Origin of the sequence: Streptococcus varani (assembly GCF_001375655.1) — a bacterium.
GTDB classification, from domain to species: domain Bacteria; phylum Bacillota; class Bacilli; order Lactobacillales; family Streptococcaceae; genus Streptococcus; species Streptococcus varani.
Window position 1 is genome coordinate 460,226 of record NZ_CTEN01000001.1, and the last position, 230,194, is coordinate 690,419.

General features: G+C 40.8%; 215 protein-coding genes, 1 tRNA gene and 15 pseudogenes. 181 read left to right on the forward strand and 50 right to left on the reverse strand.

The features are described 5' to 3' along the window. Window positions 1-6: 6 nt before the first annotated feature. The 3 genes from msrB to BN1356_RS02365 all read left to right on the forward strand — a co-directional run bounded on the left by msrB (window position 7) and on the right by BN1356_RS02365 (window position 2,659). Window positions 7-969: a peptide-methionine (R)-S-oxide reductase MsrB gene (gene msrB, locus BN1356_RS02355; protein WP_093650042.1), complete on the forward strand. Its 963-nt coding sequence runs from the start codon at window positions 7-9 to the stop codon at window positions 967-969. Window positions 970-1,193: 224 nt separating this feature from the next. Further along, the gene (locus BN1356_RS02360; RefSeq protein ID WP_093649820.1) at window positions 1,194-2,039 is read left to right on the forward strand and encodes a mechanosensitive ion channel family protein; all 846 of its coding nucleotides are present in this window, start codon (window positions 1,194-1,196) and stop codon (window positions 2,037-2,039) included. A gap of 11 nt (window positions 2,040-2,050) precedes the next feature. Beyond that, window positions 2,051-2,659, forward strand: coding sequence for a DUF4352 domain-containing protein (locus BN1356_RS02365; RefSeq protein ID WP_176694200.1), 609 nt, complete (start codon window positions 2,051-2,053; stop codon window positions 2,657-2,659). A 57-nt stretch (window positions 2,660-2,716) separates the two neighbouring features. On the opposite strand, the gene gdhA is transcribed toward BN1356_RS02365, so the two are convergent. Continuing rightward, window positions 2,717-4,063 carry an NADP-specific glutamate dehydrogenase gene (gene gdhA / locus BN1356_RS02370; protein WP_093649822.1) on the reverse strand — a complete coding sequence of 449 codons (1,347 nt, stop codon included), beginning with the start codon at window positions 4,061-4,063 and terminating at the stop codon, window positions 2,717-2,719. A 373-nt stretch (window positions 4,064-4,436) separates the two neighbouring features. Here gdhA and BN1356_RS02375 point away from each other — a divergent pair, with 373 nt between their 5' ends. The 7 genes from BN1356_RS02375 to BN1356_RS02405 all read left to right on the forward strand — a co-directional run bounded on the left by BN1356_RS02375 (window position 4,437) and on the right by BN1356_RS02405 (window position 11,766). Further along, the gene (locus BN1356_RS02375) at window positions 4,437-5,342 is read left to right on the forward strand and encodes a metal ABC transporter solute-binding protein, Zn/Mn family (RefSeq protein WP_093649823.1); all 906 of its coding nucleotides are present in this window, start codon (window positions 4,437-4,439) and stop codon (window positions 5,340-5,342) included. 17 nt (window positions 5,343-5,359) lie between these two features. Continuing rightward, on the forward strand, window positions 5,360-7,708 hold the full coding sequence (locus BN1356_RS12955) for a pneumococcal-type histidine triad protein (RefSeq protein WP_093649824.1): 2,349 nt from the start codon (window positions 5,360-5,362) through the stop codon (window positions 7,706-7,708). A 130-nt stretch (window positions 7,709-7,838) separates the two neighbouring features. Then, window positions 7,839-9,134, forward strand: coding sequence for a CapA family protein (locus BN1356_RS02385; RefSeq protein WP_093649825.1), 1,296 nt, complete (start codon window positions 7,839-7,841; stop codon window positions 9,132-9,134). Window positions 9,135-9,154: 20 nt separating this feature from the next. Continuing rightward, window positions 9,155-10,027 carry a Cof-type HAD-IIB family hydrolase gene (locus tag BN1356_RS02390; protein WP_093649826.1) on the forward strand — a complete coding sequence of 291 codons (873 nt, stop codon included), beginning with the start codon at window positions 9,155-9,157 and terminating at the stop codon, window positions 10,025-10,027. Then, window positions 9,999-10,823, forward strand: a complete 825-nt coding sequence (locus BN1356_RS02395; protein WP_093649827.1) for a Cof-type HAD-IIB family hydrolase — start codon at window positions 9,999-10,001, stop codon at window positions 10,821-10,823. Before BN1356_RS02390 ends, BN1356_RS02395 begins: the two co-directional genes overlap by 29 nt. 34 nt (window positions 10,824-10,857) lie before the next feature. Continuing rightward, entirely contained in the window at window positions 10,858-11,415 is a 558-nt protein-coding gene (locus tag BN1356_RS02400; protein WP_093649828.1) for a GNAT family N-acetyltransferase, read from the forward strand. Window positions 11,416-11,466: 51 nt separating this feature from the next. Next, window positions 11,467-11,766 (forward strand): HAD hydrolase family protein, encoded by a 300-nt coding sequence (locus BN1356_RS02405; protein ID WP_245620290.1) that lies wholly within the window; start codon window positions 11,467-11,469, stop codon window positions 11,764-11,766. Here the strand turns inward: BN1356_RS02405 and BN1356_RS02410 are convergent. After that, a pseudogene (locus BN1356_RS02410) lies at window positions 11,727-12,053 on the reverse strand (transposase); the annotation flags it as partial. The gene BN1356_RS02405 and the pseudogene BN1356_RS02410 sit on opposite strands and share 40 nt — an antisense overlap. A 555-nt stretch (window positions 12,054-12,608) precedes the next feature. Here BN1356_RS02410 and BN1356_RS02415 point away from each other — a divergent pair. The 4 genes and pseudogenes from BN1356_RS02415 to BN1356_RS02430 all read left to right on the forward strand — a co-directional run. After that, window positions 12,609-14,600, forward strand: a complete 1,992-nt coding sequence (locus tag BN1356_RS02415) for a KUP/HAK/KT family potassium transporter (protein WP_093649830.1) — start codon at window positions 12,609-12,611, stop codon at window positions 14,598-14,600. 132 nt (window positions 14,601-14,732) lie between these two features. After that, window positions 14,733-15,968, forward strand: a complete 1,236-nt coding sequence (locus BN1356_RS02420; RefSeq protein WP_093649831.1) for an ammonium transporter — start codon at window positions 14,733-14,735, stop codon at window positions 15,966-15,968. Between the two features lie 15 nt (window positions 15,969-15,983). After that, window positions 15,984-16,325 (forward strand): P-II family nitrogen regulator, encoded by a 342-nt coding sequence (locus BN1356_RS02425; RefSeq protein WP_093649832.1) that lies wholly within the window; start codon window positions 15,984-15,986, stop codon window positions 16,323-16,325. A gap of 422 nt (window positions 16,326-16,747) precedes the next feature. Further along, window positions 16,748-17,178 (forward strand): annotated as a pseudogene (locus BN1356_RS02430) (transposase); the annotation flags it as partial. 132 nt (window positions 17,179-17,310) lie between these two features. Here BN1356_RS02430 and BN1356_RS02435 read toward each other — a convergent pair. After that, window positions 17,311-20,103, reverse strand: coding sequence for a cation-translocating P-type ATPase (locus BN1356_RS02435; RefSeq protein ID WP_093649833.1), 2,793 nt, complete (start codon window positions 20,101-20,103; stop codon window positions 17,311-17,313). A 310-nt stretch (window positions 20,104-20,413) separates the two neighbouring features. Here BN1356_RS02435 and BN1356_RS02440 point away from each other — a divergent pair, with 310 nt between their 5' ends. The 4 genes from BN1356_RS02440 to BN1356_RS02465 all read left to right on the forward strand — a co-directional run bounded on the left by BN1356_RS02440 (window position 20,414) and on the right by BN1356_RS02465 (window position 24,301). Next, the gene (locus tag BN1356_RS02440) at window positions 20,414-21,154 is read left to right on the forward strand and encodes a CPBP family intramembrane glutamic endopeptidase (protein WP_093649834.1); all 741 of its coding nucleotides are present in this window, start codon (window positions 20,414-20,416) and stop codon (window positions 21,152-21,154) included. A gap of 613 nt (window positions 21,155-21,767) precedes the next feature. Then, window positions 21,768-22,289: a zeta toxin family protein gene (locus BN1356_RS02455; RefSeq protein WP_093649835.1), complete on the forward strand. Its 522-nt coding sequence runs from the start codon at window positions 21,768-21,770 to the stop codon at window positions 22,287-22,289. A gap of 247 nt (window positions 22,290-22,536) precedes the next feature. Further along, complete coding sequence (locus BN1356_RS02460; protein ID WP_093649836.1) at window positions 22,537-23,346, forward strand: HAD family hydrolase; 810 nt, start codon at window positions 22,537-22,539, stop codon at window positions 23,344-23,346. 10 nt (window positions 23,347-23,356) lie between these two features. Next, window positions 23,357-24,301 (forward strand): LacI family DNA-binding transcriptional regulator, encoded by a 945-nt coding sequence (locus BN1356_RS02465; RefSeq protein ID WP_093649837.1) that lies wholly within the window; start codon window positions 23,357-23,359, stop codon window positions 24,299-24,301. A 324-nt stretch (window positions 24,302-24,625) separates the two neighbouring features. Here BN1356_RS02465 and rpmG read toward each other — a convergent pair whose 3' ends face one another. Both rpmG and rpmF read right to left on the reverse strand, forming a co-directional pair. Further along, window positions 24,626-24,775: a 50S ribosomal protein L33 gene (rpmG, locus tag BN1356_RS02470; RefSeq protein ID WP_093649838.1), complete on the reverse strand. Its 150-nt coding sequence runs from the start codon at window positions 24,773-24,775 to the stop codon at window positions 24,626-24,628. 15 nt (window positions 24,776-24,790) lie between these two features. After that, complete coding sequence (gene rpmF / locus BN1356_RS02475) at window positions 24,791-24,973, reverse strand: 50S ribosomal protein L32 (protein WP_093649839.1); 183 nt, start codon at window positions 24,971-24,973, stop codon at window positions 24,791-24,793. A 371-nt stretch (window positions 24,974-25,344) separates the two neighbouring features. Here rpmF and hisS point away from each other — a divergent pair, with 371 nt between their 5' ends. The 39 genes and pseudogenes from hisS to BN1356_RS02665 all read left to right on the forward strand — a co-directional run bounded on the left by hisS (window position 25,345) and on the right by BN1356_RS02665 (window position 65,057). Continuing rightward, complete coding sequence (gene hisS, locus BN1356_RS02480) at window positions 25,345-26,622, forward strand: histidine--tRNA ligase (protein WP_093650043.1); 1,278 nt, start codon at window positions 25,345-25,347, stop codon at window positions 26,620-26,622. Window positions 26,623-26,880: 258 nt separating this feature from the next. Further along, window positions 26,881-27,444: a TetR/AcrR family transcriptional regulator gene (locus tag BN1356_RS02485; RefSeq protein WP_093649840.1), complete on the forward strand. Its 564-nt coding sequence runs from the start codon at window positions 26,881-26,883 to the stop codon at window positions 27,442-27,444. Between the two features lie 234 nt (window positions 27,445-27,678). Then, on the forward strand, window positions 27,679-28,542 hold the full coding sequence (locus BN1356_RS02490) for an IS982 family transposase (RefSeq protein ID WP_093649841.1): 864 nt from the start codon (window positions 27,679-27,681) through the stop codon (window positions 28,540-28,542). A gap of 23 nt (window positions 28,543-28,565) precedes the next feature. After that, window positions 28,566-29,228: a hypothetical protein gene (locus BN1356_RS02495; protein ID WP_093649842.1), complete on the forward strand. Its 663-nt coding sequence runs from the start codon at window positions 28,566-28,568 to the stop codon at window positions 29,226-29,228. 65 nt (window positions 29,229-29,293) lie between these two features. Continuing rightward, a complete protein-coding gene (locus BN1356_RS02500; RefSeq protein WP_093649843.1) occupies window positions 29,294-29,695 on the forward strand; it encodes a DUF2871 domain-containing protein in 402 nt (133 codons plus the stop codon). A 9-nt stretch (window positions 29,696-29,704) separates the two neighbouring features. Further along, window positions 29,705-30,127, forward strand: a complete 423-nt coding sequence (locus BN1356_RS02505) for a hypothetical protein (protein WP_093649844.1) — start codon at window positions 29,705-29,707, stop codon at window positions 30,125-30,127. 299 nt (window positions 30,128-30,426) lie between these two features. Then, window positions 30,427-33,075, forward strand: coding sequence for a bifunctional acetaldehyde-CoA/alcohol dehydrogenase (adhE, locus tag BN1356_RS02510; protein WP_093649845.1), 2,649 nt, complete (start codon window positions 30,427-30,429; stop codon window positions 33,073-33,075). Between the two features lie 219 nt (window positions 33,076-33,294). After that, on the forward strand, window positions 33,295-33,660 hold the full coding sequence (locus BN1356_RS02515) for a PH domain-containing protein (RefSeq protein WP_093649846.1): 366 nt from the start codon (window positions 33,295-33,297) through the stop codon (window positions 33,658-33,660). Window positions 33,661-33,940: 280 nt separating this feature from the next. Then, window positions 33,941-35,041, forward strand: a complete 1,101-nt coding sequence (locus BN1356_RS02520) for a Gfo/Idh/MocA family protein (RefSeq protein ID WP_093649847.1) — start codon at window positions 33,941-33,943, stop codon at window positions 35,039-35,041. Window positions 35,042-35,200: 159 nt separating this feature from the next. Then, complete coding sequence (locus tag BN1356_RS02525) at window positions 35,201-36,271, forward strand: Gfo/Idh/MocA family protein (RefSeq protein WP_093649848.1); 1,071 nt, start codon at window positions 35,201-35,203, stop codon at window positions 36,269-36,271. A gap of 18 nt (window positions 36,272-36,289) precedes the next feature. Next, window positions 36,290-37,408 (forward strand): Gfo/Idh/MocA family protein, encoded by a 1,119-nt coding sequence (locus BN1356_RS02530; RefSeq protein ID WP_093649849.1) that lies wholly within the window; start codon window positions 36,290-36,292, stop codon window positions 37,406-37,408. Window positions 37,409-37,552: 144 nt separating this feature from the next. Then, the gene (locus BN1356_RS02535) at window positions 37,553-37,978 is read left to right on the forward strand and encodes a C-glycoside deglycosidase beta subunit domain-containing protein (RefSeq protein WP_093649850.1); all 426 of its coding nucleotides are present in this window, start codon (window positions 37,553-37,555) and stop codon (window positions 37,976-37,978) included. Continuing rightward, window positions 37,962-38,516 carry a sugar phosphate isomerase/epimerase family protein gene (locus tag BN1356_RS12805; protein WP_245620278.1) on the forward strand — a complete coding sequence of 185 codons (555 nt, stop codon included), beginning with the start codon at window positions 37,962-37,964 and terminating at the stop codon, window positions 38,514-38,516. The genes BN1356_RS02535 and BN1356_RS12805 overlap by 17 nt, the downstream gene beginning before the upstream one ends. After that, window positions 38,467-38,904 (forward strand): hypothetical protein, encoded by a 438-nt coding sequence (locus BN1356_RS12810; protein ID WP_245620279.1) that lies wholly within the window; start codon window positions 38,467-38,469, stop codon window positions 38,902-38,904. Before BN1356_RS12805 ends, BN1356_RS12810 begins: the two co-directional genes overlap by 50 nt. A 10-nt stretch (window positions 38,905-38,914) precedes the next feature. After that, entirely contained in the window at window positions 38,915-39,775 is an 861-nt protein-coding gene (locus BN1356_RS02545; RefSeq protein ID WP_093649851.1) for a Cof-type HAD-IIB family hydrolase, read from the forward strand. A 21-nt stretch (window positions 39,776-39,796) separates the two neighbouring features. Next, on the forward strand, window positions 39,797-41,095 hold the full coding sequence (locus BN1356_RS02550; protein ID WP_093649852.1) for a PTS sugar transporter subunit IIC: 1,299 nt from the start codon (window positions 39,797-39,799) through the stop codon (window positions 41,093-41,095). 23 nt (window positions 41,096-41,118) lie between these two features. Next, window positions 41,119-41,430, forward strand: a complete 312-nt coding sequence (locus BN1356_RS02555) for a PTS sugar transporter subunit IIB (RefSeq protein ID WP_093649853.1) — start codon at window positions 41,119-41,121, stop codon at window positions 41,428-41,430. Between the two features lie 63 nt (window positions 41,431-41,493). Next, entirely contained in the window at window positions 41,494-41,892 is a 399-nt protein-coding gene (locus tag BN1356_RS02560; protein ID WP_093649854.1) for a C-glycoside deglycosidase beta subunit domain-containing protein, read from the forward strand. 11 nt (window positions 41,893-41,903) lie between these two features. Next, window positions 41,904-42,959, forward strand: a complete 1,056-nt coding sequence (locus BN1356_RS02565; RefSeq protein ID WP_093649855.1) for a sugar phosphate isomerase/epimerase family protein — start codon at window positions 41,904-41,906, stop codon at window positions 42,957-42,959. Window positions 42,960-43,023: 64 nt separating this feature from the next. Next, a complete protein-coding gene (locus tag BN1356_RS02570; protein WP_093649856.1) occupies window positions 43,024-43,350 on the forward strand; it encodes a PTS lactose/cellobiose transporter subunit IIA in 327 nt (108 codons plus the stop codon). Window positions 43,351-43,462: 112 nt separating this feature from the next. Beyond that, window positions 43,463-44,851, forward strand: coding sequence for a DHA2 family efflux MFS transporter permease subunit (locus BN1356_RS02575; RefSeq protein WP_093649857.1), 1,389 nt, complete (start codon window positions 43,463-43,465; stop codon window positions 44,849-44,851). 103 nt (window positions 44,852-44,954) lie between these two features. Then, window positions 44,955-45,221: a hypothetical protein gene (locus BN1356_RS02580; protein ID WP_093649858.1), complete on the forward strand. Its 267-nt coding sequence runs from the start codon at window positions 44,955-44,957 to the stop codon at window positions 45,219-45,221. Between the two features lie 68 nt (window positions 45,222-45,289). Beyond that, window positions 45,290-47,179: a helix-turn-helix domain-containing protein gene (locus BN1356_RS02585; RefSeq protein WP_176694203.1), complete on the forward strand. Its 1,890-nt coding sequence runs from the start codon at window positions 45,290-45,292 to the stop codon at window positions 47,177-47,179. Between the two features lie 157 nt (window positions 47,180-47,336). After that, window positions 47,337-48,716 (forward strand): PTS transporter subunit EIIC, encoded by a 1,380-nt coding sequence (locus tag BN1356_RS02590; protein ID WP_093649860.1) that lies wholly within the window; start codon window positions 47,337-47,339, stop codon window positions 48,714-48,716. Between the two features lie 52 nt (window positions 48,717-48,768). Continuing rightward, a complete protein-coding gene (locus BN1356_RS02595) occupies window positions 48,769-50,133 on the forward strand; it encodes a glycoside hydrolase family 1 protein (protein WP_093649861.1) in 1,365 nt (454 codons plus the stop codon). A gap of 50 nt (window positions 50,134-50,183) precedes the next feature. After that, window positions 50,184-51,515 (forward strand): alpha/beta hydrolase, encoded by a 1,332-nt coding sequence (locus BN1356_RS02600; RefSeq protein WP_093649862.1) that lies wholly within the window; start codon window positions 50,184-50,186, stop codon window positions 51,513-51,515. A gap of 129 nt (window positions 51,516-51,644) precedes the next feature. Continuing rightward, window positions 51,645-54,170, forward strand: a complete 2,526-nt coding sequence (locus tag BN1356_RS02605) for a GH39 family glycosyl hydrolase (protein WP_093649863.1) — start codon at window positions 51,645-51,647, stop codon at window positions 54,168-54,170. Window positions 54,171-54,318: 148 nt separating this feature from the next. Continuing rightward, window positions 54,319-54,999: a histidine phosphatase family protein gene (locus BN1356_RS02610; RefSeq protein WP_176694204.1), complete on the forward strand. Its 681-nt coding sequence runs from the start codon at window positions 54,319-54,321 to the stop codon at window positions 54,997-54,999. After that, window positions 54,977-56,365, forward strand: coding sequence for a PTS transporter subunit EIIC (locus tag BN1356_RS02615; protein WP_176694205.1), 1,389 nt, complete (start codon window positions 54,977-54,979; stop codon window positions 56,363-56,365). Before BN1356_RS02610 ends, BN1356_RS02615 begins: the two co-directional genes overlap by 23 nt. 92 nt (window positions 56,366-56,457) lie before the next feature. Continuing rightward, complete coding sequence (locus BN1356_RS02620; protein WP_093649866.1) at window positions 56,458-58,470, forward strand: hypothetical protein; 2,013 nt, start codon at window positions 56,458-56,460, stop codon at window positions 58,468-58,470. Between the two features lie 12 nt (window positions 58,471-58,482). After that, on the forward strand, window positions 58,483-59,004 hold the full coding sequence (locus tag BN1356_RS02625; RefSeq protein WP_141651816.1) for a hypothetical protein: 522 nt from the start codon (window positions 58,483-58,485) through the stop codon (window positions 59,002-59,004). A 154-nt stretch (window positions 59,005-59,158) separates the two neighbouring features. Then, the gene (locus BN1356_RS02630; protein ID WP_093649868.1) at window positions 59,159-60,022 is read left to right on the forward strand and encodes a sugar phosphate isomerase/epimerase family protein; all 864 of its coding nucleotides are present in this window, start codon (window positions 59,159-59,161) and stop codon (window positions 60,020-60,022) included. Window positions 60,023-60,033: 11 nt separating this feature from the next. Beyond that, complete coding sequence (locus tag BN1356_RS02635; RefSeq protein WP_093649869.1) at window positions 60,034-60,465, forward strand: C-glycoside deglycosidase beta subunit domain-containing protein; 432 nt, start codon at window positions 60,034-60,036, stop codon at window positions 60,463-60,465. A gap of 239 nt (window positions 60,466-60,704) precedes the next feature. Then, a complete protein-coding gene (locus BN1356_RS02640) occupies window positions 60,705-60,941 on the forward strand; it encodes a hypothetical protein (RefSeq protein WP_093649870.1) in 237 nt (78 codons plus the stop codon). Window positions 60,942-60,953: 12 nt separating this feature from the next. Next, window positions 60,954-61,715 carry an IS110 family RNA-guided transposase gene (locus BN1356_RS02645; RefSeq protein WP_093649747.1) on the forward strand — a complete coding sequence of 254 codons (762 nt, stop codon included), beginning with the start codon at window positions 60,954-60,956 and terminating at the stop codon, window positions 61,713-61,715. 19 nt (window positions 61,716-61,734) lie between these two features. Next, window positions 61,735-62,121 (forward strand): annotated as a pseudogene (locus tag BN1356_RS02650) (transposase); the annotation flags it as partial. Window positions 62,122-62,409: 288 nt separating this feature from the next. Continuing rightward, window positions 62,410-63,216 carry a Cof-type HAD-IIB family hydrolase gene (locus BN1356_RS02655; protein ID WP_093649871.1) on the forward strand — a complete coding sequence of 269 codons (807 nt, stop codon included), beginning with the start codon at window positions 62,410-62,412 and terminating at the stop codon, window positions 63,214-63,216. Between the two features lie 32 nt (window positions 63,217-63,248). Then, window positions 63,249-64,214, forward strand: a complete 966-nt coding sequence (locus BN1356_RS02660; protein ID WP_093649872.1) for an ROK family glucokinase — start codon at window positions 63,249-63,251, stop codon at window positions 64,212-64,214. A gap of 204 nt (window positions 64,215-64,418) precedes the next feature. Continuing rightward, entirely contained in the window at window positions 64,419-65,057 is a 639-nt protein-coding gene (locus BN1356_RS02665; RefSeq protein ID WP_093649873.1) for a hypothetical protein, read from the forward strand. 377 nt (window positions 65,058-65,434) lie between these two features. Here the strand turns inward: BN1356_RS02665 and BN1356_RS02670 are convergent, their stop codons facing one another. The 3 genes from BN1356_RS02670 to BN1356_RS02680 are packed head-to-tail and all read right to left on the reverse strand — an operon-like array spanning window position 65,435 to window position 68,538. After that, window positions 65,435-66,313 (reverse strand): DUF1295 domain-containing protein, encoded by an 879-nt coding sequence (locus tag BN1356_RS02670; protein WP_093649874.1) that lies wholly within the window; start codon window positions 66,311-66,313, stop codon window positions 65,435-65,437. A gap of 17 nt (window positions 66,314-66,330) precedes the next feature. Continuing rightward, window positions 66,331-68,127, reverse strand: a complete 1,797-nt coding sequence (locus tag BN1356_RS02675) for a DegV family protein (RefSeq protein WP_093649875.1) — start codon at window positions 68,125-68,127, stop codon at window positions 66,331-66,333. A gap of 6 nt (window positions 68,128-68,133) precedes the next feature. After that, window positions 68,134-68,538, reverse strand: a complete 405-nt coding sequence (locus BN1356_RS02680) for a DUF2177 family protein (RefSeq protein WP_093649876.1) — start codon at window positions 68,536-68,538, stop codon at window positions 68,134-68,136. Window positions 68,539-68,739: 201 nt separating this feature from the next. Between BN1356_RS02680 and thrC the strand changes: the two genes are divergently transcribed. The 17 genes from thrC (at window position 68,740) to BN1356_RS02765 (ending at window position 88,351) form a co-directional block, all read left to right on the forward strand. Continuing rightward, entirely contained in the window at window positions 68,740-70,224 is a 1,485-nt protein-coding gene (gene thrC / locus BN1356_RS02685; protein ID WP_093649877.1) for a threonine synthase, read from the forward strand. A gap of 43 nt (window positions 70,225-70,267) precedes the next feature. Continuing rightward, on the forward strand, window positions 70,268-71,542 hold the full coding sequence (locus BN1356_RS02690) for an MATE family efflux transporter (protein ID WP_093649878.1): 1,275 nt from the start codon (window positions 70,268-70,270) through the stop codon (window positions 71,540-71,542). Window positions 71,543-71,633: 91 nt separating this feature from the next. Then, a complete protein-coding gene (gene mvk, locus BN1356_RS02695; RefSeq protein WP_093649879.1) occupies window positions 71,634-72,557 on the forward strand; it encodes a mevalonate kinase in 924 nt (307 codons plus the stop codon). Window position 72,558: 1 nt separating this feature from the next. Next, a complete protein-coding gene (gene mvaD, locus BN1356_RS02700) occupies window positions 72,559-73,584 on the forward strand; it encodes a diphosphomevalonate decarboxylase (RefSeq protein WP_093649880.1) in 1,026 nt (341 codons plus the stop codon). A 2-nt stretch (window positions 73,585-73,586) separates the two neighbouring features. Further along, window positions 73,587-74,666: a phosphomevalonate kinase gene (locus BN1356_RS02705; protein ID WP_093649881.1), complete on the forward strand. Its 1,080-nt coding sequence runs from the start codon at window positions 73,587-73,589 to the stop codon at window positions 74,664-74,666. Window positions 74,667-74,710: 44 nt separating this feature from the next. After that, entirely contained in the window at window positions 74,711-75,835 is a 1,125-nt protein-coding gene (fni, locus tag BN1356_RS02710) for a type 2 isopentenyl-diphosphate Delta-isomerase (protein WP_093649882.1), read from the forward strand. A 111-nt stretch (window positions 75,836-75,946) separates the two neighbouring features. After that, window positions 75,947-76,213: an ACT domain-containing protein gene (locus tag BN1356_RS02715; protein ID WP_093649883.1), complete on the forward strand. Its 267-nt coding sequence runs from the start codon at window positions 75,947-75,949 to the stop codon at window positions 76,211-76,213. Between the two features lie 18 nt (window positions 76,214-76,231). Then, window positions 76,232-77,569: a PFL family protein gene (locus BN1356_RS02720; protein ID WP_093649884.1), complete on the forward strand. Its 1,338-nt coding sequence runs from the start codon at window positions 76,232-76,234 to the stop codon at window positions 77,567-77,569. A gap of 13 nt (window positions 77,570-77,582) precedes the next feature. Further along, complete coding sequence (locus BN1356_RS02725) at window positions 77,583-78,005, forward strand: hypothetical protein (RefSeq protein WP_093649885.1); 423 nt, start codon at window positions 77,583-77,585, stop codon at window positions 78,003-78,005. Window positions 78,006-78,428: 423 nt separating this feature from the next. Continuing rightward, on the forward strand, window positions 78,429-79,124 hold the full coding sequence (locus tag BN1356_RS02730) for a histidine phosphatase family protein (protein WP_093649886.1): 696 nt from the start codon (window positions 78,429-78,431) through the stop codon (window positions 79,122-79,124). A gap of 348 nt (window positions 79,125-79,472) precedes the next feature. Further along, window positions 79,473-80,507, forward strand: a complete 1,035-nt coding sequence (gene hrcA, locus BN1356_RS02735) for a heat-inducible transcriptional repressor HrcA (protein ID WP_093650044.1) — start codon at window positions 79,473-79,475, stop codon at window positions 80,505-80,507. Between the two features lie 23 nt (window positions 80,508-80,530). Further along, on the forward strand, window positions 80,531-81,055 hold the full coding sequence (gene grpE / locus BN1356_RS02740; RefSeq protein ID WP_093649887.1) for a nucleotide exchange factor GrpE: 525 nt from the start codon (window positions 80,531-80,533) through the stop codon (window positions 81,053-81,055). Between the two features lie 174 nt (window positions 81,056-81,229). Then, window positions 81,230-83,053: a molecular chaperone DnaK gene (gene dnaK, locus BN1356_RS02745; protein ID WP_093649888.1), complete on the forward strand. Its 1,824-nt coding sequence runs from the start codon at window positions 81,230-81,232 to the stop codon at window positions 83,051-83,053. A 654-nt stretch (window positions 83,054-83,707) separates the two neighbouring features. Beyond that, entirely contained in the window at window positions 83,708-84,838 is a 1,131-nt protein-coding gene (dnaJ, locus tag BN1356_RS02750) for a molecular chaperone DnaJ (protein ID WP_093649889.1), read from the forward strand. A 95-nt stretch (window positions 84,839-84,933) separates the two neighbouring features. Next, window positions 84,934-86,385, forward strand: coding sequence for an amidase (locus tag BN1356_RS02755; RefSeq protein WP_093649890.1), 1,452 nt, complete (start codon window positions 84,934-84,936; stop codon window positions 86,383-86,385). A gap of 245 nt (window positions 86,386-86,630) precedes the next feature. Beyond that, complete coding sequence (locus tag BN1356_RS02760) at window positions 86,631-87,500, forward strand: transporter substrate-binding domain-containing protein (protein ID WP_093649891.1); 870 nt, start codon at window positions 86,631-86,633, stop codon at window positions 87,498-87,500. 179 nt (window positions 87,501-87,679) lie between these two features. After that, window positions 87,680-88,351 (forward strand): amino acid ABC transporter permease, encoded by a 672-nt coding sequence (locus BN1356_RS02765; RefSeq protein ID WP_093649892.1) that lies wholly within the window; start codon window positions 87,680-87,682, stop codon window positions 88,349-88,351. Between the two features lie 32 nt (window positions 88,352-88,383). Here BN1356_RS02765 and BN1356_RS02770 read toward each other — a convergent pair whose 3' ends face one another. After that, complete coding sequence (locus BN1356_RS02770) at window positions 88,384-88,806, reverse strand: Fur family transcriptional regulator (RefSeq protein ID WP_093649893.1); 423 nt, start codon at window positions 88,804-88,806, stop codon at window positions 88,384-88,386. 140 nt (window positions 88,807-88,946) lie between these two features. Here BN1356_RS02770 and truA point away from each other — a divergent pair, with 140 nt between their 5' ends. The 13 genes from truA (at window position 88,947) to BN1356_RS02835 (ending at window position 100,831) form a co-directional block, all read left to right on the forward strand. Beyond that, entirely contained in the window at window positions 88,947-89,696 is a 750-nt protein-coding gene (gene truA / locus BN1356_RS02775; protein ID WP_093649894.1) for a tRNA pseudouridine(38-40) synthase TruA, read from the forward strand. Continuing rightward, a complete protein-coding gene (locus tag BN1356_RS02780) occupies window positions 89,686-90,450 on the forward strand; it encodes a bifunctional hydroxymethylpyrimidine kinase/phosphomethylpyrimidine kinase (RefSeq protein WP_093649895.1) in 765 nt (254 codons plus the stop codon). Before truA ends, BN1356_RS02780 begins: the two co-directional genes overlap by 11 nt. Beyond that, window positions 90,440-90,916, forward strand: a complete 477-nt coding sequence (locus tag BN1356_RS02785) for an ECF transporter S component (protein ID WP_093649896.1) — start codon at window positions 90,440-90,442, stop codon at window positions 90,914-90,916. The genes BN1356_RS02780 and BN1356_RS02785 overlap by 11 nt, the downstream gene beginning before the upstream one ends. Then, the gene (locus BN1356_RS02790) at window positions 90,913-91,476 is read left to right on the forward strand and encodes a TIGR01440 family protein (RefSeq protein ID WP_093649897.1); all 564 of its coding nucleotides are present in this window, start codon (window positions 90,913-90,915) and stop codon (window positions 91,474-91,476) included. Before BN1356_RS02785 ends, BN1356_RS02790 begins: the two co-directional genes overlap by 4 nt. Before the next feature lie 151 nt (window positions 91,477-91,627). Next, window positions 91,628-92,911 (forward strand): trigger factor, encoded by a 1,284-nt coding sequence (gene tig, locus BN1356_RS02795; protein WP_093649898.1) that lies wholly within the window; start codon window positions 91,628-91,630, stop codon window positions 92,909-92,911. A gap of 124 nt (window positions 92,912-93,035) precedes the next feature. After that, window positions 93,036-93,620, forward strand: coding sequence for a DNA-directed RNA polymerase subunit delta (gene rpoE, locus BN1356_RS02800; RefSeq protein WP_093649899.1), 585 nt, complete (start codon window positions 93,036-93,038; stop codon window positions 93,618-93,620). Between the two features lie 150 nt (window positions 93,621-93,770). After that, window positions 93,771-95,390, forward strand: coding sequence for a CTP synthase (locus BN1356_RS02805; RefSeq protein ID WP_093649900.1), 1,620 nt, complete (start codon window positions 93,771-93,773; stop codon window positions 95,388-95,390). Between the two features lie 110 nt (window positions 95,391-95,500). Beyond that, a tRNA-Leu gene (locus tag BN1356_RS02810) sits at window positions 95,501-95,586 on the forward strand. A 159-nt stretch (window positions 95,587-95,745) separates the two neighbouring features. Then, the gene (locus tag BN1356_RS02815; RefSeq protein WP_093649901.1) at window positions 95,746-96,627 is read left to right on the forward strand and encodes a class II fructose-bisphosphate aldolase; all 882 of its coding nucleotides are present in this window, start codon (window positions 95,746-95,748) and stop codon (window positions 96,625-96,627) included. A gap of 351 nt (window positions 96,628-96,978) precedes the next feature. Continuing rightward, window positions 96,979-98,304, forward strand: a complete 1,326-nt coding sequence (locus BN1356_RS02820; protein ID WP_093650045.1) for an APC family permease — start codon at window positions 96,979-96,981, stop codon at window positions 98,302-98,304. Between the two features lie 130 nt (window positions 98,305-98,434). Beyond that, complete coding sequence (gene rpmB, locus BN1356_RS02825; protein WP_018164578.1) at window positions 98,435-98,623, forward strand: 50S ribosomal protein L28; 189 nt, start codon at window positions 98,435-98,437, stop codon at window positions 98,621-98,623. Between the two features lie 169 nt (window positions 98,624-98,792). After that, window positions 98,793-99,158 carry an Asp23/Gls24 family envelope stress response protein gene (locus BN1356_RS02830; protein ID WP_093649902.1) on the forward strand — a complete coding sequence of 122 codons (366 nt, stop codon included), beginning with the start codon at window positions 98,793-98,795 and terminating at the stop codon, window positions 99,156-99,158. Between the two features lie 2 nt (window positions 99,159-99,160). Next, window positions 99,161-100,831, forward strand: a complete 1,671-nt coding sequence (locus BN1356_RS02835) for a DAK2 domain-containing protein (protein WP_093649903.1) — start codon at window positions 99,161-99,163, stop codon at window positions 100,829-100,831. Window positions 100,832-100,877: 46 nt separating this feature from the next. Here BN1356_RS02835 and BN1356_RS02840 read toward each other — a convergent pair whose 3' ends face one another. After that, window positions 100,878-102,134, reverse strand: coding sequence for an ISL3 family transposase (locus BN1356_RS02840; protein ID WP_176694213.1), 1,257 nt, complete (start codon window positions 102,132-102,134; stop codon window positions 100,878-100,880). Window positions 102,135-102,304: 170 nt separating this feature from the next. Here BN1356_RS02840 and recG point away from each other — a divergent pair, with 170 nt between their 5' ends. Then, window positions 102,305-104,323, forward strand: a complete 2,019-nt coding sequence (gene recG, locus BN1356_RS02845; RefSeq protein WP_093649905.1) for an ATP-dependent DNA helicase RecG — start codon at window positions 102,305-102,307, stop codon at window positions 104,321-104,323. 334 nt (window positions 104,324-104,657) lie between these two features. On the opposite strand, the gene BN1356_RS02850 is transcribed toward recG, so the two are convergent. After that, window positions 104,658-105,614, reverse strand: coding sequence for an asparaginase (locus tag BN1356_RS02850; protein ID WP_093649906.1), 957 nt, complete (start codon window positions 105,612-105,614; stop codon window positions 104,658-104,660). Window positions 105,615-105,679: 65 nt separating this feature from the next. Between BN1356_RS02850 and BN1356_RS02855 the strand changes: the two genes are divergently transcribed. After that, window positions 105,680-106,534 carry an HAD-IIB family hydrolase gene (locus BN1356_RS02855; protein ID WP_245620280.1) on the forward strand — a complete coding sequence of 285 codons (855 nt, stop codon included), beginning with the start codon at window positions 105,680-105,682 and terminating at the stop codon, window positions 106,532-106,534. A 40-nt stretch (window positions 106,535-106,574) separates the two neighbouring features. On the opposite strand, the gene BN1356_RS02860 is transcribed toward BN1356_RS02855, so the two are convergent. Then, the gene (locus BN1356_RS02860; protein ID WP_093649908.1) at window positions 106,575-107,027 is read right to left on the reverse strand and encodes a universal stress protein; all 453 of its coding nucleotides are present in this window, start codon (window positions 107,025-107,027) and stop codon (window positions 106,575-106,577) included. A 387-nt stretch (window positions 107,028-107,414) separates the two neighbouring features. Between BN1356_RS02860 and BN1356_RS02865 the strand changes: the two genes are divergently transcribed. From BN1356_RS02865 to BN1356_RS02875, 3 genes are all read left to right on the forward strand, one after another. Then, window positions 107,415-108,629: a pyridoxal phosphate-dependent aminotransferase gene (locus BN1356_RS02865; protein WP_093649909.1), complete on the forward strand. Its 1,215-nt coding sequence runs from the start codon at window positions 107,415-107,417 to the stop codon at window positions 108,627-108,629. 125 nt (window positions 108,630-108,754) lie between these two features. Continuing rightward, window positions 108,755-109,543 carry a GTP-sensing pleiotropic transcriptional regulator CodY gene (gene codY / locus BN1356_RS02870; RefSeq protein ID WP_093649910.1) on the forward strand — a complete coding sequence of 263 codons (789 nt, stop codon included), beginning with the start codon at window positions 108,755-108,757 and terminating at the stop codon, window positions 109,541-109,543. A gap of 1 nt (window position 109,544) precedes the next feature. Further along, entirely contained in the window at window positions 109,545-110,099 is a 555-nt protein-coding gene (locus BN1356_RS02875; RefSeq protein ID WP_093649911.1) for a cysteine hydrolase family protein, read from the forward strand. Window positions 110,100-110,382: 283 nt separating this feature from the next. Here BN1356_RS02875 and BN1356_RS02880 read toward each other — a convergent pair whose 3' ends face one another. Then, window positions 110,383-110,994, reverse strand: coding sequence for a hypothetical protein (locus BN1356_RS02880; protein WP_141651818.1), 612 nt, complete (start codon window positions 110,992-110,994; stop codon window positions 110,383-110,385). Window positions 110,995-111,357: 363 nt separating this feature from the next. Between BN1356_RS02880 and BN1356_RS02885 the strand changes: the two genes are divergently transcribed. The 4 genes and pseudogenes from BN1356_RS02885 to BN1356_RS02900 all read left to right on the forward strand — a co-directional run. Next, window positions 111,358-112,182: a hypothetical protein gene (locus BN1356_RS02885; protein ID WP_093649913.1), complete on the forward strand. Its 825-nt coding sequence runs from the start codon at window positions 111,358-111,360 to the stop codon at window positions 112,180-112,182. After that, complete coding sequence (locus tag BN1356_RS02890; RefSeq protein ID WP_093649914.1) at window positions 112,172-113,014, forward strand: hypothetical protein; 843 nt, start codon at window positions 112,172-112,174, stop codon at window positions 113,012-113,014. Before BN1356_RS02885 ends, BN1356_RS02890 begins: the two co-directional genes overlap by 11 nt. A gap of 494 nt (window positions 113,015-113,508) precedes the next feature. Beyond that, window positions 113,509-114,779: pseudogene (ltrA, locus tag BN1356_RS02895) on the forward strand (group II intron reverse transcriptase/maturase). A 44-nt stretch (window positions 114,780-114,823) separates the two neighbouring features. Continuing rightward, window positions 114,824-115,207, forward strand: a pseudogene (locus BN1356_RS02900) (group II intron maturase-specific domain-containing protein); the annotation flags it as partial. A 68-nt stretch (window positions 115,208-115,275) separates the two neighbouring features. On the opposite strand, the gene BN1356_RS02905 reads toward BN1356_RS02900, so the two are convergent. After that, the gene (locus BN1356_RS02905) at window positions 115,276-115,536 is read right to left on the reverse strand and encodes a metal-sensitive transcriptional regulator (protein WP_093649916.1); all 261 of its coding nucleotides are present in this window, start codon (window positions 115,534-115,536) and stop codon (window positions 115,276-115,278) included. Window positions 115,537-115,696: 160 nt separating this feature from the next. On the opposite strand from BN1356_RS02905, the gene BN1356_RS02910 reads away from it, so the two are divergent. From BN1356_RS02910 to gatB, 6 genes are all read left to right on the forward strand, one after another. Then, window positions 115,697-116,029, forward strand: coding sequence for a rhodanese-like domain-containing protein (locus tag BN1356_RS02910; RefSeq protein WP_093649917.1), 333 nt, complete (start codon window positions 115,697-115,699; stop codon window positions 116,027-116,029). A 1-nt stretch (window position 116,030) separates the two neighbouring features. After that, on the forward strand, window positions 116,031-117,683 hold the full coding sequence (locus BN1356_RS02915) for an FAD-dependent oxidoreductase (RefSeq protein ID WP_093649918.1): 1,653 nt from the start codon (window positions 116,031-116,033) through the stop codon (window positions 117,681-117,683). Next, the gene (locus tag BN1356_RS02920) at window positions 117,676-117,975 is read left to right on the forward strand and encodes a rhodanese-like domain-containing protein (RefSeq protein ID WP_093649919.1); all 300 of its coding nucleotides are present in this window, start codon (window positions 117,676-117,678) and stop codon (window positions 117,973-117,975) included. The genes BN1356_RS02915 and BN1356_RS02920 overlap by 8 nt, the downstream gene beginning before the upstream one ends. Before the next feature lie 118 nt (window positions 117,976-118,093). Further along, entirely contained in the window at window positions 118,094-118,396 is a 303-nt protein-coding gene (gene gatC, locus BN1356_RS02925; protein ID WP_093649920.1) for an Asp-tRNA(Asn)/Glu-tRNA(Gln) amidotransferase subunit GatC, read from the forward strand. Then, window positions 118,396-119,862: an Asp-tRNA(Asn)/Glu-tRNA(Gln) amidotransferase subunit GatA gene (gene gatA, locus BN1356_RS02930; protein ID WP_093649921.1), complete on the forward strand. Its 1,467-nt coding sequence runs from the start codon at window positions 118,396-118,398 to the stop codon at window positions 119,860-119,862. The genes gatC and gatA overlap by 1 nt, the downstream gene beginning before the upstream one ends. After that, window positions 119,862-121,301, forward strand: a complete 1,440-nt coding sequence (gene gatB / locus BN1356_RS02935; RefSeq protein ID WP_093649922.1) for an Asp-tRNA(Asn)/Glu-tRNA(Gln) amidotransferase subunit GatB — start codon at window positions 119,862-119,864, stop codon at window positions 121,299-121,301. Before gatA ends, gatB begins: the two co-directional genes overlap by 1 nt. A gap of 42 nt (window positions 121,302-121,343) precedes the next feature. On the opposite strand, the gene BN1356_RS02940 is transcribed toward gatB, so the two are convergent. Next, window positions 121,344-122,198: an AraC family transcriptional regulator gene (locus BN1356_RS02940; protein ID WP_093649923.1), complete on the reverse strand. Its 855-nt coding sequence runs from the start codon at window positions 122,196-122,198 to the stop codon at window positions 121,344-121,346. A 234-nt stretch (window positions 122,199-122,432) separates the two neighbouring features. On the opposite strand from BN1356_RS02940, the gene BN1356_RS02945 reads away from it, so the two are divergent. The 5 genes from BN1356_RS02945 (at window position 122,433) to BN1356_RS02965 (ending at window position 129,303) form a co-directional block, all read left to right on the forward strand. Further along, the gene (locus BN1356_RS02945; RefSeq protein WP_093650046.1) at window positions 122,433-123,698 is read left to right on the forward strand and encodes an ABC transporter substrate-binding protein; all 1,266 of its coding nucleotides are present in this window, start codon (window positions 122,433-122,435) and stop codon (window positions 123,696-123,698) included. A gap of 62 nt (window positions 123,699-123,760) precedes the next feature. Beyond that, complete coding sequence (locus tag BN1356_RS02950) at window positions 123,761-124,651, forward strand: carbohydrate ABC transporter permease (protein ID WP_093649924.1); 891 nt, start codon at window positions 123,761-123,763, stop codon at window positions 124,649-124,651. A gap of 11 nt (window positions 124,652-124,662) precedes the next feature. After that, complete coding sequence (locus BN1356_RS02955) at window positions 124,663-125,493, forward strand: carbohydrate ABC transporter permease (protein WP_093649925.1); 831 nt, start codon at window positions 124,663-124,665, stop codon at window positions 125,491-125,493. Between the two features lie 9 nt (window positions 125,494-125,502). Next, window positions 125,503-127,716: an alpha-galactosidase gene (locus tag BN1356_RS02960; RefSeq protein WP_093649926.1), complete on the forward strand. Its 2,214-nt coding sequence runs from the start codon at window positions 125,503-125,505 to the stop codon at window positions 127,714-127,716. A 330-nt stretch (window positions 127,717-128,046) separates the two neighbouring features. Next, entirely contained in the window at window positions 128,047-129,303 is a 1,257-nt protein-coding gene (locus tag BN1356_RS02965; protein WP_176694215.1) for an ISL3 family transposase, read from the forward strand. 75 nt (window positions 129,304-129,378) lie between these two features. On the opposite strand, the gene BN1356_RS02970 is transcribed toward BN1356_RS02965, so the two are convergent. After that, window positions 129,379-130,347 (reverse strand): LacI family DNA-binding transcriptional regulator, encoded by a 969-nt coding sequence (locus BN1356_RS02970; RefSeq protein ID WP_093649928.1) that lies wholly within the window; start codon window positions 130,345-130,347, stop codon window positions 129,379-129,381. Window position 130,348: 1 nt separating this feature from the next. After that, window positions 130,349-131,785: a sucrose-6-phosphate hydrolase gene (locus BN1356_RS02975; protein WP_093649929.1), complete on the reverse strand. Its 1,437-nt coding sequence runs from the start codon at window positions 131,783-131,785 to the stop codon at window positions 130,349-130,351. Window positions 131,786-131,971: 186 nt separating this feature from the next. On the opposite strand from BN1356_RS02975, the gene BN1356_RS02980 reads away from it, so the two are divergent. The 5 genes and pseudogenes from BN1356_RS02980 to BN1356_RS03000 all read left to right on the forward strand — a co-directional run bounded on the left by BN1356_RS02980 (window position 131,972) and on the right by BN1356_RS03000 (window position 139,035). Continuing rightward, window positions 131,972-133,903, forward strand: a complete 1,932-nt coding sequence (locus tag BN1356_RS02980; RefSeq protein ID WP_093649930.1) for a PTS sucrose transporter subunit IIABC — start codon at window positions 131,972-131,974, stop codon at window positions 133,901-133,903. 95 nt (window positions 133,904-133,998) lie between these two features. Beyond that, entirely contained in the window at window positions 133,999-134,877 is an 879-nt protein-coding gene (scrK, locus tag BN1356_RS02985) for a fructokinase ScrK (RefSeq protein WP_093649931.1), read from the forward strand. Between the two features lie 236 nt (window positions 134,878-135,113). Beyond that, a complete protein-coding gene (manA, locus tag BN1356_RS02990) occupies window positions 135,114-136,055 on the forward strand; it encodes a mannose-6-phosphate isomerase, class I (RefSeq protein ID WP_093649932.1) in 942 nt (313 codons plus the stop codon). Window positions 136,056-136,155: 100 nt separating this feature from the next. Then, window positions 136,156-137,280: pseudogene (locus BN1356_RS02995) on the forward strand (ISAs1 family transposase). A gap of 138 nt (window positions 137,281-137,418) precedes the next feature. Then, window positions 137,419-139,035 (forward strand): SEC10/PgrA surface exclusion domain-containing protein, encoded by a 1,617-nt coding sequence (locus BN1356_RS03000; protein WP_093649933.1) that lies wholly within the window; start codon window positions 137,419-137,421, stop codon window positions 139,033-139,035. Window positions 139,036-139,267: 232 nt separating this feature from the next. On the opposite strand, the pseudogene BN1356_RS12815 reads toward BN1356_RS03000, so the two are convergent. From BN1356_RS12815 to BN1356_RS13050, 7 genes and pseudogenes are all read right to left on the reverse strand, one after another. Continuing rightward, window positions 139,268-139,453: pseudogene (locus tag BN1356_RS12815) on the reverse strand (IS5/IS1182 family transposase); the annotation flags it as partial. Window positions 139,454-139,516: 63 nt separating this feature from the next. After that, a complete protein-coding gene (gene tnpC / locus BN1356_RS03005) occupies window positions 139,517-140,857 on the reverse strand; it encodes an IS66 family transposase (RefSeq protein WP_093649934.1) in 1,341 nt (446 codons plus the stop codon). Further along, window positions 140,811-141,017 (reverse strand): IS66 family transposase, encoded by a 207-nt coding sequence (locus BN1356_RS03010; protein WP_093649935.1) that lies wholly within the window; start codon window positions 141,015-141,017, stop codon window positions 140,811-140,813. The genes tnpC and BN1356_RS03010 overlap by 47 nt, the downstream gene beginning before the upstream one ends. 53 nt (window positions 141,018-141,070) lie before the next feature. Continuing rightward, window positions 141,071-141,223, reverse strand: coding sequence for a transposase (gene tnpB / locus BN1356_RS12820; protein WP_245620281.1), 153 nt, complete (start codon window positions 141,221-141,223; stop codon window positions 141,071-141,073). Beyond that, on the reverse strand, window positions 141,190-141,420 hold the full coding sequence (gene tnpB, locus BN1356_RS12825; RefSeq protein ID WP_342666756.1) for an IS66 family insertion sequence element accessory protein TnpB: 231 nt from the start codon (window positions 141,418-141,420) through the stop codon (window positions 141,190-141,192). Before tnpB (BN1356_RS12825) ends, tnpB (BN1356_RS12820) begins: the two co-directional genes overlap by 34 nt. Next, window positions 141,401-141,585 (reverse strand): annotated as a pseudogene (locus BN1356_RS03020) (hypothetical protein). The gene tnpB (BN1356_RS12825) and the pseudogene BN1356_RS03020 overlap by 20 nt, the downstream one beginning before the upstream one ends. A gap of 143 nt (window positions 141,586-141,728) precedes the next feature. Continuing rightward, window positions 141,729-142,760 (reverse strand): annotated as a pseudogene (locus tag BN1356_RS13050) (transposase); the annotation flags it as partial. Window positions 142,761-142,848: 88 nt separating this feature from the next. Between BN1356_RS13050 and BN1356_RS03040 the strand changes: the two are divergent. Further along, window positions 142,849-143,669, forward strand: a pseudogene (locus tag BN1356_RS03040) (IS982 family transposase). A gap of 6 nt (window positions 143,670-143,675) precedes the next feature. Here the strand turns inward: BN1356_RS03040 and BN1356_RS03045 are convergent. Then, window positions 143,676-143,876 (reverse strand): annotated as a pseudogene (locus BN1356_RS03045) (transposase); the annotation flags it as partial. Between the two features lie 52 nt (window positions 143,877-143,928). Continuing rightward, window positions 143,929-145,167, reverse strand: a complete 1,239-nt coding sequence (locus tag BN1356_RS03050; protein ID WP_176694206.1) for an ISL3 family transposase — start codon at window positions 145,165-145,167, stop codon at window positions 143,929-143,931. 328 nt (window positions 145,168-145,495) lie between these two features. Between BN1356_RS03050 and BN1356_RS03055 the strand changes: the two genes are divergently transcribed. From BN1356_RS03055 to BN1356_RS03115, 13 genes are all read left to right on the forward strand, one after another. Next, complete coding sequence (locus tag BN1356_RS03055; protein ID WP_093649940.1) at window positions 145,496-146,923, forward strand: ISAs1 family transposase; 1,428 nt, start codon at window positions 145,496-145,498, stop codon at window positions 146,921-146,923. Window positions 146,924-147,098: 175 nt separating this feature from the next. Further along, complete coding sequence (gene secA / locus BN1356_RS03060; RefSeq protein WP_093649941.1) at window positions 147,099-149,612, forward strand: preprotein translocase subunit SecA; 2,514 nt, start codon at window positions 147,099-147,101, stop codon at window positions 149,610-149,612. Between the two features lie 73 nt (window positions 149,613-149,685). Next, window positions 149,686-150,048 carry a holo-ACP synthase gene (gene acpS, locus BN1356_RS03065; protein ID WP_093649942.1) on the forward strand — a complete coding sequence of 121 codons (363 nt, stop codon included), beginning with the start codon at window positions 149,686-149,688 and terminating at the stop codon, window positions 150,046-150,048. Then, window positions 150,038-151,138, forward strand: a complete 1,101-nt coding sequence (alr, locus tag BN1356_RS03070; protein ID WP_093649943.1) for an alanine racemase — start codon at window positions 150,038-150,040, stop codon at window positions 151,136-151,138. The genes acpS and alr overlap by 11 nt, the downstream gene beginning before the upstream one ends. Window positions 151,139-151,238: 100 nt before the next feature. After that, entirely contained in the window at window positions 151,239-152,396 is a 1,158-nt protein-coding gene (locus BN1356_RS03075; RefSeq protein WP_093649944.1) for a serine hydrolase domain-containing protein, read from the forward strand. After that, on the forward strand, window positions 152,389-153,219 hold the full coding sequence (locus tag BN1356_RS03080; protein ID WP_093649945.1) for an alpha/beta hydrolase: 831 nt from the start codon (window positions 152,389-152,391) through the stop codon (window positions 153,217-153,219). Before BN1356_RS03075 ends, BN1356_RS03080 begins: the two co-directional genes overlap by 8 nt. A 77-nt stretch (window positions 153,220-153,296) precedes the next feature. Next, window positions 153,297-153,437 carry a teichoic acid D-Ala incorporation-associated protein DltX gene (locus BN1356_RS03085; RefSeq protein ID WP_093649946.1) on the forward strand — a complete coding sequence of 47 codons (141 nt, stop codon included), beginning with the start codon at window positions 153,297-153,299 and terminating at the stop codon, window positions 153,435-153,437. Between the two features lie 10 nt (window positions 153,438-153,447). Next, the gene (locus BN1356_RS12960; protein WP_093649947.1) at window positions 153,448-153,990 is read left to right on the forward strand and encodes an AMP-binding protein; all 543 of its coding nucleotides are present in this window, start codon (window positions 153,448-153,450) and stop codon (window positions 153,988-153,990) included. After that, window positions 153,990-155,231, forward strand: coding sequence for a D-alanyl-lipoteichoic acid biosynthesis protein DltB (gene dltB, locus BN1356_RS03095; protein WP_093649948.1), 1,242 nt, complete (start codon window positions 153,990-153,992; stop codon window positions 155,229-155,231). The genes BN1356_RS12960 and dltB overlap by 1 nt, the downstream gene beginning before the upstream one ends. Before the next feature lie 22 nt (window positions 155,232-155,253). Next, complete coding sequence (gene dltC / locus BN1356_RS03100; protein WP_093649949.1) at window positions 155,254-155,493, forward strand: D-alanine--poly(phosphoribitol) ligase subunit DltC; 240 nt, start codon at window positions 155,254-155,256, stop codon at window positions 155,491-155,493. Then, on the forward strand, window positions 155,486-156,751 hold the full coding sequence (dltD, locus tag BN1356_RS03105; protein WP_093649950.1) for a D-alanyl-lipoteichoic acid biosynthesis protein DltD: 1,266 nt from the start codon (window positions 155,486-155,488) through the stop codon (window positions 156,749-156,751). The genes dltC and dltD overlap by 8 nt, the downstream gene beginning before the upstream one ends. A gap of 194 nt (window positions 156,752-156,945) precedes the next feature. Next, complete coding sequence (nagA, locus tag BN1356_RS03110; protein ID WP_093649951.1) at window positions 156,946-158,091, forward strand: N-acetylglucosamine-6-phosphate deacetylase; 1,146 nt, start codon at window positions 156,946-156,948, stop codon at window positions 158,089-158,091. Between the two features lie 20 nt (window positions 158,092-158,111). Further along, window positions 158,112-159,113 (forward strand): tagatose 1,6-diphosphate aldolase, encoded by a 1,002-nt coding sequence (locus BN1356_RS03115; protein ID WP_093649952.1) that lies wholly within the window; start codon window positions 158,112-158,114, stop codon window positions 159,111-159,113. Window positions 159,114-159,285: 172 nt separating this feature from the next. On the opposite strand, the gene BN1356_RS03120 is transcribed toward BN1356_RS03115, so the two are convergent. Beyond that, the gene (locus BN1356_RS03120; protein WP_093649953.1) at window positions 159,286-160,638 is read right to left on the reverse strand and encodes an aspartate kinase; all 1,353 of its coding nucleotides are present in this window, start codon (window positions 160,636-160,638) and stop codon (window positions 159,286-159,288) included. Window positions 160,639-160,830: 192 nt separating this feature from the next. Between BN1356_RS03120 and BN1356_RS03125 the strand changes: the two genes are divergently transcribed. The 15 genes and pseudogenes from BN1356_RS03125 (at window position 160,831) to ldcB (ending at window position 173,660) form a co-directional block, all read left to right on the forward strand. Then, window positions 160,831-161,472 (forward strand): HAD family hydrolase, encoded by a 642-nt coding sequence (locus BN1356_RS03125; RefSeq protein WP_245620282.1) that lies wholly within the window; start codon window positions 160,831-160,833, stop codon window positions 161,470-161,472. A gap of 260 nt (window positions 161,473-161,732) precedes the next feature. After that, window positions 161,733-162,524, forward strand: a pseudogene (locus BN1356_RS03130) (enoyl-CoA hydratase). 79 nt (window positions 162,525-162,603) lie between these two features. After that, window positions 162,604-163,038 (forward strand): fatty acid biosynthesis transcriptional regulator FabT, encoded by a 435-nt coding sequence (gene fabT, locus BN1356_RS03135; protein WP_093649955.1) that lies wholly within the window; start codon window positions 162,604-162,606, stop codon window positions 163,036-163,038. Then, window positions 163,035-164,012, forward strand: coding sequence for a beta-ketoacyl-ACP synthase III (locus tag BN1356_RS03140; protein ID WP_093649956.1), 978 nt, complete (start codon window positions 163,035-163,037; stop codon window positions 164,010-164,012). The genes fabT and BN1356_RS03140 overlap by 4 nt, the downstream gene beginning before the upstream one ends. Window positions 164,013-164,070: 58 nt before the next feature. After that, window positions 164,071-164,295, forward strand: a complete 225-nt coding sequence (locus BN1356_RS03145) for an acyl carrier protein (protein ID WP_093649957.1) — start codon at window positions 164,071-164,073, stop codon at window positions 164,293-164,295. Window positions 164,296-164,474: 179 nt separating this feature from the next. Continuing rightward, a complete protein-coding gene (fabK, locus tag BN1356_RS03150; protein WP_281175819.1) occupies window positions 164,475-165,455 on the forward strand; it encodes an enoyl-[acyl-carrier-protein] reductase FabK in 981 nt (326 codons plus the stop codon). 74 nt (window positions 165,456-165,529) lie between these two features. Beyond that, complete coding sequence (fabD, locus tag BN1356_RS03155; protein ID WP_093649959.1) at window positions 165,530-166,450, forward strand: ACP S-malonyltransferase; 921 nt, start codon at window positions 165,530-165,532, stop codon at window positions 166,448-166,450. 19 nt (window positions 166,451-166,469) lie between these two features. Then, window positions 166,470-167,204 (forward strand): 3-oxoacyl-[acyl-carrier-protein] reductase, encoded by a 735-nt coding sequence (fabG, locus tag BN1356_RS03160; RefSeq protein WP_093649960.1) that lies wholly within the window; start codon window positions 166,470-166,472, stop codon window positions 167,202-167,204. A gap of 58 nt (window positions 167,205-167,262) precedes the next feature. Next, entirely contained in the window at window positions 167,263-168,495 is a 1,233-nt protein-coding gene (gene fabF, locus BN1356_RS03165) for a beta-ketoacyl-ACP synthase II (protein ID WP_093649961.1), read from the forward strand. Then, window positions 168,495-168,965, forward strand: coding sequence for an acetyl-CoA carboxylase biotin carboxyl carrier protein (accB, locus tag BN1356_RS03170; RefSeq protein ID WP_093649962.1), 471 nt, complete (start codon window positions 168,495-168,497; stop codon window positions 168,963-168,965). The genes fabF and accB overlap by 1 nt, the downstream gene beginning before the upstream one ends. Beyond that, window positions 168,962-169,384, forward strand: a complete 423-nt coding sequence (fabZ, locus tag BN1356_RS03175) for a 3-hydroxyacyl-ACP dehydratase FabZ (RefSeq protein WP_093649963.1) — start codon at window positions 168,962-168,964, stop codon at window positions 169,382-169,384. Before accB ends, fabZ begins: the two co-directional genes overlap by 4 nt. 111 nt (window positions 169,385-169,495) lie before the next feature. Then, window positions 169,496-170,863 carry an acetyl-CoA carboxylase biotin carboxylase subunit gene (locus tag BN1356_RS03180; protein ID WP_093649964.1) on the forward strand — a complete coding sequence of 456 codons (1,368 nt, stop codon included), beginning with the start codon at window positions 169,496-169,498 and terminating at the stop codon, window positions 170,861-170,863. 11 nt (window positions 170,864-170,874) lie between these two features. Further along, on the forward strand, window positions 170,875-171,741 hold the full coding sequence (accD, locus tag BN1356_RS03185; RefSeq protein WP_093649965.1) for an acetyl-CoA carboxylase, carboxyltransferase subunit beta: 867 nt from the start codon (window positions 170,875-170,877) through the stop codon (window positions 171,739-171,741). Beyond that, window positions 171,738-172,508: an acetyl-CoA carboxylase carboxyl transferase subunit alpha gene (locus tag BN1356_RS03190; RefSeq protein WP_093649966.1), complete on the forward strand. Its 771-nt coding sequence runs from the start codon at window positions 171,738-171,740 to the stop codon at window positions 172,506-172,508. The genes accD and BN1356_RS03190 overlap by 4 nt, the downstream gene beginning before the upstream one ends. 369 nt (window positions 172,509-172,877) lie before the next feature. Continuing rightward, on the forward strand, window positions 172,878-173,660 hold the full coding sequence (ldcB, locus tag BN1356_RS03195) for an LD-carboxypeptidase LdcB/DacB (RefSeq protein ID WP_245620295.1): 783 nt from the start codon (window positions 172,878-172,880) through the stop codon (window positions 173,658-173,660). 248 nt (window positions 173,661-173,908) lie between these two features. On the opposite strand, the gene serS is transcribed toward ldcB, so the two are convergent. The 7 genes from serS to BN1356_RS03230 form a co-directional block, all read right to left on the reverse strand. Continuing rightward, window positions 173,909-175,189 carry a serine--tRNA ligase gene (gene serS / locus BN1356_RS03200; RefSeq protein WP_093649967.1) on the reverse strand — a complete coding sequence of 427 codons (1,281 nt, stop codon included), beginning with the start codon at window positions 175,187-175,189 and terminating at the stop codon, window positions 173,909-173,911. Between the two features lie 380 nt (window positions 175,190-175,569). Next, on the reverse strand, window positions 175,570-175,932 hold the full coding sequence (locus BN1356_RS03205) for a DUF956 family protein (RefSeq protein WP_093649968.1): 363 nt from the start codon (window positions 175,930-175,932) through the stop codon (window positions 175,570-175,572). A 76-nt stretch (window positions 175,933-176,008) separates the two neighbouring features. Further along, window positions 176,009-176,920 (reverse strand): PTS system mannose/fructose/sorbose family transporter subunit IID, encoded by a 912-nt coding sequence (locus BN1356_RS03210; RefSeq protein ID WP_093649969.1) that lies wholly within the window; start codon window positions 176,918-176,920, stop codon window positions 176,009-176,011. A gap of 14 nt (window positions 176,921-176,934) precedes the next feature. Then, on the reverse strand, window positions 176,935-177,744 hold the full coding sequence (locus BN1356_RS03215; RefSeq protein ID WP_093649970.1) for a mannose/fructose/sorbose family PTS transporter subunit IIC: 810 nt from the start codon (window positions 177,742-177,744) through the stop codon (window positions 176,935-176,937). A 48-nt stretch (window positions 177,745-177,792) separates the two neighbouring features. Continuing rightward, on the reverse strand, window positions 177,793-177,930 hold the full coding sequence (locus BN1356_RS12580) for a hypothetical protein (protein WP_176694207.1): 138 nt from the start codon (window positions 177,928-177,930) through the stop codon (window positions 177,793-177,795). A 73-nt stretch (window positions 177,931-178,003) separates the two neighbouring features. Further along, window positions 178,004-178,993, reverse strand: a complete 990-nt coding sequence (locus BN1356_RS03220; RefSeq protein ID WP_093649971.1) for a PTS sugar transporter subunit IIB — start codon at window positions 178,991-178,993, stop codon at window positions 178,004-178,006. Window positions 178,994-179,343: 350 nt separating this feature from the next. Beyond that, the gene (locus BN1356_RS03230; RefSeq protein WP_093649973.1) at window positions 179,344-179,868 is read right to left on the reverse strand and encodes a TetR/AcrR family transcriptional regulator; all 525 of its coding nucleotides are present in this window, start codon (window positions 179,866-179,868) and stop codon (window positions 179,344-179,346) included. A 136-nt stretch (window positions 179,869-180,004) separates the two neighbouring features. Between BN1356_RS03230 and BN1356_RS03235 the strand changes: the two genes are divergently transcribed. Continuing rightward, complete coding sequence (locus tag BN1356_RS03235) at window positions 180,005-182,485, forward strand: YhgE/Pip domain-containing protein (RefSeq protein WP_245620283.1); 2,481 nt, start codon at window positions 180,005-180,007, stop codon at window positions 182,483-182,485. 70 nt (window positions 182,486-182,555) lie between these two features. Here the strand turns inward: BN1356_RS03235 and BN1356_RS03240 are convergent, their stop codons facing one another. After that, window positions 182,556-183,371 carry a Cof-type HAD-IIB family hydrolase gene (locus tag BN1356_RS03240; RefSeq protein ID WP_093649975.1) on the reverse strand — a complete coding sequence of 272 codons (816 nt, stop codon included), beginning with the start codon at window positions 183,369-183,371 and terminating at the stop codon, window positions 182,556-182,558. 314 nt (window positions 183,372-183,685) lie between these two features. Between BN1356_RS03240 and BN1356_RS03245 the strand changes: the two genes are divergently transcribed. From BN1356_RS03245 to lytR, 4 genes are all read left to right on the forward strand, one after another. Continuing rightward, entirely contained in the window at window positions 183,686-185,146 is a 1,461-nt protein-coding gene (locus BN1356_RS03245; protein ID WP_093649976.1) for an NCS2 family permease, read from the forward strand. A 96-nt stretch (window positions 185,147-185,242) separates the two neighbouring features. After that, window positions 185,243-185,683, forward strand: a complete 441-nt coding sequence (gene tsaE, locus BN1356_RS03250) for a tRNA (adenosine(37)-N6)-threonylcarbamoyltransferase complex ATPase subunit type 1 TsaE (RefSeq protein WP_093650048.1) — start codon at window positions 185,243-185,245, stop codon at window positions 185,681-185,683. After that, the gene (locus BN1356_RS03255; RefSeq protein ID WP_093649977.1) at window positions 185,676-186,197 is read left to right on the forward strand and encodes a GNAT family N-acetyltransferase; all 522 of its coding nucleotides are present in this window, start codon (window positions 185,676-185,678) and stop codon (window positions 186,195-186,197) included. The genes tsaE and BN1356_RS03255 overlap by 8 nt, the downstream gene beginning before the upstream one ends. 2 nt (window positions 186,198-186,199) lie before the next feature. Beyond that, a complete protein-coding gene (lytR, locus tag BN1356_RS03260) occupies window positions 186,200-187,330 on the forward strand; it encodes a glycopolymer--peptidoglycan transferase LytR (protein WP_093649978.1) in 1,131 nt (376 codons plus the stop codon). Window positions 187,331-187,645: 315 nt separating this feature from the next. On the opposite strand, the gene BN1356_RS03265 is transcribed toward lytR, so the two are convergent. Beyond that, the gene (locus tag BN1356_RS03265) at window positions 187,646-187,942 is read right to left on the reverse strand and encodes a hypothetical protein (protein ID WP_093649979.1); all 297 of its coding nucleotides are present in this window, start codon (window positions 187,940-187,942) and stop codon (window positions 187,646-187,648) included. A gap of 1 nt (window position 187,943) precedes the next feature. Further along, window positions 187,944-188,357, reverse strand: coding sequence for an HIT family protein (locus BN1356_RS03270; protein WP_093649980.1), 414 nt, complete (start codon window positions 188,355-188,357; stop codon window positions 187,944-187,946). Between the two features lie 62 nt (window positions 188,358-188,419). On the opposite strand from BN1356_RS03270, the gene BN1356_RS03275 reads away from it, so the two are divergent. The 12 genes from BN1356_RS03275 to BN1356_RS03335 all read left to right on the forward strand — a co-directional run bounded on the left by BN1356_RS03275 (window position 188,420) and on the right by BN1356_RS03335 (window position 199,751). Next, window positions 188,420-189,151 (forward strand): ABC transporter ATP-binding protein, encoded by a 732-nt coding sequence (locus BN1356_RS03275; RefSeq protein WP_093649981.1) that lies wholly within the window; start codon window positions 188,420-188,422, stop codon window positions 189,149-189,151. Next, window positions 189,152-190,198 (forward strand): ABC transporter permease, encoded by a 1,047-nt coding sequence (locus tag BN1356_RS03280; protein ID WP_093649982.1) that lies wholly within the window; start codon window positions 189,152-189,154, stop codon window positions 190,196-190,198. Between the two features lie 49 nt (window positions 190,199-190,247). Beyond that, window positions 190,248-191,042 (forward strand): cell cycle regulator CcrZ, encoded by a 795-nt coding sequence (ccrZ, locus tag BN1356_RS03285; protein ID WP_093649983.1) that lies wholly within the window; start codon window positions 190,248-190,250, stop codon window positions 191,040-191,042. Further along, window positions 191,039-191,683 (forward strand): tRNA (guanosine(46)-N7)-methyltransferase TrmB, encoded by a 645-nt coding sequence (gene trmB, locus BN1356_RS03290; RefSeq protein WP_093649984.1) that lies wholly within the window; start codon window positions 191,039-191,041, stop codon window positions 191,681-191,683. Before ccrZ ends, trmB begins: the two co-directional genes overlap by 4 nt. 623 nt (window positions 191,684-192,306) lie before the next feature. Further along, the gene (gene rimP, locus BN1356_RS03300; protein ID WP_093649986.1) at window positions 192,307-192,777 is read left to right on the forward strand and encodes a ribosome maturation factor RimP; all 471 of its coding nucleotides are present in this window, start codon (window positions 192,307-192,309) and stop codon (window positions 192,775-192,777) included. Window positions 192,778-192,816: 39 nt separating this feature from the next. Beyond that, window positions 192,817-193,959: a transcription termination factor NusA gene (gene nusA / locus BN1356_RS03305; protein ID WP_093649987.1), complete on the forward strand. Its 1,143-nt coding sequence runs from the start codon at window positions 192,817-192,819 to the stop codon at window positions 193,957-193,959. A gap of 9 nt (window positions 193,960-193,968) precedes the next feature. Next, window positions 193,969-194,265: an RNase P modulator RnpM gene (gene rnpM, locus BN1356_RS03310; protein WP_093649988.1), complete on the forward strand. Its 297-nt coding sequence runs from the start codon at window positions 193,969-193,971 to the stop codon at window positions 194,263-194,265. Continuing rightward, window positions 194,222-194,560: a YlxQ-related RNA-binding protein gene (locus tag BN1356_RS03315; RefSeq protein ID WP_093649989.1), complete on the forward strand. Its 339-nt coding sequence runs from the start codon at window positions 194,222-194,224 to the stop codon at window positions 194,558-194,560. The genes rnpM and BN1356_RS03315 overlap by 44 nt, the downstream gene beginning before the upstream one ends. Window positions 194,561-194,601: 41 nt before the next feature. Further along, on the forward strand, window positions 194,602-197,502 hold the full coding sequence (gene infB / locus BN1356_RS03320) for a translation initiation factor IF-2 (RefSeq protein WP_425423508.1): 2,901 nt from the start codon (window positions 194,602-194,604) through the stop codon (window positions 197,500-197,502). A gap of 225 nt (window positions 197,503-197,727) precedes the next feature. Beyond that, on the forward strand, window positions 197,728-198,078 hold the full coding sequence (gene rbfA / locus BN1356_RS03325; RefSeq protein ID WP_093649991.1) for a 30S ribosome-binding factor RbfA: 351 nt from the start codon (window positions 197,728-197,730) through the stop codon (window positions 198,076-198,078). 266 nt (window positions 198,079-198,344) lie between these two features. Next, complete coding sequence (locus BN1356_RS03330; protein WP_093649992.1) at window positions 198,345-199,514, forward strand: trypsin-like serine protease; 1,170 nt, start codon at window positions 198,345-198,347, stop codon at window positions 199,512-199,514. 9 nt (window positions 199,515-199,523) lie between these two features. Next, the gene (locus BN1356_RS03335; RefSeq protein ID WP_093649993.1) at window positions 199,524-199,751 is read left to right on the forward strand and encodes a hypothetical protein; all 228 of its coding nucleotides are present in this window, start codon (window positions 199,524-199,526) and stop codon (window positions 199,749-199,751) included. A gap of 210 nt (window positions 199,752-199,961) precedes the next feature. Here BN1356_RS03335 and yidC read toward each other — a convergent pair whose 3' ends face one another. Continuing rightward, complete coding sequence (yidC, locus tag BN1356_RS03340; RefSeq protein ID WP_093649994.1) at window positions 199,962-200,867, reverse strand: membrane protein insertase YidC; 906 nt, start codon at window positions 200,865-200,867, stop codon at window positions 199,962-199,964. A 69-nt stretch (window positions 200,868-200,936) separates the two neighbouring features. Further along, window positions 200,937-201,215: an acylphosphatase gene (locus tag BN1356_RS03345; protein WP_093649995.1), complete on the reverse strand. Its 279-nt coding sequence runs from the start codon at window positions 201,213-201,215 to the stop codon at window positions 200,937-200,939. Window positions 201,216-201,294: 79 nt separating this feature from the next. On the opposite strand from BN1356_RS03345, the gene BN1356_RS03350 reads away from it, so the two are divergent. The 17 genes and pseudogenes from BN1356_RS03350 to BN1356_RS03430 all read left to right on the forward strand — a co-directional run bounded on the left by BN1356_RS03350 (window position 201,295) and on the right by BN1356_RS03430 (window position 213,458). Continuing rightward, entirely contained in the window at window positions 201,295-202,050 is a 756-nt protein-coding gene (locus BN1356_RS03350; protein WP_093649996.1) for a TrmH family RNA methyltransferase, read from the forward strand. Between the two features lie 44 nt (window positions 202,051-202,094). Next, window positions 202,095-202,583 (forward strand): HD domain-containing protein, encoded by a 489-nt coding sequence (locus BN1356_RS03355; protein ID WP_093649997.1) that lies wholly within the window; start codon window positions 202,095-202,097, stop codon window positions 202,581-202,583. A 45-nt stretch (window positions 202,584-202,628) separates the two neighbouring features. Further along, entirely contained in the window at window positions 202,629-203,327 is a 699-nt protein-coding gene (locus BN1356_RS03360; protein ID WP_093649998.1) for a Bax inhibitor-1/YccA family protein, read from the forward strand. Window positions 203,328-203,444: 117 nt separating this feature from the next. Beyond that, entirely contained in the window at window positions 203,445-204,686 is a 1,242-nt protein-coding gene (locus BN1356_RS03365; RefSeq protein ID WP_093649999.1) for a diaminopimelate decarboxylase, read from the forward strand. Between the two features lie 87 nt (window positions 204,687-204,773). Next, the gene (locus BN1356_RS03370) at window positions 204,774-205,010 is read left to right on the forward strand and encodes a YneF family protein (RefSeq protein ID WP_093650000.1); all 237 of its coding nucleotides are present in this window, start codon (window positions 204,774-204,776) and stop codon (window positions 205,008-205,010) included. A gap of 117 nt (window positions 205,011-205,127) precedes the next feature. After that, a complete protein-coding gene (racE, locus tag BN1356_RS03375) occupies window positions 205,128-205,922 on the forward strand; it encodes a glutamate racemase (RefSeq protein WP_093650049.1) in 795 nt (264 codons plus the stop codon). Beyond that, on the forward strand, window positions 205,919-206,911 hold the full coding sequence (locus BN1356_RS03380) for a nucleoside-triphosphate diphosphatase (protein ID WP_093650001.1): 993 nt from the start codon (window positions 205,919-205,921) through the stop codon (window positions 206,909-206,911). Before racE ends, BN1356_RS03380 begins: the two co-directional genes overlap by 4 nt. Beyond that, on the forward strand, window positions 206,881-207,411 hold the full coding sequence (locus BN1356_RS03385; RefSeq protein ID WP_093650002.1) for a metallophosphoesterase: 531 nt from the start codon (window positions 206,881-206,883) through the stop codon (window positions 207,409-207,411). Before BN1356_RS03380 ends, BN1356_RS03385 begins: the two co-directional genes overlap by 31 nt. Continuing rightward, window positions 207,408-207,860, forward strand: a complete 453-nt coding sequence (gene cbpB, locus BN1356_RS03390) for a cyclic-di-AMP-binding protein CbpB (protein ID WP_093650003.1) — start codon at window positions 207,408-207,410, stop codon at window positions 207,858-207,860. The genes BN1356_RS03385 and cbpB overlap by 4 nt, the downstream gene beginning before the upstream one ends. 1 nt (window position 207,861) lies before the next feature. Next, window positions 207,862-208,599 carry a site-specific tyrosine recombinase XerD gene (xerD, locus tag BN1356_RS03395; protein ID WP_093650004.1) on the forward strand — a complete coding sequence of 246 codons (738 nt, stop codon included), beginning with the start codon at window positions 207,862-207,864 and terminating at the stop codon, window positions 208,597-208,599. Next, a complete protein-coding gene (locus BN1356_RS03400) occupies window positions 208,599-209,318 on the forward strand; it encodes a segregation/condensation protein A (RefSeq protein WP_093650005.1) in 720 nt (239 codons plus the stop codon). Before xerD ends, BN1356_RS03400 begins: the two co-directional genes overlap by 1 nt. Continuing rightward, window positions 209,302-209,859, forward strand: coding sequence for an SMC-Scp complex subunit ScpB (gene scpB, locus BN1356_RS03405; RefSeq protein ID WP_093650006.1), 558 nt, complete (start codon window positions 209,302-209,304; stop codon window positions 209,857-209,859). The genes BN1356_RS03400 and scpB overlap by 17 nt, the downstream gene beginning before the upstream one ends. A gap of 79 nt (window positions 209,860-209,938) precedes the next feature. Continuing rightward, window positions 209,939-210,514 (forward strand): annotated as a pseudogene (locus BN1356_RS03410) (pseudouridine synthase); the annotation flags it as partial. A 231-nt stretch (window positions 210,515-210,745) separates the two neighbouring features. Further along, a complete protein-coding gene (gene rpsF / locus BN1356_RS03415; RefSeq protein WP_093650007.1) occupies window positions 210,746-211,036 on the forward strand; it encodes a 30S ribosomal protein S6 in 291 nt (96 codons plus the stop codon). An 11-nt stretch (window positions 211,037-211,047) separates the two neighbouring features. Beyond that, window positions 211,048-211,530: a single-stranded DNA-binding protein gene (locus tag BN1356_RS03420; protein ID WP_093650008.1), complete on the forward strand. Its 483-nt coding sequence runs from the start codon at window positions 211,048-211,050 to the stop codon at window positions 211,528-211,530. A 37-nt stretch (window positions 211,531-211,567) separates the two neighbouring features. Continuing rightward, window positions 211,568-211,807, forward strand: coding sequence for a 30S ribosomal protein S18 (gene rpsR / locus BN1356_RS03425; protein ID WP_093650009.1), 240 nt, complete (start codon window positions 211,568-211,570; stop codon window positions 211,805-211,807). Window positions 211,808-211,926: 119 nt separating this feature from the next. Beyond that, a pseudogene (locus tag BN1356_RS03430) lies at window positions 211,927-213,458 on the forward strand (IS1182 family transposase). A 176-nt stretch (window positions 213,459-213,634) separates the two neighbouring features. Here the strand turns inward: BN1356_RS03430 and BN1356_RS03435 are convergent. The 3 genes from BN1356_RS03435 to BN1356_RS03445 all read right to left on the reverse strand — a co-directional run bounded on the left by BN1356_RS03435 (window position 213,635) and on the right by BN1356_RS03445 (window position 216,775). Next, window positions 213,635-214,279 carry a DUF1129 domain-containing protein gene (locus BN1356_RS03435; protein ID WP_093650010.1) on the reverse strand — a complete coding sequence of 215 codons (645 nt, stop codon included), beginning with the start codon at window positions 214,277-214,279 and terminating at the stop codon, window positions 213,635-213,637. A 40-nt stretch (window positions 214,280-214,319) separates the two neighbouring features. After that, complete coding sequence (locus BN1356_RS03440; RefSeq protein ID WP_093650011.1) at window positions 214,320-215,264, reverse strand: magnesium transporter CorA family protein; 945 nt, start codon at window positions 215,262-215,264, stop codon at window positions 214,320-214,322. A gap of 251 nt (window positions 215,265-215,515) precedes the next feature. Continuing rightward, a complete protein-coding gene (locus BN1356_RS03445) occupies window positions 215,516-216,775 on the reverse strand; it encodes a transposase (RefSeq protein ID WP_093650012.1) in 1,260 nt (419 codons plus the stop codon). 685 nt (window positions 216,776-217,460) lie between these two features. Here BN1356_RS03445 and uvrA point away from each other — a divergent pair. The 6 genes from uvrA (at window position 217,461) to nusB (ending at window position 223,717) form a co-directional block, all read left to right on the forward strand. Continuing rightward, complete coding sequence (gene uvrA, locus BN1356_RS03450; protein WP_093650050.1) at window positions 217,461-220,289, forward strand: excinuclease ABC subunit UvrA; 2,829 nt, start codon at window positions 217,461-217,463, stop codon at window positions 220,287-220,289. 222 nt (window positions 220,290-220,511) lie between these two features. Further along, complete coding sequence (locus tag BN1356_RS03455) at window positions 220,512-220,976, forward strand: NUDIX hydrolase (protein ID WP_093650013.1); 465 nt, start codon at window positions 220,512-220,514, stop codon at window positions 220,974-220,976. Window positions 220,977-221,152: 176 nt separating this feature from the next. Next, window positions 221,153-222,229: a M24 family metallopeptidase gene (locus BN1356_RS03460; RefSeq protein WP_093650014.1), complete on the forward strand. Its 1,077-nt coding sequence runs from the start codon at window positions 221,153-221,155 to the stop codon at window positions 222,227-222,229. A gap of 102 nt (window positions 222,230-222,331) precedes the next feature. Continuing rightward, window positions 222,332-222,889: an elongation factor P gene (gene efp, locus BN1356_RS03465; protein WP_093650015.1), complete on the forward strand. Its 558-nt coding sequence runs from the start codon at window positions 222,332-222,334 to the stop codon at window positions 222,887-222,889. A 23-nt stretch (window positions 222,890-222,912) separates the two neighbouring features. Next, on the forward strand, window positions 222,913-223,305 hold the full coding sequence (locus BN1356_RS03470) for an Asp23/Gls24 family envelope stress response protein (RefSeq protein WP_093650016.1): 393 nt from the start codon (window positions 222,913-222,915) through the stop codon (window positions 223,303-223,305). Further along, a complete protein-coding gene (gene nusB / locus BN1356_RS03475) occupies window positions 223,295-223,717 on the forward strand; it encodes a transcription antitermination factor NusB (protein WP_093650017.1) in 423 nt (140 codons plus the stop codon). The genes BN1356_RS03470 and nusB overlap by 11 nt, the downstream gene beginning before the upstream one ends. A gap of 65 nt (window positions 223,718-223,782) precedes the next feature. On the opposite strand, the pseudogene BN1356_RS03480 reads toward nusB, so the two are convergent. The 8 genes and pseudogenes from BN1356_RS03480 to BN1356_RS03515 all read right to left on the reverse strand — a co-directional run. After that, a pseudogene (locus BN1356_RS03480) lies at window positions 223,783-223,923 on the reverse strand (transposase); the annotation flags it as partial. A 199-nt stretch (window positions 223,924-224,122) separates the two neighbouring features. Further along, window positions 224,123-225,013 carry a hypothetical protein gene (locus BN1356_RS03485; protein WP_176694208.1) on the reverse strand — a complete coding sequence of 297 codons (891 nt, stop codon included), beginning with the start codon at window positions 225,011-225,013 and terminating at the stop codon, window positions 224,123-224,125. Beyond that, entirely contained in the window at window positions 224,937-225,188 is a 252-nt protein-coding gene (locus BN1356_RS03490; protein ID WP_093650019.1) for a hypothetical protein, read from the reverse strand. The genes BN1356_RS03485 and BN1356_RS03490 overlap by 77 nt, the downstream gene beginning before the upstream one ends. Beyond that, window positions 225,181-225,837 carry a PEP-utilizing enzyme gene (locus BN1356_RS03495; RefSeq protein WP_093650020.1) on the reverse strand — a complete coding sequence of 219 codons (657 nt, stop codon included), beginning with the start codon at window positions 225,835-225,837 and terminating at the stop codon, window positions 225,181-225,183. Before BN1356_RS03495 ends, BN1356_RS03490 begins: the two co-directional genes overlap by 8 nt. A gap of 181 nt (window positions 225,838-226,018) precedes the next feature. Then, window positions 226,019-227,167 carry a tyrosine-type recombinase/integrase gene (locus BN1356_RS03500; protein ID WP_093650021.1) on the reverse strand — a complete coding sequence of 383 codons (1,149 nt, stop codon included), beginning with the start codon at window positions 227,165-227,167 and terminating at the stop codon, window positions 226,019-226,021. Window positions 227,168-227,559: 392 nt separating this feature from the next. After that, window positions 227,560-228,003 carry a hypothetical protein gene (locus BN1356_RS03505; protein ID WP_245620284.1) on the reverse strand — a complete coding sequence of 148 codons (444 nt, stop codon included), beginning with the start codon at window positions 228,001-228,003 and terminating at the stop codon, window positions 227,560-227,562. 4 nt (window positions 228,004-228,007) lie between these two features. After that, complete coding sequence (locus tag BN1356_RS03510; RefSeq protein WP_093650022.1) at window positions 228,008-228,433, reverse strand: hypothetical protein; 426 nt, start codon at window positions 228,431-228,433, stop codon at window positions 228,008-228,010. Window positions 228,434-228,996: 563 nt separating this feature from the next. Then, complete coding sequence (locus BN1356_RS03515) at window positions 228,997-229,752, reverse strand: LexA family transcriptional regulator (protein ID WP_093650023.1); 756 nt, start codon at window positions 229,750-229,752, stop codon at window positions 228,997-228,999. Window positions 229,753-230,194: the final 442 nt, after the last annotated feature.

Below are 230,194 nucleotides of genomic sequence, written 5' to 3' on the forward strand. Positions count from 1 at the left end.
ATGGCAGTGAAAGAAATTTATTTGGCAGGTGGTTGTTTTTGGGGCTTGGAGGAATACTTTTCCCAAATCGAGGGTGTACTAGTTACCAAGGTTGGTTATGCCAATGGTCAGGTGGAGACAACCAACTATCAGTTGCTCAAACAAACAGACCATGCCGAAACGGTCTATGTCCAGTATGAGTCTGATAAAGTTGGTTTACGGGAGATTTTGCTCTATTATTTCCGAGTGATTGATCCGTTTTCTGTCAACCAGCAGGGGCCAGACAGGGGTCGCCAGTATCGGACTGGTATCTACTATACAGATGAAGTAGATCTATCAGCTATCAATGAGGTCATGGCTGAACAAGAGGCTCAGTATGGTCGTGGTCCACTAGCTGTGGAAGTGGAGAAGTTGATGCATTTTATTGATGCGGAGGACTACCATCAAGATTACCTCAAGAAAAATCCAAATGGCTATTGTCATATTGATGTCAGCCAGTCCCAGATTCCTGTTATTGATGTGGAACATTACCACAAACCATCAGATGAAGAATTGAGAGGCTCTTTAACATTGGAACAATACGCAGTAACACAAGAAGCAGCTACGGAAGCTCCTTTTAAAAATGCCTTTTGGAAGAGTAATGAGGCAGGTATTTATGTCAATATTACAACTGGCGAACCACTCTTTCTTTCCACAGATAAGTTTGATTCGGGCTGTGGATGGCCGTCCTTTACAAGACCTATTTCGAAAGAAGTAGCGCTCTATGTGGAGGATGTATCTCATGGGATGCAGCGTATTGAGGTTAAAAGTCGAGCTGGTCAAGCTCATTTGGGCCATGTTTTTGATGATGGACCGCGTGACCAGGGTGGCTTGCGTTACTGTATTAACTCGGCAGCTCTGCGCTTTATCGCGCGTGAGGAGATGGAGGCGGCAGGTTACGGCGGATTTTTGACACTTTTGGAAAACGAAACACTCAATCACCTGCATTGACTATAAAATATAGAAGAAATCTTGCCTGGAATATTTTTCAGGCTTTTTGAGATGAGAAGGAAAGTGTTATGCTCAAAGAAAATCAAAATCGATGAGACAAGGCAAAGCAGGCATAGCTTGTGGTAGGCAAGGAGTTCTAACAAAATCAAATTTTGATTTTCAAAGAGTATTACAGCAGATAGATGTATAAAATTTGGTATAATAGGGATGCGAAAGGAAATAGCATGACATTTTTACAGACATACCTAGCACAGTTTGACTTGGAAGGCATTCTAACAAGTGTCTTCAATAAGATTTTATCTCTCATTTTACTCTATATCGTTTTCTATTTTGGGAAAAAAATTGTTCATTCGTCCATCAAGAGAATTTTAGGACCCTCTTTGAAGTTTTCAAAACAAGATGAGGGGCGGCAGAAGACCATCACTCGACTAGTGGACAATATGTTCAACTATGTTTTCTACTTCATTCTCATCTATTGGACCTTAACGGTCTTGGGTTTGCCTGTCACTAGTTTGTTAGCTGGTGCAGGGATTACCGGTTTGGCCATTGGTTTAGGGGCCCAAGGCTTTTTATCTGATTTGGTCAATGGCTTCTTCATCCTAGTTGAACATCAGTTTGATGTGGGAGAAGTGGTGCGTTTAACCAACGGACCAATTGTCATTGAAGGAACTATCATCAGTGTTGGAATACGAACTACTCAGGTTCGAGATGCCGACGGGACGCTACATTTTATTCCTAATCGCAATATTTTAGTGGTCAGTAATAGGTCTCGTGGTGATATGCGGGCACGGATTGATATTCCTTTGTCGCCAAAAGCGGATTTGGAAAAAGTTGCCAAAATTATCGAAGCGGTCAATCAAGAACATGTGTCTTCCTATCCTGTCATCAAAACGTGTTCAGTCCTAGGAGCTCAAGTAGCACCAACGGGTCAGTTTTCTTACCGTATCCAAATGACAGTCGAAAATGGCCAACAATATGCTATTTATCACCTATTTTATGGACTCTACCAGGAAGCCTTGGTTAAGGCCGGTATTGACTTGCCTGCTATGTCACTTGTAACTGGTAAATGAAAGGAGTGACTATGTTACCAAAAGAATATATTCTCGAAGATGGTCAAATATACTACCGCAAGAAACCCCTTTATAAGCAAGCCTTGTTTTGGACCACTGTTGTTGGAGGGGCTTTAACAATGATTCTGGGATTTGTTTCTCTGTTCTTGTTCATAGCTTTGATGGGAACTCAGGCCTATGAGGAGATAGCTGGAAATGATTACAGTAATTTTGGTTCATATGATTCATCAACAGATCTGTCTAGTTACAGTGAATATGAATTGGGTCAAGTTGTGCCTATAGAGAATAAAGTCAATTTTACCGTTCAATCTATAAAAGTGGACAAGACTCTTTCTCTCATTGATCAGACTTATGCTCAAGCTCTAGTGGTTAAACTAGTGGTAGACAATCAATCGGACGAAGCTTTCTATTTTGATGAGTATTATTTCTCGGCGATCGATAGAGCTGGGATAAACCACTACTACCTTGATTTGAAAACCTATGATGTCAATTTAGTGGAGAAGTTGGAACCTGGTAGCAAAGAAGAGGTAACCTTGATATTTGCCGTTGATCAAGAGGAAGGCTATGCGCTGACCTATAATGATTTTGTTTGGTATAGTTCAGTAGAGAATCGATTATAAAAACAAAGAAGAGCTGGAAAAATTTCCAACTCTTCTTTTCTATAGGAATAACAAGGATTATACCAAACCTTGAGCAATCATCGCATCTGCGATTTTCTCGAAGGCTGCGATATTAGCACCTGCAAGGTAGTCAGTACCTAGATCGTATTTTTCAGCAGTTGCTTTTGCGGTGTCAAAGATATTGGCCATGATGTCCTTGAGGCGGCCATCGACTTCTTCAGAAGTCCATGAGAGGCGAAGGCTATTTTGGCTCATTTCAAGGGCAGATACAGCTACACCACCAGCGTTGGCAGCTTTTGCTAAACCGTAGAGAACGCCATTTTCTTTGTAGATGTTGATAGCAGCGAGGTCAGATGGCATGTTGGCACCTTCGGCGACACAGTAAACACCGTTTTTCACGAGATGAGCAGCTTTTTCACCGTCGATTTCATTTTGAGTCGCACATGGAAGAGCGATATCTACATGGCCGTCGTAGTTCCAAACAGAACCTTCATAGTAGGTAGCAGTTGCTTTTTCAGCAGCATACTCAGTCAAACGTGCACGGCGTTTTTCTTTAACATCGACCAAAAGGTCAAAGTCGATACCCGTTTCATCAATGACATAGCCATTTGAATCAGAGACTGAAATGACTTTTGCACCCAGTTCACTTGCTTTTTGCACGGCATATTGGGCTACATTACCAGAACCAGAAATCAAAACGGTTTGATCTTTGAAAGATTTACCATTTGCTTGCAACATGTTGTCTGCGAAGTAAACAAGGCCGTAACCGGTTGCTTCTGGACGGATGAGTGATCCACCAAAGCCGATTGGTTTACCAGTTAGGACACCTGCATCAAACTGACGGAGGCGTTTGTATTGGCCATACATGTAGCCAATCTCGCGTCCACCCACACCGATGTCACCGGCAGGAACGTCCAATGATGGTCCGATATGCTTTTGTAATTCTGTCATGAAGCTTTGGCAGAAACGCATGATTTCGGCATCTGTTTTGCCTTTTGGATCAAAGTCGGATCCACCTTTACCACCACCGATAGGGAGGCCAGTCAAGACGTTTTTGAAGATTTGCTCAAAACCGAGGAATTTCAAGATAGATTGGTTAACAGTTGGATGGAAGCGAAGTCCACCTTTGTAAGGGCCAACTGCTGAGTTGAATTGGACGCGGTAGCCACGGTTGACTTGAACATTGCCGTCTTTGTCCATCCATGGAACACGGAAACTAATCACGCGCTCAGGCTCAACGATACGGGCCAAGATATTTTCAGTGATGTACTCAGGATGAGCTTCAAAGACTGGCTCCAAAGTATTGAAGAGTTCTTCAACTGCTTGAAGAAATTCAGTTTCATGTGGATTACGAGCTTTTACAGCTTGGAATGAAGATTCGATATAAGATTTTGCTGTTGTCATAAGAGCACCTCTTTTTTATTTTTATTAAATTGTCTGATAATTTAATTTATCTGTTGATTATTATAGCACCAAGAAAATCAAATGTAAAGCAAAAAATGTTAAATTGTCAGAAAAATTTGATTTTTAGAAAAGATCTACTAGAATGTGGGGTTTTTCAAGGAGCATCAGTGATTGATACTAGATGAGGAGCATTGTAAAGACTATTTAAAACTTTCTTTCTTATCTATCTTTTGCACAATTTTACCCCAATCTTCATTTTTATCTTGATTAGGAAAATGAAATATGATAAACTTTTTAAGTTGGTCGGTTAATTAACTGGTTAATTAACCGGTTTATAATAAAGAGTAAGGTGAGGTTTTTTGTGAAAAAATGGATGTTTTCTCTACTGGTTTTGTTAGCTAGTCTATCTTTGGTAGCCTGTGGCAATCAAGCTTCATCTGGTCAGACAGGAAAAGGAATGAAAATTGTCACGAGTTTCTACCCGGTATATGCCTTGACCAAGGAAGTGTCAGGAGACCTCAATGATATTCGGATGATCCAGTCTGGGCAGGGGATTCATGGATTTGAACCGTCTGTGGCAGATATTCAGGCAATCTATGATGCGGATGTTTTCTTCTATCATTCCCATATTTTAGAGTCTTGGGGTGGTGCTATTGATCCAAATGAGGCTAAGTCAGATGTAATCTTGATTGAAACTGCCAAGGATTTGGACTTGCAACGGGTGGAAGGTTTGGAAGATGTGGAGGTTGGTCCAGGAGTGGATCCTGCTACTCTCTACGATCCCCATAGCTGGCTAGATCCAGTACTGGTCGCTGATCAGGCAGAGACTATTGCTAGAGAATTAGGACAGCTAGATCCTGACAACAAGGATTATTATCAAAAAAATGCAGATGCCTTGAAGAAGGAGTTCTTGGAGTTAAATGATAAATACCAGAAAATTTTTAAGCAAACGTCTCAAAAAACTTTTGTGACCCAACATACAGCCTTTGCTTATACGGCCAAGCGTTTTGGCTTACAACAACTGGGAGTTTTGGGGGTAGCTGAGGAGGAGCCAAGTCCGAGACAGTTGGCGGAAATTGAAGAGTTTATCAAAGACTACAAGGTCAAGACGATCTTCGTCGAAAAAGGAGTTTCTGATAAGATGGCCCAAACCTTGAAGCAAGCAACGGGCGTCAAGTTGACATTGCTGGATCCGCTTGAGGGCGATCCCAAAAGCCAGAAATCCTATATTCAACTATTAGAAGAAAATTTGGCCATCTTAGCCAATGAATTGAAATAAAAAGTGAGGAGAGAATAATGAAAAAACAGTATATTTACGGGTCGATTGCAGCCTTGGTACTAAGTGGTGCTGCCTACCAACTAGGTCACTATAATGCCTTGAAGGCTACTGAAGATGGGAGCATTCAATATGTGGCCGCAGGCAAGGACGATTCCAGTAAATTAGCGAAACATCAGGAAAAGACACCGGACCAAATCAGTGCAGAAGAAGGCATTGATGCGGAACAAATCGTTGTTAAGATTACAGATAAGGGCTATGTTACCTCGCATGGGGATCACTATCATTTCTTTAATGGGAAAGTTCCTTACGATGCTATTCTCAGTGAAGAGCTGATTATCACAGATCCAAACTATGTTTTTAATGAAGCAGATGTCATCAACGAGGTAGAAGATGGATATATTATCAAGGTAGACGGCAACTATTATCTTTACTTGAAGCCAGGTAGCAAGCGCAAAAACATTCGTTCCAAAGGAGATATTGAGAAGCAGAAGGCCAAACATCCAGTAGATGGTCATCAGCATAAGGGCGGGGATGCGAAGAATCAGCAAATGCAGTCAGGTCGTTATAAACCCTATACGACAGATGATGGCTATGTCTTTACGGTTAACTCCATCATGGACGACTTGGGAGATGCATACCTCGTATCTCATGGCGATCATATACACTATGTTCCAAAGGCAGACCTCAATCCAGATGAATTAGCTGCTGCTCAGGCCTATTGGTCAGCTAGAAATGGCGGTGGTGCATCTTCTGTAGCCGGAGGAAGAGGAGGCTCATCTGGTTATTCACCAGTATCTTATCAACCGGTTGTGAATCCAGCTTCTGGGAATCAAGGAGCTGGTACTATGGCTGAATGGGAAGTTCTATTGCGTCAATTGTATGCTTTGCCACTTAGTCAGCGTTATACAGAGAAAGATGGCCTTGTATTTGATCCGATTCAGATTACACGTCGGTTGAGAGATGGAGTTGTTGTACCACATGGCGATCACTTCCATGTCATCCCTTATGCCAAAATGTCAGATTTGGAAGTAAGGATTGCACAAATCATTCCGATTGGGGCACGCTTATCAACTCCAGTTCCCCAACCAGTGCCAGCACCGAAACCAGTGGTGACACCGCAACCCGCTCCAACGCCGCAACCGACTCCGACTCCTGTCCCAACGCCACAGCCTAAAAAAATCATGCTGACTTTCCAAGGCAAGACCTTCCCAGCAGTTAAGAAAGGCTTGGATGGCCAGCCATATTCAACTAGTGATGGTTACGTCTTCAGCCCGGATTCTATTTACTCGGTAGATGAAGACGGTATTACCGCTATCCATACCAATCATACGCATTTTATACCATTTAATGAATTGGAACAATCTGAGTTAGACCAAGTGGCCCAATGGTTAGCTAAGAAACACTCTGTAGTTGTAGCACCGGCAGATATTGAAAAAGCTATCTCAGATATGGAAGAAAAAGCTGCTTTGATTGAAAATAGAGCTGTGCGCAATCGTTATGAAGACAAGATTGCTCTCTTGGAAGATCGCCTCTTTGCTGTGACAAAACGCTCTGGTAAAGAGCCATTGTCTACCATAGCTGAAGAATGCAAAAAATTAGCGAAAGCCATTGAACAGGAGCTAAAAAATCCGACTCCTAAAGATAAACCTGTAGATACACGGACTGCGCGTGAAATCTATGATGCAGTACAACCTGCTTTATTGGTACCGGTTAAGGATATACCTTATAACATGGACCAGACAGTATCCATCAAAGATGGCAATACCTTTGTCATTCCGCATACAGACCACTATCACAATATTAAGATGGAATGGTTTGATGCTGGAGGTCTCTACGAAGCACCAGAAGGCTACACACTTGAGCAATTGTTTGCAACCGTCAAATACTACCTCTTGCATCCAGAAGAACGACCAAAAGTAGATGGATGGGGAGATAATAGCGATCACGGAAGCGGCCATACAGGTGGAGCAGACTTACCACACGGAGTAGAGCCGGCCCCTGCAAAACCTACAGAAGATACGGACGATGACGATCAGGATGCAGATGTGGATACCGATGGAGATGCGGACTTGGATGTGGATGTGAATCCTACAGATACAGGTTCGGTTACGACACCTAAAGGTACAGATGATGAGGTTGATTTTCATAAAACACAAGCTGCTAAAGCAGTAGAAGATGAACTTTGGAATCTCTATAAACTTGCGGATACTGTAAAGGATGAAGAGTTGGTAGCTGGTTATGAGGAAGAGATTGAAGTCTTGTTTAATCGCTTCACTGTCTTGACCAAGACATCAACATCTGACAGTTTAGAAGCTATTCAGAATGATGCTAAAAACTTAGCGAAAAAGATGGAGGCGAAAGGCTAGAAACTCGTTGTCCTATAAAATATTTTAAGAAGGGCTGGAGAATCCAGCTCTTCTTTGTGACTCTTGAAAAGGTTTGCAGTTTTCTTGAAAAAAACGTATACTATAGTAAAAATGATAAGGGAGAAGCGGAATGAGAAGAAGAAAAGACCGTTTCGGCAAACACGTACGCTACCAAAAGAGAAAGTGGACACTCTGGGCTGCAATTACTTTTTTTGTCCTTGCCTTGTCTTGGCCAATCTATCTTTTGATGGTCAATGGCAGTAAGGAGGAAGTTGCTCATTCCTTGACTCAGTCTAGTCAGACGGAGTCATCTGAATCAGCATCCGGACAAAAAAAATCAAAGAAAAATCAGAATGGGACAAGTAGTGCCCGAATCATGGCTCATGGAGATCTCCTTTATCACGATCTTCTCTATATGAGTGCAAAGCAAGAGGATGGAACCTATGATTTTAGGGAGAATTTCACCTATGTTAAGCCTTGGATAGAAGAGGCTGATTTAGCTATCGCTGATTTTGAAGGGACTATTTCATCTGATTTCCCGCTAGCTGGTTATCCGCTCTTCAATGCTCCAGCCCAGGTGGTTACAGCCATCAAGGATGCAGGATACGATATGGTAGATTTGGCCCATAATCATATCCTTGATTCACAATTATCCGGCTTGATTTCAACGTCCAAACACTTTACAGATGCAGGAATTGGAATTGTTGGCGTTTATCCGGAAGGTAATCGATCAAGTGCCCCTCTTCAAATTCGCGATATCAATGGGATTAAGGTAGCGATTTTAGCCTATGCATATGGATTCAATGGGATGGAAGGCAATTTGTCTCTAGCAGAACAAGCTGCTTATTTATCGGATTTAAATGTAGAAAAAATGCAAGCTGAAATTGAGCGAGCTGAAAAAGAAGCTGATATAACCATTATCATGCCGCAAACAGGTGTCGAATACCAGTTAGAACCAAGTCCAGAACAAAGGAATCTCTACCATCAGATGGTAGAATGGGGAGCGGATCTAATTTTTGGTGGTCATCCGCATGTCGCTCAACCGGCAGAAGTTGTTGAGAAAGATGGACAAGAGAAACTCATTATCTACTCTATGGGAAACTTTATTTCTAACCAGCGAATAGAAACAATGGAGGGGGTAGCCACATCTCAGTGGACAGAGCGCGGTGTTCTCATGGATGTGACTATTGAGAAGAAAGATGGGGTAACCACTATTCAAAAAGCAGAGGCTCATCCTACCTGGGTTAGCCGAGTAGCTAATGGACGCTATGCTGAAAATGGTCAGCCCCTCTATAGCTACCAGACCTTTATCTTAGAAGATTTTATTGAAGGGGGTCAACATCGAGATAAAATTGATGAGGCAACCAAGATTCGTATCGACAGTGCCTACCATGAAATGAAAGAGTTTATGGGGTTAAACTGGTAAGGATACAAGGGGGTATGTTTATGTTGGTTAAACTAATTGCATCGGATATGGACGGAACTTTTTTGGATGAAAAAGGTTCTTTTGACCGGGAACGTTTTGAGATAATTTTGAGCCAACTGGAAGAGCAAAAAATTCCTTTTGTGATTGCTAGTGGCAACGGAATCGGACGCTTACTCAAGATTTTTAAAGGTTTTGAGAATCGTGTACTCTTTGTAGCGGATAATGGGGGTCACATTTACCAAGGGGGCCAAACGCTTTATCGTCAAGCGCTATCCATAGATTTGATTCGAGATGTGCTCGATTACTTGCAAGAAGACGTCAAAAACCACTGCTTTATGCTGGCTCATGATGAAAAGATTTACATGGCTGAAGGTGCTGGTCAACCATTTAGTGACGGCTTAGCAATCCAAGCCGATCAGATGAAGGCCTTTCTAAATCGGATTGATTACTTGCCAAATATAGCAGATTTTCCTGAAAATGAGTCTTTCTATAAGATCGGGCTTTGGGTGCCAGAGGACCAGGTGGCTCAGGTCGTTACGGCTTTCAATCAGGCTTTTCATGGGGAATTAGTGGCTGTGACCAGTGGCTATGGTAGTATTGATTTGATGCCTGCGGGCATTCACAAGGCTTGGGGTCTGCGGAGAATCATGGAACCTATGGGGATTGATCCTAGTCAAGTCATGGCCTTTGGGGATAACGATAACGATGTTGAGATGCTGGAGTTAGCCCAGTATTCCTACGCGGTTGGAAATGCTAGTCCAGCGGTCAAGGCGGTAGCTAAATATCAGATTGGACATGACGATCACTCTTCTGTTTTGACAACTATTGAGGAATTTTTAAAAACAAGCAAAGGAGCAACTGAAGATGAGGGATATAAAACTAATTGTCAGTGATATTGATGGTACAGTTTTAGACAAGGAACACCAGCTGGACAGTCGTTTGAGGGCAGATCTTGAAAAACTATCTCAGCAAGAGATTCCATTTTGTCTCGCTTCAGCTAGGTCACCCTTGGGCATCCATCCCATCCAAGAAGAGTTGGGTTTGCAGGCTCCTCTTGTAGCCTATAATGGGGCCTTGATTGGCCAATTTCAAGATCAAACTTTCGATATTCTTCATGATATACCGATTCAGGCCCAGGATGTGGAACGGTTAGTCTATTTGATTGAGGAGAATTTTCCTGAAATTGCCATTGGCATCTATGCTGGTAAAGACTGGCATGTTGCAGAGAGAAATCAATGGATAGATTTGGAAGCCAACATTACAGGCGAGATTCCAATTTTGACAACTTTCAAGTCCTTCTTAGCTGAAAAAATTCCTGTGCATAAGTTTTTATTAATCGGAGAAGAAAAAGATATTGCTCATCTCTTAGCCTTTTTACAGGAAGAAGATTTTCCAGAGACTGCCTTTTATCTCTCCAAAGCTAATTACTTAGAAATCACCAATCGCTCTGTATCGAAAGCTCATGCTCTGGAGATTTTAGCGGCAATATACGGCCTATCCTTGGAACAAACACTGGCCTTTGGGGATCATTTTAATGATTTGCCTATGTTGCAGGCGGCAGGCATAGGCGTAGCCATGGGCAATGCTCCGCAAGCCGTGCAAGATGCGGCGGATCAAGTGACAGCTGACAACAGTCAAAACGGAGTTTCCCTCTATCTGGAAAACTTTCTTTTGGCAGATACCCTATAACAGATTGTTAGAAAATAGTTGAAAGAGAGAGACTATGAAAAAACGAGGAACTCAGCTGATTGAAACGGACCGGCTAATCTTGCGACCCCTAAGGCTAGAGGATGCTCAAGATATGTATGATAACTGGGCTTCCAGTCAGGAGGCGACCCGATATGTTACCTGGGAAGCCTATGGTGACCTTGCTCCTCTCATCGAACGCCTCAAGTTAAGGCAAGAGCACTATCTAAATAAGGAACTATATGATTGGGGTATTTTTGTCAAAGACCAAGAGGTCTTGATTGGAACCATTACCTTTGTAGACTTATCGGATCTACACAGATTGGGAGAGTTGGGCTATATTATTGGTCCTAAGTGGTGGGGCAAGGGCTATGTCTTGGAAGCAGCTCGCGCGATTTGTCGCTTTGGCTTTCAAGAATTGGAACTCCATCGGATCCAGGCTGTCCATGATGTCAGAAATCCGGCATCAGGAAGAGTCATGGAGAAACTAGGCATGCACTATGAAGGGACTTTTAGAGACTGTCGCTTGGTTAAAGGGGAATATGTGACCTTGAAACAGTATGCCTTTTTAGCAGATGAGTTTAGGGACGAATAGACATTTTGCACCGGAGAAAGGATAGACATGATAAAATTAATCGCTTTTGATATGGATGGAACTTTTTTAAATTCTCAAAATGATTATGACCGGCTTCGTTTTGACAAGATTTTTAAAATCGCAAAAGAAAAAGGCATCCGTCTGGTTGCCAATTCTGGAAATCAGTACCAGCAGATTGCTAGTTTTTTTGAAGCCTACTTGGAGGAGATGGTCATTGTCTCAGAAATTGGGGCCCAAATTCATGAAAAGGGCCAGTTGATTGACTGCCATTACTTTGAAGACGAGGTCGTAGCAGATATTTTACAAGTCTTAGCATGCTTGCTGGAGCGGAAATTATTGATGGTTTTATAACTAACGTAGGTATCCTGGCTCAACCATTTCATGGGAATCACTTCCTCATTCATCTGCACCATTTTGCGACCAGAAAAGACTTGACGGGCATAGGCGAAGAGCGTCATCTTCAAAAGCATGGCAGGATGAAAGGCAGGACGACCCGTGTGTGATTTATCTTCCAATAAAACATGATTAGGGATACTGTCCACAAAGAGGCTAATCAGTCTAACCTCGTGATTCATAGGAATATCGTAGGCAAGATTTAGTTCCAAACTGAATTGATTTGTGTTATACTCTTTATACATAGTCATGGCTTTCTAGTTGTTTTGTGGTTATTATAATTATAAACCATGACATAGGGAAACGAGCATCTCCAACTGCGGAAATGCTCGTTTTTTCTATTCTGAAGCTATTTTTTGCCCAGCCTCTTTTTTGTTAAAAAGTCTTCTGTAATGAAGGACGCTATCGTCGAATGAATGTTTTAAACTAAGAATTGAAACGTAGGTAGCTCAAACAGTCTGAGGCTAGACTGTTTGAGGTTGGAAATAAGAACTGATGACAGTCAGTTCCCCTTACAGTCTGAGGCTAGACTGTTTGAGGTTGGAAATAGAAGAAACTAAGATTCTCTCAATTAGAGTAGGGCAAGTAGAAAATAACGACCTATCAAGGTTAATTCAAATGACTATATTTTTCTTGGAAATGATGGTGGATGAGTCTTAAAGTGATTTGAAAATTCAAACAAAGCATAAAAAATTGCCATCTGTCCTTAAAAGTCTGTAAAAAGGCTTTCATTTTTTCATCAAAGTGATATAATGACTGAAAACGGGATGAAAAAGTGTTAGTTTTGGAGGTAAGATTTTATGAAAGAGGCCAAGCATCCATCTTTTGAAAAAGCTTCAGCGGCTGGTTTTTTAATTGCCCTGGGCATTGTTTATGGAGATATCGGGACCAGTCCCCTCTATACCATGCAATCCTTGGTGGAAAATCAGGGAGGTCTAGCAGCCGTATCTGAGAACTTTATTTTGGGGTCTATTTCCCTCATCTTTTGGACCTTGACCTTGATTACAACTGTCAAGTATGTTTTTATTGCACTTAAGGCAGATAATCACCACGAGGGGGGGATTTTCTCTCTATACACCCTAGTTCGGAAGATGGCCAAATGGTTGATTATTCCAGCGCTAATTGGCGGGGCTACCTTGTTGTCTGATGGGGCTCTGACTCCGGCAGTGACGGTTACCTCTGCCGTCGAAGGGCTAAAGAGTGTGCCGATTCTTCAGGCTCACTACAGCAATCAAACTATTGTGATTGTAACGACTTTGGTTATTTTGACCATACTCTTTTCGATTCAGCGTTTCGGGACAGGAGTGGTTGGTCGAGTCTTTGGTCCGGTTATGTTGATCTGGTTCTCCTTTTTAGGCATCAGCGGACTTGTCAATAGTTTGACCAATCTAGAGGTTTTTCAAGCCGTTAATCCTTATCACGCTATCCATCTTCTCCTCAGCCCGGAAAACCATCGCGGAATTTTTATCCTTGGCTCCATTTTCTTAGCAACAACAGGAGCAGAGGCTCTCTACTCCGATATGGGACATGTGGGGCGAGGCAATATTCATGTCAGCTGGCCTTTTGTTAAAGTCTGTATTCTCTTATCTTATTTTGGACAAGGTGCTTGGATTTTGGCCAATAAGGATTCTGGTATTGAGCTCAACCCTTTCTTTGCCAGCATTCCATCTTATCTGTCAGTCTTTGTAGTTATTTTGGCGACATTGGCAGCTATCATCGCTTCTCAGGCTTTGATTTCAGGTTCCTTTACCTTGGTTTCAGAAGCCATGCGCTTGAAAATTTTTCCAACTTTCCGTATCACTTATCCAGGTCATTCCATGGGGCAACTTTATATTCCGGTCATCAACTGGAGTCTTTGGTTTATCACTTGCGGTATTGTTCTTCATTTTCGAACATCCGCCCATATGGAATCTGCCTACGGTTTGGCGATTACCATCACTATGCTGATGACAACAGTGCTTCTGACATTCTTCCTCTTACAAAGAAAGGTCAAACCGATCTTTGTCTATCCTCTCATGGCCTTCTTTGCAGGAATTGAGCTGATTTTCTTCTTTGCTTCCGTAGTCAAATTTTTACATGGTGGTTATGTAGTGGTTATCATCGCAGCTCTCATCATCGCACTCATGTTTGTTTGGCTCAAAGCTAATCAAATTACCTTCAACTATATCAATACTTTGGACCTCAATGATTTCAAAGATCAACTGGATCGCCTGCGGAAGGATGAACGTTATCCTCTCTATCAAACCAATGTTGTCTACTTGACCAACCGCATGAGGGGGCATATCATTGATAAATCTATCCTCTATTCTATCTTGGATAAGCGGCCTAAGAAGGCTCAGGTTTATTGGTTTGTAAAAGTCAATGTCACTGACGAACCCTATACAAATGACTATACTGTCGACATGTTAGGGACAGATTTTATGGTCAAGGTAGAACTGTATCTGGGTTTTCGTATGCGTCAGGATGTACCGCGCTATATACGGACGGTTGTCCGTGACTTGATGGAATCGGGACGTCTACCTGAACAGCACCAGGACTATACCATTACGCCAGGTCGCGCTGTCGGTGATTTCCGTTTCGTCGTTTTAGAAGAGCGTGTTTCCCATGCCTTTCATATGAAGCCTTTTGATCGTTTTATCCTTCAAACTAAGGCGACGATTAAACATGTGACGGCGACACCGGTTCGCTGGTTTGGTCTCCAATTTTCTGAATCGAGCACAGAAGTTGTTCCTCTGGTCTTATCGGATGTGACTAGTTTGCCGATTTTAGAAAGAGTGGAATCAGTAAATTAAGACAATTTAAAGCTTGGAACAAACCTGTTCTAAGCTTTTTTTTCGAAAATTATTAAAATGTCAGAAAATTCTTGCTTTCTAATAAAACCTGTGATATAGTATGTTAAATAATATCATAAGGAGGATGGTTTTATGAATACAGGTTCTATAGCCTTTATGATTGTTTCAAGTGCTTTGGTATTTTTTATGACACCTGGTTTAGCCTTTTTCTATGGCGGATTGGGGCGCAGGAAAAACGTTATTTCAACTATGATGATGTCCTTTGTTCCCATCGGGATTGCGGTCCTTATGTGGGTTGTTCTTGGTTATTCTCTTTCTTTTTCAGGGGAACATCTTTTAGTGGGAAATTTAGGGGCTTTTCTCATGAATGGAGTTAGTGAAACCACTTCGACCAAGGGTTATGAGATACCCGACATGCTCTTTGCAATCTATCAAATGATGTTTTCGATTATTACGGTCGGTATTGCTACAGGATCTATTGTTGGTCGCATGCGCTTTAGTCCCCTTCTTATTTGGATTCCTCTCTGGCTACTCCTTGTCTACTATCCGCTAGCCCATATGGTCTGGGGTGGTGGTCTCTTGGCACAACTTGGAGCTCTCGACTTTGCTGGTGGCAATGTAGTTCATATTTCTTCTGGGGTAGCAGGGCTGGTTCTCTCACTCATGGTAGGAAAACGCTACGATCACGAACGCGTGGCCTTTCGCCCTCATAATGTCCCTTTTGTTTTGCTGGGAACAGCTGTTCTGGCCTTTGGCTGGATTGGTTTCAATTCCGGATCTGCCTTGGCTGCTAATCACATTGCCGTCCATGCCTTTGTGACTACTGTGGTATCGGCTGCAACAGGGATGCTGTCTTGGCTCTTTATCGAAAAAATGATCAGTAATAAACCAACTCTTGTTGGTGCCTCAACTGGTTTAGTAGCGGGACTTGTCGCCATTACACCGGGAGCTGGTTATGTGACCATTGGAGCAGCGCTTGTTAGTGGTGCTCTAGTCAGTCCAGTTTGCTATTTTGCTATTTCAGTCCTAAAGAAAAAAATAGGATATGATGATACGCTTGATGCCTTTGGTTGTCATGGAGTTGGTGGGATTTTTGGTGGTTTACTGACTGCTCTCTTCACGAGCCCTGACTTGACACCAGAAGCAGGAAATGTGGGACTCTTCTTTGGCTCTACTCACCTCCTCATTGCAACCATCATTGCTATTACTTTTACCATCCTTTGGTCAGGGACTGTGACTTGGCTACTTTTATCCGTCATCAAAAAATTCCAACCTCTTCGTGTCAGTGAAAGAGATGAAGTACGTGGTCTGGATGATAGTGAACATGAGGAAACAGCTTATCCGACCTTCCTCGGATTAGACACATAAGAACGGAGGCAAGAAATGAAAAAAATTGAAGCGATTATTCGTACAGAAAAATTAGAGGATGTGAAGCGGGCTCTTTCTCACATGGAGCAAAATCATGGTATGACGGTTTGTCAGGTACTCGGTTTTGGCAAGCAGCATGGCTTTGCTGAATTAGTACGGGGGCAAAAAGTTATACCAAGTCTTCTATCCAAGGTCAAAATCGAAATGGTTGTTAAAGACGAAGAGGTGGAAGAACTGGTTGAGCTGATTCAAGTGACAAGTCTTACAGGAGAAGTTGGAGATGGCAAGATTTTCATCAGTCCCATAGAGGATGTCATCCGTATTCGGACCAATGAGCGAGGTCAGGATGCCCTCTGATTCTCTTGAAAATCGAAGAAAGATGCCCTTTCTCGATAAAGTATGAATAAATAATCTGATGATTGGTTTTGTTTTTCAACCGAATCGAAAGATTGGAATAAAGAAAAAACTCCATCTGTCTTTGAACAAATGGAGTTTCTTGAGGCTATCCTCAAAGAAAATCAAAAATAGATGAGGCAGAGTGCTACAGGTACATCTGGTGCTAGGCAAGGAGCTTTAACCAAGTATATGGTCTTTTTGAATTAACTTCAATACGTTGTCACTATCGGCTTGCCGTACTCAAGTTGAGAGAGGCTGGGCAAAAAGTAGCTTCAGAAAAGAAAAAACGAGCATTTCCGCAGTTGGAGATGCTCGTTTCCCTATGTCATGGTTTATAATTATAATAACGACAAAACAACTAGAAAGCCATGATCATGTATAAAGAGTTAGAAAAACTTTCCAAAACAGAAAGTGGTCGCCAGAAACAAATCCATTACAATCCAACTTGGAATTACTTTAAAGAACTCATCAAGGAAGAATTACATAGCGAAGAAGGCTCTCGAATCTATGCCAAACGGAAAATCGATGTTGAACCCGTTTTTGGCCGATTAAAGAGTGTTTTTGGCGTGCGCAGGGTTCATGTCAGAGGCAATCGAGCCGTCCAAACGGAGGTTGGATTCCTCTTCATGAGTATGAATCTCACGAAATTGGCCAAGAATCTAGCCTCTAAAACTTCACATACTCAAAAACCACACAGTGATTTTTTCATCTTGATTGTTTTCAAGACAGAAATCACTGTGTGGTTTTATTTGAAGCTACTTTTTGCCCAGCCTCTTCTATTTCCAACCTCAAACAGTCTATTCCCAGACTGTAGGGTAAACTGCCTTTCATCAGTTCTTATTTCCCGCCTCTAACAGTCACTCCCCTGACTGTTAGAGCTACCTGCACCTCAGTTCCTGGTCCTAAAGCTAATTCATTCGACTATAGTTTTGATTTTCATAGAGTATTAAGCCTTATTATGCTGGCGGAGCCAATACTTGCGTCCTTCTTCTATGAGGAGAACTGGGATGGGACAGAGGATGAGGTAGATCCAGTGTTGCCAACCTAGAGGAGCTGTTTGGAAAAGAGGATGGAAGAATGGCACATAGACCAGACAGAGGAAAAGGATGATTTCAAAAACAATCCCAAAGTTGATATAGCCATTATCAAAGAAATGCTTGTTGAGGACGGATGATCGTTCTGTCCGACAATTATGGACCATGCCAATCTGGCAGAAGATAATGGCTCCCAAGGTCATGGTCATGGCTTGGTGGTAGATGTCAGGAGTGATTGTAAAACCTGTTCCATTGAGGAAACCAACATAGAAGAAGGCTGCCATAGCAATGGTGGATTCCATGAGTCCATACCAGATAAAGGACTTGATTAAAAGCGGTTTATCAATCAACTTATCCGTCCGCTTGCGAGGAGCTTGTTGCATGATATCGGGGTTGGTGTTCTCAATACCTAAACCGAGAGCGGGCATCATATCTGTTCCCAAGTCAATAGAGAGAATCTGCATGACAGTCAGAGGCAGAGGGATGATCCCACGAGAGAAGAGGAAGAAGGCAGAAGGAACTGCTTCAGAGGTGTTGGAATTGAAGATGTAGGTCAAGAACTTCTTGATGTTCTGGTAAACTGCGCGCCCTTCCTCAATAGCATGGACGATAGAAGCGAAATTATCATCTGTCAAAATCATATCCGCAGAAGACTTGGCGACATCAGTACCTGCAATCCCCATAGCGATACCAATATCAGCTTTTTTCAAGGCAGGAGCATCATTGACCCCATCTCCAGTAACGGCTACAATATGACCAAGTTTTTGGAGATTGCTGACAATATGGTATTTTTGCTCAGGGGCAATTCGAGCAAAGACCACTTCCTCCCGAAGGATGGCTTGCAATTGCTCATCAGAGAGTTGGCTCAATTCCTGGCCCGTTACCAAACGGGGATTGTCTCCTTGGACGATTCCGATTTTCCGAGCGATGCTGAGAGCAGTCAATCCATAGTCGCCCGTAATCATAATAATGCGAATATGAGCTTGATGGCACTTAGCCACAGCCGCTTCCATATCATCACGTGGCGGATCCTGCATGACCAAGAGCCCCATGAAAATCAGGTCGGTTTCGACAGATTGGATAGAATAGTCACCAGTCAAGTTGTTCAAGTCGCGAGCAGCTAGAGCCAAAACCCGTAACCCGTCTTGGGCATAAGCATCGTTAGCAGCTAAAATCTGTTCAGCCATTTCTTTTGTCAGCGGTTTTAGCTGGCCTTGATCATAGATCTGGCTGGACAAATCAACAATTTCTTTTGGAGCTCCCTTGGTAAAGCTGACCATATGGCTACCCAGAAAATCCGATTTAAGCTCGTGGATAGTGGTCATACGCTTACGATCGGAATCGAAGGTCAGCTCCTTAACACGAGGAGCTTCTACGTGGATAGTATCCAGATAGAGTCCCGCTTTTTGGGCTAAGACCTTGAGACAAGCTTCAGTTGGATCACCCAGAACGGTATAGCGCGTTTGATCTCCATGCGGCGGTTGGATAGAGGCATTGTTACAGAGGACGGCTCCCTTAAGCAGCCAGGTCAAACTCTCATCACTTTGCCTATCCATCACACGATCATCGGCTAAAATTTGACCGACAGGTTCATAACCAGTACCTGTCACTACAAATTCCTGATGGGGCATCCATATGTGGTTGACCGTCATCTCATTCTTGGTTAAAGTTCCCGTTTTATCCGAGCAAATAACGGTTGTCTCCCCCAAGGTTTCAACAGAAGCCAATTTTTTGACCAAAGCATTTTTCTTAGCCATTTTTTGAACCGCCATGGCCAAAGACAAGGTCACTGTTGGTAGTAAGCCTTCAGGAATAAAGGCAACAATCATCCCCAGAGAAAAAACGAAGGATTTGCTGATAGGCTCGTGAATGAAGACCACAGCCGCCAGCAAAAAGAAGAGGCCAATTGAGATAGCGATAATGGAAATTTGCTTGGTAGCTCGGTTGAGCTCGACCTGCAAAGGACTGACGGTTTGAGTCACATCCTGAGTTAAATGAGCGATTTGACCAAATTCCGTTGACATACCAATCTTGGTCACTAAAATTTTGGCGTTACCCTTGCTAACGCTGGTTCCTGCAAAAACCATGTTTTTCATAGCTAATAAGTCAGGCTGCTCAGCTGACGCTTCGATAGCCCGCTCATTCTTGTTAACAGGGTTTGATTCCCCGGTTAGGGCAGATTGATTAACCTGGAAGTTGGCGGTTTCTAAAATACGACCGTCGGCTGATATCTGGTCCCCCTCTTCAATGAGAACGATATCACCTGGAACCAACTGTTCAGCGAGAATCTTTTCTTCATGACCATCACGAATGACCCGTGCATAGAGGGGTAACATGCCTTCCAAGGCCTTGGTCGCCTTACCAGCTCGGTATTCCTGAATGAAAGAAAAGCAACCATTGATGACATTGACCGCCCAGATAGCGATTCCCAACTCAGGTGTATCTGTGAAGAAGAAGGCCACAAAACCACCAATCCACAGCAAGATAGCCATGAGAGAAGAAAAGTTTTTCAAAAAAGTGAGCCAAAGAGGCTCGCCAGCCGGCTTGTCCAGCTGATTGGGACCATAGACTTCCTGCCGATGCAGCACCTCTTCTGAACTGAGTCCCCTTAACTGGGACCCGACCATAGTGAGCGCTGTTTGAGGGTCATATTGATAGACCTCATCTACTTGTTTTTCACGATTTGCCATACTATCACTTCCCATCTATTTAAAGCAAATCAATTTATCATTATTATACACCTAATAGAAAAAAGTGGCGCAAAAAAGTTTTAAAAAAGTCAACCAAGCTAAAAAGCTGGTTGATAAGGAAGAAAATCTCATTTTTCTCCCTGATTTTAGCAAGATAGAAAGTTGCTAGATAAAGAGGTAGCCAGCCCCGCTAAAAAGAAATAGACCTTACTGAATGATTTTCTAGAAAACAGAAGGAGGAAGAGATAGATTGTAGGTTAAGAAGGACTGTCAATCTTTTGATAATATTTTCTACTAAGGTATAATATAGAGAGGAGGATTTTGCATGAAGCAACTATTTAAAAAGAATACCGATTGGATTAACGATCAACATGGCTTTCTTCCTATCTGGAAAGTTATAGTCTTATATCTAGTTTTTGCTGTGGTGTCTATGGGCATGGGAAAAGTTGGCTTAAAAGTGACTTCTTGGTTGCATCCTGAATTGGATCAGAACAGTCCAGCTTTCTTTGATTTCCTAGATACAGAGCCCTTGGCTAATATGTTTGTCAGCTTATTAGGAGTCGCCATTGTTTTTGGTATTTTCTACCTAGCAGGCGCTCGTTTCTTTGGAGCTGAGAAAGAGAAGCGTTCCTATGGAAAATGGATTTTGATTGGTCTAGGCTTATTGTTTTTACTGCAATTCACAGACTACTTATTAAACAATTACGGACCTCAACTTGGCTTGTCTGCCAACCAACAGGCACACAATGAAACCATCAAAAAAGCGGATTTTTGGCGCCTAATCATTACCATGGGTATTCTTCCGTCTTTAGAAGAAGAATTGGTAGTCAGAGGCTTGATCCAACGTTATGGTTTTGCCAAGTGGCCTATTGTCGGCATAGCCGTGCAAGCAATCATATTTGGTAGCATGCACTACACCACCAACCCCATTCATTCCCTACTCTATATTTTAAACGGTGCACTCTTTGGCTTTATTTATTACAAATCAGGTCGCCTAGAAGTACCAATGCTAGTCCACTTGATTGGTAACGTTGCCGTGATTGCCTACTTTAAGTTCTTGACCTAAAAGGGTGAGATAGTGGATTGAAAACTTTCTATAAAAATTTTGGTAATGAAAAAGCTAAGGTGTTTCATTAGGCTTAGCGATACTTTACTGAATCTGGTTTAACAAACTCCTGAGAGCCACGATAGTGGGTTCTCTTTTTTTCTTTGGAGAGATTGTCAATATCTTCAATTAACAGACTAAATTCCTTGCCTCTCTCAAGATTTTCTGCTTTGAAAAACGTTTTTGTATCGACTTCGAGAGCATTCATAATCTTTTCAATCGTCTCAACCTTAACATTAAGATTTTTATTTTTTCATTTGTCAAATTAAATTAGACATTTTCACTTAAATTGGAAATTATTTATTATAGAAAACTTAAAATAGGAAGCTTTATTAAAAGCACTTTCTGAAATATGTGGTGAGGGTGAGAATCTAGTGGATGTGAAATATAGTAAGCTAATCTACTACCCAATTATGATTGAATTGAAGTGGGGTAGTAACAAACTTGAAAAGAGAGATAAAGAAAAAATGTTACCAATACGAAAACAAGCGGTAAAGAAAAGGATGAGCCCAACTATGGTATAATATTAAAGATATTCAGAAAAACAAATTAAAATTTAATAGTGAGGTAGATTATGATTATCTTGATAGCAGGAGCTTCACATACAGGCAAGACAGCATTGTCTCAGAAATTACTTGAAACATATCACTATCCCTATTTTTCAATAGACCACTTGAAGATGGGTTTAATTAGAAGTCGCGATACGGAACTTACCCCGTCAAGTGACGATTCGGATTTAACAGCATACCTGTGGCCGATTGTTCGTGAAATGATTAAGACGGCAATAGAAAACAAGCAGAATTTGATCGTAGAAGGCTGTTATGTTCCATTTGATTGGGCGAAAGATTTTGAAAAAGGGTATCTTGATAGCATCAGGTATTATTGCCTTGTCATGAGTGAGGACTATATTAGAAATCATTTTGCAGATATAAAAAGAAATGCAAAGATAATCGAAAGTCGTTTGGATGATAGTTATTGTACTTTGGAATCAGTAATAAAAGATAATAAGCAGGTCTTGGAACGCGTTATTGCACACGGAGTTAATTATATCCTTATTGATGACGAGTACAAAATAGATATTGATTTAGAGAGATAAATTCCAGTTTGTTTAATCGAATGGAATAATTTTAGAAACAGTAAATCACAAAGATGAATATGAAAATCCTAGGTCCAACTATTGCGGTTGAGCCTAGGATTTTTGATTACTTAAAATACTTCCCCTCACCCTCCGTACCTGCCAGTTTGAAGGCGATGATTTTTTTCAAAAAATCTGTAACTTTATGCTTGACATGGAACGGGTTCCAGCATTTATACTGGTTTCAGAAAGAAGAGAGGTATTTTTTATGATGATTAAACGTATTTTTTGTGACATGGATGGAACACTATTAAATAGTCAAGGACAGGTGAGTAAAAGCAATGCTAGCTTAATACGTGAAGCTGCCATTCCTGTAACTTTAGTATCTGCAAGAGCACCAATGGAAATGAGGGATGCCATAGAAGCCCTTCAATTAAAAGGGGTCCAAGTTGCTTTTAACGGAGGATTGATTTATAGAATGGGAGAGAATAATCAAGTCCTACCTATTCGTACACAAACCATTAAAAAAAGCACAGTAAGGCAGTTGCTGACAGGGATCCGTCAGCATTTTCCTCAAGTTAGTTTATCTTATTACGATCTTAACAACTGGTACTGTGATAAAATAGATGAAGGAATCCGATACGAACATCGTTTAACCCAACAAACGCCAACCTTTATTCATGATGAGAATCAGTTTTTAGAAGGTCAACTAAATACCTTTAAAATTATGATGATTACCTTCGATGAAGCAAATATGGTGGAATTAGAAAAATATCTTCAAAGTTTGGACTTATCAGAAATCACTATTCAACGGTCAGGTAAAGCCTATCTTGAAATCACACATCTCCTAGCCAAAAAATCTAAGGGAATTGCCTACATTCTTCAAAAAGAGCAATTAGCTAGAGAAGAAACGGCTGCATTTGGAGACGGACACAATGATTTGCCCATGCTTGATATGGTAGGCTATCCTATTGTTATGGATAATGCCTTTGATGACATCAAGGCGATAGCCTATCAAATCACTAGGTCTAATGATGAAGATGGAGTAGGATACGGGATTCAAAAATTTTTAAAGTAGGAGTCTGGTCATGGTAAGTATCAGTGAAATAGCTAAAAAAGCAGGCGTTGCTAAATCAACCGTTTCTCGTGTTCTCAATCATCATCCACATGTTTCTGATGAGACACGACAAAAAATAATGGCAATTATCACTGAATTGGATTATATGCCAAACCAACTGGCGCGGGATTTAAGTCGAGGGAAAACACAAAAAATAGGTGTCGTCATTCCGCACACGCGACACCCTTATTTTACACAATTGATAAATGGGCTCCTAGATGCTGCTAAGACTACCGACTATCAACTTGTGATGATGCCTTCAGATTACAACCAAGAAATAGAACTTTCCTATTTGAATCAGCTTAAGATGGAAGCTATTGACGCTTTAATATTTACTTCAAGAGCCATTAGCCTTGATATTATTGAAACCTATGCCAAATATGGAAGAATTGTGGTTTGTGAAAAATTGCAGAAATCGAATCTCCTATCCTCTGCTTACCTTGACCGCCATTTCTCATTTATAGAGGCTTTTTCTGAGATGAAAGCACGAGATTTGGAGAACTTGGTTTTATTATTTTCAAGAAATGATGAAACATCTGCCACCTATCAATCTGCATTAGTAGCCTACCAAGATGTTTATGGTCAACTATCGACTCCCTATACGGTATTTGGGAATATTCATGACTTTAATGATGGCCTAAAGCTATCTTATCAATTGATAAAAGATGACAGTATTGATGGTATTTTAGCTACAAGTGATGAAGTTGCAGCAGGGCTAATAAAAGGATATGAAGAAAGTGGGAAAACATGTCCCTATATTGTTGGTCAGGAAGGTTTATTAGTTGGGCAACTTTTGAAGCTCCCAACGATAGACCACAAATCCTATGATTTAGGGAAATTAGCTTTTAAACAGGCTCTCTCTGATATAATTAGCCAAGAAGTATTGTTCTCAGAGTATTTGCCTCAGGACAGCTAGCCATTCAAAAGCAAATAAACTGAGTAAAACCGAAGCCATTGAAGAAGTCATCATATTGATGGCTTTTTTGGTGAACTCGAGAGAAGTGGTGGAAAAGCTAGAGAGGTTAATTGAGTAGTAGCCATCTTTGTTAAATCAGAAAATGAATTTGTTAAATTTAGCAAAATTAAATAATATTAATCTTTACTTTAACATTGTTTAGGTTTATATTTGTAGAAAGAATTTTCTGCTACTAATCAATCAGATAAAAATCAGAAAAAACTACATTGAAGCAAAATAAAAAACCTTTGAAACGTTGATTTCATAGGCTTTCTGTTTTTTGTCTTATTTCACTTCCGTAAAAATTACGTGCTTACGCAATTTTGGTGAGTATTTTTTCAATTGTAGACGGTCTGGAGTGTTACGTTTGCTTTTTGAAGTAAGGTACAAGCGTTCACCAGATTCTTTGTGTTCAAGTGTAATATTTACGCGCATGGTATCTCCCTTCTATTATTCAGCTGAAGCTGCTTTTTCGATTTTACGTCCTTTGTAGTATCCTTTAAGTGATACACGGTGAGAACGTGAGTAATCTCCAGTAGTTTCGTCAAATTTCACAGTTGGAGCTGTTACTTTATAGTGAGTACGACGTTTGTTTTTTTTCGCTTTTGAGGTGCGACGTGCAGGTACTGCCATTTCTTTCTTCCTCCATTGAGATCTTGGGCTTAGCCCGATATATTTTATAAATATGGTGACTTTCGCCAACTTTAACAGTATAACAAAAGATTTTTGTAAAGTAAAGTTACTTGACACGAAATTTTCACTTTTTTTGAAGAAAGCTGTACTTTTATGGTAAAATAGGAAATGATTTAAGCAAAAGGACTAGTATTTGGATAGTGTGTTTTTACATGTGAAGACGATACCCAACTAGCCATCTTTATTAAAACAAGGGAAGGAATGGAGCATAGGCTAAACGTTGTATAAAAAAGATAAATCATCTTGAAAATCAGGATTTTCAGCGATTTCCTATTTTTACTTTGCGTTTGACGCCTTTTGCATCTTATATTATGAAACTACAAAAACCGAAAGGTACCCAGGATATTCTTCCTATTGAAGCTGCCAAGTGGCAATATGTAGAAAACCTGGCCCGTGAAACTTTTAAAAAATACAATTATGGGGAAATCCGGACACCTATGTTTGAACACTATGAGGTGATTTCCCGCTCCGTTGGGGATACGACCGATATCGTGACCAAGGAAATGTATGATTTCTATGACAAGGGGGAGCGCCACATAACCCTGCGTCCAGAAGGGACTGCACCCGTTGTCCGTTCTTTTGTGGAAAACAAGCTCTTTGCACCTGAAGTGCAAAAACCAGTGAAGATGTATTACATCGGCTCTATGTTTCGCTATGAGCGTCCACAGGCTGGCCGATTGCGTGAGTTCCATCAGATTGGGGTAGAAGCCTTTGGTTCAAAAAATCCAGCAACAGACGTAGAAACTATTGCCATGGCCTATCAGCTTTTCAATGAGCTGGGTATCAAGAATGTCACTTTGCACCTCAATTCTTTGGGTAATCCTGAAAGTCGTGCAGCTTACCGTCAAGCCTTGATTGATTACCTGACACCGATGAAAGAAAGTCTTTCTAAGGATAGCCAGCGCCGTTTGGAGGAAAATCCCCTTCGTGTCTTGGACTCTAAAGAGAAGGAAGACAAGCTGGCGGTGGAAAATGCACCGTCCATTTTGGACTACTTGGATGAGGCCTCCCAGGCTCACTTTGATCAAGTTCGTCAGATGTTGGAAGCTCTCCAGATTCCCTACATCATCAATACCAACATGGTCCGTGGTCTAGATTATTACAACCACACTATTTTTGAATTCATCACCAAGGTGGATCGGTCAGAGTTGACCATCTGTGCAGGTGGTCGCTATGATGGCTTGGTCGAGTACTTTGGCGGACCAGAGACACCAGGCTTTGGCTTTGGTCTTGGTTTGGAACGTTTGCTCCTCATCTTGGAAAAACAGGGCATCCAGCTGCCAATTGAGATAGAGATGGACGTCTACATTGCCGTACTTGGTGATGCGACCAATCTTAAAGCTTTGGAGTTGGTACAAGCCCTTCGATCCCAAGGGTTCACTGCTGAACGAGATTATCTAGGCCGTAAAATAAAGGCTCAGTTCAAGTCAGCAGATAACTTCAAGGCCACAGCTGTGATTACCTTGGGTGAGAGCGAAGTGGAAGCTGGCCAAATTACCATTAAAAACAATACCACTCGTCAAGAAGTTGTAGCAAAATTTGAAACCATTCAAACAGATTTCAAAAGTATTTTAGAACAATTGAATTGATGACTATGCTTCATAGGTGAAAATGTCCCCCCCAAGATTAGATTCGCAATCTAATCTTGGGGTTCTTTTCTTTATCAGTAAAAATTGAAATATTTGAGTATTATTACCTCTTGACAAATCTTTTAGTGAAGAATATAATGTAATTGAACGAAGTTCAGTTTGGTTTTTAAAGAAAAATGTCAACTTGAGCTGAGTGTAAAAAACTGACTATATCTTGCTAATCATCATTTTAGTGTTTTATCAAATTGGAGGATCTCTATGAACACCCCTGTTACTTCGCGTGAAGCGATTCTAGCAACCTGTCGAAATCTAGTTTCGGAAAATGGGATTACTTCTATCAACATGCGGTCGGTAGCTCAGGTCTGTCAAGTTGCCTTAGGGTCCATCTACTATTATTTTTCATCAAAAAATGATCTCTTGATTGCAACCATTGAGTCTGTCTGGCAAGATATTTTTCAATTGGATGATGAGCTACCAGGCCAGTTAACTTTTCTAGAATATGTAAAACACTGCTTTCAACAGATTCAAGTTGGGATGACCAAGTATCCCAATTTTTTCACAATTCATACCATTAGTTTTTCAAACAAAGAGGATCAGCTTAAGGCTAGGCGCTCTATGGAAGCCTACTTTCAAAAAATTCGAACCAGTTTAATCACTACCCTAGAAGCCGATGCATCAATTGATTCAAGTGTTTTTTCTGAAGAATTTAGTCGACAAGATTTGGTTGATTTTGTTCTCTCCAATATGATGACCATCTTTCTCTTGAAACAAGGCAACACGAAGTTACTATTGGAGGCTATCCGTCGTATTATTGATTCCTAGTAGTCCATTTATGGACATTTTTTCTAAGTTATATTGAACATCGTTCAGTATCTAAAGTGTACAAGACTACAAGAACGGAACAGACTGAAAAAATTTCTGTTTTTACATAGTCTTTTACTCTATCACATTAAAAAAGAAAGAAGAATACCCGTGGTGCTAGTTAATTTTATAGTATGCAAAAAAAGCTCATTTGGTCTAAACTGTAAGTGACGAAACATACAGGAGGTAATCCAAATGAGCCACTTAAAGTATACTGCTAAATCTCATCATTTGCAATGGAGTTTACACCAATTATCACAAATTTGCCATCACTTTTATCAAAACTATTGTCCAGACTCCTTTAAACATCGGCGCAATGTTGGATTGGCAAAGGTTTCTGATGTGTCGCTCTTAGTTTTGCTCTTACTGCAAGCTGAGCTAGGTATCACCTCGCAAAGACATTTTTACAAAATTTGTCGCCTCTTTCCTTGTGGTAGATTACTAGAAAGAAGTCGATTTAATAGACGGTCGAGACAGTTAATTTGGTTAATCCAACTTATCCGAAAAGCTATGAATGATAGGATTAATCCCGATGACATTGCTATCATAGATAGCTTCTCAATGCTACTTTGCCAACCTGTCCGCAATCACAGAGCAAGTATTTTTAAAGGCAAGGCAGATATCGGCTACAATGCTTCTAAACATCTATGGTTTTATGGCTTTAAGGTCCATATGTTAGTAACCTTATCCGGCTACATTCTAAACTATGTTGTGACTGCTGCCTCTGTTCATGATATTAGAGCTGTTCATGACTTGATATCAGGATGCCAACAGTCTGTTATTCTAGCTGACTTAGGCTACTTAAGCCATGAGCTTAAAGCCGATTTGGCGCAAGAAGGGTATGTCTTATGGACGCCCTTACGTCAAAACATGGTTGGAGCTAGGCGACATAATCATTGGAAATTGATGGCGATGAGACGAACCATTGAAACACGATTTTCTGAGCTGGCCAGACTATTCGATATAGAACACACATTGGCAAGAGGGCTAACTGGATTACAGTTAAGACTGGAACAAATCGTGCTTGCCTATAATTTAAGTTATTTTGAATTTAACTAGCACCACGGGTAGAAGAATATATCATGCAAGCAATAGTTGAAACCCTTTTTGATATGATTTATTTGTCCACAGTTACCTTTCTTGGTTTTAAAATGTTAAAAGAACATGGTGGCCGTAGGCAATATGCCCTGTATGGTTTTATGGCACTTATCTTGGGATTTGGAGATGCTTTTCACCTGGTTCCAAGAGCAGTAGCTCTCTCTACAACAGGACTAGCAGATTATACAGCTGCTTTAGGTATAGGCAAACTAATTACCTCTATCACCATGACGTTTTTCTACGTGATTCTTTGCTATGTTTGGCGAGAACGCTATCAAGTTATGGGGCGACAGGGCTTGACCAAATGGGTCTGGATTTTAGCGACTACCCGTATGATCCTCTGTCTCATGCCACAAAATCAATGGATTAGTGCAACTCCACCGCTATCCTGGGGGATCTATCGCAATATTCCCTTTGCTATACTCGGTCTTTTGGTTACAGTCCTTTTCTATCAATTCGCTAAAAAGAGCGAGGATACAGCCTTTCGGAATCTTTGGCTGACCATTGTCCTTAGTTTTGGCTTTTATATTCCAGTTGTTCGTTTTGCGGATACCATTCCAATGATTGGGGTACTGGTGATCCCAAAAACCTGTGCCTATGTTTGGACAGTCTGGATTGGCTATAAGGCAATGAAAATTGGAAAATAATCAATTTATGTTATACTAATAAAAAAGGGGTTTCCCCAATTAATGCTTAGAAGAAGAAAAAATATATCAATCTATCCCTCATCTATGCCATTGTTGCCCTGGTTTCTGGTGTCTTTTTCCGAGAATTTACGAAGCTAAATGGGTTTACGGGTGTCACAAGTCTTGGGAAAGTTCATACACATCTCTTCATGCTCGGATTCTTTCTCTTCATAATTGTCGCTCTCTTTGCTCAAAACCATGATTTAGAAGACCAGAAAAGCTTCCGTCTCTTCATGAGGGTTCATAATATTGGATTACCTCTGGTAGCCTTGACCATGACGGTGCGTGGAGTGACACAGGTTTTAGATATGGACCTTTCGAGAGGGCTCAATGCGTCTATCTCTGGTGTGGCAGGTATTTCTCATATTTTAGTTGCAATTGAGATCATAAGTCTCCTTCTTGCCCTCAAAAAAGTGGTAAAGGATTAGGTTTTCTTTATGAAAAATCTTAGGCTTAGGAAAAGAACGCTTCTAGCAGTGGCTGGGAGCGTTTGGCTGATTGCTGGTTTCAATGTCATAAAAATGGGCATTCAAGCTTATATTCATTTGGGAAATATTTCTCTCATTAACACACTGCTAAGTATCCTTATTTTCCTCGCTTTTGCGGCTCTCTTTTATAAGATGGCATGGAAGCACCAAAAAAGAATTCTATCCTATAAAGAAAGGAAAAGACCCTTCTGGGATTTCTTTGACCTCAAATCTTATTTGATTATGGCCTTTATGATGGGAGGAGGCATCTGGTTGAGGACTTCGGGATTGGCGCCAATTTCTTTTATCGCTTTCTTTTATACGGGGCTTGGTTCTGCCTTGACTCTGGCAGGCATCCTTTTTTGGAAATTTTATTTGACATATCAGGGATAATCCTGGTGTGTTTTATTTTTCAATAAAAATATGCAAAAATAAATGAAAACCCTCGCAAGTTGTCTCTGGCTCTATTTTTAATTTGTGAAAGAAAAAAACTTTGAGAAAAAAATCACAATGTGTGATTAAAAATCGCATGGGAAAGGCTTTTTATAAATATCTTCACAATATATCAAAAAAATATTGTGAATCTTTTAACAAGCTCTTTACAAAGAAAAGAAAATAAGGTAGAATAGGATTGTGAAAAAGTTAACAAAAAGATTGTTGACAGGAAATCAAATTTTTGGAGGAAAAATCGAATGGCTGATAAACAACTATCACCTGAAGAAAAAGTAGCAGCTGCACAAGCTCACGTTAATGAATTGGTGGAAAAGGGACTGGTTGCCCTTGATGAATTCCGCAAACTCAATCAAGAACAAGTTGATTATATCGTAGCAAAAGCTTCTGTTGCAGCCTTGGATGCACACGGTATCTTGGCAGCTCATGCTGTTGAAGAAACTGGCCGTGGTGTCTTCGAAGACAAAGCCACAAAAAACCTTTTCGCTTGTGAACACGTTGTCAACAACATGCGTGGTGTCAAAACGGTTGGTGTTATTGAAGATGATCCCATCACAGGTTTAACAAAAATTGCTGAGCCAGTTGGTGTCATTTGTGGGGTTACTCCAACAACAAACCCAACCTCAACTGCAATCTTCAAGGCTTTAATTTCTTTGAAAACTCGTAATCCAATCGTATTTGGTTTCCACCCATCCGCTCAAGAGTCTTCAGCTCATGCAGCACGTATCGTATATGAAGCAGCAGTAAAAGCTGGAGCACCTGAAAATTGTGTCCAATGGATTTCTGAACCATCTATCGCAGCGACCAACGCTCTGATGAACCATGATGGCATCTCTACTATTCTCGCAACAGGTGGTAATGCTATGGTTCGTGCAGCTTACTCATGCGGGAAACCTGCTCTTGGTGTGGGTGCTGGTAACGTTCCTGCTTACATTGAAAAATCAGCTGACATCCGCCAAGCAGCTCACGATATCGTGATGTCTAAATCATTCGATAACGGTATGGTCTGTGCCTCTGAACAAGCAGTTATCATTGACAAAGAAATCTACAAAGAATTTGTTGAAGAATTTAAATCATACAAAACTTACTTCGTAAATAAAAAAGAAAAAGCTCTCCTTGAAGAATTCTGCTTTGGCGTAAAAGCCAACAGCAAAGATTGTGCTGGTGCAAAATTGAACGCTGATATCGTTGGGAAACCAGCAGCATGGATTGCAGAACAAGCTGGCTTCAAAGTTTCAGAAGGAACCAACATCTTAGCTGCAGAATGTGCTGAAGTTGGACCAAATGAGCCATTGACTCGTGAAAAACTCTCTCCAGTTATCGCTGTATTGAAAGCGGATGATGTGGAAGATGGTCTTACAAAAGCTCGCCAAATGGTTGAGTTCAACGGCCTTGGTCACTCAGCAGCTATCCATACAAAAGATGAAGAATTGGCAAGACGTTTCGGTACAGAAATGAAAGCCATGCGTATCATCTGGAACTCACCATCTACTTTCGGTGGTATTGGGGACGTTTACAACGCATTCATCCCATCATTGACACTTGGATGTGGTTCATATGGACGCAACTCAGTTGGTGATAACGTATCTGCTATCAACCTTCTTAACATCAAGAAAGTAGGGAAACGTAGAAATAATATGCAATGGTTTAAAGTTCCTTCAAAAATCTACTTCGAACGCAACTCTATCCAATACCTTCAAACAGCAGAAGGCCTTGAGCGCGTTATGATCGTTACTGACAAATCTATCGAACGCCTTGGTTTTGTACAACGTGTGATCGACCAATTGAACGCTCGTTCTAACCGAGTGACTGTTCAAGTCTTCTCAGATGTTGAACCCGATCCAGACATCACAACTGTTGAACGCGGTGCCGAAGTGATGCGTGCTTTTGAGCCAGATACCATTATCGCACTGGGTGGTGGTTCACCAATGGATGCTGCGAAAGTAATGTGGCTCTTCTACGAACAACCAGAAATCGACTTCCGTGACCTTGTTCAAAAATTCATGGATATCCGTAAACGTGCCTTCAAATTCCCTGCACTTGGCCAAAAAGCGAAGTACATCGGTATTCCAACAACATCTGGTACAGGTTCTGAAGTAACTCCATTTGCCGTAATCTCTGATAAGAAAAACAACCGCAAATACCCATTGGCTGACTACTCATTGACACCAACCATCGCTATTGTTGACCCAGCCTTGGTAGAATCAGTTCCAGCCTTCATCGCAGCAGATACTGGTATGGACGTATTGACTCACGCAACAGAAGCCTATACATCTAACTTTGCCAACGACTACACTGACGGTATTGCCCTTCAAACCATCAAATTGGTCTTCCAATACTTGGAAAAATCAGTCTTGACAGGTGACCCAGAAGCACGTGAAAAAATCCACAATGCTTCTACAATGGCTGGTATGGCCTTTGCCAATGCCTTCCTCGGTATGAGCCACTCAATGGCCCATAAGATTGGTGGGGTACACCACACAGTTCATGGACGTACAAACGCTATCTTGCTTCCATATGTTATCCGTTACAACGGTACTCGTCCATCTAAGACAACTACATGGCCTAAGTACAACTACTGGAAAGCAGACGAGAAGTTCCAAGACATCGCTCGCATGCTTGGCTTGCCATGCTCCACACCAGAAGAAGCAGTAGAAGCTTACGCTAAAGCTGTTTACGAATTAGGTGTTAAAGTTGGTATCAAAATGAACTTTAAAGACCAAGGAATTGATGAGCAAACTTGGAAAGACAGCTTGCATGAAATTGCCCTTCTTGCATACGAAGATCAATGTTCACCAGCTAACCCACGCCTGCCAATGGTAGCGGACATGGAAGAAATCCTTGCCGATGCCTACCATGGTTATGAAAAACAACCAGGCCGTCGTAAATAATATTAGGTACCAAACTACAGATAAGCGGATTCCCCTCTGCTAATTTGTGGCTCTAGTGGATGGAGAAAAATGATACAGTCAATGCTTTTCTTCATCTTACTAGTGATAAGCGTTATCAGTTAACTCCACTCGAATGAGTGGGGTTTCTTTTTACTATTGAAGCGGTCCCTTAAGAATGATAAAATAAAGTTAAGTTTAAAAAACAAGGAGAAAAAGCAAATGGCAGAACTAGCCCCCCTAACATGGACCTTCATCAAGGAATGTCCGATTCCAAATGACGTTGCCTCCCTCTTGTTACCTGGTGAAGAAGCAAAGGCAGCTTATGCGACGATCCGTGATAGTGCTATTTTTACAAATAAGCGCTTGATTGTCAGAGATGCTCAAGGGTTAACAGGGAAAAAAGTAGAAATTTATACCTTACCATATAGCTCGATTGTAATGTGGTCAACTGAAAATGCAGGAAGTTTCCTGGATTTTAATGCCGAAGTAGAACTCTGGACCAAGGCAGGTCATATTAAGGTTAATCTGAAAAAGGGCGTAGATATCCGCAAGTTTGACCGATTGATTGCTGAAGCGATTTTATAAAAGAATACAGACAAAAAATTGAAGGACACTCTATAAATGGAGTGTTTTTTTGCGAAATGGATGAATTAATTTCTATATATATTCATAAGAGTGCTGAAATTCCAATAGAGAATAAAAAAGTACTGGTCAAATTAGTACATGTTTCATTTGAACTCTAAAAAATACTCTAGAGATTCTAAAAAAAGCTCATCTAATAAAGTGAATAGTGACAAGTTTTCTTTTCTGGAAGGTTTTATAATAACACTATAAACAATAAGAAAACAAAACGGAGGTCAGTAACATGACAAAATTAAGATTTGGTATCATTGGTTGTGGTGGTATTGCTAACAGCAAACACTTCCCAGCTCTTGCAAAACTTTCAGACGAGCTTGAAATGGTTGCTTTTTGCGACATCATTGAAGAGCGTGCTGTAAAAGCAGCAGCTGAATATGGTGTAGAAGGTGCATTGGTCACAACAGATTACCGTGATATTGCTAACAATCCAGATATCGATGTGATCCATGTTTTGACACCGAACGTATCTCACTCAGAAATCACAGTGGCTTCGCTTGAAGGTGGCAAACATGTTATGTGTGAAAAACCGATGGCTATCAACTACGAAGAAGCCAAAGCAATGCTTGATGCGGCAAAACGTAATGGTAAGAAATTGACCATCGGTTACCAAAACCGTTTCCGTGCTGATTCACTTGTTACAAAAGAGGCATGTGAAAATGGGGAATTGGGAGATATCTACTTTGCAAAAGCCCATGCTGTACGCCGCAAAGGTGTTCCAACTTGGGGTGTATTCCCAGACAAATCAAAACAAGGTGGCGGACCACTTATCGATATCGGTACTCACGCTCTTGATTTAACTCTTTGGTACATGGACAACTATGAGCCAGCTATGGTCCTTGGTTCAACTTATCAAAAATTAAAAGACAACCCAATGGGCAACATGTTTGGCAACTGGAATCCAGAAACGTTTGAAACAGAAGATTCAGCCTTTGGTTTGATTAAAATGAAAAATGGTGCAACGATCTTCCTTGAAGCTGCTTGGGCACTCAACATGATCAATCCTAAAGAAGCGCAAGTAACGCTTTGTGGTACTGAAGGTGGTGCTGAAATGTTTGGTAAAGCCTTTATGGACCAAGGTTATGTTGTCTTCAACCGTGCAGCACATGGTCAATTGGAAGAAGTGCAACCTTCTCAAGCTGGTGGTGTCTTCGGCTTTGCTGGCGAAAGTAAAGAACAACGTGATGTGGAAGCTCGCCAATGGGTTGATGCGATTATCAACGATAAAGAACCACTTGTAAAACCAGAACAAGCCATCGTTGTAACACGTATTCTTGAAGCCATCTACAAATCAGCAGAAACAGGACAAGCAGTGGTGTTTGATGATTAAAACAATCTGGGAGATTGTTTTAACCGTCTCCTGAAAATAAGAAAGCGACGTAGCATCAACATTGATCTCAAGAAGGTAGAGTAGCCAATTATGGGTTGCTCTAAACTTCTGAATCATCAGAACAAAAATTCGATAGAGAATTGGCATGAGGAATAAAACATGACAGAAAAGAAATTACAATTTGGTATTATCGGTTTTGGGTTTATGGGACAAACTCATGCCAAAATGATTACGGAAGATTTAGATTATGCAGATGTTGTAGCAGTTTGTGATATCAACAAGATGCAATTGGAGCACGCGGATGCATCCTATAAAACGTATTTGACTGCGGATGAATTGCTAAAAGAAGAAGCGATTGATACTGTCATCATTGCAGTACCAAATCATCTTCACTTAGAAATGGTAGAGAAAACAGCGCGTGCGGGTAAAGACATTATCTGTGAAAAGCCAGCTGGCATGAATGCCCAAGAAGTGGAGAAGATGCTGGAAGTTACCAAGGAAGCGGGAGTACGCTTTACTTTCCATCACCAACGCCGCTGGGATACAGACTACAATGTAGCCAAGAAAGTCTACGAGAGTGGTGAACTTGGCAACATTTATACTATCAAAAGCTCTCTCTATGGCTTCAATGGTAATATGCATGACTGGCATGTTTATCCTGAGTTTGGTGGAGGTATGCTCTATGACTGGGGTGTGCACTTGATTGACCAGATTCTGAATATGGTGCCAGTTAAACTCAAACAAATCTATGCCCATGTTGAAAATGTGATCAATGAAAACGTAGATGACTATTTCAACCTTCAATTTTATTTTGAGAATGGTGTCAATGCTCAGATTGAGTTGGGAACCTACTTCCTTAGTGATAAGGAAAGTTGGTTTGAACACAATTGGTTCCTAGCAGGAAACAAAGGAACAGCTTATAGTGATGGTTTCTTCCCACAAGGAAAAATCGTTACTACATCAGAGCTCTTAACCAATGTGCCCGGTAAAATCACCATGACACATGCTGGTCCGACACGCTCATTTGGACCGGCTCCAGAAGGTAGGATTATCACCAAGGAACTTCCAAGTGTTGATGTTAATCATGGCATGTTCTTTGAAAATTATTATCAAAACTTCCTCGGTCAGGAAGAGCTGGTTATTAAACCAGAACAAATTTTGCGTCTCATGCGTGTTGTAGATGCGATTCGATTGTCAGCAAAAACTCATAAATCAGTAGATTTTGAATAAAAGAAAGGATTTTTTAAAATGAGTAAAAAACTTAGAGTTGCAGTGATTGGTTGCGGTGGTATTGCCAACAACAAACATTTCCCAGCCTTGACTAGTCAAGCAGACAAATGTGAATTAGTAGCATTTTGTGATATCAAGGTAGAGCGTGCTAAAGAAGCAGCTGAAAAATTTGGTACAGCAGATGCTAAATACTATGAAGATTACAAAGAACTTTTGAAAGATGACAGCATCGATGTGGTTCATGTATGTACACCAAACGTTAGTCATGCTCCAATCACCATTGCAGCCTTTGAAGCTGGCAAACATGTATTGTGTGAAAAGCCAATGTCACATAGCCCACTTGAAGCTAAGAAGATGTTAGAAGCTTGGAAGAAATCAGGCAAACAATTTACAATTGGTTACCAAAACCGTTTCCGTGATGAGGTTCGTGCCCTCCATGAATCGTGCGAAAAAGGGGAACTTGGAGATATCTACTTTGCCAAAGCCCATGCCCTTCGTCGAAAAGCAGTTCCAACATGGGGAGTGTTCCCTGATAAATCCCAACAAGGAGGAGGTCCATTGATTGATATCGGTACCCATGCTTTGGACATTACCCTTTGGATGATGGACAATTATGAACCTGAAAGTGTTACAGGATCTGTTTTCCACAAATTGGGAAATCTTCCAGGTGCAGAAGAAGGAAATCTCTTTGGTCCTTGGGATACAGATACTTATGAAGTAGAAGATTCAGCTTTTGGTTACATCAAGATGAAGAATGGAGCAACCATCTTCTTGGAAGCAGCTTGGGCCTTAAATATCTTGGAATCTAAGGAAGCGGCTACAACGCTTTGTGGTACACTTGCAGGTGCGCACATCAATTCAGGTATGAGTTACTCTCAACCTCAGTTAATTTTTAACCGTTCTCGCAATGGCATCCTCATGCAAGAGGAAATCAGTGGCGCAGGCAATATTGCCTTCTTTGAAGGTGGTGCCAATGCCCCTGAAGTTTTGGAAGCGAAACAATGGTTGGAAGCTATTCAAAATGGTACCGAGCCATTGGTGAAACCGGAACAGGCATTTGTCGTTACTCAAATCTTGGATGCTATTTACCAAGCTGCTGAGACAGGCAACGAAGTGAAATTAGAATTGCTTAAATAAGCGAAATCTCCTCTGGGGACTTGACCTCCAAATTCTCTAGATCCTCAGAGAAGACTTTTCTTAAATCCCTTTTCTAAGGGATTTTAAAAGACAAGAAAAAGAAAGCGCTTGCTTAATAGTGGTAAACATAGGAAAGGAATTGTTATGTTTGAAAAATATCTAGTAAATCCTCAAGGATTTCGGAATGTGACAAAAGAAGGAAAAACGATTGGTTATGAAGTACAATTGCGTATTCCTTATTATCGTGGACTCTATATGAGTTGTGTTGAAGTGGTAGACTTGACAGTTGATGGAGTGGAAGTTCCAAACGAAGACAAACTTTTCAAAGTGAAAGGAGATGTCTTCAAATGGTCTGAATTGCCAACTGTTATCCATCACCGTTGGGCTATGACAGAACCATTGACCGTTTTTTTAAAAAAAGATGGTGGACTATCAGAAGGAGAACATACAGTTCATGGCTTTGTCAGCCTACGTATCTCTTATTTGCCATTTAATAATGAAGGCGATGATACAAAAGTTTTAGTATTGGAAGAGGAAAGAGAGGAAGAAAACAATGAGTACTCAAATTAAACGGAGCATTTCTTTGTACAGCTACCAAGAAGAATTTTATACAGGGAAAATGAACTTGGAAGACTGTATCCGTGCAGCTTCTGAAACAGGTGCAACTGGGATTGAATTTTTGCCAGAGCAAATGTTGCCAGAATTTCCAAATATCACCGATGAATTTGTAGAAGAGTGGCATGGTTGGATGAAAAAATACAATGTTGAACCAATTGCCTACGATGCCTTCTTGGATCAAAAATTGTTTGCCAACCGTATCTTCACGACTAGCGAATGTGTAGATATGATGAAACGCGATTTGAAATTGGCTAATCGACTTGGTTTCAAAATCTTGCGTACACTCGTTTCAACACCTTTAGAAGTCATCAAAGAAAGCTTGGCTTACGCGGAAGAAATGAATGTAGTCATTGCTCTTGAAGTGCACGCTCCGTTTACTTTTGGTACTCCATGGTTCGAAGAACGTTTGGCTTACATCAAAGAAAGTGGAACGAAATGGTTTGCTATCATGCCAGACTTCGGTATCTTCACCAAAAGGTGGAACACCTGATATCATCCATTTCATCGCCGATCGCTATGAACAAGGTTTTGATCCAACTGAAACGCTTGAATTGGTCAAAGAAAAACCAGAAGCAACAAAATCAGATCTTGCATTTGCTGAATTTTGTCGACACACTGTCTTCACAAATCCACAAATCTTGATTGAAAATATGGACTACATTGTTCACTTCCATGGCAAGTTCTATGATGTGACAGAAGATTTGGAAGAAACAAGCATTCCTTACTATGATGTCTTAACCATGTTGAAAGAAAATGGCTATGACGGCTATATCAGTAGTGAATACGAAGGAAATCGTCACATCCAGGATTATGTTGAAGTAAACTCGATTGAACAAGTAAGCCGTCACCAACAAATGTTGAAAAAACTAATTGGTTAGAGGTGGGGTTATGATTAAACTCATTGCATCGGATATGGATGGGACACTGGTTGCCAGTGACCACCATATCTCAAAAGAAAATGCAGCTGCTATCAAACATGCACAGGGTAAGGGTGTGGAGTTTATCATTTCAACAGGTCGTAGTTTTGAAGACGCTAGAGGTCAAGTTGAGGAAGCAGGGATTAGCTGTAATTACTTGGTCATGAATGGAAGCGAATTGCGAAACCATCAAGGCGAGGTGATTCGAAAACACTATTTGGATAATAGCATTGTTTCGGAAATTGTTACTGATTTGCTGGCGCGTGACTTATTTGTAGAAGTTTATAGTACGGGCGGAACGTTTGCTCTTGGAACAACGGAAGCTTGCAAATGGGCCATCGCAGCAAAGATTCACAATTTTTATCCAGATAATGCTGTCGCAGATTTGGTGCTAACGGTTGAGGAACATTTCTTATATAAGGAGCTTAATCGTATATCAGATGTGCAGCAGGTCTTCAATCAGGGACACGAGGTGGGGAAAATTATCTGTTTTAACCATGATACGAATCTCATCGCTGGACTCAGAGAAGAAATCCCATTGAAATATACAGTCAATGCAACGGGCTCTTTTGCCATTAACCTTGAAATCACCAATCCTTTAGCTGATAAAGGAAATGCCATTAAAAACTATGCACTTTCAAAAGGTATTGACCTTGAGGATGTGATGACTATTGGAGATAGCTTCAATGATATGACCATGATCGATGCTCCCTTTGGCTATACAGTTGCCATGGGCAATGCCATCGATGAAATCAAATCAGTTGCCAGATATATCACCGATACCAACGATCAACATGGTGTTGGGAATATCATTAATAAAATTTTAAAATAATTCATTTGGAGGACAATGAATATGTCTTTTATGGGACACATGGATAAGGTTCAAATATTTGCTGAAAAATTTTCAGAAAATCGATATTTGAAGGCAATTAGTAAGGGGATGATAATGACACTACCTGCTACATTAACAGGGTCATTATTGAACCTAATTTCGAATATCTCGATTGAGCCGTATCAAAATTTTCTGATTGCAACGAATTTGAAAAGTTTGTTGCAGTTGCCCGGAATTTTTACAAGTAATATTTTGGCATTAATTGTTGTTTATTTCATGGCTACGAGGCTAACACAGTCTTACAAAATGGATGCAACAGTTCCTGGTATTTTAGCGGTGGTGTCATTCTTGATTTTGACCCCATTATCAAAATTCGAGGTGGAAGTCCGTGGAACGCCAACAATGACCAACTTTATTTCATTTGATTTCCTTGATCCAAGGGGAATGTTGGTTGCTATTATTATTGGTATAGTTGTTGCAGAATTGTATCGTTTCTTTGTTGTTAACAATATAACCATCAAAATGCCACCGTCAGTTCCGAAATTTGTAGAACAGTCATTTGCGGCGATCATCCCGTTCTTCTCAATTGCATCATTTATGGCAATTGTCTCATGGTTATTTGCATTGACAAGTTTTGGAAGTCTTCACCAGCTCGTGTACTCTGTATTGCAAGTTCCAATTCAAAGAATTGGTGGATCTATTTGGGGAATTTTGTTTGCATACTCACTCATCGGTTTCTTCTGGTGGTTTGGTATTCACGGTAAAGCATTGGTATTGGGTGTGTTTGGACCAATCATCCAAACAATGACTGTGGAAAATATGAATGCTGCTGTAAATGGGCTTCAATCGCCACATATCATCGACTGGGGATTCACCTCTGTCTTTATGGAAATTGGTGGTGGAGGAAGTGTGCTTGGTTTAGCGATTTGTTTCTTACTTTTCGCCAAGAGCGAGCAATACAAGAGCATTGGACGTATCACCGGTTTGACAACCTTCTTCGGCATTAATGAACCGATTACTTTTGGCGCACCAGTCAGTCTAAATATGTACTTCCTTATTCCGACAGTCATCACACCTCTAGTAACAGGTTTAATCGGATACTATTCAGTCCTATCAGGAATCGTTCCGCAAATGAAAGGGACGCAATTGCCAACAGCGACTCCAACATTCTTGAATGCCTTTCTTGTTGGGGGATGGAGAGGAATGTTGGTTCAAGCAGTCTGCTTAGTTGTCGCAGTACTCATTTATTTCCCGTTTTTCAAAGCTGCCGATTCAAAACAGCTTAAAGATGAGAAAGAGATGCTCTCTGAAGTTGCTTAAACATAGAAAACGAGGAATTTATCATGGAAAAAATCAATATTTTACTTGTGTGTAATGCTGGTATGAGTACTAGTCTTCTGATTGAAAAAATAAAACAGGCAGCAGAAGGAAAAGGAATGGTTGCAGACGTTGATGCCCGACCAGTAGACGATATTGCTTCAAATGTTGAAGGTCGGAATGTCGTTTTATTAGGTCCACAAGTTCGTTTTAAACTGAGACAAGTTAAAGAGATTGTTGAAGACAAAATTCCAGTTGATGTTATTGACATGTCGGCTTATGGAACAATGAATGGTGAAAAAGTCTTGCAACAAGCAATTACCCTAGTTTCTAAATAATTTAAAGGGTGGTTGAGATATACTTCAACCACCCTCTATTATTTATAAGAGAAAGGAAAAGTTATGGCAGGAAGAGAAATTTTCAATCCAAATTCTTTTAAAAACACTATTAAAGATAATCGAGTGATTGGTTTTGAATTTGGAATAAAGGCTCAATATTATAGAGGGATTACTCTATCAATTGTAAGGGATTTAAATATTACAATTGATGAGCAGCAGATTAAAAGGGAAGATATATTATTTAGCGTAAATGACGCTACCTTCACCTTAGAAGAAATGAGGACAGTAATTGATTCAGATTACAGATGGGAATTTGGGGAATTTGCTAAGGTTACAGTATTGAAAGAAGATGGGCTGCCTTTAGGTGAACACCACATTAAAGTCATACAAGTACTAGCTCCATCCTATATGCCATTCCAGATAGAGTCTATCTGTGAAATTGATTTTAATCTATCAGAATAGGAGATGACAGAATGAAAAGAAGTGTTTCATTATACAGTTATCAAGATGAATACTATGAGGGGAAACTGAACCTAGAATCTTGTTTAGCTGAAGTTTCAAAAACTGGTGCTGAAGGTGTAGAACTATTGGCAGAGCAAATGATAAAACGCTTTCCGGATAGTATCGATGAGGAGTCGTTTCAAGAACAATGGAAAGTGTGGTTAGAAAAGTACCAACTAAAGCCAGTTTGTTATGATGCCTTTTTAGAAAATAAACTATTTGATAACCGAACATTAACGTTAAGAGAACAAGTGAAAATGATGAAGCGAGATATTCGTTTGGCATCGATCCTAGGTTTCAAAGTGCTTAGAACACTAGTTTCAACTCCGCTTGAAGTCATCGAAGGCAGCCTGGCCTATGCAAAAGAAAAAGATGTCAAAATTGGCATTGAAGTTCATGCTCCCTTTTCTCTCAATTCAACCTGGGCAGATAGTTACCTAGATTTGATTAAACGTACCGGAACAAAACACTTTGGTTTTATTCCAGATTTAGGCATTTTTTGTAAGAGTATTCCGGATGTTGTGCGTGATAAGGCTTTAATAAGAGGAGCAAAACCAGAGTGTGTTGCTTTAGTTGATAAAGCGTATGAGAAGCGTGTGGAAGATGGATTTATAAAAATTGAGTATGACTTGAATCTTGGAAAAGCGAACATGGCCTATCGTGAGGCTAACGGGCTTTCAAAATTATTGGAGTCAGTTAAAGCCATGGGAGGCGGAAAAGCAGATTTGGATTATGCCAATGCATCCTTCACTTATTCCTGGTCAGATCCTCAAGATTTGATTGATAATATTGACCATATTATCCATATTCACGCAAAATTTTATAATGTACACGATGACTATGTTGAGACATCGGTTGCAATTCCGGAAATCATTGATGCACTCAAAACCGCGGGATATTCAGGATATTTAAGTTCAGAATATGAGGGCGGAGAGCACCTAAGGAACTATACAAATGTTGATAGCATTGAACAGGTGAGAAGACACCAACAGCTATTAAAAGATTCGATCAGTCTAATTTCTAACTAACGATAGTAGAAGTGGCTGTGTTTCAGTCACTTCATTTTTATTCAAACTAAGTTGAGGGTTTAAAATGGAAAATGAAAACATGCTCGTCTTTATGGAGCTGATTATGCACTCAGGAAATGGGAAAAGTGATGCCTTTGAAGCGATTCAATTTGCAAAAAATGGTGATTTTGAACAAGCGGACGCGATGCTGGCTTCGGCTAAAAAATCCTTAATAGAAGCTCACCACGTTCAAACCAATATGCTAACCGAAGAAGCTCGAGGGAGCAAGACGGAAATGACATTATTGGGAGTTCACAGTCAAGATCATTTGATGACAGCGATGACCTTTATGGATTTAGCGGTTGAAATGATTGACATGTATAAAAAGATGTATCAACAAAAAAATATATAATTGCTGTTCAAGGCTAAAGCCAATTGATTCAGTAAAAGATAAGCTGGGCTGGAGGTTTGTTATCAAATCCACCACTGGTTAATAATAAGTTTTAGATAAGATTGGTGAGAAAATGAAAAATGAAAAAATTTCGATGAAAGTGATTGGTGCCATAGTTGCAACTGGAATCATGTCCTTTTGTGGGGTACTTGGAGAGACAGCAATGAACGTTGCCTTTCCTACTTTCATACAGGAATTCCAAATCAGCACAGCGCTGGTACAGTGGTTGACAACAATTTATCTACTTGTACTATCTATTGTTGTTCCGATATCAGGATTCCTCAAACATCGTTTTAAGAATAAGATCTTGTTTGTAGCTAGTGTTCTGCTCTTTACAGCTGGAGTTATCATTGCATCTTGGTCTCATAGTTTTGAACTATTGCTGTTAGGCCGTGCTGTACAAGGAATAGGTACAGGGATTGCGTTACCGTTGATGTTTAATATTATTATGGAACAAACCCCTGTTTCAAAGTTAGGTATGATGATGGGGGTTGGCACCATGATTCCTGCCATTGCACCAGCTATTGGCCCAATTTTTGGTGGAATTGTGATCACCCAATGGGGGTGGCGCTACATTTTTATTCTCTTAATTCCAGTGTTGCTGATTGCCTTTGTTTTAGGGTTATCAACGATTGAACAAAAGAGTGAAACTAGGAATGAAACGTTAGATTTGCTTGGTTTGTTCATGATTGCTATCATGTTTACAGGGTTAATCTTTGGCTTTAGCAATGTTGGCAGTCAATCGTTTATAAGCTTGCAAGTTGGAGGCGCTTTTTTCTTGTCTTTTCTGGGGATGCTTGGTCTGATTATAGCATCTAAGAGAACTGAGTCACCGCTCTTACGTTTAGAACTATTGAAAGAGCATAAGTTTCTCATTCATGTCCTATCCTTCTTTATTATTCAACTGGTGCTGATGGGATTGGTCTTCATCCTGCCCAACTATATTCAAATCGTGAATGGAGAAAGTCCACAAATTTCAGGTTTTGTAGTATTTCCTGGTGCAGCTCTTGGAGCACTAATGACACCGGTAGGTGGCAAGTTACTTGATAAATTTGGACCTAAAAAACCAATTTTAATTGGTAGTATCATTTTATTAATTTCTTTACTTGTTTATTGGATGCTAGTGCCTAACCTATCGAATATTTTAGTTGGAGTTTTGTATTTTATTTTTACACTCGGAATTAGTTTAAGTTTTGGGAATTTGATGACCAATGGTTTACACCAGTTAAGAGAAACGATGCAACCAGATGGGAATGCTATTATTATGACTTTCCAACAAGTTGCTGGTGCAATGGGAACAGCAATTGTTGCTTCCATCATCTCCCTTTATCAAAATAGCGGAGAATATGACTTTGTGGCAGGGACTATCAATGGTTCTCAAATTGGACTCGTTTTCTTAATTGCTCTAACATTGATTGAATTGTTATTAGTGTTGAGTGTATTTCGTAATGCTAAGTCTTAATCATAACTGAAAGGATGTTTCAATAAGGAAATATCCTTTTTTGTGGTAGATAGGTCGTTTAAATATGTTAAAATAGTGATAAAGTAACCTGAAAGGAGATGCCATGTTAGAGATTGAGGTTTATGATAGGCTTGTAAGGCCACCTAAAACAGCTATTCGCTTGGTCTATAATCTAGGAAAAAAACTGACGGTTAACCGGAGTGTTTTGGGACAGTTTGACATGATACTGGTTGATGAATTAGAAGATCTGCTACTTGAAAGCGACGTTCCAAATCCTTCTTATGCGGTATTTTACCTGAATTCTCACGCCATTCGAGGGCTGTTTCATCATCAATCCGTGGTTTTTGAATGCGATGTACATCTGGCTTAAACAGTAACTATCAATTATTGCAAAAAACATTGACTCATTTGTTATTGTCTTGGTCGGATGAAAGTCCCATGGCGGAAGCTGAATTCAAACGATGGTCTTATGACTTGTGTTTGATACTCATGCAACATTTTAGAGTGAGTAGACTTAGTAGTGGGGAGGAAAATTTAGCTGATAAACTAAAAAGTTATGTCCAATCTCATTTCCAAGAGGAACTAACTCTTTCAACTATGAGTGCAGATTTCTACATGACACCTCAGTATTTTTCGAAAATTTTCAAAGAGAAGATGGGGGAAACCTTCTATAAGTATCTCACAAGAATTCGTTTGGATTATGCCAAGGACCTTCTAGATGTGAGCCAAAGAAATGTGTTGCAAGTATCCTTGGAAAGTGGTTTTCCAAATATCAATGCTTTAAACAGAGCTTTTAAGGAAAAATTCCAAATCTTACCAAGTGAATATCGGAAGCAAATCCGTACCGAGTCTCAGAAGAGACAGCAGCCTAGTTTTCAAGAGTTATCGCGCTTGTTAAAAGGGCAGGAAGAGGAAAAAGTAAGCGACAAGGGTCAATCTTTATCTATTGACACCTCGCAACGAAAGATTGTGCAGCCATTCTGGAAGAAAATCATCAATATTGGTCATTTTGAGCAACTGGATTCGCAACAGGTAAAGGAGCAACTGCTCTCCTTTCAGACTCATCTTAGTTTTGAATACATCCGCTTGAAGTTAGACACTCCAGTTCTTCCTCAAGAAAACTATGGTTTTTATAAGGAAGAAAATATCATGGATTTCTTCGTCAAACAAGGGGTGAAGTTTCAGTTTGTCCTTGATTTTCGCCAGGTAAAACAAAAAGAGCATGCCCTAACTTTTTTAAAGAACTTCCTCTCTCACTTTTCCAATCGGTACAGCATCGATAAGGTTCGTCAGTGGCGGTTCGAATTGGATTATATGACGGTTTTTGATGAGGACAAGTGTTTGCGATATGGACGCTCCTATGCAGAGCTGACTTCGATTCTCTCAAGTTACAAGGTAGAGGAGAGTTTGTTTGGGCCTGGATTTGTGCTTGGAGATGTGGAGAGTTTACGCCTCTTTCAAAGCATGGTTTCCAAGGGAAAAGTGCCGAGGATTCAACAACTGACCTTTCATGTTCGGCAAGATGTTGCTTACCGTTCGAGCAATCAGATTGTGATTCGGAAAATCACGGATCAGCAACATGTCCGCAATCAGCTAGAGATGCTATCTGCCTTCTTAGATTCCGATTTCCATCATATTCATATTGTGGAATGGAAGGATTATTCTCCACAGCAGCCTTGGATTAATGATACAAGTTTTAAGGCGGCTAATACTATTAGCACAACCTTGGCTTGTTTTGATGAATTAGCAGACATTGCTTGGAATATTCCGCTTGATTTGCTGTTGGATCATCACAAGGGGAATATCTTATCCGGGTATGAGGGTTGTATCACCATTCATGGTATTGCTAAACCGACATTTTATGCCCACCATTTTTTGAATCGGCATGGAGAGGACTTTTTAGGGAAAGATGATTATTCACTGGTGACAGCATCAGGACACAATATTACCATTCTTACTCACAATTGTTCACAGTTGAATTATCGGTATTATTTGGAAGAGGACTCGAGTGAGTACGAGCATGCTGATTACTTTGAGAAAGAAGAATCAAGAGAGTTTACGTATCAGCTGAAAGAAATGAAATCGGGCAAATACCTGATTAAGACGCGTGTCATCAATGCTCAATCCGGAAGTGTCAAGGAGTTGGTTGAACAAGTCTTTTTAGATACCACCATGAATGTAGGAGAATCAGAAATTGACTTTTTAAGAAAACAGGCCATTCCACGTTTAACAGTTTCAAAGGTTGCGGTAGAAGAGAATAGTCTAGGTTTATCTATGACACTGGAACCAAATGAAATTCGCCATACCCATATTATTTATCTTTATTAATAGAGAGACATCTTAAAAATAAATTCAAATTTTTAAGGTGTTTTTTTCTTTTAGTGCGATTGTGATTAATTTTTGTTGGATTACTCTTTAAGAATTCAAGAGAAATGAATACTCAGTTTATATAAAATAAAGATAGAAAAAACAAAGGAGAACCATTATGGACTACAAAAGATTGAGCCAACAGATTTTACAATATGTTGGTGGAGAAGCAAATATTGAATCAGCAACACACTGTGTAACCCGTCTTCGACTCAAATTGAAGGACGAAACGAAAGCCAATACAGCTAAGATTGAAGGCCTAGATGGTGTTATCGGCGTTGTTCAAGCCAGCGGACAGTATCAAATCATCATCGGACAAGAAGTTGATGGGGTTTACAAAGCTTTTTCAGAACTTTTCAGCCATAAAAAGTTACAGGGAGAAGTTGAAGCAGACCATCTGCCAGAAAAACCAACTGGAATCAGGGGGTATCTGGGAAATGCGTTGGATATTTTCATCAGCTGCTTTACACCTCTAGTTCCGGTTATTGCTGGAAGCGGGATGATTAAAGTTATCTGTACTCTTCTTGCAACCTTTGAAATTTTAAGTAAAGATGACTCGACCTACCAATTGCTCAATATGATTGGTGATGGTGTTTACTATTTCCTTCCAATTATGGTTGGTTATACAGCCGCTAAACGCTTGAATGTGGATGTCTTTATTGGTATGGTACTCGGTGCCATCATGATTCACCCAACCTTGATGAGTTTGGCAGGAGAAAATAATGTAGCTTACACAAGCCTAGCAGGTCTACCAGTTAAAATTGTCAATTATAGTGCACAAGCCTTGCCAGTTATCTTGACAGTAGCCTTGGCGAAATATGTAGATGCCTTTGCAGATAAAATCTCTCCTAAAATGATCAAGATCTTCCTTCGTCCTATGCTGACCCTCTTGATTGTGGCACCTATTATGCTAAGTGTGATTGCGCCATTGGGAAGTATTTTGGGAGACTACTTCCAAGCCTTTGCCAATCTTATGAACCATTGGGGTTGGATTGCAGTCGGTTTGAATGCTGCCCTCTTCCCACTCTTGGTCTTGACTGGTATGCACAATGCCCTTATTCCATTGATTATCACCATGTTTGCAAGCCAAGGATTTGATGCGGTTCTCATCCCGTCAGGCCTCATTGCCAATATTGCTGAAGGTGGTGCGGCAGCGGCTGTTGCAGCTCGTGCAAAAAATAAAGCGACGAAGAGTGTGGCAGCATCAGCAGCAATTTCCGCAGTGCTTGGTATTACAGAACCTGCCCTCTATGGTGTAAACCTTCGCTTTAAGAAACCATTCTATGCTATGTTGCTTGGTTCCCTGATTTCAGGTTCTATCGCAGGGTTGATTGGTTTGACAGCTTACAGTTTTGTTAGTCCAAGTTTGCTATCTCTCCCAATCTTTATTGGCGAAAATAGCAATCTTGTCACCGCAGCAATCTGTGCAATCCTAGCCTTTGTCATTACCTTTGTTCTGGCATATGCATTTGGAATTGATGAAGAACAACATACCTAGGAAGGTAGGAGGCTAGATAGCTTCCTACTTTACCTTTCAGAGAGGAAAGACGATGAAAAAAGATTTTTTTTGGGGAGCTTCTACAGCTGTCAATCAAGTTGAAGGTGGTTGGGATGCAGATGGAAAGGGTATCAGTGTCATCGATGTGTTAGCTCAAACAACTGGTCACCGTGAAGAGACACGTGGCGTTTTAGAAGGTCACTATTACTCTTCTCATCAGGCAGTTGATTTTTACCATCATTTCGAAGAGGACATTGCTCTCATGGCTGAGATGGGACTGAATTCCTATCGCATGTCTATTGCTTGGACACGCATTTATCCAACTGGTTTGGAAGCAGAGCCAAATGAAGCGGGGCTCGCCTTTTATGATAAGGTTTTTGATACTCTACAGAAACATGGGATTGAGCCGATTGTGACGATTTCTCACTATGAACCACCCTTTGAATTAGCCCTTCAAGGTGGTTGGTCCAAACGTCGCATGATTGATTTGTATTTAAAATATTGTCAAACGATTTTTGAACGGTACAAGGATAAGGTGAGATATTGGATTACCTTTAATGAAATCAACTGTATGTTGGTACCATTTGGTATCATGACGGCTGGTGGCGTTTTCAGTCCGATTCGTTCCGAGGAGAACACTCTTCAATTGCGTTTGCAGTGCTTACATCATCAATTTGTAGCGAGTGCCAAGGCTGTTCTTTTAGCAAAATCCATCAATTCAAATTTCCAAATGGGTTGTATGATAGCCTCTATGCTCAATTATCCTCTAACGCCAAATCAAGAAGATGTCCGTTTGGCGGATAAGGAAAATCTGATTAAAAATATGTTTTGTAGTGATGTCATGATTAGAGGGAATTACCCTTATTACATTAAAGAATATTTTGCAGAAAATCAGATAGAACTGCTAACAGAAGAAGGGGATGCAGATATCCTCAGTCAAGGAACGGTTGATTTCTATTCTTGTTCTTACTATATGTCATCCTGTGTCGGAGTGGATCCGGATGCTAAGGCAGTCAGTGGCAATCTTCTAGCTGGACTGAGCAATCCGTACCTAGTCGAAAGTGAGTTTGGCTGGCAGATTGATCCAAAAGGTATGGAAATCTTCTTGCACCGTGTTTATGATCGCTACCAGTTGCCAATTATGATTGTGGAAAATGGACTGGGAGCAAAAGATGAGTTGGTAGATGGACAAATTCACGACGATTACCGCATTGCCTACCTTAGAGAACATATCAAAACCTTGAAAAATGTTAGTAATCAAGGTGTAGATGTTATCGGTTATCTCCCATGGAGTGCCATTGATTTGATGGCTCTCTCCACAGGTACCATTGATAAACGCTATGGTTTTATCTATGTTGATGTGGATAGTGATGGGAATGGTAGCTTCAAACGCTACCGCAAGGATTCTTTCTATTAGTATCAAAAAGTCATCGCCACAAATGGCGAAAATATGGAGTGAGGTTTATCATGAAGAAATATCTCTTATTTGGAGCATCTCTATGCTTATTGTCAACTCTGGCTGCTTGTCAATCAAATTCTGCAACAAAAAATGTAGATTTATCCGGCACCTACACCGCCTATCTTCAAGGAGATGATTGGGGAGAAAGTATCAGTAAGATTACCTTGAAATTAGACAAAGAAGTGGATGCTAAAACCATCTCAGCGGACGATTTCAAAATCACAGAAAAAAGAGAAATATTTGATTGGAAACAACCTGAAAAAGGCTTGATTCCAACTGACTTTGACCGCACAGTCTTGGATGCTTATGTTAGTGATGAAGATGGCAAAAAAGAGGATAAAAACAGCACCTATGTGACATTGGAAATGGCTGTTGGACCAAATGATGGCCGTTATTTTGTGGCAGGACCAGGATCCCCCTCTAGCCAGTATCCTGAACTATATGAATTGGGAATTAGTTTGTCTGATAAAAGCGATGTAACCTCTGACGGTAGCAAGGTTGAAAAATTGACCATTGATTCCAAGATGACAGGCTTGAGCCATTCGGCTGAGAATTTCAAAATCGCTGATTTTAAGTCCACAGATGGGGTTGATTACAAATATGCAAGCTTTGAACCAGAAGAGAAAAGCGATATTCTTGTCGTATGGCTTCACGGACTCATGGAAGGTGGTAAGGAAAATACAGATCCTTACATTACTCTGTTAGGAAATGAAGCGGCTAACCTGGGCAAGAAAGAATTTCAAGAAACCATGGGAGGTGCGCATGTTCTAGTACCACAATCTCCAAGTTTTTGGATGGATAAGACTGGTAGTGACCAACTCGTTGAAGGGAAGATCATTTCGGATGGTACATCCTTCTATTCCAAGTCTCTCCATGAGTTAATCACAGACTATAAAGAAAAAGTTGGGGCTAAGAAAGTCATCATTGCAGGAGCTTCAAACGGTGGTTATATGGGAATGGTTCTGGCCCGTGAATATGGCAAAGAATACGATGGCTACATGCTTCTCTGCGAGGCCATGGAGGACCGCTTTGTTACAGATGAGGCTATTCAAAAGTTGAAAGATTTACCGCTCTACTTTGTTTACTCAAAGGATGATCCATTGGTTCTTCCAGAAGTTAACGAAATTCCAACCGTCAATCGTTTGAAAGCAGCTGGTGCTGCCGACCTCCAAGTAGCTGTCTTTGATCATGTCCAAGATACCAGCGGACGCTTGAAAGATGACAAAGGGCAACCATATGACTTCGGTGGTCACTCCGTTTGGGTGCCATTCTTCAACAATGAAGTCAAAAGTGAGACAGGAGTCTCTGCTTGGGAATGGATGGCGGAGCAAGTGAAGTAGGGACTTTATCAACTAGATTTTTAAAATGAAGATAACTGAAGTGAGTCAATAACTTCAGTTTTTTAATACCCATTTATCAATTTAATATATGTAAACAGTTTCAAAAAATATATCGAAAACTAGTGATTTATGTTAGAATGGGATTATACTGTTTTGATTTCGCTTACATTGATTTTAGCAGGGCAAGATGTAGCGGATATAATGAAATGGTTAGATATATACAGACTGGTGGAGAATGGAATGAACTTTCTTGATGCTTGGAGTCACATTGATATAAATACGATTCGAAAAAACGAAACACTCCAATTTTTTGATAACAAAATAAGAATTATCTATTCGTTATTGGGTAGCGTAAATATTCAGCGAAATGATGAGTCCACGACCTTAGGTAATGACGATTTTTTTATTCTGAGCAACGCAACTCGCTATGAGCTGTCTCAGATGAAGGGGAAGGTTTATTATTTTGCTCTGGATTATTTCCGGGGCAATATGAGCGAGGTTGAATATATCTTTCAAGGGGACTCGGTCAATAAGGTCAAGGGTTCAGATTTCGAGGTTTCTCAGTCCTTGAAACAGTTACTTCTTTTTAAAGCGACGGGGTCAACATTATCAAATAGCCGCCTCTATGAAGAATATTTTTCACTGATTTCTATATTAGAGTCGTATTATTCTGCGGAAATAAAATTTAAAAATAAAAAAAATGGTCGTATTAAAATTGAAGATTTGAAAATTTATATCGACAACTATTTTGATCGAGACTTAACCTTGACGAATCTAGCACAAAAAATGTTTGTTTCGGAACAGTACCTCTCAAAACTTTTTAAAGAGGAAGTTGGAATCGGTATTTCTGAGTACATCATCCGCAAGAGACTAGAGAAAGTTCGTAGTTTTTTGACAGAAACAGAGTTGTCCATTACAGATATTGCCTTTTCTGCTGGGTTTAGCAATATCAACTCCTTTAATCGCCTCTTTAAAAAATACCAAGGGTTAACACCAAGTGACTATCGCTCTGAAACCAAAAAAAATGTAGTTATTTCCAGTAAACCAAATCAGCAAGTCGAAGATGATTTTTCTGATGTTAAAGAATTCATTGAAAATGATTTAAAAGAGAGTAAAAGTTCAATTATTCAGATATCAACTGCGAATGCCAGCCCATACCATCACGATAAGTTGATGATTAATTTGGGAGCAGCAGAGGATTTGCTTCATCGCTCTTATATCAAAACGGTAAAACCAATCAGTCAGTATGCAGAATTTCGTTATGGTCGAGTTTGGGGATTGATTAGTCAATCTATTTTGACAGAGCATGATGGGTTCTTTGATTTTGCAAAAGTAGACGAAGTTTTACAGGCTATTTTAGATTTAGGCCTGAAACCATTTATTGAATTAGGTATAAAAGGAAAGGTTATTCATGGAGCTAACCGAAAGATTATAAAACAGTCTCTCCTGAGCTTACCAAATCAGAGCATGGAGAATCTATTGAATCGTTATAGTATTTTGGTTGAACACTGCATTGAGAAATTTGGTTATGATGAAGTCACTAACTGGATATTTGAAGTTTGGAAGCCGAACAAAATGGTATTGGGTGCTGTTGATCAACTCTCCTTAGGTCAGTTTGATTATAAGGGAAAAACCATTGACATTACAAGCAATGAAGGATATCTCAGCTTCTTTACCTTCATTTATCAAAGAATAAAAGGAATCTTACCCGGTGTTAAAATTGGCGGATGCGGTCTGAGTGTCGGGATTGAAGGTCGAGAAACAGATGACTTATTAGCGTCTTGGGCTAAGAATGGAGTTGGACCAGACTTTCTAAGCCTCTATGTCTTCCCGATGGATATTGTCAAGGAACGTACGCTACACAATTCCGACTTTTATATCTCTCCTGATTCGGATTACTTAATTCGAACGGTCAAGAATGTTAAAGATTATCTGAAACAGATTGATTGGGAACGCCCGATATTTATCACAGAGTTTAATGTCACCATTTCTGGTCGAGACATCATAAATGATACCAGTTTTAAAGGGGCCTATATTTTAAAGAATACTTTGCCAATTATAGATCAAGTTGACTTACTTGGTTACTGGCAATTATCGGATTTCTCATCTACAGCAATTGATGTGGCTAATGATGAAATTTTTGGTGGTTCAGGGATTATTACAAAGAGTGGGATACCCAAGCCAGCTTTTTATGCCTTTGATTTTCTTAGTAGTTTAGGAAGCGAGGTACTTTACCTCTCCGATGGTTTAATCGTTACACGGGATAAACAAAAAATTCAAGTTTTAGCTTACCATTATTGCCATCTCAACAGCCAATATTATTATGTGGATGAAAAGGTATTTGATAAGAACAATATTGGTGATATGTTTGAGCAAGATGGCATTAGTAAGTTTGAAATCATTTTGACGGAATTAACGAGTGATAAACCTTATCAGATGCGTAAACGGAAAATGGGTGTTGGGAACGGTGCAATCTTAGGAGAGGCTAATCTCTTTAGTAGTACCAGTAACTATCGGAGCGATGAAGTGGATTACTTGATTCATCGTTGTCTACCGACCTTGAGCAGAGATTCTTTCAAGGCGGGACCAGAAGGGTTGCGAGTTCGTTTTGAGCTTCAACCGCACGATATGATCTTTATTGAAATTAGTCAATGATAAAAAAAGATGTATCTTTTTTAAGATTGAAATATTTTCATGTTATAGGAGTTTAAAAACGTATCAGAAAGATGCGTTTTTTTTTGCTAGTTGGAAAGTTTTGAAAGCGATATCATTAATGTACAAGCAAAGGAGGGTAAATACTTACATGAGATTATACTTAGTGCGGCATGGAGAGACTTACCTAAATAAATACAAACGCATGCAAGGTTGGGCAGATACTCCCTTAACGGATGCAGGTATCGAAATGGCTCGAGAGTGTGGGGAACATCTTAAGCAATACCCGATTACCCAAATGATTACATCAGATATGGGAAGAACGATCCAAACAGGCAATGAGATCGCCAAGGTATTGGGTTTGAAATCAGATATCAAGCAAATACCAGCCTTTCGGGAGACTTTTTTTGGTTACTATGAAGGAGCTGATGCGGATCAGGCGTGGACGGATGTGGCGCAAAAAAATGGCTTTGCACTTGTGGGTGAGCTCTATCAAAGTGCCAAGATTTCTGATATTGAAAATTGTTTCCATAAGGCAGATCCAACTGGAGATGCTGAGGATTACTACACATTTATGTCTAGAGTGATAGCGGGACTAGAGCAGGTGGAAGCAACATATGATAAGGGTGATCACATTGTCATTGTTACCCATGGCAATACCATCCGCAATCTTGCTTGTTATGTCGATCCATCTGTCAATCCGACAGAGCAACTCGTCAATGCGGGAGTCAGCATCATCGAAATAGCTGATGGAACGCGCAACTTAATTTCGTATAATATTAAACCAAATGATACATGGAGGTTATCAGATGAAGTATCAACAACAGATTGACGGCATTCTTGAAGCTGTCGGAGGAAAAGACAATGTCATCAGTGCTAGCCACTGTTTCACACGTTTACGCTTGCAATTCAGAGACTATGATATCGTCGATGATGCCAAAGTTAGGGCAGTTAAGGGAGTTGTAGGACTCAATAAACAAGGAAAAGAATACCAGATTATCATCGGTACAGAAGTTGGAAATCTCTATCCAGAGTTTATTGAAGCAGCGAACGTTCGTGCCCAAGAGCAGGTTCAAGTCAAAGAAGCAGAAGCTAAAGAAAAACTCTTTGATAAAATCATTGGTATTGTAGTCGGGACCTTCGTTCCTTTGATTGGTTTGATTGCAGCAGGTGGTACGATTAAGGGGGTACTTTCTCTTCTTGTGCAGCTGAAAATGATGTCCAATGAGTCGTCAACTTACCTCGTACTCTTTGCGGCAGCCAATGCGATTTTCTATTTCTTCCCAGTATTCATCGGCTTCACTGCAGGTAAAAAGTTTGGGGCAACGCCCTACTTATCAGCCCTTATTGGTGCAATTTTGATTTATCCAACCTTGATTGAAGCAGCAACTGCTGGAAATCCTGGTCATTTGTTTGCGATTCCATTGACTTACCTCAACTATTCAAACACAGTATTGCCTGCAATCTTTGCAGCTTGGTTGGTATCTATTTTAGAAAAATTCTTCAAAAAGACCTTGCCTCATGTATTGCAGATGGTATTTGTACCATTCTTTGTCATCATTCTTGCAGTTCCGATTGTTCTTCTTGTAGTAGGCCCATTAGTAACACTGCTCTCTAATGTTCTCTCAGCAGGTTTGGAGTGGATTTTCAACTTTAGCCCAATCTTGACGGGTATCATCTTTGGTGGTCTCTGGTCCGTTATCATCTTGTTTGGTTTGGCTTGGGTTGTTGTTCCAATTCTTATCAACTACACCATCCAATATGGTTATGACCCAATCTACGGAATGCTTGCACCAGCTGCTCTTGGTATGGCAGGTGCGGTATTAGCGGTAGCTCTTCGCAGTAAAAATAGCGAGTTGAAAGCCCTAGGTTATTCAACTGGTCTAACAGCCATCCTTGGGGTAACAGAACCAGCGATGTACGGCATTGCCATTCCATCTAGAAAAACATTTGTAACGGCTTCAATTGGTACGGCGATAGCCGGTGGAGTTGTAGGAATGATGGGGGTGAAAATTTTTGCCCCGGGGTTATCAGGAATTTTTAATGTTTTTGCTTACTTCGGAGGCGATAATCTCAGTCAAAATGTCTTCTGGGGAATTTCTACATTGGTCATTGCCTTTGTGGCAGCCTTTGTACTCACTTACTTCTTCGGAGGTTGGAGTGATGAAGATTTCGAAAGCAAATTAGCTGGAGAATAGTGATTTTCGACAGAGTATGAAATAGATCAGAAAAGCTTATTCCAGTGACCTACCCGGTTTAGTGGGATAAGCTTTTTAAAATAGGAGTTACAATGAAACATCAATCACATATTTTCCCCTTTCTATGGGTAAAAGGCGAGCCAATTGAACGAGTTCGACAAGAAATTGAACATGTCAAAGCATCAGGCATAGATGAGTTTGTGGTCGAATCTCGGACCCATCCTCACTTTTTAGAAGACCAATGGTGGTCCGATTTTGAGGAAATGCTAAAAATTGCTCAGGAATTGGACATGAAGGTTTGGCTTTTGGACGATGCCCATTTTCCAACAGGTTATGCAAATGGAGCCGTCAAAGAACATCCTAATCTCAAGAAAAACTATCTCTTTTACAGTGCGGTGGATCTCTACAGCGAAGGATATGAACTATCTGTTAATCTAAATCTGTTGCGCAAACCGAAACGCAAATGGTCCGATCGCAAGCGCTCAGAAGCCTACTATCAAGCCATTGAACACAATGTTATCGAGGCACTGGTTGCCTATCCTTTGGTAGAAGATAATATAATCTCAGAGAATTATCTGGATTTATCGGAATATATGGAACAGGATTTCCTTCATTTTACTTTTCCAAAGGGAGTGTGGCGACTTTTTGTGGTCTATCGGACGACAGAAAATGGCGGAGAGGAGCATTACATTGATATGCTTCAGAAGGAATCAGTGAAATTACTGCTTGAGACCATTTATGAGCCACATTATGCACGGTTTAAAGATTATTTCGGGACAGTCTTCCGTGGTTTCTTTTCGGATGAGCCAGGTTTTGGCAATGCGACAGGTTTTGCTCGTGATGAAATCATTGGCCAGAAAGATATGGCCCTCCCATGGAGCCAAGATGTGGCTGAAAAACTAAAAAACAATCTTGTTCACTTACCCCTCTTATGGAAAGAATCTGCTGAAAAGAATAACAGCAAAGCCATTCGCTTGCGCTATATGAACTTAGTCACTGATTTGTACAGTCAAAACTTTAGCCAACAGATAGGGAATTGGTGTCAAGAGCGAGGTGTTGACTACATTGGGCACATCATTGAAGACAATAATATGCATGCCCGTCTGGGGACGGGTGCAGGTCACTATTTCAAGGCTATGGAAGGGCAATCAATGGCTGGGATTGATATCATATCCACCCAGATCACTATTGGTGGCGATGAGACCTTCCGAACCAATAATTCTCAAAATGATGGTATTTTTTACCAGTATTGCTTGCCAAAATTAGCGGATTCGTCTGCTCAACTAGACCCAACAAAGACCAACCAAGCCTTTTGTGAGCTTTACGGTGCCTATGGCTGGCAATTGACTAGCCGAAACATGAAGTGGATTATGGATAGCCTATTGGTTCGCGGTGTCACTAACTTTGTCCCTCACGCCTTTTCTATGGCTTCCTTCCCAGACTTGGATTCGCCTCCTCATTTTTATGCGAATGGCTTTAACCCACAATTTCCGCTTTTCAGCAAGTTGATGGAATATATGGGTAAAAGCGCTGATTTATTTTCAGGAGCTAGGGTTGAAGCGAAGGTGGCCATACTATATCATGCTGAGTTGGAGTGGTTGGGGGATTATATGAAGATGCAAGTGCCATCCAAAATTCTCTCGCAATCTCAAATTGATTTTCTCTACTTGCCAACTAACTGGCTGGAAAAAATGACGATTACATCAGATGGTTTCTGTTTGAATAACCATCATTTTGAAAAAATCATCATTCCAAGAACGGAATTTCTACCGCAAAAAGTTTATGATGTTCTCCAACGGTTGCCACAAGGGTCTGTACTGTTTGTAGATGACTATCCTACAGCCTGTGTGGATGAAAACCAAGTGCTTCCAAGAAGTTTTACCTACTTTGAAAAAATAGGATTAGACGATTTGCCAGACAAATTATCTAATTACCGATTGGTTCAGGTTTCGGAACAATCATCTGCTAAAATTGCAGCTCGCCATCAGATTCAGCAGGGAACAAACTACATTCTTGTTCATAACGAATCCTTGAATGATAGTTATGAGATTCTTATCCCTTCATTCGGGAAAAAATACGTATACGATTACGATGTGATATCTTAAAAACTTCAAAAAGTGAGTGGTCAAGTAACGCTTGCACCCTATCAGATGAAAATCTTTATCCTGACAGATGAAGAAAAAATAGACCAAGGTCTAGAAAATACTAGTCTTAGTCGTCCAATCCCATTCTCCCAAGATTGGGAAATCAGCATGATAGATGTCAAAGGGAAACTTGTTCATAATAGAAAAACAAAAGCTTTACCAATCTTAGCCAGAGAGTTTCCAACCTTTAGCGGAACAATTACCTACCGTACAAACTTCCAATTGGAAAAGATTGGTGTCTGTTGTTTAACCATTGAAAGAGTCTTTGACGGAGCTGTTGTCTACCTGAATGGACAAAAAGTAGATACACTCATTGCTCCACCTTACCAACTTTTGTTGGAAAGTCAATTAAGAGTAGGTCAAAACGAATTGGTGATAGAGGTTCCGACTACTGCAGACCGCCAACTAGCTGATGCTACCTTGCTCCTAAACCAATTCGAACCCATGGAGCCGATTGGGATGATAGGAGAAGTACCCCTTTTCCAGAAAGAATAAAAAAATATGATTTTGACTGGTATCTTTTTATTCTATGCCATAAAAGAAGGTCCAGAATGTCTTAAAAATGAATGAAAGACCATCTAAAAATCAGGTGAGATTATTAGTTCCGACTGGATTATAATGAGAGTAAGAAAGACAAGGAGGACTTGACATGTCCAATGCAATCAAACGAGGAGTAGCGGTCTATAGCTATTCAGGCGAATACGGAAAGACCATGAATTTGGAAGACTGTTTCAAGGACATCCATGATATGGGAGCAACTGGAATTGAGATTCTGGCCAATTCTCATATTGATAGTTACCCAGAATTGAGTGACGAATATGTAGAAAAATGGCAATATCTATGCGACAAATACCAAATTGAACCTGCCGAATATGGTCATTGGGTAGATACTCGACTCTACAAAGATCGGGATATCGATTTGGAAGAAGCGCGTGAGATGCTGATCAATGATTTTAAGATTGCCAATAAATTAGGTTTTAAGATTTTACGGACAAAAATGGGGGTGATCAACGGAGAATTAGCTCCTGTTGAAAATTGGCGTGAGATTATCAAGTCAGTCTTGCCAGAAGCGGAAAAATACGATGTTATCATGTGTCCGGAGATTCATTTGACCACTGTTTTGGCAGATCAATTCGTGCAAGACTATGTTGATTTTATTGAGGAGACAGGCACTAAGCATTTTGGTCTCAATATTGACCTCAGTGTCTTCCAAAATCGCCTTGATGTTCCAGGAGTCATTGTTTTCAATCCAGACAGCAAACATTCCTTACCAGAAGAAATCATCCCCCTCCTTCCATATGTAAAATGTATCCATGCAAAATTCAATAAAATGGATGATGATTTCAATGAGTTGACCATTCCATACCCAGAAATTTTGACCATTCTCAAAGAACATGGCTGGGAAGGTTATCTCCTGAGTGAGTACGAAGGAGCCCACAAAGAAATAGAAGGGTATGTTTCCCAAGAACTCCGTAAACATCATATTATGATGAAGCGCATTTTGGGGCATTAAGGAGAGAGAATATGTTAGAATCACAAGTTATTCAATATCGAGGTTTTCATAACATCGTTGAAAATGGCCAAGTCGTAGGTTTTCAAGTTTGCGTTCGTTCGGATTACTACCGCGGTGTCTGGCTCAGCCAGCTTCGACCAGGAAAAGTGATCGTCGATGGTGTGACTTATCCAAAAGAACAAGTTATTTGGGAAATCAACGGCAAGGATTATAGCGTTGAGGAATTATCCAGAGCTTCCAAAGATTTTTGGCGCATCACAGATGTAGCAACCTTGAAAGTCTATCGAAAGGGTGGCTTGGCTCAAGGTTTCCATGATGTTTCCGTCCGTTTTGCGGCTTCTTGCTCGTATATGCCACCATTTTTGGATGTGTTCGATGAAGATGGGGATGAGACGAGCTTTAACGGTGGAACCTATACTAGGGAAAATATGATTATTGTTTAAGTTCCTATAAAAAACTCTAAGCAGGTTTCACCTGCTAACTCATGACAGAAAAAGATGTTCAGCTTATAATGAAGATGAACAATACAAATCCGTGGTCTTTAATAGGGCTTTGCCTAGCCTGTACAGAAAACTGGATGAATAAGAGTCATGAGATAACTCGAATACGCCTGGAGCGTGAAAATAAAATTACAAGAAGCCTCTTATTCCATTGTTCAACATTAGAATAGGAGGCTTTTCGTATGGAAGTCATGATTGAAACCTGCTGCGGTATTGATGTCCACCAAAAATCCATTGTTTGTTGTATCCTAGATGGTCCACTAGATACCAACAATACAAATCCGTGGTCTTTAATAGGGCTTTGCCTAGCCTGTACAGAAAACTGGATGAATAAGAGTCATGAGATAACTCGAATACGCCTGGAGCGTGAAAATAAAATTACAAGAAGCCTCTTATTCCATTGTTCAAGATTAGAATAGGAGGCTTTTCGTATGGAAGTCATGATTGAAACCTGCTGCGGTATTGATGTCCACCAAAAATCCATTGTTTGTTGTATCCTAGATGGTCCACTAGATACCAACAAACCTAAGAAAATTCAGAAGAAATTCGGGACAACGACAGTCGCCCTTCAAAATGCTCTAGCCTGGCTAGAGGAAAACCGTGTGACCCATGTCTTCTTTGAGTCTACTGGCCAATATTGGCTCCCTCTTTTTAATATTTTCTCTGATTCCGATTTAGTCCTTGTTCTAGCTAATCCACAACACATCAAAAATGTTCCTGGTCGAAAAACGGATGTGAAAGATGCAGAGTGGATCGCTCAACTGGGTCGGTGTGGTCTCATTTCGCTATCTTATATTCCCAGTCCCGAGGTCATGCAATTGCGTTTACTCACTCGTCGGCTACGTTCTTATAAACAGCGTCAAACACAAGTCAAAAACGAAATTCATAATCTCTTACAGCGTGCCAACATTAAACTAACCAGCTATCTTTCTGATATCTTCTCCAAGACAGGCCAATCCCTTCTAACACTCTTTATTAACGGGGAAGTCATTGACTGTGATAGTGTATCAGCTTGCCTTCACAAGCATGTTAAAGCGAGTCCTGAGGAACTAGTTGAGGCCATGAATGGGAAGTTATCACTGGAAGATCGTTTTCTATTGAATCAGAGTTTGGAAGAATATCGGATGTATCAAGAACTTATGGATAAATTGACCAGCGAAATACAGACTTACATCGCAAAGGAGTTTCCCTGAAGAAAATCGATTACTCCAAACCATTCCTGGTGTGAGTGAAGCCTGTGCAGCCACTGTTTTAGCTGAAATTGGACCAAACGTAGATAGTTTTGAAACAGATGGACACTTAGCTTCTTGGGCGGGACTTTGTCCTGGTTCCTATGAAAGTGCTGGGATTAAAAAATCCTCGCATATCACACAAGGAAATCGCTATATCAAACAGGCCTTGACCATGTCTGGACTCATTGCGGCACACTCCAAAGACCCAGCATTTTCATCCTTATACAATAGAATTTCCCAAAGAGGAAGCAAGATGAAAGCTGTCATTGCCTGTGCCCATAAAATTCTCAGAACCATATACAAACTACTCTTAACCCATCAACCTTATCAAAAAGAAAAGGCGTTAGGACTGAGGCAACAGTTCTAACACCAAAACCTAAAAAAATTCAATTACAGTATAGCATAGGAAGTGATTTTTTGCGCTTTTTTACTGTTTTTTTCAAATAAAAAGATTGAATATGGGTTGCGAACTGTATGAAAATATGAACGTTAGTGCCACAGCGGTCCCTCCCTATTTTCGCACCATCTGTATGTTTATATGAATTGAACACGACCTAGGAGTTGTGCAAAAATGATGTAACAATTGGATTTCTGACGTATCGCATATTTTTGCTTTACTCCTTGCGTTCTTTGTATCTTATTGAAAGGAGATAGGATGAATTCTATCAAGATGGTTGCCACAGATTTGGATGGCACTCTTTTAAATAGTCAATTGGAACTGTCCAAAACCAACTGTACAGCCTTAGAAAATCTAAAGTCTCGAGGGATTCATGTTGTACTCTGCACAGGTCGCCCGTTCAAAGGAATGCAACACTTGATTGACCAAATCGGTTTAGATGATCAGGACTACACAGTTAGCTACAACGGATCCTTGGTTCAATCATGTGATGGGAAGCAGATACTCCATCAGGCAGACCTGGCTCCCAAATCATTTGCGCGTATCAGTCACTTTTTCGCACAATTTGGCCTTGGGACCCACGCCATGACCATGGATAAGATGTACACTTATAATTACCAAGTGCATCCTCTAACCGTTCGCGAATCTTACTTAGGTAATCTTCCTTTGACGGTCTTAAATCCCAAAAGTTATGTTTCAGAGCCGATTATTAAGATAATGGCTGTTGGTCAAAAAGAAGACCTTGATAAAGCCATTCAGCTCTTTTCATCTGCTTTTGGAGATCTATTTTCGATCAATAAGAGTGAAGATTTTTATCTTGAAATCATGCAAAAAGGGGACAACAAGGCCAAGGCCCTGAAGTTATTGCTGGATGAATTGCAACTTGGTCAAGAAAATCTTCTAGCTTTTGGGAATAATCTCAATGATTTGGAGCTGCTTAAATTTGCTAGAATTGGTGTGGCCGTTGGCAATGCAGTTCCAGCCTTGAAAGAAGAATCAGACTATATTACTGAAAGCAATGACCAAGACGGGGTTGCTCGTTTCTTACAAAACTATTGTGCTTAACACGCATTATTCCATAAAATGAGAGGTATATCATGACGAAAAAAATAATTGGAATCGATCTTGGAGGAACCAGCGTGAAACTGGCAATGATTTCCCAAGAAGGTGAAATTTTAGAAAAATGGTCTATCAAGACCAATGTATTAGATAATGGAACACATATTGTTCCAGACATCATCTCTTCCATCAAAGATAAGCTAGACTTGTATCAGCTAACTGCTTCAGATTTTATCGGTATTGGGATGGGATCACCTGGAAAGGTAGATGCCCAGGCCAAAACGGTTGTTGGCGCCTATAACCTAGGATGGTCCGAGTTACAGGAAGTTGGGAAAGCTTTTAAAGAAGCCTTTGATTTGCCGTTTTTCATTGGCAATGATGCCAATGTAGCAGCTCTGGGAGAGCAGTGGAAAGGTGCCGGTCAAGGTAATCAGAATGTTGTGATGTTCACCCTTGGAACAGGAGTGGGTGGAGGAATTGTTGTCAATGGACAGCTGGTGACCGGTGAAGGTGGTGCGGCAGGAGAAATTGGACACTTAACGGTGGATACTCAGTACATGACAGCTTGTACCTGCGGCAAGAAGGGATGCCTAGAAGCTGTCGCATCCGCAACAGGTATCGTCAATTTGACCCACCGTTTTTCAGATAATTATGAAGGGGAATCACCTATCAAGAAAGATATCGATAACGGTGATGAAGTGACATCGAAGGCTATCTTTGATGCGGCAAAAACAGGTGATCTATTCGCGAATATGGTAGTAGATAAATTTGTAGACTACTTAGCTCTAGCAGTTTCACATATCGCCAACACTCTCAGTCCAAGTCATATTGTTATTGGTGGCGGGGTATCAGCAGCAGGTGAATTCTTGAGAGAAAAGATTGCTCAACAAGCACTGGCCTATACATTCCCTCAGATTCGTCAAACCTGTCAGATTGTGTTAGCAGAACTTGGCAATGATGCAGGTGTGATTGGTGCCGCTCAGTTGGTCAATACAAGCAGATAATACTTAGGCTTATGTCCTTGTTCTATATTCAAATGAAGTCGTTTATTCATGAATACGGGGTTTCTAGTTTACTTTCTAATTGAATAGCAGTATAATGAAGACAGGAACATTTATTTTTCAGGCTGATCATATGGAGGTATGCACATGAAAAAGAATATTAAATCTACCTTGAAATTTGCTTTGATCAGCATTTAAGCGATTCTGTTGGCAGCTGGTTTAGCAGCTTGTTCTATGTTTCAAGGAGAGAGTATTGATGGCAATTGGACGAGCCCTACTGGGGCAAAAGTCATGTACGAAGAAGCTCTCAAAACGGCTGGTAGTGAAGAAGTATTTACTTATTCAGACCATAAGTTAGAAGAAATCATGACAAAGGCTGAACTCAATCTTAATGTCAAAGAAGATAAGGCGACCTTTGAGATGCTGATGTATGTCGATAGTGATGCTTTCTTCACAGCCTTGAAGGATGAACAGAACGCTGCCTTTACCGAGGAGCTGAAGAAGATGGGTTTCACCTACGAAAGTTTAGATCCACAACAGAAGGCTGAAGTGGATGCGAATCGTCTCTCAGATGATGAACTTCATGATTTGGTTTCAGACTCTATCAACCAAATGGCCAAGGAACTCGGTGGTGAATATGATGCCAAAGGTGGCTATGTAAAAGCTGATGTTTTTGATGGCGATGTAGATCGTACTAAGGAAACACTTGATATTACCGAGATTAATGATGTGGTTGCAGAAGGTCTAGTCGAAAAAGGTGAGTCTTATAAGTACACTTTCAAAGATGGCGTTTTGACACTCAAGGGTGAAAAGGCTGAAGATGATTTGGTCTTTGAAAAGAAATAAGTAGGAACTAAGATAAAGTTAAGTCATTTTGTCAGACTCATATTTTAGAAATCATAAAAGACTCCAAACTTTGATTCTTGAAATCTTAGTTTGGAGTCTTTTTGAGGCTTATGCAGGAGAGTGATGAAAAAATAGTTATAATCATCCAAAGTAGAACGAATCATTGATTTGCTTGCCTTGATAAATGCATAGTCTCTGAAAATCAAAATGAAACTTTGTTAAAGCTCATTGCCTGCCACTAGGTATGTCTATGTCGCTTTACCCCATCTATTTTTGATTTTATTTGAAGATCAGAGCAATCAGTATCTGACAATTTTACTAGATTTTTTCAACTATTTCAACCTTGTCGTCTAGTCTAGCTATGATTTTTGTTTCCATCAATGATTTCCTAGAAAGGGGAAAATCATGGTAACTTGCTTTTTATAGTCTTCCCAACCTGCGTATCTAGACATATGTTTTTCAAGGAGTGGAGTGGATATCTTGATTAGGACTAAAGTCATGATAGCTGGTGACAAAAGAAGAATAATAGAGTAGAAGAAGCTTGCAGTTGAATCAAGCATCATACTTAGACTGCTGATATAGAGACCCCACCAGATGAGGATTTCACCGAAATAGTTAGGGTGTCTGGTCATTGACCAGAGTCCAGTTTGCATGAGAGTTCGGCTTCCTTTTTTGATATGACGACGAAGCTGTTCATCACCGACTACTTCAAAGAAAAGGCCTAAGAGAGCAATGGCAAGTCCTCCAATGATAAGTAGTGTGGAGAAAGTAGTGAGTGGGAAAGGTCTATATTTAATCAGGGAATAAGCTGCCGATCCGACAGTGAAATTAATAATGGCTTGCACCATAAAGATCCTGAAAAAAGCAATGAGAACAACTTTATCTCCCCATTCCTTTCGCCAATTAGCATAACGGAAATCTTCCGGCTTCCCCCAGTTTCTTTTTACCAAACGGAAAGAGAGGCGGATGCCCCAAATGGCTATAAAGGTAACAATAAGATAAGAAAGGGGAGTCGGATTATCCGTCAAAACCAAGGTGGTGAGACTTCCAATTACAAAACCCAATCCCCAACCCATATCCACGATAGAATTGTCTTTCATTTTGGTTGCAATCAAAAAAATTGCAGTGAAGTAGACAAGAGTTACTAGCAGTGGTAGTAAGAGACCTTCCTTTCCCCAACGTGTGAACCCATAAGTGGCCAATCCAAGGGCGAAAATAAACAAAACGGGGTAAATGAATAGACGTTTTTTATCCATGTAAAACCTCTTCTTTCTTAGGCGAGTGTGAGAGCAATAGCAATGCTACCTAAGCCCGCACTCATGGCTACAATAGGTGAAATTTCCATGACATAATCAGGAGACATACCCAGCAAATTTGTATAGTAGCTTTCAAACTTTGCTACGCGCTTACCGCCATTGGCGTGGACAATAGCATAACTTTCAATCTGATGATTTTCTAATTTGGCTTTAACCAAGTCTTGGATTTTTTTAGTATTGGCCTTGAGGCTTAGGGCTTTACCGATGACGATTCCCTGCCCTTGTTCATTGATTGAAACAACGGGTTTTAGATTTATTAGGTTTGCTGCAAAAGCTTGAGCCTTTCCGATTCGGCCAGATTTGATCATGTATTCTAAGGTTTGAACGCTGACATAGATGCTTGTCTTGGCAACTGTTTCTTCTAATTTAGGGATAATTTCTTCAAAAGAATAGCTTTTTTCTAAGAGATCAGCAGCTTTTTTAACAATCAGTCCTTGAGCTCCAGAATTAAGCTTAGAGTCCAAAATGGCAATCTGATGCTCTTTCAAATCAGTTGTCTGACTAGCCTTGACCAATGTTTCGTAAGTACCGCTCATCTGACTAGAAACAGTGATCACAATGATGCTTTGATAATGATCGGCTAAATCTCTTAATACTTTTTCCGCCTCTTTTATAGTCGGTTGGGAAGAACTAGGATAGTTTTCCAATTCGTCCATCAACTGGTAAAAGTATTGGGGAGTCATTGTTATCTTATCTAAGTAATTAACGCCATCAATGATGAGATTAAGAGGAAGTAGATGAATTTGATGAGCATCTATAAAATCTTGAGGGATATCAGCAATGGAGTCAGTCACGATAGCAATGGGATGTCTGCGCTTATAGATACTCTCGAATTGCCTTTGCATATCGTCAGCTTTTTGAAATAGAATATGCCCCCAATCTTTCAGTTGGAAAAAAAGTTTTTCGGGTTGACTGGTATGGATGTGGAGCCGAATTTTCTTCTCTGTCCCAGCGATAATTAAGGAATTTCCCAGCTTTTTTAGTCGCTCTTTCAAGGCTTCTTTAGAGATGGTCAAATCTTGGACAATGGCTTCGACGCAGTAGCGAAAACGTGGATCGAAAGCCTCATGCTCGGGAGCACTATCCTCTTTTTTTGCTTGTGGTGAACTGGTTTCCATTTGTAATTCACTTTCCCCTGTGATAATGGATTGTGTGAAAGCCTCGAGAAAATAGAGAAAACCGAGCGCTCCAGCATCTAGAACATTAGCCTTTTGAAGTATTTTATTTTTTTGAGTCGTTTCTTTTAGCTCTTGTCTAGCTACACTTAACCCATGTTTCAATAATGGAGCAAAATCTAAATTCTCGTTTGCAAACTCAAATAAGGCAGAAGACCATTGCTCGATAACGGTGATAATTGTTCCTTCTACTGGTTTGCTTAAGGCATCTCTAGCATAAGTACTCGCTTTCTTCACAAGAAGAGCAAAGTCCTTGGGATTGACTTGTTCTTGATCAGGGGCTTGGTCAGCCAGTCCATTGATGAATTGAGAAAAGATGATTCCAGAATTTCCTCTAGCTCCCATTAGACTAGCATCTGCCAAAGATAGGAGACTAGTTTTGGAATATTGATGGGCTTGAGCTTGTTCTTGGATAGCCAACATGGTATGTGCTAAGTTGTTTCCAGTATCTCCGTCTGCAATTGGAAACACATTGATATTGTTCAGTTCTTTCCGATGGGAGACGATAGCCCCGCCTCCACTTAGGAAAGCTGTATACAAATCAAGCCCGTCTAAGTCTGTTTTTGAAATACCAACCATATAGTGCTACTTTCTATTTAAATATTGGATGAGGAGAGTCGTTAGACCTGCAGTTAGACCATTTAAGCTGGTTCCCCAAATTAAATCAATGATGGTCATCTTTAGAGGCCAATCTCTCAGAGTAGCCAAATTGGTTAAATCATAGGTAGCATAAGTCATCAGACCAAATAAGGCGCCAGCCATTAAGGCATAGGTCCAACTATTACGCTCTAACCCCGGTTGAATAGCAAAGAAAACGAGACCTCCTATGAAAAGTATATAAAAAATAAGGGCAGCAGGCCAATTGGTCTGGTCGGCCATCAGATGACCAATGCTCTCTTTATAAAAGCGATTAGCGACAAAAACTAACCAAAATAGATCAATGGCAAAGAAAATGACAAAAGCCAGTCCATATGTTTTTAATAATGACATAATAGTCATCCTCCTACACTCTTCTAATTTACTCCATTATAGCACACTAAAATAGAATTGCTTATTTAAAATTAGGAAATCTATCTTTTTTAGTGACGTAACTTCAGAAAAACATACTTATTAGTATAAACATCTCTTTAGCAAAGAATTTTCTGTCAATTTATGGTAAAATAAACAAAATACACTTTTGAGGACCTATCTATGACACTCGTTTATCAATCAACCCGTGATGCCCATAATACAGTGACTGCCAGTCAGGCTATCCTGCAAGGATTGGCCAGTGACGGGGGGCTCTTTACGCCGACAACCTATCCAAGAGTTGATCTCGACTTTGCTCTTTTAAAAGATGCTAGTTACCAAGAAGTGGCCAAGCTAGTTCTGTCTGCCTTTTTGGATGATTTTACACCTGAGGAGTTGGACTACTGCATCAACAATGCCTATGACGACAAGTTCGACACGCCAGAAATTGCTCCTCTTGTCAAACTCAATGGGCAGTACAACTTGGAGCTTTTTCGTGGATCGACCATTGCCTTTAAAGATATGGCACTCTCTATCTTGCCTTATCTAATGACCACTGCTGCTAAAAAGCATGGTTTGGAAAACGAGATTGTCATCTTAACGGCAACATCTGGGGATACTGGTAAGGCAGCCATGGCTGGTTTTGCGGATGTAGCAGGCACCCAAATCATCGTCTTCTACCCACGTGACGGCGTTTCGAAAGTTCAAGAATTACAGATGACCACACAGACTGGTCGCAATACCCATGTGGTCGCTATCGACGGTAACTTTGACGATGCCCAGACAGATGTGAAGCGCATGTTTAATGATAGCGATTTGCGGGATAAATTAGCAGCCCATAAACTCCAATTTTCATCTGCTAACTCCATGAACATCGGTCGTTTGGTGCCACAGATTGTCTATTACGTTTGGGCCTATGCCCAGTTGGTCAAAGCAGGGGACATCCATGCAGGTGATGAAATCAACTTCACCGTACCGACAGGCAACTTTGGCAATATCTTGGCAGCCTTTTACGCCAAACAAATCGGTCTTCCAGTCGGAAAACTCATCTGTGCCTCTAACGATAACAATGTCTTGACCGACTTCTTCACGACAGGAACCTATGACAAGAAGCGGGCCTTCAAAGTCACAACTAGTCCGTCCATGGACATTCTCGTTTCTTCCAACCTCGAGCGCCTTATCTTCCACTTGGTCGGCAATGGCGCTGAAAAGACAAAAGAATTAATGGAAGCTTTGCTGGAAAAAGGGGAGTACAGCCTGACGGATGCGGATGCCGCTATTTTGGACTTGTTCGCAGCTGGTTTTGCAACAGAAGAACAGACAGCAGCTGAAATCAAGCGTGTCTATGAAGAAAATGACTACATCGAGGATCCACATACAGCAGTCGCATCTGCGGTCTATAAAGCTTATAAAGAGGAGACTGGGGACTCCCGTCCAACAGTCATCGTATCGACAGCTAGTCCTTATAAATTCCCAGTAGTAGCAGTAGAAGCAGTAACAGGAAAAACAGGTTTGTCAGATTTTGAAGCCTTGGAAAACCTCCATGACCTTTCAGGCGTGGCCTATCCACAGGCAGTTGATGGATTGGAAACTGCTCCAGTTTTACATGATACAGTTGTAGCCACAGCTGATATGCAAAAAGCAGTTGAAGACTATTTGCAGGTATAAGCAGCATTCCATGAGCCTTAGGGCTCTTTTCTAATGAGAGAAAATGAAATATTATAGAGACATTTTACAAATTGCCCTGCCAGCTATGGCTGAAAATTTTCTGAACTTCCTTATGGGGACGGTGGATTCCTACCTTGTGGCTCATCTGGGCTTGATAGCCATTTCAGGCGTGGCAATCGCCAACAACATTATTAGCATTTTTCAGGCTATCTTTATTGCACTAGGAACAGCAGCATCAGCTATCTTAGCAAACTCCTATAGTAGAAAATCCCAGGAGAAACTAGCTGTTCAGGTAGTGGAAGTTTTAAAACTCAGTATCCTGCTCGGCCTTTTCTTAGGGATAATCTCCATTTTTGCTGGGAAAGATCTTCTCTTATTCTTAGGAGCGGAAGAGTCTGTGGCACTTGCAGGAGGAGTCTATCTGGCCTGGGTCGGTGGTGGCATCCTCTTTTTGGCCCTATCCCTTAGTTTGGGAGCTATCTTGCGTTCCCTCGGAAAAAGTCGCCTACCCATGTATGTCAGTCTGCTTAGCAATGTCCTCAATCTCCTTTTTTCATCCATAGCGGTTTTTCTTTTTCAAGCAGGAATTGTGGGTGTAGCCCTGGGTACACTTTTTTCTCGTCTTATTGCCTGTCTCATTCTTTGGCAGCAACTTCCTCTGAAGTTAAGAAGACCCAGTTGGAAAGTAGATATGGAATTGCTGGCCTTAGCCTTACCGGCTGCTGGAGAAAGACTGATGATGCGGGCTGGTGATGTGGTTGTGGTGACCTTGATTGTCTCCATGGGAACCGCAGTTGTGGCTGGCAATGCTATTGGCGAAACCTTAACCCAGTTTAATTATATGCCTGGCATGGGGATTGCGACGGCTCTGGTTATTTTGGTGGCTCAAGCTCGTGGTCGAGGGGATAGTGAGCAAGTGAGAATCTTGGTCAAATCAGCCTACTGGCTTTCTCTTGTCTGGATGGCTCTGATTTCTGGCCTCGTTTTCCTCTTTGGAACTTTCTTAGCTGGGCTCTATACCCAAGACAGTCAAGCGCTAGCAGCTGCTTCTCTTGTCATGTTTTATGCTTTTTGCGGAACACCTGCCACAGCTGGGACACTCATGAATACAGCTCTCTGGCAAGGGGTAGGCAATGCTCGTCTTCCTTTCTATGCCACTACACTGGGTATGTGGCTAGTTCGAGTTGGTCTAGCTTCTCTTTTAACGATGGCATTGGGCTGGGGCTTAAGCGGAGTTTGGTTAGCTACCATTCTAGACAATATGTTTCGCTGGGTCTTCTTATCGAGAGCCTTTGCTTGGAGAGAGAAAAAAGGATAGACTTACTCGGCAAGTGCTGTTTTGTTTTAAGATTCTAGTCGGATTTAGCCGAACATGATATAATGAAAAGAGTGAAATAAGGGAGGGTGTCATGGTTGTTGGGATGGCGAGCGGGAAAATCATTTTAATGGGGGAACATGCAGTAGTCTATGGACAACCAGCTATTGCTATGCCCTTTTCTGCTGTGGGTATCCGAGCTACGGTGACCCAAGAAGGCCAAGCTCTTAGTGTTTCCTGCGCTTTTTATCAGGGACTGGTCCATGAGATGCCTAAAATCTGGGAAAGTCTCAAACACGCCATTCGCTTCTCCCTCTATCGTATCGGAGCCCCGACAGATCCTGCTATCCATATTGACATTGATTCAACCATCCCAGCAGAGCGAGGGATGGGATCTAGTGCGGCGGTAGCCGTAGCCATTGCCAGAGCCCTCTTTGCCTTTTACCAAAAAGAACTGACGGATCAGGAACTCTGGGACATCGTTCAGTCCTCGGAAAAAATTGCTCATGGAAATCCCTCTGGTGTGGATGCTGCAACAACCAGTGGCAAACAACCTGTTTTCTTTATTAAGGATAAAACCATCCAGCCTTTGGAAATCAATGTGGATGCCTATTTGGTCGTAGGGGATTCTGGAAAGACAGGTCACACTCTGGAAGCGGTAAAAGACGTGGCCCTGCTGTGTCAAAGGAATCAAGAAGCCAAAAGATGGATTGAAGAGTTGGGTAAATTGACCCGTAGTGCTAAGGAGTTGCTGAGCTCAGGACAAACCAATATTTTAGGACAAATCATGAATCAGGATCATAGTCTTCTTCAAAAATTAACTGTTTCGGATGACATACTCGATCAAATGGTAATAGTGGCCCGTGAGCACGGAGCTTTGGGTGCCAAATTAACAGGTGGTGGTCGTGGCGGTTGTATGATTGCCTTAGCTGAAAACCAGAGGCAGGCTCAAGATATTGCTCAAGCCTTGGAAGATGCCGGAGCCCGGCAAACCTGGATACAATACTTAGGAGAATAAGATGACACAAGCTGTGGGAATTGCCCGAGCACATACCAATATCGCCTTGATAAAATATTGGGGCAAACGGGATCAGGAACTCTTTCTGCCCATGAATTCGAGTCTTTCTTTAACCTTGGACGCGTTTTATACAGATACCAAGGTAATTTTTGATGATACTTATACAGCGGATAGTTTTAGTTTAAACGGCAAAGAACAGTCTGAAAAAGAAATTCAAAAAATTTCGCGCTTTTTAGATTTATTTCGCGAATATATAGGTGAAGGGCGATTTGCTCGAGTTGAGAGTTTAAATTTTGTGCCGACCGCAGCCGGTTTGGCCAGTTCTGCATCAGCCTTTGCGGCCTTAGCTCTAGCATCAGCCGATGCACTGAAACTCAATATGACGCCTCAAGAACTATCCACTTTTGCCAGACGGGGATCTGGTTCTAGTACCCGCAGCCTTTTCGGAGGTTTTGTCCAATGGGATATGGGGACCGGTTCAGCAGATTCTATGGCTTACCCTATCGATGATGCTGACTGGGATATTGGCATGCTGGTATTAGCAGTTGATACTAAGGAGAAAAAAATCGCTAGCCGTGTGGGGATGGAACACACTGTGCAAACCTCCCCTTTCTATCCGGCTTGGCTGGAGACGACCAAGGAAGATTTATCAGCGATTAAGACGGCTATCCTAGCTAAAGATTTTGAAACACTTGGTCAGATTACCGAACACAATGGCATGAAGATGCATGCAACTACCTTGTCAGCGAACCCTCCCTTTACCTATTGGACGGCGGATTCCTTGCTAGCTCAAGAAGCAGTGAGACAGGTTCGAGAAGACTTACATCTACAAGTCTATATGACTATGGATGCAGGACCCAATGTCAAAGTTCTCTGTAGAGCAAGCGACATGGAGCGCCTAGTGCAAGCCTTGTCGGCTTACTTACCTGCTGAAAAAATAATCAAGAGTCTGCCAGGTCCTGCTGCCTCTATCTTATCTCAGGAAGATTGGCAAGCATCTCATCAGAAATTTTCAGAAAGAATTTAAGCATGTACGTTCAAGTATCCGTCCCAGGAAAACTCTTTTTAGCTGGTGAATACGCTGTGGTAGAAACTGGACAACCCGCTCTTATCGCTAGCATTGATCGCTATCTCACCGTCACCATAAAAAGTAGTCCACAAGGGAGTGTTTATTCCAGTCAACAGGATAAGTTCGTTCATTGGGAACGTCTTAAAGAAGAGATTAGTAACAAAGATGACCATCCTTATGACCTTATTTTTTCGGCTATGAATGTGGCAGAGACATACCTACGCCATCTAGGGATAAAAACAGATGGTTTTTATGACTTATCTGTCGATAGTCAATTAGATGATGAGCCATCAGGTATCAAATATGGGCTGGGTTCTTCCGGTGCAGTAACGGTGGCGACCATCAAGGCAGTACTGGCTTACTATGAAATAGAAGCAGCAAGTTTTCTGATTTACCAGCTCTCGGTGCTTGCTCAGATAAAACTTGGTATGCTGGGGTCTTTCGGAGATTTGGCGGCCATCAGTCATGGTGGATTAATCGCCTATCATTCTGTAGACAGGGATTGGTTAAGGCAAGAAGTAGAAAACCATCATTTTTCAGAAATCTTGGATCAAGCCTGGCCAGGCTTGTCTATTGAGCGCCTTTCTTTGCCAGCTTCGATCTCATTCTTGGTCGGCTGGACAGGTCGGCCGTCCTCCACAGAAGCCCTAGTAGCGCATGTTGGTCAAAGAGTTAGTCAGAGAGAAAAAGAAGTCAAACATGCTGCATTTGTGAGTAGAAGTAAAAATTGCCTGGACCAGATCATCTCTTCTTGTCAAGAAGGAGATGCCCTAAGATTCCAGGAAGGCATCGCAGAAAATCGTCGTCTTCTGCAAGAATTTGCAAGGGATATGGGTTTGGTGATTGAAACACCAGTTTTACAAAGGTTATGTCAACTAGCGCAAGAGGTAGGTGCGGTGGCTAAGACATCCGGTGCTGGTGGTGGGGATTGTGGAATCGCTTTTGTAACAAAGAAAGAGCAAGTAGATGAGATTCGCCAAAAATGGCAAGAGGCAGGGATTATTCCCTTAGATTTTACTCTTGCAAGAAAGATGAAATAGAGTATCCAGCCAGGAATTCTGTTGAAGAAGTGAGGAGTTAAATTTTGGATTTTAAGATAGATGAAAACTTATTAAATTATAGTTATTTTGGAAAGGACCGCAAGGATCAACACGTTCTATTAGCCAGCCAACAGTACACGGGTCAATCGTCCGTTGATTTTGAAGAAACCCGTTTTGTCCATCAATCGCTTCCTCAGATGAAAACAGATGATGTAGACTATTCTACCACTGTTGCGGGGTTAGACATTCAAACCCCTTTCTTTATCAATGCGATGACAGGTGGGACAAAGGAGACCGGTCTGATCAATCGTAATTTAGGGATTTTGGGATATTTAGCTAAGATTCCGGTGGCTTCAGGCTCTGTCAGTGCCGCTATCAAAGATCCATCCGTGGCAGAAACTTTCACAGTTATTCGCAAGGAAAATCCCAAGGGCATCGTTTTTGCTAATTTAGGTGCCCATCACGATGTAGAGAACGCTAAGCGTGCTGTGGACTTATTAGAAGCCAATGCTCTGCAAATCCATGTTAATGCTCCTCAGGAAATCTTAATGCCTGAGGGAGATCGTGATTTCAGTCATTGGTTGACCAATATCGAAACCTTAGTCCGTGAAATGGAAGTACCAATTATTGTTAAAGAAGTCGGTTTTGGCATGAGTCGTGAGACTGTTCAGCAACTGGCATCGGTCGGTGTAAAAACAGTGGATATTTCCGGAACTGGCGGAACAGACTTCGCTAAAATTGAGGATCTTCGTCGTCCCTATGATCGCTATCCTTACATGCATGGCTGGGGGCAATCAACCGTCATTTCCCTTGCTGAAGCCATGTCTCTTTCTGACCAAGAACGTCCTGAGATTATTGCTTCTGGTGGTATCAAAAATCCTCTGGATATTGTTAAGGCACTTTCTATGGGAGCTAAGATGGCTGGTCTTTCTAACCACTTCTTGCAGATGGCTAAGAATGATAAAGGGTTAGAAGATGCTCTTGCTAACGTTCGCATTATGAAGTCGCATACTAAGATGATTATGACCATGCTGGGGGCTAAGAATCTGGAACAATTGCGTCAGAAGGACTTAGTCTTAGGACCAAGTGTCCAAAATTGGTGTCAGGCGCGTGGTATTGACTGGCAACTTTATGCTAATCGTTCCCAAGATAGAAGCATTTTAAATTAAAAAAGTGTAAAATATTCGTTTACAGCCCTAATTTAGGGTTTTTATTATGTATAATATCTTTAGTTTTAAGTTTATTTATGATAAAATGTTAAAAAACAAAGGAGACTTGATATGAAAGCAATTGTAACAGTAGTGGGAAAAGATAGCAAAGGAATTGTAGCAGGTGTGGCTGGAAAGATTGCGGAACTTGGTCTTAATATTGATGATATTTCGCAAACCGTTTTGGATGAATTTTTCACTATGATGGCAGTCGTTTCATCGGATGAGAAGAAGGATTTCACAGCTCTCCGTTCAGAGTTGGAAGCATATGGTGAATCTTTAAATGTTAAAATCAACATTCAAAGTGCTGCCATCTTTGATGCGATGCACAACTTGTAAGATAGGGGATTATGAAAAATGGATATTAGACAGGTTACTGAAACCATTGAAATGATTGAGGAGCAAAATTTCGATATTCGAACCATCACCATGGGTATTTCACTCCTAGACTGTATTGATACTGACATCGACCGTGTTGCAGAAAAAGTTTACACTAAAATTGTAGATAAGGCTGCTCATCTAGTGGCTGTCGGAGATGAAATTGCGGCGGAGCTAGGGATTCCTATCGTTAATAAGCGCGTATCAGTAACTCCTATTTCCTTGATTGGGGCAGCAACGGATGCGACGGATTATGTAGCCATTGCCAAAGCCTTGGATAAGGCTGCCCATGAAATTGGCGTTGATTTTATCGGTGGTTATTCTGCGCTGGTGCAAAAAGGATACCAAAAAGGGGATGAGATACTCATCAATTCGATTCCGCGTGCCTTGGCTGAAACACAAAAAGTGTGTTCATCTGTCAATATCGGATCCACCAAGACGGGTATCAACATGACAGCGGTCCGCGATATGGGACGCATTATTAAGGAAACAGCTGAACAATCAGAAATGGGCCCTGCCAAACTAGTGGTTTTTGCCAATGCAGTTGAAGACAATCCGTTTATGGCTGGTGCCTTCCACGGTGTGGGAGAAGCGGATGTTGTCATCAATGTTGGTGTTTCAGGTCCTGGTGTCGTTAAGCGTGCTTTGGAAAAAGTCCGCGGAGAAAGTTTTGATGTAGTTGCCGAAACAGTTAAGAAAACCGCCTTCAAGATTACCCGTATCGGTCAATTGGTTGGTCAACTAGCTTCTGAACGACTGGGTGTTAAGTTTGGGATTGTTGACTTATCCCTAGCTCCAACGCCAGCTGTCGGTGATTCTGTTGCTCGGGTCTTGGAAGAGATGGGACTGGAGATGGTTGGTACCCATGGTACAACTGCAGCCCTTGCCCTGCTCAATGACGCTGTTAAAAAAGGTGGAGTTATGGCCTGTAATCAAGTTGGTGGTTTGTCCGGTGCCTTTATTCCTGTATCAGAAGACGAGGGGATGATTGCAGCGGTACAAAGTGGTTCTCTTAATCTTGAAAAATTAGAAGCTATGACAGCTATTTGTTCGGTCGGCTTGGATATGATTGCGATTCCGGGAGATACTCCTTACCAAACGATTGCAGCCATGATTGCAGATGAAGCAGCTATCGGTGTGATCAACCAGAAAACGACTGCAGTCCGCATTATTCCTAAAGGAAAAGAAGGGGATATGATTGAGTTTGGTGGCCTCCTTGGAACGGCTCCAGTGATGCGTGTCAACCAGAACTCATCCGCTGATTTTATCGCTCGTGGTGGTCAGATCCCAGCTCCGATTCACAGCTTTAAAAATTAAAAAAGGAGAAGTTATGCTTAAGTGGGGAATGCTGTCTTTAGTAGGTTTTGTCCTTCTATTTGCACTTTCTAAAGTTCTTGCAGGATTAGCTCTTGGTGGCCTGTTTATGATTTTAGGCATTCTAACAGTTTTCTTTCTTTTTCTAAGTATGAATTTATTAGTTGGTGCTATGATTGGCCGAGTGCTGAAGTACAGTAGTCCATATTCTGCCTTTGTGATTGCGATGGTCATTGTGTTTTTCCTAGCCTTGTTATTCGGGGCAGCATCCTTCAACAATGGAGCTTCTACATTTGAAACAAATGTCAATCATTTAACAGGCTATGCCATCATTGGTTCAACCATTATGTATCAATCTTTTCTCTTAATTGGTGCTGGTATACATTACGTTTTCATTGGTCGAAAAAAGATGTCGAAAAATCAACAGGATTCAAATTAAAGATAAGAAAGGATAATGTGAACAAGGATCTGGTAGTTGGGTTCTTCAAAAAGTTTGTTCTTGTCCGGAGTGTCATTTTTGCATGTAACTAGTAGACACCGAATCGTTATTTTCATCGTAAGTGCAAAATCGGTCTCAGGTCGGATGAAAAGTTCAACCGATGAGTATATAATAAAGACAATCCTAAATATTTTTCATAATCTCCTTAAATACCTGTCATTCGTGACCGGTATTTTTTTGCTGAGGAGGATGTTTTTCTAAAATAGTTACCTTTGTACTCTCTGAAAACAACATGCTTCTTTGTTAAAGCTATTAGGCCTATCTGCCCCCGCTTTGTCTCATCTATCTTTAATGTTCTTTGAGTGTTAATTGACATTTTTCAAGTTTTTCTTGATATAATGATAGGAAGTAGGAGGAATGACAATGACAGAAACGAAACTCTATATTGCCCGTCATGGGAAAACGATGTTTAACTCGATTGGTCGGATTCAGGGATGGGCTGACACACCTTTGACTAAGGTTGGAGAAGAAGGAATCCGTGCATTAGGTCTTGGTCTCAAGGCTGATGGGTTAGATTTTAAACTAGCTGTTTCGAGTGATTTAGGGCGAACTGTTCAGACCATTACGATTGCTCAGCGGGAGATGGGAATTTTGGGGAAAATCCCTTATTATCAGGACAAACGTATCCGTGAGTGGTGTTTTGGTAGTTTTGAGGGCATGTACGATGCAGAACTATTTAGTGGGGTGCTTCCTCGCATTAGTGGCATTGTTGATTCGGCTTCTATGTCCTTTGAGGAAATTGCCAATGGTATCTATGAAGCGGATACGGCCGGCTGGGCAGAAACTTGGGATGTCCTGAGAAGTCGGATTTTATCTGGTTTTGAATCGATTGCTCGAGAAGTAGAAAAACAAGGTGGTGGAAATGCCTTTGTTGTTAGCCATGGTATGACTATTGCGACCTTGGCTGATTTATTGGATCCCGAAGATAAGAAACGTCTAGTCTTAGACAATGGTAGTATCACCGTTATTAAATATGAAAATGGTAAGATGCAGGTTGAGTCGGTCGGAGATATGTCTTATCGACAACGTGGAGCTGAAATTCTAGCTCAATCCAAGTAAAACAGAAAGTCAGTTCATCCTCAGATGGATTGATTTTTTTGATGTCTCATGCTCAAAAAAAGCAAAAGCAGATGAGGCAAGCAACGCAGATAGACCTAGTGGTAGACAAGGAGTTCTAACAAAATTTAATGTTGATTTTCAAAGACTATCAGTCTCTAGACGGATTTTTAGCACTCTTGTAAAGAGAGTGCTAATTTTTTCTTGACAAGATGAAAAAAGAGGGTATAATAAAAGTATGCTTAGCACTCGATAGCACAGAGTGCTAAGCCATCCTAGGAGTAGGGTGGTGTAGATTGGAATGTAACTTACCAAGTAAGTTTCTGTAAACCACAGGGGGTGATGGTATTTGTGATAACCCAGCGACAGAATGAGATTTTAAATCTGATTGTCGACCTCTTTACGCAGACGCATGAGCCTGTTGGATCAAAGGCTCTTCAGGCCTTGATTGACTCCTCCAGCGCCACCATTCGTAATGATATGGCCAAACTGGAAAAGCTGGGTCTGCTGGAAAAAGCTCACACATCGAGTGGACGCATGCCAAGTCCAGAGGGGTTTAAGTATTTTGTACAACATTCCCTCAATATTGATAGTATTGACGAGCAAGATATCTACCAAGTTATTAAGGCTTTCGATTTTGAGGCCTTTAAATTAGAAGATATTTTGCAGAAAGCAGGACGGATTTTAGCAGATTTGACGGGATACACATCCGTGATTTTAGATGTTGAACCAGCCAGACAAAAACTAACTGCTTTCGACATCGTTCAGCTATCCAATCATGATGCTTTGGCTGTTTTGACCTTGGATGAATCCAAGCCGGCTACCATTCAATTTGCTATTCCCAAAAACTTTTTGACTCGTGATTTGCAGATCCTTAAGGATATTGTAGATGAGAGGCTCTTAGGACGACCGGTCATGGATATTCATTACAAGCTGCGAACAGAAATTCCGCAGATTGTTCAGAAATATTTTTCGACCACAGATAATGTACTCGATTTATTCGACTACATCTTTGCTGAACTTTTCAAAGAAACAGTTTTCGTGTCTGGAAAGGTTAATTCTCTGGAGTATGCTGATGTCAAAACCTACCAATTTTTGGATGATGAGCAGGGAGTTGCTTTGACTTTCCGAAACCAACTGGGTGAAGATCAGATGGCTAGTGTCCAAGTTGCAGAAAGTCAAGAAGTTGCTCTAGCCAACGTCACTATTTTAGCCCATCGTTTCCTCATTCCTTATCGAGGATTTGGTATCTTGAGTTTGATCGGTCCAATTGATATGGATTACCGCAGAAGTGTCAGTCTTATCAATATTATCGGTCGGGTTCTGGCTATGAAGCTAGGTGATTATTACCGCTATCTCAATAGCAATCATTACGAAGTCCATTAATATAAATTGAAAGAGGTGTTAACTTGTCAGAAGAAATCAAAAATGAAGAAGTGTTAGAAGAAGTCGAAGAGACAGAAGAAACTGTTCAAGACACAACAGAAGCTCCTGAAAAGTCGGAATTAGACTTAGCAAATGAACGAGCTGAAGATTTTGAAAATAAATACTTACGAGCTCACGCGGAAATGCAAAACATTCAGCGTCGGGCTAATGAAGAACGCCAAAGTTTGCAACGCTACCGTTCACAAGATTTGGCTAAGAAAATTATCCCAAGTTTGGATAACTTGGAGCGTGCCTTGGCTGTTGAAGGTTTGACAGAAGATGTCAAAAAAGGAATTGAAATGGTTCAAGAAAGCTTGGTCCAAGCTCTAAAAGAAGAGGGGATCGAAGAAGTTCCTATGGAAAACTTTGACCATAACTTCCATATGGCCGTTCAAACCTTGCCTGCAGATGATGAGCATCCGTCAGACACCATCGCCCAAGTCTTCCAGAAAGGCTATCAACTCCATGAGCGTCTGTTAAGACCAGCAATGGTGGTTGTTTATAATTAGATAAACCTGACCGCGATGTCATAAAACTATGAAATAGAAAAAAGAAATATTACTTTAAATTTGGAAAGGAATTGAACGTTTTTTATTAATCGCTAGAAGAAGAAAGCTTTGCTTTCCATATCTCCCGATTGAAACAGTCCACTGGACTATTTCAACGTTCTTGGTATCTTAATTATGTCTAAAATCATCGGTATTGACTTAGGTACAACTAACTCAGCAGTTGCAGTTCTTGAAGGAACTGAAAGCAAAATTATCGCAAATCCAGAAGGGAACCGTACAACCCCTTCAGTAGTATCTTTTAAAAATGGTGAAATCATTGTAGGGGATGCTGCAAAACGTCAAGCAGTTACAAACCCAGACACTATCATGTCTATCAAATCAAAAATGGGTTCATCAGAAAAAGTTTCTGCTAACGGGAAAGACTACACGCCACAAGAAATCTCTGCTATGATTCTTCAATATTTGAAAGGTTACGCAGAAGAGTACCTTGGTGAAAAAGTAGAAAAAGCAGTTATTACTGTTCCTGCTTACTTTAACGATGCCCAACGTCAAGCAACCAAAGATGCTGGTAAAATTGCTGGTCTTGAAGTAGAACGTATCGTCAACGAACCAACTGCAGCAGCACTTGCTTACGGTTTGGACAAAGTTGACAAAGATGAAAAAATCTTGGTATTTGACCTTGGTGGTGGTACATTTGACGTATCTATCCTTGAGTTAGGTGACGGTGTCTTTGACGTATTGGCAACTGCTGGTGATAACAAACTGGGTGGTGATGACTTTGACCAAAAAATCATCGACTGGTTGGTGGCTGAATTCAAGAAAGAAAACGGCATTGACCTCTCAGCAGACAAGATGGCACTTCAACGTTTGAAAGATGCAGCTGAAAAAGCTAAGAAAGACTTGTCCGGTGTGACAACAACACAAATCAGCTTACCATTCATTACTGCAGGCGCAGCTGGCCCTCTTCACTTGGAGATGAGCTTGTCACGTGCTAAATTTGACGATTTGACTCGCGACTTAGTAGAACGTACAAAAGTTCCAGTTCGCCAAGCCCTTTCTGATGCTGGCCTTGCCCTGTCAGAAATCGATGAAGTTATCCTAGTAGGTGGTTCAACACGTATTCCTGCTGTTGTGGAAGCTGTTAAAGCTGAAACTGGTAAAGAGCCAAACAAATCTGTAAACCCGGATGAAGTAGTAGCTATGGGTGCTGCCATCCAAGCGGGTGTTATCACTGGTGATGTCAAAGACGTTGTTCTTTTGGATGTAACACCATTGTCACTGGGTATCGAAACAATGGGTGGTGTCTTCACAAAACTCATTGACCGCAACACAACCATCCCAACTTCGAAATCACAAGTCTTCTCAACTGCAGCAGACAATCAGCCAGCGGTAGACATTCACGTATTGCAAGGTGAGCGCCCAATGGCAGCGGACAACAAAACACTTGGTCGTTTCCAACTGACTGACATCCCTGCAGCTCCTCGTGGTATTCCACAAATTGAAGTAACATTTGACATCGACAAAAACGGTATTGTTTCTGTAAAAGCTAAAGATCTTGGTACACAAAAAGAACAACACATCGTCATCCAATCTAATTCAGGTCTGACAGATGAAGAAATCGACCGCATGATGAAGGATGCAGAAGCTAATGCTGAAGCAGATGCAAAACGTAAGGAAGAAGTGGATCTTCGTAACGATGTGGACCAAGCTATCTTTGCTACTGAGAAGACCATCAAAGAAACAGAAGGCAAAGGTTTCGATGCAGAACGTGATGCTGCTCAAGCAGCTCTTGATGAGTTGAAAGCAGCCCAAGAAGCAGGTAATCTTGACGACATGAAAGCCAAATTGGAAGCTCTCAACGAAAAAGCACAAGCCCTTGCAGTGAAAATGTATGAGCAAGCCGCAGCAGCACAACAAGCACAAGCTGGAGCAGAAGGTGCAAGCCAAGCAAACCCAGCAGGTGATGATGTGGTAGATGGCGAGTTTACGGAAAAGTAAAAAGGTTCGGGGAACCTTTTTAGCCCACGTGCTAGAAATACGAAACACGTGGCCGGCCTAGGGATTGTTTTATCCCGAGCTTGAAAATTCGAAAGCGAGGCATGATAGGGAACCGAAGATCTTTACTAAGTGGTGTTGACTTTCCTCGATGAACATCAGTAGAATCTTCGTCGAGTTACTCAGCTTAGTTTTAAATTTCATTGAGGAAACTGTCATCAAGATAGTAGACGTAAGAAATCCAGAGGTTGCAACCCAGCCTCTGTTTTTCGGTAAATGAAACTGAAACGACCGCAGGTCGCAAAACTGACCGTTACCACGCATTATGAAAGGAATTGAACCCGCCGAAAGAGCTTTGTGGTAGGCAAGGAGCTTTAACAAAGTATATTTTTGATTTTCAAAGAGTATAAAATCTATTTTGCGGATTTGAATGCGCCTACGACTCTGTGAAAAAAGATAAACTTTACCTAGATACGAACATCTTCGGATAGTTTCCTATTTTCTTTGAGATGAAATTACAGAAAGGAATACAGGTGTTCTTCACTGAACACGGGCCAGGGAATGAGCCAAAAAGATAATTTTAACTAGGACGCAAGACGTCTGTCATTAAAATTACTATTTTAGCTGTGTCCCTTTGACGCCCCTTGTATCTTAATTATGAACAATACAGAATTTTACGATCGTCTGGGTGTTTCCAAAAGCGCCTCTCAGGACGAGATAAAGAAAGCATATCGTAAGCTTTCTAAAAAATACCATCCAGATATCAATAAGGAAGCGGGTGCTGAGCAGAAGTATAAGGATGTTCAGGAAGCTTATGAGACTTTGAGTGATGAGCAAAAACGTGCTTCCTACGATCAATTTGGCCCTGCAGGTGCCAATGGAGGCTTTGGAGGCGGTGGTTTCTCAGGTTTTGATGGTGGTGGTTTTGGAGGCTTTGAGGACATTTTCTCCAGTTTCTTTGGAGGTGGTGGTGCTCAACGCAACCCTAATGCCCCTCGTCAAGGTGATGACTTGCAGTACCGTGTTCAACTCAAGTTTGAAGAGGCCGTCTTTGGTGCTGAAAAAGAAGTGAGCTATAATCGTGAAGCTAGCTGTCATACCTGTACAGGAACGGGTTGCAAACCAGGAACTCATCCGACTACATGTAGTCGCTGTCATGGTTCAGGTATTATCAATGTGGACACTCAAACACCACTGGGAACTATGCGTCGTCAAATGACTTGTGATGCCTGTCATGGCCGTGGTCAGCAAATTCCAAACCCATGTGATACTTGTCGCGGAACAGGTCATGAGAAACGTTCTCACACCGTAACAGTTAAAATTCCAGCTGGTGTGGAATCTGGTCAACAAATCCGTTTGGCAGGTCAAGGGGAAGCTGGCTTTAATGGTGGCCCCTATGGAGATCTCTTTGTCATTATCCAAGTTCAGGCATCTGATAAGTTTGAGCGTGAAGGGACAACCATCTATTACAAACTAAATCTCAACTTTGTCCAAGCAACCTTAGGTGACACAGTTCATGTACCAACTGTTCACGGTGATGTGGATCTGGTGATTCCAGAAGGAACACAAACTGGACGCAAGTTCCGTCTCAAGGGCAAAGGTGCTCCAAGCTTGCGGGGTGGTGCAGTTGGTGATCAGTACGTAACGGTTAATATCGTAACCCCAACTGGCTTGAATGATCGTCAAAAGGCAGCCTTGAAAGAATTTGCGGCAGCAGGTGATATCCAAGTTAATCCGCAGAAAAAGGGATTCTTTGGTAAAGTGAAAGATGCTTTCGATGAATTGTAAATAAGAGACTCAGTAGCGACTGGGTCTTTTCTTTTTCTCTAACTTGCATTTTTTTCTTATTCTTGATAGGCTAATGAAAATGAGAGGGAATACAAATGGAATTTAAAGATGGGTTAGAGATGGCACAAGCGGTGAAAGGTGGTCAGGTTTCACCGCTAGATTTGGTAGAAGATAGTATTGCTCAGATTGAGAAAGGAAATCCTACTATCAATGCAGTAGTCGAGAAACAGTATGATGAAGCTAGAAAAAAAGCTAGAGTATTTGAATTTTCCGATCAAGTTTTTGCAGGTGTCCCCTTGCTCTTGAAAGATCTGGGACAAAATCAAGCAGGTCGAATTTCTACATCAGGATCGAGGCTCTTTTCTCACTATCGATCTAGTCAGACTGATTATTTTGTGGAGCGACTGGAAAAACTTGGTTTTATCATCTTAGGACGAACGAATACGCCGGAATTTGGATTTAAGAATATTTCCGATGCCAGTATCCATGGGGCTGTCAATCTTCCAGCAGACCTCACTCGTAATGCGGGTGGTTCTTCTGGTGGTGCAGCTGCGGCAGTGGCATCTGGCATGGTCCCCTTAGCTGCCGCATCTGATGGCGGTGGATCCATCCGTATTCCAGCTTCTTTCAATGGCCTTATCGGACTCAAAACCAGCAGAGGACGCATACCAGTTGGCCCCTCATCCTATCGGGGCTGGCAAGGGGCTTCTGTCAATTTTGCTATCACCAAATCTATTCGTGACACAAAAGCTCTCCTTGGAGGGATGCAAACTTGTCAGTTAGAGAGTCCTTTCCCACTGCCAGTCTTATCAGATACCCAACTCAATGCTAAATTGGACAGACCATTAAAAATTGCTTATTGTTTGGTATCGCCGATTGGAAGTGAGGTATCCAGCCATGCTCAAGAAGCAGTTTTGGAGGCAGTTGCCTTTCTGAAAACCTTGGGACATGAAGTAGTAGAATTGCCTAGTTTCCCCATTGATGGCATTGAAGTGGTCAAATCTTACTATCTCATGAACAGTGTGGAAACGGCTCAGATGTTTGATCAGATTGAAAGGAACCTTGGTCGAAAGATGACCATGGATGATATGGAAGTGATGACTTGGGCTATTTATCAGTCTGGTCAAACGATCCCAGCTAAAATCTATTCTAAGACATTGCAAGATTGGGATGCATTCAGTGCCCAAATGGCTGATTTCCATACATTATATGATCTCTTCTTAACACCGACAGTAGCAGATGTAGCGCCCCTCCATGGACAATTCAAATTGTCATCCGATTTGCAACATAATCTAGCTAGTATGGAACAATTTTCTATGCAAGACCAACAGGACCTCATTTGGGCCATGTTTGAAAAAAGTCTGGTCTGGACGCCCTTTACTATGTTTTCTAATTTGACAGGGCAACCATCTATCTCTTTGCCAACTTACCAGACAAAAAATGATTTGCCGATTGGGATTCAGTTGACAGCTGCTAAAGGTCGAGAGGATTTATTGTTGGTCTTGTCTGAACAGATGGAGAATCAAGGCTTCTTAAACATCAGATAAAATTTCCGGTTTAAATAATTGATAAAGAGATAATCTTATGTTACCCTTTTGTATGTCATATGGTAACAGAACAAAAATAAGTTTTCTCTTTGCACTTTGAGATAGAAAAAGACTAGCGTGCAGCTTTATAAAGTCCACTAGATTTTGTGAAGGATCGGTCTATCTGTTTCTTGGGGCTTGGTTCAAACTTGTTGATCATTCCAAAAGGAATTTCGTTCAGTCCATCTTATTAAAAGGAGATTTTTATGTTGAAAAAAGTACTAGCTTCGGCTCTTGTTCTCTCATCCCTTGTCTTGGCTGCTTGTTCAAGCACTGCTTCAAACTCATCTGAAAACACCGTCACTGAGTGGAATCGTGTCAAAGAAGCAGGTATCTTGAAAGTTGCGACTCCTGCTACTCTTTTCCCGACTTCATATTACAATGAAGACAAGGAACTCGTTGGTTATGAAATTGACATGATGAACGAAATCGGCAAACGTTTGGATTTGAAAATTGAATACCAGGAAATCGGTGTGGCAGAAGCATTGACATCGGTTGACTCCGGAAAGGTTGATGTGTCTGTCAACAACTTGACACCGACACCTGAACGCCTTGAAAAATACAATATGTCAGAGAGTTATAAGTATTCTGTATCGGGTATGATTGTCCGTGAAGATGGATCGTCCAATATCACTGCTGAGGATTTGTCAGACTGGAAAGGCAAAAAAGCTGGTGGTGGTGCTGGTACAACCTTCATGCGTATCGCGGAAAAATTAGGAGCAGAACCCGTTATCTATGATAACGTAACAAACGATGTTTATCTTCGCGATGTCTCAACAGGCCGTACGGACTTTATTCCAAATGATTACTATACACAAGTCATCGCTGTTAAAGTGATTACAGAAAAATTCCCAGATATTAAAGTTAAGATGGGAAATGTTCAATACAACCCAACAGAATCTGCAATTGTTATGAGTAAAAAAGATGATAGTCTCAAAAACGAGTTGGATAAGGTAATCAAAGAAATGAAAGAAGATGGTAGTTTGAAAGCCATCTCAGAAAAATACTATGCTGGTCAAGATTTAACCAAACCTGCAGAAGGTTCTGAAAATCTACCGGTTGTGGAATTAGACTAAGTTACATTAGCGAATTTATTGTACAAGAGAGGATTGCCTGGCAATCTTTTCTTCTTATTTTAGAGAGAAAGGAAGAGTTGGGTATCTTATAGAAGCCCCTTTGAATGAATATGGGCCTCATTCTTATTTTGAATGAGTAATCTCCATAGAGATTTCAATTGACTCTTAGTGTTCATTTTATGTCTATTCATTGGCAAGCTGTTTTTGATCCTCGTTTGGCATTAGAAGCTCTGCCTGTTATCTTAGAAGGTCTCCCCTATACTCTGGCCCTCTCTCTTCTTGGTTTTCTATTAGGGACCTTTCTAGGTTTCTTTGTAGCCTTGCTACGAATGTCAAATTTTGGTCCTTTTCGTTGGTTAGCTATGTGGCATACTTCTCTTATGAGGGGGATTCCGCTCATGGTTCTTCTCTTCTTTATCTACTTTGGTTTGCCTTTTATGGGGATACAACTGGATGCTATTAGCTCGACTATTCTAGCCTTCACTTCCATGTCTAGTGTCTACATTTCTGAGATTATTCGTGCATCATTGCAGGCGGTTGATAAGGGGCAATGGGAAGCAGCTAAGTCTCTCGGTTTGCCAACGCCTGTCATCTATCGGAAAATCATCATCCCTCAGGCCTTTCGTATCGCTTTGCCGCCACTCAGTAATGTCCTTCTGGATATGGTAAAGAGTACCTCTTTGACAGCTATGATCACAGTTCCTGAGATCTTTAATAAGGCCAAAATTGTCGGAGGTGCTAAATCGGATTACATGACAGTGTATATCTGTGTAGCTCTCATTTACTGGGTTATTTGTAGTCTTTATGCTTTTGGTCAAACTAAACTTGAAAAAAATTTAGCAACATATTAAAAGCCTGGAATGTTCACAATTCCAAGCTTTTTTTATTTTTGGCAATTTGGACATAATCCATAGAGAGTCAGGACTTCTTTTTGGATATGATAGCCGGTTTCTTTCTCAACCAGTTCAATGAGAGAAGGTTGGTCAATTTCTAAATCGGAAATGGTTCCGCACTGTTGACAAATGAGATTGACATGGTCGTGACCCATGAAATCATAGTAAACTGTTGTGTCATTTTTTCGTTTTAACTCGGTGATAAAGCCGGCATCCATGAGTAGTTTAAGGTTATTATAGACAGTTGCCAGACTCATATTGGGAAAGGTAGGCAGGAGATCCTGGTAAATCATTTCAGCGCTAGGGTGATCTTTGCTATTCATTAAATAGTGGATGACAGCTTTTCGGGTTTCAGTAATGCGAATATTATCTTTTTTTAGGTGATCAAGAACTTCTTGAAGACTGATAGACATGGCCTGGCTCCTTTCTTTTATTTTTTTTATTATACACCTTTTTTTCTTCTAGTGCGAATGAAATTACTTTGCCATCTGTGCTAGTACAGACGATGAAAATGAGGATAGAATCAGGCTTTTATCCGTGCTACAATAAATCCATGGTAAGATATAAAGCAGTCATTTCCTATGATGGCACTCTCTTTTCTGGTTTCCAACGCCAACCGGAGGAGAGGACTGTTCAGGAAGAATTAGAAAAAACATTGTTGCGCTTGAACTCTGGTCGGCCTGTAAGAGTGCATGGTGCTGGACGGACAGATTCGGGGGTTCATGCTTATGGTCAGGTCATCCATTTTGATTTGCCTCAGGCAAGGGACGTTGAAAAACTACGTTTTGCCTTAGATACACAAGGGCCTGAAGATTTGGATATTGTCTCCATCGAAGAGGTGACAGATGAGTTTCATTCTCGCTACACGAAACATAGTAAGACCTATGAGTTTCTGGTGGATAATGGGCAACCCAAAAATCCTATGATGCGAAACTATGCTACATATTATCCCTATCACTTAGAGATGAGACCGATGCAAGAAGCTATCGGGGATTTGGTGGGGACACACGATTTTTCAGGTTTTACTGCCTCGGGAACAGCTGTAGAAAACAAGGTTCGCACCATCACTCGGGCAGAGCTTGAAGTAGATGAAAAGACGGGTTTTCTAGTGTTCACATTCTCGGGGAATGGCTTTCTCTATAAGCAGGTTCGTAATATGGTTGGAACCTTACTCAAGATTGGAAATGGGAGGTTGCCAGTCAGTCAAATCAAGACTGTTCTAGAATCGAAAGACCGGAATCTTGCCGGTCCAACTGCTGCTGGGAATGGACTTTATTTAAAGGAGATTATCTATGAAGACTAAGTATGTTTTAGCCCTGTCTGGCAATGATATTTTTAGTGGTGGCGGCCTCTATGCTGACTTGGCAACCTATAATACCAATCACCTTCACGGCTTTGTGGCTGTGACCTGTTTGACAGCTATGACGAAAAATGGCTTTGAAGTTTTTGCCACAGACAGCCAGATTTTCGCCCATCAGCTCAATAGTCTCAAAGATGTTGATTTTTCAGCTATTAAATTAGGTCTTTTACCCAATGTGGAAATTGCTGAATTGGCTTTGGATTTTGTCAAGAACCATTCTGACATTCCGGTCGTGTTGGATCCAGTTCTGGTCTGCAAGGAAAGTCATGACGTGGAAGTCAGTGCCCTGCGTGAAGAGCTCTTGAAATTCTTCCCTTATGTCACCATCATCACACCAAACTTGGTAGAAGCGGAGCTTTTGTCCCAAAGAAACATCAAGACTTTGGAGGATATGAAGGTAGTGGCGAAAGACTTGCATGATTTGGGTGCCAAAAACGTGGTCATCAAAGGTGGTAATCGCTTTAGCCAAGAAGCGGCTGTCGATGTCTTCTACGATGGCAAGGTCTTTCAAGTCTTGGAATATCCTGTTTCAGAGAAGAACAATGTCGGTGCTGGTTGTACCTTCGCATCTAGTATCGCTAGTCAGTTGGTACTTGAAAAGTCAGTTTTCCAGGCCGTCAAAGAGTCCAAGGATTTTGTCTACCAGGCTATCCTTCATTCAGATCAATATGGAGTGAAACAAAACTATGACCAATAAAAAAACAAAAGAATTGACCCTCTTAGCTGTGTTGACTGCTCTCAGCGTAGCCTTAGCCTACGTTCACATCCCCTCCCCAACAGGATTTTTGACTCTCCTGGATATCGGAGTTTATTTTACAGCTTTTTATCTGGGTTCCAAGTCAGGTGCCATTGTAGGTGGCTTGTCTGGCTTCCTCATTGACCTGCTCTTGGGATATCCGCAATACATGATTCACAGTCTCATCGCCCATGGCGCCCAAGGTTTCTTTGCAGGGTGGACCGGCAAGAAACGCATCCTTGGCATCGTCTTGGCAAGTCTAGCCATGGTGGGCTGGTATGTGGTAGCTGCTTTGGTTCTGGGATATGGATTGGGTGGAGCTATCGGTGGTATTTTGGGGAATGTACTGCAGAATGCTGTCGGTATCATTGGTGGTTATAGCCTGTGTTTGGCCATTCAAAAAGTACCACAAAGAGGTGCAGCATGAATCTCAAGGAGTTAGAAAAACAAACCCGTGTCATCCTACTGGATGTGCTGGAACGCTCTGCTATCAAGAAAGGGCAGGTTTTTGTTCTAGGATTGTCATCTAGTGAAGTAGCAGGTGGTATCATTGGGAAAAATTCTAGTCTCGAAATTGGGGAAACCATTGTCAAAACGATTTTAGATGAATTAAGCCCACGTGGTATTCATTTGGCAGTACAGGGTTGTGAGCACCTCAATCGCGCTCTAGTAGTGGAGCATCAGGTAGCAGAGGATAAAAATCTAGAAATTGTCAGTGTCATCCCGAATTTGCACGCTGGTGGAAGCGGACAAGTGGCTGCCTTCAAGCTGATGACAGATCCTGTCGAAGTAGAAGAAGTTGTGGCTCATGCAGGTCTGGATATTGGTGATACCAGTATCGGCATGCATGTCAAGCGTGTGCAAGTGCCACTGATTCCTGTTCAGCGTGAGTTGGGCGGTGCTCATGTGACAGCCCTAGCCAGTCGACCAAAATTGATTGGTGGAGCGCGTGCGACTTATAGCACAGACGCCATACGGAAAAATTAAAAATCAGAGGAGAAAATCTTCTCTTTTTTTCTTGAGAAATCCTAAAATTGCGTTTTCTTTTCTTGTAAAAATCAGTAGTAAAACTTGATTTTTCATGACTTTATGATAGAATTGATAGGAATGACAATAAAATTTTAAGGAGTATGACTTCATGTCTGTATCATTTGAATCAAAAGAAACAAACCGCGGCGTTTTGACCTTCACAATCGCTCAAGAAGCTATTAAACCAGAATTGGACCGCGTATTTAACAAAGTAAAAAAAAGCATTAATTTGCCAGGTTTCCGTAAAGGTCACTTGCCACGTGCAGTCTTCAACCAAAAATTTGGTGAAGAAGCTCTTTACGAAGATGTCGTCAATGCATTGTTGCCAAATGCTTATGAAGCAGCTGTAAAAGAAGCTGGTCTTGAAGTGGTTGCACAACCAAAAATTGATGTTGTGTCAATGGAAAAAGGCCAAGACTGGACTATCAATGCTGAAGTCGTTACAAAACCTGAAGTAAAATTGGGTGACTACAAAGATCTTGCGGTCTCAGTAGAAGTTTCTAAAGAAGTAACGGATGAAGAAGTAGACGCTAAAGTTGAGCGTGAGCGTAATAACTTGGCTGAATTGACTATCAAAGAAGATGCTGCAGCAATGGGTGATACAGTGGTTATTGACTTTGTTGGATCAGTTGACGGTGTTGAATTTGATGGTGGTAAAGGTGATAACTACTCACTTGAACTTGGCTCAGGTCAATTTATCCCAGGTTTTGAAGAGCAATTGGTCGGTAGCAAAGCTGGTGAAACTGTTGATGTGAACGTAACATTCCCAGAAGAGTACCAAGCAGCTGACCTCGCTGGTAAAGACGCTCTCTTTGTAACAACCATTCATGAAGTTAAAGCAAAAGAAGTTCCAGCTTTGGATGATGAATTGGCAAAAGATATCGACGAAGAAGTGGAAACTCTTGACGAATTGAAAGCAAAATACCGCAAAGAATTGGAAGAAGCTAAAGTAGCAGCTTTTGACGATGCAGTAGAAGCGGCAGCTATTGAATTGGCTGTTGAAAATGCAGAAATCGTTGACCTTCCAGGTGAAATGGTACATGAAGAAGTACATCGTTCAATGAACGAGTTCTTAAATGGTATGCAACAACAAGGGATCACTAAAGAATTGTACTTCCAAATCACTGGTACAACTGAGGAAGATTTGCATGCTCAACACGAAGCGGATGCTGAAAAACGGACTAGGACTAACTTAGTGATTGAAGCAATCGCAAAGGCTGAAGGTTTTGAAGCAAGCGAAGAAGAAGTTGAAAAAGAAATTGCTGACTTAGCAGCAACTTACAATATGGAAGTAGAACAAGTGAAAGGTCTTCTTTCAGCTGACATGTTGCAACATGACATCGCTGTGAAGAAAGCTGTTGAATTGGTAACATCAACTGCAACGGTTAAATAAGCTATGAAAATGAACGGTCCTTGGGGCCGTTTTTCTCATCTTGAGAAGTCCAGTGCAAATTTCTTTGACTAATCACTGGATTTAGCGTAAAATAGTGAGGAAAGACAAAAAAAGGAGAAAAACCTTGGAATTAAACGTATTTGCAGGTCAAGAAAAAAGTGAATTGTCCATGATTGAAGTGGCACGTGCGATTTTAGAAGAGCGTGGCCGTGATAGTGAAATGTACTTCAATGATTTGGTCAATGAAGTTCAAAATTACCTAGAAAAATCAAACAGTGATATTCGTGCTTCTCTTCCAACTTTCTATTCGGACTTGAACGTAGACGGTAGTTTTATCCCCCTTGGTGATAACAAATGGGGTCTGCGCTCATGGTATGCCATCGATGAGATTGACGAAGAAGTGATTACGCTTGAAGAAGACGATGACGATGCGCCAAAACGCAAGAAAAAACGTGTCAATGCCTTTATGGATGGTGATGAAGATGCCATTGACTATGGTAATGATGATCCAGAAGATGATGGCTATGAAGCAGAAGAAGTAGATTCAAGTTATGACGAAGAAAATCCAGATGATGAGAAGGATGAAGTAGAGTCCTACGATTCAGAAATCAACGAAATCGTTCCTGATGATGAAATCGGCGAGGAAGAAGTTGAATTGAACGAAGAAGATGATGACTATTCTGATGATGAAGAAAATCTAGAAGAATAATTCTAGTTGACAATTTTTGAAATAAGGTATAAAATTTACATCGGGCACCTCATTTGAGGTCGGAAAAAAGAGCTTCCTGGAAACAGGGAGCTTATTTTGTTTTTTAGCTACCCTAACCATAAGGAAAATGTGCATTTTGAGGAGGTTTCAATGGAAACAAAATATATTTTTGTCACGGGTGGAGTGGTATCTTCCATCGGAAAAGGAATTGTTGCGGCCAGTCTAGGGAGACTGTTAAAGAATAGAGGGTTAAAAGTAACTATTCAGAAATTTGACCCCTATATCAACATCGATCCAGGGACCATGAGCCCCTATCAACATGGGGAGGTTTATGTGACAGATGATGGAGCAGAAACGGACCTAGACTTAGGTCATTATGAACGTTTCATTGATATTAGTCTTAACAAATATTCAAATGTTACGACAGGCAAAATTTATAGTGAGGTTTTGCAAAAAGAGCGTCGTGGAGACTATTTAGGAGCAACCGTACAGGTCATTCCCCACATAACAGATGCTCTTAAAGATAAAATAAAAAGAGCTGCACAAACGACAGATGCGGACATTATCATTACAGAAGTCGGTGGAACTGTTGGTGATATTGAAAGTCTGCCTTTCCTCGAAGCTTTGCGTCAAATGAAGGCCGATGTAGGCGCTGACAATGTCATGTATATCCATACGACTTTACTGCCTTATCTAAAAGCTGCAGGTGAGATGAAAACAAAACCGACACAACACTCTGTAAAAGAACTGCGTGGTCTAGGTATTCAGCCCAATATGCTGGTTATTCGCACAGAACAGCCGGTCCATCAAGGAATCAAAGAGAAATTGGCTAATTTCTGTGATGTAGATGCAAAAGCAGTTATTGAATCCCGCGATGTAGAGCATCTTTACCAGATTCCACTCAACCTTCAAGATCAAGAAATGGATCAAATTGTCTGTGATCACCTGAAGATTGATGCACCTCAGGCGGACATGACTGACTGGTCTAATATGGTCAATCGGGTCATGAATTTGAAAAAGAAAGTCAGGATTGCACTGGTTGGCAAATATGTCGAATTACCGGACGCTTATCTATCTGTCGTGGAAGCACTGAAACATTCTGGCTATGCAAGGGATACAGCACTCGATCTCAAATGGGTGAATGCCAATGACGTAAATGCTGAGAATGCAGACAGTTTACTGGGCGATGTAGCAGGTATTATCGTTCCAGGTGGCTTTGGACATAGAGGAACAGAAGGTAAGATTCAGGCCATTCGTTACGCCCGTGAAAAAGATATCCCTATGTTAGGTATTTGTCTTGGAATGCAGCTAACCTGTGTTGAGTTTGCTCGTCATGTCCTTGCTCTTGAGGGAGCTAATTCAGCGGAACTAGATCCAGAAACTAAGTATCCGATCATCGATCTCATGCGAGACCAAGTAGATGTTCAAGATTTGGGTGGAACGCTGCGTTTGGGTCTGTATCCATGCCAACTGAAAGTAGGAAGCAAAGCAGCAGCAGCCTATGGAGATCAAGAAGTAGTGGAAAGACGTCACCGCCATCGCTACGAGTTCAATACCGCCTTTCGTCAGCAATTTGAAGATGCTGGTTTTGTCTTCTCTGGAGTGTCGCCAGATAATCGCCTGATGGAAGTGGTTGAGATAACAGATAAGAAATTTTTTGTCGCAGCTCAGTACCATCCTGAATTGCAGTCACGACCAAATCGACCAGAAGAACTCTATACTGCTTTTGTGACAGCGGCTATCGAAAACCAGCTTGCCAAATCCCTCTAATTCCAGCCATTTTACAAAAAAACAGATAGTCAGATGGAAGAAATAGAAAAAAACCGAAAAAAAGTGTTGACAAGGAATAGTTAGCCATGCTATACTATTTCTTGTGTTAAGCGGAAATGGCGGAATTGGCAGACGCGCAGGACTAAGGATCCTGTGACCGCTTTAGGTCGTGGGGGTTCAAGTCCCCCTTTCCGCATCAGGTAGACAGGCTTTATGCCTGTCTTTTTTTGCTTTTTTTCTGAAAAGACATATGAAAACAAGTCTAAAGTTTATATTTCAACTAGCATTTTATAGAGAAAAGTGATAAAATAGGGGTGTATGGGCTATGCCCAAAAAATTATTAGGAGGCGATCTAATGCCATTAGTTTCAGCAGAAAAATTCGTCCAAGCAGCTCGTGAAAACGGCTATGCTGTTGGTGGATTTAATACAAACAACCTTGAGTGGACACAAGCTATCTTGCGTGCCGCTGAAGCAAAACAAGCTCCAGTACTTATCCAAACTTCTATGGGTGCAGCTAAGTACATGGGTGGTTATAAAACAGCTCGTAACTTGATTGCTAACCTTGTTGAATCAATGAACATCACTGTTCCAGTTGCTATTCATCTTGACCATGGTCACTACGAAGACTCACTTGAGTGTATCGAAGTTGGTTACACTTCTATCATGTTTGACGGTTCACACCTTCCAGTAGAAGAAAACCTTGAAAAAGCGCGCGAAGTTGTAGAATTGGCTCACGCTAAAGGTATTTCAGTTGAGGCTGAAGTTGGTACTATCGGTGGTGAAGAAGACGGTATCGTTGGTAAAGGTGAATTGGCACCAATCGAAGATGCAGTTGCAATGGTTGCTACAGGAATCGACTTCTTGGCAGCAGGTATCGGTAACATCCACGGTCCATACCCAGCAAACTGGGAAGGTCTTGATCTTGACCACTTGAAGAAATTGGCTGAAGCTGTTCCAGGTTTCCCAATCGTATTGCACGGTGGTTCAGGTATTCCTGACGATCAAATCCAAGAAGCGATCAAACTTGGTGTTGCTAAAGTTAACGTAAATACAGAAGGTCAAATCGCCTTCACAGAAGCTAGCCTTAAATTTGCAGCAGAATACGCAGCAAACAAAGCGGACTACGATGCGAAGAAACTCTTTGACCCACGTAAATTCTTGGCACCAGGTATCAAAGCTGTTCAAGAAGCTGTTGAAGAACGTATTGACGTATTCGGATCAGCTGGTAAAGCTTAATTCAAAGTAAGTTATACTATATAGATAGAACCTGACATTTGTCGGGTTTTTTCTGTCTGATAACTCATCTCGTAAATTAAATACCTTATTGAAATAGAAAAAATGATTGCTAAGAGGGGAACACTCTTTGAAAGTCCAAGCTATACTTTGTTAAAGCTCCTTGCCAATCATTTGGTGTATCTGCGTTACTTTGTCTCATCTATTTTGATTTTCTCTCAGTCTATAATATCCCTCTGAAACCGCAGGAAAAATAGAAAATCTGCTCAGGATAAACTTTTTCATATATCTTGTCAGGGAGAGTTTTTTCTGTTATAATGGGAAAGAAATTATGAGAAATGTTAGGTGAAAGTTGTGGAAGAAAAAAAAGCGTATGGTCTGGCAACTACCATTGCTATGATTGTTGGCGTGGTTATTGGATCTGGTATCTATTTTAAAGTAGATGATATTCTGAACTATGCTGGTGGTAATGTAGGTCTGGGGATGACCATTATCGCCTTAGGTTCCTTTGCCATTGTCTTTGGTAGTCTCAGTATTTCAGAATTAGCCATTCGTCACTCAGAGGCGGGCGGAATCTTCTATTACTATGCCCATTACATCCATCCGGGGTTGGCTACTGCCTTGGGAATTTTTACGGCTTATGTCTATCTACCAACAGTTGTTGCCGTAGTAACCTGGGTAGCAGCTATCTTTACCTTAGGTACCCAGTCTAGTTTGGAGGCCCAAGTTCTCTTAGCAGCACTTTATTTGTTCGTTTTAACAGTATTGAATATTTTTTCTAAATGGTTGGCTGGCTATTTTCAATCCTTGTCAACCCTCATCAAGGTAATTCCACTGATTGCCATTGCCTTGGTTGGACTCTTTTGGCAAGGAGACTTTCCACAAGCGCCAGCTATTACACCAGTAGCAGTTGGCTGGGGTTGGCTGTCGGGCTTGGTTCCGCTCTATTTTGCATACGACGGCTGGACTGTTGTGGCTAGTATTGCTCCCGAGATTAAAAATCCGAAGAAGAACCTTGCCAGAGCCTTTATATTTGGTCCAATGGCTATCTTGGCTTTATACCTCCTCTTTTTCTATGGTTTGAATCGTATTTTGGGACCAGATTATATCTTAATGGCTGGAAATGATGCAGTTGTTCATGCCACAGAACTGATATACGGCAAAACGATTAGTAAAATACTTCTTCTTGTCATCATTATTGCGGTTTTAGGTGTGTCAAATGGCATGTTGCTTGGAACCATGCGTTTGCCGCAGGCCTTCGCTCAGTTAGGTTGGATCAAAAATCCAAAGTTTGCTAAGTTAAACTTGAAGTATCAGTTATCCATCCCTGCCAGTCTATCTGTAGTAGCGGTAGCCTATATCTGGCTTGCTGTTCACTATTTGGTCAGCAAATTCAATCTCTTACCGGGTTCAGATATCAGCGAAATCGCTATTGTCTTTAATAACTTATCCTTTGTCTTTCTTTATATCATCGTATTGAGACTATATCGTAAAGGAATTATCAAGAATAAGTTGACTGGACTCATCGCGCCTCTTCTGGCTATCCTCTCTGCACTCATTCTCTTGCTTGGTGGACTTCTAACTAACTTTAAAACAGTGACATTCTTCTTACTCTTCTGTCTGCTTTTCTGCTTGGCTGCCTTTGCTTATTACCAAAAAAATCAAAGAGAAAAGGGATAAAAGCCTATATCTTTGGTATGAGTGAAAAATATCTGTCATTTCTATTGCCAAACGCTCTTCTTTCTGGTAGAATGTTTAAGTATGTGGTGCTAGCACATCCTTAATTAAACTACGTAGGAGGAAAACACAAATGGCTAAAGTATGTTACTTTACTGGTCGTAAGACTGTTTCAGGAAACAACCGTTCACACGCGATGAACCAAACAAAACGTACAGTTAAACCAAATCTTCAAAAAGTTACTGTTTTAATCGATGGTAAACCTAAAAAAGTTTGGGCTTCAGCTCGTGCTCTTAAATCAGGCAAAGTTGAACGCGTTTAAGAAAAAGGCCTCTGGCTTTTTTTTTGTCTTTGCGGAGAAGTTATTCTCTAAAATTTGGACTTATCTATGGAGTATTGTCTATCTACTGTTACTTCTGATAACCTTCTTTTTTACATGCCAGGCAAAATATGATAAAATAGTGTGATAAAACTATGTGAGGTAACAAAACATGACTGTTAAAATCAATACAAAAGATGGCCAAATCGAATTGACCGATGAGGTTATTGCGACTGTTGTAGGCGGCGCGACAACTGAAAATTTTGGTGTTGTTGGAATGGCTAGTAAAGCAGCAATCAAGGACAACTTCCAAGCTCTTTTGCGTAAAGAAAACTATTCAAAAGGAGTGGTTGTTAAGACAACAGAATCTGGCGCTATCGCAGTTGATGTTTATACTGTGATGAGTTACGGTGTTAAAATTTCAGAAGTATCTCGCAATATTCAAGAACGTGTGAAATTCAACCTAGAAAACCAACTGGGGATCACTGCAGATACTGTTAATGTCTATATTCAAAATATCAAAGTCGTAGGAGAATAATTGTGTCTAAAATTACAACTAGTTTACTTCAAGAAATGGTGCAAGCGGCATCAACTCGTTTGAATAAACAAGCCGAATATGTCAACTCTTTAAATGTCTTCCCTGTTCCAGATGGAGACACAGGAACCAATATGGGGATGACGGTTACTAATGGTGCTAAAGAAGTGGCAGATAAAGCGGCCAATACTGTTGGTGAAGTGGGTCAAATCTTATCAAAAGGTTTGCTCATGGGCGCTCGTGGAAATTCAGGTGTTATTACCTCACAATTGTTCCGTGGTTTTGGTCAATCAATCAAAGGTAAAACTGAATTGGATGGTAAAGACCTGGCTCATGCCTTCCAATCAGGTGTTGAAGTGGCTTATAAAGCAGTTATGAAGCCAGTTGAAGGAACGATTTTGACTGTTTCTCGTGGTGCTGCAACTGCTGCTCTGAAAAAGGCAGAAGAAACTGACGACGCAATCGAAGTTATGCGCGCAACACTCAAGGGAGCTAAGCGTGCTCTTGCTAAGACACCCGATATGCTACCTGTTTTGAAAGAAGTTGGAGTGGTCGATTCAGGTGGTCAAGGATTGGTTTATATCTATGAAGGATTTCTCTCAGCTCTAACTGGTGAGTACATTAAATCAGAAGACTTTGAAGCAACTCCAGCAGTTATGACGGAGATGATTAACGCAGAACACCATAAATCTGTTGCAGGTCATGTAGCGACAGAGGATATCACTTTTGGTTACTGTACAGAGATCATGGTTGCCCTTCGTCAAGGTCCAACTTATGTGAAAGATTTTGATTACGAAGATTTCCGTAATTACCTTAACGATTTGGGAGATTCTCTTCTTGTCGTTAATGATGACGAGATCGTCAAAGTACACGTTCATACAGAAGATCCAGGTTTGGTCATGCAAGCAGGACTTCAATATGGTAGCTTGGTCAAGGTAAAAGTTGATAACATGCGTTCTCAACACGAAGCACAAGTTGAAAAAGTGGCGGCTGATGAATTCCAAAAACCTACTGAACAGAAAGAATATGCCATCATCGCAGTTGCTGCTGGACAAGGTTTGACAGATATCCTCAAAGCCCAAGGCGTTGATTATGTCATCTCTGGTGGTCAAACAATGAATCCATCAACAGAAGATTTTGTCAAAGCGATTGACTTGGTGAATGCCCGCAATATTATCATCCTGCCGAATAACAAAAATATCTTTATGGCTGCTCAGACTGCTGCTGAAGTAGCAGAAGAAGCTGTTAAAGTGATTGAAACACGGACAGTGCCACAAGGATTGACTAGCCTCTTGGCCTTCGATCCTAGCCGCGATATTGAAGCGAACTTTACAGCTATGACGGCATCTTTGGCTGATGTGAAGAGCGGAAGTGTGACGACAGCGGTTCGTGACACCACTATTGATGGCCTAGAAATTCATGAAAGTGATAATCTAGGTATGGTTGATGGAAAAATTGTGGTATCTAATCCGGATATGATGACGACTTTGGAAGCTACCTTTGTTAATATGCTAGACGAAGATAGTGAAATTGTGACTATCTACGTTGGGGAAGAAGGCGATGAAGAATTGGCTCAAAACCTAGCACAAACCTTGCAAGAACAACATGAAGACATTGAAGTGGATATTCATCAAGGAGACCAACCAGTCTATCCATATCTCTTTAGTGTTGAATAAAGGATAAATAATGGCTCTTTGTCAACTGTAGTGGGTTGCTGAAAAGTCATAACCTGGAGAGGACCAACTTGGTTCTCTTCTTTTTGATGTTCAAAGCGATGAGAATTCTTAATTTAAAGTTGTCAAAGTTCCGGAAACCAAAGGCATTACGCTTAATGACTTTGATGAGGTTGTTAGTAGCGTCTAGTTTGGCGTTTGAATAGGGGAGTTCTAATGCGTTAATGATCTTGTCCTTATCCTTCAAAAAGGTTTTAAAAATAGTTTGAAAGATGGGATTTACGCTGGGAAGCAGCTCCTCAATGAGGTCAAAGAAATGTTCAGCTTGCTTCTTTTGAAAATGAAAAAGCAATAGTTGGTAAAGTTCATAGTGTTCTCGAAGTTCCTGCGAGTAAGAAAGTAGTTTTTTAAGAATCTCTTTGTTGGTTAAATGCATCCGAAAAGTAGGGCGATAAAAGCGTTTATCGCTGAGTTTACGGCTATCCTGTTGAATGAGTTTCCAGTAGCTTTTTAGCGCCTTGTATTCATGAGATTTTCTGTCAAACTGCTTCATGATTTGGATGCGCAGATGGTTCATGGCCCGACTCATATGTTGGACGATATGAAAGCGATCGAGGACAATTTTAGCGTTTGGAAATAATTTTTTAGCGATATCGTAGTAAGGACTAAACATGTCCATAGTGATGACTTTGACTCGGTTTCTCACCTGTCTGGAATAGCGGAGGAAGTGATTGCGAATGGTCGTTTGTGTTCGTCCATCTAGAATAGCTAAGATAGTAAGCGAGTCAAAATCTTGTGCGATGAAGCTCATTTTGCCCTTCTTGAAACTATATTCATCCCAGCTCATGTGAGCTGGGAGCCAAGTTAGGTCAGTCTTGAATTGGAACTCCTTGAGTTTGCGAATGACTGTTGAAGTGGATACGGCCAAGCATTCAGCGATGTCTGTCATAGAAGCTTTCTCAATCAGCTTTTGAGCAATCTTATGGTTAACAATAGCTGGTATTTGATGATTCTTCTTGACCAGAGAAGTTTCTGCGACAGCTATTTTTCCGCAATCCTGACAACGAAAACGACGTTTCCTTAAACGAATTAAGGTCTTATATCCAGCACATTCCAGATAGGGGATTTTAGATTCTTTTTGGAGGTCATATTTAGCCATCTGACCATGACAGTTGTGGCATTTAGGAGCCGGATAGTCAAGTTTAGCGATGACTTCTTTATGAGTTCCAGCGTCCACATAATCTGAAATGGTGATATTAGGGTCTTTTATTCCAAGTAAGTTTGTGATAAAATCAAATTGTTCCATATGAGTCTTTCTAAAATGATGGTTTTGTCGCTTTTCATTATAGGTCATATGGGACTTTTTGTATACACTCAAAAAGGCTCCATAACCTCCATAGTGGTCTGACCCACTACAGAAATTATAGAGCCTCTTTTACTATCTTTTTTCTTTTGCTTTTTTGGTATAATAGTTCTATGAAATCTTTAACTGATTCTTTATCTGTCTTATCTGGTTTTGGTCCTAAGTCGGTAGAAAAATTTTTAAAACTTGGTTTAGAGACCGTAGGTGATGCGCTTGTGTATTATCCTTTTCGTTATGAAGATTTTCAGTCTAAGTCCGTTTTGGACTTAATGAATGGTGAGAAGGCTTTGGTGCTTGGAGAGGTTATCAGTCCAGCAAGTGTTCAATATTATGGCTATAAGCGGAATCGATTGCGATTTTCTATTCGTCAAGGTGAAGTTGTTATTGCAGTTTCTTTCTTTAATCAACCTTACTTGGTAGACAAAATTGAGGTTGGTGCTCAAATAGCAATTTGGGGGAAGTGGGATAAAACCAAAGCATCCCTTACCGGAATGAAGGTTTTAAGTCAAAGTCAGGATGATTTGCAGCCAGTTTATCATCTTGTTCAAGGTGTAAAGCAAGCGAGTTTAGTTAAGCTAATTCGGGAAGCAATAGATGCTGGGTACATAGATTTATTTGAAGAAAATCTGCCAGCAGAGTTATTAGAACGGTATCAGTTGCTCAATCGTCGCGATGCTATTGTCGCTATGCATTTTCCAAGAGACAAAGAAGAATATAAGCAGGCTTTGAGACGTGTTAAATTTGAAGAGCTTTTCTATTTTCAGATGAATTTGCAAAGTTTGAAGTCTGAAAATCGTAGACCAGATGCTGGTTTAGCTATTCCTCTTGATCAACAAGCCTTGTTGAATAAACTGAAACAGCTTCCGTTTGAATTGACGATTGCTCAAGAGCGTTCTTTAAAAGAAATCACTTCGGATATGGCTTCTTCCTCTCATATGAATCGTCTCTTGCAAGGGGATGTTGGTTCGGGAAAAACAGTTATTGCTGGTCTTGCTATGTATGTAGCTCATAGGGCTGGTTTTCAGTCGGCCATGATGGTGCCAACGGAGATTTTAGCAGAGCAACATTATGAGAGTTTGAGTCAATTATTTCCAGAGTTGTCTATCGTACTTTTGACTGGTAGTATGAAATCAGCTGTTAGGAGGTCTGCTTTAGCAGCCATAGAATCTGGTCAAGTGGATTTGATTATTGGGACACATGCCTTGATTCAGGAGGGAGTCAATTATCATCATTTGGGTCTGGTTATAACAGATGAGCAACATCGTTTTGGGGTCAAGCAACGACGAATTTTTCGTGAAAAGGGTGAAAATCCAGATGTTTTGATGATGACAGCCACTCCCATTCCTAGAACTCTAGCCATTACAGCTTTTGGGGAGATGGATGTTTCTATTATTGATCAGTTGCCAGCTGGTCGCAAAGAAATTGTGACACGTTGGGTGAAGCATGAGCAACTTTCTCTTGTTTTGGAATGGATGGGGAAGGAGATTGCAAAGGGAGCACAAGTTTACGTTGTTTCTCCATTAATTGAAGAATCGGAAGCCTTGGACTTAAAGAACGCTATTGCTTTGGAAGAGGAGTTGCTGGCTTATTTTGGCGATTCTGTTAAAATTGCTCTCTTGCATGGTCAGATGAAAAATCAGGATAAAGAAGCTGTTATGCAGGATTTCAAGGCTGGAAAAACGGATTTATTGGTTTCAACCACTGTTATCGAAGTCGGAGTCAATGTTCCAAATGCGACGATTATGATGATTATGGATGCGGATCGCTTTGGTCTTAGTCAGTTGCATCAACTTCGTGGCCGTGTTGGTCGTGGACACAAGCAATCCTATGCTATTTTGGTTGCTAATCCTAAGACGGATTCAGGTAAAGAGCGGATGCAAGCCATGACGGAGACGACAGATGGTTTTGTACTAGCTGAGAAGGATCTGCAGATGCGGGGATCTGGTGAAGTGTTTGGGACGCGACAATCGGGGTTGCCCGAATTTCAAGTGGCAAATATAATAGAGGACTTTCCGATATTGGAGGAGGCTAGACGGGTTGCTAGTCAGATTACTGCTGAGCCAAAATGGCAGAATAATCCTAAATGGAGAATGATTGCCAAAGACATGTCTAGACCTAGTAAATTGGATTGAAATAGTTGGGGACCAAAGTTTGCTTTCACTAGTGATAGTCAAGGAGTTTTATAGTTTTGAATTAACTTCAATACGTTGTCACTATTGGCTTGCCCTATTCCAGTTGAGAGAAACTTAGTTTCTTTTATTTCCAATCTCAAACAGTCTATTCCCAGCCTGCTTGAGCTACCTGTACCTTAGTTCCTAGTCCTAAAGCTAATTCATTTGACTATAACTCATCTAATTTTGATTTTTAGATAGACATTCATAACACATAGGATAAAATAAAAGAGGCCTAGAACCTGCACTCTTAAGGAGTCGTTCTAAACCTCTTTTTATTTGTTGCTGGTTGGGATTATCCTTGGATATAGTCAGCTAATTCTTGTCCTTCAAGTCCGGCATTTAGAGCGATAAGGAGTTTGATACGAGCTTTTTGAGCGTTCAGTTCTTTGACAAAGAGAACTCCGTTTTCCTCCAGTTGAACGCCCCCACCTTCATAGGCATACACGGGTTCAGCAATACCGTTGAAACAACGAGAAACGAGGACGACAGGAAGTTCTTTTGTGAGGCGATAGAGACTTGGTAAGACGGATGGTGGTAGATTCCCAGCACCTAATGCTTCGATGACTAAGCCAGAAATAGTCTTAGCATCTAGAGCATCTAGAAGGATCGTATCCATATTGGCATAAGCCTTGATAATGGGAACTCTTCCAGAAATATTTTCTAGATGAAACCGAACACGTTCTCCAGTTTTGCTAAAGAAGAGGACTTCTCGTTTAGTAACCAGTCCAATTGGACCGTGAGTTGGCGTCTGAAATGTGGAAACATTAGTGGTATGGGTCTTAGTAACGAACTTGGCAGTATGAATTTCATCGTTCATGACCAGAAGAACTCCCTTATCTACAGATTTTGGGTCTGCAGCAACTCGGAGAGCGGAGAGATAGTTATAAACGCCATCACTTCCCAATTCATTTGAAGAGCGCATAGCTCCAGTTAGGACAATTGGTTTTTTGGGGATAGCCATGGTATCTAGGAAGTAAGCTGTTTCTTCTAAGGTATCTGTGCCATGAGTAATGACAAATCCATCGTAATTCTCTGCATTTTCACGGATCACTTGGTAGAGTCCAATCATATGTTCAAAACTAACATGAGGACTAGGGATATTATAAAAATCGAGAGAGGTAACTTGGATATTTTCCAAGGGATTGGCAACATGGACCATGGGATTTTCTGGACCAGAAGCCACCTGTCCCCGGTCGTCGACTTGCATAGATATGGTGCCACCTGTGTGGAGTACTAATATATTTTTCATAAAGTTTTCAGAATCTTTCAAAATTATGCTATAATTATTCTATCATAAAATTAAGAAAGAGGGTGATGATTCTGATGATAAAAGCTGTTTTTTTAGATATTGATGGGACCTTGTTGACAGATAGTCGAACAATTAGTCCATCAACCATTCAGGTCATCAACCGCCTCAAGAGAAAAGGAATTTTGGTGGGTTTGGCTACAGGTCGCGATCCCCGTTTTGTTTTACAATATATGGCTTCTCTGGGCATGGATTTAGCCATCGTTTATAATGGGCAATATATCCTTTCTCGGGAAAAGGTTCTCTTTGATAATCCTTTGGCAGAAGAAGATATCCGTCATTTGCTAGCCTACGCACAAAAGAATAAATTTGCCCTATCTTTTGGAACGGCCTCAGGAGTGACTGGTTCTGGGATTATGAATGCTGGTTCGGGAAGTTTAGGGTATCGGATTTCGCGTTTGATTCCACATTCCTGGGCTGATGCGATTGTCTTTATTTTTAATCGCTTGGTACGATTTATTCGGCCTCAGAGACAGTTGGATTTATATACTCTCTTTCAACAGTCTATTTACCAGATAATGATGATCGTCAGCGAGTTTGATACGAAAAAATTGGTAGCAGAATTTCCTGGCCTTGCGATTACCCGATCTAGCCCTTATGCTATTGATGTCATTAATAAAGGCATGTCAAAATTAAAGGGGATAGAGAAATTGGGTCAACTGTATGGCTTCACGATGGATCAAGTGATGGCTTTTGGAGACTCCAGAAATGATGTAGAAATGTTAGCGGGTGTGAAATATTCCGTTGCCATGGGAAATGCCTCTAAGAAGGTGAAGCAAGTTGCTCGTTATGTGACCTCTTCCAATAATGAAGATGGAATTTATCAGGCAGCCCTCCATTTTGGATTGCTGGATGAAGAATAAAACACAAAAAGGACTTGAAATTAGGTCCTTTTTTGCTTTTCTAAATAGTTTTCTGTTCTTCACGAACGATGAGAAGGTCGATGGTTGCGTGGCGTAAAATGTATTCTGATGAGGAGCCGATGAGAAGTCGCTCAAAGGCGTTAAGACCAGTCGCACCGAGCAACATGAGATCAGCTCCACTTTGTTTAGGAATATCATGTGCCAGGAGTGTTTTTGGATTTCCAAATTCGATGAGGACTTGAACATCTGAAAGACCAGCTGCTAGAGCTTCTTCCTGATAACCCTTGAGTAATTCGGTAGCTTCTCTTTCTAAAGACTCATAAACTGAGGCATCAAAAGCTGCTACATTGTGCAGTGCTCGAGTATCAATAACATGGGTGATAACTAGGCGTGCATGGTTTCGTTTAGCGACATGAATGGCCTTGTGGAGAGCCAATTCAGCTCCCATAGAGCCGTCAACAGCGACAAGGATAGTATTATACGATTGAGTCATAGTGTTTCACTCCTTTCAAACAAACAATAGAGAGGCGTAACAATACCTAACAAATCAATAAGTAAGTTAGAAAAACTTGATTTCACAATCCGTCCAATTATACCTTTCATTCTAATCTAAAAGAAAAGTAAGTTGGCCAGAATGTAGAGGCAGTTACTGCTATCAAGAAATATACTAAAAGAAACTTTTGAAAAGGTACTCTAGCCGATTTTGATTTTCTCCCTTAGGGAGAAGCAGGTAGTAGAGAATACATTTTTTTAAAGTCTCAAAACCTGAATATTACTTCTATATCTATTGTAAGCCTTTTCATGAAAAAAGTAAACTCTTTCTTGTGATTTTTTCTAAATTACGCTAAAATAGTTTCATTAAGAAAGACGAGGTAATGCCATGAGACAATTTGATAAATCATCAAAACTAGAACATGTGGCTTATGATATTCGTGGTCCGGTCTTGGATGAAGCGGATCGTATGATTGCAAATGGTGAGAGAATTCTTCGCTTAAATACTGGAAATCCCGCAGCTTTTGGATTTGAAGCCCCCGATGAGGTCATTCGTGACTTAATTATGAATGCTCGGAACTCTGAAGGCTATGTGGATAGTAAGGGGCTTTTCTCTGCTCGTAAAGCTATTATGCAGTATTGCCAACTTAAAGGTTTTCCTGAAGTGGATGTTAACGATATTTATATCGGAAATGGAGTTTCTGAGCTCATTCCTATGGCGCTTCAGGCTCTTTTAGAAAATGATGATGAAGTATTGGTTCCTATGCCGGACTATCCTTTGTGGACAGCTTGTGTCAGTTTGTCGGGTGGTAAAGCTGTGCACTATGTCTGTGATGAATCGGCTAACTGGTATCCAGATATCGATGATATCAAGTCTAAGATTAGCCCACGTACCAAAGCTTTAGTTGTTATCAATCCAAATAATCCGACAGGGGCTCTTTATCCAAGAGAGATTCTAGAAGAATTGGTTGAGATTGCTCGGCAAAATGATTTGATTATCATGGCTGACGAAATTTATGACCGTTTGGTTATGGACGGTGGAGAGCATGTCTCTATTGCAAGTTTGGCTCCAGATATTTTCTGTGTTTCCATGAATGGGCTCTCTAAATCACACCGCATTGCTGGTTTTCGTGTGGGATGGATGGTTCTTTCTGGTCCTAAATCTCATGTTCAAGGCTATATTGAGGGAATCAATATGCTGTCCAATATGCGCCTTTGTTCCAATGTTTTGGCGCAACAAGTTGTTCAAACTTCGCTGGGAGGCATCCAATCTGTAGACAAGTTGCTCTTACCTGGTGGGCGTATCTATGAACAAAGAAACTTTATCCATAAGGCTATTAACGATATTCCTGGACTCTCAGCAGTCAAGCCCCAGGCAGGTCTTTACATCTTCCCGAAAATCGATCAAGAAATGTATAGGATTGAGGATGATGAGGAATTTTGTCTACGTTTGCTGAAGCAAGAGAAAGTTATGTTGGTTCCGGGTAAAGGATTCAACTGGGATAAGCCCGACCATTTCCGTATCGTTTATTTGCCAACGGTGGAAGAATTGGCAGATGTCCAGGAAAAAATTACTCGCGTTCTGCGTCACTACAAACGATAAACTCTTGCTTAGCAAGGGTTTTAAAATTGCTTTAATGTTTAGAACAATAAAAATTTTCTGATAATTATTGAAAATACCCCTTTCTTTTGGTATAATGAAGGCAATTACAGTTAGAAGAGGAAAATATGACAACTTTATTAGAAAAAACAAGGGACATTACTTCTATCTTGAAGCGTTCTGAGGAAACATTGGCGGAAGAATTGCCATATAACGCCATTGCTGAGCATTTGGCGGATATTATCCATTGTAACGCTTGTATCATCAATAGTGATGGAGAAGTCCTAGGTTATTACCTGAAGGATAAACTCAACAACGATCGGGTTGAGGAATTCTTTACCAATAAACAATTTCCAGCAGGCTATATCAAAGCAGCTGCTCAAGTTTATGATACCTTGCCAAATATTCCAGCAGATAGTGATTTGACTGCTATTCCTGTGGAATCACGCGCAGATTATCCGAATAGTGTCACTACTTTAGCCCCTATACATGTGACAGGGATTCGTTTTGGTTCCCTGATTATTTGGCGTAATGATGGCCAATTTAACGATGATGATTTGATTTTGGTTGAGATTGCTTCGACGGTGGTGGGGATCCAACTTCTCAATTTCCAACGGGAAGAAGATGAGAAGAATATTCGCCGTCGCGCTGCAGTAAATATGGCTGTGAATACTTTATCTTATTCGGAAATGAAGGCTGTATCAGCTATCTTGAATGAGTTAAATGGAGTAGAAGGTCAATTGACGGCATCAGTGATTGCAGATCGTATCGGCATTACTCGCTCGGTCATTGTCAATGCACTTCGCAAATTGGAGAGTGCGGGTATTATTGAAAGTCGTTCCTTGGGGATGAAAGGTACTTACCTGAAAGTTTTGATACCAGCTATCTTTGATGAGATTAAGAAACGTGACTACTAATATGAAAAAAGCACTGATTTCAATCGATTATACTCTTGATTTTGTAGCAGATGATGGGAAACTAACAGCTGGGAAGCCAGCTCAAGCTATCTCAGATAAGATTGCTCAAGTAACTCAAGCAGCATATGACATGGGCGATTACATCTTTTTTACCATTGACGGTCATGATGAGGGTGATGAATTTCACCCAGAAACCAAGTTGTTTCCCCCTCACAACATCAAGGGAACGAGCGGTCGTAGCCTTTATGGAAAATTAGCAGATGTTTATGAAAGCATTAAGGATGATGCCCGTGTTTTGTGGATGGATAAGCGCCATTACTCAGCTTTCTCAGGGACGGATTTGGATATTCGTCTGCGAGAGCGCAAGGTTGATACGGTTCTCCTAACAGGAGTCCTGACAGATATCTGTGTCCTCCATACGGCCATTGATGCTTATAATCTCGGCTACAATATTGAGATTATTGCGGGAGCAACGGCAAGTTTATCAGTTGAAAATCACAATTTTGCTCTCAATCATTTCAAACACGTTTTGGGTGCGACAGTAGTTGAAGGATAAAAGAAAAACAGATGATTTCTCAATTGGAAATTGTCTGTTCTTTTGTAGTATGGTTTTTGGATCTTGCAAAATTAATGGTGAAATTTGTCAAAGATATAAGCATGATTTTTAGAGTTTTCTCCATTCACATACTAGATTTATCCATGGATGATTGTTGTAAGATGTTACGCTCTAGAAGTGCTGGTTATGGAATTTTCTCATCTTTCAGGTATAGAAATTTAAAAGAGGTCTCGTAAGCAGACCTCCTTGTTTTACTATCTCTCTTCATTTTAGAAAGAATCTGCTATTCTTGACCGTAAGATTTCTTTTCCATCATTCGGAGAGAGATTTCAAAATCGCCTAATTCAGCTTCATTCAATTTTTTGAGTGTGTCATCTAGATCTGTATCGAATTGTTCCATGGCTGCTTTAGCCTTAATGAGTCGGTCTTCTGCCCGATTATAGTTTTTAGGAGCCTCTTTAATTTTCAGATAGCCAAGGAGAATATCCCGAAAGCGATTCATGTTGATATCATGAATGGCTAGTAACTCAGTTTTATTTTCAGACTCTTTGAGTTTAGACAGAATTTCTAAATGATCAGACTGGATATTCTGATAGATTTTTGTAATTTCTGGTGCATACTTCAGAATTTCTTGCAAAACAGTATCAGTCGATCCAGTTATTCTGGAAATATCCAGTAAATCAAGGCTAGCTTTGATTTTATTCTGCTCGTGCCTGACTCGTTGGCTAATTCCTTTATAAATGGTGGCATCCATAAAACTTTTCAAACTCTCACTCTCTGTTTGAATGGTTGTTAGTTGAGATAAGATTTGATAAGCCAATATGCCGTATTGGATATATTCTTTTTTGTCCAGCAATTTTTCCAATCGATTGATTTTCTGATCACAATCATACATATTGTCTTTTAAATCTTGTAATCGACGACTGCTACTTGCTTTAAATAGGGATGGTTTGCGAGTAAATAGGAATAGAAGACCTAGACAGGTGAGAGAAAAGAGTAGTGCTGGAAGAAAAAAATGTGGGATCAAGAGTCCAAATGCTAAACTAGCAACACTGGACGACAATAGTAGAACATGTCTTTGTTTCACTTTTTGAGGTAAAAATCCTTGCTCAGTGGAATCAGTTACTTTGGGAGTTTTCATAGATAGAGGGAATCCTTTCAAACCAGAGGGTGATTCTATTTTACCATAAAGATTCAGTGCCAAACAAGACTCCTTATTTTAAGAGCATAATAAAGAAAGAAGGATGTAGACGCCTTAATGAAAAATACAGAACAATTAAAGAATCTAGCAAAAGAGCTAGAAAGAGATCAGATGGCTCGTGAAGCGACAAATAAGAGAGCGATCTACGTTCGTTTTATTTTTGTTGCTCTTGCTTTGTTAAGTCTCTTAGTCATCTTTTTAGGAATGCAAGCCTATCGCAATCGAGATTTGACAGACCCTGATCTAAAAGCCTATACCCAGTCACTTCTTGCGAGTGAATTTGACTTTTCCTTTCGGTGGACTTTAGATGATATTAAGGGATTGACTTTAGACGATTCTGGAAATAAAGGTAGTGAACTGAAGACCATCTTATCTAACTATGGGAAACCATCAGATGTCCAAGTTTTACCAGAATATAGTAAATCAGATGGTTTTCAGATTGTTTATCTATCCAATAAATATGACTACAGTTTACCCTATCAAAAACTTTCTCTTTCTTTTAAGAAGATAAATGGTGTTTTTCGTTTGTTCAGTCGGGAGGCTGAGGGTGAGCTAACAAGGGACTTATTTCTTGCCAAATGGGATACAGTTTTTAATTGGACAAAAACGGATGTAGAATCCCTTAAACTAAGCAACCCAATTGTGACAGATCCAGAGGGAACAAAGTATCAAGATATTGTAGCTAAACATGGTTTACCTAATAAGGTTGACTATACAATAACCGATCATATGGAAAATATCTTTGTGATTTATTATCAAATTGGGGCAAAAGACTGGGAGAAGGGAGATCACGTGAGTCTGCTCTTTTCTGGATTTGAAGGAGGAGAGACTTACTTAGTTAGTGGAGGAGCTCTTATCGGAGGAGAAAAAATTGAAAAATAAATCAGGTGGAGAAGAAAGAGAAAATTTAGAAGAACTGGCCCGTGATTTAGATCGTTTTCTTTTTTTCAAACAAATTCGAGCCTTTTTAAGACCCTATCGTCAACTTTTATTGATTTTGGTCAGTCTCTTATTTGTACTTCTAGCTTATTTGGGATGGTATTATTACCAGCGACGGGAACTGAGCGGAGAAGAGTTTACTCATTTCGCTCAGTCTCTTGTTGCTCAGTCTGAAAAAGAATACGGTTATAAATGGACTATTGACAAATTGCAAAAGATCCAAGCGGATGAGACGGGAACTAGTGGGACAAAGCTTGCTGATATTCTAAAAATATATGGGAAACCTTCGGATGTAGAAGTTGATGAAAAAGAAGAAGTGTTCTATATAACATACCAGAAATACGCTTTTGATGATCATGCTTTTTCAAGTGTTGAAAGAGAGGAAGGGGATACCTATCAGGATGTTTCATTAGGTTTGAAAAGATTTGATGGATTATACCGTGTCGTTTATTTTTCAGGTCGTTTTGTAGCAAAAGATTATCCTTCGAGAAAAGGCGAAAATTCTCAATTGTTAGGAAAGGCAACTGAACTGGCTAGTCTTAAAGTTGGAGATTCGTCTTCCGGGATAGGTGGTGCATCTGCAGATTTGGTAGTTGGTACATTTGGTCGACCAACCTACTCGTCGATTTATATTGATGCAAATGAGCCAGAAACACTTTTTTTAGTCTATGATTTACCAAATTCTGCACTCTCTTATTGGCTTTCTTTCAGAAAGCAGAAGAGTGGTGAATATTTGCTCTACCATATAATGATACCTCAGGAAAATAGGGATTGAAATGGATTTTTAAACATTTTGAACCAGTCAGTGTAGCAATAATTAGGGGTGCAAAAAATGAGAATTTCCATTTGGAGATTCTCATTTTTAGTACGACGGGCATGTCGTACATCTGAGGTGCAAGTCCTCCGTGGGCACCCGCTACCGGTGAACCCAATAGCGACTCCCAAGCCTGACTATCGCGAGGTGGCGGGGAGAGGAAGGGATAGCGAAATCGCGGCTCTACGAACAGAAACGTGATATTAAGGCGTATATAGCGGATGAGGGGGCTGAAAGCTCTAAAGTCCAAATAGGTAGTCGTAACCTATATGCGTAAATCACGAGAGTAATGGAAGTGGAGCGAAGGGCTTAACAATTAACCGAAGTAATCCTACTTCACTTGTGTCTGTAAAACTAGCGGTCTGATAGAACTGGATGCGGTCATGTATTGACTAGAGGAAGGTTCACCAATATAAGATGTCCCTCAGACACCGAAACAAGAAAGGAATACGCACATGTCACAGTTACTAGATACTATTCTATCTCGCTCCAACATGGTGGAAGCCTACAATCAAGTGAAAGTCAACAAGGGTTCAGCTGGAATTGATGGCATTACCATTGACCAAATGGATGAATATCTCCGCCAATATTGGCGACCAACCAAAGAGTTGATAAAACAGAGAAAATACAAACCTCAACCAGTCCTACGCGTTGAAATCCCAAAGCCCAATGGAGGAGTCCGCCAGCTTGGCATCCCAACAGTAATGGACAGAATGATTCAACAGGCCATCGTCCAAGTTATCAGCCCTCTGTGTGAACCTCATTTCTCCGAAACGAGCTATGGGTTTAGACCGAAACGGTCATGCGAAAAAGCCATCATCAAGTTACTAGAATACCTTAATGATGGCTATGAGTGGATTGTGGACATTGACCTTGAGAAATTCTTCGACACAGTTCCCCAAGATAGATTGATGTCTCTTGTCCATAACATTATCCAAGATGGAGATACAGAGTCTCTGATTCGTAGGTATCTTCATTCGGGTGTAGTTATCAATGGACAGCGCCATAAAACGCTGGTGGGAACACCACAAGGTGGGAATCTATCTCCCCTCCTGTCCAATATCACGCTCAATGAGCTGGACAAGGAATTGGAAAATCGAGGGCTTCGTTTCGTCCGGTACGCAGATGACTGTGTCATCACAGTTGGGAGCGAAGTATCTGCCAAACGTATCATGTATTCAGTTAGCCGATTCATTAAGAAGCGACTGGGATTGAAAGTCAATATGACCAAGACTAAGATTACCAGACCGAGTCAACTGAAGTACCTTGGATTCGGATTCTGGAAATCAGCTGAAGGGTGGAAAAGTCGTCCACATCAAGAGAGTATCCAGAGTTTCAAGAGGAAACTTAGGAAGCTCACAACACGCAAATGGAGCACTGACTTGGGTAGCCGTATTGAGAAACTCAACTGGCTTATTCGCGGATGGATAAACTACTTCGCATTGACTAACATGAAGTCAGTCATGGGAGAAATTGATAAACGATTGAGGACACGAATTAGAGTTATTATTTGGAAACAATGGAAGAAGAAGTCAAGGCGACTTTGGGGACTACTTAAACTAGGGACTCCCAAATGGATAGCTGATAAGGTATCTGGCTGGGGTGACCACTATCAATTAGTGGCACAAAAGTCAATTCAGCTATATCAAAACCAGTCCTCGCTAAACGTGGACTGGTTTCATGCCTAGATTATTATCTTGAACGACATGCGTTAAAAGTTAGTTGAACCGCCGTGTGCCGAACGGCACGCACGGTGGTGTGAGAGGGGCTAGGAAGCTCACAACACGCAAATGGAGCACTGACTTGGGTAGCCGTATTGAGAAACTCAACTGGCTTATTCGCGGATGGATAAACTACTTCGCATTGACTAACATGAAGTCAGTCATGGGAGAAATTGATAAACGATTGAGGACACGAATTAGAGTTATTATTTGGAAACAATGGAAGAAGAAGTCAAGGCGACTTTGGGGACTACTTAAACTAGGGACTCCCAAATGGATAGCTGATAAGGTATCTGGCTGGGGTGACCACTATCAATTAGTGGCACAAAAGTCAATTCTAAAACGAGCTATATCAAAACCAGTCCTCGCTAAACGTGGACTGGTTTCATGCCTAGATTATTATCTTGAACGACATGCGTTAAAAGTTAGTTGAACCGCCGTGTGCCGAACGGCACGCACGGTGGTGTGAGAGGGGCTAGAAATTAGTCTCTACTCGATTTGTTATTTCTTGATAATCAATTCTAAAGCTTGTTGGAGTTTTTTTTCTTGTTCTTCAATATTTAGACTTGGATCTTCTAGAGCTTGAGTAATTTGGTTAGTGATGACAAGACCCATGGTACGGTTAATACTGGAGCGGACAGCAGTCAGCTGGGTCACGATGTCGATGCACTCTTGCTCATCTTCAATCATTTTTTGGATTCCGCGAAGCTGGCCTTCTGCTCGTTTGAGGCGGTTGAGGACATTTTTTTTTTCGATTTTCATTTGATTTTCCTGATTCTCTTCACATTTGATACCCTCATTATACCGATGAGGGGTATAATTGTCAATGGAGTAGGATTCAAACTTTCTATTTGACAGGTTTATTTGCTTTTGTTATCATCTGAATATACCTTATGGGGTATTTATAGAAAAAGGAGAAATCATGTTTGATTTTTTTAAAAAATTATTGCTACAATTATCGGAATCTATCTCTACAAGTGAATTAGAAGATATTTTGAAGGATGAGAAAGTGATCCTTTTAGATGTTCGTAGTCCTCAAGAATACCGGTATGGGCATATCAGACAGGCACGGAATTTTCCCTTGGACCAAATCCAGACCTATAAGGGACCTAAATCTGGGAAAGTTTATGTTGTTTGCCAATCGGGCATGCGAAGCAAGCGTGCGACAAGTATGTTGAGAAAAAATGGCTATGAAGCTGTCAATGTCAGAGGTGGTATGTCTGCCTATCAAGGAAAAATAATTGGAGGAATCTAATATGAAAATCGTCATTATTGGTGGTGTCGCTGGTGGTATGTCGGCTGCAACACGTCTGCGTCGGCTCATGGAAGATGCGGAAATCATCGTTTTTGATAAAGGTCCTTACGTCTCTTTTGCTAACTGTGGTCTGCCTTTCCATGTTTCGGGAGAGATTGCACAACGTTCCAGTCTTTTAGTACAAACCCCTGAGCAATTGAAAGCTCGATTTGAGTTGGATGTGCGTCCAGAAACGGAAGTCTTGTCTATCGATGGGGACAAGAAAGAAGTGACGGCTCGCTCAGCTAGCAAAACTTACACTGAAAACTATGACAAACTGATTTTATCACCAGGTGCAAAACCTTTTATTCCGCCGATGGCAGGTTTAGAGCAAGCGGAAAACATATATACTCTGCGAAACATTCCTGATTTGGATAAAATTATGGCTCAGTTGGAGTCAATCGAGAGCGGACAAGCAACGGTTATCGGGGCAGGCTTTATCGGTCTAGAAATGGCAGAAAGTTTGACAAAGAAGGGCTTGAAAGTGACCTTGATTGAAAAGGCACCTCATGTCTTACCGCCTTTGGATGAAGAAATGGTAGCTTTTGTACAGGCTGAATTAGTTAAAAATGGCATCACGGTTATCACTGGTCAATCGGCTCAATCTTTTGAAAATCAGGGTAAGACTATCATCTTGGAAGATGGATCAAGTTTGCAGTCAGATTTGACTATCCTGTCTGTCGGAGTTCAACCTGAGAATGATTTGGCTAAAGCTGTGGGTATCGAATTGGATCTGCGAGGTGGTATCTTAGTGGATGAAAATTACCAAACCAATATTGCAAATATCTACGCGGTCGGGGATGCTATTGTGGTCAAAAACCAGATTACGGGTCAAGATGCACTTATTTCATTAGCGAGTCCAGCTAATCGTCAAGGTAGACAACTGGCAGATATTATTGCCGGTCATAGTTCATCAAATAGGGGCAGTATCGGGACTGCCATTGTCCGTGCCTTCGATTTGGCAGCGGCTTCGACTGGTCTTAGTGAACGGATTGCCCGTCAGAACTTTGAGGATGTGGCGGTCGTGCATACGACTGGTAACGACCATGCTGGCTATTATCCAGGTGCCACTTCCATCACCATAAAATTGGTCTTCAATCCTAAAACAGGTGCTATCTATGGTGCCCAGGCTGTAGGTCAAAAAGGGGTGGACAAGCGGATTGATATCTTGGCAACGGCTATCAAGGCTGGCTTGACCATCTTTGATTTGCCAGAATTAGAATTCACCTATGCACCACCATTTGGTTCTGCTAAGGATCCGGTTAATATGATTGGCTATGCAGCATCCAATTTGGCACAGGGTGTCAGCGACAACGTGCAATGGCATGAACTCAAAGACCAACTGGCTCAAGGAAAAGTTCTCTTGGATGTCCGCAATCCAGGTGAAGTGCTGGCTGGACGCTTCCCAGACGCCCTTCATATCCCATTGGATAGTTTGCGTGATCGTTTGGCTGAATTGGACAAAGATCAAGAATACATTGTCAGCTGCCACAGCGGTTTGCGTTCTTATATCGCAGAGCGTATTCTCAAACAAAATGGCTTTACCGTCTCAAACTTGGACGGAGCCTATTCCTTATACAATACAGTTAGACCTGAGGAGTTAATACATGATTAAAAATATGGATGTCAATGATTTACAAACAGAAGTAGAAGCAAAATCCATCAACCTAGTGGATGTTCGTGAAGTGGATGAATACGCGACTGGCCACTTACCAGGTGCCATCAACCTGCCACTTAGTCAGTTACTTGAACGATATGAGGAATTGTCTAAGAACAAAGTCTACCACATCATTTGCCAAATGGGCGGCCGTTCGGCCCAAGCCTGTGCCTTCTTGGACAGTGAGGGTTATGATGTGACCAACCTAGCTGGCGGAACTAGTGCTTGGGTGGGTTCGCTTGAAGAATAATGATGAAAGTCGGGAAACCGACTTTTTTGCCCGTTTGAATAGTATTTTATGGCTAAAAAATTGTAGACAAGTATGGTATAATAGATAGAATTATGTAGATTTTATGAGGAGAAATGCAATGAAAATTTCTGAAGAAGAAGTCCGGCATGTGGCTAAGTTATCCAAGTTAGCATTTTCGGATGAAGAAACAGCCAGTTTTGCGACAACTTTGTCAAAAATCGTGAACATGGTGGAACTCTTGAATGAAGTAGATACGACTGGAGTGCCCATTACGACAACCATGGCAGACCGCAAAACGGTGGTGCGTCCGGATGTGGCTGAAGAAGGTACGGACCGCGATCTATTATTTAAAAATGTACCGCAATCTGAAAACTACTATATCAAGGTGCCAGCAATCTTGGAAGATGGAGGAGATGCCTAATGTCATTTAACAACAAGACCATCGACCAGTTGCACGACCTTCTGGTTAAGAAAGAAATTTCGGTGACGGAGTTGACCAAGGCGACTCTTGAAGATGTCAAGTCTCGTGAAGAAGCAGTCGGCTCTTTTATCACTATTTCGGAAGAAGCTGCGCTGGCTCAAGCGCGTGCCCTGGATGAAAAAGGGGTGGATGCGGACAATGTTCTGTCTGGTATTCCACTGGCTGTCAAAGATAATATTTCAACCAAAGGGATTTTGACAACAGCTGCCTCAAAAATGCTCTACAATTATGAGCCGATCTTTGATGCGACTGCGGTGCAAAACTTATATGGTAAAGACATGATTGTCATCGGTAAGACCAACATGGACGAATTTGCCATGGGTGGTTCGGGTGAAACTTCCCACTTCGGACCGACCAAGAATGCCTGGGACCAATCCAAAGTTCCAGGTGGTTCATCCAGTGGTTCTGCTGCAGCAGTAGCTTCTGGTCAGGTTCGTTTGAGCTTGGGTTCAGATACAGGTGGTTCTATCCGCCAACCAGCTGCTTTTAACGGTATCGTTGGTCTCAAGCCAACTTACGGAACGGTTTCTCGTTTTGGTCTCATTGCTTTCGGTAGCTCTTTGGACCAAATCGGACCATTCTCTGCAACGGTTAAGGAAAATGCCCAGCTCCTCAATGTTATTGTATCTGAGGATAGCAAAGATGCAACTTCAGCACCTGTGCGTATTGCTGATTTTACTAGCAAAATTGGTCAAGACATCAAGGGCATGAAGATTGCTCTTCCTAAGGAATACTTGGGTGAGGGGATTGACCCTGAAGTCAAGGAAACGATTATTAATGCCGCTAAGCACTTTGAGAAACTAGGTGCGACCGTTGAGGAAGTCAGTCTTCCACACAGCAAGTATGGAGTAGCTGTTTACTACATTATCGCATCGTCTGAAGCGTCTTCTAACTTACAACGTTTTGACGGTATTCGCTATGGCTACCGTACTGAAAACTTCAACAACTTGGATGATATCTACGTGAACACGCGTAGTGAAGGCTTTGGTGAAGAAGTGAAACGCCGTATCATGCTGGGAACTTTCAGTTTGTCATCTGGATACTACGATGCTTACTTCAAGAAAGCTGGTCAAGTTCGGACCCTCATTATTCAAGATTTTGAGAAAGTCTTTGCAGACTATGACCTGATTTTAGGTCCTACTGCGCCAAGTGTTGCTTTTGATTTGGATTCGCTCAACCATGACCCAGTTGCCATGTACTTGGCGGACTTGCTGACCATTCCTGTGAACTTGGCAGGTTTACCAGGGATTTCGATTCCTGCTGGCTTTGCCCAAGGCCTACCAGTTGGTCTCCAATTGATTGGTCCAAAATACTCGGAAAGAGAAATTTACCAAGCCGCTGCGGCTTTTGAAGCGACAACGGACTATCATAACCAACAACCACTTATTTTTGGAGGGAAAGCCTAATGAACTTTGAAACGATTATCGGGATTGAAGTCCACGTTGAGCTCAATACCAATTCCAAAATCTTCTCCCCATCGGCTGCACATTTTGGCCAAGATCAGAATGCAAGTACCAATATCATCGACTGGTCTTTCCCGGGTGTCCTTCCGGTTATCAACAAGGGGGTTGTTGATGCGGGAATCAAGGCTGCTCTGGCTCTCAATATGGAGATTCACCAGAATATGCACTTTGACCGCAAGAACTATTTCTACCCTGACAATCCCAAGGCCTATCAAATTTCCCAGTTTGATGAGCCCATTGGGCATGATGGTTGGATCGATGTGACCTTGGAAGATGGCTCGACCAAACGTATTCGGATCGAGCGTGCTCACTTGGAAGAGGATGCGGGGAAAAACACCCATGGTACAGATGGTTATTCCTATGTTGACCTTAACCGTCAGGGAGTGCCATTGATTGAGATTGTATCGGAAGCAGACATGCGCTCACCAGAAGAAGCCTATGCTTACTTGACTGCTTTGAAAGAAATTATCCAGTACACAGGAATCTCCGATGTCAAGATGGAAGAGGGCTCTATGCGGGTCGATGCCAACATTTCTCTTCGTCCTTTTGGTCAGGAAAAATTTGGGACCAAGACAGAATTGAAAAACCTTAATTCCTTCTCCAATGTTCGTAAAGGGCTTGAGTATGAAGTGGAGCGTCAGGCTAAAATTCTGCGTTCAGGTGGTATTATTCGCCAAGAAACCCGTCGTTACGATGAGGCCAATAAGGCAACCATTCTCATGCGGGTGAAAGAAGGGGCGGCTGACTACCGTTACTTCCCAGAGCCAGATCTTCCACTCTATGAGATTGACGACGCTTGGATTGAAGAAGTGCGTGCAGAATTGCCGGCCTTTCCAGCGGAGCGTCGTGCCCGTTATATTGGGGAACTTGGTTTGTCAGCTTACGATGCCAACCAATTGACAACTACAAAAGCTCTTTCTGATTTCTTTGAAAAAGCTGTTGCAATCGGTGGGGATGCCAAGCAAGTTTCTAACTGGCTTCAAGGTGAAGTGGCTCAGTTCCTCAATGCGGAAAGTCAAACGATTGAAGAAATCAATTTGACACCAGAAAATTTGGTCGAAATGATTGCCATTATCGAAGATGGAACCATCTCTTCTAAGATTGCCAAAAAAGTCTTTGTCCATTTGGCGAAAAATGGGGGTTCAGCCCGTGAATACGTTGAAAAAGCAGGATTGGTTCAGATTTCGGATCCAGATGTGTTGATTCCAATTATCCATCAGGTCTTTGCGGACAATGAAGCAGCTGTAGCAGACTTCAAATCAGGCAAGCGGAATGCTGACAAGGCCTTTACTGGTTTCCTTATGAAAGCCACTAAGGGGCAGGCTAATCCACAAGTAGCCCAGCAATTATTGGCTCAAGAATTGCAGAAGTTGTTGGATTAAAAAACATAAAAGAAAAACAAGAGAAAAGCACTTAGAAATTTTCTAGGTGCTTTTCTCTTGTTTTTTATGCTCATTTCTCCAAGATTTTGGGGATTGCTCGTATTGGCGTTTGAAGGCGATAGAGTAATTGAATTGATTAGAATATCCGACCTCTCTGGCTATTTCATGTAAATGCAAGTTGGTACTTCGAAGCAGTTCACAAGATTTACTGAGACGGTATTGGATAAGAAATTGTTGGGGAGAGACGCTCAGCTCCTTTTTGAAGAGTCGGCTAAAATAGTGTTTATTGAGATTGCAGTGGTTGGCCATATCATCCACACTAATGAGATCTTGGTAATGGCGTTCAATAAAATTGACAGCTTCTCGAATATAGAGTTCCTTTATATCGTTGTGCTCGATATGGTGTTTTGTTGCAGAGGTTTCGATAAGAGCATTGATAAACAAATAAAGGTGAGAGATAATAAAGGAGCTGCGTTTGTTATGATGTTGTATCAAGGTATTCATTTCTTCAAAGACAGGGTTTTCCATGGCTGGAGCAGTCTGGGTAAAGATTGGTTGTGTTTTGCTGAGTCCGGCAGTTCGAAGAAAATGTTCGGTCTTTAGTCCGTCAAATTCAATCCACATATACGTCCAAGGGTCTTTTTCATCTGCTTCATAACTACAAATCAAATCTGGACAAATGAGAAATCCTTGGCCTTGGGATAGTTGGTAGGCCTTATCTTTTCCGGAAATGTAGAAGGTTCCCTTTCCAGCTGTGATGAAATGAAATAAGTAATGTTTTCTGGCTGCTGGACCGAAGGAATGCAAAGGCGAGCACTCTTCTCGTCCAAATTGGAGAGGGAAAAAGTCAATATAGGATTGGTTATCAAATAGGTAAAATTCTACTTTAGGTGCCATCTTTCTTCCCTTTTAAAAAATTTTTTGTAAGCACTTACTATTTTATCATAAATATATGGATATATGACATTTTATATGATAAAACCTACTTACTGTCACAAAATAATATAAGACAAGTCAAAAACAAACATTCAAATGTAAGCGTTATCTTGCTATACTGAGGTTATTAAACAAGGACTCCTACAAAGGGTAGAGGGTCTTAATCGAAACAAAAAAGGAGTCATTCTTATGTTCATGAAAAAGATGGGTGTAACAGTTGGTATGGCAGCTTCTCTGGTAGCCTTAGCTGCTTGTAGTTCAGGAACTAGTAAAACTTCAGATTCAGGAAGTTCGTCTGGAGAAACAAAAATTTCCTACGCAATCTGGGATTCTGGGCAAGAGCCTGGCATTCGTAAAATGGCAGACAAATTTGAAGAAGCTAATCCGAATATTAAGATCGATATTCAGGTTGTTTCCTGGGATGCTTATTGGACCATGCTAGAGGCTGGAGCTACTGGTGGATCACTACCGGATACTTTCTGGATGCACTCTAATGAAATCTATCGGTATGGTTCTAATGAGATGTTACTGGATTTAGGAAGCTATCTAGACAAGAGTAAAGATGTTGATTTAAGCAAATTCCCTCAAGGCTTGACCAGTATTTATAATATCAACGGCAAACAATATGCAGTACCAAAAGACTATGATACGATTGGTCTCTGGTATAACAAGACTATGTTTGATGAGGCTGGCTTAGCTTATCCAGATGCTAGTTGGGATTGGGCTAAATTAAAGGATGCAGCTAAGAAATTGACCAAGGCTGATGGCAGTCAATATGGTTTCCTTGCACCCTTAATCAACCAAGAAGGTTATTACAACTTTGTCTATCAAAACGAGGGAACAATCATCACGGATGATAAAAAATCTGGCTATGATGATCCAAAAACGGTAGAAGCTTTGGATTACTACACTAGCTTTGTGCGTGAAGGCCTGTCTCCAAAAGTAACTGAAGATAAGAAACGGGTTGAAACCCTGCAAAATGGGCAAGTGGCGATGGCTTTATTTGGTTCATGGAACTTGGCATCTTTCTCAGAAAACGACTACATTCGTGAGCACTTTGATGTGGCAGTTTTGCCAAAAGGCAAGAAACAATCTACGATCTTTAACGGTTTAGGGAATGCTATTTCAGCCAATACCAAACATCCTGACGAAGCTTGGAAATGGGTTGAGTTCTTAAGTTCCAAAGAAGGTCAAGAAATGCAAGCAGAGCTCGGTGTTGCTATTTCAGCTTATGAAGGCACTGCAGACACTTGGGTAAATTCCAACAAGAATTTTGCAATTAAGAATTTCATTGATATGGTTGATTATGCTCAAATTCGTCCGTATTCAGATGCCACTTCTAAATGGGAAGACAAGGCTTATGAACTCTTGAAACCAGCTTACTTGGGCGATGAAAAAGTTTCAGATGCAGCAGCAAAAACTGCTAAGATGATGAATGAAGAATTAACTACAGAAAAATAGCTACTAGGATGACACAGGAGGAGAGAAAAACTCCTCCTGTTTTGCTACTAAAGGAGGGCCGTATGCACGAGAAAAAGAAAAGAAATGAGGCTATGTGGGGTCTAGGAATGGTAGCGCCTACTATTATTGGTCTCCTAGTCTTGAATATCATTCCTATTTTCCAAACCCTTAAGATGAGCTTTTATCGTAGCAGCGACTTTGGGAAAGGCGATATTTTTGTCGGTCTAAGCAATTATCAAAAAATGTTTGCTGATGAGCAAGTTTGGCAAGCGACTTGGAATACTCTGAAATATACTCTTCTGGTTGTCCCTACAACGGTTGTGTTAGCTATACTATTGGCTGTTTTGTTGAATTCTAATATAAAAGGCAAACACCTCTATCGAACCATTTATTTTTTGCCCATGGTTGCTGCACCGGCTGCGGTTACTATGGTGTGGAAGTGGCTCTACAATACAGACTTTGGTCTCATCAATCATTTTTTAGGTCAATTTGGAATTGGAAAAATTAATTGGATTGAAGACCCCAATGTTGCGATTTTTTCGATTGCAGCTATTGGGATTTGGAGTACGGTAGGCTATTCGATGATTCTGATTTTGGCAGGCTTGCAAGAAATCCCGACGGATTATTATGAAGCAGCGAAAATCGATGGGGCTAGTTCGATCAAGCAGTTTTTCTCCATTACCTTGCCCATGGTATCGCCAACACTTTTCTTTGTAGTGGTGACTAGTGTAATCCAAGCCATGCAAGTTTTTGATGCGATTTATATGATGGAGGGGGTCACCAGTCCTGCTTATCAAAAAACAGTCTCTCTGGTTTATCTTTTCTATAACAATTCCTTCAAATACTCAGACAAGGGCTATGGATCTACCATTATCATGTTACTGTTGCTGATGATTTTAGTGATTACAGCTGCTCAAATGAAAATCCAGAAGAAATGGGTTCACTACAATTAGAGGAGAAGAAGATGAAAGAAAAAAGATTTTTAGCGGGTATAGGAATCCATATTTTCCTCGTTCTAGTGGCATTGGGAATGATTATTCCCTTTATCTGGATGGTCTTAACCTCATTCAAGACGGTAACAGAGTCCACACAAATGAATCCTTTCCATATTTTTCCAAATCAGTGGCAGGTAAAAAATTATACAGAGGTGATTCGTTCCAACAACTTTGTCCTTTTGTACTTTAATACCATTATGATGATGCTGTGGCGGATTGTCAGCTCTGTTCTATTCAGTGCCATGGCGGCCTATGCTTTTGCTCGCTTACGGTTTCCAGGGAAAAATTTCTTGTTTGGCTTAGTCCTATTTCAAATGATGGTACCGCCTCAGTTATTCGTTATTCCTCAATATTTGATGATCAATGACATGGGGATGCGCAATTCAATTTTTGCCTTGGTCTTTCCAGGTTTGGTCTCTGCTTTTGGAACCTTTTTGCTACGACAATTTTTTGCAGGTTTGCCAAAAGAATTAGAGGAAGCTGCAGAATTGGATGGCTGTAACATCGGGCAAACATTTTTCAAAGTCATGTTGCCTTTGGCTAAATCAGGTTTGATTGCCCTAGGGATTTTCACAGCTCTCTTTGCCTTTAAGGATTTGCTTTGGCCCCTGGTTGTCAATTCCGAAGCAGATGCGGCAACCCTTTCCAGTGCCTTGTCTAAAATTCAGGGGGCTTATGCGGTCAATTATCCACAACTGATGGCTGCAAGTGTTCTGGCCATTTGGCCAATGGTGGTCATTTATATTCTATTCCAAAAACAATTTGTTCAAGGAATTGCAACATCAGGTGGCAAGTTATAGGAGGTTAGTATGGGAATTATTTTTAAGGAAGAGACAAGAGAGTTTCATCTCTTTAATCAGCACTTGAGTTATGTCTTGTGCGTCTTGCCCAACGGGCATATCGGGAATCTTTATTTCGGAAAACGTGTCAATCCAAAAGAATCCTATAACTACTTACTGGAAATGGGTAGTCGTCCGCTTACCTCGTATGTTTTTGAGGATGATATGACCTTCTCACTTCAACACACCAGACAGGAATATGCCTGTTATGGTACGGGGGATTTTGCCCAGCCAGCTTTTATGATTAAACAGCAGGATGGAAGTTGTCTGTCTCATTTTACCTTTGATTCGTTCAGGATTTTTTCTGGCAAGGAAAGCTTGAATGGCTTGCCTGCAACCTATGTAGAGGCTGAGGATGAAGCGACTTCGCTTGAAATCACCTTGCTCGATCGAGTGACAGAGACGCGCTTGTATTTGCTTTATACCATTTATGAGGAGCGTTCTGTTGTGACACGGAGTGCGCGTTTTGAGCAAGAGGGGAACCAATCTCTTGTTGTGACACGTGCTTTATCCATGAATCTTGATTTGCCGGATATGGACTATGAATGGCTTCATTTGGATGGTGCCTGGAGTAGGGAGCGTCATGTAGAAACCAGTCGCTTACACCAAGGCGTTCAGTCTGTTTATAGTTTGAAGGGTGCTAGTAGTGCAGAGCACAATCCTTTTATTGCTTTGAAGCGTCCAGGTGCAGATGAACACCAGGGCGAGGTTTTAGGATTTTCTCTGGTTTACAGTGGGAATTTTCTAGCTCAAGTGGATGTATCCCCTTATCATCAGACACGAGTCAGCATGGGGATTCATCCAGAGCGCTTTGAATGGACTTTAGAAAAAGGAGACAGCTTCCAAACACCAGAAGTGGTGATGGTTTATAGTGACGCTGGTCTGAATCAGATGAGCCAAACCTATCATTCTCTCTATCAAAAACGCTTGGCTAGAGGGATGTGGCGGGATAAGGAGCGACCTATTTTACTTAATAACTGGGAGGCTATGACCTTTGATTTTGATGAAGAACGAATCTTGACGCTGGCTAGTAAGGCGGCAGATGTCGGAGTGGAACTCTTTGTCATGGATGATGGCTGGTTTGGTAAGCGAAATCATGACCGAGCAGGTCTGGGAGATTGGACTGTCAATCGGGAAAAATTACCCCAAGGTCTGACAGGCATTATTGAGAAAGTTCATGCTATGGGCATGCGCTTTGGTTTATGGATAGAACCAGAGATGGTCAATAAGGATAGCGATTTGTACCGAAAGCATCCGGATTGGATTTTCCATCATCCAAGGCGTAGTCAATCGCATGGCAGACACCAGTTTACCCTTGATTTTTCAAGAGAAGAAGTCTATCAAAATATCTACCAACAATTGCGCCGTTTATTGAGTGAACAGGACATTGACTATATCAAGTGGGACATGAACCGCTATATGACAGAGGTCTTCAGCCTGACACAAGCAAGTCAGCATCAAGGGGAAATATTCCACCGCTATATCCTTAATGTCTACCGTTTGTATGAACAATTGACGACAGAATTTCCGCATATTCTTTTTGAATCCTGTTCCAGTGGGGGTGCGCGTTTTGATCCAGGTATGCTTCATTATGCACCACAAACCTGGACCAGTGATGACACGGATGCTTTTGAGCGTATTGCTATCCAATATGGAACTTCGATGGTCTACCCCTTGTCTGCTATGGGAAGCCATATTTCAGAGGTCCCTAACCAGCAAGTGCACCGTATAACGCCCCTATCCACGCGGGCGAATGTTGCTTATTTTGGAGCATTTGGCTATGAACTAGATTTATCCGAGTTGACTGAGAAAGAGTTGGAAGAGGTCAAAGAGCAAATTGCCTTTTATAAAGAAGCTCGTACAAGTTTCCAATATGGAACGTTTAGTCGATTGCTTAGTCCTTTCGAGGGAAACTATACTGCCTGGCAGGTGGTTTCGCAAGATCAAAAAGAAGTCTTTGTCGGTGTTTACCGAGGACTCTTGCGCGTGAATGAGGGCAACTATCGCCTCTATCTAAGAGGATTGGAAAGGGATACTTTTTATCGTCTAGATGGCGATAAAGTCTATTCAGGAGCCTCACTCATGCATGCAGGTTTACCACTTTCGACCGAGGATTTTGACGCAGGAACTAGGGATTTTACGTCAAAACTCTATCGCTTGGAAAAAATAGAGTCATATGAATGAATCTTGATTGGTTGTTACTATCGGCAGGTCATACTCCAATTAAGAGGAATGTATTTCCTTTTATTTCCAAGTTTAATATGTTTTTAATCTATTTTAGTTCGAACGTTCTCTATTCGTTTGGATATGGTTAGAAAGCAATCTTTTCAAAAACAATAAAAACTTCTAAGGCGACCAATAGATGGATTTGGCTTTAGAAGTTTTTTTAGGCTCTATAATTTCTGTAGTGGGTAAGACCACTATGGAGGTTATGGAGCCTTTTTGAGTGTATACAAAAAGTCCCATATGACCTATAATGAAAAGCGACAAAACCATCATTTTAGAAAGACTCATATGGAACAATTTGATTTTATCACAAACTTACTTGGAATAAAAGACCCTAATATCACCATTTCAGATTATGTGGACGCTGGAACTCATAAAGAAGTCATCGCTAAACTTGACTATCCGGCTCCTAAATGCCACAACTGTCATGGTCAGATGGCTAAATATGACCTCCAAAAAGAATCTAAAATCCCCTATCTGGAATGTGCTGGATATAAGACCTTAATTCGTTTAAGGAAACGTCGTTTTCGTTGTCAGGATTGCGGAAAAATAGCTGTCGCAGAAACTACTCTGGTCAAGAAGAATCATCAAATACCAGCTATTGTTAGCCAGAAGATTGCTCAAAAGCTGATTGAGAAAGCTTCTATGACAGACATCGCTGAATGCTTGGCCGTATCCACTTCAACAGTCATTCGCAAACTCAAGGAGTTCCAATTCAAGACTGACCTAACTTGGCTCCCAGCTCACATGAGCTGGGATGAATATAGTTTCAAGAAGGGCAAAATGAGCTTCATCGCACAAGATTTTGACTCGCTTACTATCTTAGCTATTCTAGATGGACGAACACAAACGACCATTCGCAATCACTTCCTCCGCTATTCCAGACAGGTGAGAAACCGAGTCAAAGTCATCACTATGGACATGTTTAGTCCTTACTACGATATCGCTAAAAAATTATTTCCAAACGCTAAAATTGTCCTCGATCGCTTTCATATCGTCCAACATATGAGTCGGGCCATGAACCATCTGCGCATCCAAATCATGAAGCAGTTTGACAGAAAATCTCATGAATACAAGGCGCTAAAAAGCTACTGGAAACTCATTCAACAGGATAGCCGTAAACTCAGCGATAAACGCTTTTATCGCCCTACTTTTCGGATGCATTTAACCAACAAAGAGATTCTTAAAAAACTACTTTCTTACTCGCAGGAACTTCGAGAACACTATGAACTTTACCAACTATTGCTTTTTCATTTTCAAAAGAAGCAAGCTGAACATTTCTTTGACCTCATTGAGGAGCTGCTTCCCAGCGTAAATCCCATCTTTCAAACTATTTTTAAAACCTTTTTGAAGGATAAGGACAAGATCATTAACGCATTAGAACTCCCCTATTCAAACGCCAAACTAGACGCTACTAACAACCTCATCAAAGTCATTAAGCGTAATGCCTTTGGTTTCCGGAACTTTGACAACTTTAAATTAAGAATTCTCATCGCTTTGAACATCAAAAAGAAGAGAACCAAGTTGGTCCTCTCCAGGTTATGACTTTTCAGCAACCCACTACAGTTGACAAAGAGCCTTTTTTTATATGTTTTGTTCAAGTGACCGTTTTGATCCTTTTTAAATACTATTTCCTGAGAGAAGGGCGATGGGCAAGATATAGTCTTTTTGCGTCTTTTCACCCTCTATTTTTTTAAGTAAGACCTCAACTGTAAGACTGGCAATTTCTTTTAGAGGTTGTTTAATGGTTGTCAGTTGGGGATAGTAATTCTCCACAAAGGTTGTACCATCATAACCGATAATCTTGATGTCTTCAGGAATTTGAAAACCAAGTTGGTTGGCTGTTTTGATGGTCAAAATAGCTGTTAAATCATCGGATACAAAAATTCCATCGGGCTGGTAATTGGAGATGATGGATTTGATTTCCATTTCGCGACGCATGATAGACAGATTGTTTGGAACACGGACAACTTGGGAAGGAAAGTTCTTCATCTGGTAGGAGAAGCCCAATTGACGCAAACCAGTCGGAGAGTCAGAATCATCCTTACCAGTAATCATAATGATATTTTTGCAGCCATGTTTTTGTAGGGTGGAAGCAGCCAATTTTCCTCCCTCAAAGTTATCTGAAGAAATAATTGGAATATTTGGGGCTAAGTTTCGGTCAAAGGCAATAATAGGAGCTTCTACTTTTTCATAGTCATCAATACCTAGGTTGTGACTGGAGGAGATGATACCATCCACTTGGTTGGCAGAGAGCATCTCCAAGTATTCTCTTTCCTTGATAGGATTGCTTTCACTGTTGCAAATAATGGTTTTGTAACCACGTTCAAACAGTTCAATTTCCAGATGTTCAATCAACTCTGCATAGAAAATATTTGAAATATTAGGGAAAATAAGGCCGATTAGTTTGGCTGATTTTCCTTGTAGACTACGTGCTAGATTGTTGGGCTTGTAAGCTAACTGACGCATAGCCGACTCTACCTTGTCAATTGTCTTTTGGGAAAGGTAGCCTTTTTTATTGATGACTCGGGAAACAGTTGTTGGGCTGACTCCAGCTAATTCTGCGACGTCTGTTAATTTCGCTACCATATTAGTTTAACTCAAAGTACTGACCATCCACTTGTCCAGTAAGAACATGGATACCACTTTGTCCTTCTTCAGGGAAGATGCGGCTGGTAAATACTTTTTCTCCTTTATTAATAAAAATTTCCACGACGGATTTATCAACAAAAATCCGAGCGGTCGTCTCTTTGGCATCGATTGAGCATTCACGGATTGTGCCAAAGTCGGTAGCAAAGGGTAGCCCAGCTTTACTGCGATCCAAGCGAACCTTGCCGACATTGGTATCAATGGTTAACTTTAATCCATTGCCTTTCTGATCGGCAAATAGTAGAAGTTGGCTAACTTGATTTGCAGGGAAATGCAAGTCTAATTCATAGGTATTGTTGGTTGCGTCTTTATCAGCAAATGCTTCTTGGCTAGAGCGAAGAGAAGTGATAGCTTCAACAGGATATTGATAAAGCTTTCCATCTTTGATAGACAATTCTTTAACCAAGCTCATAGCACCTTGGTAATCAAAGTCATCGGTTGGATATTCCACATCTGGAAGACCAATCCAGCTGACAATCAGGCTGCGTCCATCTGGAGCATTAAACCCTTGCGTGGCATAGGCTTCAAATCCATAATCGAGGTTGAGGATTTCTGAAGGGGAGACTAATTCAGGTTTTTCTGTGTCAAACGATTGACAGATTTTATAAGTATTGGGATAAATGTTACCATAGTTTAACTCGGATTTGTCCAAACCTTGTGGGCTATATAAGAGAACTGGTCGATTATTTACAAAAACTAAGTTAGGACATTCGATCATATACTCTGAACCGGTTCCGCCAAATTCCAAATCTCCTACCAAGACCCAGTTCTTCACATCGTTATCGACGGCTTTATAAAGTTTGATAAAGCCTTTTTTATCAAGAGATTGGGCCCCAACAATGGCGTAGAATTGTCCTTCATAATCAAAGATTTGTGGGTCACGGAAATGTTCTGTAACATCTTTTGGTTGCTGAATAAGGACTTGGTCGAATTTTTCAATTTTACCGTCTTTGTCCATCCAAGCACCAATTTGCAAGGGATCGCGGACCCAGTTTTCATCTCGGACATTGCCTGTGTAGAATAAAAAAAGTTTGCCGTCGACTTCGTAGGCAGATCCAGAGTAGGCTCCGTGGCTATCGTGAGCATGGTCTGGAAGCAAACGAGTCTCAGTTTCGGTGAAATGGACTAGATCCTCAGATTCTGTATGCACCCATTGCTTCAAACCGTGACCGGGGCCAAAAGGCCAATTTTGATAAAAGAGACTGAATTTCCCATTGAAGTAGGAAAATCCATTTGGGTCATTTAAGAGACCGGTTTTGGGCTCAATATGATAAGTAGTATGCCATGGGGATTTGGCTACATTTTCCTTGATTTGCTTGATTTCCTCGTCGGTCCAGTCAGCATAAGCCCGGTAACGTATTTCTTGAGCGATTGGCATAAGGTTCTCCCGTTCATAGTATTCTCACTATATATAGTAAACGTTTTCGTTTGAAAAATCAATGGTTTACCATAAAAAATAAAAAATTCTGCAAAACGTTTGACATAAAAATAAAAAATGATATAATGAAAACATAGAAAGTACTGAAAACACTTTCAAAGAAAAATATTTAAGGAGATTTTGCAAATGACGAATACTGAAATTGCAAAGAAAGTCATCGATGCCCTTGGTGGAGTTGAGAATGTCAATAGCGTAGCTCACTGTGCGACTCGCCTTCGTGTCATGGTAAAAGATGAATCAATTATCGATAAGGAAACTGTTGAAGATATTGAAAAAGTACAGGGTGCTTTCTTCAACTCTGGTCAATACCAAATTATTTTTGGTACTGGTACTGTTAACAAAATTTATGATGAAGTGGTAGCACTTGGTTTGCCAACTTCTACTAAAGCTGAAATGAAGGCTGAGGCTGCGAAACAAGGAAACTTCTTCCAACGCGCTATCCGTACATTCGGTGATGTCTTTGTTCCAATCATTCCTGCGATTGTAGCAACTGGTCTCTTTATGGGTCTTCGTGGTCTTCTGGCTGCGGTTGGCTATGAGTTGCCAGGGGATCTTCTTGTTTATTCACAAATCTTAACTGATACAGCCTTTATCGTCTTGCCAGCTTTGGTAGTATGGTCAACCTTCCGTGTCTTTGGAGGAAACCAAACCATCGGTATCGTTCTCGGTATGATGCTGATTGCTGGTCAATTGCCAAATGCGTGGGCAGTAGCTTCTGGAGCGGATGTTAATCCAACTATTTTCTTTGGTTTCATCCCTGTTGTGGGCTTGCAAGGTTCAGTTTTACCAGCCTTTATCATTGGTTTGATTGGTGCACACTTCGAGAAAGCTGTCCGTAAAGTGGTTCCCGAAGTCCTTGACCTCTTGGTAACACCATTTGTAACACTTTTCGTAATGTCTATCCTTGGTCTCTTTGTCATTGGTCCAGTTTTCCACGTTGTTGAAGAGTATATCTTGGCAGGGACACAAGCTATCTTACACTTACCATTTGGTTTGGGTGGACTTCTTATCGGTGGTGTTCACCAAGTTATCGTCGTATCAGGTGTTCATCATATCTTCAACTTCCTTGAAGCACAATTGGTTGCCAACACTGGTGCTAACCCATTCAACGCCATTATCACTGCTGCGATGACGGCACAAGGTGCAGCAACGGTTGCCGTTGGTGTGAAAACGAAGAATCCTAAATTAAAAGCTCTTGCTTTCCCAGCTGCCCTTTCAGCTTTCTTGGGTATTACTGAGCCAGCTATCTTCGGTGTCAACTTGCGCTTCCGTAAACCATTTGTCCTTTCATTGATTGCTGGTGCTATCGGTGGTGCCTTTGCATCCATCCTCGGTCTTGCTGGTACAGGTATGGGTGTGACCATTATTCCTGGTTTGACTCTTTACGCAGGTAATGGTCAATTGATTCAATATATCCTTATGGTTGGCGTATCCTTCGCACTTGGTTTTGCTCTTACCTATATGTTTGGTTTTGAAGATGAGGTGACAACAAAGGAAGATGATGAACTTACCCGTACATTGGCAAAAACCACTATTGTGGGCGCAGCTGCTACTGCTTATGCTGATTCAAAAGAAAAGAGAACAACTCCGTTGGTTGAAGTAGCAGAAGAAGTTCTTCTATCCCCACTTTCAGGTGAGGTTGTTGCTCTTGAAGCTGTCAACGATCCAGTCTTCTCATCTGGAGCAATGGGGAAAGGTCTTGCCATCAAACCATCTGAAGGAACTGTTTATGCCCCTGCAGATGCAGAAGTTACCATTGCATTTGAAACAGGTCATGCTTATGGCTTGAAAACAGCATCTGGTGCCGAATTGTTAATTCACATCGGTATTGATACAGTAACGATGAACGGTAACGGTTTTGAAAAATTGGTTGTCGCAGGCGACAAGGTAACAGCTGGTACACCGCTTGCTAGATTTGATGCAGTCAAAATTGCTGAAGCAGGTTTGGATGACACGACTATGGTGATCCTAACCAACACAGGTGACTTCACAACTGTTGATGCCTTGGCTCAAGGAATGATTGCACATGGTGCTGATTTTCTTAAAGTTGTAAAATAATTGAAAAAAAAGAGAAGAAAGAGGCAATTTGCCTTTTTCTTCTCTTTTAGTCTATGCTATAATGGAATAAATAATTGACTAAAGAGAGGTCCAATATGACAAAATTATACGGTAGCTTAGAAGCTGGCGGAACAAAGTTTATCTGTGCAGTTGGCAACGAAGACTTTGAAGTGATTGAAAAAGTTCAATTTCCAACAAATACGCCAGCTGAGACCATTGAAGAAACGGTTGCTTTTTTCAAAAAGTTTGAGCAGGACTTGACAGGGATTGCCATTGGTTCTTTTGGTCCTATTGATATTGATTTGGATTCGCCTACTTATGGTTACATTACATCAACACCTAAGCCAAATTGGTCCAATGTGGACTTGTTAGGGCAAATTGCCCAAGAATTTAATATCCCATTCTATTTCACGACAGATGTCAATAGCTCAGCTTTTGGGGAAGCAATGGTCCGTGAAGGTGTAGATAGTTTGGTTTACTACACTATTGGTACTGGTATCGGTGCTGGGGCTATCCAGCGTGGTGAATTTGTCGGAGGAACTGGTCATACAGAAGCGGGGCATACCTATGTTGCCTTGCATCCCTATGATATCGAGCATGGCTTTACAGGAGTTTGTCCTTTTCACAAGGGTTGTTTGGAAGGACTGGCTTCGGGTCCATCACTCGAAGCTAGGACTGGTATCCGTGGAGAGTTGATCGAAGCTGATTCTGAAGTGTGGGATGTTCAGGCTTATTATATCGCTCAAGCGGCTATTCAGGCGACCCTTCTTTATCGTCCACAAGTCATCGTTTTTGGTGGCGGTGTGATGGCACAAGAGCACATGGTCAAACGCGTTCATGAGACCTTTGAAACTTTGATGAATGGCTATGTTCCTGTTCCAGATTTGGCGGATTACATCGTGACTCCAGCGGTAGCGGAAAATGGTTCTGCAACCCTTGGAAACTTTGCTTTGGCGAAACAAATTTCGCAATAAGAGAAATCCTTTGGATAAAAATTCCATTCGCAAATAAAAATGAGTAAGACCCGCTTCTATATTTAGAGGCTGTTCTTGCTCTTTTTTTTCTCTCTAGAAAGTTTGTTTGGTGGCAGACAAGGGCGAGTAAGTCCCAAAAGCCAATGAAAAACTTTTAGCTCCGTCCTCTTTTTTATCTAGAAAATAAAAGAAATTTTTGATATGATAACCCTAAGTAAGTCAAAAAGGAGCACAATATGGCACAACCACTATTTTTACAATCTGTGATGCAAGAAAAAATCTGGGGGGGGGATCGTCTCCATAGCGTATTTGGTTATGAAATTCCAAGTCAGACAACGGGTGAATATTGGGCAATTTCTGCCCATCCCAATGGTGTGTCGGTGGCTGAAAATGGCCCCTATGCAGGTATGCCCTTGGATCAGCTCTATGCTCAAGAACGACAACTCTTTGGCAATCGCAAAGAGTCGGTTTTTCCTCTTTTAACCAAAATATTAGATGCGGATGACTGGCTCAGTGTTCAGGTTCACCCAGATGATGCTTATGGTCTTAAGCACGAAGGTGAACTTGGGAAGACAGAATGCTGGTATATCATTGCGGCGGAACAAGGTGCTGAAATCATTTACGGGCATAAAGCAGAGTCCAAAGAGCAGTTGCGTCAGATGATTGAGGAGGGGAATTGGGAGGAACTTCTGACCCATGTGCCCGTCAAGTCTGGGGACTTTTTCTATGTTCCTAGTGGCACCATGCATGCCATTGGTAAGGGGATTATGATTTTGGAAACCCAGCAATCCAGTGACACCACCTACCGCGTCTATGATTTTGACAGAAAAGATGATGCAGGAAATTTGCGGGATCTCCATATTGAGCAATCTGTTGATGTAATGAGCATTGGTCCAGTTGCCAATAGTCATCCAGATACCCTGGAATTAGCAGCTGCTACTTTAACAACCTATGTCAGCAACGAATTCTTTACAGTCTATAAATGGTCTATTCATGGCGAATTGGAGATGAAAAAATCAGCAGATTATTACTTGGTTTCCGTCCTGGAGGGACAAGGGAAAATAAGAGTTGATGATCAAGAACACGAATTAAAAAAAGGTAGTCATTTTATTTTGACCAGTGATTGTAGTGAATGGACTTTTAGCGGAGAGATGGAAATGATTGTGAGTCACCCATAAGTGTCACGCCAAACGCATGAAGAAAATTTCGTTTTCAGAAATCGAAAATCATAATGACAAAATCAATCAAAGTAGTACACTATAGATAGAGGTGACTAGTATGATTGATTTTATTGTTTCTATTGATGCGCATAGTGATGAATTAGATGGACGTCAGTGCTGGAAAATTCGTTACCCTTTATCCACTATCCTATTTCTAGTCTTCGTTTGCCAACTGGCTGGTATTGAAACCTGGAAGGAGATGGAAGATTTTATTGAAATGAATGAGGGACTTTTAGGAGACTATGTGGATTTAAGTGTTGGCTGTCCATCTCATGACACCCTAGAGCGAGTTATGAGTATGGTTAATCCACAATTTTTGAGCGACCTAAAAGTTGAGTTTGAACAATCTGCCGATTGTCTATCCGTAGAGTGATTAATAGCTATTGATGGTAAAACCATGCGAGGAAACGGCAATAAGCACCAACAGCCTAATCACATCGTAACGGCTTATGATGGCTCTCATCAGATTAGTATAGGGCAGGTTTGCGTTGATGAAAAGAGTAATGAGATCACGGCGATTCCCCGCCTTCTAAGGATGATTGATATTCGAAAAGGGATTGTCACGATTGACGCTATGGGGACTCAGACAGAAATTGTAGATGAGATTATCAAAGGTAAGGGGAACTACTGCCTTGCGGTCAAAGGGAATCAGGGGACTTTATTTGAGGACATCTCCCTCTATTTTAGTGATGTCCAATTGCTTGAAAGACTGATGAAGAAGAGGCAACACTACCAAACGGTGGAGAAAGCTCGGAGTCAAATTGAAATTCGAGAATACTGGGTCTCTTACGATGTGAAATGGTTGTCAGACAGGCATCCTCATTGGCAGAAACTGAGTGGTATTGGTATGACTAAGAATACTATTGACAGGGATGGTGTTCTGACAGTGGAAGTTCGCTACTTTATTATCAGTTTTAAAAAGGATGTTGAAACATTTGCCTCTTGTGTCAGAGGACATTGGTCAGTAGAAAGCATGCACTGGTTACTAGATGTTGTTTACCGAGAAGACCACAACCAGACCTTAGACAAGCGAGCAGCCTTCAATCTAAACGCCATTCGAAAATTGTGTCTTTATTTCTTGAAGGTTATTCAATTTCCTAAGAAGGATCTCAGTTATCGCAGAAAACAACGCTATATTTCTGTCCATTTGAATGATTATTTACCACAGTTATTTGGAAAGTAGGGACCAATTAATGATCAAACGAACTTTCTACCTTCTTAAAAATCGTTTCTAGGCACAAAAAGGTTAAGAGAAACTTTTTGTGCGTACGGCGTGGTTTCAGTTGACGCTGTGTTGATTAAAATGGTAAAATAGAAATAAATGAAAGTTGGAAGAAAAATGAAAAAGACTATAAGAACTATCTCTATTGCAATGTTAGGGACAATGTTATTTAGTACTGCCAGTCCAGTTTTAGCTAATACAAGTCAGACTGCGATTAACCAAGCTGAAGCTGAGGTTCTAACAGCTCAAGAAGCTGTTAGAAAAGCTGAAGATAGTGTTATTACGGCAACTAATAATTTGGCTTCTGCAGAAGTTAGATATGATACTGCAAAATCAAATTTAAGCAAGGCTCAAAATGATTTAAGTAGTTATCCAATTTTTACTTTGACAGAGGAGTATATAAATACTTTAAAATCCTATAAAACTAGCTACGATAATGCTTTAAAAAGTCAATTGGCTGGAATGGCTGATTCTTTAATAGCATTGAATCAGTATACTCCTAATCCAAACGATAACTATGTGGTTGATTTGAACAACTTAAGTAATGACCATAAGTTAGAATTGTCTTTTTTTGCTCAAACAGTTGAGAATCAAATTCGAACTCAGTTTGGTTTGCCTGAAACTTTAGTTACTCAAAGTGCAATTAATTTTTCATCAGATATTTCAAGAGCTTACCTCGATTCTCGCTATCCTACTTATAATAAGCATTATGCTACAGCAATTAATTCTATTTCAAAGACTTGGGGGCTGTATAGTATAGACTCTGAAGTCAATCAATTCTATGAAAGTAAGTCTTCTTACTTCAATCGATATCCTATAACTATGTCAGGTCTTAAGCATGTAATTTATGATACTTACGTTGGTTTTCTTTTTCCTAAAGACGAATGGCTTCATCATGCTTTAAGTGTAACCGGTTTATATGATAATGGTTCTACTTCTTATTTAGCTTTAAGCTTTTCAGGATATGATAATTTGCTTAACGTTCATAAAATTTCAGTTAGATCTAATTTAATTTTACCTGGTAGCAATTTTGATACTGTAGCATTTCAGAATCAAAATACAGATGAGCTTCTTGTCTCTAAAGTAAGTGAAGCACAAACGGAATTTGGAAGTGTTCAGGTAATTTATAAAACTAGATTGACTGAAAAATCTACTGCTGATGCTACACTTTCGAGAGCTAAAGCTGCTTTGGCTGAAGCACAAAAATCATTGGATGATTTGAAAAAAGAACAAGGAAGTAGTTCATCATCTAGTACGAATAAACAAAAACCTTCTTCAAGTGCTTCTTACGTGGGTGCAACGACAGTTGGTAAGAAAGATGATTCACTTTTGGCAGTCTACCGTATGTATAACCCTGGTTTGAAGGTCCATCTGTACACGACTGATTCAATTGAGTATGATATACTTGCTACTCGTGGATGGCAACAGGAAGGTGAATCTTGGAAAACTACGAAAAGTGGTGTACCAGTTTATCGTATGTATAATCCTGGTTTGAAAGTTCATCTGTATACTAAAGATGTTAATGAATACCAAATTCTATCTACTCATGGATGGCAAAAAGAAGGTATCAGCTATCGTTCAGAAGGAACTGTAAAGATTTACCGTATGTATAATCCAGATTTAAAAAAACATCTTTATACAAAGGATGCAAATGAATATAAAGTTCTTGCGACACGTGGATGGAATCAAGAGGGAGTTGCTTGGAACTCTAAATAAACAATAAATGGTTTTCAACAAAAAGTTGAAAGTCACATAATACAGAAAGGCTGACGACTCAATGCCAGCCTTTCAAAGTATGGCTCTTTGTCAACTGTAGTGGGTTGCTGAAAAGTCATAATCTGGAGAGGACCAAATTTGGAACCCACTGAAAAAGTAAACTCTACAGTTTAATTAAAATGAAAAAAGAGGAATCTATCACCTACTTGGTAGATTCCTTTTTGGTTTGGCTCTATTTTGAGTTTATTAGAGTCATAATCCTTTTCATATTAAACACAAATATGTTTGTAGCCGCTTGTAATTCCATGTTGAAAAGACCTGATGCTCTGGCAACATCAAGACCATGTCTGTGTTTAAGCTCCGCATTTTTGGCTTCTATCTTGTAGAGTTGTTTCGCCTTTTCTTTAAAATAGGACGTAACCGCCCAATAACAAGGTATATTGAAAAGGCTCCAAAGTCCTGTCGACTCTGGAACCTTTTTCTATTTACACGCTCTTTTAATTTTTTCCTTCCATGGCAAATAAGCCTCTAGCACCTCTTTTTTTGCGAGCGTCTCCTCGTTAGGTAAGTGTTCTAGAAGATAGGTCATATATTTCTCTGCATCAAGGCCGTGTCGTTTAGCAGTTTCCAAAAGACTCAGAATGATAGCTGTCGACTTGGCTCCCTCAAAACTTTGGGAGAATAACCAATTTTTACGACCCATCACTAAGGTCTTCATTGCCCTTTCAGCCATATTATTAGACAAGACTAAGTCACCGTCCGAGAGAACGGTTCGGAAAGTGGCTTCGTAGTTGAGGCTATACTCTATTGCATTGCCCAATTTGGAGCCTGGCAAAACAGATTGCTCACGACACCAGTCAAAGAACTCGTCCATTAAGGGAGCCAACTCTGTCTGGCGTTTATGCAGTCGCTCCTCGCTAGACAAGTCAGCCCAGCCGCTCTCCAAGGCAAACAGGCGGTCGCAATAGGCTAAGCCCATGGCTCCTAAAGAAGTCTTGTCTGTCTTCTTAGGAGTCGCCTCAAAGAACTTCCGTCTGACGTGAGCCCAACAACCAACCAGCTGAGCCTTGTCTAACTGCCTATAAGCACTCCACATATCACAATGTACATAACCCACATAATCTCCAAGAAATTCCTCCACAACTAATCCACTCCGTCGTTTGTCATGGTGATAGAGGTTCTCATGCTTCCCAGACAAGAAGGTCCAGTAGAAGGTCAATTGGCTATCATTTTCCAAGACCTTGTAGGAGGTTTCGTCCGCATGGAGAATAGGCTGCTCCAACAATTTTTCGTGCAACAGGTTATAAATCGGCTCGAAATAATACTGACTAGACTTGATATGCCAGTTGGCTATTTCCTTCCGACTGATGGGCAGGCCAAGCTTGTTCCAATAATCTTCCTGACGGTAATTGGGCACCTTAAGATTGAACTTCTGGTGAATGGTGTGGGCGATGATAGAGGCCGAGCCCAATCTATGTGCCAAAGGTGCCTTAGGAACAGGAGCCTTGATAATCTTATCGCTCAGATTCTTCTGACTACATGCCTGACACTTGTATGCGTGTTGAACATGGTCAATCCGCTTTAATTGTGCGGGAATGAAGACCAACTCTTGTCGTTGAACAGTAGAACCAATCTCTTTCAACTGATCATGACAGTCTGGACAAGTGCAGTCTCCGCCCTGCAATTCGTGATGAACAATCTCTGGAGTGAACTGACTAAAAATAGCCTGACGAACCCCCTTGGATTTCTTGCGTTTATAGGTGATGGTCTCTGTTTCAACTGGGTAAGTCAGCTTCTTCTTCAGGGAGATTTTCCTCCCCAAACAAGCTCAGATGACCGGATTGATGCACTACCTTCTCTGATGATTTTCCGTAGAGTTTCTGTCTCAGATACTCAACCTGCTCACGAAGGAGGGTCAACTCGTTGGTAAGTTGTTCAATCGTTGAGGTCTGTTGTTTAATAATTGCCAATAACTCATCCATACTATTGAGCCTCCCTCTTTTTATCTCATTATACCGAAAGAAAAGCTGTGATTTCAATAGAAATCACGACTTTTTGAAATATTTATTTTTGGATTGATCGAAAATCCTTTCATGAGCCAGCCTACTTGTTCGGAAGTCAGAGCCTTGACCTCTTCTTCATTGTTTGGCCAGGTCAATTTCCCATTTTCAAAACGTTTGTAAAGCAAACAAAATCCCTGTCCGTCCCAGTAAAGAGCTTTGAACCTGTCTTTTCGACCTCGCAGAAGAGATAAACTTGACCTGAGAAGGGATCCAGATTGAATTGACTTTTGACAAGGTAGGCGAGAGAATCAATCCCTTGACGCATGTCTGTTTTCCCGCAAACCAAGTAGACTTGACCTAAATCACTGAGTCGAATGGTCATAATGCAGCACTTATCCAAAATCATTTCCATTACTTCATGGTTGATAGATTGGAAGAATGTGACTTCCACCTTTCCGAGACGAATTTTCATCGGAATATCATTTCTGCCTTTCTTCTCAAAGCGATGAGATTTTGGAACAGCCAATGGTACGATTGGGTGTGACATAATAAGTCCTCCAGTTATGTTTTTTTAACAGTATACTGGAGGAGGGAGTGATTAGATAGATACCTTGTTATTAGGCGGTTACAATAGGACGTTTCCTCAAACCTCTTTTGAAAAAGATGTTCATCACTTTTAAGCGTTATTTAATAGGTTTTAGACCTAGCTCCTTCTTTATAACAGCCCACTTTTGAAGGGCAGATTTGACAGTGAGAAATGTCAAAATAGTGGGTTTCTTGAGGATTATATTCCCCGTCGTCCGCCCTGTTTTAGCCTTCTTTATCGCCATATGTCCTTCTGGACAAACAAAGAGACCGGCATCCTTATTATAAAAAAAAATCATCTTCCTTCCTACGAAAACCTTGTGAAACAGCTAGATGTAGCTTAGCGACTAAATGTACACGTTCTTTCTTTGTAAATTTAATATTATCTTTCCCGGAGTATGCCTTATCTCCAACAATAGCTTCGATTATTACACCGTTCTCCTTAGATTTTTGATACAAGTTTTCTAAAACAGGACCATCACTTTTTTCACCAGATGTCCCAACACAGGCTGCGATAATACGCTCATCTGTCATGGCAAGATGCTCTTTATACCCGTAAAAGGAACTATCAGCTGACTTATGACCAATCCTTGCCTCTTCTTTGACAGAAGATTCCAAGTGTTCTACGTCATCCTCTACAGCTTCTTTGAGGTAATTAAGTTTTTGTGAAACAGCTGGTATTACAGTCAATTCATCATGCTTCTCAAGGACTGATAGTCATTCTTGGGTATACCTTAATTCAGCTACTAGAGTATCTTCCTGAGGTTTACTAGGAAATTCTGTCTTAATCACTTCCGAATACTGGTAAATCGTTTTACGCAAGTATTTTGAGCGTTCTCGGAGAACTTCTTGTGGTTTCTTGTGACTGTGATGAGCTTTGGTATGGGTCGCATCCACAATAAGAATGTGACTTTTCATTAAGCCAAGTTCTATCGCAATCTGAACGGATTTAGTGATGAGCAAATCAAGTAATCGGTCATCCTTGATCCGAAGTTTGCGGAATTTAGTCAATGAAGAGGGTTCAATAACGGAGGCTTCTGGAGCTAGACCAAGAAAGTATTTGAAGGCCATATCAGAATAGGAGCGCTCTACCACATCCACATCGGACAACTTATAGATATCTTTTAATAAGAGATACCCGTGGTGCTAGTTAATCTCAAAAATACAATAAAAAGCCCAAAAGGACTATACTGTAAGTGCCTAAACAAACAGGAGGTTAGTCCAAATGAGACACTTACAGTATACAGCTAAATCTCATCACTTACAATTGAATTTGAAGCAATTATCAAAAATATGCCATCAGCTGTATAGGGATTATTGTCCTGAATCTTTCAAACATCGTCACAATATCAGTTTATCTAAGGTTTCAGATCAATCACTATTAGTTTTGCTTATTTTACAAGCTGAGCTAGGTACTAAGTCGCAACGACACTTCTATCGTATCTGTCACTTATTTCCTTGCGGGTGTCTCCTAGAAAGAAGTCGCTTCAATCGACGAGCAAGACAGTCGATTTGGTTAGTTCAAATCATTAGACAAGCCATGAATAGTCACATGTCTCATGAGACCATCGTCATCATAGAGCTCGTATTTTTGAAGGATTAGCAGATATTGGTTACAATGCTTCCAAACACCTATGGTTCTATGGGTTTAAAGTACATATGCTGGTCACTTTATCTGGCTATATCCTGAACTATGTTGTGACATCGGCTTCTGTTCATGACATCAGAGCAGTTGATGACTTACTAGAAAATTGCCGACAACCTTATATTTTAGCTGATTTAGGCTATCTTAGTAGAGACCTTAAAGACCATTTGGTTCAAAAAGGCTATCATCTTTGGACTCCTTTACGACAAAAAATGGAAGGGTCTAAACAACATAACCATTGGAAATTAATGGCCATGAGACGAACCATTGAGACACGCTTTTCAGAACTTTGCAGTCTTTTTGATATAGAACACACTCTGACTAGAGGTTTAACAGGACTACAGTTAAGTATTGAGCAAATGATACTGGCTTATAATCTAAGATACTTTGAGATTAACTAGCACCACGAGTAAGAGATATTTGAACATCATTATAGGAGAGTAGGCACGACGTCCAAAGTCAGGACGATAATTCTTTTCTAGCTCATCATAAATAAAGTTAAAATCACATAGCTCTGTTAACTGATGTAAAAAATGACTCTTAGGAACAACAATATCATACAGAGTAGAATAAGGACTGACATCTAGAGTCAACTGATTATCAAGCATACCATTACCTCTACTTTAGTATAGCAAAAAAAGCCATCAAACGATGACTTTTTCAGTGGGCTCCCAACTTGGTTCTCTCCTTTTTGATGTTCAAAGCGATGAGAATTCTTAATTTAAAGTTTTCAAAGTTCCGGAAACCAAAGGCATTACACTTAATGACTTTGATGAGGTTGTTAGTAGCCTCTAGTTTGGCGTTTGAATAGGGGAGTTCTAATGCGTTGATGATCTTGTTCTTATCCTTCAAAAAGGTTTTAAAAATAGTGTGAAAGATGGGATTTACGCTGGGAAGCAGCTCCTCAATGATGTCAAAGAAATTTTCAGCTTGCTTCTCTTGAAAGTGAAAGAGTAAGAGTTGATAGAGTTCGTAATGTTCACGAAGTTCCTGCGAGTAAGAGAGTAGCTTTTCTAGAATCTCTTTGTTGGTCAAAGTAGGGCGATAAAAGCGTTTATCGTTGAGTTTACGGCTATCCTGTTGAATGAGTTTCCAGTAACGCTTGAAAGCTTTGTATTCATAAGATTTTCTGTCAAACTGATTCATGACTTGAATGTGCAGACGGTTCATAGCCCGACTCATATGTTGGACGATATGAAAGCGATCGAGGACAATTTTATCGTTTGGAAATAATTTTTTAGCGATGTCATAGTAGGGGCTAAACATGTCCATGGTGATGACACTAACCCGGTTTCTAACCTGTCTAGAATAGTGGAGGAAGTGGTTTCGAATAGTTGCCTGTGTTCTACCATCAAGGATGGCCAGAATATTTTGCGAGTCGAAATCCTGAGCAATGAAACTCATCTTGCCTTTCTTGAAGCTGTACTCATCCCAGCTCATATTGGTTGGGAGCCAGGTTAAGTCAGTCTTGAATTGGAACTCCTTGAGTTTGCGAATGACTGTTGAAGTGGATACGGCCAAGCATTCAGCGATGGCTGTCATAGAAGCTTTCTCAATCAGCTTTTGAGCAATTTTATGGTTAACAATAGCTGGTATTTGATGCTTCTTCTTGACCAAAGAAGTCTCAGCTACCGCCATTTTTCCGCAATCTTGACAGCGGAAACGACGTTTTCTTAATCGAATCAAGGTCTTATAACCAGCACATTCCAGATAGGGGATTTTAGATTCTTTTTGGAGGTCATATTTAGCCATCTGACCATGGCAGTTATGGCACTTAGGAGCCGGATAGTCAAGTTTAGCGATAACCTCCTTATGAGTTCCAGCATCCACAAAGTCTAAAATAGTGATGTTAGGGTCTTTAATTCCGAGTAAGTTTGTGATAAAATCAAATTGTTCCATATGAGTCTTTCTAAAATGATGGTTGTGTCTCTTTTCATTATAGGTCATATGGGACTTTTTGTATACACTCAAAAAGGCTCCATATTTTCCACAGTGGTCTTACCCACTACAGAAATTATAGAGCCTTTTTTACTTGTTTGACTGAACATGGAATATAAAGTTTTAAGAATCATTACCCTTTTTCTTGAACTTAGCTTTATCAAGGTTTAAGGGTAACCTAAAAAGAAAAATCGCCACGGTCTGTAGCGATTTTTCCCTTTGTGAGCCATCATTCAACGTCAAAGCGTTATAATAGTAGTGCAAACTATAGCTATTAGCGAGGTCTCACATGAAAATTATAACACAACTCAACCTCTTTGAGGACCATGAAATGGGCGATTTAGAAAAAATTTTGACTGTTCTGGATGGTTTGCCAAAAACCAACCTCTTCCAGTGTCTGGAAGAAAGACGTCGTCATGGACGTCGAGATTATAGTGTTCAATCTTACTTCATCGCCTACGTGTCTAAATTTATTTTACAGCTGGAAACCGACCAACAATTGATTCGGCATCTGAATATGAATAGTCAGCTTCGACAAATATGTGGATTTGAAACGCACGGTGTCAAATTAAAGAACGGAACAAGGAAACTGGTTCACGCTCCCTCCAAATCGGCCTTTTCACGTTTTATTCAAGATTTGGTAGAACTCTGTCCCGATGTTGAGTACTGGGTTCAGTCAGGAGTTTCAGGCCTCTATGAGCTCCTTCCTGATTTCGGTAAGGAACTGGCTTTAGATGGGAAACTAATTGAAAGTTATGCGACTCCTTATGGTCAGAAAAAGAAAAAAGATAAGCGATCTGATCTGGATGCCGATTTCACTTGTAAAGAAAGACATGGTAACAATGGGTACGTGAAAAAAGAAAATTACTATGGATTTCGCTGTCATCTCATCGTGGATGCCCATTACGAACTCCCGATTGCCTGGGAAGTGACACCTGCTTCAAAGGGGGAACAGACTGTCGCTAAGAAGATGATTAGTCACCTAAGTGAGAAAGTTTTAGACAGAGCTCAGTATCTGATGGCAGATCGCGGTTACAGCGGTGAACCGCTTCAACACCTCTTAGAGGATGCGGATATTCTCCCTATTATTGATGCACCTCATCGATGGAAAGAGGAGGAAACACGACAATATTTAGATACTGATATTGTCTATAACCAGTCAGGTCAAGTCTTCTGGGTAGATGATCAATGTGAAGAAATAGAGTTATTGTATAAAGGTTATGATAAATCCTGTGATAGTCTGCGTTATGGCTTTCACCCACAATACCAAACGGTGGAGAAAGCTCGGAGTCAAATTGAAATTCGAGAATACTGGGTCTCTTACGATGTGAAATGGTTGTCAGACAGGCATCCTCATTGGCAGAAACTGAGTGGTATTGGTATGACTAAGAATACTATTGACAGGGATGGTGTGCTGACAGAGGAAGTTCGTTACTTTATTATCAGTTTTAAAAAGGATGTTGAAACATTTGCCTCTTGTGTCAGAGGACATTGGTCAGTAGAAAGCATGCACTGGTTACTAGATGTTGTTTACCGAGAAGACCACAACCAGACCTTAGACAAGCGAGCAGCCTTCAATCTAAACGCCATTCGAAAATTGTGTCTTTATTTCTTGAAGGTTATTCAATTTCCTAAGAAGGATCTCAGTTATCGCAGAAAACAACGCTATATTTCTGTCCATTTGAATGATTATTTACCACAGTTATTTGGAAAGTAGGGACCAATTAATGATCAAACGAACTTTCTACCTTTTAAAAATCGACCCTAGGCACAAAAAGGTTAAGAGAAACTTTTCATGCGTACGGCGTGCATAAGTGTCAGTAATCCTTGAAAACAAGCATTAAATATGGTATAATAAATAATTGAACTGAAATAAACTTAGGAAGTATGAAATGGCAAGAAATATCCTTCGTTCTCTCATTGAAAATGATAAGGGAGAACTGAAAAAATTAGAAAAAATGGCTGACAAAGTCATCTCCTATGCTGATCAAATGGCTGCTTTGTCAGATGAGCAACTCCAAGCAAAAACCCTAGAATTTAAGGAGCGTTATCAAAAAGGGGAGAGCTTAGATGATTTACTTTATGAAGCTTTTGCAGTAGTGCGTGAAGCGTCCAAGCGTGTTCTTGGTCTTTATCCTTACCTGGTGCAGATTATGGGTGGTATCGTTCTCCACAATGGGGATGTACCTGAGATGCGTACGGGTGAAGGTAAAACCTTGACGGCGACCATGCCTGTTTATCTCAATGCCCTTGCTGGTCAAGGTGTGCACGTTGTAACGGTCAACGAATACTTGGCAACGCGTGACGCGACTGAGATGGGTGAATTGTATGCTTGGCTAGGGCTTTCAGTAGGGATTAATTTAGCGGCAAAATCATCTTTTGAAAAACGTGAAGCTTACTTATGTGATATCACCTATTCAACCAATGCGGAGATTGGCTTTGACTATCTTCGTGATAACATGGTAGTGCGTGCTGAAGATATGGTCCAACGTCCGCTTAATTATGCCTTGGTCGATGAGGTGGATTCAGTCTTGATTGATGAAGCACGGACTCCATTGATTGTCTCTGGTGCGACAAATTCAGAAACAAACCAACTCTACTTCATGTCAGATAATTTTGTTAAATCTTTGGATAAGGATGATTACATCATCGATGTGTCTTCAAAAACCATCGGTTTAGCGGATACTGGTATTGATAAGGCTGAATCTTTCTTCCGCTTAGAAAATCTCTATGATGTTGAGAATGTAGCTCTGACACACTTTATCGACAATGCACTTCGTGCTAATTACATCATGCTCAATGAGATTGACTACTTGGTCAATGAAGAACAAGAAGTCATGATTATCGATCCATTTACAGGTCGTACTATGGAAGGGCGTCGTTATTCTGACGGTCTTCACCAAGCGATTGAGGCAAAAGAAGGCGTTCCTGTTCAAAACGAATCAAAAACAAGTGCTTCTATTACATACCAAAACATGTTCCGTATGTACAAAAAATTGGCAGGGATGACCGGTACTGCGAAGACAGAAGAAGACGAATTCCGCGAAGTTTACAACATGCGTGTCATTCCAATTCCAACCAACAAGCCAGTCATTCGTGAAGACCACGAAGATCTTCTTTATCCAAACTTAGAGTACAAGTTCAATGCAGTTGTGTCTGATGTGAAGAATCACTATGAAAAAGGTCAGCCAGTCTTGGTTGGTACGGTTGCGGTTGAAACCTCTGACTATCTTTCACGTCGCTTGGTTGCCGCAGGAGTTCCTCACGAGGTACTCAATGCGAAGAACCACTATCGTGAAGCACAAATCATTATGAATGCTGGTCAACGAGGGGCTGTTACTATTGCGACAAATATGGCCGGGCGTGGTACAGATATCAAGTTGGGCCCTGGTGTTCGTGAATTAGGTGGACTTTGCGTCATTGGTACAGAACGCCATGAGAGTCGCCGGATTGATAACCAGTTGCGTGGACGTTCTGGACGTCAAGGTGACCCGGGTGCATCTCAATTCTACCTGTCATTAGAAGATGATTTGATGAAGCGCTTTGGTTCAGAACGGATCAAGGCTTTCATGGAACGCATGAATTTGACAGAAGAAGAGTCCGTTATCAAGTCAGGGATGTTGACTCGTCAGGTTGAAGGGGCTCAAAAACGTGTCGAGGGAAATAACTACGATTCTCGGAAACAAATCCTTCAATACGATGATGTCATGCGTGAGCAACGTGAAATTATTTACCGCCAGCGTCAGGATGTAATCACTTCCAATCGTGATCTAGCTCCTGAAATTAAGGGCATGATCAAGCGAACAATTGAGCGTCAGATCGCCAACCATAAAGGTATGAAGCGTGAAGAGGCTTTAGAAGCCATCTTGCGCTTCGCTCAAACTAGTCTGGTTGCAGAAGAGTCTATCACTTTGGCTGACTTGAACGGTAAGGCCGATGAGCAAATCAAGGAGGAACTCTTTAATCGAGCTTTGTCTGTTTACGAAAAACAGGTTGAAAAATTGCGCGATGAAGAGCGTGTCCGTGAGTTCCAAAAAGTCTTGATCCTCCGAGTTGTTGATAACAAGTGGACAGATCATATCGATGCCTTAGATCAATTGCGGAATGCTGTTAGTCTCCGAGGTTATGCACAAAATAACCCTGTTGTTGAATACCAATCGGAAGCCTTTACTATGTTTAATGATATGATTGGCGCTATCGAGTTTGATGTGACTCGTCTCATGATGAAAGCGCAGATTCATGATAATATTGAACGTGAGCGGACTGTTCATGAAGCTCATACAACAGCCGTTAAGAACATCGTTCCAGGAAAGGCAAATGCAGTGTCATTCGAAAATATTGACCGCAATGATCCGTGCCCATGTGGTTCTGGTAAGAAATTTAAAAATTGTCACGGTCGCCACTAAATCGATTGCGGCATCATTATATATAAGGAATAAGGTCTAGGAATATTTCCTGACCTTTTTTGGAAAAAAAGATATGATCATAGGACATGGGATTGATTTGCAAGATATGAAATCCATTGAGGAGGCTATGAAGAAACGGCCATCCTTTGCAAAAAAAGTTTTAACAGAAAAAGAATATGCTATTTTTTCCAGCTTTAAGGAAAAACGTCAAGTGCAATATTTAGCAGGTCGTTGGTCGGCTAAAGAGGCCTTTAGCAAAGCTATGGGAACAGGTATAGGACAGGTTGGGTTCCAAGATATCGAGATTTTGACAGATGAAAAAGGGGCTCCTTACATCAGTAAATCGCCAATCTTAGTCAGGACCTGGGTATCCATTAGCCATTCTGGGAACTTTGTTCAAGCTAGTGTGATTTTGGAGGAAGAAAATGAAAGCTAGTTATCACAGACCGACACGAATTGAAGTGGATTTATCGGCAATATCATATAATTTAGAGCAAGTAGTTAGTCACTTGCCAAAGGAGACAGAAGTTTTTGCTGTGGTCAAAGCCAATGCTTATGGACATGGTGTTGTTGCAGTGGCTCAAGCTTTACAAGCCCAGGTAGCTGGATTTTGTGTGTCCAATATTGATGAAGCCTTGGAACTGCGGCAAGCAGGCATAGGGAAAGAGATTCTAGTCTTGGGTGTTGTTCCAGTAGCTGCTATTCCTCTAGCTCTTGAAGCCAATATTATCCTCACTGCAGCAAGTCAAGAATGGATCGATAGGCTAGAAATTTCCGCTCTAAAAGGCCTACGCCTTCATATCAAAGTGGATACAGGGATGGGACGGATTGGTTTTCGGACCAGTCAAGCTACCAATTTAGCTATTGCTAACTTGTTGGCCAATGAGGCGCGTGTAGAAGGGATTTTTACTCATTTTGCTAGTGCAGACCAAGCAGATAAAAGTCAGTTTTTAGAGCAATTATCTTGTTTTAAACGGATTATTTCTGAATTAGACTATTTACCTAGCTTGGTTCATGCTAGTAATTCGGCAACCAGTATTTGGCACGCAGACACAGTTTTTAACATGGTCCGATTGGGTGATATCCTTTATGGTCTCAATCCTAGTGGTCGCGATTTGGAATTACCTTATAACGTAAAAGCAGCCCTATCTTTAACGTCAGAGTTGGTCCATGTTAAAGAGCTGGAAGCTGGAAGTAGGGTTGGTTATGGGGCAACCTATACTTGTAGTCAAAGTGAGTATATAGGAACAATTCCCATTGGTTATGCGGATGGCTTTCTTCGTAAAATGCAGGACTTCCATGTTTTAGTAGATGGAGAACTCTGTCCTGTTGTGGGCCGTGTGTCCATGGATCAAATCACTGTTCGGCTTCCCAAGTCTTATCCGATTGCAAGTAAGGTAACCTTGATCGGTCAAGATGGGCAAGGTGCAATTTCTGCTCAAGAATGGGCAGACCATCTAGGAACCATTAATTATGAGGTTGTTTGTCTTCTATCTGACCGTATACCGCGTTTTTATTTTAAATAGCTAGATTTTCTTATATTTTCTGAAATCTACAGGTCTTACATTTTTCTTGTCTATCTCTTGTATTAGTAGTATAATACTAAACAAAAAGGAGGTAGTTCTGATGAAATCAAGACGTCGTCGAAAATCTAGAATCAATTTTATCACCGTAATCATCACCTGCCTTCAAATATTAGTGATATGTTTGATGGCTTTTTCTGTACTTACAAATGATATCAAAATAAGTAATAGCGATAAGCAACAAGAACAGCCACAGGATAGAGTTGAAAGATCGGGAATGATTCCTGCTAAAGAAGCCAGCAGTGATTTGGCACATGTTATTGATAGTGTCCTAGTCAGCCATAATTATCAAGGTGTTGCTCTACTTGTTCAAAATGGAGCACCTGTTTTACACAAGGCCTATGGTTATGCAAATCTTAACACAAAAAAGCCGAATACTATTAATAGCTTATTCCCGATTGGTTCTATACAAAAAAACTTGACTGCTTTGTTGATCATGCAGGCTGTAGAGGATAAAAAATTAAGTCTTTCAACTAAGTTAAATTCTATTCTTCCCAACTTGAAAGATTCAGAAAAGTATAGTATTGCAGACTTATTATCGATGACAACCGGTTACCAATCTGATACTAAAACCCTAAATGTAGCGAATTTATCTGAGGATGATTACTTGGAATTTGTCTTGAAGCATCTAAATGTAGTTCATTACCCTGGGACCTGGACCTACCAGCCAGCAAATTATTCTATTTTAGCCCTAGTTTTAAGGAAAATATATAATAAAGATTATAAACTTCTATTAAAAGAGTATGTAGAAAGAAATAAGATTAATCTTTCTTTTTTCTCACAATTTAATACGTCAGTTGACACTACTTTTTCTCAAAAAAGTACAGGCCAAATGAATCCGCATGTCCCTGTCGAATATACGAGAGAAGTTGGTACCGGAGAAGTTTCTATGACGGCTTCAGCTCTTTATCAACTTTTAGAAAAAGAGTTTCAACAAACGCTGCTGTCCTCTGAAAATCTGAATGCTATGTTAACGGTCTTAGGGGATAAAAATTACGTCAGCGACCTCTATCATTTCAAGGACTATATACATATGCATGGTGTTATTTCTGATTTTGAAGTAAGTGTCTATATGACCAAAGATACTCAGAATGCTATTGTTTTATGCAGTAACAAGTATGATCCTCAACTGATGGATGATTTACGAAATAAAGGCCTAATTGGGCATGTTCTACATATTTCAGGAGAAGTAGATGGTTGATAAAATGATAAGATGTGTAAAAAAACATTTACTACTTTTGCTCTCTATTTTAGCTCTAACTCTGGCCCTGGTTTATATTGTGTTTTCTAAAGCACTGATAGCAGAGAAAGATGTCAGAGGAAATGAGGTCCAAATTCCCACTATCATTATTCCCGGATCAACTAGCGATCAGCACAGTTTGGACTATATGATTGATCAATTGGTTGCTGCGTCAGAACCCCATAGTGTCTTAAAAACACGAATTCTAGAGGATGGAAGGATCCAATACGAGGGGAGTTATGACAGTAATGACAAGCGCCCTTATATTATCATCGCTTACGAGAATTCTGATGACACTTACGAGAATATTTCCAATCAGACAGAGTGGGTCGGTTTGGCGATGTCCGATTTACAGGAGAAATATGGTTTTAATGAATACAATGCCATTGGCTACTCAAATGGTGGCTTAAATTGGACACTTTATCTGGAAAATATAGGGGAAGTGACTCACCCGACTGCCAAAGTTTTGGTGACGCTGGGTACACCCTACAATTCCTATGAGTCCGATGATTCGGTGAAGAGTGATATTCTGAATGATATGATCATGAATAAAGAAAGTCTACCGAAAGATTTGACCGTTTATAATATTGCTGGAGCAAGTAGTTTAGATTATGATTTAGTAGTCCCTTTATCAAGTGTCCTAGCTGGGAAGTATATTTTCCAAGGTCAAGTTAAATCCTATAGCCAGTTTACAGTAACAGGTGATCAGGCAAGTCATACTAGTTTGCCCATCAACGATCAAATCATCGAACTTATTGTGGAAAAAATATTGCAGAGTCAATGATTTTAAATTGATTCCAGGACGACAGGATTTCTGTTCTTTATAAAATAAGATTATTTTACTGAAAGGGTTTGTTTCTTATGCTAAAACAAAGCAAATACTGGGGAATTTATAAATTTATTTTTCAGACCTTACTGTATTTTGTAATTTTACTTGTACTACTTTATTTCTTTGGCTTTGCTGGTCATGGTCAAGGTGGTTTTATTTACAATGAATTTTAAGGAAATAATAATGATTAGAGACACGATTCAAGCTATTGAAGGTTTTGCAAAGAGTCAGCCAGACTATCCTGTCTATGATATTTTAGAATCTCAGGAGACCTATCAGCAACTCAAAGAGGATTCAGATAGACTGGCGGCTTATTTGGGTGAGCAGGACTTATCCGAGAAGTTTCCACTAGTCATTTTCGGCGGACAAGATTACCATATGTTGGCTAGTTTTGTCGGGATGACCAAGTCAGGTCATGCCTCTATTCCAATTGATAGCCATTCCTCTCATGAGCGTATTAAGGGGATATTAGAAGTTGCTCAACCAGAATTAATTGTAGCAAAGGATCATAAGGTGCAAAATCTCTTGGCCCTTCTTATTTTAAAGGACGGCGTGAGGGAGCGAAATGATCGTGACATCGACATGACAAAGGCTATCAAAACATCTCTTTTGACCATCAAGATGCCTTATATGATACCATCAAAATTTATTTATCGAGATGATTTACCAAAAACTTCCAATGGGAAAAATGATATGAAAAGCCTAATCAATGAGGTTAATAGCTGATGATGAACGTATTACAATATTTGCCCAATGTAGAACCTTATGGAACCCCTAAATACTTCATATACTTGATTCCGCTTTTATTACCAATTTTTATTGGACTCTTTTACAAAAAACGATTTCCAATGTATGAATGGTTAGTCAGTCTCTTATTTTTAGCTTTGATGTTCATCGGTCCTAATTTAAAACAAGTATCAGGACTTGCTTATTATCTGCTTTGGCAAATTTTAGGAGTCTACTCTTACAAATTCTATCGTAAGCGGGCAAACAAGGCTTGGGTATTCTATCTTCATGTTTTCTTGTTAATTGTCCCTCTTGCAAGTGTCAAGGTCATGCCGGCGATTTCGGACCATAATCATTCTCTCTTTGGATTTTTAGGAATTTCCTATTTGACCTTTAAGACTGTCGGAATGGTGATGGAAATAAGAGATGGTACCTTAAAGGACTTTTCTCTCTGGAGTTTTCTACGTTTTCTAGTCTTTATGCCTACTTTTTCTAGTGGCCCCATTGATCGCTTCCGGCGGTTTGAGGAGGACTATCGAACGATCCCTGAGCGAGAAGAGCTGATGAATATGCTTGAAAAGGCCATTTGGTTCCTCATGCTCGGCGCTCTCTATAAATTTATTCTCTCTTATTATTTAGGCTCCGTCCTTTTGCCTCCTCTGAAAGCACAAGCTCTTCAAGAAGGTGGATTCTTCAATCTAGCGACAGTTGGAGTCATGTATGTTTATGGGCTCAATCTCTTTTTTGATTTTGCTGGTTATAGCATGTTTGCCGTAGCTATCTCCTATTTTATGGGGATTAAAAGTCCTTCCAATTTTGATAAGCCCTTTCTCTCAAGAGATTTGAAGGAATTTTGGAACCGATGGCATATGAGTTTGTCTTTCTGGTTCCGAGACTATGTCTTTATGCGACTGGTCATGGTTTTGACCCGTAAAAAAGTATTTAAAAATCGCAATATGACTTCTGCGGTAGCCTATCTCCTTAATATGCTCTTAATGGGCTTATGGCATGGCCTTACCTGGTATTATATTGCCTATGGTCTCTTTCATGGTACGGCGCTTGTCATCAATGATGCTTGGTTACGTAAGAAAAAAGAAATCAATAAAAATCGAAAAAAAGCTGGTCAAGCTCCCTTGCCAGATACTATTTGGACCAGGAGTTTGGGTATTTTTCTAACCTTTAATACAGTGATGCTTTCCTTTTTGATCTTCTCGGGATTCTTGGATAAGCTTTGGTTTTAAACAATAGATTGGAAATAATAAAATGGATGTAAAAACAAAAGTGATTGAATTAATTGATGAACTATTTATGGAAGATGTTTCTGACATGATGGATGAGGATCTCTTTGATGCAGGTATTCTAGATAGTATGGGAACAGTCCTCTTGATTGTTGAATTGGAAAATGCATTTGATATTAAGGTTCCTATTTCTGAATTTGGTCGTGATGATTGGAATACAGTCAATAAAATAATCGATGGTGTTGAGGAGCTGCGTCATGTTTAAACGGCTTTGGACTATTTTCGGACCGCTCATGATTGCTATTCCTCTTGTCATTTCTTTTGTTCTCACATTTCCAATTCGAACCAAAGAGAGCTATACTAGAGCTAGGGAAAATGCTGTCGCTTTAACACCTTTACATTTTAAAAATGGTGTGCTGAAACGGGCCATTTTGTCCGATTCCAAGAGAAATTTTATCCCTTTTTTCGGTTCTAGTGAATGGAAACGGATGGATAGTTTTCATCCCTCGGTTTTAGCAGAGGCTTATGATCGGCCCTATCGCCCACTCTTACTAGGAGAACGAGGTTCCCAATCTTTGGTCCATTATTTTGGAATGCAGCAAATTTCAAATCAACTTCATGAGAAAAAAGCGGTCTATTTTGTTTCTCCCCAATGGTTTGATGAGCAAGGGGCGACTCAAGACGCTTTTCAAGAGTTTTTCTCTCTAACACAGCTGACAGAGTTTTTAAAGCTAGGGGGAAAAAGTAAATCTGAACAAGTTGCCGCCGAACGCTTGCTACAAGTCAATGCAGGCATTTCTTTGGAAAACCTAGTTGTTAAAGTTGCCAACGAGTACCCTTTGTCTGATCTCAACAAGGCACAGTTAGATGCTATTGAGACATTTAGCAAACACCAAGAGTCTCTCTATAGCTATTTTCTTCCTAAGGACGGTGCTTATCAAGATTTGGTGAAACCCAAAGCAAAGAAATTACCTAAGAAATTTTCCTATGAAGCTCTCGATCAACTAGCAAGTAAAGAGGCTAGCAAAATGACAAATAATAATGAGTTTGCAATTGCCAATGACTTTTTTAACTCTTATCTTGATGGCAGACTGAAAAAGTTAAAAGGATTTCAATCAAAAGATGACTATCGCAAGTCTATAGAATACAATGATTTTCAGTTGGTTTTGAGTGAATTTGCAAAGCAAAAAACAGAAGTTATTTTTGTCATCCCACCTGTTAATAAAAAGTGGGCTGATTATACAGGTCTCAACCAAGAAATGTATCAAGAAACAGTTGAAAAAATCAAATATCAACTAATGAGTCAAGGATTTACAAATATTGCCGACTTTTCAAAAGAAGGTGACACACCTTACTTTATGGAAGATACCATTCATATTGGATGGCGAGGTTGGCTAGCTCTTGATAAGGCGGTCAATCCATTTTTGACACAGGTTTATCAAAAACCAAATTATAGAATCAATGATCGTTTTTTGAGTCAAGATTGGGCAGATTACACAGGAGACAATCAACAATTTCAATAAAAACGACTTATTGTTCTTTAGTTTTAAATGTTCGTGATGAAAAAATTAGAAAGCCGAGCAATCGGTTTTTTTCTATCTTTTCCTAAAGTCTGTAAAAATGCTTGACATGTCAGGAAAAGAGGATTACAATAGTAAGAAAGAATTGGTTATAACCAGTCTATAAGGATAATATATTGACATCAGAGAGGAGAACTATGTCGGTTTATATTCACGCAAAATCAATCATTTTAGATGAGAAAGAAGTTGAAAAGGCCTATCTGGAAATCAAGGAAGACGGGAGATTTGGTTCCATTCATTTCGAAAAGCCAGATGGAGAGATTATTGATTACTCTGACTATCACTTGGCACCAGGCTTAGTTGATACTCATATCCATGGTTATGCTTCACATGATGTCATGGATAATGATTTTGAAGGAATCAAGACCATGTCCGAAGGACTTTTATCCTGTGGAGTGACCTCTTGGTTACCTACAACTTTAACAGATTCGACTGAAAATCTGGATGCTGTCTGTGAAACCATCGGGAAACATGCCGGTCAGGAAAGTGGGGCTAAGATTCGTGGGATTTTCCTAGAAGGACCATTCTTTACAGAAAAATATAAAGGGGCTCAAAATCCCAAGTATATGAGTGATCCATCCATTGCCAAACTAGACAAGTGGCATAGTTTATCCGCTGGCTTGGTCAATAAAATTGCTATTGCTCCAGAACGAGATGGTGTGAAAGAATTCATCGAATTTGCTAAGAGTAAGAAGATTCATACTGCATTAGCTCATAGTGATGCAACTTTTCAGCAAGCAAAAGATGCTGTAGATGTTGGTGCTAACATCTTCGTCCATGTATACAATGGCATGAGTGGCCTGCATCACCGAGAACCAGGTATGGTTGGAGCTGCCTTAGACTTGAAAGATGTCTATGCTGAGATGATTTGTGATGGCCACCATGTTCATCCAGTTGCAGCTGAGATTGTTGTTAAGGCCAGAGGTCCTCAAGAAACGGTTCTCATTACGGATTGTATGCGAGCGGGTGGTATGGGCGAAGGCCTTTCTCGCTTAGGTGAATTTGAAGTTGTTGTAAAAGATGGTACCGCTCGATTGAAAGAGTCAGGAAGTTTGGCAGGATCAATTCTTGAGTTGATTGAGGCGGTGCAGAATGTCGTGGCTTGGGGGTTGGTTGCTTTACCAGATGCTTTACGGATGGCTTCTCTAGCACCTGCCAATTCTGTCAATATTGACCATGTCTGTGGTTCTATAGCTCAAGGACGGGCTGCAGATTTTATCCTTGTAGATGATCAAGGACATTTAAAAGCCACCTATCTAGATGGCCAAAAACGATTTGGATAAAAACTTCCTAGGAGGAAAGAATGAAAAAATCTTTGATTTCGCAGGAAAAATTCGACCATATGACTCGCTTGTCAGATGGTCAACAAATTATTGCCGCATTGGCTATTGATCAGCGTGGAGCCCTCAAGCGTTTACTGGCTGCAGCAGCTGGTGGGGGTGAATTTGGAGATGAAATTCTCGTTGATTTCAAAAAAGTGATTTCAAGTGATTTGACCCCTTATGCCAGCTCCATTCTTTTGGACTGTGAATATGGTGTCCCTGCTTCTAAATTGCGAGCAGGAACTTGTGGTTTTATTGCTGGCTATGAAAAAACGGGATACGATGCATCAACACCTGGCCGCCTTCCGGATTTGCTTGATAACTGGTCTGTTAAACGGATCAAGGACTTAGGGGCAGATGCCGTTAAAATTTTGCTCTATTATGATGTAGATGATAGAGCTGAGATTAACGATATTAAGCATGCTTGGATTGAACGGATTGGTAGTGAATGTCAAGCAGAAGAAATTCCCTATTTTGTAGAAATCCTAACCTACGACGCGAGTGACATGGATGTCACCTCCCGTGAATATGCTGCTTTGAAACCCCATAAGGTAACTGGTGCTATGCGGGAGTTTAGCAAACCTTGCTATAAGGCAGATGTCTTGAAGGTAGAAGTTCCAGTCAATATGAATTTTGTAGAAGGTTATACCGATGAGGAACCAGTTTATAGCTTGGAAGAAGCAAAAGGCTACTTCAAGGAACAAGCAGAGGCGACTCATTTACCATTTATCTTTCTGAGTGCGGGTGTTTCCGCTAGTCTTTTCCAAGAAACGCTGGTAGTTGCCAAGGAAGCTGGTTCAACCTTTAACGGTGTCCTTTGTGGTCGTGCGACTTGGAAGGATGCAGTGGCAATCTTTGCATCTCAAGGACAAGAAGCTGCTAAAGCTTGGTTGGGAGACAAAGGTCGTAAAAATATGGAAGATTTGAATACAGTCCTATCTTCAACAGCTAGTCCCTGGACTGATAAAGTTCAAATCAAGTAATAGTTTAGTAAAGTCAAATATCAAATAGGAAAAACTAGAATGATAGAGGGACAGTCTATCTAGGAAGATCAAACTCTATCATTTGGATTTTCAAAAAGTATAAGTGGATTGATTCTTCTGATCCCGTAAAGAAACCCCGTTTATCTGATTGAGATAAGCGGGGTTTTAAAGATTAATTACGGAAAAATGCGTCGTAGAGAGCTTGAAGAGCTTGGTTTCGCTGCTCCGTTTTGACAACAAATATGACAGAAACTTCAGAAGCCCCTTGGGAAATCATAGCCAAGTTGATATTGCGTTCAGATAGAGCAGCGGTTGCGGTTGCAGCAACACCAACATGGTTTTTCATATTTTCGCCGACAATCATGATAATAGACAAATCGTGCTCGATTTCTGCTTTGTCCACTTCCAGACTATGATTAAGTTGACGCAGAATTTCTTCCTCTTTAATAGGAGTCAATTCACGACTACGGAGAACCAAGGACAAGTCATCGATACCAGTAGGCATGTGTTCCCAACGGATATTCAAATCTTCCAGAACTTGGAGTAACTTACGACCGAAACCGACCTCTCGGTTCATTAGGTACTTAGACGTATTGATGCTGACAAAATCATCATCAGCTGCAATTCCTACAACAGGACAGGTTTCACCAGTATGTTTGAGAACAATCCGTGTGCCAGGATGGTCAGGATTGTTGGTGTTTTTAATGACTAAGGGAATACGACCACGGTATGCAGGAAGCAGAGCTTCATCATGCAAGACAGAAAAACCAGCATAGGCTAATTCTCGCATTTCTCGATAGGTCAGTTCCTTGATAGAATGAGGATTGTGAATGATACCAGGATGGGCAGCGAAGATACCATCTACATCAGTAAAGTTTTCATAAAGGTCTGCTTTAACACCAGCTGCGATAATGGATCCAGTAATATCTGAACCACCACGAGAGAAAGTGCAAATCTGATTATCTTCTGTTACGCCAAAGAAACCTGGAATAACCAGCACTTCATCTGAATTGCGGAGCTCTTCAATGCGGTCATAGCTAGATGAAAGAATGCGGGCATTGCCTGGTTCAGCCGATACAAAAATACCAGCTTTCTTAGGGTGGATATAGCGGGCAGATAAGCCTTGATGTGTGAAATATTCTGCAATTAGTTTGGCATTGTTGTCTTCACCAGCTGCCAGAAAGGCATCATAAAGAAAATCATTGTCTTCAATTGGCAGGCTAGCTAGCTCTCGAATGCTTTTAGCAATTTTTGCAATAGACTTCGCATCAAAGCCAAGTTCATCTGCCATATCTTGGTAACGATTGATAATCCAATCTTGGCTAGCAGAAACATCCTGTCCAGAAGTGTATTCCTTATAGTATTTGATCAGAGCATCGGTTACTTTTGTGTCTTCAGCATTGCGTTTACCTGGAGCAGATACTACCACGAAGCGGCGTTCTGGATCAGACTGAACAATCTTAAAAACTTTCTTTAGTTGAGTGGCGGAGGCGAGTGAACTACCGCCAAATTTGATAACTTTCATAAAATCTCCTTGGATTTTCAATTCCTTTTCTAGCATTATAGCAAATTGTAGCTTAGATGTCAGTAAAATTTAGAAAATTCAACCAATTGTTGGTTTTTAGGAGCATATCTGATGGAATAGTGCTAAAATGATGAGACATATATAAGGAAAGAAGCTAAGAAAAATTTTTTCTGTACAGACTAGGAGGCAATGGTGGCTTACAAATCAATTATTTTTGACATGGATGGAGTTCTCTTTGAAACGGAGGATTATTACTATCAAAGAAGGTTTGCATTTCTTAAGAGTAAAGGAATAAGCTTAGAACATTTGAATCCTCTGGTCTTTGTGGGAGCTAGATCCAGTCAAATCTGGTCTCTCATTCTTGGAGATGATATGGGTAAATGGGATATCCCAAAGTTGGAGGCAGACTATGCTGACTTTAAATCCCTCCATCCAACTCCTTATGGAGACTGTGTTTTTGAGGAAGCAAAAGAGGTTATTCCCTTCTTAAAAGAAGCAGGTTTCTCTCTAGCAGTAGCCTCTAATACAGATCTAGATGAGGTAAAGAGAGCATTGACGGAATCAGGTTTACTGTCCTATTTTGATAGGGTGTTCTCAGCAACAGACTGTGAGGCTTGTAAACCCCATCCAGCTGTCTACGAAAAAGCCTGTCAAGCCTTAGGAAATCTTAAGTCTGAAACCTTAGTCATTGAGGATAGCCAGTTAGGGATTGCGGCGGGTGTCGCAGCCGGTTTGACAGTTTGGGCTATTGAAGATAAGAAGTGGGGAGTGGACCAGAGTCAAGCTAGTCAGAGAATAAAAAACGTAGGAGAATTACGAGAGAAACTAAAGTAAAAATTAAGATCTATAATCAAAGAAACTTAAAATATATGAGGAAAAGTAAGGCAAACAGACCGAGTGGTAGGCAAAGGTTTTAAGAAAGTATAGTTTGGATATTCAAAGAGTATTAGAGAAATTCTCATATTTTAACCGCTTTTAGAAACGAAATTGTCGGATGTCACAGGTTTTCCAATTTTTTCGTGAAAGTTATTGATGAAGATATGCTAGAATGAAGAAGTGGTTTTATTTTATAATCAAATTAAAAGGAGTGTCCTATGCAGTTTTCAACAATTGGCTATCAAGTGGATGGTCAAATTGCTCGTCTAACTTTGCGACGTCCGGAAGTTTCCAATGGCTTTAACATTCCCATGTGTGAGGAGATTTTATCGGCTATTTAACTAACAAAAGAAAATGATGCAGTTGTCATCCTTCAAATTTTGGCAGAAGGCGCTATCTTCTCAGTTGGTGGTGACTTGGTTGAAATGAAACGAGCAGTGGATGAGGATGATATTCTTTCACTCGTTCGCATTGCTGAGTTGGTCAATACCATATCCTTTTCCTTAAAGCAACTGTCGAAAGTCGTTATTATGGTAACGGATGGAGCTGTTGCTGGTGCGGCAGCAAATATGGCTGTCGCTGCGGATTTTGTCATTTCATCAGAAAAAACAAAATTTATCCAAGCTTTTGTAGGAGTAGGTTTGGCCCCAGATGCTGGAGGGATTTTCCTCTTATCTCGCTCCATCGGTGTCAGTCGGGCTAGCCAGTTAACCATGACAGGAGAAGCTTTACCAGCACAAAAGGCTCATGACTATGGTATTGTTTATAAAGTGGTTGAATCAGAAAAACTGGAAAAAACAGTGGCGCAACTGTGTAAAAAACTCTTGCGAGGCTCCATCAATTCTTACTCTGCTATTAAACAATTGGTTTGGAAGAGTGAATTTGAGAATTGGCAGGACTATGCCAAGTTAGAATTGGATTTACAAAGAGAATTGGCTTTTAAAGAGGATTTTAAAGAAGGAGTCATCGCTCACTCAGAAAGACGTCGTCCGGTTTTTAAAGGGAAGTAATGATTGTTCAATAGAAATATTTGACTTTCAAACTAATCTGTTGTATACTTTGAAAGTCAAATAAGATGGAGGGATAAAAATGGACGATCGTAAAATCAATGAGTATCTGACCGCGATCTTTAACAATGTCTTGATTATTGAGGAGGCTAGTCTTCGCAGCAGTCAGTTTAGTGATGTTTCCATTAAGGAGATGCACACTATCGATGTAGTTGGAGATAATAAGGACGCTACGCCAACAGATGTTGCTAGGACCTTAATGGTCACTCTGGGTACAGTAACGACTAGTTTAAATAACCTTGAGAGAAAAGGTTATATCGAGCGCGTTCGCTCTACCAAGGATCGTCGTGTTGTCCACCTCTATTTGACAAAAAAAGGTCGCTTGATCTATCGCCTGCACCAGCGGTTTCACCGGGCTATGGTCCGTCAAATTACCGAGGGTATGGATGAGACGGAATTTCAAGTCATGAAAAAAGGTCTCTTAAATCTTTATCATTTCTTGGAGGATTTGAAATGACATCCTATGCTAAAATTAGCCAGGTTGCTCATTATGCTCCAGAACAAATCATTCCTAACGACGATTTAGCAAAGATTATGGAAACCAGTGATGAGTGGATTGCATCGCGGACAGGTATTCGCAAGCGCCATATCGCTCACAATCAAGAAACCAGTGATTTAGCTGCAAGAGTTGCGCAAGATTTGCTGGAAAAAAGCCAAGTCACAGCCCATGAGATTGATTTCATCATTGTGGCGACCATTACTCCAGATTCGAGTATGCCTTCAACGGCAACTCGCGTCCAAGCGGCTATTGGTGCCAATAAGGCTTTTGCTTTTGATTTATCGGCAGCTTGTTCTGGTTTTGTCTTTGCTCTTGCAACAGCTGAAAAACTCATTGCATCGGGGACCTATCAAAAAGGAATGGTCATTGGGGCGGAAGTTTTATCCAAAACGGTTGACTGGGCAGATCGCTCAACAGCTGTCCTCTTCGGAGATGGGGCTGGAGGAGTTCTGATAGAAAGCAGCCAAGAACGGCATTTTCTAGCTGAGAGCCTGCATTCGGATGGCTCTCGTGGACAAAGTTTGACCTCAGGTCGCATAGGTTTGCATTCGCCATTCTCAGCTAATCAAGATGACGAGCCCTATCTGAAAATGGATGGGCGTGCTATTTTTGAATTTGCAGTTCGAGATGTGACCAAAAGCATCGGAAAACTGATGGCAGATAACCATCTAGCATCGGATGAGATCGATTATTTCCTCATGCATCAGGCCAATTACCGGATTCTGGATAAGATGGCTCGGAAGTTGGGAGTCACCATCGAGAAATTTCCTGCTAATATGATGGATTATGGAAATACCAGTGCAGCTTCGATTCCAATCTTGCTTTCTGAATGTGTAGAGCAGGGGAAAATCAAGTTGGATGGTAGTCAGACAGTTATCATGAGCGGATTTGGAGGGGGACTCACCTGGGGCTCTCTCATCATTAAACTTTAGTTAATCATCTGCCCTAGGCAGTTATTAAAAATTTTTAAAAATCAAAAGGAGAATCAACATGGCAGTATTTGAAAAAGTACAAGCAATTATCGTAGAAGAACTTGGCAAGGAAACGGAAGAAGTACAATTGACAACGACTTTCGAAGATTTAGATGCAGATTCATTGGATCTCTTCCAAGTCATTTCTGAAATCGAAGATGAATTCGATATTCAAATCGATTCTGAAGAAGGTATGACAACAGTCGCTGACTTGGTTGCCTACGTAGAAAAAGAAACCAACTAAGATTCGAATGCTAGTTATCTAGCATTTTTCTTGAATAAATACTTTGATATTCTAAACATCGAAACATCAAATTATTTTATATATGCAAAGAAGAGACGCTAAGAAAAAATAGTTTTCGGTCTCTTCTTGTTTAGGTAATTGTTTGTAGTCATCACTCGAATGATTACTTAAGCAATAAAATAAAGAAGGTTATTATGAAAACATCTATTACTGAACTTTTAAACATTAAGTACCCTATCTTCCAAGGTGGGATGGCCTGGGTTGCCGATGGGGATTTGGCTGGTGCGGTTTCAAATGCAGGTGGTCTGGGGATCATCGGTGGTGGAAATGCTCCGAAAGAAGTCGTGAAAGCCAATATTGACAGGGTGAAAGCTATCACGGACAAACCGTTTGGTGTCAATATCATGCTCCTATCTCCTTTTGCAGATGATATCGTGGATTTGGTTATCGAAGAAGGGGTCAAGGTGGTGACAACGGGTGCCGGAAATCCTGGTAAGTACATGGAAAGGCTCCATGCTGCTGGAATTACCGTTATCCCTGTGGTGCCTTCAGTAGCCCTTGCGAAACGGATGGAAAAACTAGGTGTCGATGCTGTCATCGCTGAAGGGATGGAAGCAGGTGGTCATATTGGTAAATTAACGACCATGACGCTAGTCCGTCAAGTTGTCGATGCTGTCACTATTCCCGTTATCGGGGCAGGTGGTGTCGCAGACGGTCGAGGTGCAGCAGCTGTTTTCATGTTGGGAGCCGAAGCGGTTCAAGTAGGGACGCGTTTTGTTGTTGCAACGGAATCAAACGCCCACCCTGCGTTTAAAGAGAGAATCTTGAAAGCCAAAGACATCGACTCAGTAGTCTCTGCATCTGTTGTAGGACACCCAGTACGTGCTCTTAAAAACAAATTATCAACGGCTTATAGTCAAGCGGAAAAAGACTTTTTAGCAGGTAAAAAAACTGCTGAAGAAATTGAAGAATTAGGAGCTGGTGCTCTGAAAAATGCTGTTGTTGATGGTGATGTGGTCAATGGGTCTGTCATGGCAGGTCAAATTGCTGGTCTAGTCAGCAAGGAAGAAAGCTGTGAAGATATTTTGAAAGATATTTATTACGGCGCTGCCAACGTCATTCGTCAAGAGGCACTGCGCTGGGCAGATGTTCCTGAATAATGCTCCTTGGAAATCAACAATAGATTTTCTTTGCGCCTAAACACCCTGTTTTATTTGTTAGGAGGAATCGTAGAATGACCAAAACCGCATTCTTATTTGCTGGCCAAGGTGCTCAAAAATTGGGCATGGCAGGTGATTTGTATGACAGGTATCCAATTGTCAAAGAGACCTTTGATACAGCCAGCCGTATTTTAGGGTATGATTTACGGGAACTGATCGATCAAGATGAAGAAAAGCTCAATCAAACGCGCTATACCCAACCGGCGATTTTAACGACTTCGGTGGCTATCTATCGACTGTTGCTAGAAAAAGGAATCAAACCTGACCTAGTGGCTGGTTTATCTCTTGGAGAATATTCAGCTCTTGTAGCTGCTGGAAGCCTGGACTTTGAAGATGCCGTCGCTCTGATCGCAAAGCGTGGTCAGTTTATGGAAACCGCTGCTCCAGCTGGAACAGGTAAGATGGTAGCAGTCATGAACACAGATGTAGCTGTTATTGAGGAAGCCTGTGAAACAGCTTCTGTCAAAGGCTATGTCCGTCCGGCCAACTACAATACGCCAGCCCAGATCGTCATTGGTGGTGATGTAGATGCAGTGGATGCAGCAGTCGAAAACCTGAAACTTGCGGGTGCCAAGCGCCTGATTCCACTGAATGTCTCGGGTCCTTTCCACACAGCTTTGCTGAAACCAGCTGTTGAACAATTAGCAGCTGAGTTGGAAACTATTTCATTTAGAGATTTTACGATTCCATTGGTGGGCAATACTGAAGCCAAGGTTATGGAACAGTCACAGATCAAATCGCTATTAGCTCGACAGGTGATGGAGCCCGTTCGTTTCTATGAATCCATCGAGACCATGAAAGAACTTGGTTTGACAAAAGTGATTGAAATTGGCCCTGGGAAAGTCCTCAGTGGTTTTGTAAAGAAGATTGACAAGGCAATTGCAGTGGCTCATGTAGAAGATGAAACGAGTCTACAAGAATTGATAAATAACTGATGATTAGTAGGGAGAAAAAATGGAAATTTCAACTAAAAATGTATTTGTAACCGGTTCAACACGAGGAATTGGCTTGGCTATTGCACATAAGTTCGCTAGTCTTGGTGCTAATATTGTTCTCAATGGTCGTTCTGCTATTTCCGAGGAACTCTTGGCTCAATTTGCGGACTACGGGGTGAAAGTTATCGGTATGTCAGGAGATGTATCGGACAATGCAGATGCCAAACGCATGGTCGAGGAAGCGATTGCTAGTCTTGGCTCTGTTGATATCCTTGTCAACAACGCAGGAATCACCAAAGATGGTATGGCCATGCGGATGTCAGAGGCAGACTTCGAAGCTGTTTTGAAAATCAATCTGACGGGGACTTTCAATATGACGCAGGCTGTTTTGAAACCGATGACCAAGGCGCGTGCAGGCGCTATTATCAATGTATCTAGCGTAGTTGGACTAATCGGAAATGCTGGCCAAGCAAACTATGCGGCTTCCAAGGCTGGAGTGATTGGTTTTTCTAAATCCATAGCTCGTGAAGTGGCAGCCCGTAACGTTCGCGTCAATGTCATCGCACCAGGCTTTATCGATTCCGATATGACAGCTGTACTATCGGACAAAATTAAGGATAGCATGACGGCTCAGATTCCTATGAAACGTTTTGGTCAAGCAGACGAAATCGCGACAGCTGCCACATTTTTAGCCCAGCAAGAATATATGACCGGCCAAGTATTGGCTATTGATGGTGGCATTTCGATGGTGTAATTTGATTAACAAATCAAATAAATATCAGGCTTCATAAATAAAGCAAAGGAAAAATCTAATGAATCTTAATCGTGTAGTTGTAACGGGTTACGGCCTAACATCCCCTATCGGAAATACTCCTGAAGCATTTTGGGATAGTTTAAAGAATGGCAAGATTGGTATCGGTCCGTTGACCAAATTTGATACCAGTGACTACAATGTTCACATTGCGGCTGAAATCAAGGAATTTCCATTTGATAAATATTTTGTCAAAAAGGATAATAATCGTTATGATCCGTATTCCCTCTATGCCCTCTATGCTGCCCGAGAGGCAGTAGCCAATGCGAATTTGGATACTGAAAAGCTTGATCATGATCGCTTTGGTGTTATTTTATCAACCGGTATCGGTGGCATTAAGGAAATTGAAGAACAAGTGGAACGCATGAATGAAAAAGGACCAAAACGGATCCGTCCGATGGCTCTTCCAAAAGCTCTGCCAAACATGGCTGCAGGCAACATCGCTATGGCGGTTGGGGCCAATGGTATCTGTAAGTGTGTCATCACAGCCTGTGCTTCTTCAAACGATGCACTTGGTGATGCTTACCGTGAAATCAAGTTCGGCTACCAAGATGTGATCTTGGCGGGTGGTTCTGAAGCTGCCATTACACCATTTGCTATCGGTGGCTTCCAAGCTCTGACTGCTCTTTCAACAAGTGAAGATCCAGAACGTGCCTCCATTCCATTTGACAAGGACCGGAATGGTTTTGTCATGGGAGAGGGCGCAGGTCTCCTTGTTTTGGAAAGTTTGGAGCATGCACAAAAACGTGGTGCGACTATCTTGGCTGAAATCGTCGGTTATGGAAATACCTGTGATGCCCACCATATGACTTCACCACATCCGGAAGGTTTGGGAGCCATCAAGGCTATGAAATTGGCAATCGGTGAAGCAGGTTTGGAACCAGCAGATATTGACTATATCAATGCTCATGGGACCTCTACACCAGCCAATGAAAAAGGGGAAAGTCAAGCTATCGTATCGGTCTTTGGTAAAGATACTCCGGTTTCATCCACTAAGTCCTTTACAGGACACTTGCTTGGTGCAGCTGGTGCGATTGAAGCCATTGCTGTTATTGAAGCCATGAACCATTCTTATGCACCGATGACGGCAGGAACGAAAGAACTATCAGACTATATTGAAGCAGATGTCATCTATGGCCAAGGTCGTGACTTAGAGATCAAACATGCCATCTCTAATACATTTGGTTTTGGTGGCCATAATTCAGTTGTAGCCTTTAAACGATGGGAGGACTAATGGAAGTAACAGCAATTAAGGACTTGATGTCTCAATTTGATGCCTCAAGTCTTCGTGAATTTTCTTATAAAAATGGGTCTGAAGACCTTGTTTTCAGTAAAAATGAATCATCTGCCCTTGCAACAATTGAATCGGCATCAGTAGCAGCACCAGCAGTTTCTGCTACACCTACCATTGCAGTTGCAGCTGCTGAGGAAGTAGCGCCAGTTGCAGCGCAGGCAACAGGACAAGCTGAAGGAGAAGAAGTGGCTAGTCCCTTGGTTGGCGTTGCCTACCTATCACCTGGTCCTGATAAGTCAGCTTTTGTTTCGGTTGGCGACAGTGTGAAAAAAGGCCAAACGCTCATGATTATTGAAGCCATGAAGGTCATGAATGAAATTCCAGCACCACATGATGGCATGGTAACAGAAATCTTGGTTGCCAATGAGGATGTGGTCGAATTTGGACAAGGATTGGTGCGGATCAAATGATGGATATACAAGCAATTCGTGACGCCCTTCCACACCGCTACCCCATGCTCTTGGTGGACCGTGTCTTGGAAGTTTCAGAAGATGAGATTACAGCGATTAAAAATGTAAGCATCAATGAGCCATTTTTCAATGGTCATTTCCCAGAATATCCAGTCATGCCAGGCGTTCTGATTATGGAAGCTCTTGCGCAAACGGCTGGTGTCTTGGAGTTGTCCAAGCCTGAAAACAAGGGAAAACTTGTTTTTTACGCGGGAATGGACAAGGTTAAATTTAAGAAGCAAGTAGTTCCAGGAGATCAGTTGATCATGACGGCAAAGTTTGTCAAACGCCGCGGAACGATCGCCGTGGTGGAAGCCAAGGCAGAAGTGGACGGTAAATTAGCGGCAAGTGGGACTTTGACCTTCGCTATCGGGAGCTAATTTACGCTGTGAGAATCAAAACATGGAAAACAAGAGAGCTTCCAACGCTTTGTTTCCGCTGTTCTTTGATTTTCTTTGACTAAAATCACTACATAAAGGAGTGAAAACTCATTGTTTGAAAAACTATTGATTGCCAATCGTGGCGAGATTGCGGTGCGGATTATCCGTGCAGCGCGTGAGTTGGGGATTGCGACAGTCGCTGTCTATTCAGAGGCAGATCGAGATGCCCTTCATACCATATTGGCGGATGAGGCGATTTGCATCGGACCAGCACGCTCGACCGAATCGTACCTCAATATGAACAACATCATTTCAGCAGCCATTGTAACAGGTGCCCAAGCCATTCATCCTGGCTTTGGTTTCCTGAGTGAAAACTCAAAATTTGCGACTCTCTGTGAAGAAGTGGGGATCAAGTTTATCGGACCTTCTGCCAAGGTCATGGATACCATGGGTGACAAAATCAATGCGCGTGCAGAGATGATTCGGGCCCAAGTTCCTGTTATTCCGGGATCTGACGGCGAAGTCTATACTGCTGAGGATGCCCTAGCTATCGCTGAAGGAATCGGCTATCCCGTTATGCTTAAGGCATCAGCTGGTGGTGGCGGTAAAGGGATTCGGAAGGTGGAGCGAGCAGAGGATTTGGTCACTGCCTTTGAAAATGCCTCATCTGAAGCCCAAGCAGCCTTTGGGAATGGCGCTATGTATATGGAGCGGGTGGTTTATCCAGCCCGCCACATTGAAGTGCAAATTTTGGCAGATCAGCATGGTCATGTCATCCACTTGGGAGAACGTGATTGTTCCTTGCAGCGAAACAACCAGAAGGTTCTGGAAGAAGCGCCATCTATTGCTATTGGAAAGACTCTCCGTAATAAAATCGGTCAGGCAGCTGTGCGTGCTGCGGAATCTGTTGGTTATGAGAATGCTGGGACCATTGAATTTCTCTTGGATGAAGCTAAGGGCGAATTCTACTTCATGGAGATGAATACGCGTGTACAGGTGGAGCATCCTGTCACAGAATTCGTCACTGGAGTGGATATTGTTAAAGAGCAAATTCGTATCGCAGCAGGTCAAGTTTTGGAAAAAAACCAGGACGACATTGAAATCAAGGGACATGCTATCGAGTGCCGGATCAATGCAGAAAATCCAGCCTTCAACTTTGCCCCAAGCCCAGGCAAGATTAAGAGTCTCTTCTTGCCAAGTGGGGGTGTGGGGATCCGTGTCGATTCAGCCATGTATCCAGGTTATAGCATTCCACCCTACTATGATTCCATGATTGCCAAAGTCATCGTCCATGGGGAAAATCGATTTGAAGCTCTTATGAAGATGCAGCGTGCACTTTATGAATTAGAAATTGAAGGGGTTAGCACCAACGTTGATTTCCAATGGGAGTTGATTTCTGATCAGCGCGTGGTCGCTGGCGATTATGATACTGCCTATTTGATGGAAGAGTTTCTTCCTAACTATCAAGAGAATAACTAGGAGAAAATTGTATGGCTTTGTTTTCGAGAAAGGATAAGTACATCCGTATCAATCCCAATCGGTCAACGGTTCAAACGGCAACTCAAACAAAGCCTGAGGTGCCAGATGAGCTCTTTGACAAGTGTCCAGGATGTAAAAAAACCATTTATCAGAAGGATTTGGGCTTGGAAAAAACCTGCCCACATTGTTCCTATAATTTTCGGATTTCTGCTAAAGAGCGCTTAGCCATAGTAGTAGACCAAGATTCTTTTGAGGAGCTGTTTACCGGCATTGAAACGGCTGATCCGCTTAACTTTCCGGGTTATGTGAAAAAACTGGCAGAAACAAGAGAAAAAACCGGCTTGGATGAAGCCGTGGTCACGGGCTTAGCTCGTATCTGTGGTCAGAAAGTTGCACTCGGCATCATGGATGCTAATTTTATTATGGCTTCTATGGGAACAGTTGTTGGTGAGAAAATCACAAGACTTTTTGAGTTAGCAAGAGAAAAAGAATTGCCTGTAGTTCTTTTTACGGCTTCTGGTGGCGCTCGGATGCAAGAAGGCATTATGAGCCTGATGCAGATGGCTAAGATTTCTGCTGCTGTACAGCGCCATTCAAAGGCGGGTCTCTTTTATCTAACGGTCTTGACAGATCCAACAACAGGAGGGGTTACGGCTTCCTTTGCCATGGAAGGAGATATCATCCTGGCAGAGCCGCAAACTCTGATTGGATTTGCAGGACGTCGTGTGATAGAGAGTACCGTTCGTGAAACCCTACCAGCTGATTTTCAAAAAGCAGAATTTCTCTTGGAACATGGGTTTGTAGATCAAATTGTGAAACGACAAGATCTTCGTGAGACGATTGGAAAACTAGTAGCATTACATGGAGGTGACTTATGAGCGAAATTGCAAGTATGATTAAAAAGGCTCGTGACCAGGCTCGTGTGACCGCTCTTGATTTTGCCCATGGAATCTGTGAGGATTTTATTGAGTTACATGGTGATCGGAATTTCCGTGATGATGGTGCCATCGTTGGTGGTATCGGTCGTCTGGGCAATCAGGCAGTGACGGTTATCGGGATTCAAAAAGGGAAAAACTTACAGGACAACCTCAAGCGCAACTTTGGTCAGCCTCATCCAGAAGGCTATCGCAAAGCTCTACGGCTTATGAAACAAGCCGAAAAGTTTGGTCGCCCTGTTATCACTTTTATCAATACAGCAGGTGCTTATCCAGGTTTAGGTGCGGAGGAACGCGGTCAAGGAGAAGCTATTGCCCGCAATCTCATGGAAATGAGTGATTTAAAGGTCCCAATTATTGCCATCATCATCGGTGAGGGTGGTTCAGGAGGAGCCTTGGCTCTAGCTGTTGCGGACAAGGTCTGGATGTTGGAAAATTCCATCTATGCGGTCCTCAGTCCAGAAGGCTTTGCATCTATTCTTTGGAAAGATGGTAGTCGAGCCATGGAAGCGGCGGAACTCATGAAAATTACTTCATTTGAGTTGCTTAAGATGGGGGTGGTAGATAAGGTCATACCGGAGAGAGGCTATTTTGCAGCAGAGTTGATGGGACAAATCAAATTGGAATTGCTTCACGAAGTCAATCTGCTACAAGCCTTACCAGTAGAGGAAATGCTTGAAAACCGCTACAAACGATTTAGAAAGTACTAGAAGAAGCTTGAAGCAGCAATGTTTCAGGTTTTTTTGAATTCTTTAAAGTTTTCTTGAATCAACCAGCCTATTTTAATTTCCTAAATAGCTTAACTCTTGACGGAATAGAAGTACAGGTATATACTGATGGAAATTAGGTAAAAGTTTAAAAAATCATATGTTATTGTATATTGAGATTGGAAGAGTTTGAAAAAATGATATTTTAAGTTTTTATAAACTCCTTGTCTTCATTGTGATCGTCCGTCTAATTCTCTTTAAAAGGAATCGCAAATTATCTTGTTCCTATTTCAATCTATTACATAACATTATCTAGATAGTATAGGTGATGATTTTTGTATAATTCAAGTCAGGATTAATATTTAAAGAGGTATTATTTTGAAAAAAACATCTATGGTATTGTTGGTGTGCTTTTCTTTTCTTTCTCTAGCTTCTTGTGGACAAAAGAAAGAAAGCAATGTCGCACTAGAGAAGGATAATAAGGTGGAAAAGGCTACTAGTAGCGAAACTGCTACTAGTGAATTAGAAATATCCACGACTGAATCAGTTAGTGGATCTAGCGAGGAAGTCACAGCTGAAAATTCTAATGACCCGAGTAGAGCAAAGGAAGTCCACTTTAATGGTAGCTACTACAGTGTACAAGGTAAGTATGGAGAAGTCATCATTGTCAATAAAAAGCATCCGTTGGCTTCCAGCTATGCTCCAGGAGAGAATGCGGTAGCACAAGCAGCCTTTTTCCAGCTCCGTTCTGCTATGCAAACTAGCGGATTTGATATCAGTAATCACTATAGTGGTTTTAGAAGTTATGATACACAAGCAAGTCTTTACAATAACTATGCAGCTAGGGATGGTCAAGCCAATGCGGACCGCTATTCTGCAAGGCCTGGTTATAGCGAACATCAGACTGGTCTAGCTTTCGATTTGATGGACTCAGCGGGGAATCTCCTGCAAGAAGCAAGTGCTGTCAAATGGTTAGAAGAGAACGCTCATCAATATGGTTTCATCGTTCGCTATATAACCGGTAAGGAGTCGGTTACCGGTTATATGGCAGAAACCTGGCATGTCCGCTATATTGGTCAAGAAGCAGGTGATATCTACCAATCAGGTTTGACCCTGGAAGAATATTTTGGTATCTCTGGTGGGGATTACCAATAGAAAATGAAAAATAGCGTTTCAATTAGAAAGAAACTCAGTTTTTCTTGTTTGTATTTCCATAGGAACTCAGAAATAGATGAGGAGAAGCGACACAATATACTTAGTGGTAGAGTAGTTTTCATAATATCTAATGTTGGTTTTCAAAGCCTATAAGGATAGAAGACTCTTTATCAGTTGCAGTTGGTTGGTGATTCTATCATTAAGTTCTTCAAAAAAAATGAGCTGGAAAGATTTCCAACTCAATTTTTTTATTTATTAGCAGAAATGATATCAGCTCCACCCATATATGGACGAAGAACTTTTGGAATAGTGACAGAACCGTCTTCGTTTTGGTAATTTTCAAGGATAGCAGCAACAGTCCGTCCGACAGCAAGTCCAGAACCGTTGAGGGTATGAAGGAGTTTGACCTTGCCGTCTGCCTCGTCACGGTAGCGGATTTGAGCACGGCGAGCCTGGAAGTCTTCTGTATTTGAACAGGAAGAAATCTCACGGTAGGCATTTTGAGCTGGGATCCAAACTTCCAAGTCATAAGTCTTAGCAGCAGAGAAACCCATATCTCCTGTACAGAGGGCTAAGACGCGGTATGTGAGTCCTAATTTTTGCAGAATATTTTCTGCGTTTGCAGTCATTTTTTCTAGTTCTTCATAAGAATGTTCTGGTTTGGCAAATTTGACCATCTCAACCTTATGGAATTGGTGAAGGCGAATGAGACCACGGGTATCACGACCAGCAGAACCAGCTTCAGAACGGAAAGATGGGCTCATAGCAGTGAAGTTAATAGGCAAATCTTTGCCATCTAGAATTTCATCGCGGTAGTAGTTGGTCAATGGCACTTCAGCCGTTGGGATAAGGACAAAGTTGCTATCTGCTAGTTCAAAGGTGTCTTCCTTGAATTTTGGATATTGGCCAGTACCAAACATAGAATCATGGTTGACCATATATGGGGTAATGACTTCTTGGTAACCTTCTGCGATATGTTCATCCAACATGAAGTTGTAAAGCGCACGTTCTAAGCGAGCTCCTAAGTTTTTGTAGAAAAGGAAGCGGGCACCTGTTACTTTGGCACCACGTTCCCAGTCTAGGATGCCAAGGTCTTCACCAAGGTCCCAGTGGGCTTTGATATCAAAGTCAAATTTACGTGGAGTGCCCCAACGACGCACTTCAATGTTTTCTTCCTCATCAGCACCAACTGGTACAGAATCGTGAGGAGTATTTGGAAGGACCGTGATAATAGCAGTGACTTGCTCATCGATGGTGGCCAATTCTGCATCAATCTCTTTGACTTTTGCAGAGAGAGCTTGCATAGCTGCAATCTTATCATCTGCGTTTTCTTTGTTGCGTTTTGCTTGGGCGATTTCAGCAGAGACGGTGTTGCGCTCAGCTTTTAGTTCTTCGGTTTGGACCAAGAGTACACGGCGTTTTGCGTCCAAGTCTTTTAGTTCTGTCAACGTTCCAGCTGGTACACCACGGTTGGCCAATTTTTCAGCTACCAGGTTAAAATCTGTACGAATACGTTTTAAATCTAACATAGTCTTTCCTTTCTCATAAAAAAACACGGGTATGTTAATGCTGGAGCGCTTACGCGCGGTTCCATCCAGCTTCACATCCTGTGCACTTAATATTTATCCAATTGATTATCACGGTAGAATTTCAAAAATGGCTTCTATCTGCTCACAACAACCGCAGACTTTCTGGAAGAAACTGATTTCTTACTTATCCGTTACAGTTATTATACATAAAAATGATAAGAATGTAAAATAAATATTTGTTTTTTTAGAGTAAATAGTTCCTTTTTCTAATCTAAGGCTAGCTTTTTTTAGCTTTTGAGAGAGTTAGGAGTGACTGTTTTTAATATACAATTACAAGTAAAAAAAGGCTGTTGCCCATTGAGGGAACTACCTTTTCTTTTTTATTTTTTACCTGTAAATTTGCTAACAATAGTTTGAACTAAGGTAGGTAATTTGATAATTTTCTCATTGCTGATATAATTTCGAGCTATTTTCAGTATTTTACCTGTATCTTTAGAAGCAAAGAGGAACTTTCCTTGATCCGTATTGATTTCAAAATGACGACTAACCTTATTTTGACTGACATTAGCACCGATATGTTGGATAGACGTCCATGGGATTTGAATAAACTGTTCTATATTAGTATCAGGATAAAATTCGATGGCAACATCACCCACCAAAAATTTCCCAACCTTACCACCGATTCCTATATAGGAAACACCTGTTGTTTGAAAATCAACAGATTTGTTTAATGATTGTGCCATAATCTCTCACTTTTCTCTTTCTCACATCATATTATATCCTATTCAAAAGAGTTCCCCTAAGGAAACTCTTTATCTATTACATGATACCAATCAAGCGAGCAATGATACCTACAGCAAATAATCCGATGATGATTGTGATTGGAGAAACTTTTTTCTTGAGCAACCACATGCAAAGGAATACAAGAAGTAAGTGCATGAAGCCAGGGATAAGACCATCTAAGTTTTGTTGGAAAGTAGTTACTTTCTCAGGAGTTTGTGACAGTCCAGCTCCGACTTGTTCAAAGGCTTGACGGATACCTTCGCCACCGGCAGGAAGTTTATCCCATTCGATGTAAGCGCCTGGTGCAAGCGGTACAGTAGAAACATTGAAGTTAAAGCCGATAGAAACCCAACGTTGTGCAAGGACAGCAAGGATGAACATACCAAGGATTGAAGCACCTTTAGTAATATCTTTCAAGATACCACCAGACATATCTTTAGTGATTTCTTTACCAGATTTGTAACCAAATTCTTGAGTATACCAGAGGAAGGCCATACGGATTGCATTCCAACCAAAGAAGAAGAGAAGTGGGCCGAGGATATTTCCGCCGATAGCTAGAGAAGCACCGAGGGCACCAAGGATAGGACGAACTGTAAACCAGAAGACTGGATCACCGATACCGGCCAAAGGTCCCATCATACCGATTTTAACCCCTTGGATAGCAGCGTCATCAATGTCAACACCATTTGCTTTTTCTTCTTCAAGAGCCAAGGTAACTCCGACGATAGGAGCAGCAACATATGGGTGAGTATTGAAGAATTCCATGTGACGTTTAAGTGCAGCAGCTTGGTCTTCTTTTTTAGTGTAAAGTTTCTTAATAGCTGGTACTAATGTATAAGCCCAACCAAGGTTTTGCATCCGCTCGTAGTTCCAAGAAGCTTGAAGGAATTGAGAACGGAACCAAACTTTTTTACGGTCGTTTAATGATAATTGCATTTTTTCTGACATGAGTAGGCTCCTTTCTAGTAGTCTTCTAAGATGTCACCGATTGGGTCGCCTGAACCTACAGAACCACCACCGTTACCGCCTTTTTTAGAAAGGTTGAGGTAGATGAAGGCAAGGGCAACACCAATAGCACCAAGGGCAATCAGAGTCAATTGGCTCACAGCTGCAAGTGCAAAACCGATGGCAAAGAATGGCCATACTTCGCGAGTAGCCATCATGTTGATAACCATAGCGAAACCTACGGCAACAACCATACCACCACCGACAGCCATACCACCTTGGAGCCAGTCAGGCATCAAATCAAGAACAGCTTTTACAGCATCCGCTGGAATAGCAAGAAGAGCTGCTGCTGGGATGGCGATACGCAAACCTTGTAAAGAGAGTGCGAAGAGGTGGTAACGTTCAAGAGCGCTAAAGTCACCGCGTTCAGCTGCAGCATCAGCTCCGTGTACAAGACCAACTGAGATGGTACGAACAATCATAGTCAAGAAGAGACCAGCAACCGCAAGAGGAATTGCGAGGGCTTGAGCAACGCTAATCGCTTGCGCAGATGTATCACCACCCTTGATAAGGATGATAGCAGCAGCTACAGAAGCAAGAGCAGCATCTGGTGCAACAGCAGCACCGATGTTTGCCCAACCAAGGGCAACAAGTTGAAGTGTGCCACCGAGGACAACACCCGCAGTCAAGTTACCGGTTACAAGACCAATAAGAGTACATGCGACGATTGGTTGGTGGAATTGAAATTGGTCGAGGATACCTTCCATACCTGCTAAGAAGGCAACGACAACAACCAATACCGCAGAAATAATTGAAATATCTGACATAGTTGTATTCCTTTTCTATTGATGTGTTATATGGGCTGAGAAAGAAACTCAGACACCACTAATTTTTAAAATAAGTAAGGGACCCAGATTTGGAAAATACTGAGTCAGGCGACGGAATGTTTCACCACCTGTGGCCAAATAGATTTTTGAACAAGTGGTGTCTACTTGAGTTTGATTTAAAAACATCGGAAAAAGATCGACTTGCGAACATCCTTGGATGCTCTTCTGTTTCTTTGTCGGTTTTTAAAATTCTCACAGTTTACTTCACATTCGCTTTTTTAATAAGTGCAAACAAATCTTTATTTGAATCATTAGGTACCTTGCGGACATCGAATTTGACGCCCATGTCACGCAGTTTTTCAAAAGTAGCAACGTCTTCTTTGTCCATTGACAAAACATTGTTAACCATTGTTTTACCTGTTGAGTGAGCCATTGAACCAACGTTCAATTCTTTGATTTCAACACCACCTTCGATAGCACGGAGGGCATCTTGAACTGTTTCAAACAAGATTAAAGCATGTGTATTACCAAAGCGAGGGTCTTTTGCAGCTTCAACCAACTTGCTGATTGGTACAACGTTTGCATTGATCCCACCTGGTGCAGCTTGTTTAATCAAGTTTTTGCGCAAATCATCCTTGGCAACAGCGTCTGAAGCAACAATGATACGGTCAGCTTTTGATGCTGGCGTCCAGTTGGTTGCCACTTGTCCATGAAGTAAGCGAGTATCGATACGAGCAAGATTGATTTTTAACTTGCCATCTCCAACAACGGTTCCCTCAGGAATAGCACCTTGTGGTCTTGCAGCTTTAACTGGGGCTGCAGCAACCTCAATAGGATTGAGTTCTTCAGGAAGGGCTTTGATTCCGTCCTTAGACTCTTTGATGATATTTGCCGCTACTTGATCCACACCTGCAGTCGCATTTATCATGCGTTCTGTATAGGCTTGAATCAACATCGGTAAATTGAGACCTGTGATGATAGCAAGCTTGCGATCAGGGTTTTCTCCTGCAACACGGCTTGCTTGGTTAAATGGTGATCCACTCCATAAATCAGCCAAAACCAAGATTTCATCATCGGCATCGAATGCGTCAATGGCAGAAATGAACTTAGCATGTAAATCATCTGGTCCTTCGCTTGGCATGAAAGTTACGACTTGAACTTTCTCTTGTTCGCCAAAAATCATAGAACCAGACTGATGAATGCCAGCTGCAAACTCACCATGACTTGCAATAATGATTCCAATACTCATTATTGTACCTCCTAAAATTTATCTAGTTACCCACAGGCATATTTATTTATGTCTTCGAGTTACCTTCTCATTATAAATCGCTTTCATAAGTCTGTCAAGCTTTTTTTGTGACAACAGATAGGAGAGATTAAGGCGTTTTCTGAAATTATCAAATAAATTTTCAGCTATTTTGAAGAGTTTTAGATGAAATAATGGCGTCAAATCAGCAAAATTTGGAGAAAAAATTATTGTAAAAGAGAAAACGATTTTGTCTAATCTATGCAAAAAAACCATAGAAAATCATAGAATAAATTTTTAGATTTTTCTTTATTCATTTTCTTCTGAAAAAGAAAAAAGCAGAAGTCCTGCTTTCATGGTAGTAAATGCATGAGAAAATCAGACATCTCTGCTGGAGACTCCCTTTTTCCTTTTATAATCCAACTTTGACAGATGCCAAAGATAGCGTGAGAGAAATAAATACTGTGGTACTCTGCTTGAATAGGAGAAAGATCCTGGGTAAGAAGTAAGTCATTCTCAATAAAAAGTTTAATTTTGCGAATAATAAAACTTTGGATTTCTTGGGTACCATTTGGGGATAGGAGGGCAGAGAGTAATTCCTCGTCTTCCAATAGAACAAACATTTTTAGAAGTGCTTTGGCTCGACTGTTTTCTTGCTGAGTAAAGATATTCTCAAGAGCACGAAAGAATTCTTTTTGATAGGAATCGATCATTTCATACTTATCTTTATAGTGAGTATAAAAACTGGAACGACTAATTCCGGCTGCTTGAGCTAGTTTGGTGGTGGTGATATCATTAAAATTTTCTTTCTCTAAACAACTGACCATAGCTTTCAAGATGGCTTGTCGGGTATTTTCTTTGCGGTGGTCTTTGGTCATAAATCAGTCAACTCCTTTTATACATTTTTGAACAGAGTGTCTAAAAAATATCTTTTTTGCTTGAATTTATCATTCAGACTTGTATAATGTATTCTATCATTTATTAGACAATGTGTCTAAAAAGGAGTGTAGTCATTTGAAAAAAATAAAAATAATATATAGAAACCCTGTTTTGTGGATTACCATGTTAGGTGTTGCTTTCATACCAGCACTTTACAATTTAAGTTTCCTATCCGCTATCTGGGATCCCTATGGAAATCTGAAGAATCTGCCTGTAGCAGTTGTAAATCAGGATAGGGCGTCAACATTAGGAAATGAGAGTCTGACTATTGGTGACGACATGGTTGAATCAATGAGGAAAGATTCCAATCTGGATTTTCACTTTGTCTCAACTAAAGAAGCACAAACAGGTCTCGAAAAAGGGGACTATTATATGGTTGTTACGCTTCCAGAAGATTTGTCTCAAAAAACAGCTACTTTATTGACAGAAGAACCAAAACAAGCAGAAATTGTTTACCAGACTTCCAAGGGACATAGTTTTATTGCTTCAAAAATGAGCGAGTCAGCAATGGAAAAAATAAAAGCATCCCTTGCAGAAAAAATTACCAAGCAATATACTAGCGCAGTTTTTGGAAGCCTTTCTGATGTAAAAACAGGTATGGGAAAAGCTGCGGATGGCAGTCAGCAATTAGAAAATGGATCAGTTCAATTGGTAGATGGTTCTTCTACATTGACAAGTGGTTTATCAATTCTCACTGCTTCTACAGGGACTATTTCTGAAGGCAATGGGGAGTTTAGCTCTGGATTGAGGACCTATACTTCAGGTGTTGGACAGTTGGATTCTGGATTGACCCGTTTTTCAATAGGTTTGTCCCAGTATACAAATGGGGTCACTTCTCTATCCGAAGGTAGTAGCCAGTTAGATGCCAATTCTGGAAAATTAGTAGATGCTTTGTCCCAGTTGAAAAGGGCATCTGATCAGATGCAACCTCTATTGGATGGAACCAATCAGCTAACTTCGGGTCTCAAAGAACTTGCACAAACGACTACTGTTTCACAAGAAAAATTGCAAGAGATTGATAAGTTAGTGTCAGGACTGGATCAGTTGCAAGCTGGTCTCAACCAACTTAATAGTCAAGTTTCAACAATGTCCTCATCCTCTCTTCCAAACTTAGATTTGAGCTCTTTACCGGCCCAGTTACAAGATTTGAAGAATCAAGTTCAAGCTTTACAAGGCTCGTCTCAAGCGGACAGAGAAAAAACGATAGCGGCCCTAAAAGCAACAAACACCTTTCAAGGTTTGACGATTGATCAACAAGCAGAACTGGTGGCAGCGATTGAAAATACTCCCTCCTCAACAGCGGACCCTAGTCAAGCCATCTTATACCAAGTCTCAACCATTAGTCAAGAGCTGCAAAGCTTGCAAGTTGCTATACAGACTTTGCAAAAAGCTTCAGAAGGTTTGGTGACATTACAAGCAGCAATCTCACAACTATCAGCAGGTGGAAATCAAGTTTTACCTGCGGCCAGTGCAACTGTTCATCAGTTTTCTACTGGTATGAACCAGATTTCAGGAGTGCTTGAGGCTAAGTTGATACCAGGAAGTAATCAGATAACTTCAGGTCTTGATGAATTTCATAAAAAGCTTACTGTCGGTACGGAACAATTGTTAGGAAAAGCAGTTTCCTATACAGATGCAGTTGGAAAATTAAATGCAGGGGCACAAGAATTGGCTCAGAAAAATCTTCCTCTGAGTCAGGGGCTATCTGGGCTTGAGGATGGTTCTCATCAGTTGAATAGTAAGTCCAATCAATTGCAAGAAGCTTCTAATAAACTTTTAGATGGTAGTCAAGAATTGAATAATGGAGCGAAAAAACTGCAAGATGGTGGTCAGAGTCTAGAAGATGGAATTGGGCAACTTACTAGAGGGATTGAAAGTTTGAATGCTGGTCTTAAAGGGAGTAGTCAAGAACTTTCTCTTGTAAATCTTAAAGAGGTAAATGCGGAACTCGTTTCGATGCCAGTTTCAAGCCAGCATACCGATCATGACAAAGTAAATACCAATGGAGTCGCTATGGCACCCTATATGATTTCCGTATCCTTAATGGTAGCTGCCTTGTCTACGAATGTTATTTTTGTCAAGTCACTCGATGGTGAAAACTACACTGATAGATGGAAATGGGCAAAAGGAAAATTAATCTTAAATGGTTTTATATCAACTCTAGCAGCAACCATCCTCTTTCTGGTAGTAGAAACTATGGGAGTTGAAGCCAACCATCCACTTGCTACCTTTGCTATGATCCTTTTGACGGGCTGGACCTTGATGGCTTTAGTGACCGCCTTGGTAGGGTGGAGTAATCGATATGGGGCTTTTGCTTCACTGATCCTTTTGTTACTACAACTGGGATCAAGCGCAGGAACGTATCCAATTGAATTAAGTCCCAAATTCTTTAGATTGGTTCAACCCTTTTTACCCATGACCTATTCTGTGTCTGCTTTAAGACAAAGTATTTCTATGAAGGGACAGATAGGTTCACAAGTTTTCGCTTTGACAGTATTTTTGTTGCTCTTTATGGTGCTAGGCTTAGTAACTTATCAGAAAGATGTGAACAACTAAAAAGAACAAGGAATTCCTTGTTCTTTTTAGTTGGCTTCTGAAGAGGCTAGTTTTTATCCAATCTCTTTGATTAATTTAATAGTAAGTTTTCCAATTCTCGAGCCACCCCATCTAGCTCGTTTGTATATTGTGTCATGCGATCGGCAACTGGGATGAGTCTGTCACTGGCGTTTTTCATAGCATATCCGATGCCGGCTAATTGCAACATCTGAATATCATTTTGCTCGTCTCCAAAAGCGATCAAGTCCTGAGGAGAAGCTTTATAGTGGTCCAACAAATAAGTGAGGGCAGAAGCCTTTGAGACGCCTTTGGCACAAGTTTCTAAGATATTAAGAGGTCCACCCCAAGTGTTGATTTCAAGTTGATTTTTAAAGTAATCCTTCATCTGGTCAGCTAAAGCGTATTTATCTTCTGCTCGGGTCTGCATGAGGATTGAATGAGGATCATCTGTGATTAAGTCTGGTCTCATCAGGTTTTCGGCTGTAATTTTTTGGACCCCCATGAGAGCGGGATCAAATGTACCAAGATGGTCTTGAGTGATAAAGAACTTATTTTTGTATTCTCCTGCGATAAAATCAGCCTGAAAAGTCTCTTCTTCTTTCAGAAAATCCATCAAATAGTGTTTGTCTATCAAGACTTTCTGCTCGAAAGCCCATTTTTTTTCAGGAATATGTGTCAAGGAACCATTGAAGTTAATCATTGGGGTCTCTAATTGGAGTTGGTGGTAGAATTTGTCAGCCATGCGATAAGGACGACCTGTGGCGATGACTACAGTGTGACCAGCTTTTTTTACAGCCTGGATAACGTCGATAGTGTAGTCACTTAATTGACTCTGTTCGTTTAATAAGGTGCCATCTAAATCAAGCGCAATAATCTTTTTCTTCACAATAGGTCTCCTTGTAAATCTGTTCTCCTAGTATATCAAAATAAGAAAGGAGAGGCAAAGAGAAAGAAGTTAAGGGTTAAAAAACGAACTTTCATAGTTTTTTTCTTCTATATATAGAAAATAAAGCAAGAAGACTGACAGAGCTTATTTAAACACAAAGAAATAAAAACGTTTTCAGAATAAAAAATCTTGAAATATGAATGTTTTTGTTTTATAATATATATATCGTTCGTGAATTAAGCGAATAAAAATAGATTCATCTGATAAATAGATGGATTGAGTAAAAAAACTGAATCTTAAGGAGATTTTCGGGAATGGAAAACTATTTTGGTCTCAAAGAACATGGAACCAGTGTTTCAACTGAGATTATGGCTGGGATTACGACTTTCTTTGCCATGTCTTATATCCTCTTTGTTAACCCTGCTATTTTAGGTGCAGCAGGTATGCCTACGCAGGCTGTCTTCTTGGCTACCATTATTGCTACGGCTATTTCAACCTTAGTAATGGGTCTCTTTGCCAATGTTCCTTATGCTTTGGCACCAGGTATGGGACTCAATGCTTTTTTCACTTATACCGTTGTTTTTGGACTCGGTTTTAGCTGGCAAGAAGCTTTAGCCATGGTTCTCTTGTGTGGTGTCTTTAATATCCTGATCACAGTTACCAAAATACGTAAGAGTATCATCAAATCAATTCCGCTTAGTCTTCAGCATGCTATTGGTGGTGGTATTGGTGTCTTTGTTGCTTATCTTGGTTTTAAAAATGCTAATATCATCAACTTCTCGGCTTCCGCAGGGAATATCGTTTCTATCAATGGTGTTTCTCCAGCCGAAGCTACAGCAAAAACCTTTGAAAATGGAGTATTCTCAGTAGGTGCCAATGGTGGTGTGGTTCCAGAAATCTCAACCTTTACAGATCCTGCTGTTCTCCTAGCCATCATCGGTCTCTTTATCACAACTATCTTAGTCATCAAAAAAGTTCGCGGAGCTATCTTAATTGGGATTATTGCTACAACTCTCATTGGTGTGCCAATGGGTGTAGTGGATTTATCTATGATTAACTTTGCAGACAACAACTTGGCGACTGCCTTTGGTGAATTGGGTGTCACTTTCTTAGCTGCTTTTGGTGGCATGGCTTCCCTCTTTTCGGATCCTAGCCGTCTACCATTGGTACTGATGACTATCTTTGCCTTCAGTCTTTCAGATACATTTGATACCATCGGTACCTTTATTGGTACTGGTCGTAGAACAGGTATTTTCTCTGCAGAAGATGAAGCAGCCCTTGAAAATTCATCTGGTTTCTCATCTAAGATGGATAAGGCCCTCTTTGCAGATGCTATTGGTACGTTTATCGGAGCACTCTTTGGCACTTCCAATACAACGACTTATGTTGAGTCAGCAGCAGGTATTGCCGAGGGTGGACGTACTGGTCTAACAGCTGTTTCAACAGCAGCAGCCTTCATCTTATCCGCCCTTATTTTGCCAATTGTGGGTATTGTACCAGCAGCAGCAACAGCACCAGCCCTTATTATTGTCGGTGTCATGATGGTTTCTTCCTTCTTGGATGTTGATTGGAGTGACTTCAATGATGCTCTACCAGCATTCTTTGCAGCTTTCTTTATGGCTCTTTGCTTCTCAATCTCCTACGGTATTGCGGCGGCCTTCATCTTTTATTGCTTGGTGAAAGTAGCGACAGGCAAGACAAAAGAGATTCACCCAATTCTTTGGGGAGCAACCTTCCTCTTTATCCTTAACTTTATCATCTTAGCTGTCTTATAAGCTGAGACCTCACCATTTAAAAACGACCGGATGTGTCGTTTTTCTTTTTACAGGAAAAAAATGAAAAATATTTAACCTTATGGTATAATCATGTCTATGTATAGTCAAAATGAAGTCGAATTGATGGCTATTGGCCAATCTATTGGTGAGAAATTAAAAGCGGGAGATATCCTGGTTCTGACAGGTGATCTGGGTGCGGGTAAGACTACTTTAACCAAGGGGATTGCCAAGGGTTTAGAGATTGGGCAAATGATAAAAAGTCCGACCTATACCATTGTTAGAGAGTATGAGGGGCGTTTGCCACTGTACCATTTGGATGTTTACCGAATTGGTGATGATCCTGATTCCATTGATTTGGATGATTTTCTATATGGTGATGGCGTAACAGTTATCGAATGGGGTGAATTGTTGAATCCTCATCTTTTAGATGATTATCTGACAATTTTATTAGAATATTCAGGAGATGGCCGTAAAGTCTCTGGACAAGCCCAGGGTTCTCGAAGCCAAGTTCTACTTGAGGAGATTTTTCATGGCTAGACAGGAAATAGTATTTGCTCAAGCCCAGGCTGAGGATGCCCAAGCCCTGATTGATTTTCTGGATTTGGTAGCGGTAGAGACGGATTATCTGGTCATGGATGAAGAAACATTTCCCTATTCGTTAGAGCAGACACAGTCTATTCTAATGGCAAGTGAAGAAGCGCCTGACCAACTCTGCCTTTTGGCCAAGGTTGGTAAGAAAATTATCGGCTTAATCAATGTCAAGGCTTATAAGCCCTATCGTATCTCTCATGTTGGGGATGTCTTTATGGCGGTTGCCAAGGAGTATTGGAGTCATGGTATCGGTCGGATTTTATTGGAAGAAGCCATCATTTGGGCTCAAGAAATGGACTGTTTAAAACGTTTGGAATTGACCGTTCAAGTTCGTAATGCGCGTGCAATTAAATTATACAAAAGCTGTGGCTTTGAAGTAGAAGGTACTCAAAAAAGGGGTGCCAGAACAGATGAAGGAGAATGGCTGGATCTTTACTATATGGGAAGGCTAATAGATTAACGATGAAAATTGGTAAAAAAATACTTTTGATGACCATGGCTATCTTATTGCTTACAGTTGGAGCTGTAGTTACCTATGGGACAACGTTTTGGAGCTATTCTGAGAAGGCCATTTCTAAGACTTTCAAAAAAATTGATAATAATGAAGAGTCGGACAATATTATTCAAGCCACCAAACCATTTAGCATTCTTCTAATGGGTGTTGATACAGATGAAGCGACTCGCGGGGGTGCTTGGGAAGGTGGACGAAGTGACTCGATGATCTTAGTTACAGTCAATCCTCAAACCAAAAAAACGACGATGATGAGTTTGACTCGGGATATTATGGTTGAAATCGCCAATCCTGATGGCAGAAGTAGTGGTACGATTGAAAAATTGAATCATTCTTATAGCTATGGGGAAGCACCAATGACCATTGCGACAGTCGAGAAAATGTTGGATATCAATATTGATCGCTACGTAAAAATTAATATGGACGGTCTTAGAAGTTTGGTGGATGCTCTCGGTGGGATTACTGTTAATAATACACTTGGTTTTACGATTTCTATTGAAGCGCAAGAACCAGCTTATCGTGCAACAATTGATCCGGGTCAACACTTGATCAATGGGGATCAAGCCTTAGTCTATGCTCGTATGCGTTATGATGATCCTGAGGGAGATGTTGGCCGTCAAAAACGCCAACGTGAAGTTATTGGAGCGGTTGTCCAGAAGCTCTTACAGCTGGATGGCTTTACACAATATAAGAAAATCTTGGATGCTGTTTCCACCAACCTGCAAACAGATATTGAAATCAGTAGTGCTACAATTACAAGTTTATTAGGCTATAAAGATTCATTAAATACCCTTGAATCCTATCAGTTAGATGGGGAAGGTGAGATGGTTGACGGACTATCTTATCAAATTCCAACCAGCAAGCATTTACTTGAAATGCAAAATGTACTCAAGCGATCTTTGGGTTTGCATGAGACGACGGAATTAAAAACAAATGTTCGCGTCTATGAAAATCTATTCGGGCTTCCAAATCCCTATACAGTTGTCAATGCTTATACTGGAATCGAAACCCCAGGAACTGGAAATATAGTCGATTCAGCAACAACAGTGGAGAGTACGGAAACAACTCATCTGGGACAATAAACATTTTAAATTTTCCATCCATGTCAAATCAGACTAGATAAGAGCGGTGCAGATAAATAAAAATATCTGAGCAGTTGTTTGATGGGAGATAAGTATCCATAAGAGTCAATTTACAGCTAGAGATATCGAGGTAAGGAAAAGTCTGTCCATAGTTTGATTTTTCAAGTCTATAAAATATACAAAAAGAGTTTAGGTTGCTATTAAACAACCTAAACTCTTTTTGTATATTTATGGTAAGAAGTTATCAATGAAAGAAACTAATCCGATAATCCGACTTAGGCCCGCGACGACTAGTCTACTTTCTTATTTGCTTGACTACTTTTCAGATTTGGTATATTTTTCCTGAAAAGATTGGATTTGACCCAAGTGTCCTTCAGCTTCTTGCTGGTAAACACGGAATTTATAATTTAAATCTTGAGCCATTTCTTGCAAGGGCTGGCTGTAGGCTTTGATAATGCCCACTTGTTCTTGAATTTTGCTATAACTACCTGACATGTCATCTAGTAAGTTACGGGTCTCATGGACTTCTTCGCTAATTTTATCCTTGTTGGTTACCGCCCAGTAAGAAATAGCAGCAGCGGTGCCGGCCAGTAAAAGATTTCTTAATTTCATCTTATCCTCCAAAGTAAAGGTCTTGAGCCAGTTGGGCTAGGGCAGTAAAATCAGGTTCCTGAGTTTCAAATTTTATCTTTAGACCGTCTTGCTCATCAAAACGAGGCAAGAGATGGATATGGGTATGGAAAACTGTCTGGCCAGCAGCTTCTTCGTTATTATTGATGATATTCATTCCTTTAGCATCCAGTTTTTTCTGTAATTGCTGAGCGATTTTTGGAATGCGGGCAAAAAGTGCACTGCTAGCTTGTCCATCCATTTCCAAGATGTTGCGGTAGTGTTTTTTTGGAACGACCAGGGTATGGCCCTTGGTCACCTGAGTAATATCTAGAAAGGCCAGAACTTCTTCGTCTTCATAAACTTTTGAGGATGGGATGTGACCAGCGATAATTTGGCAAAAAATACAATCTGACATAAAGAGCACCTCACGAGCGAAAATTTGTTATAATCATTATATCAATAATAATGGAGAAATGCATGTTAGAAGTCAAAAATATAAGTGGAGGATACGCCAATATTCCCGTACTTAAGGATGTATCTTTTCAAGTGGCGAACGGAGAGTTGGTCGGATTGATTGGACTCAATGGGGCAGGAAAATCAACGACTATAAAGGAAATTATTGGTCTTTTGACTCCTTATCAGGGACAGATTTTCATTGATGGTCAAAGTTTGCAGGGAGATGTTGAAAGTTATCGTAAGAAAATCGGATTTATTCCTGAAACGCCCATTCTTTATGAGGAGTTAACGCTTAAAGAACACTTGGAAGTGGTAGCGCTAGCCTATGATTTAGAATGGGACCAAGCTTTTTCAAGTGTTGAAAAACTACTTAAAATCTTTCGTTTGGATGAAAAATTGGAATGGTTTCCGGTCAATTTTTCCAAAGGTATGAAACAGAAGGTTATGATTATTGCCGCCTTTATGGTCAATCCAAGTCTCTTGATTGTCGACGAGCCTTTTTTAGGTTTGGATCCCGTGGCTATTCAAGATTTGACCGATCTCTTGGCCCAAGAAAAAGCAAAAGGAACCTCTATTCTCATGTCCACCCATGTCTTGGATTCTGCAGAAAAAATGTGTGACCGTTTTGTTATCCTTCATCATGGAAAAGTCTTAGCTGATGGAAATATAGATCAGTTGCGTCAGGATTTTGGTCAAGCATCGGCCAGCCTCAATGATATCTATCTGACCTTGACACAAAAAGAGGTGAGCTAGATGAAAGAAATCTTTCGAGAACGTAGGCAAGCTTTTTTGGCCGCCTGCATCAAATACAGTCGCTATGTCTTTAATGATCATTTTGTTTTGGTTTTGTTGGTCTTTCTCGGTTTTCTGTCTCTTCAATACCGACAATTATTAGAAAACTTTCCTCAGAAACCTTGGCATGTCTACCTTCTAGTCCTAGTTCTAACACTCTTATTGTTTGTTGCAGGTAATACGGCCACTTACCTGCTAGAGGCTGACCAACACTTTCTTTTAACGAAAGAAAAACAAGTAGGTGCCTTGGCCCAGCAAGCATCTTTGCGGCAAATGGTCCTATGGGGATTGATTCAGGTTCTGGGTCAATTACTTTTCCTACCGCTTTATCTTAAGCTAGGTTTCCCTATCTGGGGCTTTTTCCTTTTTGTTCTAGCCCTGACGGTCGGAAAACACCTGCTGATTCAGGCTCGATTAGCAGCTTTTTTTAAGGAAAATATTTTCCAATGGCACTTAGCTATTGATAAGGAGAGGAAACGCCAACAGACGATTCTGCAATTTTTTGCCCTCTTTACAAAGGTTAAGGGCATTACAAACAGTGTCAAGAGGCGCGCTTATTTAGACCCGCTCTTGAAGTTAGTAGTCAGAAAGCATAATAAAACTTGGAATTTTCTCTATCTCAGAGCTTTTTTACGGTCAGGAGACTTTCTAGGTTTGACGGTCAGACTTTTTGCGCTTTCTGCCCTCGTCTTAGTAAGTATTGAAGTAGCTTGGTTAGCGGTGGGCCTTGTTGTGTTACTCAATTATTTACTTCTCTTTCAACTTCTAGCCCTTTATCGTGTTTATGACTATCAGTATTTGAGCAGGCTCTATCCCATTGGTCAAGATAAAAAGATAAAAGGCTTTAAAGATGTTTTACAAGGATTGTTGTATGGTGTCTTTGTTTTTCAAGTCATCCTAGGCTTCTTTGTCCTAAAAGATAAAAGTTATTTGGGAGTTCTTTTGGGATCCGCTTTCCTTTTGAACCATCTTTACCTAGGAATTAAAGTGAAGAAATTGATTGACTAAATGTAATAAAACTAGTAAAATAGTAAGGAATTTTGTGAGGAGGAATGGCATGCAGTTTGATTCAAATGGTCTGCGGCTACAGTCTATTGCAGGAAATAGTGGCAAAGCATTTAAAGGCCTTCGGTCAGACGGAACGCCTGTTTTTGTAAAGTATGAGATGCCTCCTATTGTTCCTGCCTTAGCTAGAGAACAGATTACCCCACCGGTCTTAGCAACTAATCGTGAAGTGGGTGTTGGGCAAAGAGTAGAGCAGGAGTGGTTAGATGGTCGCACCCTATCTAGAGCAGATATGGGGAAAAAGCAAGTGCGTCAAATTTTGGTTCGCATGCATTTTTCAAAGCGCCTGCTCAATCAAGCTTTGCAACTTAATTATACCTATCATGGTCCGAAAGACTTGGTTCTCAAATGGCAGGAAGACGCACCAAATCGCCTGCGTCAAAATAGCTATCTGCAATCGGTTTGTAAAGATTTGCTGGACCACTTGCCAACTTATCATCAGGAAGTCGCGACCTTTGTTCATGGGGATTTGCACCATAAGAACTGGGTAGAGACGAGTAGTGGTTTGGTCTACTTAACGGACTGGGAAACAGCCTGTTTGACAGATCGAATGTTGGATGTAGCTTACCTGTTGACACATTATATCCCTCGTTCGGCTTGGGCAGAATGGCTCAAAGAATATGGTTATAAGTACAATGCTACTGTTTTGTCTAAAGTTTTCTGGTATGGCCAATTGGGTTATTTGAACCAGATTACCAAACATATAGAAAGTTATGACTTGGAAGCGGCGAATAAGGAAATTTATGCCCTTCGTCTCTTTCGTCAGCAATTCAATAAGGACTTATGAGAGTTAGAAACCGTAAGGGAGCCAGTGAGCTTCTTGAAAAGAATCCCCAGTACGTCATTTTAAACCCAGAGGCTTGTAAGGGCAAGTGGTCAGAAATTTTTGGCAATAACCATTCCATTCATATCGAGGTCGGCTCAGGAAAAGGAAATTTCGTGACAGGTATGGCGGCCCAAAACCCAGACATCAACTATATTGGTATCGATATTCAATTGTCTGTGCTCAGTTATGCATTGGATAAGGTTTTGGCAGCGGGTTTGCCCAATGTCAAACTTTTGCGAGTAGATGGCTCTAGTTTAGCGAATTACTTTGAAAATGGAGAGATTGATCAACTCTATCTGAATTTTTCAGATCCATGGCCCAAGAAACGCCATGAGAAAAGACGGTTGACCTATAAGACATTCCTAGATACTTTTAAGGAGATTTTGCCAGAAGGTGGTGAAATTCATTTCAAGACAGACAACCGTGGTCTCTTCGAGTACAGCCTAGCTTCCTTTTCAAAATATGGTATGACCTTGCAAGAAGTTTGGTTGGATCTACACGCTAGTGACTATGAAGGCAATGTCATGACAGAGTATGAAGAAAAATTTTCTAAGAAAGGTCAAGTCATTTACCGAGTGGAAGCGAAATTTAATAAAAAATAAGCTTCTGCAACAGTGAGTTTTGTCTCAAAAAATTGAATGAATAATTGTTTAAAGGATTTAGCTGAGGCTAGGTCCTTTAAATGATATCTTTTTATAATTTTCTTCATCACATTAAAGTCTTTTAAAATAAGATTTGATAAACAGAGCATTACCATCATTAAAATGAGGGCTTTAAAAGCGTGTATCCTTTAAAAAAATAGCTTTTGCTTCGCAGATTGAGTTTTAAATGGGTGCTTTTAGATTCTTTATTGATTTTGTAGAAATCACCAAAAAAGCTGACGTCAAAAATGAAACAAGGGTCTGTCAAGTATATTCCTTTACAGTTCAAGGGAAATGTGCTATAATGAATAAAAATAGTTGGAAAGGGGTTTGGCCATGTGCCAGCCCCTTCACTGTTGCTTTCTTCTATAATCAAGTGAAATATAGAAGTCTTGTTTAAGATGATTGGCTCTAATCTGTACATGATGTAGTTGGATGGGTCTTAATATCTTATTTAATTGAACACGGGCTACGACTCTTTGCAAATAGATAAAGTTTTCCTAGATGTCTTTGCATCTTCGTCAACTTTTCTAATTTGCTGTGAGTCGCTAAGGCCCTTAGTATCTTATTTTTAGGAGGTAAGTATGGCAAATATTGTTGAATTAGTGACAGAAGTCATCGCCCCGGCTATCCAGACGCCTTATGAGCTGGTAGATGTCGAGTATGGCAAGATGGGTGGCGACTATGTTCTCTCGATCTTTGTGGATAAAGAGGGCGGTATTTCGCTCAATGATACGGCTGAGTTGTCCGAGATGATCAGTCCCCTTTTGGATAGCATTAAACCAGATCCTTTTCCAGAGCAGTATATGCTGGAGGTAACTAGTCCTGGATTGGAACGTCCCCTAAAAACAGCTGAGGCAGTAGCTAATGCCGTGGGTGATTATATTAACGTCAAACTCTATCAGGCTATTGATAAAGTCAAGGTCTCTGAAGGAAGGCTCCTTTCCTTTGATGGAGAAAATTTGCTTTTGGAGTACATGGATAAGACCCGCAAGAAAGAAGTAACCATCCCCTACAAAACGGTAGCAAAAGCCCGTTTAGCTGTTAAAATTTAAGAAAAAGAAAGGACCTTTTGTTGACAAAAGGAAATAATCATGAGTAAAGAAATGCTAGAAGCCTTCCGCGTTTTGGAGGAAGACAAGGGTATTAAAAAAGAAGACATCATCGAAGCAGTGACGGAATCTCTTCGTTCAGCCTACAAACGTCGATACGGGCAGTCTGAATCAGCTGCTATTGAGTTTGATGAGAAAAAAGGAGACTTTCATGTCTATACGGTTCGTGAAGTTGTAGATGAGGTCTTTGACAGTCGTTTGGAAATTTCATTGAAGGACGCTCTTTCCATCTCATCGGCCTACGAATTGGGAGATAAGATTAAATTTGAAGAAGCTCCTGGTGAGTTTGGTCGTGTAGCAGCACAATCGGCTAAGCAAACGATTATGGAAAAGATGCGCAAGCAAACGCGTGCCATCACTTTCAACACCTTTAAAGAACATGAAAATGAAATCATGTCTGGTACAGTAGAACGTTTTGATAATCGTTTTATCTATGTGAACTTGGGTTCTATTGAAGCCCAATTATCCAAACAAGATCAAATTCCAGGTGAAGTTTTCCAATCCCATGATCGCATTGAGGTTTATGTCTACAAGGTTGAAGACAATGGCCGTGGTGTCAATGTCTTTGTTAGCCGTAGCCACCCAGAAATGATCAAACGCTTGATGGAACAAGAAATTCCTGAAGTTTATGATGGAACAGTTGAAATCATGAGCGTTTCTCGTGAAGCTGGAGATCGTACTAAGGTAGCAGTGCGTAGCCACAATCCAAACGTGGATGCTATTGGTACTATCGTTGGTCGTGGTGGTGCCAATATTAAGAAAATCACCAGCAAGTTCCACCCTTCACGCTATGATGCTAAATTGGATCGGATGATTCTGACAGAAGAAAACATCGATGTCATTGAGTGGGTTGCTGATCCAGCAGAATTTATCTATAATGCCATTGCTCCGGCTGAAGTAGACTTGGTTCTCTTTGATACAGAAGATGGCAAGCATGCAACAGTCGTTGTGCCAGATAACAAGTTATCATTGGCGATTGGTCGTCGTGGACAAAACGTTCGTTTAGCAGCTCATTTGACGGGCTTCCGTATCGATATTAAATCTGCTACGGAATATGAAGCGATTGAAGCAGCTCTTTATGGGGATGTTTCAGAAGAAGTCCTAGAAGAATCTCAAGAAAATTAAGGAGTTTCTATGGTAAAGGCTAGAAAAATCCCTTTACGCAAGTCAGTTGTTTCAGGGGAAATCATTGACAAACGCGATTTGCTCCGTATTGTCAAAAACAAGGAAGGACAAGTCTTCATCGATCCAAGTGGAAAGGCAAATGGACGTGGCGCCTATATCAAATTGGACAATGAAGAAGCAGCTCTGGCCAAGAAAAAACAAGTCTTTCATCGTGCTTTTAGCATGGATGTGGATTCAGTATTTTATGACGAATTGATTGCCTATGTTGATCATAAGGTCAAAAGGAGAGAGCTTGGACTCGAATAAGAAACAAAAAGTCTTAAATTTGTTGGGTTTGGCACAACGAGCTGGTCGTCTGATTTCAGGAGAAGAGCTTGTAGTGGATGCGATTCGCAAGGGACAAGCAAAACTAGTTTTTCTGGCAGAAGATGCAGCCAGCAACATGACTAAAAAAATTACAGATAAAAGCAAAACCTACCAAGTAGAAGTTGTTACCGCGTTTTCAACGCTGGAATTAAGCATAGCGGTCGGAAAGAGCAGGAAAGTTCTAGCCGTCACAGATGCTGGATTTACTAAGAAAATGAGGTCTATTATGAAATAGAACAGGAGGACAAGGAATTGTCTAAAAAGAGATTGAATGAAATTGCCCGTGAAATAGGCAAAACAAGTAAGGAAGTAGTTGCTAAAGCTCAGGAACTGGGCTTCGATGTCAAAAGCCATGCATCCAGTGTAGATGATGCGAGTGCTAAGCGCATTGCAGATAGTTTTTCTGCCAAGGCAGCTTCAGCTCCTAAAACTAAAGAAGAGCCTGCTGTAAAGAAAAATCCAGAAGTAGAAGCAAAGCCAGCAGCTAAGCCAACGCCAAAAGCAGCAGTTATAGCAGAGAGCAAACCGGCTGTTAAACCTACAGAAAAAGCAACAGTCAAGTCAGAAGAAAAGACTGAAGTGAAAACGGAAGTTAAGGTGGAAACTAAAACAGAAGTTTCTGTAGGCAAACCAGCAGCTCCAGCTCGCCCACAAAGTCGTAACTTTAAGGCAGAACGGGAAGCGCGTGCCAAAGCCGAGGCAGAACGTCGTGCAGCTGGTGGACAAGGCAATAACCAAAACCAAAGTCGCAATCGGAATGATCGCAATCAGGGCCAAAATCGTAATGAGCGAAACCAAGGTCAAAATCGTAGCGACCGCAATCAGGGCCAAAATCGTCAGGAAGGTGGAACTGGTCAAGTTCGTCCAGACAATCGTCAAAACAATGGGAACAATCGTGATCGCAACTTCCAAGGCAATAATCGGAATGAGCGCCGCAATGACAACCGTCGCAATGACAACCAACGTTTTGACAATCGCAATCAAAGCCGCAATCAACCAGTCGCACCGAAGATTGACTTCAAGGCTCGAGCTGCTGCTTTGAAAGCAGAACAAAATGCTGAATATGCTCGTGGAAGTGAAGAACGTTTCCGCCAAGCACAAGAAGCTAAGAAAAATACTCAAGCAAAACCCAAAGAGGTCAAGTTTGAGGAGCCGGTGGTGGAAGTTAAACCAGCAACTCCCGCTCCAGTCGCAGTCCCTGTGGCTAGTGAGACTCGCCGGAAGAAAACAACTAAGGCCGATAAGAAACGTGACTTTACTAGTGACGTTGAAGATGGTCCACGCAAACAACAAAAGAATCGAAGTAACCAAAATCAAGTGAGAAATCAAAGAAATAGTAACTGGAATAGTAAGAAGAACAAAAGGGGCAGAAACAATCAAGTTGCTAAACCTGTCACCGAGCGTAAATTCCATGAATTGCCAACTGAACTAGAATACACAGCCGGTATGACCGTAGCTGAAATCGCAAAACGGATCAAACGTGAGCCAGCTGAAATTATCAAGAAGCTCTTTATGATGGGTGTTATGGTAACACAAAACCAATCACTTGATGGAGATACGATTGAAGTCCTTTTAGTAGATTATGGAATTGAAGCCAAAGAAAAAGTTGAGGTGGACTCAGCTGATATCGAACGTTTCTTCGTTGAAGATGGCTATCTCAATGAAGATGAATTGATTGAGCGACCACCGGTTGTTACCATCATGGGTCACGTTGACCACGGTAAAACAACCCTCTTAGATACCCTTCGTAATTCTCGTGTAGCAACAGGAGAAGCAGGCGGGATTACTCAACATATTGGTGCCTACCAAATCGAGGAAAAAGGCAAGAAAATTACCTTCTTGGATACCCCTGGACATGCGGCCTTTACATCGATGCGTGCGCGTGGTGCTTCTGTTACGGATGTGACGATTCTTGTTGTGGCAGCGGATGACGGTGTTATGCCTCAAACGATTGAAGCCATTAACCATTCAAAAGCAGCAGGTGTTCCAATTATTGTTGCTATCAATAAGATTGATAAACCTGGAGCCAATCCTGAGCGTGTTATCGCCGAATTGGCGGAACACGGCGTTATCTCAACTGCTTGGGGTGGTGAATCTGAATTTGTTGAAATCTCAGCCAAATTCAATCAGAACATTGAAGAACTCTTAGAAACTGTTCTTTTGGTAGCTGAAATTCAGGAATTGAAAGCAGATCCAACTGTTCGTGCAATCGGTACCGTTATTGAAGCGCATTTGGATAAAGGAAAAGGGGCAGTTGCGACTCTCTTGGTGCAGCAAGGTACCCTCAATGTTCAAGATCCAATCGTTGTCGGGAACACCTTTGGTCGTGTTCGTGCTATGACCAATGATCTTGGCCGTCGAGTGAAGCTTGCTGGACCATCAACACCGGTTTCCATTACTGGTTTGAACGAAGCGCCAATGGCCGGAGATCACTTCGCTGTTTATGAGGATGAGAAATCAGCTCGTTCAGCTGGTGAAGAACGTGCCAAACGTGCGCTCCTGAAACAACGCCAAGCAACACAACGTGTTAATCTCGAAAACCTCTTTGATACCCTCAAAGCAGGCGAAGTCAAGTCTGTTAATGTTATTATCAAAGCAGATGTTCAAGGTTCTGTTGAAGCCCTATCTTCTTCATTGATGAAAATCGATGTAGAAGGGGTGAAGGTTACGATCGTTCATGCTGCGGTTGGTGCCATCAACGAATCAGATGTTACCTTGGCTGAAGCATCCAATGCTTTCATCGTCGGCTTTAATGTTCGTCCAACACCTATTGCTCGTCAACAAGCCGATGCTGATGATGTCGAGATTCGTCTCCATAGCATTATCTACAAAGTCATCGAAGAGATGGAAGATGCAATGAAAGGTATGCTGGATCCAGAATACCAAGAAAAAATTATCGGAGAAGCTATTGTTCGTGAAACCTTTAAGGTATCCAAAGTCGGAACGATTGGTGGCTTTATGGTCATCAGTGGTAAAGTTACCCGCGACTCAAGCGTCCGTGTTATCCGTGATGGTGTTGTTGTTCATGATGGTAAACTGGTCAGCTTGAAACATTATAAAGATGATGTGAAGGAAGTTCGGAATGCCCAAGAAGGTGGTCTGATGATTGAAAATTATAACGACCTTCAAATGGATGATAATATTGAAGCTTATATCATGGAAGAAATCAAAAAATAATCTAGTCACTCCCTTTGTCTTTTATAACTTCGTTAAGTCGGGTTGGCGTATTTGAGTACAGTCTGCACCTCCTTGCCTTGTTCTAAAAGCAAATGTAGAACTAGATAAATCCTGAAAATGGACTGAATACTTGGTTAAATTCAATTTTCATCGAGATTATTTACAAGTAACCATCAAGCTGGGAATTTTCTCAGCTTGAATTGTAATGAAAAGAAAGGAAGAATCATGGTAAATCATTTTCGTAGTGACCGTGTAGGGATGGAAATCAAACGCGAAGTCAATGAGATTTTGAAGTTGAAAGTTCGGGATCCTCGTGTCCAAGATGTGACCATTACAGATGTGCAAATGACGGGTGATCTTTCCCTTGCAAAGATTTATTATACTATTCACAGCACTCTGGCCTCTGATAATCAGAAAGCTCAAATTGGTCTGGAAAAAGCAACTGGTACCATCAAGCGTGAACTCGCACACAATTTAAAAATGTATAAAATTCCAGATTTAAGTTTTGAAAAAGATCAGTCTATTGAATACGGCAATAAAATAGATGAAATGTTGCGAAATTTGGATAAAAAATAAAAGGATGTAAGAAACTAGCCCATTCAAAAGCAGAAAAGAATTTGTTTTTATCGACTAAAGTTGGTAGAGGGCAGTTGAAAAATTACATCCTAAGGAGAACCAAACGGCTTCTCCTTTTTTTATAGGATCAATTTTGTAATGTTTTGAGTCTTTGCTGTAGACATACTAAGTAAAGACTAACATGGAAAACTATTTTTATGTAAAGTTCAGGTAAGTGCTTTCAGAAATCAAAAAAATAAAGTATAATAATACAGGAGGTATCAATTATGAACTATAAAAAATCGCTCTGTTCCGCTTTGTTGCTAGCCACATTGTTTGGAACAACAGTACCGGTTTTTGTTTCCGCAAACGAAACAACGACATCTACAACCACATCAGAGGCGGTAACTACGGAATCGACTACTGGTCTTCCGGTCCCTACTACTGAATTAACTGAGAATACCACGACGATTGAAGCCATTGTTTCAAGTACTGAAGTTTCCAAAACAGAAGAAGCAACAACTCAGGAAAGTCAAGCAAGAACAAAAGATGATGCAGTTGCTGAATTAGAAAATTCTGGAATTCTGGAAGCCATTATCGGTAAAGATGACCAATACCGTATAAATAATACGACTGTTCATCCGTATCGTTCTGTCGTTCATCTGGAGATGAGATATGGTAATGACTATTATGTTGGTACTGGAACATTGATTGCCCCCAATACTATTATTACAGTCGCTCACAATGTTTTTAATCAATCAACAGGTAAGTGGGCAGATAGCGTTGTTGCTACTCCTGCCCAAAATGGGACAGTAGCTCCCTATGGTAGATTCTCCTCCACGACCTATTATATTATGCGTGGCTACAAAACTGAAGGAGAAGTAACACCGAGTAACTATGATATAGCAATTATTAAATTAAATCAGAATGTTCCTTCTTCCATCGGGTCTTTGTCTATTTCTACTTCCATAAATAGGGGCGAACGAGTTCAGATACCAGGCTATCCAGCACACAGTTCAGCTAAGCAAGGCTATATGTATACTTCTTTTGGCCAAATAGATGATTTAAATACTAAATTAATTGGTCATTTGGTGGATGCAGAAGGAGGCAATAGTGGGTCACCAATTCTAAATGCCAATAACCAAATTGTTGGAGTCCATTCATCAGGGCACTATACATCGGGTATATATGGTGATTATAATTTTGGAACACGTATTGACGATCAAGCAATAAACTTGATTAACCATGCTACAAATAATGGAGATGGTTCTTTAGACATTGCCTCTAACAAAGAGACAACCACAGGTAAAACTTACCGTCTCTATAACCCTGGAGTTCGTCGCCATATCTTCACTCAAAACTTAGATGAAGCACAAGTTTTGACAACACGAGGTTGGCAGTTTGAAGGTTTGAGTTTCAGAACAGTTTCTAATGGGACTCCTGTTTATCGTATGTAAGGAAAAATTATGAAAGAACATCTTTATACAACGAGTCAAACAGAACGTGATGCACTTGTTAGAACTGGTAACTGGAATGCGGAGGGAATTGCTTTCTACTCTGGCGGCAAGAATCCAGTACATCGCCTCTATAACCCTGGTTTGCGTATTCATCTTTACTCTTCAGATCCAAACGAGGTAAAAGTACTCCAAACTCGTGGTTGGCAGTATGAGGGAATTACATTCTATACGCAGTAAGAATAAAAGACTTCCTCTTCTTCTAGTGAAATAGAAGAAAAGGAGGTCTTTTATGTTCAAAAGCAATACTTATGTATCAAATTAAATTTAGAAGATGATTTTGCTTTTCATAAAAATAGTGTTCAAAAAAGCCTCCTGTTCAATATGGGAGGCTAATTCTATAAATATTTTTCTACTGTTTAGTTTTGGGGACTATTCAGTTTTTAAATCTTATTTACTTTTCTGCTTACCAGCATTGCGGTTGTTTTTCTTTTTAGGCTCCTGAATGGCTGAGCTAGCCTTTGGAGTTACGTCTTTTGCAAAACTAGGAGCTTTGGGTGGGTTTGCTGCAAACTCTTCTTCAATTTGCTTGCGGATTTTTGGTTTGATGATGAAATTGGTAATAGCTTGTTGAACGATACCAAAGATACCACCAATAACCCAGTAGAGAGTGACACCGGCTGGAGATGACCAAGAGAAGAACATAATCATCAGAGGGTTCATCAGCATGATGGAGCGACTTTGTTTCTTTTGTTCTTCATCCATTCCTACTTGCATAAGCAGAGATTGAGCAAAATAGAAAAGTCCCGCAAGCGCAATGAGGATTAAGCTTCGACCTCCCAGGTTGATACCCAAAAAGTTTGACTCTGCGATTCCCTTTGTATAACGGGCAGCAAAGAAGAGGGCTGAGAAGAAGGGCATTTGAATCAGGAGTGGTAAACATCCCATTCCACCAAACATGCTGACACCGTACTCTTTTTGAGCAGCAAAGTAGGCTTGTTGTGCAGCTACTTGCTCAGCTTGCGTACCAGCATTTTTCATTTTTTCCTGAAGAGGCCCTAAAATTGGCTTCAAGTAATGCATCTTTTCAGATTGAATACTAGCTTTCCAAGACTGGTAAAGTCCCAGTGGTAGAATTAAGAAGCGTACTAAGAGAGTTACGATGATAATTCCAACACCAAATCCCATTCCCTGGTTTTCAGCAAAGAAGGTAATGATATTTGCCATGGGTTGTCCGATGAAATCCCAGATAATTCCCGCAGGATCTCCATTTTTATCTAGACTAACACAGCCTGATAAGAAGAGTAAACTTGATAGGGCGAAGCCCGATAACAAGACACGATTAATTTTTTTCACTGTCACGTTTCCTTTTTTTCATGATAAAGTCTATTTTACTTGTTTTTAGCTAAATATTCAAGTCAGACCTCAGTTACTCATCTTAAAATCGGAAAAATCTTGGAAATTAGCTATGGAGACGTCTAAGTAGGTGACCTTAGACATGCGAGAGGGACCTTTTCGGATTTCATGGATAAAGTGGCTGAGTTTTTCGGAATTATCGGACTGAGCCAGTATGGTAACCGTTCCATCATCGTTGTTCCAGACACGGCCGTATATTTCTCCAATATCACTTGCTAAAAATTGAACAGACCAGCGAAAGCCAACCCCCTGCACCCGTCCAGAGGCAATCATTTTAACCTTTTTCATAGGTCATTTCTCCTATCTTTTTGACAAGAACTTTACTTTATTATATCATGGTTGTCAGAGAAAGAAAACGGGGTAATGGATGGAAATTATACGCTCAAAGTCCAATCAATTGATTAAAGAAACAAAGAAATTGCAACAGAAGAAGTACCGCAAGAATTCCTATCTGATTGAAGGTTGGCATTTGTTAGAAGAAGCCCAAAAATCCGGTGCTCAGATTGAGATCATTTTCGTGACGGAAGAAGGAATGAATCGTCTGGAAATAAGTGACTTAATCAAAGTAGTCAGTCCAGAAGTTTTGGCAGAATTATCCGACAGTGTGACTCCGCAAGGAGTCGTTGCTCAATTGGCATTGCCAAAGAAGAGTCTGCCAGAAAAATTAACAGGGAAGTACCTGGTACTAGAAGATGTGCAAGATCCTGGCAATGTAGGAACAATGATTCGAACGGCTGATGCAGCAGGCTACGATGCAGTCTTTATTTCTACAAAAACGGCTGATATTTATAATATGAAGGTTCTTCGTTCCATGCAGGGTAGCCATTTTCACCTACCCGTTTATAGAATGGAAATGAGAGAACTGCTGGAGCGTTTTAAAATTAGTCAGACCTTAGTTTTGGCAACCACTCTGTCCAAAGGCTCTGTTGATTATAGAGAAGTCTCTGCGCCGGTTTCTTTTGCCCTAGTTATGGGAAATGAAGGTCAGGGGATTTCAGATTTTATGGCTAAAAATGCTGACCATCTTCTTCATATCACGATGCCAGGAAAAGCAGAAAGTCTCAATGTAGCAGTTGCTGCGGGTATCTTACTTTTTAACTTTAATCTTGGCGTTCCCCAATAAACTATGTTATAATGAATCCAATTAAATTAAATGGAGGTAAATGAATGGCAGCCTACAAACAAGATACTGAATATATGGCTCACGTTGGTCACTTGATTGCATCCACTAAAGTTCAAAAATTGAGTGAAATTACCCATCATTATCATTCCACTCGTTTAGAACATTCTATCAATGTCTCATATACTAGCTACAAATTAGCTAAAAAACTTGGTTGGGATGCAAAGTCTACAGCTCGTGGAGGGCTATTGCATGACCTTTTCTTCTACGATTGGAGAGATACTAAATTTTCAAAAAGTCATGCTTGGATTCATCCTCGTATTGCCAAAAGAAATGCTCAAAAAATAACAGATCTTAACAAGATTGAAGAAGATATCATTGTCAAACATATGTTTGGGGCGACGATTGCGCCCCCACGTTACAAAGAGGCTTGGATTGTTACTTGCGTTGATAAATATTGGGCTGTGAGAGAAGCTACTCTACCCCTACAACACAAATGGAAAAATCGCAAAATTTTGCGAGCTAGAACAAGCTAAGATACAAAAGAATCAGAAGCTAATGGTATAGAAAAGGAGTCTACTATGAACAATAATCCAATTATCATGGAGCAGTCCGAGATGACAGCCCTCAACCGCTTCTATGCAAAAATATATAGCTATGTGGCAGCTGGAATCGGTATTTCAGCCATTGTGGCCTATCTGTCACTGACGGTATTTTTACAAGCTACTTACAACCTTTTGGTAGGTGGTGGTCAAATGCTTATCTGGGGTATCATGATTGCAGAGATTTCCTTAGTCTTTGTCGCATCTTCCGCAGCTGCTAAGAATAGTCCCCTAGCTTTACCGCTCTTTATTGCTTACTCAGCCATCAATGGTTTTACCATCTCCATTGTACTTTGGGCCTACACTGGTCAGGATGTTCTCTTATCCTTTGTAACGGCGGTAGGTATGTTTGCAGTTATGGCTATTATTGGTGCCACTACTAAGAAAAATCTTTCTGGTATGCGACAAGCATTTATTGCTGGTCTAGTAGGTATCATTATTGCAAGTATTGTTAACATGTTCCTACGTAGTTCAGGAATGAGCTTTATCATTTCTATTATCTCTGTGATTATTTTTGCAGGTTTAATTGCTTACGATAACCAACGCATCCGTTATGTCTTTGAAGAGACAGGTGGACAAGTTCAGGAAGGTTGGGCTATTTCAATGGCACTTCAACTCTATCTTGATTTTATCAACCTCTTCCTCAATTTGCTTCGCATTCTGGGACGCAGGGATTAATTAACAAGGACACTACCAGCTCGTCTGGTAGTTTTTTAATGTTCAGAAAGAGGAGTACCTCCAAGCCAATTCATCCGCTTTGTGTTATAATAGTAAAAAATTTGATGAGGTAGAGAGATGACCAAGATACCCTTTGTGACAAAAGAAGCACTGAACAGTATTACAGAACAGTACCCAACCCCCTTTCATCTTTATGATGAAAAAGGGATTCGAGAAACAGCTCGAGCCCTCAATGCGGCTTTTTCCTGGAATCCAGGGTTTAAAGAATATTTTGCAGTAAAAGCGACACCGACTCCAGCTATCTTGAAAATTCTTCAAGAAGAAAATTGTGGGGTGGACTGTGCTACGGATACTGAATTGGTCATGGCTGAGCGTATGGGTTTTAAAGATATTCTCTTTACCTCCAATGTAACCAAGGCGCAAGAGTACCAATTGGCTCGTAAGGTCAATGCCACTATCAATCTAGATGCCTATGAGCATATTGCTTTTTTGGAAGAAGTGGCTGGTTTGCCTGAGGTGGTTTCTCTTCGTTACAATCCGGGCGGTGTTTTCTCACTGGGGACAGATATCATGGACCATCCTGAAGAGTCTAAGTTTGGTATGACCAAGGCTCAACTGCTTCAAGGATACAAAGATTTGAAAGCCAAAGGAGTTCAAACATTTGGTCTCCATGCTTTCCTAGCATCTAATACTCTGACGAATGATTACTATCCGATATTGGCTGGCCAACTCTTTGACTTAGCAGTGGAAATCAAGAAGCTAGTCGGTATTGAATTAGACTTCATTGACCTATCCGGTGGTATTGGTGTGAATTATAAACCCGAACAAGAGCAAAACGACATTGCCCGTATCGGTGCTGGTGTCCATGCGAAATATGATGAGATTCTAGTACCAAATGGACTTGGAAACCTGAAAATTTACACAGAGTTAGGGCGCTTTATGTTGGCTCCTCACGGACACTTGGTGACCAGGGTCCTCCATATCAAAGACACCTATCGTCGCTATGTGGGAGTAGATGCAACAGCTGCCAATCTCATGCGTCCAGCTTTCTATGATGCTTATCATCATATCACCAATATTTCTAATCCGGATGGACCTGTGGAAGTGGTAGATGTTACCGGAAGTCTTTGTGAGAACAATGATAAGTTTGCAAAAAACCGTGAATTACCAAAAGTCCGCCTTGGTGATACCTTGGTCATTCATGATGCTGGTGCTCATGGGGCTTCCATGGGTTACAACTACAATGGCCGCCTGCGTTCAGCGGAAATCCTCTTACAGGAAGATGGTTCGACGCGGATGATTCGCCGGGCTGAGACCATGGAAGACTATTTTGCAACGATTCAAGGTTTTGACTTCTAATGCTCCTACGACAAATAATTAGCAATTGTCATTTAAGTGGGAATTTGGTATAATAAGAAGAATACAATCTAAGGAGATAGAAAAACCATGAATCTTGGTCTTGCAATTTTATTAATCGTTTTAGCTTTAGCTGGTGGAGTGTTACTTGGTATGTTTATTTCACGCAAACAAGTTGAAAAAATGCTTGCAGATAAGCCAGTTTTAGATGAGAATGCCCTTCGTGTCATGATGAGCCAAATGGGTCAAAAACCGAGCGAAGCGAAAGTTCAACAAGCCTTCCGTCAAATCAAGGCACAACAAAAACAAGCTGCAACGAAAAAATAAGAATAATGGGACTGGGATAGACTCCCGAGTCCCTTTTTCGAGCAAAAGGTTTTGGGATTTTTCTCAAGAAAGATAGAAAGAATGGAGTGGGCAAAAGAGCCCTATCTGGCTGAGAGTATGGATAATCGACCAATTGGTTTTTTGGATTCTGGCGTGGGTGGTCTAACAGTGGCCCGCGAACTGATGCGTCAGCTTCCACATGAGGAAATTGTATATATCGGTGATTCGGCCAGGGCTCCCTATGGTCCAAGGCCAGCCGAGCAGATCAGGGAATTTACTTGGCAGCTAGTTAACTTTCTCCTGACAAAGAATGTTAAGATGATTGTATTTGCCTGTAATACGGCAACAGCAGTGGCTTGGGAAGAGGTCAAAGAAGCCTTAGACATTCCTGTTTTGGGTGTTATTTTGCCGGGCGCTTCTGCAGCCATCAAGGCAACTCAGTCTGGGAAGATCGGCGTTTTAGGGACCCCCATGACCATCCAGTCAGATATCTACCGTCAAAAGATTCAAGCTTTATCACCGGGAACTCAAGTAGAAAATTTAGCCTGCCCTAAGTTTGTCCCCCTTGTAGAATCCAATAATTATCAATCCTCTTTAGCTAAAAAAGTGGTCTATGAGACCTTACGTCATATGGCTGGCAAGGTGGATACTCTGGTGCTAGGTTGTACCCATTATCCGCTTTTACGTCCTATCATTCAAAATGTGATGGGGAAAGGGGTCAAGTTGATTGACTCAGGTGCTGAGTGTGCACGGGATATCTCTGTTCTTCTAAACTACTTTGAAATCAACCGTAGTAGGACAGCAGAGACCCTTCATCATACCTTTTATACAACAGCCAGTCCTGCAGCTTTTCGTGAAATCGCAGAAGGTTGGCTAGGCATGGAATTAACTGTGGAGCATATAACCTTATGACAGAAAAAATATATGAATATAAGGATGAGAAAAACTGGTTTATCGGAACGTGGGCAGGTTTCAATTATTTCACTTGCTTTGGTGACGATGCCGTTTTTGAAGCCGTGCAAAAAGATTTTCATCATCTCTTAGATCAGCTTCAGGTTTCAGGTCTGCAAATTCATGTTGCTTCCTATGACTCAAGTTTTTACTTATTGAGTTTTCTTGTTGATATGATCACTGATAAGACTGGTCGTTCTATTAAGTTGAGGCAGCAAGCGGATGCTCTCTTGATAATAGAAGAGGAGAAATTGGTCTCAGTACATCTGCCTGAATCTGGGGTAAAGTTGACGGATTTTTTTGGTCGGCAAGTGGATACCCTTGCTGATTTGGGGGATACGATTCTGATTGCTACAAAAAATGAAGGCAAAACCAAGGAATTTCGTCAATTCTTTGCCAAACTAGGCTATCAAGTCGAAAATCTTAATAATTATCCGGACATCTCGGATGTAGAAGAAACAGGTGTGACTTTTGAAGAAAATGCCCGCCTCAAGGCAGAAACGATTGCAAACTTGACCGGCAAGATGGTTCTAGCAGATGATTCTGGACTTAAGGTGGATGTCCTAGGCGGTTTGCCAGGCGTCTGGTCAGCACGATTTTCTGGTCTTGAGGCTACAGATGAGACCAACAATGCTAAGCTCCTGCATGAATTGGCCATGGTTTTTGAGCAAAAGAATCGCTCAGCTCAATTCCATTGTACTCTAGTCGTGGCAGCACCACATAGTGACAGTTTGGTCGTAGAAGCCGATTGGGAGGGCTACATTGGCATGGAGCTGCGTGGCGAACATGGCTTTGGTTATGATCCTCTTTTCCTTGTGGGGGAGACGGGTAGGACATCGGCTGAGATGACCTTAGAAGAAAAAAATAAAATTTCACATCGTGCAAAAGCATTAGAAAAATTAATGGAGGCCTTTCCATCATGGCAGAAGAAGCAAGTAAAACCATTTTAGTCATGAGTGATTCCCATGGCAATCGTCAAGTTCTTGAAGAACTCAAAGGGCATTATTGGAATAAAGTTGATGCTATCTTTCACAATGGGGATTCAGAACTGGATAGTGAGGACCCTATTTGGGATGGCATTCAAGTCGTTTGTGGCAACTGCGATTTTGATGGAGGTTATCCTGATAATTTGCTGACAGAGCTTGAGGGTGTTCGTATCGCCCAAACTCATGGACATCTCTATCGCATCAACTATACCTGGCAAAACTTGGATTATTGGGCTCAGGAGATGGATGCTGATATCTGCCTTTATGGGCATTTGCATGCGGCAGCAGCTGAAAAAAGAGGTAAGACCCTTTTTCTAAATCCAGGGTCGGTTCAACAACCACGTGGACTAATTCAAGTTAAACTCTATGCCTTGATTACGATTACAGACAGTTGTTTTAAGGTGCGATTTTATGACCTCAACCACCAAGAATACACTCCATTAACAAAGGATATTCCACGATGATTTCACCTAAAATAGAAGGATTTTTATGGGAGCAGGAAGAAACCTTTCTGACACCTGCAGATAAACTAGCAGTCATTATTGATAGTCACAATATTGATCATGCTAAGTTACTTCTCAGTCACATGACGTTTTCGCGCGTGCCCGTCGTGACTGTTGACAACTGCTTTGTAGGAACCATTGGTCTAAATGAAATTAACCAGTACCAAATGGACAATGAACTATCTGATCAAGAATTGAACCAAGATATTTCATTGATTTGTAAGAGGGATGTGGCGACCCTAAAAGGAGACTATGAGCTGGCAGATGTCTTGCGGAAACTGATTGACGAACCTTTTTTACCCGTTTTGGGAGAAAAGGATGAATTTCAAGGTATTATCACGCGAAAATCAATCTTAAAAGCAGTCAATTCACTCTTTCATAACTTCGATATTGTCGAGAAAAAAAAGTAATATGAAAGAATATATTTCCTCTTTTCTAGAAGAAAAAGAATTAGCGGAAAACTCTCGATTGGCCTATCTCTACGATTTGCAGCAGTTTGCAGAGGTCTGTCAAGAGAATATTTCCCAAGCGAAATTAGCCATCTATCAAGCCTCATTGCAGGAATTTAAACCTACTGTTCAGAGGCGCAAATTATCTGCTGTCAATCAATTTTTGTTTTTCTTGTACGAGAAAAATTACCTGGATCGATTTTATAAGTTAAAGGCTAGTTCGGTGGCTAAGATTAGTCAATCAAAGCAGCCCAAGAAAGCTGAGGACACGGCCAGTCTTTGGCATGAAACAGTCTATCCCAAAGGACAATTGATTGCCTTACTGATACTGACACTGGGCTTAATTCCTAGTGAAATAGCCCTGATTCGTCAAGAAAATCTTGATTTATCGTTTCAAATTTTGACCTTGGAGAATGAAAAGGGCAAGCGGATTATGAACCTGCCTAAGGAATTGATTCCATATCTGGAAAATCAATTAGTCGGGACCTATCTTTTTGATAAAAAAGGGCAAAGCTATTCGCGCCAATGGTTTTTCAACCGCCTGTCTGAGTTTGTGACCTCCATCGGACACAAGACATGGACAGCCCAATACCTGCGGGATCAATACATCCTTGCTCAATTAGAACTTGGCCTATCAGTGGATGACTTGGCTAAACAACTTGGATTGAGTTCACAGATGGGTTTAGAAAAATATAGATAATGGATATAAAATTAAAAGATTTTGAGGGGCCCTTAGATTTACTCCTGCATCTGGTTTCAAAATACCAGATGGACATTTATGAGGTTCCTATTACGGAAGTCATTGAGCAATACTTGACTTATGTGGCGACACTTCAAGCCATGCGTTTGGAAGTAGCAGGCGAATACATGCTCATGGCTAGCCAACTTATGCTCATAAAGAGCCGTAGGTTACTTCCGAAAGTAGCAGAAGAAATGGATCAAGAAGAAGATCCCGAACAGATTCTTTTGGATCAACTGGAAGAATACCGTAAGTTCAAGATTCTTAGTGAAAAATTGGGAGAACAGCACAATGAACGGGCAAATTATTTCTCCAAGCCTAAGCTGGAATTGGTGTATGATGATGTCACTTTAGTACAAGATAAGTCGGCGATTGATCTTTTTCTGGCCTTTTCAAAGGTCATGGCTGAGAAACAAGCTGAATTCCGTCAATCTCATACAACCATCGCTCGAGATGAGTATAAGATTGAAGATCTCATGGACTTTGTTCGCAGCCGTTTCAAGCAGACCAAGCGTTTAACCTTAGGAAGCATTTTCAAAGAAAGTCGAGATCTCAATGAGCTTATTACGATTTTCCTAGCTACCTTAGAGTTGGTCAAGGTTCATGAAATGAGCATGGAACAAGAAGAAAACTTTGGAGAAATATATTTGGTAAGGAGAGAAAATGAGTCACTTAGCTGAGTTAGAAGTCCTCTTATTTGTAGCAGGCGAGGATGGCTTGACAACAAGGGAAATGGCAGAAATTTTACAACTACAACCCTCGGCCCTTCTTCAACAATTGGAAAAATTAGTAGAAAAGTACCAGTCTGATAAGGATTCAGGCTTAGACTTGGTGGAAACCTCCAATCGCTACAAATTGGTCACCAAAAAAGACTATGCTGATCTTTTGCGGACCTATTCTAAAACTCCCATCAATCAATCCATGAGCCGGGCCTTACTAGAAACCCTCTCGATTGTAGCTTATAAGCAACCCATCACTCGTATCGAGATTGATGATATCCGTGGGGTCAACTCCAGTGGAGCCATCAGTAAGTTGCAAGCTTTTGATTTGATTCGGGAAAATGGAAAAAAAGAAGTGATTGGTCGTCCGAATTTATATATTACGACGGATTATTTTCTAGATTATATGGGGATCAATGATTTATCCGAACTACCAGAAGTCTCTGAATTCGATTTAGTAGATCAAGAGTCGGAATTATTTGTAGAAAAAGAGCAAGCATAGTATAATACTTGCAAAGACACGGTTGTGAAATCGAGAAAGGATAGGAATAGGGCACAAGCTCGCTTTCCTAAAAAATAAAATGAGAATTAACAAATACATGGCCCACGCGGGTGTTGCTAGTCGACGCAAGGCCGAGGAACTGATTAAACAAGGGTTGGTGACGATTAATGGGGAAACCGTTCGTGAATTGGCAACCATAGTCAAATCAGGTGATAAAGTTGAAGTGGAAGGCCAGCCTATTTATAATGAGGAAAAAGTTTATTATCTCCTCAATAAACCTCGTGGAGTCATTTCAAGTGTTTCAGACGACAAGGGCAGAAGGACTGTTGTCGATTTGTTGCCACAAGTTAAGGAGCGTATCTATCCTGTTGGTCGTTTGGACTGGGATACATCTGGTATTCTACTGTTAACCAATGATGGAGACTTCTCAGATGAGATGGTTCACCCTAGAAATGAAATTGACAAGGTGTATATTGCCCGCGTCAAAGGAATCGCCAATAAGGAAGTCTTACGTCCACTAACTCGTGGTCTAGTCATCGCTGGCAAGAAAACCAAGCCGGCTGTTTATGAGATTATCAAGGTCGATCCAGTGAAAAATCGTTCAGTGGTTCAATTGACCATCCATGAAGGCCGTAATCACCAGGTTAAGAAGATTAGCTTTGAAATGACTAGTCAAGGTTAGAAAAATACCATTCTGCGGACAAGTTCACTCTCCATTCTTTTTAAAAATATACGAAATTATGAGAAAAAGGCAACAAGGGGAATGGTTCTGGATAGATTTTCCTTGCATTTGGATCCGAATTCCTGTATAATAGTTTTTTGTGAGAACACCTCACTTCCCACAGGCAAGGTCCTGGGGGCATTAGACCAAAAGGAGGAAAAATCAATGGCTAAATACGAAATTCTTTATATTATTCGTCCAAACATTGAAGAAGAAGCTAAAAACGCTTTGGTAGCACGCTTTGACTCTATCTTGACTGACAACGGTGCAACTGTTGTTGAATCAAAATCATGGGAAAAACGTCGTCTTGCTTACGAAATCAAAGATTTCCGCGAAGGACTTTACCATATCGTTAACGTTGAAGCAACAGATGATGTCGCTCTTAATGAGTTTGACCGTTTGTCAAAAATCAACGCTGACATTCTTCGTCACATGATTGTAAAAATCGACGCGTAAGAAGGTAAAATATGATTAACAATGTAGTACTTGTCGGTCGTATGACCCGTGATGCAGAACTTCGTTACACACCAAGTAACCAAGCAGTTGCGACCTTTTCACTCGCTGTAAATCGCAACTTTAAAAATCAGGCTGGTGAACGTGAAGCAGATTTCATTAACTGTGTTATTTGGCGTCAACAAGCTGAAAATTTGGCTAACTGGGCTAAAAAAGGTGCACTTGTTGGAATTACAGGTCGTATTCAGACTCGTAATTATGAAAATCAACAAGGTCAACGCATTTATGTAACAGAAGTAATCGCTGAAAACTTCCAAATTTTGGAAAGTCGTACTGCACGTGAAGGTCAATCTGGTGGTTATACTGGTGGAGGACAACAATCAGCTGGAAACGGCTATGGTTCAAGTTCTGCAACATCAACACCCAACTTCGCTCGTGAAGAAAGTCCATTTGGTGGCAATCCAATGGATATTTCAGATGACGATCTACCATTCTAAGAATGGACTGAATTAAAATATAAAGAGGAGAATATACATGGCTCAACAACGTCGTGGCGGATTCAAACGCCGTAAAAAAGTTGACTTTATCGCAGCTAATAAGATTGAATATGTTGATTACAAAGATACTGAACTTCTTAGCCGTTTCATCTCAGAACGTGGAAAAATTTTACCACGTCGTGTAACTGGAACTTCAGCTAAAAACCAACGTAAAGTAACAACAGCAATCAAACGTGCTCGCGTAATGGCTTTGCTACCATTCGTAACTGAAGATTAAAAAAAACGCTCCGGGGGAGCGTTTCAGACTGAAGACAAAGTCCTCGGAATTAGGTTTCTAAGGGCTTTTCTTTGTGAATAGGAGTATAATTACAGTATCTAGTATGAGGAGGTTTGGCTATGCTTCATAAGGAAAAACCAGATTACAACCGCAATCAATATGGTTTCTATACACTGATGACCTTGTTCCAATTGATCATTTCCTTCGTCAAGTTGATGAGGTGATTGATTTTAACTTCATTTATGAGTTGGTAGAGGACACCTACTCAACCGATAATGGTCGTCCGAGTTTAGATCCTGTCATGCTGGTTAAAATCCCTCTTATTCAGTGCCTCTATGGTATTCGGTCCATGCGTCAAACTATCAAGGAAATCGAAGTCAATATGGCTTATCGTTGGTTTCTCGGTCTTACTCTCGATGACAGGGTCCCCCACTTCACTACTTATGGGAAGAATTACAGTCGAAGATTCCAAGAAAAAGAGCTCATCTCTGAGATTTTCTCTCGAATTCTCAATCAAGCCTTAAGAGCTGGTTTGATTGACCCTTCTGAAATTTTCGTGGATGGAACTCATATCAAAGCTGCGGCGAATAATCACAAGTACACCAAGCAATTAGTGGAACAACAAGCCAAGTTTATGAGTGACCAACTGGAACTTGAGATTGATTTAGATAGGAAAAAACAGGCAAAAAAGTCGCTAAAGCCCGCAGAAAGCGAGGCTAAGGAAAAGAAAATTTCAACCACAGACCCAGAGAGCGGTTGGTTTCATAAGGGCGAACATAAGGAAGTATTTGCCTATTCTGCTCAGGTAGCTTGTGATAAGCACGGTTGGGCACTGGCTTATACAGTTGAGGCAGGCAATATTCATGATAGCCAAGCTTTCCCTACTCTATTTTCTAAAATTGAACCCTTTCAACCACACTACCTGATTGCGGATGCCGGCTATAAAACACCAAGTATTGCCAAGTTTCTTCTAGACCAAAATATTACTCCTGTTTTTCCATACACTAGACCTAGAGGAAAGAAAGGGAAACTACGACCAAAAGATTTTATCTACGATGAGTATTTCGACTGTTACCTTTGTCCAGAAAATCAAGAACTAACCTATCGAACAACAACCCGTGAGGGCTATCGTGAATACAAGAGTGATCCTAAAATTTGTGCACAATGTCCTTTACTATCTGTCTGTACAGAAAGCAGAAACCATCAGAAGGTTGTGACGCGTCATATATGGAAAGAGGCCCTTGAGATTTGTGAAGATATCCGACATCAAAAAGGAATGAAGGAGCTTTATCAGAAGCGTAAGGAAACGATTGAACGGCTCTTTGGAACAGCCAAAGAGTACCATAATTTGCGCTATACAAGAGAAAGAGGAAAGTCAAAAATGGAAGACAAGGTTGGACTGACTTTGGCATGTCTCAATATCAAAAAACTGGTGAAAATGATGGCTGGGAAGCCTTTTTATTTTGTCCAAATCTGCCGATTTACACCATATTTCGGCAATATACAAAAAAAGACAAACCTCAAAAATGAAGTTTGTCTACAATCTGAAACGCTCCGGGGGAGCGTTTTTTCTTGCCTCCTGAAAACTAGAAAGAGGCAACAGTCCAGTGGACTGTTTTTTCATGAGCTCAGAAATAAGAAAGCGAGTTAAGACCCTGACGGGTCTTTTTAGCTTGGTTCCTAAAACTGGAAAGAGTCAAGGATCCGGTGGACCATTTTTTCTTGTCTCCTGAAAATTAGAAAGAGGTAATAGTCTACCTAGACTGTTGCCTTAGTTTGGAAATAGGAATGTAAAAACAGAGTGGATGTCCGGTATGTTTTGTCTTTTTATCGCACAGGCTGCATTGCATTGCGAATATTGTATTTTTTCTTGAGTAAATATCGAACACCAAAAGCCAGAGCAGCAATCAAGAGGTAGGCAATTGGCGAAAGGACTGGATTGACACTGGTCGGAATCATATTAGCAATAAAGAAGATGACAGACCAGGCAATAGTTGCTAAAAGGAGCATAAGGACAGCTTTCCAGATTTTTGGACGTTTTGTTCCGTCTCCCATATGTCGGTAAACAAAGTGATACATAAAATAGATACCTGCCCCAACACCGAAACCAACAATGATAAAGGTTAAAATCCCGTATTGAGCCCCTTGAGTAAAGAGGTTCATGGCACCATTGACAAATCCTAGGAGAGCAATGATGAGCAGACTAGAATCAACCCACATAAGCCAGGGATTGTCATTTTCAGGGAGGTTGTCACCATCGCTTGTGTCTGGGGTTTGACTAGCTGCCCACTCAGTTGGAGGGCCGTAAAGGCTACGAGCTGTTAGTCCAATTTTTTGACCATCCAAGATACTTGGAAGGATTTCTTCTAAAAGTACCTTAATTTCTTCATCGCTTTTGCCATCTTTAATAAGCTGGTTAGTCGCGATATGGACGAATTCTTGATTTTTCTTTGTTAGATTTTCAAGTTGCATGTTTCATAATCTCCTAGATTTAATATCTAAAATTAATTTACTAGAACCACTTCTTATAGATAAAGTAAATAATAAATGGAATAATTAATAAGAAAGCAATAATTAAAATATAGAGGAATGCAAAAGGGTTATCACTCAGAGGAATAGACGATCCTAATACATTCATACCATACGCAGAGAAGACCATTGTTGGAATCTCTAAGAGGATGGTAAAAAGAGCCAGAGCTTTCATAATCACATTCTGATTATTGGCGATGATGGAAGCGAAGGCATCTGACATTCCGGTCAAAATATTTCCGTAAATATCAGCCATTTCAAGTGCCTGTTGTGTATCGATCAATGTATCTTCTAAGAGATCCTCATCTTCCTCGTATTTTTTTAGAATACGGGAAGAAGAGATTAGTTTCTTAACGATTCGTTCAATTGTTTTTAATGAGGCTTGGAAGTATACGATGGTTTTCCCTAACTCCATTAGCTCAATTAATTCTTCATTTCGAGTAGATTCATGAAGGCGTTTTTCCACAATTTCACTCTGCTTTTCAATCTGTCTCAAGGCCGTTAGGTACATTCCTGCATTTCTGTAGAGAATTTGGAAAACAAAACGGGATTTCATGAAAGTGAAGAAGTTACGCTGTCTCTGATTGGTAAATACCTCTAAAAGAGGTAATTCTTGCAAACTAATTGTGATAATAGCGTTATCAGTTAGAAGAATACCTAGTGGAATAGTAATATAATAGGTTTTATTATTTCTTTCTTCTAGGATGGGAACGTCTACGATGATAACAGTATAATTATCTTCGACAGAAATCCGAGAAGTTTCTTCGGCATCTAGGGAAGCTCTTAAATCGGCAATGTCAATATCGTATTGATCAGCGACCTCCATAGATTCACTCTGGGAAGGGTTGACCAAATTAATCCAGACACCTGGTTCATATGTATGGATTTCTTCTAAATTTGTTAGCTTAGAAAGAAAAATCTGTTTCATGCCACACCCTCCTTAGCTTAATCTTCTTATTTTAAACGTACCTCTTATTATACCAAAAAGGACTCTAAAGGAAAAGTTTTTTTTCAAGTGAACCATTCCCCTTGTTGCCTTTTTCTCATAATTTCGTATATTTTTAAAAAGAATGGAGAGCGAACTTGTCCGCAGAATGGTATTTTTCTAACCTTGACTAGTCATTTCAAAGCTAATCTTGAAAAAAGGGCGCACTTGGCCCTTGTAAGTGGAGGGATTTTTTAAACAACCCAACTCGCCAGATGCTCTTGGTTTCCAGTCTTCAACTTTGCCAGGGCAAAGCCAATCATGACAAGAAAACTCGTACTGATAGCTAACCTCATCTTCTTCAGGCCTCGAATGGTATGATTCTCAAAACGAAAATCCCTATCCAATCTGCCATTGACCCGCTCCACAGAAGTTCTCTTCTTGTACTGTCGCTTAAATTTCTGACTAGCTCGTCCAACTTTGTTAAAAATAATGGGTTCAAAACTCCTTTTCAAGCGAAAAATCCGACCATCTTGGTATTGTGGGTGAAAGCCATAACGCAGACTATCACAGGATTTATCATAACCTTTATACAATAACTCTATTTCTTCACATTGATCATCTACCCAGAAGACTTGACCTGACTGGTTATAGACAATATCAGTATCTAAATATTGTCGTGTTTCCTCCTCTTTCCATCGATGAGGTGCATCAATAATAGGGAGAATATCCGCATCCTCTAAGAGGTGTTGAAGCGGTTCACCGCTGTAACCGCGATCTGCCATCAGATACTGAGCTCTGTCTAAAACCTTCTCACTTAGGTGACTAATCATCTTCTTAGCGACAGTCTGTTCCCCCTTTGAAGCAGGTGTCACTTCCCAGGCAATCGGGAGTTCGTAATGGGCATCCACGATGAGATGACAGCGAAATCCATAGTAATTTTCTTTTTTCACGTACCCATTTTTACCATGTCTTTCTTTACAAGTGAAATCGGCATCCAGATCAGATCGCTTATCTTTTTTCTTTTTCTGACCATAAGGAGTCGCATAACTTTCAATTAGTTTCCCATCTAAAGCCAGTTCCTTACCGAAATCAGGAAGGAGCTCATAGAGGCCTGAAACTCCTGACTGAACCCAGTACTCAACATCGGGACAGAGTTCTACCAAATCTTGAATAAAACGTGAAAAGGCCGATTTGGAGGGAGCGTGAACCAGTTTCCTTGTTCCGTTCTTTAATTTGACACCGTGCGTTTCAAATCCACATATTTGTCGAAGCTGACTATTCATATTCAGATGCCGAATCAATTGTTGGTCGGTTTCCAGCTGTAAAATAAATTTAGACACGTAGGCGATGAAGTAAGATTGAACACTGTAATCTCGACGTCCATGACGACGTCTTTCTTCCAGACACTGGAAGAGGTTGGTTTCTGGCAAACCATCCAGAACAGTCAAAATTTTTTCTAAATCACCCATTTCATGGTCCTCAAAGAGGTTGAGTTGTGTTATAATTTTCATGTGAGACCTCGCTAATAGCTATAGTTTGCACTACTATTATAACGCTTTGACGTTGAATGATGGCTCACAAAGGGAAAAATCGCTACAGACCGTGGCGATTTTTCTTTTTAGGTGATCCTTAAACCTTGATAAATCTAAGTTCAAGAAAAAGGGGAATGATTCCAAGTATGATATAATTGTCTGTAATTGATGGGGTGTCCGAATGTTTTTAAAAAATGAGAGAATAAAAGACACTCTGAAAGGATTCGAACACAGCCTAAACGCTGTGTCAAAAAGATAAACTTCCTAGTGTTTCGAACACACTTCGTCAGTTTCCTATTTTGACGGTGCGTTTTACGGTTCGTGTATCATAGAAAGGAATTGAACACGGGCTAAGAACTGTACAAAAAAGACATGTAAAAGTTGGTTATTCTAATAATGGATTTTCTCACGTCGTAGTCGTCTGAGTTTTCTCGGTTTTATTTAACCATTGAAAACTCTAGTCGACCTGACGGGGGTGGGTCAACGAAATCAACGATTTCTGACTTAACGCCTATTTTTGTTTGGTTCTTCACGCCCTTAGTATCTTAGAAAGGATTCGAACACGCCCTAAATACTGTGCAAAAAAGATAAAATGGTTCTCACTATGGTGACATCACCATTCTCCTATTTTTGCTTTGTATTTTATGGGCTTGGTATCATTAATATGCAAGATAAGATTATTATTCATGGGGCTCGTGCCCATAATTTAAAAAATATTGATGTGACCATTCCGCGGGATAAGTTGGTGGTGGTAACGGGCTTGTCTGGGTCAGGCAAGTCTTCTTTGGCTTTTGATACCCTTTATGCGGAGGGGCAACGTCGGTATGTGGAGAGTTTGTCAGCCTATGCGCGTCAATTTTTGGGCAATATGGAAAAGCCTGATTTGGATTCGATTGAAGGGCTCAGTCCGGCGATTTCGATTGACCAGAAGACAACTTCGAAGAATCCGCGTTCGACTGTTGGGACTGCAACAGAAATCAATGACTACCTTCGTTTGCTCTATGCGCGTGTGGGTACACCTTACTGTATCAATGGGCACGGTGCGATTACAGCATCCTCGGTCGAGCAGATTGTCAATCAGGTTTTGGAGTTGCCAGAGCGGACTCGTATGCAGGTCTTGGCTCCCATTGTTCGTCGGAAAAAAGGACAGCATAAGACGATTTTTGATAAAGTGCAAAAAGACGGATATGTCCGTGTTCGTGTTGACGGAGAAATTTTTGAGGTTTCGGAAGTTCCTGAACTGGAAAAAAACAAGATGCACGATATCGAAATCGTTGTTGACCGTTTGATTAATAAGGAAGGCGTTCGTTCCAGACTTTTTGATTCGGTGGAAGCAGCCCTTCGTTTGGCAGATGGTTACGTGGTAATTGATACCATGGATGGCAATGAGTTGCTATTTTCTGAGCATTATTCTTGTCCTATTTGTGGCTTTACTGTGCCTGAACTCGAACCCCGTCTCTTTTCTTTTAATGCCCCATTTGGTTCCTGTGCAGACTGTGATGGCTTGGGGATAAAGTTGGAAGTAGACATGGATTTGGTGGTGCCAGATAGCAGTAAGACCTTGAGGGAAGGAGCTCTTGCCCCTTGGAATCCTATTTCATCTAACTATTATCCACAGATGTTGGAGCAGGCTATGAGCCAGTTCGGCATTGATATGGACAAGCCATTTGAAGACCTGACAGAAGATGAGAAACAATTGATTTTCTATGGCTCTGATGGCAAGGAATTCCATTTCCATTATGAGAATGAGTTTGGCGGTGTTCGGGATATTGATATTCCTTTTGAGGGAATTGTGACCAATATTCACCGCCGTTACAAAGAAACATCTAGCGATTATACGCGCAATGTCATGCAGACCTACATGAATGAGTTGACCTGTCATACTTGTCAAGGCTATCGTCTCAATGATCAGGCCCTTTCTGTGAAAGTGGGTGGTGAAAATGGTCTTCATATTGGTCAGGTTTCTGATTTGTCCATTGCAGACCATTTGGATGTTCTCAGCACATTAAGTTTGTCCACTAATGAAGACATGATTGCCAAACCTATTCTCAAGGAAATCGGGGATCGTCTTTCTTTCCTCAATAATGTGGGGCTTAATTACCTCACTCTTTCGCGGGCTGCTGGTACCCTATCAGGGGGAGAAAGTCAGCGGATTCGCCTAGCAACCCAGATTGGCTCCAACTTGTCAGGTGTTCTCTATATTCTAGATGAGCCTTCAATTGGGCTTCATCAGCGGGACAATGATCGTTTGATTGCTAGTCTCAAGAAGATGCGGGATTTGGGCAATACCTTAATTGTGGTAGAACACGATGAGGATACCATGCGGGAAGCCGATTACCTGATTGATATGGGACCTGGGGCGGGTCATTTTGGTGGTGAAGTCGTAGCTGCTGGAACGCCAGCTCAGGTGGCTAAGAATAAGAAGTCTATTACGGGTCAATACCTGTCTGGTAAACGTGAGATTCCTGTTCCACTCGAGCGCCGTGTGGGCACGGGTCGCTTTATCGAGGTGGTAGGTGCCAAGGAGCATAATCTTAAAGATTTGACGGTGCGTTTTCCTCTTGGGAAATTCATCGCTGTGACCGGTGTGTCTGGGTCTGGTAAGTCAACTTTGGTGAATTCTATCTTAAAGAAATCCATTGCTCAGAAGCTCAATCGCAATTCGGACAAGCCTGGTAAACATAAGGCCATTCATGGTATTGAGCATCTAGATCGCTTGATTGATATCGACCAAAGCCCGATTGGACGGACCCCGCGTTCCAATCCAGCCACTTATACAGGTGTCTTTGATGATATTCGGGATCTCTTTTCACAGACTAATGAAGCCAAGATTCGTGGTTATAAAAAAGGGCGATTCTCTTTCAATGTTAAGGGTGGTCGTTGTGAAGCGTGTAGTGGGGATGGGATTATCAAGATTGAGATGCACTTTTTACCGGACGTTTATGTACCTTGTGAAATCTGCCATGGTAGTCGCTATAATAGTGAGACTTTGGAAGTTCACTACAAGGAAAAAAATATCGCTCAAGTTTTGGATATGACCGTTAACGATGCAGTAGAGTTCTTCAAGCATATTCCGAAGATCCAGCGTAAACTGCAAACCATCAAGGATGTTGGTCTGGGTTATGTGACGCTTGGTCAACCTGCCACCACGCTTTCTGGGGGAGAGGCCCAGCGCATGAAGTTGGCTTCTGAGCTCCATAAGCGCTCAACGGGTAAGAGCATGTATATCCTGGATGAGCCGACGACAGGTCTTCACACGGAAGACATCGCTCAGCTCCTCACCGTCCTGTCTCGCTTTGCGGATGATGGCAATACAGTTCTAGTTATCGAACATAATCTAGATGTCATTAAGACTGCAGACCACATCATCGACCTTGGTCCAGAAGGAGGTGTCGGTGGTGGCACTATTGTTGCAACTGGTACACCGGAAGAAGTAGCAGTTAATCCAGCCAGCTACACTGGTCAATACCTGAAGAAAAAGTTGCATGTATAACTGAGAAAGTCTGATAAATCAGGCTTTTTCTTATTTGGAAAATTTGGTCCGTCTGGTATTTCTTGAACAATCATGCTACAATACTCTTGATATAAGGAACAAATAGTAAAAAGACCAATGGTTGTTATAGTGAAGTTTATCAGATCTTTGTTGTGGCAAAATACATTTTTATATATTGTCCAGATAAACTAAATGGAAAGAGCAGTATATTAGAGGGAAGTAATGAGCGAATTACTGTCAGATAACTATGTCTCAAACATTCGTAAAAAAATTGGGAATGACTTGTTGGTTCTGGTTGGATCGAATGTTATTCTTGAAAATGAACAACATCAAGTGTTGCTTCAAAAACGTCACTCGGGGACATGGGGGCTTCCTGGTGGATTATTAGAGGTCGGAGAAAGTCTTGAAGAGACAGCGATAAGAGAGGTTTTTGAGGAAACCGGTTTAGAAGTGAAAGAACTTCAATTAATTCATACCTTTTCTGGCAAAGAATATCACTTTATCTTGCCCAATGGCGATGAGATATATGTTATTACCTCTTTGTATAAAGCGTTGGATTTTTCTGGTGAACTGATGATTGACGGCAAGGAAACTTTAGAATTGAAATACTTTGATGATGCTTCCTTACCAGAAAATCTTGAAAAAGAGTACCGTGATTATCTGTCTTATTATAGGAAGTCAGCATGATTTGCAATACCGGGAGCACGGTTTGTTTGTAATTTTGTTCCTACTAGCTATCCACTCCTCAGGCTTTTCAGATATCTCTTTGATGATATTTGAAATAAAAGGAGGTCATATGATAAACTTAGAAATAAAACTGCTTTTCGGAAGAAGTAATAAAAAATAAACTCCAGGAGGAAATGATGAAAAACTTTTTACAAGAACGTCTGAGAAAATTTGAAACTGCTCTTGATGAAGCTGGTGTGGATGGGATTTTGGTGACCAATCTCACCAATATCTACTATCTAACTGGTTTTTCGGGGACAAATGCTACTCTTTTTATCAGTAAAAAACGTCGTGTTTTCGTGACAGATGCCAGATATACTTTGATTGCTAAGAGTGTGGTGACTGGTTTTGACTTGGTTGAGACACGGGACGCACTGACTGAAGTCGCTAAGCTGATTGCTAATGATCGATTGGAGACCATTGGTTTTGATAGTCAGGTCACCTACTCTTTCTACCAGCAGATGGCTACTGTGTTTGCGGATTTTGAACTCAAGTCTGTGACCAACTTTGTGGAAACGCTCCGCACCATCAAAGATGAAGTGGAAGTTGCGACGATTCGCCATGCTTGTTCTATCTCAGACAAGGCTTTCATGGATGTTCTGGATTTTATCAAACCAGGTCAAACGACAGAGATGCAAGTGGCTAATTTTCTGGATTTTCGCATGAGAGAATACGGGGCAACAGGTGTGTCTTTTGAAACCATTGCCGCATCAGGTTACCGTTCTGCTATGCCTCATGGGGTAGCCAGCGAAAAGGCCATCGAGACGGGCGAGAGTTTGACGATGGACTTTGGCTGTTACTATAACCATTACGTTTCTGATATGACGCGGACCATCCACATCGGCCAGGTGAATGACCAGGAAAGAGAGATATATGATGTGGTTCTCCGTGCCAATAAGGCTTTGATTGACAAGGCTCAGGCCGGACTTTCCTATGCGGATTTTGATGGTATTCCTCGTGCCGTGATTGAGGCAGCGGGTTATGGAGCTAACTTCACCCATGGTATTGGTCACGGTATCGGATTAGACATTCATGAAGAGCCTTTCTTTGGGCCGACAGCAAGTGGTGTACTCCAAGCCGGTATGATGGTGACGGATGAGCCAGGTATTTATCTGGACGGTCAATATGGAGTTCGGATTGAAGATGACCTGTTGATTACGGAAACAGGTTGTGAGATTTTGACTCTTGCACCTAAAGAGTTGATTGTTATTTGATAGGTCTAGGTCTGCTTTTTCAATCGAAAGAAAAGATTTGAGAAAGGGCGTTTTTTGTGGTAAAATAAAACGAATAAATAATTTTACGAGGTAAGATAAACAATGATTGAAGCAAGTAAACTAAGAGCTGGAATGACATTTGAAGCTGATGGAAAATTAATAAAAGTTTTGGATGCTAGCCATCATAAACCAGGTAAGGGAAATACGATTATGCGTATGAAATTACGTGACGTTCGTACCGGTTCAACATTTGATACCACTTACCGTCCAGATGAAAAATTCGAGCAAGCTATCATTGAAACTGTGCCAGCTCAATACCTTTACCAAATGGATGACATGGCTTTCTTCATGAACAATGAAACCTACGATCAATATGAAATTCCAGTTGCTAACATCAAGGAAGAGTTGCTCTATATCCTGGAAAACTCAGATGTGAAAATCCAATTCTTTGGTACGGAAGTGATTGGTGTGACTGTACCAACTACGGTTGAATTGACGGTTACCGAAACACAGCCTTCTATCAAGGGAGCAACAGTAACTGGTTCAGGCAAGCCAGCAACTCTTGAAACTGGTTTGGTTGTCAATGTTCCAGACTTTATCGAAGCGGGTCAAAAATTGGTCATCAACACAGCTGAAGGAACTTACGTATCACGCGCTTAAGCTATCCTAGAAAGGACAATCCTATGTCAGTAGAAAATCTTGGCGAAATCGTCATTGCACCACATGTTTTGGAAGTGATCACCGGTATTGCTTCTGCCAAGGTGGAAGGCGTTCATTCCCTACACAACAAACGTATTGCAGATGGGCTCTCGAAAAAAGCACTCAACCGTGGTGTTTACCTTGAATCAGATGAAGAAGGCAACTTGACGGCGGATATTTATGTTTATTTGGAATACGGCGTTAATGTACCAGCTGTTTCCATGGATATCCAACGTGCAGTAAAAACAGCTGTCTCAAATTATGCAGATATTGATGTGTCAGCTGTTAATATTCATGTGGTAGGCATTGTACCTATTGAAACACCAAAACCAGAATTGAAAGACTTGTTTGGAGAGGATTTCCTCGATGAAGAATAAGCTGCAGGACTCAAGGAAACACTTGCGTCAACGGGCTCTTCAAGCTATCGTTTCAATGGAATTTGGACAGGATCCGCTTCAAGCTGCTCAATTTTCCTATCTCTATGATCAGGAAGAGGCACAAGAAGTGGAACTCCCGCTCTTTCTCTTGCAATTGGTAACAGGTGTTGCCGAGCACAAGGAAGAATTGGATAAGGAGTTGGAAAGTCGTCTCAAATCTGGTTGGACCTTGGATCGTTTGACGACCATTGACAAAAGTATTTTAAGATTGGGTCTCTTTGAAATTCGTTATTTTGATGAGACGCCGGATAAGGTGGCTGTCAACGAGGCTATCGAATTGGCAAAAGAGTTCTCAGATCAAGCTTCCGTAAAATTTATCAACGGTGTGCTAACCCATTTTGTAACAGAGTAGACAGTAGATCCTCCTTCGGGAGGATTTTTTAGGCTCTTTGTCAACTGTAGTGGGTTGCTGAAAAGTCATAACCTGGAGAGGACCAACTTGGTTCTCTTCTTTTTGATGTTCAAAGCGATGAGAATTCTTAATTTAAAGTTGTCAAAGTTCCGGAAACCAAAGGCATTACGCTTAATGACTTTGATGAGGTTGTTAGTAGCGTCTAAAATGATGGTTTTGTCGCTTTTCATTATAGGTCATATGGGACTTTTTGTATACACTCAAAAAGGCTCCATAACCTCCATAGTGGTCTTACCCACTACAGAAATTATAGAGCCATTTTTTATCATCATTTTTGATTCTCCTTGACTATAATGTTGTGACAAAAGAGAAAGACAACACGAGAACTCTAGTGCTGTCTTTTCTTTATAATTCCAAGCGATAAAGAGCATAGCTTCTCCTTTTTTCTTGGAGTTCTGAGGCATAACTTTGGCTTACTTTTCCTTTGTGGATGAGGGCTCCGATAGACAAGGCTCTTCTTTTTTGGATAGTTTGATAAACAGGGAATCCGAGAGCATTTCCTAGACCGAGGTGGTCTGGAGCGACTCCTAAGTAGAGAAGTATGTAACGCTTGGCTCGGTAGCGAATCTTGAAAAAATGGCAAATATCCAGTGGTGACATTTTTTTGTCAGTCAAATTGCCATAGTCAGGCAGACAGATAAGAAATCCGACCAGTTCTTCTTGGTAGTAGGCTAATTTGACCATGGAAAAATCTAAGGCAATTTTGAGAGGAGAGAAGATATGAGCAAATTCTTTTCTTGTAATGGCTTGGTAACTAGGAAACTCTTTGTATAGCTGGCTCAAAAGTTGGAATACTTGGGGAGCATAGTGATCCCAATCTTTTCTCTTTGGTGAAAAAATCTTGTAGCCCTTATCTCTAAAAGAATTGTAGCGTTTGGCCATTTTCTCTTGCTGATGGTTCGCCTCTATCCGGCTATAGAAGTTGGAGATGTAAGCATCAGAGACTTGAAATCCAGCTTGCTCCCACAATCTCGGATAATAGGAGGGGTTGTGAGGTTCCCCTGAAAATATTTTTTCTTGGTAACCGGAGGTTTTCATGCGATACCCCAGCCAAAAACTAGCATTAATAGGACCCAGAAGGGCTTTTTTCCCATGTTTTTTAGCTAGGTCTTTCATTTTTTCAAAGAGAAGAAGGACCAGTTGTGGATGTTCATTGGATTCAAAATAGCCCAGATAGGCTTCGTCTATATGAGGATAGAAAATCAAGGCGCAACGGGCTTGATTTTCTATCCTCATATGCTACAAAGGCTTTAAAATCATAATAATGAGAAAGGACATGTTGACCTGCGATTTGTTGTCTTTCTTCTTCTATGTTTTGCATGATTTGGTTTTCGGGATAGAGATGAGTGGGTAAATCAAGAAAATCTGTTTCTTCTTTACTGCCGGGCTCTACTCTTTTAATATCAATCATCTGTCAACCTCCGAATCAATCCGCTTCTTCCATCCATTTCAATGTGTTGACCAGATTGAAGAATCTTAGTCACATTAGGGACATTCACAATGGATGGGATACCTAGTTCTCTAGAAATGATGGCTGTATGGGATAGGAGAGAACCTTGCTCTGCGATAACGCCCTTGGCTTGCATGAGAGCGTAGACCCAGCCGGGATCGGTCATCTTGGTGATGAGGATTTTACCTCTGACATCACTTAAATCTTGCAGACTATCAACAACCAAAACGCGACCTCGCACCAAACCTTTGGAGCAACCAATACCATGCAAGTCACCGGAAGAATTTTGCTTAAAATGCTGGGTTTGACTGGCCCTCTTTTCAACAATTTTTTCATTAAAAACCAATCTTCGAGCTAGGACAATTGCCTGATCGTCCACCAGCTTCTCTTTTCTAGTAGCGATGAGAGAACTAGGGTTTTCTAGATTTTCCAGGTTAAAGATTTCTTCCTTTGTCAAAAAGAATACATCCTCAACTTGGTCTATTATTTGTTTTTTGACCAAATCCTGACCGATATCTCTAAAAATCTGGCGAACCATGCCGTAGATGCGGGTGCGATTGAGTCGCGAAGATTCCCGGTAGGCAATGCCTATCAAAGCTTTTTTCTTCAAGTGTTGACAGAGTATATTCAATTTCCTTGAAGACTTCTTTTTCAAAAGTTTTTGTTATAATGTATATGAAGTTATGTGAGTTTATCGGCTTTTTTGTCGGTGAACTCTTTTTTTGTTTTACTATTTTCCGATATTTTCCGTTAGTTTTTGGGTTTTGGTCGGGGAAATAGTGGGGATGCTTTTAACGGATTCTGGTCAAGAACATGTCAGTGGTTGCTTCTGCAAGTTCATCCTCAACTTGGTTGTAGCGGTCAGTCATATAGATTTTTGTATGACCAAGAGCCTGACTAAGTTGCTCCATTGGAACACCAGCGATAATACTTTGAGTGGTGAAAAAATGTCTCATCATGTGTGGGGTGACATAGATGCCAATTGCTTCACTAACTAGACCAAATTGCTTATTCATCTGATTAGGATTTATGAGAAGCCCCTTCTCATTGATACTGAGATAGTCTTTTTTCTGTTCTTTGATAATACCGAGATTTCTCTTAATTCTATCAGCCTCATCTATCAGATAATCAATGTAGTCAGTTCCAACATCATCCAAGCAGACATAGCGCTCTGAGTCCTTGGTTTTCAAGCCGCCTTTTCCGTTCAGTGTCCTGTTGCTACGGCTATCTTTTAGTTTCAAAACAGCTCTGCCATGTTCGTTTTTTGTCACGTCCATTGGACGCAACCCAAAAACCTCACCACGTCTTAGACCAAAGATAGTCATATAGGTCAAGGCAAAGAATTTCTTTGGCATGATTTCATTGGCTTTATCCATCCATTCTTTGAACTGTTCAAGTGTGATTTTCTTGTTATTCGCTGGGATAGCACTTTCACCAATATAAATACCTTTTAGACGGTTACCAGCTAGATTACCATTTTTGACAGCGTCATTTAGAATGGCCATGAAACTAGAATTGATAGTATGGACTGTGTGTCTAGTATGCTTTTTCAGCTTATTAGCTATAAAGACCTCATAGCTATTCCTATCAAGGTTTTTAAGTTTGATGAATCCAAACTCATCCTTGATGTGATTCCTATACATACTATCATAGAGATAATAGGAAGATTCATGCCATCTTCCAGTTGAGAGCCGCTTGGCTGAAAAAATTTCCCAATACTGATCCACAGTAAGCTGGGTGTTGATGCCTAGTTCTTGCTCATTGATTTGACGCTCAATCTCAGTTAGAGCTGCACGGGCTTGAGGAATAGTTGAAAGTCCGCTCTTGGTTATTTCTTTCTTCTTTCCTTGGAAGAAAAAAGACCTTCTGACATAGTAGCGTTTACCTTTGGTAGTTTCATAGAAATAGATATTAGGGTACTTAGTTTTTGTATATTTCATTGCATTCTCCTTGGTTGTCGGCTTCTGGACAAGGTCTCAACTTCAGAGAATATTGACATCACCTCCTTTAATGGTGTAAAATAGGGTATAGAAAAGAGACCTACTGCAAAAGCAGGTTTTTCACTATACTTTGTTGCCTTACGCTCTCCTCTACCAAAAATTGAGCGTTGGGCTTTTTTATTACCTTGAAATATGATAACTTTGTAGAATGTTAAACATTTGTTGTAACGAAGCTAAATATTCGCGAGTTCCTGTCTTCAATATTTATTTCCTTTGAATTTCTACCGTATTTTTAAAAAAATCTACCGTATTTTTTACACTGCATCAAGCAGACTATAATATTCACTAATGACCATGACTTCATCAGTTATGGTTTTTCCGTAGGGATTTTTTTATTTTCTGAACCATATCGGAAAGGCGACACTTGCTAGAGCTACTAAAATTCCAATAGCCCAGTACATAAACTCTTTCTTGTTCTTAGCTTGCTCATCAAGTCGTTTGTTTTCCTGTGAGAGTAGTAGATTTTCTATTCGTCTCTCAAAACTATCAAACTTTAAGTTAATTTGTTGTTCGAGTTTGTCGAATTTTAGATCAACTTTATTAAATTCCAAATCAACCTTATCGAATCCGTGTTGTATATCAGAACTGATTTTATCAAACTTTAAGTCAATCTCTGATTTGCTGTAAGTATCTTGTGGCATATTAGTTTCCTCCTGATGCTTTTCTAAGTCTATTATACCATTGTTCTGTACGGGTGCAGATGCTTTATTGGTACGGAGGGGTATGACAGGCGATGGGATACTAGAGAAATTGTCATCATACTTATTGTTAATCATTTCACTACCTCATGACAAATCGAAAATATTGTTTGTGTTCATCGTATATTTTATCTTGAGAGGCATCTAATAGTTGGAAGCTTATCTGGTAGTTTTTGTCTTTTGTAATTGTGAAATTAAACGAAAAGTTGCCGGTCGCATTTCCAAATCCATCATTATCAATGCTAAAGAAATTTCCTTTTGGTAAATTAACTTTGGTGGCATGAACTAAAACATCTGCTTCCGATGTTTCTGTTTTTACCTTCACAAATACTAGATAATCCTTGTCAGGCTTTACATTAAATAGGCTGATTTCTGCCACGAGTGTTACTGTAGAAGGCACTAGATCAATGGTTCCTTCTACAGGCATTTCTTGCATACTATTCTGGTCAAATAGCCTTAATTTAGCTATCTTTTCTCTAAAATCAGTCTTCTCCAATACTGCTTGCATATTATATTCCTTTCTTAAAGTGCTAAATTATAGAATTCTTCAAAAACCCTAACTTCGTCAGTTGTGGTTTTTAATTTTCCACCGGCGTAAAATCAGTCTTCTCCAATACTGCTTGCATATTATATTCCTTTCTTAAAGTGCTAAATTATAGAATTCTTCAAAAACCCTAACTTCGTCAGTTGTGGTTTTTAATTTTCCACCGGCGTAAAATTACCGATAATTTCCCCGATAATACGGAAGTTGCTATCAGCGGTCGTTTACTAATTATTTTGTTTCTGCTATAATAGTCTCGCCCCTTTGGGATAGGAAGGGGGTGAAAGTTCATGCTTTATGCACTTTTAACCGTATTTGTTGCACCTATGCTTGTGGCTATCCTCACAGCATTGTTTGAGTATTGGCTCAACTCACGCAACAAATGACCTTAGGGCATGACTAGAGATAGTCAAGAGCCAAAAGAAAAACCCTCAACGTTGCGACCGTTGGGGGCTTTTTCGTGTTCATGCTGAACACACTTCTAACTGTTAAGACCATTATATCCTTAACTGCCCCAAATGTCAATTATTTCATAGCTCAATCGGCGTAAAATTACCGATGATTTCACCAATAATACGGAAGTCGCTATCAGCATCTATCTGTATATCATCATATTTGCTGTTTAAACTGTGTAGAAAGGCTCCCTCGTCGTTTATAAGCAACTGTTTGATATAAGCGTCACCGTAATATTCAAAGACCCCTATATCGCCGTCAGAGAGGTTTACAGACAGTTTAACGAACACATAATCACCAGAATGGAATTCAGGCTCCATAGAATCGCCGTAGATTGGTATCACGAAGTCAGCATCATAGTCGACTGGTAGTTCAATGGTTTCTACTTGTAGGTCATTTAGATACTGACCTGTACCAGCGGAAGCAGGTTGGTCGTAGTAGTTGTAAGTGGATAACTTAGGAAATGGAATGATGTTATCAGTTACTGTATTCTTACTATCTTCTACTGTATTTTGTTGTTCTAATTGTGTTTCAGCATAATCAAGGACGTTTAATTGTCTATTATGTTCGAGTTTAGAAGTAGTGTAGGTTACTTTCTGGAGAGTAGAAGGGATGAGTTCGACTTTTTGGGGGGAGGGGTAATCGAACAACTGTTGCGGTTTCACTTTCAGCGCTTTAGCATACTTTCGAATATCTATTTCGTCAAGCTGTCTATTTCCATTTTCATGATTAGAAATTGTATTCTGTTTAAAACCCGTCAATTTTGCTAACTCTTTTTGAGTCATTTTCTTAGATTTTCGAATTTCTTTGATGGAGTTTCCAAGGATATTCATAATATTTTTCCTTTCTCTACTATAAATATACCATCAAGTTATAAAAAAGTAAACAAAAAAATCTCAAAAAGAGATAAAAAACAGTTGACAAGTTATCTCGTTTTGAGATATACTATAATCAAGCTTAAGGAATTAAGCAAAACGAAAGGAGGTACAGCTGATGTTGTCAAGGCTAAACAAAAAGCCTAAACACAAAGAACTAGAAGTGGAAATCAAGATTCTTTGGTTTAAGCTCAAAATAAAATATCTGATTACATGGTAATCGGATATGAGGGCTTCTTAGCCCTCTCCCCTAACGGGGCAAGTTTAGTTTACCACATTGGCTGTATCTCCGCAAGAATGAAAGGAGAGTAGGTAGCATGCTTGAGATTACATTGTCAACAGATAGTTTAGATTCTGCTTTAGAAGCAATCGAAAAAATACAACAAGCCCACCTTAGTGG

Excerpts from the sequence above, each read along its gene's own strand:
- BN1356_RS02360 (WP_093649820.1), top strand. The coding sequence starts at position 1,194 with ATGACATTTTTACAGACATACCTAGCACAGTTTGACTTGGAAGGCATT.
- BN1356_RS02365 (WP_176694200.1), top strand. The coding sequence starts at position 2,051 with ATGTTACCAAAAGAATATATTCTCGAAGATGGTCAAATATACTACCGC.
- gdhA (WP_093649822.1), bottom strand. The coding sequence starts at position 4,063 with ATGACAACAGCAAAATCTTATATCGAATCTTCATTCCAAGCTGTAAAA.
- BN1356_RS02375 (WP_093649823.1), top strand. The coding sequence starts at position 4,437 with ATGTTTTCTCTACTGGTTTTGTTAGCTAGTCTATCTTTGGTAGCCTGT.
- BN1356_RS12955 (WP_093649824.1), top strand. The coding sequence starts at position 5,360 with ATGAAAAAACAGTATATTTACGGGTCGATTGCAGCCTTGGTACTAAGT.
- BN1356_RS02385 (WP_093649825.1), top strand. The coding sequence starts at position 7,839 with ATGAGAAGAAGAAAAGACCGTTTCGGCAAACACGTACGCTACCAAAAG.
- BN1356_RS02390 (WP_093649826.1), top strand. The coding sequence starts at position 9,155 with ATGTTGGTTAAACTAATTGCATCGGATATGGACGGAACTTTTTTGGAT.
- BN1356_RS02395 (WP_093649827.1), top strand. The coding sequence starts at position 9,999 with ATGAGGGATATAAAACTAATTGTCAGTGATATTGATGGTACAGTTTTA.
- BN1356_RS02400 (WP_093649828.1), top strand. The coding sequence starts at position 10,858 with ATGAAAAAACGAGGAACTCAGCTGATTGAAACGGACCGGCTAATCTTG.
- BN1356_RS02405 (WP_245620290.1), top strand. The coding sequence starts at position 11,467 with ATGGATGGAACTTTTTTAAATTCTCAAAATGATTATGACCGGCTTCGT.
- BN1356_RS02415 (WP_093649830.1), top strand. The coding sequence starts at position 12,609 with ATGAAAGAGGCCAAGCATCCATCTTTTGAAAAAGCTTCAGCGGCTGGT.
- BN1356_RS02420 (WP_093649831.1), top strand. The coding sequence starts at position 14,733 with ATGAATACAGGTTCTATAGCCTTTATGATTGTTTCAAGTGCTTTGGTA.
- BN1356_RS02425 (WP_093649832.1), top strand. The coding sequence starts at position 15,984 with ATGAAAAAAATTGAAGCGATTATTCGTACAGAAAAATTAGAGGATGTG.
- BN1356_RS02435 (WP_093649833.1), bottom strand. The coding sequence starts at position 20,103 with ATGGGAAGTGATAGTATGGCAAATCGTGAAAAACAAGTAGATGAGGTC.
- BN1356_RS02440 (WP_093649834.1), top strand. The coding sequence starts at position 20,414 with ATGAAGCAACTATTTAAAAAGAATACCGATTGGATTAACGATCAACAT.
- BN1356_RS02455 (WP_093649835.1), top strand. The coding sequence starts at position 21,768 with ATGATTATCTTGATAGCAGGAGCTTCACATACAGGCAAGACAGCATTG.
- BN1356_RS02460 (WP_093649836.1), top strand. The coding sequence starts at position 22,537 with ATGATGATTAAACGTATTTTTTGTGACATGGATGGAACACTATTAAAT.
- BN1356_RS02465 (WP_093649837.1), top strand. The coding sequence starts at position 23,357 with ATGGTAAGTATCAGTGAAATAGCTAAAAAAGCAGGCGTTGCTAAATCA.
- rpmG (WP_093649838.1), bottom strand. The coding sequence starts at position 24,775 with ATGCGCGTAAATATTACACTTGAACACAAAGAATCTGGTGAACGCTTG.
- rpmF (WP_093649839.1), bottom strand. The coding sequence starts at position 24,973 with ATGGCAGTACCTGCACGTCGCACCTCAAAAGCGAAAAAAAACAAACGT.
- hisS (WP_093650043.1), top strand. The coding sequence starts at position 25,345 with ATGAAACTACAAAAACCGAAAGGTACCCAGGATATTCTTCCTATTGAA.
- BN1356_RS02485 (WP_093649840.1), top strand. The coding sequence starts at position 26,881 with ATGAACACCCCTGTTACTTCGCGTGAAGCGATTCTAGCAACCTGTCGA.
- BN1356_RS02490 (WP_093649841.1), top strand. The coding sequence starts at position 27,679 with ATGAGCCACTTAAAGTATACTGCTAAATCTCATCATTTGCAATGGAGT.
- BN1356_RS02495 (WP_093649842.1), top strand. The coding sequence starts at position 28,566 with ATGCAAGCAATAGTTGAAACCCTTTTTGATATGATTTATTTGTCCACA.
- BN1356_RS02505 (WP_093649844.1), top strand. The coding sequence starts at position 29,705 with ATGAAAAATCTTAGGCTTAGGAAAAGAACGCTTCTAGCAGTGGCTGGG.
- adhE (WP_093649845.1), top strand. The coding sequence starts at position 30,427 with ATGGCTGATAAACAACTATCACCTGAAGAAAAAGTAGCAGCTGCACAA.
- BN1356_RS02515 (WP_093649846.1), top strand. The coding sequence starts at position 33,295 with ATGGCAGAACTAGCCCCCCTAACATGGACCTTCATCAAGGAATGTCCG.
- BN1356_RS02520 (WP_093649847.1), top strand. The coding sequence starts at position 33,941 with ATGACAAAATTAAGATTTGGTATCATTGGTTGTGGTGGTATTGCTAAC.
- BN1356_RS02525 (WP_093649848.1), top strand. The coding sequence starts at position 35,201 with ATGACAGAAAAGAAATTACAATTTGGTATTATCGGTTTTGGGTTTATG.
- BN1356_RS02530 (WP_093649849.1), top strand. The coding sequence starts at position 36,290 with ATGAGTAAAAAACTTAGAGTTGCAGTGATTGGTTGCGGTGGTATTGCC.
- BN1356_RS02535 (WP_093649850.1), top strand. The coding sequence starts at position 37,553 with ATGTTTGAAAAATATCTAGTAAATCCTCAAGGATTTCGGAATGTGACA.
- BN1356_RS12805 (WP_245620278.1), top strand. The coding sequence starts at position 37,962 with ATGAGTACTCAAATTAAACGGAGCATTTCTTTGTACAGCTACCAAGAA.
- BN1356_RS02545 (WP_093649851.1), top strand. The coding sequence starts at position 38,915 with ATGATTAAACTCATTGCATCGGATATGGATGGGACACTGGTTGCCAGT.
- BN1356_RS02550 (WP_093649852.1), top strand. The coding sequence starts at position 39,797 with ATGTCTTTTATGGGACACATGGATAAGGTTCAAATATTTGCTGAAAAA.
- BN1356_RS02555 (WP_093649853.1), top strand. The coding sequence starts at position 41,119 with ATGGAAAAAATCAATATTTTACTTGTGTGTAATGCTGGTATGAGTACT.
- BN1356_RS02560 (WP_093649854.1), top strand. The coding sequence starts at position 41,494 with ATGGCAGGAAGAGAAATTTTCAATCCAAATTCTTTTAAAAACACTATT.
- BN1356_RS02565 (WP_093649855.1), top strand. The coding sequence starts at position 41,904 with ATGAAAAGAAGTGTTTCATTATACAGTTATCAAGATGAATACTATGAG.
- BN1356_RS02570 (WP_093649856.1), top strand. The coding sequence starts at position 43,024 with ATGGAAAATGAAAACATGCTCGTCTTTATGGAGCTGATTATGCACTCA.
- BN1356_RS02575 (WP_093649857.1), top strand. The coding sequence starts at position 43,463 with ATGAAAAATGAAAAAATTTCGATGAAAGTGATTGGTGCCATAGTTGCA.
- BN1356_RS02580 (WP_093649858.1), top strand. The coding sequence starts at position 44,955 with ATGTTAGAGATTGAGGTTTATGATAGGCTTGTAAGGCCACCTAAAACA.
- BN1356_RS02585 (WP_176694203.1), top strand. The coding sequence starts at position 45,290 with ATGGCGGAAGCTGAATTCAAACGATGGTCTTATGACTTGTGTTTGATA.
- BN1356_RS02590 (WP_093649860.1), top strand. The coding sequence starts at position 47,337 with ATGGACTACAAAAGATTGAGCCAACAGATTTTACAATATGTTGGTGGA.
- BN1356_RS02595 (WP_093649861.1), top strand. The coding sequence starts at position 48,769 with ATGAAAAAAGATTTTTTTTGGGGAGCTTCTACAGCTGTCAATCAAGTT.
- BN1356_RS02600 (WP_093649862.1), top strand. The coding sequence starts at position 50,184 with ATGAAGAAATATCTCTTATTTGGAGCATCTCTATGCTTATTGTCAACT.
- BN1356_RS02605 (WP_093649863.1), top strand. The coding sequence starts at position 51,645 with ATGTTAGAATGGGATTATACTGTTTTGATTTCGCTTACATTGATTTTA.
- BN1356_RS02610 (WP_176694204.1), top strand. The coding sequence starts at position 54,319 with ATGAGATTATACTTAGTGCGGCATGGAGAGACTTACCTAAATAAATAC.
- BN1356_RS02615 (WP_176694205.1), top strand. The coding sequence starts at position 54,977 with ATGAAGTATCAACAACAGATTGACGGCATTCTTGAAGCTGTCGGAGGA.
- BN1356_RS02620 (WP_093649866.1), top strand. The coding sequence starts at position 56,458 with ATGAAACATCAATCACATATTTTCCCCTTTCTATGGGTAAAAGGCGAG.
- BN1356_RS02630 (WP_093649868.1), top strand. The coding sequence starts at position 59,159 with ATGTCCAATGCAATCAAACGAGGAGTAGCGGTCTATAGCTATTCAGGC.
- BN1356_RS02635 (WP_093649869.1), top strand. The coding sequence starts at position 60,034 with ATGTTAGAATCACAAGTTATTCAATATCGAGGTTTTCATAACATCGTT.
- BN1356_RS02640 (WP_093649870.1), top strand. The coding sequence starts at position 60,705 with ATGGAAGTCATGATTGAAACCTGCTGCGGTATTGATGTCCACCAAAAA.
- BN1356_RS02645 (WP_093649747.1), top strand. The coding sequence starts at position 60,954 with ATGGAAGTCATGATTGAAACCTGCTGCGGTATTGATGTCCACCAAAAA.
- BN1356_RS02655 (WP_093649871.1), top strand. The coding sequence starts at position 62,410 with ATGAATTCTATCAAGATGGTTGCCACAGATTTGGATGGCACTCTTTTA.
- BN1356_RS02660 (WP_093649872.1), top strand. The coding sequence starts at position 63,249 with ATGACGAAAAAAATAATTGGAATCGATCTTGGAGGAACCAGCGTGAAA.
- BN1356_RS02670 (WP_093649874.1), bottom strand. The coding sequence starts at position 66,313 with ATGGATAAAAAACGTCTATTCATTTACCCCGTTTTGTTTATTTTCGCC.
- BN1356_RS02675 (WP_093649875.1), bottom strand. The coding sequence starts at position 68,127 with ATGGTTGGTATTTCAAAAACAGACTTAGACGGGCTTGATTTGTATACA.
- BN1356_RS02680 (WP_093649876.1), bottom strand. The coding sequence starts at position 68,538 with ATGTCATTATTAAAAACATATGGACTGGCTTTTGTCATTTTCTTTGCC.
- thrC (WP_093649877.1), top strand. The coding sequence starts at position 68,740 with ATGACACTCGTTTATCAATCAACCCGTGATGCCCATAATACAGTGACT.
- BN1356_RS02690 (WP_093649878.1), top strand. The coding sequence starts at position 70,268 with ATGAAATATTATAGAGACATTTTACAAATTGCCCTGCCAGCTATGGCT.
- mvk (WP_093649879.1), top strand. The coding sequence starts at position 71,634 with ATGGTTGTTGGGATGGCGAGCGGGAAAATCATTTTAATGGGGGAACAT.
- mvaD (WP_093649880.1), top strand. The coding sequence starts at position 72,559 with ATGACACAAGCTGTGGGAATTGCCCGAGCACATACCAATATCGCCTTG.
- BN1356_RS02705 (WP_093649881.1), top strand. The coding sequence starts at position 73,587 with ATGTACGTTCAAGTATCCGTCCCAGGAAAACTCTTTTTAGCTGGTGAA.
- BN1356_RS02715 (WP_093649883.1), top strand. The coding sequence starts at position 75,947 with ATGAAAGCAATTGTAACAGTAGTGGGAAAAGATAGCAAAGGAATTGTA.
- BN1356_RS02720 (WP_093649884.1), top strand. The coding sequence starts at position 76,232 with ATGGATATTAGACAGGTTACTGAAACCATTGAAATGATTGAGGAGCAA.
- BN1356_RS02725 (WP_093649885.1), top strand. The coding sequence starts at position 77,583 with ATGCTTAAGTGGGGAATGCTGTCTTTAGTAGGTTTTGTCCTTCTATTT.
- BN1356_RS02730 (WP_093649886.1), top strand. The coding sequence starts at position 78,429 with ATGACAGAAACGAAACTCTATATTGCCCGTCATGGGAAAACGATGTTT.
- dnaK (WP_093649888.1), top strand. The coding sequence starts at position 81,230 with ATGTCTAAAATCATCGGTATTGACTTAGGTACAACTAACTCAGCAGTT.
- dnaJ (WP_093649889.1), top strand. The coding sequence starts at position 83,708 with ATGAACAATACAGAATTTTACGATCGTCTGGGTGTTTCCAAAAGCGCC.
- BN1356_RS02755 (WP_093649890.1), top strand. The coding sequence starts at position 84,934 with ATGGAATTTAAAGATGGGTTAGAGATGGCACAAGCGGTGAAAGGTGGT.
- BN1356_RS02760 (WP_093649891.1), top strand. The coding sequence starts at position 86,631 with ATGTTGAAAAAAGTACTAGCTTCGGCTCTTGTTCTCTCATCCCTTGTC.
- BN1356_RS02765 (WP_093649892.1), top strand. The coding sequence starts at position 87,680 with ATGTCTATTCATTGGCAAGCTGTTTTTGATCCTCGTTTGGCATTAGAA.
- BN1356_RS02770 (WP_093649893.1), bottom strand. The coding sequence starts at position 88,806 with ATGTCTATCAGTCTTCAAGAAGTTCTTGATCACCTAAAAAAAGATAAT.
- truA (WP_093649894.1), top strand. The coding sequence starts at position 88,947 with ATGGTAAGATATAAAGCAGTCATTTCCTATGATGGCACTCTCTTTTCT.
- BN1356_RS02780 (WP_093649895.1), top strand. The coding sequence starts at position 89,686 with ATGAAGACTAAGTATGTTTTAGCCCTGTCTGGCAATGATATTTTTAGT.
- BN1356_RS02785 (WP_093649896.1), top strand. The coding sequence starts at position 90,440 with ATGACCAATAAAAAAACAAAAGAATTGACCCTCTTAGCTGTGTTGACT.
- BN1356_RS02790 (WP_093649897.1), top strand. The coding sequence starts at position 90,913 with ATGAATCTCAAGGAGTTAGAAAAACAAACCCGTGTCATCCTACTGGAT.
- tig (WP_093649898.1), top strand. The coding sequence starts at position 91,628 with ATGTCTGTATCATTTGAATCAAAAGAAACAAACCGCGGCGTTTTGACC.
- BN1356_RS02805 (WP_093649900.1), top strand. The coding sequence starts at position 93,771 with ATGGAAACAAAATATATTTTTGTCACGGGTGGAGTGGTATCTTCCATC.
- BN1356_RS02815 (WP_093649901.1), top strand. The coding sequence starts at position 95,746 with ATGCCATTAGTTTCAGCAGAAAAATTCGTCCAAGCAGCTCGTGAAAAC.
- rpmB (WP_018164578.1), top strand. The coding sequence starts at position 98,435 with ATGGCTAAAGTATGTTACTTTACTGGTCGTAAGACTGTTTCAGGAAAC.
- BN1356_RS02830 (WP_093649902.1), top strand. The coding sequence starts at position 98,793 with ATGACTGTTAAAATCAATACAAAAGATGGCCAAATCGAATTGACCGAT.
- BN1356_RS02840 (WP_176694213.1), bottom strand. The coding sequence starts at position 102,134 with ATGGAACAATTTGATTTTATCACAAACTTACTTGGAATAAAAGACCCT.
- recG (WP_093649905.1), top strand. The coding sequence starts at position 102,305 with ATGAAATCTTTAACTGATTCTTTATCTGTCTTATCTGGTTTTGGTCCT.
- BN1356_RS02850 (WP_093649906.1), bottom strand. The coding sequence starts at position 105,614 with ATGAAAAATATATTAGTACTCCACACAGGTGGCACCATATCTATGCAA.
- BN1356_RS02855 (WP_245620280.1), top strand. The coding sequence starts at position 105,680 with ATGATTCTGATGATAAAAGCTGTTTTTTTAGATATTGATGGGACCTTG.
- BN1356_RS02860 (WP_093649908.1), bottom strand. The coding sequence starts at position 107,027 with ATGACTCAATCGTATAATACTATCCTTGTCGCTGTTGACGGCTCTATG.
- BN1356_RS02865 (WP_093649909.1), top strand. The coding sequence starts at position 107,415 with ATGAGACAATTTGATAAATCATCAAAACTAGAACATGTGGCTTATGAT.
- codY (WP_093649910.1), top strand. The coding sequence starts at position 108,755 with ATGACAACTTTATTAGAAAAAACAAGGGACATTACTTCTATCTTGAAG.
- BN1356_RS02875 (WP_093649911.1), top strand. The coding sequence starts at position 109,545 with ATGAAAAAAGCACTGATTTCAATCGATTATACTCTTGATTTTGTAGCA.
- BN1356_RS02880 (WP_141651818.1), bottom strand. The coding sequence starts at position 110,994 with ATGTATGATTGTGATCAGAAAATCAATCGATTGGAAAAATTGCTGGAC.
- BN1356_RS02885 (WP_093649913.1), top strand. The coding sequence starts at position 111,358 with ATGAAAAATACAGAACAATTAAAGAATCTAGCAAAAGAGCTAGAAAGA.
- BN1356_RS02905 (WP_093649916.1), bottom strand. The coding sequence starts at position 115,536 with ATGAAAATCGAAAAAAAAAATGTCCTCAACCGCCTCAAACGAGCAGAA.
- BN1356_RS02910 (WP_093649917.1), top strand. The coding sequence starts at position 115,697 with ATGTTTGATTTTTTTAAAAAATTATTGCTACAATTATCGGAATCTATC.
- BN1356_RS02915 (WP_093649918.1), top strand. The coding sequence starts at position 116,031 with ATGAAAATCGTCATTATTGGTGGTGTCGCTGGTGGTATGTCGGCTGCA.
- BN1356_RS02920 (WP_093649919.1), top strand. The coding sequence starts at position 117,676 with ATGATTAAAAATATGGATGTCAATGATTTACAAACAGAAGTAGAAGCA.
- gatC (WP_093649920.1), top strand. The coding sequence starts at position 118,094 with ATGAAAATTTCTGAAGAAGAAGTCCGGCATGTGGCTAAGTTATCCAAG.
- gatA (WP_093649921.1), top strand. The coding sequence starts at position 118,396 with ATGTCATTTAACAACAAGACCATCGACCAGTTGCACGACCTTCTGGTT.
- gatB (WP_093649922.1), top strand. The coding sequence starts at position 119,862 with ATGAACTTTGAAACGATTATCGGGATTGAAGTCCACGTTGAGCTCAAT.
- BN1356_RS02940 (WP_093649923.1), bottom strand. The coding sequence starts at position 122,198 with ATGGCACCTAAAGTAGAATTTTACCTATTTGATAACCAATCCTATATT.
- BN1356_RS02945 (WP_093650046.1), top strand. The coding sequence starts at position 122,433 with ATGAAAAAGATGGGTGTAACAGTTGGTATGGCAGCTTCTCTGGTAGCC.
- BN1356_RS02950 (WP_093649924.1), top strand. The coding sequence starts at position 123,761 with ATGCACGAGAAAAAGAAAAGAAATGAGGCTATGTGGGGTCTAGGAATG.
- BN1356_RS02955 (WP_093649925.1), top strand. The coding sequence starts at position 124,663 with ATGAAAGAAAAAAGATTTTTAGCGGGTATAGGAATCCATATTTTCCTC.
- BN1356_RS02960 (WP_093649926.1), top strand. The coding sequence starts at position 125,503 with ATGGGAATTATTTTTAAGGAAGAGACAAGAGAGTTTCATCTCTTTAAT.
- BN1356_RS02965 (WP_176694215.1), top strand. The coding sequence starts at position 128,047 with ATGGAACAATTTGATTTTATCACAAACTTACTTGGAATAAAAGACCCT.
- BN1356_RS02970 (WP_093649928.1), bottom strand. The coding sequence starts at position 130,347 with ATGGTAGCGAAATTAACAGACGTCGCAGAATTAGCTGGAGTCAGCCCA.
- BN1356_RS02975 (WP_093649929.1), bottom strand. The coding sequence starts at position 131,785 with ATGCCAATCGCTCAAGAAATACGTTACCGGGCTTATGCTGACTGGACC.
- BN1356_RS02980 (WP_093649930.1), top strand. The coding sequence starts at position 131,972 with ATGACGAATACTGAAATTGCAAAGAAAGTCATCGATGCCCTTGGTGGA.
- scrK (WP_093649931.1), top strand. The coding sequence starts at position 133,999 with ATGACAAAATTATACGGTAGCTTAGAAGCTGGCGGAACAAAGTTTATC.
- manA (WP_093649932.1), top strand. The coding sequence starts at position 135,114 with ATGGCACAACCACTATTTTTACAATCTGTGATGCAAGAAAAAATCTGG.
- BN1356_RS03000 (WP_093649933.1), top strand. The coding sequence starts at position 137,419 with ATGAAAGTTGGAAGAAAAATGAAAAAGACTATAAGAACTATCTCTATT.
- BN1356_RS03010 (WP_093649935.1), bottom strand. The coding sequence starts at position 141,017 with ATGGATGAGTTATTGGCAATTATTAAACAACAGACCTCAACGATTGAA.
- tnpB (WP_342666756.1), bottom strand. The coding sequence starts at position 141,420 with ATGACCATTCGACTCAGTGATTTAGGTCAAGTCTACTTGGTTTGCGGG.
- BN1356_RS03050 (WP_176694206.1), bottom strand. The coding sequence starts at position 145,167 with ATGGAACAATTTGATTTTATCACAAACTTACTCGGAATTAAAGACCCT.
- BN1356_RS03055 (WP_093649940.1), top strand. The coding sequence starts at position 145,496 with ATGAAAATTATAACACAACTCAACCTCTTTGAGGACCATGAAATGGGC.
- secA (WP_093649941.1), top strand. The coding sequence starts at position 147,099 with ATGGCAAGAAATATCCTTCGTTCTCTCATTGAAAATGATAAGGGAGAA.
- acpS (WP_093649942.1), top strand. The coding sequence starts at position 149,686 with ATGATCATAGGACATGGGATTGATTTGCAAGATATGAAATCCATTGAG.
- alr (WP_093649943.1), top strand. The coding sequence starts at position 150,038 with ATGAAAGCTAGTTATCACAGACCGACACGAATTGAAGTGGATTTATCG.
- BN1356_RS03075 (WP_093649944.1), top strand. The coding sequence starts at position 151,239 with ATGAAATCAAGACGTCGTCGAAAATCTAGAATCAATTTTATCACCGTA.
- BN1356_RS03080 (WP_093649945.1), top strand. The coding sequence starts at position 152,389 with ATGGTTGATAAAATGATAAGATGTGTAAAAAAACATTTACTACTTTTG.
- BN1356_RS03085 (WP_093649946.1), top strand. The coding sequence starts at position 153,297 with ATGCTAAAACAAAGCAAATACTGGGGAATTTATAAATTTATTTTTCAG.
- BN1356_RS12960 (WP_093649947.1), top strand. The coding sequence starts at position 153,448 with ATGATTAGAGACACGATTCAAGCTATTGAAGGTTTTGCAAAGAGTCAG.
- dltB (WP_093649948.1), top strand. The coding sequence starts at position 153,990 with ATGATGAACGTATTACAATATTTGCCCAATGTAGAACCTTATGGAACC.
- dltC (WP_093649949.1), top strand. The coding sequence starts at position 155,254 with ATGGATGTAAAAACAAAAGTGATTGAATTAATTGATGAACTATTTATG.
- dltD (WP_093649950.1), top strand. The coding sequence starts at position 155,486 with ATGTTTAAACGGCTTTGGACTATTTTCGGACCGCTCATGATTGCTATT.
- nagA (WP_093649951.1), top strand. The coding sequence starts at position 156,946 with ATGTCGGTTTATATTCACGCAAAATCAATCATTTTAGATGAGAAAGAA.
- BN1356_RS03115 (WP_093649952.1), top strand. The coding sequence starts at position 158,112 with ATGAAAAAATCTTTGATTTCGCAGGAAAAATTCGACCATATGACTCGC.
- BN1356_RS03120 (WP_093649953.1), bottom strand. The coding sequence starts at position 160,638 with ATGAAAGTTATCAAATTTGGCGGTAGTTCACTCGCCTCCGCCACTCAA.
- fabT (WP_093649955.1), top strand. The coding sequence starts at position 162,604 with ATGGACGATCGTAAAATCAATGAGTATCTGACCGCGATCTTTAACAAT.
- BN1356_RS03140 (WP_093649956.1), top strand. The coding sequence starts at position 163,035 with ATGACATCCTATGCTAAAATTAGCCAGGTTGCTCATTATGCTCCAGAA.
- BN1356_RS03145 (WP_093649957.1), top strand. The coding sequence starts at position 164,071 with ATGGCAGTATTTGAAAAAGTACAAGCAATTATCGTAGAAGAACTTGGC.
- fabD (WP_093649959.1), top strand. The coding sequence starts at position 165,530 with ATGACCAAAACCGCATTCTTATTTGCTGGCCAAGGTGCTCAAAAATTG.
- fabG (WP_093649960.1), top strand. The coding sequence starts at position 166,470 with ATGGAAATTTCAACTAAAAATGTATTTGTAACCGGTTCAACACGAGGA.
- fabF (WP_093649961.1), top strand. The coding sequence starts at position 167,263 with ATGAATCTTAATCGTGTAGTTGTAACGGGTTACGGCCTAACATCCCCT.
- accB (WP_093649962.1), top strand. The coding sequence starts at position 168,495 with ATGGAAGTAACAGCAATTAAGGACTTGATGTCTCAATTTGATGCCTCA.
- fabZ (WP_093649963.1), top strand. The coding sequence starts at position 168,962 with ATGATGGATATACAAGCAATTCGTGACGCCCTTCCACACCGCTACCCC.
- accD (WP_093649965.1), top strand. The coding sequence starts at position 170,875 with ATGGCTTTGTTTTCGAGAAAGGATAAGTACATCCGTATCAATCCCAAT.
- BN1356_RS03190 (WP_093649966.1), top strand. The coding sequence starts at position 171,738 with ATGAGCGAAATTGCAAGTATGATTAAAAAGGCTCGTGACCAGGCTCGT.
- serS (WP_093649967.1), bottom strand. The coding sequence starts at position 175,189 with ATGTTAGATTTAAAACGTATTCGTACAGATTTTAACCTGGTAGCTGAA.
- BN1356_RS03205 (WP_093649968.1), bottom strand. The coding sequence starts at position 175,932 with ATGGCACAATCATTAAACAAATCTGTTGATTTTCAAACAACAGGTGTT.
- BN1356_RS03210 (WP_093649969.1), bottom strand. The coding sequence starts at position 176,920 with ATGTCAGAAAAAATGCAATTATCATTAAACGACCGTAAAAAAGTTTGG.
- BN1356_RS03215 (WP_093649970.1), bottom strand. The coding sequence starts at position 177,744 with ATGTCAGATATTTCAATTATTTCTGCGGTATTGGTTGTTGTCGTTGCC.
- BN1356_RS12580 (WP_176694207.1), bottom strand. The coding sequence starts at position 177,930 with ATGTTTTTAAATCAAACTCAAGTAGACACCACTTGTTCAAAAATCTAT.
- BN1356_RS03220 (WP_093649971.1), bottom strand. The coding sequence starts at position 178,993 with ATGAGTATTGGAATCATTATTGCAAGTCATGGTGAGTTTGCAGCTGGC.
- BN1356_RS03230 (WP_093649973.1), bottom strand. The coding sequence starts at position 179,868 with ATGACCAAAGACCACCGCAAAGAAAATACCCGACAAGCCATCTTGAAA.
- BN1356_RS03245 (WP_093649976.1), top strand. The coding sequence starts at position 183,686 with ATGGAAAACTATTTTGGTCTCAAAGAACATGGAACCAGTGTTTCAACT.
- tsaE (WP_093650048.1), top strand. The coding sequence starts at position 185,243 with ATGTATAGTCAAAATGAAGTCGAATTGATGGCTATTGGCCAATCTATT.
- BN1356_RS03255 (WP_093649977.1), top strand. The coding sequence starts at position 185,676 with ATGGCTAGACAGGAAATAGTATTTGCTCAAGCCCAGGCTGAGGATGCC.
- lytR (WP_093649978.1), top strand. The coding sequence starts at position 186,200 with ATGAAAATTGGTAAAAAAATACTTTTGATGACCATGGCTATCTTATTG.
- BN1356_RS03265 (WP_093649979.1), bottom strand. The coding sequence starts at position 187,942 with ATGAAATTAAGAAATCTTTTACTGGCCGGCACCGCTGCTGCTATTTCT.
- BN1356_RS03270 (WP_093649980.1), bottom strand. The coding sequence starts at position 188,357 with ATGTCAGATTGTATTTTTTGCCAAATTATCGCTGGTCACATCCCATCC.
- BN1356_RS03275 (WP_093649981.1), top strand. The coding sequence starts at position 188,420 with ATGTTAGAAGTCAAAAATATAAGTGGAGGATACGCCAATATTCCCGTA.
- BN1356_RS03280 (WP_093649982.1), top strand. The coding sequence starts at position 189,152 with ATGAAAGAAATCTTTCGAGAACGTAGGCAAGCTTTTTTGGCCGCCTGC.
- ccrZ (WP_093649983.1), top strand. The coding sequence starts at position 190,248 with ATGCAGTTTGATTCAAATGGTCTGCGGCTACAGTCTATTGCAGGAAAT.
- trmB (WP_093649984.1), top strand. The coding sequence starts at position 191,039 with ATGAGAGTTAGAAACCGTAAGGGAGCCAGTGAGCTTCTTGAAAAGAAT.
- rimP (WP_093649986.1), top strand. The coding sequence starts at position 192,307 with ATGGCAAATATTGTTGAATTAGTGACAGAAGTCATCGCCCCGGCTATC.
- nusA (WP_093649987.1), top strand. The coding sequence starts at position 192,817 with ATGAGTAAAGAAATGCTAGAAGCCTTCCGCGTTTTGGAGGAAGACAAG.
- rnpM (WP_093649988.1), top strand. The coding sequence starts at position 193,969 with ATGGTAAAGGCTAGAAAAATCCCTTTACGCAAGTCAGTTGTTTCAGGG.
- BN1356_RS03315 (WP_093649989.1), top strand. The coding sequence starts at position 194,222 with ATGTTGATCATAAGGTCAAAAGGAGAGAGCTTGGACTCGAATAAGAAA.
- rbfA (WP_093649991.1), top strand. The coding sequence starts at position 197,728 with ATGGTAAATCATTTTCGTAGTGACCGTGTAGGGATGGAAATCAAACGC.
- BN1356_RS03330 (WP_093649992.1), top strand. The coding sequence starts at position 198,345 with ATGAACTATAAAAAATCGCTCTGTTCCGCTTTGTTGCTAGCCACATTG.
- BN1356_RS03335 (WP_093649993.1), top strand. The coding sequence starts at position 199,524 with ATGAAAGAACATCTTTATACAACGAGTCAAACAGAACGTGATGCACTT.
- BN1356_RS03345 (WP_093649995.1), bottom strand. The coding sequence starts at position 201,215 with ATGAAAAAGGTTAAAATGATTGCCTCTGGACGGGTGCAGGGGGTTGGC.
- BN1356_RS03350 (WP_093649996.1), top strand. The coding sequence starts at position 201,295 with ATGGAAATTATACGCTCAAAGTCCAATCAATTGATTAAAGAAACAAAG.
- BN1356_RS03355 (WP_093649997.1), top strand. The coding sequence starts at position 202,095 with ATGGCAGCCTACAAACAAGATACTGAATATATGGCTCACGTTGGTCAC.
- BN1356_RS03360 (WP_093649998.1), top strand. The coding sequence starts at position 202,629 with ATGAACAATAATCCAATTATCATGGAGCAGTCCGAGATGACAGCCCTC.
- BN1356_RS03365 (WP_093649999.1), top strand. The coding sequence starts at position 203,445 with ATGACCAAGATACCCTTTGTGACAAAAGAAGCACTGAACAGTATTACA.
- BN1356_RS03370 (WP_093650000.1), top strand. The coding sequence starts at position 204,774 with ATGAATCTTGGTCTTGCAATTTTATTAATCGTTTTAGCTTTAGCTGGT.
- racE (WP_093650049.1), top strand. The coding sequence starts at position 205,128 with ATGGATAATCGACCAATTGGTTTTTTGGATTCTGGCGTGGGTGGTCTA.
- BN1356_RS03380 (WP_093650001.1), top strand. The coding sequence starts at position 205,919 with ATGACAGAAAAAATATATGAATATAAGGATGAGAAAAACTGGTTTATC.
- BN1356_RS03385 (WP_093650002.1), top strand. The coding sequence starts at position 206,881 with ATGGCAGAAGAAGCAAGTAAAACCATTTTAGTCATGAGTGATTCCCAT.
- cbpB (WP_093650003.1), top strand. The coding sequence starts at position 207,408 with ATGATTTCACCTAAAATAGAAGGATTTTTATGGGAGCAGGAAGAAACC.
- xerD (WP_093650004.1), top strand. The coding sequence starts at position 207,862 with ATGAAAGAATATATTTCCTCTTTTCTAGAAGAAAAAGAATTAGCGGAA.
- BN1356_RS03400 (WP_093650005.1), top strand. The coding sequence starts at position 208,599 with ATGGATATAAAATTAAAAGATTTTGAGGGGCCCTTAGATTTACTCCTG.
- scpB (WP_093650006.1), top strand. The coding sequence starts at position 209,302 with ATGAGTCACTTAGCTGAGTTAGAAGTCCTCTTATTTGTAGCAGGCGAG.
- rpsF (WP_093650007.1), top strand. The coding sequence starts at position 210,746 with ATGGCTAAATACGAAATTCTTTATATTATTCGTCCAAACATTGAAGAA.
- BN1356_RS03420 (WP_093650008.1), top strand. The coding sequence starts at position 211,048 with ATGATTAACAATGTAGTACTTGTCGGTCGTATGACCCGTGATGCAGAA.
- rpsR (WP_093650009.1), top strand. The coding sequence starts at position 211,568 with ATGGCTCAACAACGTCGTGGCGGATTCAAACGCCGTAAAAAAGTTGAC.
- BN1356_RS03435 (WP_093650010.1), bottom strand. The coding sequence starts at position 214,279 with ATGCAACTTGAAAATCTAACAAAGAAAAATCAAGAATTCGTCCATATC.
- BN1356_RS03440 (WP_093650011.1), bottom strand. The coding sequence starts at position 215,264 with ATGAAACAGATTTTTCTTTCTAAGCTAACAAATTTAGAAGAAATCCAT.
- BN1356_RS03445 (WP_093650012.1), bottom strand. The coding sequence starts at position 216,775 with ATGAAAATTATAACACAACTCAACCTCTTTGAGGACCATGAAATGGGT.
- uvrA (WP_093650050.1), top strand. The coding sequence starts at position 217,461 with ATGCAAGATAAGATTATTATTCATGGGGCTCGTGCCCATAATTTAAAA.
- BN1356_RS03455 (WP_093650013.1), top strand. The coding sequence starts at position 220,512 with ATGAGCGAATTACTGTCAGATAACTATGTCTCAAACATTCGTAAAAAA.
- BN1356_RS03460 (WP_093650014.1), top strand. The coding sequence starts at position 221,153 with ATGAAAAACTTTTTACAAGAACGTCTGAGAAAATTTGAAACTGCTCTT.
- efp (WP_093650015.1), top strand. The coding sequence starts at position 222,332 with ATGATTGAAGCAAGTAAACTAAGAGCTGGAATGACATTTGAAGCTGAT.
- BN1356_RS03470 (WP_093650016.1), top strand. The coding sequence starts at position 222,913 with ATGTCAGTAGAAAATCTTGGCGAAATCGTCATTGCACCACATGTTTTG.
- nusB (WP_093650017.1), top strand. The coding sequence starts at position 223,295 with ATGAAGAATAAGCTGCAGGACTCAAGGAAACACTTGCGTCAACGGGCT.
- BN1356_RS03485 (WP_176694208.1), bottom strand. The coding sequence starts at position 225,013 with ATGAGGATAGAAAATCAAGCCCGTTGCGCCTTGATTTTCTATCCTCAT.
- BN1356_RS03490 (WP_093650019.1), bottom strand. The coding sequence starts at position 225,188 with ATGATTGATATTAAAAGAGTAGAGCCCGGCAGTAAAGAAGAAACAGAT.
- BN1356_RS03500 (WP_093650021.1), bottom strand. The coding sequence starts at position 227,167 with ATGAAATATACAAAAACTAAGTACCCTAATATCTATTTCTATGAAACT.
- BN1356_RS03505 (WP_245620284.1), bottom strand. The coding sequence starts at position 228,003 with ATGATTAACAATAAGTATGATGACAATTTCTCTAGTATCCCATCGCCT.
- BN1356_RS03510 (WP_093650022.1), bottom strand. The coding sequence starts at position 228,433 with ATGCAAGCAGTATTGGAGAAGACTGATTTTAGAGAAAAGATAGCTAAA.
- BN1356_RS03515 (WP_093650023.1), bottom strand. The coding sequence starts at position 229,752 with ATGAATATCCTTGGAAACTCCATCAAAGAAATTCGAAAATCTAAGAAA.